The sequence below is a fragment of the Pseudomonas sp. R151218B TE3479 genome (assembly GCF_053629195.1).
In genome coordinates this window covers 1,367,624-1,598,309 of record NZ_JBRJHV010000001.1, presented here as the reverse complement: position 1 = coordinate 1,598,309, position 230,686 = coordinate 1,367,624, and the positions used below count along the sequence as shown (strand labels likewise).

At 61.1% G+C, this 230,686-nt stretch carries 190 protein-coding genes, 2 tRNA genes and 6 pseudogenes (2 of these 198 cut by a window edge); 99 read left to right on the top strand and 99 right to left on the bottom strand.

Annotation, left to right across the window (positions count from 1 at the left end):
- The 11 genes from AB7M32_RS07125 to glnE all read right to left on the bottom strand — a co-directional run.
- Positions 1-5, bottom strand: partial view of an antimicrobial resistance protein Mig-14 gene (locus AB7M32_RS07125; RefSeq protein ID WP_454249497.1) — the 5' end (the start) only. The gene continues 892 nt to the left of window position 1, outside the view; the window shows 5 of its 897 coding nt (coding positions 1-5); it begins with the start codon at positions 3-5; the stop codon falls past the left edge of the window.
- The gene (locus tag AB7M32_RS07120; RefSeq protein ID WP_454249496.1) at positions 5-1,135 is read right to left on the bottom strand and encodes a glycosyltransferase; all 1,131 of its coding nucleotides are present in this window, start codon (positions 1,133-1,135) and stop codon (positions 5-7) included. Before AB7M32_RS07120 ends, AB7M32_RS07125 begins: the two co-directional genes overlap by 1 nt.
- Positions 1,119-2,876, bottom strand: coding sequence for a carbamoyltransferase family protein (locus AB7M32_RS07115; protein ID WP_003197115.1), 1,758 nt, complete (start codon positions 2,874-2,876; stop codon positions 1,119-1,121). Before AB7M32_RS07115 ends, AB7M32_RS07120 begins: the two co-directional genes overlap by 17 nt.
- A gap of 318 nt (positions 2,877-3,194) precedes the next feature.
- Positions 3,195-4,646 carry a lipopolysaccharide kinase InaA family protein gene (locus tag AB7M32_RS07110; RefSeq protein ID WP_454249495.1) on the bottom strand — a complete coding sequence of 484 codons (1,452 nt, stop codon included), beginning with the start codon at positions 4,644-4,646 and terminating at the stop codon, positions 3,195-3,197.
- The gene (locus tag AB7M32_RS07105) at positions 4,646-5,398 is read right to left on the bottom strand and encodes a lipopolysaccharide kinase InaA family protein (protein WP_454249494.1); all 753 of its coding nucleotides are present in this window, start codon (positions 5,396-5,398) and stop codon (positions 4,646-4,648) included. The genes AB7M32_RS07110 and AB7M32_RS07105 overlap by 1 nt, the downstream gene beginning before the upstream one ends.
- Positions 5,395-6,129: a lipopolysaccharide kinase InaA family protein gene (locus tag AB7M32_RS07100; protein WP_454249493.1), complete on the bottom strand. Its 735-nt coding sequence runs from the start codon at positions 6,127-6,129 to the stop codon at positions 5,395-5,397. Before AB7M32_RS07100 ends, AB7M32_RS07105 begins: the two co-directional genes overlap by 4 nt.
- Entirely contained in the window at positions 6,129-6,935 is an 807-nt protein-coding gene (gene rfaP, locus AB7M32_RS07095; RefSeq protein ID WP_454249492.1) for a lipopolysaccharide core heptose(I) kinase RfaP, read from the bottom strand. The genes AB7M32_RS07100 and rfaP overlap by 1 nt, the downstream gene beginning before the upstream one ends.
- Positions 6,932-8,056, bottom strand: coding sequence for a glycosyltransferase family 4 protein (locus AB7M32_RS07090; protein ID WP_454249491.1), 1,125 nt, complete (start codon positions 8,054-8,056; stop codon positions 6,932-6,934). Before AB7M32_RS07090 ends, rfaP begins: the two co-directional genes overlap by 4 nt.
- Positions 8,056-9,114 carry a lipopolysaccharide heptosyltransferase I gene (waaC, locus tag AB7M32_RS07085; RefSeq protein WP_060739473.1) on the bottom strand — a complete coding sequence of 353 codons (1,059 nt, stop codon included), beginning with the start codon at positions 9,112-9,114 and terminating at the stop codon, positions 8,056-8,058. Before waaC ends, AB7M32_RS07090 begins: the two co-directional genes overlap by 1 nt.
- A 1-nt stretch (position 9,115) precedes the next feature.
- Entirely contained in the window at positions 9,116-10,150 is a 1,035-nt protein-coding gene (gene waaF, locus AB7M32_RS07080; RefSeq protein ID WP_454249490.1) for a lipopolysaccharide heptosyltransferase II, read from the bottom strand.
- Between the two features lie 327 nt (positions 10,151-10,477).
- Positions 10,478-13,429: a bifunctional [glutamate--ammonia ligase]-adenylyl-L-tyrosine phosphorylase/[glutamate--ammonia-ligase] adenylyltransferase gene (gene glnE, locus AB7M32_RS07075; RefSeq protein ID WP_454249489.1), complete on the bottom strand. Its 2,952-nt coding sequence runs from the start codon at positions 13,427-13,429 to the stop codon at positions 10,478-10,480.
- 382 nt (positions 13,430-13,811) lie between these two features.
- On the opposite strand from glnE, the gene aceE reads away from it, so the two are divergent.
- The 5 genes from aceE (at position 13,812) to msrA (ending at position 23,485) form a co-directional block, all read left to right on the top strand.
- On the top strand, positions 13,812-16,457 hold the full coding sequence (aceE, locus tag AB7M32_RS07070; RefSeq protein ID WP_053117793.1) for a pyruvate dehydrogenase (acetyl-transferring), homodimeric type: 2,646 nt from the start codon (positions 13,812-13,814) through the stop codon (positions 16,455-16,457).
- An 11-nt stretch (positions 16,458-16,468) separates the two neighbouring features.
- Positions 16,469-18,103 (top strand): dihydrolipoyllysine-residue acetyltransferase, encoded by a 1,635-nt coding sequence (gene aceF / locus AB7M32_RS07065; protein ID WP_454249488.1) that lies wholly within the window; start codon positions 16,469-16,471, stop codon positions 18,101-18,103.
- A gap of 382 nt (positions 18,104-18,485) precedes the next feature.
- The gene (locus AB7M32_RS07060; protein ID WP_454249487.1) at positions 18,486-19,877 is read left to right on the top strand and encodes an alkaline phosphatase D family protein; all 1,392 of its coding nucleotides are present in this window, start codon (positions 18,486-18,488) and stop codon (positions 19,875-19,877) included.
- A gap of 182 nt (positions 19,878-20,059) precedes the next feature.
- Positions 20,060-22,753: a putative bifunctional diguanylate cyclase/phosphodiesterase gene (locus tag AB7M32_RS07055; RefSeq protein ID WP_072407199.1), complete on the top strand. Its 2,694-nt coding sequence runs from the start codon at positions 20,060-20,062 to the stop codon at positions 22,751-22,753.
- Positions 22,754-22,837: 84 nt separating this feature from the next.
- Positions 22,838-23,485, top strand: coding sequence for a peptide-methionine (S)-S-oxide reductase MsrA (msrA, locus tag AB7M32_RS07050; protein WP_063323235.1), 648 nt, complete (start codon positions 22,838-22,840; stop codon positions 23,483-23,485).
- Between the two features lie 156 nt (positions 23,486-23,641).
- On the opposite strand, the gene AB7M32_RS07045 is transcribed toward msrA, so the two are convergent.
- The 4 genes from AB7M32_RS07045 to putP all read right to left on the bottom strand — a co-directional run bounded on the left by AB7M32_RS07045 (position 23,642) and on the right by putP (position 29,289).
- The gene (locus AB7M32_RS07045) at positions 23,642-24,478 is read right to left on the bottom strand and encodes a 23S rRNA (adenine(2030)-N(6))-methyltransferase RlmJ (RefSeq protein ID WP_092444649.1); all 837 of its coding nucleotides are present in this window, start codon (positions 24,476-24,478) and stop codon (positions 23,642-23,644) included.
- Positions 24,479-24,559: 81 nt separating this feature from the next.
- Positions 24,560-25,291, bottom strand: a complete 732-nt coding sequence (locus AB7M32_RS07040) for a DUF4123 domain-containing protein (protein WP_454249486.1) — start codon at positions 25,289-25,291, stop codon at positions 24,560-24,562.
- Positions 25,288-27,345: a type VI secretion system Vgr family protein gene (locus tag AB7M32_RS07035; RefSeq protein WP_454249485.1), complete on the bottom strand. Its 2,058-nt coding sequence runs from the start codon at positions 27,343-27,345 to the stop codon at positions 25,288-25,290. The genes AB7M32_RS07040 and AB7M32_RS07035 overlap by 4 nt, the downstream gene beginning before the upstream one ends.
- 459 nt (positions 27,346-27,804) lie before the next feature.
- Positions 27,805-29,289, bottom strand: a complete 1,485-nt coding sequence (gene putP, locus AB7M32_RS07030; RefSeq protein WP_072407207.1) for a sodium/proline symporter PutP — start codon at positions 29,287-29,289, stop codon at positions 27,805-27,807.
- Positions 29,290-29,751: 462 nt separating this feature from the next.
- On the opposite strand from putP, the gene putA reads away from it, so the two are divergent.
- Entirely contained in the window at positions 29,752-33,705 is a 3,954-nt protein-coding gene (putA, locus tag AB7M32_RS07025) for a trifunctional transcriptional regulator/proline dehydrogenase/L-glutamate gamma-semialdehyde dehydrogenase (protein WP_454249484.1), read from the top strand.
- Positions 33,706-33,961: 256 nt separating this feature from the next.
- The gene (locus AB7M32_RS07020; RefSeq protein ID WP_454249483.1) at positions 33,962-35,764 is read left to right on the top strand and encodes an acyl-CoA dehydrogenase; all 1,803 of its coding nucleotides are present in this window, start codon (positions 33,962-33,964) and stop codon (positions 35,762-35,764) included.
- A gap of 217 nt (positions 35,765-35,981) precedes the next feature.
- On the opposite strand, the gene AB7M32_RS07015 is transcribed toward AB7M32_RS07020, so the two are convergent.
- Together AB7M32_RS07015 and AB7M32_RS07010 are read right to left on the bottom strand one after the other, a co-directional pair.
- Positions 35,982-36,284: a cell division protein ZapA gene (locus AB7M32_RS07015; RefSeq protein WP_454249482.1), complete on the bottom strand. Its 303-nt coding sequence runs from the start codon at positions 36,282-36,284 to the stop codon at positions 35,982-35,984.
- On the bottom strand, positions 36,281-36,511 hold the full coding sequence (locus AB7M32_RS07010; RefSeq protein WP_158454650.1) for a hypothetical protein: 231 nt from the start codon (positions 36,509-36,511) through the stop codon (positions 36,281-36,283). The genes AB7M32_RS07015 and AB7M32_RS07010 overlap by 4 nt, the downstream gene beginning before the upstream one ends.
- A 192-nt stretch (positions 36,512-36,703) precedes the next feature.
- Between AB7M32_RS07010 and AB7M32_RS07005 the strand changes: the two are divergent.
- The 5 genes and pseudogenes from AB7M32_RS07005 to selO all read left to right on the top strand — a co-directional run.
- A pseudogene (locus AB7M32_RS07005) lies at positions 36,704-37,492 on the top strand (MCP four helix bundle domain-containing protein); the annotation flags it as partial.
- Positions 37,493-37,522: 30 nt separating this feature from the next.
- Positions 37,523-38,395, top strand: coding sequence for a methyl-accepting chemotaxis protein (locus AB7M32_RS07000; protein ID WP_454252106.1), 873 nt, complete (start codon positions 37,523-37,525; stop codon positions 38,393-38,395).
- 310 nt (positions 38,396-38,705) lie between these two features.
- The gene (locus tag AB7M32_RS06995) at positions 38,706-40,448 is read left to right on the top strand and encodes a potassium/proton antiporter (RefSeq protein WP_072407219.1); all 1,743 of its coding nucleotides are present in this window, start codon (positions 38,706-38,708) and stop codon (positions 40,446-40,448) included.
- A gap of 34 nt (positions 40,449-40,482) precedes the next feature.
- Positions 40,483-43,845 (top strand): mechanosensitive channel MscK, encoded by a 3,363-nt coding sequence (mscK, locus tag AB7M32_RS06990; protein ID WP_454249481.1) that lies wholly within the window; start codon positions 40,483-40,485, stop codon positions 43,843-43,845.
- Between the two features lie 37 nt (positions 43,846-43,882).
- Positions 43,883-45,346, top strand: coding sequence for a protein adenylyltransferase SelO (gene selO, locus AB7M32_RS06985; protein ID WP_454249480.1), 1,464 nt, complete (start codon positions 43,883-43,885; stop codon positions 45,344-45,346).
- Positions 45,347-45,581: 235 nt separating this feature from the next.
- On the opposite strand, the gene AB7M32_RS06980 is transcribed toward selO, so the two are convergent.
- The 4 genes and pseudogenes from AB7M32_RS06980 to AB7M32_RS06965 form a co-directional block, all read right to left on the bottom strand.
- Entirely contained in the window at positions 45,582-45,983 is a 402-nt protein-coding gene (locus AB7M32_RS06980) for a helix-turn-helix domain-containing protein (RefSeq protein WP_454249479.1), read from the bottom strand.
- Entirely contained in the window at positions 45,980-46,279 is a 300-nt protein-coding gene (locus AB7M32_RS06975; RefSeq protein ID WP_454249478.1) for a type II toxin-antitoxin system HigB family toxin, read from the bottom strand. The genes AB7M32_RS06980 and AB7M32_RS06975 overlap by 4 nt, the downstream gene beginning before the upstream one ends.
- 160 nt (positions 46,280-46,439) lie before the next feature.
- Positions 46,440-46,718 carry a hypothetical protein gene (locus tag AB7M32_RS06970; RefSeq protein WP_072407229.1) on the bottom strand — a complete coding sequence of 93 codons (279 nt, stop codon included), beginning with the start codon at positions 46,716-46,718 and terminating at the stop codon, positions 46,440-46,442.
- Between the two features lie 247 nt (positions 46,719-46,965).
- Positions 46,966-47,873: pseudogene (locus tag AB7M32_RS06965) on the bottom strand (LysR substrate-binding domain-containing protein).
- A gap of 207 nt (positions 47,874-48,080) precedes the next feature.
- Between AB7M32_RS06965 and ycaC the strand changes: the two are divergent.
- Positions 48,081-48,707 carry an isochorismate family cysteine hydrolase YcaC gene (ycaC, locus tag AB7M32_RS06960; RefSeq protein ID WP_025211469.1) on the top strand — a complete coding sequence of 209 codons (627 nt, stop codon included), beginning with the start codon at positions 48,081-48,083 and terminating at the stop codon, positions 48,705-48,707.
- 175 nt (positions 48,708-48,882) lie between these two features.
- The gene (gene trxC, locus AB7M32_RS06955) at positions 48,883-49,305 is read left to right on the top strand and encodes a thioredoxin TrxC (protein WP_454249477.1); all 423 of its coding nucleotides are present in this window, start codon (positions 48,883-48,885) and stop codon (positions 49,303-49,305) included.
- 125 nt (positions 49,306-49,430) lie between these two features.
- On the opposite strand, the gene AB7M32_RS06950 is transcribed toward trxC, so the two are convergent.
- Positions 49,431-50,201 carry a ParA family protein gene (locus AB7M32_RS06950; protein ID WP_092173555.1) on the bottom strand — a complete coding sequence of 257 codons (771 nt, stop codon included), beginning with the start codon at positions 50,199-50,201 and terminating at the stop codon, positions 49,431-49,433.
- 359 nt (positions 50,202-50,560) lie between these two features.
- Here AB7M32_RS06950 and AB7M32_RS06945 point away from each other — a divergent pair, with 359 nt between their 5' ends.
- The 20 genes from AB7M32_RS06945 to AB7M32_RS06850 all read left to right on the top strand — a co-directional run bounded on the left by AB7M32_RS06945 (position 50,561) and on the right by AB7M32_RS06850 (position 68,072).
- Positions 50,561-51,280: a beta-ketoacyl synthase chain length factor gene (locus AB7M32_RS06945; protein WP_072407253.1), complete on the top strand. Its 720-nt coding sequence runs from the start codon at positions 50,561-50,563 to the stop codon at positions 51,278-51,280.
- On the top strand, positions 51,256-52,065 hold the full coding sequence (locus AB7M32_RS06940) for a lysophospholipid acyltransferase family protein (RefSeq protein WP_072407255.1): 810 nt from the start codon (positions 51,256-51,258) through the stop codon (positions 52,063-52,065). Before AB7M32_RS06945 ends, AB7M32_RS06940 begins: the two co-directional genes overlap by 25 nt.
- Positions 52,046-52,303: a phosphopantetheine-binding protein gene (locus AB7M32_RS06935; RefSeq protein ID WP_092253101.1), complete on the top strand. Its 258-nt coding sequence runs from the start codon at positions 52,046-52,048 to the stop codon at positions 52,301-52,303. Before AB7M32_RS06940 ends, AB7M32_RS06935 begins: the two co-directional genes overlap by 20 nt.
- Positions 52,304-52,312: 9 nt before the next feature.
- The gene (locus AB7M32_RS06930; RefSeq protein ID WP_030140951.1) at positions 52,313-52,567 is read left to right on the top strand and encodes an acyl carrier protein; all 255 of its coding nucleotides are present in this window, start codon (positions 52,313-52,315) and stop codon (positions 52,565-52,567) included.
- Positions 52,564-53,109, top strand: coding sequence for a COG4648 family protein (locus AB7M32_RS06925; RefSeq protein ID WP_072407257.1), 546 nt, complete (start codon positions 52,564-52,566; stop codon positions 53,107-53,109). Before AB7M32_RS06930 ends, AB7M32_RS06925 begins: the two co-directional genes overlap by 4 nt.
- On the top strand, positions 53,106-54,785 hold the full coding sequence (locus AB7M32_RS06920; protein WP_454249476.1) for an AMP-binding protein: 1,680 nt from the start codon (positions 53,106-53,108) through the stop codon (positions 54,783-54,785). The genes AB7M32_RS06925 and AB7M32_RS06920 overlap by 4 nt, the downstream gene beginning before the upstream one ends.
- A 170-nt stretch (positions 54,786-54,955) precedes the next feature.
- Entirely contained in the window at positions 54,956-55,690 is a 735-nt protein-coding gene (locus tag AB7M32_RS06915) for a glycosyltransferase family 2 protein (protein WP_454249475.1), read from the top strand.
- Entirely contained in the window at positions 55,687-56,631 is a 945-nt protein-coding gene (locus AB7M32_RS06910; protein WP_192261910.1) for an LpxL/LpxP family acyltransferase, read from the top strand. Before AB7M32_RS06915 ends, AB7M32_RS06910 begins: the two co-directional genes overlap by 4 nt.
- Positions 56,612-58,156: an HAL/PAL/TAL family ammonia-lyase gene (locus AB7M32_RS06905; protein ID WP_454249474.1), complete on the top strand. Its 1,545-nt coding sequence runs from the start codon at positions 56,612-56,614 to the stop codon at positions 58,154-58,156. The genes AB7M32_RS06910 and AB7M32_RS06905 overlap by 20 nt, the downstream gene beginning before the upstream one ends.
- Complete coding sequence (locus AB7M32_RS06900; RefSeq protein ID WP_072407267.1) at positions 58,149-58,574, top strand: acyl-CoA thioesterase; 426 nt, start codon at positions 58,149-58,151, stop codon at positions 58,572-58,574. Before AB7M32_RS06905 ends, AB7M32_RS06900 begins: the two co-directional genes overlap by 8 nt.
- On the top strand, positions 58,571-59,164 hold the full coding sequence (locus AB7M32_RS06895; protein ID WP_454249473.1) for an outer membrane lipoprotein carrier protein LolA: 594 nt from the start codon (positions 58,571-58,573) through the stop codon (positions 59,162-59,164). Before AB7M32_RS06900 ends, AB7M32_RS06895 begins: the two co-directional genes overlap by 4 nt.
- Positions 59,148-61,487: an MMPL family transporter gene (locus AB7M32_RS06890; RefSeq protein WP_454249472.1), complete on the top strand. Its 2,340-nt coding sequence runs from the start codon at positions 59,148-59,150 to the stop codon at positions 61,485-61,487. The genes AB7M32_RS06895 and AB7M32_RS06890 overlap by 17 nt, the downstream gene beginning before the upstream one ends.
- Positions 61,488-61,510: 23 nt before the next feature.
- Positions 61,511-62,770 carry an NAD(P)/FAD-dependent oxidoreductase gene (locus AB7M32_RS06885; RefSeq protein ID WP_454249471.1) on the top strand — a complete coding sequence of 420 codons (1,260 nt, stop codon included), beginning with the start codon at positions 61,511-61,513 and terminating at the stop codon, positions 62,768-62,770.
- On the top strand, positions 62,767-63,495 hold the full coding sequence (locus AB7M32_RS06880; protein WP_454249470.1) for a class I SAM-dependent methyltransferase: 729 nt from the start codon (positions 62,767-62,769) through the stop codon (positions 63,493-63,495). Before AB7M32_RS06885 ends, AB7M32_RS06880 begins: the two co-directional genes overlap by 4 nt.
- Complete coding sequence (locus AB7M32_RS06875; RefSeq protein WP_192261905.1) at positions 63,492-63,974, top strand: DUF3261 domain-containing protein; 483 nt, start codon at positions 63,492-63,494, stop codon at positions 63,972-63,974. The genes AB7M32_RS06880 and AB7M32_RS06875 overlap by 4 nt, the downstream gene beginning before the upstream one ends.
- Positions 63,971-65,167 (top strand): beta-ketoacyl-[acyl-carrier-protein] synthase family protein, encoded by a 1,197-nt coding sequence (locus AB7M32_RS06870; RefSeq protein ID WP_454249469.1) that lies wholly within the window; start codon positions 63,971-63,973, stop codon positions 65,165-65,167. Before AB7M32_RS06875 ends, AB7M32_RS06870 begins: the two co-directional genes overlap by 4 nt.
- The gene (locus AB7M32_RS06865; protein WP_454249468.1) at positions 65,164-65,631 is read left to right on the top strand and encodes an ApeP family dehydratase; all 468 of its coding nucleotides are present in this window, start codon (positions 65,164-65,166) and stop codon (positions 65,629-65,631) included. Before AB7M32_RS06870 ends, AB7M32_RS06865 begins: the two co-directional genes overlap by 4 nt.
- Complete coding sequence (locus tag AB7M32_RS06860) at positions 65,628-66,356, top strand: 3-ketoacyl-ACP reductase FabG2 (RefSeq protein ID WP_072407283.1); 729 nt, start codon at positions 65,628-65,630, stop codon at positions 66,354-66,356. The genes AB7M32_RS06865 and AB7M32_RS06860 overlap by 4 nt, the downstream gene beginning before the upstream one ends.
- The gene (locus AB7M32_RS06855) at positions 66,356-67,582 is read left to right on the top strand and encodes a beta-ketoacyl-ACP synthase (RefSeq protein ID WP_454249467.1); all 1,227 of its coding nucleotides are present in this window, start codon (positions 66,356-66,358) and stop codon (positions 67,580-67,582) included. The genes AB7M32_RS06860 and AB7M32_RS06855 overlap by 1 nt, the downstream gene beginning before the upstream one ends.
- 43 nt (positions 67,583-67,625) lie before the next feature.
- A complete protein-coding gene (locus AB7M32_RS06850) occupies positions 67,626-68,072 on the top strand; it encodes a hypothetical protein (RefSeq protein WP_003197008.1) in 447 nt (148 codons plus the stop codon).
- A 559-nt stretch (positions 68,073-68,631) separates the two neighbouring features.
- On the opposite strand, the gene AB7M32_RS06845 is transcribed toward AB7M32_RS06850, so the two are convergent.
- Complete coding sequence (locus AB7M32_RS06845; RefSeq protein WP_072407289.1) at positions 68,632-69,165, bottom strand: PAAR domain-containing protein; 534 nt, start codon at positions 69,163-69,165, stop codon at positions 68,632-68,634.
- A gap of 494 nt (positions 69,166-69,659) precedes the next feature.
- Between AB7M32_RS06845 and AB7M32_RS06840 the strand changes: the two genes are divergently transcribed.
- Positions 69,660-73,748 carry a dermonecrotic toxin domain-containing protein gene (locus tag AB7M32_RS06840; RefSeq protein WP_454249466.1) on the top strand — a complete coding sequence of 1,363 codons (4,089 nt, stop codon included), beginning with the start codon at positions 69,660-69,662 and terminating at the stop codon, positions 73,746-73,748.
- Positions 73,749-73,779: 31 nt separating this feature from the next.
- On the opposite strand, the gene AB7M32_RS06835 is transcribed toward AB7M32_RS06840, so the two are convergent.
- The gene (locus AB7M32_RS06835) at positions 73,780-74,673 is read right to left on the bottom strand and encodes a LysR family transcriptional regulator (RefSeq protein ID WP_072407293.1); all 894 of its coding nucleotides are present in this window, start codon (positions 74,671-74,673) and stop codon (positions 73,780-73,782) included.
- A 140-nt stretch (positions 74,674-74,813) separates the two neighbouring features.
- Here AB7M32_RS06835 and AB7M32_RS06830 point away from each other — a divergent pair, with 140 nt between their 5' ends.
- Entirely contained in the window at positions 74,814-76,070 is a 1,257-nt protein-coding gene (locus tag AB7M32_RS06830) for an MFS transporter (protein WP_454252105.1), read from the top strand.
- Positions 76,071-76,132: 62 nt separating this feature from the next.
- Here AB7M32_RS06830 and gspM read toward each other — a convergent pair whose 3' ends face one another.
- From gspM to AB7M32_RS06710, 24 genes and pseudogenes are all read right to left on the bottom strand, one after another.
- Positions 76,133-76,588 carry a type II secretion system protein GspM gene (gene gspM, locus AB7M32_RS06825; RefSeq protein WP_454249465.1) on the bottom strand — a complete coding sequence of 152 codons (456 nt, stop codon included), beginning with the start codon at positions 76,586-76,588 and terminating at the stop codon, positions 76,133-76,135.
- Positions 76,589-76,667: 79 nt separating this feature from the next.
- Positions 76,668-77,690 (bottom strand): annotated as a pseudogene (gene gspL / locus AB7M32_RS06820) (type II secretion system protein GspL); the annotation flags it as partial.
- Positions 77,690-78,535, bottom strand: a complete 846-nt coding sequence (locus AB7M32_RS06815; RefSeq protein ID WP_454249464.1) for a type II secretion system protein GspK — start codon at positions 78,533-78,535, stop codon at positions 77,690-77,692. The pseudogene gspL and the gene AB7M32_RS06815, both read right to left, overlap by 1 nt.
- On the bottom strand, positions 78,532-79,065 hold the full coding sequence (locus tag AB7M32_RS06810; protein ID WP_454249463.1) for a type II secretion system protein GspJ: 534 nt from the start codon (positions 79,063-79,065) through the stop codon (positions 78,532-78,534). Before AB7M32_RS06810 ends, AB7M32_RS06815 begins: the two co-directional genes overlap by 4 nt.
- Complete coding sequence (gspI, locus tag AB7M32_RS06805) at positions 79,058-79,444, bottom strand: type II secretion system minor pseudopilin GspI (protein WP_454249462.1); 387 nt, start codon at positions 79,442-79,444, stop codon at positions 79,058-79,060. The genes AB7M32_RS06810 and gspI overlap by 8 nt, the downstream gene beginning before the upstream one ends.
- Positions 79,437-79,901 carry a type II secretion system minor pseudopilin GspH gene (gspH, locus tag AB7M32_RS06800; protein ID WP_454249461.1) on the bottom strand — a complete coding sequence of 155 codons (465 nt, stop codon included), beginning with the start codon at positions 79,899-79,901 and terminating at the stop codon, positions 79,437-79,439. The genes gspI and gspH overlap by 8 nt, the downstream gene beginning before the upstream one ends.
- Before the next feature lie 2 nt (positions 79,902-79,903).
- Positions 79,904-80,362 carry a type II secretion system major pseudopilin GspG gene (gspG, locus tag AB7M32_RS06795; RefSeq protein WP_454249460.1) on the bottom strand — a complete coding sequence of 153 codons (459 nt, stop codon included), beginning with the start codon at positions 80,360-80,362 and terminating at the stop codon, positions 79,904-79,906.
- A gap of 3 nt (positions 80,363-80,365) precedes the next feature.
- Complete coding sequence (gene gspF, locus AB7M32_RS06790; protein ID WP_454249459.1) at positions 80,366-81,574, bottom strand: type II secretion system inner membrane protein GspF; 1,209 nt, start codon at positions 81,572-81,574, stop codon at positions 80,366-80,368.
- 4 nt (positions 81,575-81,578) lie between these two features.
- Positions 81,579-83,042 (bottom strand): type II secretion system ATPase GspE, encoded by a 1,464-nt coding sequence (gene gspE, locus AB7M32_RS06785; protein ID WP_454249458.1) that lies wholly within the window; start codon positions 83,040-83,042, stop codon positions 81,579-81,581.
- Positions 83,039-84,964, bottom strand: a complete 1,926-nt coding sequence (gene gspD, locus AB7M32_RS06780) for a type II secretion system secretin GspD (RefSeq protein ID WP_454249457.1) — start codon at positions 84,962-84,964, stop codon at positions 83,039-83,041. The genes gspE and gspD overlap by 4 nt, the downstream gene beginning before the upstream one ends.
- Positions 84,965-84,972: 8 nt before the next feature.
- Complete coding sequence (locus tag AB7M32_RS06775; protein ID WP_454249456.1) at positions 84,973-85,500, bottom strand: type II secretion system protein N; 528 nt, start codon at positions 85,498-85,500, stop codon at positions 84,973-84,975.
- Positions 85,497-86,042 (bottom strand): cytochrome b, encoded by a 546-nt coding sequence (locus AB7M32_RS06770; protein WP_454249455.1) that lies wholly within the window; start codon positions 86,040-86,042, stop codon positions 85,497-85,499. Before AB7M32_RS06770 ends, AB7M32_RS06775 begins: the two co-directional genes overlap by 4 nt.
- Positions 86,043-86,108: 66 nt before the next feature.
- Positions 86,109-87,575 carry an N-acetylglucosamine-binding protein GbpA gene (gene gbpA / locus AB7M32_RS06765; protein WP_454249454.1) on the bottom strand — a complete coding sequence of 489 codons (1,467 nt, stop codon included), beginning with the start codon at positions 87,573-87,575 and terminating at the stop codon, positions 86,109-86,111.
- A gap of 336 nt (positions 87,576-87,911) precedes the next feature.
- Positions 87,912-88,979, bottom strand: a complete 1,068-nt coding sequence (gene hemE / locus AB7M32_RS06760) for a uroporphyrinogen decarboxylase (protein WP_454249453.1) — start codon at positions 88,977-88,979, stop codon at positions 87,912-87,914.
- Positions 88,980-89,232: 253 nt separating this feature from the next.
- Complete coding sequence (locus AB7M32_RS06755; protein ID WP_264427064.1) at positions 89,233-90,651, bottom strand: FAD-dependent oxidoreductase; 1,419 nt, start codon at positions 90,649-90,651, stop codon at positions 89,233-89,235.
- A 33-nt stretch (positions 90,652-90,684) separates the two neighbouring features.
- The gene (gene gltB, locus AB7M32_RS06750; RefSeq protein ID WP_454249452.1) at positions 90,685-95,133 is read right to left on the bottom strand and encodes a glutamate synthase large subunit; all 4,449 of its coding nucleotides are present in this window, start codon (positions 95,131-95,133) and stop codon (positions 90,685-90,687) included.
- Between the two features lie 350 nt (positions 95,134-95,483).
- Positions 95,484-97,067 carry an AAA family ATPase gene (locus tag AB7M32_RS06745; RefSeq protein ID WP_454249451.1) on the bottom strand — a complete coding sequence of 528 codons (1,584 nt, stop codon included), beginning with the start codon at positions 97,065-97,067 and terminating at the stop codon, positions 95,484-95,486.
- Positions 97,068-97,077: 10 nt separating this feature from the next.
- Entirely contained in the window at positions 97,078-98,178 is a 1,101-nt protein-coding gene (gene aroB / locus AB7M32_RS06740) for a 3-dehydroquinate synthase (protein ID WP_046065075.1), read from the bottom strand.
- Between the two features lie 129 nt (positions 98,179-98,307).
- On the bottom strand, positions 98,308-98,826 hold the full coding sequence (gene aroK, locus AB7M32_RS06735; protein WP_060739556.1) for a shikimate kinase AroK: 519 nt from the start codon (positions 98,824-98,826) through the stop codon (positions 98,308-98,310).
- Between the two features lie 4 nt (positions 98,827-98,830).
- Positions 98,831-100,933 (bottom strand): type IV pilus secretin PilQ, encoded by a 2,103-nt coding sequence (pilQ, locus tag AB7M32_RS06730; RefSeq protein WP_454249450.1) that lies wholly within the window; start codon positions 100,931-100,933, stop codon positions 98,831-98,833.
- Positions 100,930-101,478, bottom strand: a complete 549-nt coding sequence (locus AB7M32_RS06725) for a pilus assembly protein PilP (protein WP_454249449.1) — start codon at positions 101,476-101,478, stop codon at positions 100,930-100,932. Before AB7M32_RS06725 ends, pilQ begins: the two co-directional genes overlap by 4 nt.
- On the bottom strand, positions 101,475-102,098 hold the full coding sequence (gene pilO / locus AB7M32_RS06720; RefSeq protein WP_072407344.1) for a type 4a pilus biogenesis protein PilO: 624 nt from the start codon (positions 102,096-102,098) through the stop codon (positions 101,475-101,477). The genes AB7M32_RS06725 and pilO overlap by 4 nt, the downstream gene beginning before the upstream one ends.
- On the bottom strand, positions 102,095-102,661 hold the full coding sequence (locus AB7M32_RS06715; protein WP_454249448.1) for a PilN domain-containing protein: 567 nt from the start codon (positions 102,659-102,661) through the stop codon (positions 102,095-102,097). The genes pilO and AB7M32_RS06715 overlap by 4 nt, the downstream gene beginning before the upstream one ends.
- A complete protein-coding gene (locus AB7M32_RS06710) occupies positions 102,661-103,725 on the bottom strand; it encodes a pilus assembly protein PilM (protein WP_454249447.1) in 1,065 nt (354 codons plus the stop codon). Before AB7M32_RS06710 ends, AB7M32_RS06715 begins: the two co-directional genes overlap by 1 nt.
- A 207-nt stretch (positions 103,726-103,932) precedes the next feature.
- Between AB7M32_RS06710 and AB7M32_RS06705 the strand changes: the two genes are divergently transcribed.
- On the top strand, positions 103,933-106,377 hold the full coding sequence (locus AB7M32_RS06705; RefSeq protein ID WP_454252104.1) for a penicillin-binding protein 1A: 2,445 nt from the start codon (positions 103,933-103,935) through the stop codon (positions 106,375-106,377).
- A 247-nt stretch (positions 106,378-106,624) separates the two neighbouring features.
- Here the strand turns inward: AB7M32_RS06705 and AB7M32_RS06700 are convergent, their stop codons facing one another.
- The 3 genes from AB7M32_RS06700 to rpmE all read right to left on the bottom strand — a co-directional run bounded on the left by AB7M32_RS06700 (position 106,625) and on the right by rpmE (position 109,127).
- Positions 106,625-107,893, bottom strand: coding sequence for a malic enzyme-like NAD(P)-binding protein (locus tag AB7M32_RS06700; protein ID WP_072407352.1), 1,269 nt, complete (start codon positions 107,891-107,893; stop codon positions 106,625-106,627).
- Positions 107,894-108,078: 185 nt separating this feature from the next.
- Complete coding sequence (locus AB7M32_RS06695; RefSeq protein WP_454249446.1) at positions 108,079-108,861, bottom strand: thermonuclease family protein; 783 nt, start codon at positions 108,859-108,861, stop codon at positions 108,079-108,081.
- 41 nt (positions 108,862-108,902) lie between these two features.
- Positions 108,903-109,127 carry a 50S ribosomal protein L31 gene (gene rpmE / locus AB7M32_RS06690; protein WP_122565297.1) on the bottom strand — a complete coding sequence of 75 codons (225 nt, stop codon included), beginning with the start codon at positions 109,125-109,127 and terminating at the stop codon, positions 108,903-108,905.
- Positions 109,128-109,416: 289 nt separating this feature from the next.
- Between rpmE and AB7M32_RS06685 the strand changes: the two genes are divergently transcribed.
- From AB7M32_RS06685 to AB7M32_RS06640, 10 genes are all read left to right on the top strand, one after another.
- The gene (locus tag AB7M32_RS06685) at positions 109,417-111,636 is read left to right on the top strand and encodes a primosomal protein N' (protein ID WP_454249445.1); all 2,220 of its coding nucleotides are present in this window, start codon (positions 109,417-109,419) and stop codon (positions 111,634-111,636) included.
- Between the two features lie 262 nt (positions 111,637-111,898).
- Complete coding sequence (gene argS, locus AB7M32_RS06680) at positions 111,899-113,635, top strand: arginine--tRNA ligase (protein ID WP_454249444.1); 1,737 nt, start codon at positions 111,899-111,901, stop codon at positions 113,633-113,635.
- A 1-nt stretch (position 113,636) separates the two neighbouring features.
- Positions 113,637-114,332, top strand: a complete 696-nt coding sequence (locus AB7M32_RS06675) for an SPOR domain-containing protein (RefSeq protein ID WP_003196959.1) — start codon at positions 113,637-113,639, stop codon at positions 114,330-114,332.
- 277 nt (positions 114,333-114,609) lie between these two features.
- Complete coding sequence (gene hslV / locus AB7M32_RS06670) at positions 114,610-115,140, top strand: ATP-dependent protease subunit HslV (RefSeq protein ID WP_003196958.1); 531 nt, start codon at positions 114,610-114,612, stop codon at positions 115,138-115,140.
- A gap of 50 nt (positions 115,141-115,190) precedes the next feature.
- Complete coding sequence (gene hslU / locus AB7M32_RS06665; RefSeq protein ID WP_072407360.1) at positions 115,191-116,528, top strand: ATP-dependent protease ATPase subunit HslU; 1,338 nt, start codon at positions 115,191-115,193, stop codon at positions 116,526-116,528.
- Between the two features lie 168 nt (positions 116,529-116,696).
- Positions 116,697-117,074 carry a gamma-butyrobetaine hydroxylase-like domain-containing protein gene (locus tag AB7M32_RS06660; RefSeq protein ID WP_060739567.1) on the top strand — a complete coding sequence of 126 codons (378 nt, stop codon included), beginning with the start codon at positions 116,697-116,699 and terminating at the stop codon, positions 117,072-117,074.
- Between the two features lie 278 nt (positions 117,075-117,352).
- The gene (phaC, locus tag AB7M32_RS06655) at positions 117,353-119,032 is read left to right on the top strand and encodes a class II poly(R)-hydroxyalkanoic acid synthase (protein WP_072407362.1); all 1,680 of its coding nucleotides are present in this window, start codon (positions 117,353-117,355) and stop codon (positions 119,030-119,032) included.
- 212 nt (positions 119,033-119,244) lie between these two features.
- Positions 119,245-120,102, top strand: coding sequence for a poly(3-hydroxyalkanoate) depolymerase (gene phaZ, locus AB7M32_RS06650; RefSeq protein WP_003186648.1), 858 nt, complete (start codon positions 119,245-119,247; stop codon positions 120,100-120,102).
- A gap of 112 nt (positions 120,103-120,214) precedes the next feature.
- A complete protein-coding gene (gene phaC, locus AB7M32_RS06645) occupies positions 120,215-121,897 on the top strand; it encodes a class II poly(R)-hydroxyalkanoic acid synthase (RefSeq protein WP_454249443.1) in 1,683 nt (560 codons plus the stop codon).
- Positions 121,898-121,957: 60 nt separating this feature from the next.
- Entirely contained in the window at positions 121,958-122,578 is a 621-nt protein-coding gene (locus AB7M32_RS06640) for a TetR/AcrR family transcriptional regulator (protein WP_454249442.1), read from the top strand.
- Positions 122,579-122,785: 207 nt separating this feature from the next.
- Here AB7M32_RS06640 and AB7M32_RS06635 read toward each other — a convergent pair whose 3' ends face one another.
- The 3 genes from AB7M32_RS06635 to AB7M32_RS06625 all read right to left on the bottom strand — a co-directional run bounded on the left by AB7M32_RS06635 (position 122,786) and on the right by AB7M32_RS06625 (position 124,683).
- Positions 122,786-123,709 carry a phasin family protein gene (locus AB7M32_RS06635; protein WP_454249441.1) on the bottom strand — a complete coding sequence of 308 codons (924 nt, stop codon included), beginning with the start codon at positions 123,707-123,709 and terminating at the stop codon, positions 122,786-122,788.
- Positions 123,710-123,719: 10 nt separating this feature from the next.
- Positions 123,720-124,142 (bottom strand): phasin family protein, encoded by a 423-nt coding sequence (locus tag AB7M32_RS06630; RefSeq protein ID WP_060739572.1) that lies wholly within the window; start codon positions 124,140-124,142, stop codon positions 123,720-123,722.
- A 265-nt stretch (positions 124,143-124,407) separates the two neighbouring features.
- A complete protein-coding gene (locus AB7M32_RS06625) occupies positions 124,408-124,683 on the bottom strand; it encodes a polyhydroxyalkanoic acid system family protein (protein WP_072407372.1) in 276 nt (91 codons plus the stop codon).
- Between the two features lie 155 nt (positions 124,684-124,838).
- On the opposite strand from AB7M32_RS06625, the gene ubiE reads away from it, so the two are divergent.
- The 11 genes and pseudogenes from ubiE (at position 124,839) to AB7M32_RS06570 (ending at position 135,021) form a co-directional block, all read left to right on the top strand.
- A complete protein-coding gene (gene ubiE / locus AB7M32_RS06620) occupies positions 124,839-125,609 on the top strand; it encodes a bifunctional demethylmenaquinone methyltransferase/2-methoxy-6-polyprenyl-1,4-benzoquinol methylase UbiE (protein ID WP_003196937.1) in 771 nt (256 codons plus the stop codon).
- Positions 125,609-126,233: pseudogene (locus tag AB7M32_RS06615) on the top strand (ubiquinone biosynthesis accessory factor UbiJ). Before ubiE ends, AB7M32_RS06615 begins: the two are co-directional and overlap by 1 nt.
- Positions 126,230-127,834, top strand: coding sequence for a ubiquinone biosynthesis regulatory protein kinase UbiB (gene ubiB / locus AB7M32_RS06610; protein ID WP_072407374.1), 1,605 nt, complete (start codon positions 126,230-126,232; stop codon positions 127,832-127,834). The pseudogene AB7M32_RS06615 and the gene ubiB overlap by 4 nt, the downstream one beginning before the upstream one ends.
- Positions 127,835-127,915: 81 nt before the next feature.
- Positions 127,916-128,314 carry a phosphoribosyl-AMP cyclohydrolase gene (gene hisI / locus AB7M32_RS06605; protein ID WP_003196931.1) on the top strand — a complete coding sequence of 133 codons (399 nt, stop codon included), beginning with the start codon at positions 127,916-127,918 and terminating at the stop codon, positions 128,312-128,314.
- Positions 128,307-128,639 carry a phosphoribosyl-ATP diphosphatase gene (locus AB7M32_RS06600; protein ID WP_003186671.1) on the top strand — a complete coding sequence of 111 codons (333 nt, stop codon included), beginning with the start codon at positions 128,307-128,309 and terminating at the stop codon, positions 128,637-128,639. Before hisI ends, AB7M32_RS06600 begins: the two co-directional genes overlap by 8 nt.
- Positions 128,640-128,663: 24 nt before the next feature.
- The gene (locus AB7M32_RS06595; RefSeq protein ID WP_060739575.1) at positions 128,664-128,951 is read left to right on the top strand and encodes a twin-arginine translocase TatA/TatE family subunit; all 288 of its coding nucleotides are present in this window, start codon (positions 128,664-128,666) and stop codon (positions 128,949-128,951) included.
- Between the two features lie 10 nt (positions 128,952-128,961).
- Positions 128,962-129,381, top strand: a complete 420-nt coding sequence (gene tatB / locus AB7M32_RS06590; RefSeq protein ID WP_454249440.1) for a Sec-independent protein translocase protein TatB — start codon at positions 128,962-128,964, stop codon at positions 129,379-129,381.
- Positions 129,378-130,175, top strand: coding sequence for a twin-arginine translocase subunit TatC (gene tatC / locus AB7M32_RS06585; RefSeq protein WP_454249439.1), 798 nt, complete (start codon positions 129,378-129,380; stop codon positions 130,173-130,175). Before tatB ends, tatC begins: the two co-directional genes overlap by 4 nt.
- Entirely contained in the window at positions 130,172-130,879 is a 708-nt protein-coding gene (locus AB7M32_RS06580; protein WP_092203300.1) for a 16S rRNA (uracil(1498)-N(3))-methyltransferase, read from the top strand. Before tatC ends, AB7M32_RS06580 begins: the two co-directional genes overlap by 4 nt.
- Before the next feature lie 114 nt (positions 130,880-130,993).
- On the top strand, positions 130,994-132,898 hold the full coding sequence (locus AB7M32_RS06575; protein WP_454249438.1) for a methyl-accepting chemotaxis protein: 1,905 nt from the start codon (positions 130,994-130,996) through the stop codon (positions 132,896-132,898).
- A gap of 206 nt (positions 132,899-133,104) precedes the next feature.
- Positions 133,105-135,021 (top strand): methyl-accepting chemotaxis protein, encoded by a 1,917-nt coding sequence (locus tag AB7M32_RS06570; protein WP_454249437.1) that lies wholly within the window; start codon positions 133,105-133,107, stop codon positions 135,019-135,021.
- Positions 135,022-135,548: 527 nt separating this feature from the next.
- Here AB7M32_RS06570 and AB7M32_RS06565 read toward each other — a convergent pair.
- Entirely contained in the window at positions 135,549-135,986 is a 438-nt protein-coding gene (locus AB7M32_RS06565; protein WP_454249436.1) for a VOC family protein, read from the bottom strand.
- Positions 135,987-136,492: 506 nt separating this feature from the next.
- On the opposite strand from AB7M32_RS06565, the gene AB7M32_RS06560 reads away from it, so the two are divergent.
- The 5 genes from AB7M32_RS06560 (at position 136,493) to AB7M32_RS06540 (ending at position 142,022) form a co-directional block, all read left to right on the top strand.
- Positions 136,493-137,905, top strand: coding sequence for a phenylacetate--CoA ligase family protein (locus tag AB7M32_RS06560; RefSeq protein WP_454249435.1), 1,413 nt, complete (start codon positions 136,493-136,495; stop codon positions 137,903-137,905).
- Positions 137,845-139,371, top strand: a complete 1,527-nt coding sequence (locus tag AB7M32_RS06555) for an ATP-binding cassette domain-containing protein (RefSeq protein ID WP_454249434.1) — start codon at positions 137,845-137,847, stop codon at positions 139,369-139,371. The genes AB7M32_RS06560 and AB7M32_RS06555 overlap by 61 nt, the downstream gene beginning before the upstream one ends.
- A 147-nt stretch (positions 139,372-139,518) precedes the next feature.
- Complete coding sequence (locus tag AB7M32_RS06550) at positions 139,519-140,460, top strand: ABC transporter ATP-binding protein (protein WP_454249433.1); 942 nt, start codon at positions 139,519-139,521, stop codon at positions 140,458-140,460.
- A gap of 2 nt (positions 140,461-140,462) precedes the next feature.
- Positions 140,463-141,251 carry an ABC-2 family transporter protein gene (locus AB7M32_RS06545; RefSeq protein ID WP_454249432.1) on the top strand — a complete coding sequence of 263 codons (789 nt, stop codon included), beginning with the start codon at positions 140,463-140,465 and terminating at the stop codon, positions 141,249-141,251.
- The gene (locus tag AB7M32_RS06540) at positions 141,252-142,022 is read left to right on the top strand and encodes an ABC-2 family transporter protein (RefSeq protein ID WP_454249431.1); all 771 of its coding nucleotides are present in this window, start codon (positions 141,252-141,254) and stop codon (positions 142,020-142,022) included.
- 212 nt (positions 142,023-142,234) lie between these two features.
- On the opposite strand, the gene AB7M32_RS06535 is transcribed toward AB7M32_RS06540, so the two are convergent.
- Positions 142,235-143,170 carry an NAD(P)-dependent oxidoreductase gene (locus AB7M32_RS06535; protein ID WP_454249430.1) on the bottom strand — a complete coding sequence of 312 codons (936 nt, stop codon included), beginning with the start codon at positions 143,168-143,170 and terminating at the stop codon, positions 142,235-142,237.
- Positions 143,167-144,357 (bottom strand): aminotransferase class I/II-fold pyridoxal phosphate-dependent enzyme, encoded by a 1,191-nt coding sequence (locus AB7M32_RS06530; protein ID WP_454249429.1) that lies wholly within the window; start codon positions 144,355-144,357, stop codon positions 143,167-143,169. Before AB7M32_RS06530 ends, AB7M32_RS06535 begins: the two co-directional genes overlap by 4 nt.
- A gap of 507 nt (positions 144,358-144,864) precedes the next feature.
- Between AB7M32_RS06530 and AB7M32_RS06525 the strand changes: the two genes are divergently transcribed.
- Positions 144,865-145,851, top strand: a complete 987-nt coding sequence (locus AB7M32_RS06525; RefSeq protein WP_454249428.1) for an RHS repeat-associated core domain-containing protein — start codon at positions 144,865-144,867, stop codon at positions 145,849-145,851.
- A 529-nt stretch (positions 145,852-146,380) separates the two neighbouring features.
- On the top strand, positions 146,381-146,722 hold the full coding sequence (locus tag AB7M32_RS06520; RefSeq protein ID WP_454249427.1) for a DUF6124 family protein: 342 nt from the start codon (positions 146,381-146,383) through the stop codon (positions 146,720-146,722).
- Positions 146,723-146,847: 125 nt separating this feature from the next.
- On the opposite strand, the gene srmL is transcribed toward AB7M32_RS06520, so the two are convergent.
- Positions 146,848-147,975, bottom strand: coding sequence for a PheS-related mystery ligase SrmL (gene srmL / locus AB7M32_RS06515; RefSeq protein WP_454249426.1), 1,128 nt, complete (start codon positions 147,973-147,975; stop codon positions 146,848-146,850).
- Between the two features lie 406 nt (positions 147,976-148,381).
- Here srmL and AB7M32_RS06510 point away from each other — a divergent pair, with 406 nt between their 5' ends.
- Positions 148,382-149,122: a hypothetical protein gene (locus tag AB7M32_RS06510; RefSeq protein WP_454249425.1), complete on the top strand. Its 741-nt coding sequence runs from the start codon at positions 148,382-148,384 to the stop codon at positions 149,120-149,122.
- Positions 149,123-149,214: 92 nt separating this feature from the next.
- Here the strand turns inward: AB7M32_RS06510 and mdoH are convergent, their stop codons facing one another.
- The 17 genes from mdoH to hutC form a co-directional block, all read right to left on the bottom strand.
- Positions 149,215-151,785 (bottom strand): glucans biosynthesis glucosyltransferase MdoH, encoded by a 2,571-nt coding sequence (gene mdoH / locus AB7M32_RS06505; RefSeq protein WP_072407405.1) that lies wholly within the window; start codon positions 151,783-151,785, stop codon positions 149,215-149,217.
- Entirely contained in the window at positions 151,778-153,550 is a 1,773-nt protein-coding gene (locus AB7M32_RS06500; protein WP_072407467.1) for a glucan biosynthesis protein G, read from the bottom strand. Before AB7M32_RS06500 ends, mdoH begins: the two co-directional genes overlap by 8 nt.
- A gap of 320 nt (positions 153,551-153,870) precedes the next feature.
- Positions 153,871-154,308 (bottom strand): D-aminoacyl-tRNA deacylase, encoded by a 438-nt coding sequence (dtd, locus tag AB7M32_RS06495; RefSeq protein ID WP_454249424.1) that lies wholly within the window; start codon positions 154,306-154,308, stop codon positions 153,871-153,873.
- The gene (gene pip / locus AB7M32_RS06490) at positions 154,305-155,276 is read right to left on the bottom strand and encodes a prolyl aminopeptidase (RefSeq protein WP_072407409.1); all 972 of its coding nucleotides are present in this window, start codon (positions 155,274-155,276) and stop codon (positions 154,305-154,307) included. The genes dtd and pip overlap by 4 nt, the downstream gene beginning before the upstream one ends.
- A 105-nt stretch (positions 155,277-155,381) precedes the next feature.
- The gene (locus AB7M32_RS06485) at positions 155,382-156,293 is read right to left on the bottom strand and encodes an alpha/beta hydrolase (RefSeq protein WP_454249423.1); all 912 of its coding nucleotides are present in this window, start codon (positions 156,291-156,293) and stop codon (positions 155,382-155,384) included.
- A 60-nt stretch (positions 156,294-156,353) separates the two neighbouring features.
- Positions 156,354-157,301, bottom strand: coding sequence for a choline ABC transporter substrate-binding protein (locus AB7M32_RS06480; protein WP_454249422.1), 948 nt, complete (start codon positions 157,299-157,301; stop codon positions 156,354-156,356).
- Positions 157,302-157,611: 310 nt separating this feature from the next.
- Positions 157,612-158,415, bottom strand: a complete 804-nt coding sequence (gene hutG / locus AB7M32_RS06475) for an N-formylglutamate deformylase (protein ID WP_454249421.1) — start codon at positions 158,413-158,415, stop codon at positions 157,612-157,614.
- Positions 158,416-158,426: 11 nt separating this feature from the next.
- Positions 158,427-159,629, bottom strand: coding sequence for an imidazolonepropionase (gene hutI, locus AB7M32_RS06470; RefSeq protein WP_454249420.1), 1,203 nt, complete (start codon positions 159,627-159,629; stop codon positions 158,427-158,429).
- A gap of 110 nt (positions 159,630-159,739) precedes the next feature.
- Positions 159,740-161,272 (bottom strand): histidine ammonia-lyase, encoded by a 1,533-nt coding sequence (gene hutH, locus AB7M32_RS06465; protein WP_158454588.1) that lies wholly within the window; start codon positions 161,270-161,272, stop codon positions 159,740-159,742.
- 128 nt (positions 161,273-161,400) lie between these two features.
- Positions 161,401-162,924, bottom strand: coding sequence for a histidine ammonia-lyase (gene hutH, locus AB7M32_RS06460; protein WP_454249419.1), 1,524 nt, complete (start codon positions 162,922-162,924; stop codon positions 161,401-161,403).
- Between the two features lie 218 nt (positions 162,925-163,142).
- Positions 163,143-163,973, bottom strand: coding sequence for a quaternary amine ABC transporter ATP-binding protein (locus AB7M32_RS06455; RefSeq protein WP_454249418.1), 831 nt, complete (start codon positions 163,971-163,973; stop codon positions 163,143-163,145).
- A complete protein-coding gene (locus AB7M32_RS06450; protein ID WP_003196893.1) occupies positions 163,970-164,821 on the bottom strand; it encodes an ABC transporter permease in 852 nt (283 codons plus the stop codon). Before AB7M32_RS06450 ends, AB7M32_RS06455 begins: the two co-directional genes overlap by 4 nt.
- Before the next feature lie 71 nt (positions 164,822-164,892).
- Positions 164,893-165,861: an ABC transporter substrate-binding protein gene (locus AB7M32_RS06445; RefSeq protein WP_014336129.1), complete on the bottom strand. Its 969-nt coding sequence runs from the start codon at positions 165,859-165,861 to the stop codon at positions 164,893-164,895.
- Positions 165,862-165,931: 70 nt separating this feature from the next.
- Positions 165,932-167,398: a purine-cytosine permease family protein gene (locus AB7M32_RS06440; RefSeq protein ID WP_454249417.1), complete on the bottom strand. Its 1,467-nt coding sequence runs from the start codon at positions 167,396-167,398 to the stop codon at positions 165,932-165,934.
- Positions 167,399-167,549: 151 nt separating this feature from the next.
- A complete protein-coding gene (hutU, locus tag AB7M32_RS06435) occupies positions 167,550-169,238 on the bottom strand; it encodes a urocanate hydratase (protein WP_039592729.1) in 1,689 nt (562 codons plus the stop codon).
- A gap of 384 nt (positions 169,239-169,622) precedes the next feature.
- On the bottom strand, positions 169,623-170,192 hold the full coding sequence (locus AB7M32_RS06430) for a HutD/Ves family protein (protein WP_454249416.1): 570 nt from the start codon (positions 170,190-170,192) through the stop codon (positions 169,623-169,625).
- Positions 170,189-170,899: a histidine utilization repressor gene (gene hutC / locus AB7M32_RS06425; protein ID WP_170842365.1), complete on the bottom strand. Its 711-nt coding sequence runs from the start codon at positions 170,897-170,899 to the stop codon at positions 170,189-170,191. Before hutC ends, AB7M32_RS06430 begins: the two co-directional genes overlap by 4 nt.
- Before the next feature lie 143 nt (positions 170,900-171,042).
- Here hutC and AB7M32_RS06420 point away from each other — a divergent pair, with 143 nt between their 5' ends.
- Positions 171,043-172,407 carry a formimidoylglutamate deiminase gene (locus AB7M32_RS06420; protein WP_454249415.1) on the top strand — a complete coding sequence of 455 codons (1,365 nt, stop codon included), beginning with the start codon at positions 171,043-171,045 and terminating at the stop codon, positions 172,405-172,407.
- 121 nt (positions 172,408-172,528) lie between these two features.
- On the opposite strand, the gene AB7M32_RS06415 is transcribed toward AB7M32_RS06420, so the two are convergent.
- Both AB7M32_RS06415 and AB7M32_RS06410 read right to left on the bottom strand, forming a co-directional pair.
- Positions 172,529-173,098: a lipocalin family protein gene (locus tag AB7M32_RS06415; RefSeq protein WP_072407428.1), complete on the bottom strand. Its 570-nt coding sequence runs from the start codon at positions 173,096-173,098 to the stop codon at positions 172,529-172,531.
- Between the two features lie 31 nt (positions 173,099-173,129).
- Positions 173,130-173,384 (bottom strand): hypothetical protein, encoded by a 255-nt coding sequence (locus AB7M32_RS06410; RefSeq protein WP_003186715.1) that lies wholly within the window; start codon positions 173,382-173,384, stop codon positions 173,130-173,132.
- Positions 173,385-173,668: 284 nt separating this feature from the next.
- Here AB7M32_RS06410 and AB7M32_RS06405 point away from each other — a divergent pair, with 284 nt between their 5' ends.
- A complete protein-coding gene (locus AB7M32_RS06405) occupies positions 173,669-175,561 on the top strand; it encodes a methyl-accepting chemotaxis protein (RefSeq protein ID WP_454249414.1) in 1,893 nt (630 codons plus the stop codon).
- Positions 175,562-175,674: 113 nt separating this feature from the next.
- On the opposite strand, the gene AB7M32_RS06400 is transcribed toward AB7M32_RS06405, so the two are convergent.
- The 5 genes from AB7M32_RS06400 to AB7M32_RS06380 form a co-directional block, all read right to left on the bottom strand.
- On the bottom strand, positions 175,675-176,271 hold the full coding sequence (locus AB7M32_RS06400; RefSeq protein ID WP_454249413.1) for a DUF924 family protein: 597 nt from the start codon (positions 176,269-176,271) through the stop codon (positions 175,675-175,677).
- A gap of 3 nt (positions 176,272-176,274) precedes the next feature.
- A complete protein-coding gene (locus AB7M32_RS06395; RefSeq protein ID WP_018607993.1) occupies positions 176,275-177,285 on the bottom strand; it encodes a class 1 fructose-bisphosphatase in 1,011 nt (336 codons plus the stop codon).
- A gap of 235 nt (positions 177,286-177,520) precedes the next feature.
- Positions 177,521-178,903, bottom strand: coding sequence for a DUF3999 domain-containing protein (locus AB7M32_RS06390; protein WP_454249412.1), 1,383 nt, complete (start codon positions 178,901-178,903; stop codon positions 177,521-177,523).
- Entirely contained in the window at positions 178,900-182,523 is a 3,624-nt protein-coding gene (locus tag AB7M32_RS06385) for a DUF2339 domain-containing protein (protein ID WP_454249411.1), read from the bottom strand. The genes AB7M32_RS06390 and AB7M32_RS06385 overlap by 4 nt, the downstream gene beginning before the upstream one ends.
- A 289-nt stretch (positions 182,524-182,812) precedes the next feature.
- Entirely contained in the window at positions 182,813-185,263 is a 2,451-nt protein-coding gene (locus tag AB7M32_RS06380; protein ID WP_454249410.1) for a glycogen/starch/alpha-glucan phosphorylase, read from the bottom strand.
- Positions 185,264-185,515: 252 nt separating this feature from the next.
- Between AB7M32_RS06380 and AB7M32_RS06375 the strand changes: the two genes are divergently transcribed.
- Entirely contained in the window at positions 185,516-185,953 is a 438-nt protein-coding gene (locus AB7M32_RS06375; RefSeq protein ID WP_025211360.1) for a YkgJ family cysteine cluster protein, read from the top strand.
- A 222-nt stretch (positions 185,954-186,175) separates the two neighbouring features.
- Here the strand turns inward: AB7M32_RS06375 and typA are convergent, their stop codons facing one another.
- Both typA and thiI read right to left on the bottom strand, forming a co-directional pair.
- On the bottom strand, positions 186,176-187,996 hold the full coding sequence (gene typA, locus AB7M32_RS06370; RefSeq protein ID WP_072407441.1) for a translational GTPase TypA: 1,821 nt from the start codon (positions 187,994-187,996) through the stop codon (positions 186,176-186,178).
- 138 nt (positions 187,997-188,134) lie between these two features.
- Positions 188,135-189,589, bottom strand: coding sequence for a tRNA uracil 4-sulfurtransferase ThiI (gene thiI / locus AB7M32_RS06365; RefSeq protein WP_060739599.1), 1,455 nt, complete (start codon positions 189,587-189,589; stop codon positions 188,135-188,137).
- Between the two features lie 328 nt (positions 189,590-189,917).
- Here thiI and glnA point away from each other — a divergent pair, with 328 nt between their 5' ends.
- From glnA to ntrC, 6 genes are all read left to right on the top strand, one after another.
- Positions 189,918-191,324 carry a type I glutamate--ammonia ligase gene (gene glnA, locus AB7M32_RS06360; RefSeq protein WP_014336114.1) on the top strand — a complete coding sequence of 469 codons (1,407 nt, stop codon included), beginning with the start codon at positions 189,918-189,920 and terminating at the stop codon, positions 191,322-191,324.
- 120 nt (positions 191,325-191,444) lie between these two features.
- A complete protein-coding gene (locus AB7M32_RS06355) occupies positions 191,445-192,008 on the top strand; it encodes a chorismate mutase (protein ID WP_454249409.1) in 564 nt (187 codons plus the stop codon).
- Between the two features lie 200 nt (positions 192,009-192,208).
- The gene (locus AB7M32_RS06350; protein ID WP_454249408.1) at positions 192,209-192,727 is read left to right on the top strand and encodes a DUF4124 domain-containing protein; all 519 of its coding nucleotides are present in this window, start codon (positions 192,209-192,211) and stop codon (positions 192,725-192,727) included.
- Complete coding sequence (locus AB7M32_RS06345; protein ID WP_454249407.1) at positions 192,724-193,347, top strand: DUF4124 domain-containing protein; 624 nt, start codon at positions 192,724-192,726, stop codon at positions 193,345-193,347. The genes AB7M32_RS06350 and AB7M32_RS06345 overlap by 4 nt, the downstream gene beginning before the upstream one ends.
- Before the next feature lie 253 nt (positions 193,348-193,600).
- On the top strand, positions 193,601-194,686 hold the full coding sequence (gene glnL / locus AB7M32_RS06340; RefSeq protein ID WP_053117539.1) for a nitrogen regulation protein NR(II): 1,086 nt from the start codon (positions 193,601-193,603) through the stop codon (positions 194,684-194,686).
- Positions 194,683-196,119, top strand: a complete 1,437-nt coding sequence (ntrC, locus tag AB7M32_RS06335) for a nitrogen regulation protein NR(I) (protein ID WP_060739603.1) — start codon at positions 194,683-194,685, stop codon at positions 196,117-196,119. Before glnL ends, ntrC begins: the two co-directional genes overlap by 4 nt.
- A 549-nt stretch (positions 196,120-196,668) precedes the next feature.
- On the opposite strand, the gene AB7M32_RS06330 is transcribed toward ntrC, so the two are convergent.
- A complete protein-coding gene (locus tag AB7M32_RS06330; RefSeq protein ID WP_454249406.1) occupies positions 196,669-197,109 on the bottom strand; it encodes a hypothetical protein in 441 nt (146 codons plus the stop codon).
- Here AB7M32_RS06330 and trmL point away from each other — a divergent pair.
- Positions 197,108-197,563, top strand: a complete 456-nt coding sequence (gene trmL / locus AB7M32_RS06325) for a tRNA (uridine(34)/cytosine(34)/5-carboxymethylaminomethyluridine(34)-2'-O)-methyltransferase TrmL (RefSeq protein ID WP_053117534.1) — start codon at positions 197,108-197,110, stop codon at positions 197,561-197,563. The two genes, AB7M32_RS06330 and trmL, sit on opposite strands and share 2 nt — an antisense overlap.
- Before the next feature lie 139 nt (positions 197,564-197,702).
- On the opposite strand, the gene secB is transcribed toward trmL, so the two are convergent.
- Genes secB through AB7M32_RS06310 form a run of 3 tightly spaced genes read right to left on the bottom strand, consistent with a single transcriptional unit; the run spans position 197,703 to position 198,894 of the window.
- Positions 197,703-198,185, bottom strand: a complete 483-nt coding sequence (secB, locus tag AB7M32_RS06320) for a protein-export chaperone SecB (RefSeq protein ID WP_060739605.1) — start codon at positions 198,183-198,185, stop codon at positions 197,703-197,705.
- Positions 198,186-198,223: 38 nt separating this feature from the next.
- The gene (gene grxC, locus AB7M32_RS06315; protein ID WP_092333608.1) at positions 198,224-198,478 is read right to left on the bottom strand and encodes a glutaredoxin 3; all 255 of its coding nucleotides are present in this window, start codon (positions 198,476-198,478) and stop codon (positions 198,224-198,226) included.
- A 2-nt stretch (positions 198,479-198,480) separates the two neighbouring features.
- Positions 198,481-198,894, bottom strand: coding sequence for a rhodanese-like domain-containing protein (locus AB7M32_RS06310; RefSeq protein WP_060739607.1), 414 nt, complete (start codon positions 198,892-198,894; stop codon positions 198,481-198,483).
- 152 nt (positions 198,895-199,046) lie between these two features.
- Between AB7M32_RS06310 and gpmI the strand changes: the two genes are divergently transcribed.
- From gpmI to AB7M32_RS06290, 4 genes are all read left to right on the top strand, one after another.
- Positions 199,047-200,576: a 2,3-bisphosphoglycerate-independent phosphoglycerate mutase gene (gpmI, locus tag AB7M32_RS06305; protein ID WP_454249405.1), complete on the top strand. Its 1,530-nt coding sequence runs from the start codon at positions 199,047-199,049 to the stop codon at positions 200,574-200,576.
- A 214-nt stretch (positions 200,577-200,790) separates the two neighbouring features.
- Positions 200,791-202,083 carry a murein hydrolase activator EnvC family protein gene (locus tag AB7M32_RS06300; RefSeq protein ID WP_454249404.1) on the top strand — a complete coding sequence of 431 codons (1,293 nt, stop codon included), beginning with the start codon at positions 200,791-200,793 and terminating at the stop codon, positions 202,081-202,083.
- Between the two features lie 32 nt (positions 202,084-202,115).
- On the top strand, positions 202,116-203,429 hold the full coding sequence (locus AB7M32_RS06295; protein ID WP_454249403.1) for a S41 family peptidase: 1,314 nt from the start codon (positions 202,116-202,118) through the stop codon (positions 203,427-203,429).
- A gap of 1 nt (position 203,430) precedes the next feature.
- Positions 203,431-204,210 carry a divergent polysaccharide deacetylase family protein gene (locus AB7M32_RS06290; protein ID WP_454249402.1) on the top strand — a complete coding sequence of 260 codons (780 nt, stop codon included), beginning with the start codon at positions 203,431-203,433 and terminating at the stop codon, positions 204,208-204,210.
- An 866-nt stretch (positions 204,211-205,076) separates the two neighbouring features.
- On the opposite strand, the gene AB7M32_RS06285 is transcribed toward AB7M32_RS06290, so the two are convergent.
- From AB7M32_RS06285 to AB7M32_RS06255, 7 genes are all read right to left on the bottom strand, one after another.
- A complete protein-coding gene (locus AB7M32_RS06285; protein ID WP_454249401.1) occupies positions 205,077-205,823 on the bottom strand; it encodes a substrate-binding periplasmic protein in 747 nt (248 codons plus the stop codon).
- A 63-nt stretch (positions 205,824-205,886) separates the two neighbouring features.
- Complete coding sequence (gene hisF / locus AB7M32_RS06280; RefSeq protein ID WP_003196830.1) at positions 205,887-206,657, bottom strand: imidazole glycerol phosphate synthase subunit HisF; 771 nt, start codon at positions 206,655-206,657, stop codon at positions 205,887-205,889.
- 9 nt (positions 206,658-206,666) lie between these two features.
- A complete protein-coding gene (gene hisA, locus AB7M32_RS06275) occupies positions 206,667-207,404 on the bottom strand; it encodes a 1-(5-phosphoribosyl)-5-[(5-phosphoribosylamino)methylideneamino]imidazole-4-carboxamide isomerase (protein ID WP_454249400.1) in 738 nt (245 codons plus the stop codon).
- Between the two features lie 42 nt (positions 207,405-207,446).
- On the bottom strand, positions 207,447-207,701 hold the full coding sequence (locus AB7M32_RS06270) for a DUF2164 domain-containing protein (RefSeq protein ID WP_454249399.1): 255 nt from the start codon (positions 207,699-207,701) through the stop codon (positions 207,447-207,449).
- On the bottom strand, positions 207,701-208,339 hold the full coding sequence (gene hisH, locus AB7M32_RS06265; protein ID WP_454249398.1) for an imidazole glycerol phosphate synthase subunit HisH: 639 nt from the start codon (positions 208,337-208,339) through the stop codon (positions 207,701-207,703). Before hisH ends, AB7M32_RS06270 begins: the two co-directional genes overlap by 1 nt.
- On the bottom strand, positions 208,339-208,932 hold the full coding sequence (gene hisB, locus AB7M32_RS06260) for an imidazoleglycerol-phosphate dehydratase HisB (RefSeq protein WP_003186751.1): 594 nt from the start codon (positions 208,930-208,932) through the stop codon (positions 208,339-208,341). The genes hisH and hisB overlap by 1 nt, the downstream gene beginning before the upstream one ends.
- A gap of 280 nt (positions 208,933-209,212) precedes the next feature.
- Complete coding sequence (locus tag AB7M32_RS06255; RefSeq protein WP_072409091.1) at positions 209,213-210,874, bottom strand: OFA family MFS transporter; 1,662 nt, start codon at positions 210,872-210,874, stop codon at positions 209,213-209,215.
- Between the two features lie 418 nt (positions 210,875-211,292).
- Here AB7M32_RS06255 and AB7M32_RS06250 point away from each other — a divergent pair, with 418 nt between their 5' ends.
- The 6 genes from AB7M32_RS06250 to AB7M32_RS06225 all read left to right on the top strand — a co-directional run bounded on the left by AB7M32_RS06250 (position 211,293) and on the right by AB7M32_RS06225 (position 215,944).
- Entirely contained in the window at positions 211,293-213,518 is a 2,226-nt protein-coding gene (locus AB7M32_RS06250; protein ID WP_454249397.1) for an AsmA family protein, read from the top strand.
- Positions 213,515-214,582: an A/G-specific adenine glycosylase gene (gene mutY / locus AB7M32_RS06245; RefSeq protein WP_072409095.1), complete on the top strand. Its 1,068-nt coding sequence runs from the start codon at positions 213,515-213,517 to the stop codon at positions 214,580-214,582. Before AB7M32_RS06250 ends, mutY begins: the two co-directional genes overlap by 4 nt.
- Positions 214,579-214,851, top strand: coding sequence for an oxidative damage protection protein (locus AB7M32_RS06240; RefSeq protein ID WP_060739617.1), 273 nt, complete (start codon positions 214,579-214,581; stop codon positions 214,849-214,851). The genes mutY and AB7M32_RS06240 overlap by 4 nt, the downstream gene beginning before the upstream one ends.
- Positions 214,852-214,953: 102 nt before the next feature.
- Positions 214,954-215,029: transfer RNA gene (locus tag AB7M32_RS06235), tRNA-Phe, on the top strand.
- Positions 215,030-215,145: 116 nt separating this feature from the next.
- The gene (locus AB7M32_RS06230; RefSeq protein WP_454249396.1) at positions 215,146-215,475 is read left to right on the top strand and encodes a DHCW motif cupin fold protein; all 330 of its coding nucleotides are present in this window, start codon (positions 215,146-215,148) and stop codon (positions 215,473-215,475) included.
- 61 nt (positions 215,476-215,536) lie between these two features.
- Entirely contained in the window at positions 215,537-215,944 is a 408-nt protein-coding gene (locus tag AB7M32_RS06225) for a hypothetical protein (protein ID WP_063323372.1), read from the top strand.
- A 235-nt stretch (positions 215,945-216,179) separates the two neighbouring features.
- Here the strand turns inward: AB7M32_RS06225 and AB7M32_RS06220 are convergent, their stop codons facing one another.
- A complete protein-coding gene (locus tag AB7M32_RS06220; protein ID WP_454252212.1) occupies positions 216,180-216,329 on the bottom strand; it encodes a hypothetical protein in 150 nt (49 codons plus the stop codon).
- Between AB7M32_RS06220 and AB7M32_RS06215 the strand changes: the two are divergent.
- From AB7M32_RS06215 to AB7M32_RS06200, 4 genes and pseudogenes are all read left to right on the top strand, one after another.
- Positions 216,258-217,218 (top strand): annotated as a pseudogene (locus AB7M32_RS06215) (PDDEXK nuclease domain-containing protein). The gene AB7M32_RS06220 and the pseudogene AB7M32_RS06215 sit on opposite strands and share 72 nt — an antisense overlap.
- A 99-nt stretch (positions 217,219-217,317) precedes the next feature.
- Positions 217,318-217,923 carry a biliverdin-producing heme oxygenase gene (locus tag AB7M32_RS06210; RefSeq protein ID WP_454249395.1) on the top strand — a complete coding sequence of 202 codons (606 nt, stop codon included), beginning with the start codon at positions 217,318-217,320 and terminating at the stop codon, positions 217,921-217,923.
- The gene (locus AB7M32_RS06205) at positions 217,920-220,154 is read left to right on the top strand and encodes an ATP-binding protein (RefSeq protein ID WP_454249394.1); all 2,235 of its coding nucleotides are present in this window, start codon (positions 217,920-217,922) and stop codon (positions 220,152-220,154) included. The genes AB7M32_RS06210 and AB7M32_RS06205 overlap by 4 nt, the downstream gene beginning before the upstream one ends.
- A 40-nt stretch (positions 220,155-220,194) precedes the next feature.
- Positions 220,195-220,641, top strand: coding sequence for a hypothetical protein (locus AB7M32_RS06200; RefSeq protein ID WP_454249393.1), 447 nt, complete (start codon positions 220,195-220,197; stop codon positions 220,639-220,641).
- Positions 220,642-220,649: 8 nt separating this feature from the next.
- Here the strand turns inward: AB7M32_RS06200 and AB7M32_RS06195 are convergent, their stop codons facing one another.
- Positions 220,650-221,099, bottom strand: a complete 450-nt coding sequence (locus tag AB7M32_RS06195; RefSeq protein WP_454249392.1) for a carboxypeptidase regulatory-like domain-containing protein — start codon at positions 221,097-221,099, stop codon at positions 220,650-220,652.
- A gap of 397 nt (positions 221,100-221,496) precedes the next feature.
- On the opposite strand from AB7M32_RS06195, the gene AB7M32_RS06190 reads away from it, so the two are divergent.
- The 7 genes from AB7M32_RS06190 to AB7M32_RS06160 all read left to right on the top strand — a co-directional run bounded on the left by AB7M32_RS06190 (position 221,497) and on the right by AB7M32_RS06160 (position 227,019).
- Positions 221,497-222,270 (top strand): ABC transporter ATP-binding protein, encoded by a 774-nt coding sequence (locus tag AB7M32_RS06190; protein WP_014336086.1) that lies wholly within the window; start codon positions 221,497-221,499, stop codon positions 222,268-222,270.
- A 13-nt stretch (positions 222,271-222,283) separates the two neighbouring features.
- Positions 222,284-223,039, top strand: coding sequence for an ABC transporter substrate-binding protein (locus AB7M32_RS06185; RefSeq protein ID WP_454249391.1), 756 nt, complete (start codon positions 222,284-222,286; stop codon positions 223,037-223,039).
- Positions 223,040-223,117: 78 nt separating this feature from the next.
- Positions 223,118-223,813 carry an ABC transporter permease gene (locus tag AB7M32_RS06180; RefSeq protein ID WP_454249390.1) on the top strand — a complete coding sequence of 232 codons (696 nt, stop codon included), beginning with the start codon at positions 223,118-223,120 and terminating at the stop codon, positions 223,811-223,813.
- Entirely contained in the window at positions 223,810-224,499 is a 690-nt protein-coding gene (locus tag AB7M32_RS06175) for an ABC transporter permease (RefSeq protein ID WP_454249389.1), read from the top strand. Before AB7M32_RS06180 ends, AB7M32_RS06175 begins: the two co-directional genes overlap by 4 nt.
- Positions 224,480-225,712 carry a methyltransferase gene (locus AB7M32_RS06170; RefSeq protein ID WP_454249388.1) on the top strand — a complete coding sequence of 411 codons (1,233 nt, stop codon included), beginning with the start codon at positions 224,480-224,482 and terminating at the stop codon, positions 225,710-225,712. Before AB7M32_RS06175 ends, AB7M32_RS06170 begins: the two co-directional genes overlap by 20 nt.
- Positions 225,713-226,043: 331 nt before the next feature.
- The gene (locus tag AB7M32_RS06165; RefSeq protein ID WP_454249387.1) at positions 226,044-226,868 is read left to right on the top strand and encodes an FkbM family methyltransferase; all 825 of its coding nucleotides are present in this window, start codon (positions 226,044-226,046) and stop codon (positions 226,866-226,868) included.
- A 75-nt stretch (positions 226,869-226,943) separates the two neighbouring features.
- Positions 226,944-227,019: transfer RNA gene (locus tag AB7M32_RS06160), tRNA-Thr, on the top strand.
- 155 nt (positions 227,020-227,174) lie between these two features.
- On the opposite strand, the pseudogene AB7M32_RS06155 reads toward AB7M32_RS06160, so the two are convergent.
- Positions 227,175-227,816 (bottom strand): annotated as a pseudogene (locus tag AB7M32_RS06155) (BRCT domain-containing protein).
- A 220-nt stretch (positions 227,817-228,036) separates the two neighbouring features.
- Positions 228,037-229,041, bottom strand: a complete 1,005-nt coding sequence (locus tag AB7M32_RS06150; RefSeq protein WP_454249386.1) for an alpha/beta fold hydrolase — start codon at positions 229,039-229,041, stop codon at positions 228,037-228,039.
- 500 nt (positions 229,042-229,541) lie between these two features.
- Here AB7M32_RS06150 and AB7M32_RS06145 point away from each other — a divergent pair, with 500 nt between their 5' ends.
- Both AB7M32_RS06145 and AB7M32_RS06140 read left to right on the top strand, forming a co-directional pair.
- Positions 229,542-229,820, top strand: coding sequence for a DUF3077 domain-containing protein (locus tag AB7M32_RS06145; protein ID WP_454249385.1), 279 nt, complete (start codon positions 229,542-229,544; stop codon positions 229,818-229,820).
- Positions 229,821-230,153: 333 nt separating this feature from the next.
- Positions 230,154-230,686 carry the 5' portion of a methyl-accepting chemotaxis protein gene (locus tag AB7M32_RS06140; RefSeq protein ID WP_454249384.1) on the top strand. Its footprint extends 1,075 nt past the window's final position, so only the first 533 of its 1,608 coding nucleotides appear in the window; its start codon is at positions 230,154-230,156; its stop codon lies beyond the right edge, outside the window.

The following is a 230,686-nucleotide window of genomic DNA, read 5'->3' as shown; positions in this document are numbered from 1 at the left end:
AGCATCAGGCCCTCGGCGCCAGTTCGGTGACTTGGGGCAAACGCCAGAATGCCTCGCGTACGGCGCGATCCGAAAAACGTTCGCGCAAGCGATCGAGCATCAGCTCGGCGCATTGGCGACGCTGCAGATCGTCCATGGCCGCCAGGTGCTGCAGCCCCTGGGCCATGTGCTCGGCGTCGCCCAGCGGAAACAGGATGCCAACGCCTTCGACCACTTCCTTGGCCCCCCCGCAGGCCGTCGCCAGCAACGGTACGCCGGCGGCCATGGCCTCGAGCAGCACCATGCCGAACGGTTCATGGTCGGAGCTCAGGGCGAACACATCAAAAGCACGGAAATAACGGCGCGCTTCGGGCACCTGGCCTAGGAACAGCACACGATCAGCAATGCCCAGCTCTCGGGCCAGTGCCTTGAGGTCCTGCTCCAGGCGGCCCTTGCCGAGAATTGCCAACTGGCTGTTGGCCGGCAGATGCCCCAGCGCTGCGGCAAAGCCGCGCAACAGTGTGGCCTGGTCCTTGTCCGGGTGCAGACGGCCGACATTGCCGACAATCCAGGCGTCCATATCCAGCCCCAGCGTATGCCGAGCCTCCTCCCGGGAGACCAGGCTGGCTTGGACGGCATCAAGGTCGATGCGGTTGTAGAGGGTCTGGATCCGGGCAGCCGGCCATTTCGGCAGGCAGCGGCGCATGTCGTCACGTACCGCATCGGAAACCCCGAGCAGGCTCAGGCGCTTGCGGTAAACGTGGGCGAACAACCGGCGAGTGCGCCGCTGGTAGTCCCCGAAGGCATGGTGCACGCCAATCACCGGCAAGCGAGTACCCAGCAGGGCGATGTAGATCGGCTTGAAGCGATGGGCAATGCAGAAACTGAAATTGCGCGAGGCAGCGATCTTGCGCAGATCGCCGATGGCGCCCAGCTTCAGGCCACGAATGGCGCTGGAGCTGTATTCCATGAACAGCACCTCGTCCGAGGCACAGGCGGCAGCGACTTCGGCATCGGCCGCCCCGGTGAGGAACACCGTGGTCACGCGATAGCCAGTGCCCGCGAACAAGCTGGCGTACTGACGGGCGCAGTCCAGGAACGGCCCGTCATAACCGTGGCAGAACTGCAGCACATGTCGCTCAGCCGAGCGTGTCATAAGCGTCCACGCCGTCTTTGACCACCAGGATGTCTTCCATGATCAGGTACTGCAGGTCGGAACCGAAGAACATGTTCAGCGCATCGGTCGGCGAGCAGATCATCGGTTCGCCACGACGGTTGAGCGAGGTGTTCAGCGACACGCCGTTGCCGGTCAGCACTTCCAGGGCCTTCATCATGTCGTAGTAGCGCGGGTTGTATTCGCGCTTGAGCACCTGGGCCCGGGAGGTGCCATCTTCATGGACGACTTCCGGCACGCGGGTTTTCCATTCTTCGGCCACTTCGAAGGTGAAGGTCATGAACGGTGCCGGGTGATCGACCTTGATCATCTGCGGCGCAACGGTGTCGAGCATCGACGGGCAGAAAGGCCTCCAGCGCTCGCGGAACTTGATCTGTTCGTTGATGCGGTCGGCCACGCCGCTGGCGCTCGGGCAACCGATGATCGAGCGACCGCCCAAGGCACGCGGACCAAACTCCATGCGGCCCTGGAACCAGGCTACCGGGTTGCCGTCGACCATGATCTTGGCGATGCGCTCGGGGGTGTTGTCGATCTTGCGCCAGGCAGGCTTGCTCGGATGACGGGCGCACGCGGCAATCACGTCTTCGTTGCTGTAGGCCGGGCCGAGGTAGACGTGCTCCATCTTTTCCACTGGCACGCCACGGGCATGTGACACATACGCCGCCGCCCCCACTGCCGTACCGGCGTCACCGGAAGCCGGTTGCACGAACAGCTCCTTGACGTCGTCACGGGCGATGATCTTCTGGTTCAGCTTGACGTTCAGCGCACAGCCGCCGGCGAAGGCCAGCTTGCCGGTTTCCTTGAGTACGTCGCCCAGGTAGTGGTCGATCATTTGCAGCGCGAGCTTCTCGAACAGCGCCTGCATGCTCGCCGCGTAGTGAATGTACGGCTCGTCGGCGATGTCGCCTTCGCGCTTCGGGCCAAGCCATTCGATCAGCTTCGGCGAGAAATAGAAGCCCTTGCCCTTCTCTTTATAGCGGCGCAGGCCGATCACGTTGGCATAGTCGGTGTTGATCACCAGTTCGCCGTTTTCGAACGAGGCCAGGCGGGAGAAATCGTACTTGGTGGCATCGCCATAGGGCGCCATGCCCATGACCTTGAATTCGCCGTCGAGCATTTCAAAACCGAGGAACTCGGTGATCGCGCCGTACAGGCCACCCAGGGAATCCGGGTCGAAGAATTCCTTGATCTTGTGGATCTTGCCGTTTTCGCCATAGCCGAAGAAGGTCGTGGCGTATTCGCCCTTGCCGTCGATGCCCAGGATCGCGGTTTTTTCCTGGAAGCCGGAGCAGTGGTAGGCGCTGGAGGCGTGGGCCAAGTGGTGCTCGACCGGCTCGATCTTGATTTTCTTCGGATCGAAGCCCAGTTGTTCCAGGCACCAGACGATCTTGCGGCGATAGCGCTTGTAGCGACGGTTGCCCATCAGGATCGCGTCGAGGGCCCGGTCCGGGGCGTACCAGTAACGCTTGGCGTAGTGCCAGCGCGCCTCGCCGAACAGGCTGATCGGGGCGAACGGAATCGCCACCACATCGACGTCGGAAGGCTTGATGCCGGCTTGTTCCAGGCAGAACTTTGCCGACTCGTAGGGCATGCGGTTCTTTGCATGTTTATCGCGTACGAAGCGCTCTTCCTCGGCCGCCGCGATCAGCTTGCCGTCTATGTACAGCGCTGCGGAAGGATCATGGCTAAGGGCGCCGGACAGGCCAAGAATCGTCAATGCCACAGGGTCTAGCCTCTTATGTCTGCATACGGGCGACAAGCGCCGCGAAAAATGGATGTGCCGCGCGCCAGGGGTGCGGGGCAGCTAAAGGGCGGGATTATAGCTTAAAAGCGATCTTAAGCCTCTAGCGGTGAGTGCGGGCCGCTGTCCGGTGTTAATTGGGTAGGCAGAGCACCGCCCCTGTGGCGAGGGAGCTTGCTCCCGCTCGGCTGCGCAGCAGTCGTAAAACCTGCCCGCCGTTTTCTTCCTGGCGCACCGCATTGGATGGCTTTTGGGGCGGCTGCGCGGCCCAGCGGGAGCAAGCTCCCTCGCCACAGGACTCTACGAGGTGCTATCGACTGTTTTGGGCACCCGCTGATCGATCACCCGATACAACGCACTGTCCTGCGGCCAGTTGCGCATGAACCGCGCCCGATCCCGGGCGTAGGCCGGGGCGAAGCTGGCCTGGGTGCGGTGCTGGCACATCGAGTCGAGGTCGATCAGCGCCCAGCGATCGTGCCGCCAGAACAGATTGTGACCCTTGAAGTCGCCATGGCTGATGCGCTCGCGGATCAGGTCGGCGAACAAGCGATCCAGCGCCAGCAACTCAGCTTCGGGGGCTTCACCGCTTTCCACATAAGGGCCGAAGCGCTCGATGATGTCCGGTCCCGACAGGTGTTCGGTGACCAGGTAGGCGCCACGGCGCAGCCACAGGAAACGCTTTTCCAGCAAGGCCAGTGGCTTGGGCGTGGCAATGCCGAGGAAGGCCAGGCGATGGCCTTCGCGCCAAGAATGCCAGGCCCGGCTCGGGCGCCAGAAGCGCTTGAGCCAGTGGGCGAAGTTCTTGATGTTGTAGCGCTTGATCACCAAGGTGCGACCGTTCACCTCGACTTTGCCGACGCTGGCCGCGCCGCCGGTCTTGTACAGATGGCCCTGGTCGAGCAGCGCATCGGCCCGCTCCAGCACCGGCGTCATGGCCGCTTCTTCATCCCGACGGATCGCCCGTAAGCCGAACGCCCCGCGCTGTACGCTGAACAGACTGCACTCACGCCCGACTTTTTCGAGGAAATCCTTCAGGCGCCAGGCCTGCACCTTGTCGATCTGTTTTTGCAGCGCTTCCATGGGCAGCGCGTGTTCGGCGTTGCCCAAGAGGTAATACACCAACAGCTCTTCGTTGAACGGTTGGAGGGTTTTGGGAAGCTGGGCGAAAAACACCCCCAGGTTCTCCAGGACTTTCTGCCGCGACAACGGTTGCCCTGGGGTTTCGGCGCGGATGCCGGCACCGTCGATCAAGTAGAGCTTGCCGTCGTGGCGCAACAGATTGTCCAGGTGCAGGTCCTCCTGCCACAGGCCTTTGCCATGCAGCTGCGCAATGGCGCCCAGGGCTTCGGCCAGCACCGCCGTTTGTTCGTCGGCCAGTAAGGGTAGGTGTTCGACCTGTTGCCAGGCATCCCCCAGGCTCTCGGCGTCTTCGAGCAATTCGAACAACAACCAGCCACCTTCAGCCTCGTTCAAGCCATCGGCGAGCAACAACGGCGTCGTCAGTCCTTGTTCCGCCAGCAAGCGCACGCCTTGCAGTTCCCGCTGGAAGTGCCGGGCAGCCTTGTTGCCCACCAATAATTTGGCCAGCACCGGCCGACCACGCCAGATGCCCGCCCCGACATAGCGCTGCCCCGGCAACACCCGCAACAGCGAAAGCAGCTGCAATTGCGCTGGGCCAGCGGCGTCGGCCAATTCCAGGCTCAGTGGCAGACTGGGGCTGCGGCCGGCGCTCTTCAATTCGGACAAATGCATCAACGGGCTCCCTTGTGGCTGCGCCGGGCGCTCAGGCGGTCCATCCAGCTATCGACCAGCCCGGCATCGAGCGGTTGAGCCAGGTAGGCAGACAACAGCTGGCGTACATCGGCATCACTCCAGATGGACGCGCGCCGCAACAGCGGCTCCAGGTCCTTGACCCGATCACGCCGACCAAACAGCAGCGGCCGAGTCTTTTCCAAGTCGATCAATTGCGCTTGGTAACCGTCGGCGGTAGCTCGCAGGAAGATGTGTTTGGGATAGAAGCAACCGTGCACCTGATGCATGCCATGCAGGCGCCGCGCCAACTGCCCGCAGGCGTTGAGGACGGTGGTGCGCTGCGTCGCCGTCAGGCTCGGCCAGCGTTGCAACAGCGAGTCCAGGTCGTCCCAGCCATCCAGGGCCCGGGTCAGCAGGATCGCCCGGACCTCGCCTTCCACCTTGCGCTGACCATAGAACACCGCTTGCAAGGCCGGAATCCCCAACTGCCGATAACGGCTGATGTTGCGAAATTCCCGGGAAAAACTCGGCTCGCCGAAAGGGTGGGACCAGGTCCGGGTCAGGTAATTGCTTTGGCGCTTGAGGTAATAACCCTGCCCGTCCAGCTCCAGCCGGAACACGCTGCTCCAGCCGTCGCCCGAGGTGTTGGGTTCGTCCACCGCATCCAGTTGCCGCGCCCACAAGGCCTCGAAGCTGTCCAGGCCATGGCGTTGCAGCAACGCTCGGTCTTCAGCGGCCAGAAAGTCAGTCATTCACGCCCCTCGAAAAATCTCACCACGTGACGGATGCGTTTCTTGTCGCACGCATCGAGTCGGTCGCGCTGGCGGTATTGCAGGTAAAAACGCAGGCGCTGCGTGGTCGATAAATGGTATTTGGCCACTTTATCCAGGCACGCCAAGTCCTTGGTGATGCGGTACTTGAGCCAGAAACCACGCCAGAAGTCCCCATTCGGGCAGTCGATCAGAAACAGCTGCGAGTGGTCGTCGATCAACAGGTTGCGCCACTTCAGATCGTTATGGGTGAAGCGGTGGTCGTGCATGGTCCGCGTATAGCCGGCCAGTTGCCGGCTGACATGATCGACCCAGGCACGGTCCGCCAGCCGCGAATCGTGACGCTCGGCGAGCGCCGAGAGGTCTTCGGTGTGGGGCAGCTCGCGGGTGATCAGCGCGCCACGGGCGTAACTCGCACCGTTTCGCTCCAAGCCCCAGCCCACGACCTCGGCGGTGGGAATGCCCCATTTGGCGAAGCGCTTGAGGTTCTGCCATTCGGACTTGACCCGCGGCTTGCCCAGGTAACGCCGCAAGCCTTTGCCGGCGCCGACGTAGCGCTTGACGTAATAGTTCACGCCGTTGCGCTGCACCCGGATCACCTCTGACAACGGGTCACGGGTCAAACGCTCCCCTTGTAACGCAAACACCGCTTCAAGGCTGCCAAAGTCCTCGGCCAGCTCGACGTATTCCGGTTCCAGATTCCAACCCGACATCAGAGCGCGTCCCCGTACCGCTGCTTGCGGGCATACAGTTTGTTGGCCTTGCCTTCGAGCCAGGTCAGCAACGGAGCCTCATCGGCGAGGATCCGCCGCAGCGGCTGCTGGAAATACCCCTTGAGAAAACGCAGCTTGTCGCGGCGGGTCAGGCCGATGTCCAGCGCCGAGAAATACAGCGCCGCCAGGTCCTTGTTGCGCCAGCGAGTGGTGATGGCGGGACGGGTCTGGGCGCGGTGCAGGTCGATCACCGAGAGTTTGAAATCCCCAGGAGTCACCGGCTTGTCGGTGTGCAGCAGAAAGTGGCAGATGTAGCAGTCACGATGGTTGACGCCAGCGCGGTGCATCATGCCGGTCATACGCGCCACTTCGGCGATCAGCGCACGCTTGAGCGTCGGCTGCGGCGGCTGTTTGACCCAGTCAATGCTGAAATCTTCGAGGCTGACGGTCGGCGCCAGCTCTTCGGTGACGATGAACGAGTGCTGGTTCGCCGGGTTGCTGCCCTTTTCGCCGTAGGCGACAGCGGTCATGGTCGGCACGCCGGCTTCCTGCAAACGCTGGATAGCCTTCCACTCCTGCCCTGCACCGAGGACCGGCAGCTTGGCGGTGAACAAGTTCTTGAAGATCTCGCCCCAACCGATGCCACGGTGGATCTTCACGAAAAAGCCGCGACCGTCCACCTCCGTGCGCAAGGTGCGCCGGGCTTCCAGTTCACGATAGACCTCGCCCTCGAGCGCTTCGACTTCGGTGAACGCATCGCGCCCGGCCCAAAGGCTCTTGAACGGTTCGGCCAGCATCAACTTCATTGTGCGTGCTCCGCCAATATCACATCGGCCGCGTGCTGCGGCATGCTGTAGAGGTCGGCCGTCTCGGCGAAGACCAGACCGTTGCGGCTCCAGGCCGCCCGGGCATCGGCATCGTTCAACATGCGGCCCAGGTATTCGTTGAGCTGGGCTTGTTCGAACGGCTCATCCAGTACCAGGCCACTGTCGGCCTCGGCGATGTAATGGGCGTACCCACACACCGCGCTGACCAATACCGGCAACCCGGCCACCAGTGCTTCGAGCAGTACGGTGCCGGTATTCTCGTTGTACGCCGGATGGATCAACAGATTGGCGCCCAGCAGGAAGCGCGGGATGTCGCTGCGGCCCTTGAGGAACCGCACATTGTCGCCCAGACCCAGCGCGGCACTCTGCAGTTGGAATACCTTGGGGTCGTCCTGGCCAATTACAAATAGCCGGGTGCGTTTTCGCAGGTCGGCTGGCAACGCGGCCAGGGCCTTGAGGCTGCGATCCACGCCCTTGGTCTTGAACCCGGAGCCAATCTGCACCAGCAGCAGGTCGTCGTCGGCCAGTTCGAATTCGGCCCGGAACGCGGCGCGGATCTCATCGGCATCGGCGGGCCGCCGGCGGTCCTGGGCGATGCCCGGTGGCAGCAGGTGAAAGCGTTCCAACGGTGTGCCGTAGTGCTTGATGAACAGCGGCTGCTGGACTTCGGAAATCATCAGTACGTCGGTTTTTGCATCCTTGGCGAACACGGCCCGCTCGTACTCGGCGAAATGCCGGTAGCGGCCCCAGCGCCGGTACAGCGAGTTGCGCAGGTTCTGCGCCTTGTCTTCGAAACAGCCGTCGGCGGCGTAGTACACGTCCAGGCCAGGCATTTTGTTGAAGCCGATCAACCGGTCCACCGGGCGCTTGGCCAGATCGGCCTCCATCCACGCACTGAGTTTCTCGTTGCGGCGATGATTGAACAGCGCCTTGACCGGCGCCACCAGCACCTCGAAGCCGGGCGGCACGTCACCTTCCCAAATCAGCGTGTAGACACGGATCTGGTGACCGCGTCGCTGGCATTCAAGGGCGATGCGCATGAAGTCACGCTGCAGGCCACCGAAGGGGAAGTACTTGTAAAGGACAAAAGCCAATTGCATCAGCGCGGCTCCTCAGCCAATAACGTGCTCAGGTGGCTGGCAACACGCTCGGGGTTCAGACGCGTGAAGCACAAGGGCTGCTCGCGTTTCAGGTCAAACCGCCGGGCATCTTCGGCGGTCGGCGGATAAGTGCAATGTTTCTGCATGCACGGTGCGCAAGGGAAATCACTGGCGAGGTGAATCTGGCCCTTGCCATAGGCACCGGTCAGCACCGGGTTGGTCGGGCCGAGCAGCGAAATGGTCGGCACGTCCAGGGCCGCGGCCAGATGCCCGAGGCCGGTATCCACGGCCACGCAGGCCTGGGCGCCGGCAAGCACTTTGCCCATGCCGCCGAGGTTCAGCTTCGGCAGGACCAAGGCATTGCGCAGCCCGCTGGCGATGCGTTCGGCCCGGGCCTTTTCGGCCGGGTTGCCCCACGGCAGCTTGACGACCACGCCGAACTGCCCCATGCGTTCGGTGAGCTGGCGCCAGTAAAGTTCGGGCCAATGCTTGGACTCCCAAGTGGTGCCGTGCAGGAACACCACGTAGGGATAGGGACGTGGCAACTCCACCAGCCGGTCGACATCGAGGCCATAGTTACCCAGCGTCTGCGGCAAGTCATACCCTAGCGCCACGGCAAACAGCTGGCGCACGCGCTCGACCGCATGCTGACCACGGGCCACCGCCAGGCGCCGGGAATAAAAGCGCGCCGCCAGGGGCTCACGTGCCGAATTTTTGTCCAGACCGGCCACTGGCGCCTTGACGTAACGGGTCAGCCAGGCGCTTTTCAGAAGGCCCTGGGCGTCAATCACCAAGTCATATTTTTCGGCGCGCACACTCTGCTTGAAGCGTCGCCATTCGCCGCTCTTGATGGTTTGCCAGAGGTTCTTGCGCCAACGCCGGATCGCCACCGGAATGACCTTGCCCACGGCCGGGTGCCAGGTGGGGATTTCGGCGAAGCCTTCTTCCACCACCCAATCGAACTTGATGCCCGGAATCGCCCGCGCCGCATCGGTCAGCGCCGGCAGGGTGTGGACCACATCCCCCAGCGAAGAGGTCTTGATCAGCAATACCCGCAAGTTACCGAACCTCCACGGGTGTGCCCTGCAAACGCTCCAGCGCCTCGTTCACCGACGGTGGCATGAGCTGGCGCAGGCAATTGTAGTGGCCGAAACGGCAGGTGCGGTCGAAGCACGGGCTGCATTCGATGCCCAGGCGCACGACTTCGACCTGGTCGGCCAACGGCGGCGTGAAGCCTGGCGAGGTGGAACCGTAGACCGCCACCAACGGGCGGTTCAGGGCTGCGGCCACATGCATCAGGCCCGAGTCGTTGGAGACCACCGAATCGGCGCAGGACAGCAGGTCGATGGCCTCGGCCAGGGAGGTGTCGCCACTGAGGTTCACTGCCTCTTCCCGAAGGCCCGGGATCAATCGCGAGCGAATGTCCTCGCCCACCGGGTGATCTTTTTTCGAGCCGAACAGCCAGACTTGCCAGCCGTCGCGAATCTTCGCTTCGGCCACCTGGGCGTAATGCTCCGCCGGCCAGCGCTTGGATTCGCCGAACTCGGCCCCTGGGCACAAGGCCAGCACCGGACGATCCAGGCTCAGGCCGAACTTGGCCAGCGCTGCGTCACGGGTCACCGGGTCGATCCGCAGGCTCGGCCGCGGATACGGTTTGGGCAACTCGGCCTCCGGCGCGTAGGCCAGGGCCATGAAACGTTCGATCATCAGCGGGTAACGGTCTTTATCCAGGGCGCGCACGTCGTTGAGCAGGCCGTAGCGAAACTCGCCACGCCAACCGGTGCGCTTGGCAATACCGGCAAAGAACGGTACCAACGCCGATTTCAACGAATTGGGTAACAGGATCGCCTGGTCGTACTGACCGGCCAGGGATTTGCCGATGCGTCGACGGGTCGCCAGCTCCAGCACGCCGTGGCCGAGCGGGAAGCTCAAGGCCTTGCGCACTTCGGGCATGCGCTCCAGGATCGGCCGGCTCCACTCGGGGGCCAGGACGTCGATTTCGCACTGCGGATGACGCTGTTTCAGGCACTGGAACAGTGTCTGCGCCATCACCATATCACCGACCCAACTGGGCCCAACGATCAGAATATTCATGTGCTTTCCAAAAACGATACGGGGAGGCCTACGCCTCCCCGCCTCGAGAATCACTGTGGCTTAGGTCGTTGCCTGTTGCCCTAATCTACAACTGTGGGAGCAAGCTTGCTCGTGATAGGACCATGACATTCAACATCCATGCTGCCTGCTGTTCCGCTATCGCGAGCAAGCTCGCTCCCACCAGGGTCCTGCATAGGTTTCAAATACCGTGCAGCACCACCAATCCACTGTGGGAGCGAGCTTGCTCGCGAAGAGGCCAGCGCATCCAACACCAATGTCGCCTGACATTCCGCTATCGCGAGCAAGCCCGCTCCCACATTTAAAGCTTCAGCTCAGCCCCAGCGCCCGCCAGATCCGCAATACCTGCCGACGCTCATCCACGAACTGGTCGCCTGCGATCACCCCGGCATCTTTCTGCAAGGCCTGGCGGTGGGCGGCGGAGCGGTAGGCTTTGTAGGCTTCGCGCAACAGCGTGGCATCTTCGGCCGGCATCAACCCGAGCTCTTGCAACCCGTCCAGGATGCGGATGTTATCGGTGTAGCGCACTAGCGATGGATGCTCTTGGGACCACGCCAGGGCCGCGTATTGCACCATAAATTCAATATCGACGATACCTCCGGCATCCTGCTTGAGGTCGAAGGGCGCCGTGGCCTCGAAAGCATTCTCCGCAGTCCCGGCGGCGGTGGCCTTGCTGCCAAGGTTGTCGCGCATCTTGGCGCGCATCTCGCTGACTTCCTGGCGCAGCGTTGGCAAGTCACGCTTGCGTCCCAATATCTGGACGCGGACCTTCTCGAACGCTTGGCCCACATCCTGGCTGCCCACCAGCACACGGGCTCGCACCAGCGCCTGATGTTCCCAGGTCCAGGCCTCGTTCTCCTGGTAACGGGCGAACGCCCCGAGGGAGCTGACCAGCAGCCCCGACGCCCCGGAAGGTCGCAGGCGCATGTCCACTTCATATAGTTGCCCGGAGTTGGTCTGGGCCGTCAGCAGGTGAATGATCCGTTGACCGAGCCGGGTGAAGAACTGCGCGCCGTCGATGGGTTTCGGGCCGTCGGTTTCCGCCTGCGGGTCGCCATCGTGGATGAACACCAGGTCCAGGTCGGAACCATGCCCCAATTCCAGACCGCCGACTTTCCCATAACCGACAATAATGAAGCCCGGATCGCACAGGCTGCCGTCGGTGCGCAATGGAACGCCGTGCTTGGCGGCCGTCTGGCGCCAGGCCAGGGCCAGCACTTGCTCGAGAATCGCCTCGGCCAGCCAGGTCAGGTAATCGCTGACCTTCATCAGCGGCAGGCTGCCGGCGATTTCCGAAGCCGCCACCCGCAGGCGGTGCGCCAGCTTGAAATGCCGCAACGCCTCCATTTGCTGCTCCAGGTCATCCTCGGGAATGCGCGTCAGGCGCTCGCGCAACTCCGCGGCCAACTCCGGCGCCAGCGGCGGTTTGAACAGCCGACCCTCGTTAAGCAACTCATCGAGCAGCAACGGGAAACGGGTGATTTGCTCAGCAATCCACGGGCTCGCCGCGCACAGCGTCAGCAAGCGCCGCAGGGCGCCGGGGTTTTCCGTCAACAACACCAGGTAGGCCGAACGGCGGGCCACGGCCTCCACCAAGGGCAGTACCCGCTCCAGCACCAGGTCCGGATCGGCGTGCTCCACGGCCTGGGCCAGCAGGCGCGGAATGAACGCATCCAGACGCTCGCGCCCCAAGCGTTGCATGGCGCGCAATTGCGGGCTGCCGCGCAAGGCGGCCAGGGCCTTGAGAGCTTTGGGCGCATCGGCGAAGCCGCCCTCTTCCAACTGACGGCACGCCGCCCCTTCATCCTGGCTGTCTTCCCACAATGGCAACCATTCGCCGCCCACCACCACTTCGCTTTCGCCGCCCTCTTCTTCATCCGGGTCGGCGATGACCTGGCCGAAATGCCAGGCAACGCGCCCGCGCCAGTACATCAACTGCTCGTGAAAGGCCGACCAGTCGGCGAACCCCAGCATGAATGCAATGCGTGCCTGATCCTGCGGGCTGTCCGGGAGCATCTGGGTCTGGCGGTCGGCGATGGCCTGGATCGCATGCTCGGTATAACGCAGGAACTCATAGCCTTGGCGCAGCTCATCGATCACCTTGGCCGGCAGGTACCCCTGGCCCTCCAGGGTGCTCAACACTTTGAGCAGCGGGCGCTGCTGCAAGCTCAAGTCCCGACCGCCATGGATCAGCTGGAACGCCTGGGCAATGAACTCCACCTCGCGAATGCCGCCCGAGCCCAGCTTGATGTTGTCGGCCATGCCCTTGCGCCGCACTTCCTGCTGGATCAGTTGCTTCATGGTGCGCAGCGCTTCGATGGCGGAAAAATCCAGGTAACGCCGATAGACGAATGGACGCAGCATGTCGAGCAATTGCGCGCCGGCCACCTGATCGCCCGCCACCACCCGCGCCTTGATCATGGCGTAGCGCTCCCAGTCGCGCCCCTGATCCTGGTAATACTGCTCCAGGGCATTGAAGCTCAGCACCAGCGCACCGGCCGAGCCGTAGGGGCGCAGGCGCATGTCGACGCGGAACACGAAGCCGTCGACGGTCATCGGGTCCAGGGCCTTGATCAGGCGCTGGCCAACACGGATGAAAAATTCCTGGTTATCCAGCGGCCGCTTGACGCCCACGGTTTCGCCGCCCTCGGGGTAGGCGAAGATCAGGTCGATGTCCGACGACAGGTTCAGCTCCACGGCACCCAGCTTGCCCATGCCCAGGATGACCATCTGCTGCGGCTCGCCGCTGCGCCGTCCGGTGGGCGTACCGAATTGCTGGCTGAGGCGTTGGTACAACCAGTGATAAGCCTGGTCGATGCAAGTGTCGGCCATGTCCGAGAGATCGCGACAGGTCTGGACCAGATCGGCCTGACGGTTCAGGTCGCGCCAGATGATCCGCACCTGCTGGCGAGTACGCTGGCGGCGCAGGACGCGACCCAATTCGTCTTCGGTTTCGGCGGCCTGCACGGCGGCAGCAATCTGCGCGCGCATTTCACCGGGCGCCAGGCTGCGGTCCAGTTCGCCGCTGCGTACCAGCTCCAGCAGCATCGCAGGGTCACGCACACTCTGCTCGATGACAAAGTCACTGGCGGCGGCAATACGGTTGAACGCTTCCCAGCGTTGCGGGGTCCAGGCCGACAGCCCGCGATCGTCGTCGAGGGAGGCGACCGCCGCACGGAACGACTGCTCGGCACGACTGACCAATGACTGGAGAATGGCCGGTACCATTTCCGGTATCGGGGCAAGCGAGGGCAGGCTCATGGTCTATCCTTGATCGGCGCGGGAGAAGCTGGATGTAGTGTTTTTTCACAAGACACTACCTGATCGACTGTCGAACAAAGATGATAAATAGCTGAAAATCTGATTTTATTGGCAGCCGGCATCAAGTTTTTACCTGTTCGAGTTGGCTAAAGACCAACAGTAACGATTATTCTCACAACGAAATGAGGGGCCATACGCCGCTCATGTGTAGTTTCACTACTCGTCTATACATTCGAAAGGCTGAAACGGCCGACGATTTGTAGTAAAACTACACGCCGCCGAAACAACCTTCGGCAATCCAAGAATTTATACCGTCTGCCCACAAGGCCAGTCGCAAACTCAGGCAACCGATTCTGGTAGCCTTTCCGCCCTGGAGCAAGCCATGCAAGACCTCGATCCCGTCGAAACCCAGGAATGGCTGGACGCCCTGGAATCGGTTCTCGACAAAGAAGGCGAAGACCGCGCTCATTATCTGATGACCCGCATGGGCGAACTCGCGACCCGCAGCGGCTCGCAACTGCCCTACGCCATCACCACGCCGTACCGCAACACGATCCCCGTTACCCACGAAGCACGCATGCCTGGCGACCTGTTCATGGAACGCCGCATTCGCTCGCTGGTACGCTGGAACGCGTTGGCCATGGTCATGCGTACCAACCTGAAAGATTCTGACCTGGGCGGTCACATCTCCAGCTTCGCCTCCAGCGCGACGCTGTATGACATCGGCTTCAACTACTTCTTCCAGGCCCCGACCGACGAACACGGCGGCGACCTGATCTACTTCCAGGGTCACGCATCGCCAGGCGTCTACGCCCGTGCGTTCATGGAAGGCCGCATCACCGAAGACCAGATGAACAACTTCCGCCAGGAAGTGGACGGCAACGGTCTGTCTTCGTACCCGCACCCTTGGCTGATGCCGGACTTCTGGCAGTTCCCGACCGTGTCCATGGGTCTGGGCCCGATCCAGGCGATCTACCAGGCGCGTTTCATGAAGTACCTGGAAGCCCGCGGCTTCATCCAGCCAGGCAAGCAGAAAGTCTGGTGCTTCATGGGTGACGGCGAGTGCGACGAACCGGAATCCCTGGGCGCGATCTCCCTGGCCGGCCGCGAGAAGCTGGACAACCTGATCTTCGTCATCAACTGCAACCTGCAGCGCCTCGACGGTCCGGTTCGCGGCAACGCCAAGATCATCCAGGAACTCGAAGGCGTGTTCCGTGGTGCCCAGTGGAACGTCAACAAAGTCATCTGGGGCCGCTTCTGGGACCCACTGCTGGCCAAGGACGTCGACGGCATCCTGCAACGCCGCATGGACGAAGTCATCGACGGCGAGTACCAGAACTACAAGGCCAAGGACGGCGCGTTCGTCCGCGAACACTTCTTCAACTCGCCTGAACTCAAGGCCATGGTTGCCGACTTGTCCGACGACGAGATCTGGAAGCTCAACCGTGGCGGCCACGACCCGTACAAGGTCTACGCGGCGTACCACCAGGCGGTCAACCACAAAGAACAGCCGACCGTCATCCTGGCCAAGACCATCAAGGGTTATGGCACCGGTGCCGGCGAAGCGAAGAACACTGCGCACAACACCAAGAAAGTCGATGTCGACAGCCTGAAGTTGTTCCGCGACCGCTTCGACATCCCGGTCAAGGACAGCGAGCTGGAAAACCTGCCGTTCTTCAAGCCCGAAGAAGGCAGCGCCGAAGCCCGTTACCTGGCCGAGCGCCGTGCCGCACTGGGCGGTTTCGTGCCCCAGCGTCGCGCCAAGAGCTTCAGCATTCCGACCCCGCCACTGGAGACCCTCAAGGCGATCCTGGACGGTTCGGGCGACCGTGAAATCTCCACCACCATGGCCTTCGTGCGAATCCTCGCGCAATTGGTCAAGGACAAGGAAATCGGCCAGCGCATCGTCCCGATCATCCCGGACGAAGCCCGTACCTTCGGTATGGAAGGCATGTTCCGTCAATTGGGCATCTACTCGTCCGTCGGCCAGCTCTACGAGCCAGTCGATAAAGACCAGGTGATGTTCTACCGCGAAGACAAGAAGGGCCAGATCCTCGAAGAGGGCATCAACGAAGCGGGCGCCATGAGCTCCTTCATTGCCGCCGGTACTTCGTACTCCAGCCACAACCAGCCGATGCTGCCGTTCTACATCTTCTACTCGATGTTCGGCTTCCAACGCATCGGCGACCTGGCCTGGGCCGCTGGCGACAGCCGTACCCGCGGCTTCCTGATCGGCGGCACCGCCGGCCGGACCACCCTCAACGGTGAAGGCCTGCAGCACGAGGACGGCCACAGCCACATGCTGGCCGGGACCATCCCGAACTGCCGCACCTATGATCCGACCTACGGCTACGAGCTGGCGGTGATCATTCAGGACGGCATGAAGAAGATGACCGAAGAACAACAGGACGTCTTCTACTACATCACCGTGATGAACGAGTCCTACCAGCAGCCAGCCATGCCGGCCGGCGTCGAGGCAGGCATCGTCAAGGGCATGTACCTGCTCGAGGAAGACACCCGCGAAGCGGCGCACCACGTCCAGTTGATGGGTTCGGGCACCATCCTGCGCGAAGTGCGCGAGGCAGCGAAGATCCTGCGTGAAGAGTTCAACGTCGGCGCCGACGTCTGGAGCGTCACCAGTTTCAACGAACTGCGTCGCGACGGCCTGGCCGTAGAGCGCAGCAACCGTCTGCACCCTGGCCAGAAGCCAAAGCTGAGCTACGTCGAAGAGTGCCTGAACGGCCGCAAAGGTCCGGTCATCGCCTCCACCGACTACATGAAGCTGTTCGCCGAGCAGATCCGCCAGTGGGTTCCTTCCAAGGAATTCAAAGTCCTGGGCACCGACGGTTTCGGCCGTAGCGACAGCCGCAAGAAGCTGCGTCACTTCTTCGAAGTCGACCGTAAGTTCGTTGTGTTGGCAGCCCTGGAAGCCCTGGCTGACCGTGGCGATATCGAACCTAAAGTGGTGGCCGAAGCCATCGCCAAGTTCGGCATCGATCCGGAAAAACGCAACCCACTGGACTGCTGAGGAGAATTTTCGTGAGCGAACTCATTCGCGTACCTGACATCGGCAGCGGTGAAGGTGAAGTAATTGAACTGTTTGTGAAGGTCGGCGACCGTATCGAAGCCGACCAGAGCATCCTGACGCTTGAATCGGACAAGGCCAGCATGGAAGTGCCTGCGCCGAAGGCCGGTGTCATCAAGAGCCTGAAAGTGAAGCTGGGCGATCGCCTGAAAGAAGGCGACGAACTGCTGGAGCTGGAAGTCGAGGGCGCCGCTGCGGCGCCTGAAGCGGCCGCTCCCGCCGCTGCCCCGGCGGCGGCTGAAAAGCCTGTCGCCGCACCGGCCGCCGAAGCTGCTCCCGCTCCGGCCGCTGCGCCTGCCGCAGCCACGGTCCAGGACATTCATGTCCCGGACATCGGTTCGTCGGGCAAGGCCAAGATCATCGAAGTCCTGGTCAAGGTCGGCGACACCGTCGAAGCCGATCAGTCGCTGATCACCCTGGAATCCGACAAGGCCAGCATGGAAATCCCATCGCCGGCCGCCGGTGTGGTGGAAAGCGTCGAGATCAAGCTGGAAGACGAAGTCGGCACCGGTGACCTGATCCTGAAGCTCAAAGTGGCGGGTGCCTCGGCACCTGCCGCACCAGCCCCGGCCGCTGCACCTGCCGCCAAGGCTGAAGCAGCGCCAGCCGCCGCGCCTGCCGCTAAGGCCGAAGCTGCGCCTGCCCCTGCCGCCGCCGCGCCTGCGCCAAGCGGTGCCAAGGTACACGCCGGCCCGGCGGTGCGTCAGTTGGCCCGTGAATTCGGTGTCGAGCTGTCGGCCGTTGGCCCAAGCGGCCCTCACGGTCGTGTGCTCAAGGAAGACGTGCAAGCCTACGTCAAGGCCATGATGCAGAAGGCCAAGAACGCACCAGCCGAAGGCGCCACTGGCGGCGCGGGCATCCCGCCGATCCCGGCGGTGGACTTCAGCCGCTTCGGTGAAACCGAAGAAGTGGCCATGACTCGCCTGATGCAGATCGGCGCGTCGAGCCTGCACCGCAGCTGGCTGAACATTCCACACGTGACTCAGTTCGACCAGGCCGACATCACCGAGCTGGAAGCTTTCCGCGTCGCGCAGAAAGCCGTGGCGGAGAAGGCCGGCGTGAAGCTGACCGTGCTGCCACTGCTGCTCAAGGCCTGTGCGCACCTGCTCAAGGAACTGCCGGACTTCAACAGCTCCCTGGCCCCAAGCGGCAAGGCTGTGATCCGCAAGAAATACGTGCACATCGGCTTTGCCGTCGACACCCCGGAAGGCCTGCTGGTACCGGTCATCCGCAACGTCGACCAGAAGAGCTTGCTGCAACTGGCTGGCGAAGCCGCTGCCCTGGCCGAAAAAGCCCGGAACAAGAAGCTCACCGCCGACGACATGCAGGGCGCCTGCTTCACCATCTCCAGCCTCGGTCACATTGGCGGCACCGGCTTCACGCCGATCGTCAACGCACCGGAAGTGGCGATCCTGGGCGTTTCCAAGGCCACCATCCAGCCGGTCTGGGACGGTAAAGCCTTCCAGCCGAAGCTGATGCTGCCACTGTCGCTGTCCTACGATCACCGTGTGATCAACGGCGCCGCCGCTGCACGCTTCACCAAGCGCTTGAGCGACTTGCTGGGCGACATTCGCACCATCCTGCTGTAACACCGGGCGGCCCTCCCTCGGGGAGGGCCATTCGGAGCACTGTTTTCCGAGCGCCACGCTCGTACCTCAACCCCGTCCGTTTGGCGGGGCTTTTTTTGCCTGGAATTCAAGCCAGGTGCATGGATGTTGGATGTGGCGGCTTCATCGCGAGCAAGTTCGCTCCCACAGCGGATTTGAGGTGCTCCTGTGGGAGCGAGCTTGCTCGCGATAGCCGTATTTCCTACCCCGCAAGTTTTAAATGACTACACCCCCTGTTAGTCATTGCCCACAACTTGCGCCCCCTTCCCTGTCGATATTTATGGCGCGCCGGGCTTTAGCATCAAAACCGCCAAGGCCACTTGATGCTTGCACCCACCGACTAAAACTTCGAATGGATTCGAACATGTACAAACCTACCGTCGGCCCCATTGTCGGGCACACGACCACTGACCACGCGCGGATATTCCTGCGGGGCGATCACGGCAACAACCGGGTATTCGCCGGTATACGACACCGGCGTCGAGGGGATACACGCTGGTCAAAAGGGCACTTTGTCCAATTGAAGGCCTACCGCGACATGTCCGATGTGATCGTGTTGAAAGACCTTCAGCCCGACACCGCCTACGAATACCAGGCCGGCTGGCTCAGCCCCTTGAGCCCGACCCATACCGTGGAAACCATCCAGGAACTGCCACTGCAATGGCCTCGGAACACCTATTGTTTGCACACGCCGGCCGACCAACCCGATGCGCCACGTGCTTATATCGTGGGCTCATGTCGCTACTTGCGGATCGCCGCCAGCACCCCGCTACTCCCCGGCCTTGGGGATCGCACCTTTGCCGGCATCAATCGCATCGTCGAACAGGCCGCCCCACCGATCAGCGCGGTGTTAATGACCGGAGACCAGGTTTATCTCGATGACTTGAATATCATCGGCCCGGACCGAACCTATAAGCAGATCCTTTTCAGATACCGAACGGTATTTACCCAACCGCACATCAGCAAGCTGATGTCTGGCACGCCGACCTACATGATCCTCGACGACCATGAAATCGAAGACAACTGGCCCGCCAGGAAAACTGGCCACGACGACGTCCTGTATGCCAATGCCATGAGCGCCTATGGGCTTTACCAGGCCAGCCATGGGCCCGCCCATGAACTGTCGAGCGACGGAACATTGAACAAGTCGTTGACCCGCTACTGGTACACCTTTGCCCATGGCGATATCCACTGGTTCGTCACCGACAGCCGGACGCAACGCAATCTGTCGGCGGACGATCGGCGCATCCTCGACGCGGACCAGGAAAAATCCCTGCTCGAATGGCTCGTCAGCAGCCCCGCCCGGGTCAAGCTCGTCGTTACCAGCGTGATGTTTTTCCCTGACCGCCAGCGCAATGACGGCGATGCCTGGCAGGCCTTCCCGGAACAACGCCTGCGCTTGCTGGAAACCATCCGCCGCTATCGGATCAAAAACGTGGTGTTCATCTCGGGTGACGTCCACGGCTCGATGACCAGCCGCCTGCGGCACACTCAGGATCCTGATTTCGAGGTCAACACCGTCGTTTCCTCGCCGTTCTACAACAGCAAATTGTTGCCTTTTGCAAAAGCCGCGGATTTTATTTTCCACAGGCCCATGGCCCGCACGGACAGCGGTGAGTACCGCTATGAACTGACCAGCGAAGTGGTGAGCCAGGACAACTTCGCCCGCCTGCAGGTCACGGCACAGAGCCTTCACGTCACCTTCCACGACCGTGACGGCGAGCCCTTGCAGACACTCGATATTGCGCTGCGATGAACTTCCATGCCCTCTGATCGGTTGGCGACTGGAGAAATCCCTTTGTCGGCCGATAAAAGGTTTATAGCACTTGGCCTTCATCTCTCTTGTCAGCCAGTGCCGCAATGATGCAACCTTGCGCCAATCCGTAATAACGAGGGCGTCAGCCCGGCGCGATCAGCATTTTCGAAGCGAGTTTCCCCATGAAAAGCCAACCCGATGCCGCCAGCCGTATGGCGGCCGAGGTAGTGACGCAGTTACCGGTGCCCGCGCGGCTCGGTATGCTGCGTTTCGAACGGCTGAATGAAGCTAGCTGGGCGCTGTTGTTTCTCGACCCCAACTGCGAGCGACACTTCGGCCTGCCGGCGGTGGAACTGTGCTCGCTGGTCAGCTCGCCCTACGCCAGCCTGATGGAACCCGAAGCGCGCTATCAATTGCACGACGCGATCCAGCAGCAATTGGCCCAGGCCGCGCATTACCAGATTCGCTACACGCTCCACACCGTCAAGGGCCCGATGAATGTGCTGGAGACGGGCGAAGCCTACAAACAGCACAATCGTCATCTGCTGCGCGGTTACCTGCTGGTGGTGGACAATTTGCTGCAAAGCGAACCCTCCATGCCGGCCCTGGACTTGGAAACCCAGAACTCGCGCCTGCAGATCGCCCTGGAACTGAACCAGCGCGCCCAGCAGGAGCAGCTCCAGCATCTGGACCGGGTACGGGCCCAACAGGACCTGATCCTGCTGCTGACCCGTCAACGCTACAGCGCCAACAACTCCTTGCTCGAAGCGGCCGAACTCATCACCCGCAGCGCCTGCGACATCTATCAGATCGACTGCGCCAGTATCTGGAACCTGGACGACGGCAAACTGGTGCCGATTTCCGCCTACAACCGCGCGTCCCAGGAATACTTCCTGCCGGCGGTCATCGACGTCAACGAGTTCCCCGACTACATGGAGGCGCTGCAGACCTGTCGTGCCATCGACGCCCACAATGCGATGCGCGACCCGCGCACCCGGGAAATGGCCGAGAGCCTGCGCGCTCGCGACGTCAACGCCATCCTCGACGCCAGCGTGCGCATCGACGGCCAAGTGGTGGGCGTGCTGTGCCTGGAACAGGTGGGGGCCACCCGCGCCTGGCAGTCGGATGAAATCGCCTTTGCCGGCGAGCTGGCGGACCAGTTCGCCCAGGTCATCAACAACCACAACCGCCGCACCGCCACCAGCGCCCTGCACCTGTTCCAGCGCGCCGTGGAGCAAAGCGCCAACGCGTTCCTGCTGGTCAATTGCGACGGTGTGGTGGAGTACGTCAACCCAAGCTTCACCGCCATCACCCAGTACACCACCGAGGAAGTCCACGGCCAACGCCTCTCGGAACTGCCGGCCCTGGAGAACCTCAGCGAGCTGCTGTTCGACGCGCCCTCGGCGCTGGCCCAGAGCAACAGTTGGCAGGGCGAGTTCAAGAGCCGGCGCAAGAACCTGGAACCCTACTGGGGCCAGTTGTCGATTTCCAAAGTCTACGGCGACAACCGCGAGCTGACCCACTACATCGGCATCTACGAAGACATCACCCAAACCAAACTGGCCCAGCAGCGCATCGAGCGCCTGGCCTACACCGACAACCTGACCAACCTGGGCAACCGCCCGGCGTTCATTCGCAACCTCGATGAACGCTTCGCCCGGGACAGTGATTCGCCCATCAGCCTGCTGCTGGTGGACATCGACAACTTCAAGCGCATCAACGACAGCCTCGGTCACCAGACCGGTGACAAACTGCTGATCAGTCTGGCCCGGCGCCTGCGCAACAGCCTGAGCCCCAGCGGCAGCCTGGCGCGATTCGCCAGTAACGAGTTCGCCGTGCTGCTGGACGACACGAGCCTGGAGGCCGGGCAGCAGATCGCCAGCCAATTGCTGATGACCCTCGATAAACCGATGTTCGTCGACAACCAGTTGATCAGCGTGACCGGCTCCGTGGGCCTGGCCTGCGCGCCGCTGCACGGCCGTGATCCGCAGACCCTGATGCGCAACGCCGGCCTCGCCCTGCACAAGGCCAAGGCCAACGGCAAGCATCAGGTCCAGGTGTTCACCGAGGCGCTGAATGCCGAGGCGAGTTACAAGCTGTTCGTCGAAAACAACCTGCGTCGCGCCCTGACCCAGAACGAACTGGACGTGTTCTACCAACCCAAGTTGTGCCTGCGCAGCGGCCGTCTGCTGGGCATGGAGGCACTGCTGCGCTGGAACCATCCGGAAAAGGGCATGATCCGCCCGGACCAGTTCATCAGCGTGGCCGAAGAAACCGGCCTGATCATCCCCATCGGCAAATGGATCGCCCGCCAGGCCTGCCGGATGAGCAAACAGCTGACCGCGGCTGGCCTGGGCAACCTGCAAGTGGCGATCAACCTGTCGCCCAAGCAGTTCTCCGACCCGGACCTGGTCGCCTCCATCGCCAGCATCCTCAAGGAAGAACAACTGCCGGCCCGCCTGCTGGAACTGGAGTTGACCGAAGGCCTGCTGCTGGAGGCCACCGAAGACACCCACTTGCAACTCGACCAGCTAAAGCGCCTGGGGCTGACCCTGGCCATGGACGACTTTGGCACCGGGTATTCGTCCCTGAGCTACCTGAAAAAATTCCCGATCGACATCATCAAGATCGATCGCAGCTTCATCCATGAGATCCCGGACAACCAGGACGACATGGAAATCACCTCGGCGGTGATCGCCATGGCTCATAACCTGAAACTCAAGGTCGTGGCCGAAGGCATCGAAACCGCCCAGCAACTGACGTTCCTGCGGCGTCACCGCTGCGACGTCGGCCAGGGCTACCTGTTCGACCGGCCAATCCCCGGCGCGGAGCTGATCGAAAAGCTCAAGCGCTACCCGCGCGGGCCTCTGGTCTGACAGCTGCGTATAGCTTGCGGCGGCTTTTCTGAGGCACACTGGCGGTCTATTTCGCTCAATTCAATCTGACTGAGAGGACTGATAATGGTCTTGCGCTCGGAAATCCTGGTGAATAAAAACGTGCTTCCTACTCAAGAACAAGCCCTGCCTGGCCGTGAAACCCCGATGACTGTGCCGGACAAACACTTCGTCCTCGACGCGCCCCTGCTGGGCCCATTTGCCATGGACGTGGATTTCGCGATCTTCGGCCTCGGCTGCTTCTGGGGCGCGGAACGCAAGTTCTGGCAGCGCGAAGGCGTGGTCAGTACCGCGGTGGGTTACGCCGGTGGTTTCACACCGAACCCGACGTACGAAGAAGTCTGCTCGGGCCTGACCGGCCACAGCGAAGTGGTGCTGGTGGTCTACGAACCAGCGAAAGTCAGCTACGAACAGCTTCTGAAGATGTTCTGGGAACTGCACAACCCGACCCAGGGCATGCGCCAGGGGAACGATATCGGCACCCAGTACCGTTCGGTGATCTATGCCACCACCCCGGCCCAACTGGCGGCGGCCAAACACAGCGAGCAAGTCTTCCAGGCCGAGTTGACCAAGGCCGGCAAAGGCACCATCACCACCGAAATCGAAGAAGCACCGACGTTCTACTTCGCCGAGGCCTATCACCAGCAGTACCTGGCGAAGAACCCGGAAGGCTATTGCGGGATTGGCGGTACCGGCGTGACCTGCCCGATCTGACTAAAAGTCTGTTCGCGATAGCGGTGGGCCTGGGCGGTGATGTTGGATGTGCCGCCGTCATCGCGAGCAAGCTCGCTCCCACAGGTGCGTACACCCTAGAACCCATGTGGGAGCGAGCTTGCTCGCGACAGCGCCCTTCCAGACGCCAGCAAAACCTCACTCAGCGATCAACCAATCCATCTGCCACCCGCCCTGGGTCTGCCCCAGCTTTTTCGACAGCCACGGCAGCAGCTCACGCAACTCTTCTTCCAGCCCCCACGGCGGATTGGCAATCGCCAGGCCGGAGCCATTCAGGCTGTTGGGCGTCGCCAATGGGTGCACCAGCAGTTCCACGCGCAGCAGCTTCGGCGCTCCCGTGCCGGCCAGGTCCTGGTAGAAGCGGCGCAACATCCGCTGGTCCTTCACCGGGTACCAGATGGCTGCCACCGTCTGGCGCATCCGGCCAACGGCCTCCTTGAGCGAGGCGGCGCAGCGCTGCATCTCGTCAAGCTGCTCGAAGGGCGGATCGATCAGCATCAAGGCACGCTTTTCGGCCACCGGCAGCAACGCCCGCGGCACATGCCAGCCTTCACCCAGGTGCACCGCCACGCGACGGTCGCCTTTCATGTTGTCCTTGAGCAACACACCGTCTTCAGGGTGCTTTTCGTTGAGCAGCACTCGGTCCTGGGGCCGAGTCAGGCGCCGCGCCAGTTCCGGCGAGCCCGGGTAGTAGCGCAACTGCCCGTCCGGGTTCATCTCGTGCAGCACCTTCATGTAATCGGCGGTCAACGGCGGCAGGTCGCCCTCGCCCCACAACCGCGCAATGCCTTCCAGGTACTCACCGGTACGGTTGGCCTGGTCACCCTGCAAGTCGTACAGCCCGATGCCCGCGTGGGTGTCGAGGTAGGCGAAGGGCTGCTCCTTGCGCGACATCAGCGCGATGAGGCGGGTCAAGGTCAGGTGTTTGAACACGTCGGCGTGATTGCCGGCGTGGAAGGCGTGGCGATAATTCATGGCGGCTCCTGCGAAGGGCGACGAGTTTACCTTGAAGCGCGTCGAACGTCAGGGGTTGGCAGCCCGGCGGGCACGCCACGATCAGCCCAGCTCCCGCAGCAAGTACGCCTGCAAGGGCGCCTTTGGCGCGACAACCGGCTTCGATCGCTCAAGAAAGTGAGCAATCTTGCACCGCAGGACGCGATGGTCGACCCGCTCGCACAGAGACGGATGCTCTTGGCCAAGCCACGTGAGCAAGTTATCCAACAGACAACTCGTCGGGGCCTCGGTCATGGCGTCCAGCAGCGCCACCGGCACTTCCCACCAAGGAAAAATCCGCGCCGGCCGCTGGACGTTTCCGACGAACTCAAGGGATTGAGCGTTGATCAGGCAACGATTGATGACCGGCAGGAGCTCCCCGGCATCCACCACTGTCGATCGCAGGATCTGTCCCATGAAGCGCCCATCCCAAAAACGCAGAAAAACCGGCTTACCACCTGGCAACAGCACCTGCGTCAACCCACGCAAATGCTCGGCAAGGGTTTCCTGGCTGGCACACGACACCGCCAGCCAACCCCAGTCGAGCGAGTCGGTGGCCGCTATCCAATCAAGAAACCCACAGTCTGCGCGAACAAGCCCTACGTAGGGCATGACCGCCTCCCACTCGGCGTACGGCGTGTCGGCCCAGATCGCCGTGGGTGTCGCGGCCATCGAACGCCGCCAGGCCGCCAATGCCCCAGCGCTACTGGCGTTGCTGAAAATGGCGAAAAGTTGCTCGGGCACCTGCAACGGATGGTGCTCAAGCCAGACGCGGGGCGTTTGACCACTGTTCATGGGCGCTCCTGTATGTCGACCGTTTTGTGGAAGGCCAATGGCCCTGCGCAGACGCCGTTTCTGCAACGCTCGCACTCCTCGCAGAACGGCGCCGAGCCTTGGAAGCTGAGGATTTGCGCCAGGGAAAGCCGAGGGGCCGGCGCAGCGACCTGCGTCCCGGAGCCCTCCGGCGAACCCGCCATCGCCCCCATGACCGCCATCGGCGCCCCACCGACCTCGATCGGCACGCTGCTGAAAATTCCGTCGGCGCCAATGTTGATCCAATGACCGCCAGCCTGGAGGGTCACACTGGCGCCAGCCTCCAGGACCACTTGCTGGCCGGCGCTGACATGAAACTGCCGGCTGGCGCTCAGGACTTGGCTGGTCACGCGAACATGTCGCTCGCCGCCCACCAGCAAATGATCGTCCTGGCGGACTTCAGCATGGCGTCGGCCATGGGTAACGCGCTGCTCATCGGCCTTGAGTTCGTGCCGTGCGGTGCCGATGACGACGATGCTGCGCTCGTGATCGACCTGCACCCGCTGGTCGTGCAGCACGTGCTGGGTCCAGTTTCGCTGGGCCCGCAGGTAGATTTCCTCAGCCCCCTTGCGGTCCTCGATGCGCAACTCGTTGTAGCCTTCCCCGCCGGGACTGCTCTGGCTGCGCCATATACTGCGAGTCTTGTCCGCCGGCAGGTCCAACGGCACCGGGTTGGCGCCGTTGGGCAGGCAACCCACCACCAATGGCTTGTCCACGTCGCCATCGATGAACCCCACCAGGACTTCCATGCCGACCCGGGGAATCAGCACGGCACCATAGTGATCATGGGCCCAACCCGAGGCCACTCGCAGCCAGCAACTGGAATGCTCGTCGCGCTGGCCGTCGCGATCCCAGGCCAGTTGCACCTTGACCCGCCCGAATTCATCGCAATGGATCTCGCTGTCCACCGGCCCGGTCACCACCGCTGACTGATAACCGTGGGCACGGGGCTTTTCAGGGTGCAAGGGCGGCCGAAAAAACACCTCCCACGGTGTAGCGAGAAAAGTGTTTCTGTAGCCCTGGAATTCATCCGGGCCGGCGGAGGCTGTTTCTTCCAGCACCTGGGGTTGGCGGCCATGATGGTCGATATGCGTCAGGAGCCAGAGATCGTTCCACTGTTCCCTGGGATGGCCCTCGATACGCATGAAATGTCCGCTGACGAAAGCGCTGTCATCGCTGCTACCGTGCGCCACGCGATGATCGGCGCCATGACGCTCGAGGGCACGCCGGGTCAAGTGCTTGCCATCGTCCCGGTCGCAGAACCCACCGGGGTAGCGATAGTCTTCGAGCGCCGGCAGTTGCCGATTGTCGAGGTGGGCCTGCAACAACAGGCCGGGCTTGCGGAAGTCGTAGTCGCGCAACGTTACGGCCGTGGTGCGGGTCTGCAGTCGCACCGCCAAACGCTTGATGGCCGGCGCGTCGGCAGCCATGCCGCTGTCCGCCAGGTACAGCGTCGAGTCGGGCAGGCAGGGGAACCCGGTCTGATCGTCACCGAACACCAGCAGATGGCCGTCAGGGCGGTGCCGAAAGTGATAGTGGATACCGACTTCGGCACAGATCCGCTCGATGAACGCCAGGTCGCTTTCGGCGTACTGCACACAGTATTCACGCTCGGGATAGTGCCCTGCGAGGATGAACTGGAAGGCCCCCTCCAGGACCCCATGTTCCTTCAACACCCGGGCGACGATATCGGGCACGCTCAAGTGCTGGAAAATCCGCTGGTTGATACGGTGGCGCAAGTAGGCCAGGCGCGGCACCAGACTGACCTGGTAACGGGTCAGGCGGTTGCCCGAATCGCCTTGGGCCACGCTATAGACCTGACCGTGCACACCCCCTCCCCGGCCATCGAATCGCAGGAATGCCTGGCGATGCAGTAGTTCGTCCAGTACGAGGTCGCAGCGCTCGCTGACCAGATCCACGTCAAAGCGATAGGGCTGGCTGATGGTTTCCTTGCCCTTGAACTCAAGCACCTTGAGTTCATTAGGCCCACTGTCGAGCGTCAGCGTGAAACGCGGTGGATTGGCAGGCGGGAACATCCGATGTGCCTCTGCTGAATGGAGGCGGGCGATTCTGCACGAGCAGTAGGGGACGTGTACGGGAGGTCAGGAAAAACAGATTTGCCCTACATCCACGAAGGTAAAAGCTGCAAAGCGTGATGCATTTTCCGATAGACATTCGAAGCATCGTCGCCGTCCTGCACATGAATCAGCAATTTCTTGCGACGTGCTCGATCTGGCGGCGAATGGTTCCTGGTGTGGCAATCAGAGATCTGGGGCCAGGACGCTATGTTCAGGTTCTATAGCTCGCAGGCTTCTACAGAGCCCAGCGGTAGGAGCTGTCGAGCGGAGCGAGGCTGCGATCTTTCTCCAAACACTTGAGCCTCAAGTGAAAGATCAAAAGATCGCACGCTTCGCCAGCTCCTACAGAGCCCAGCGGGAGCAAGCTCCCTAGCCACAATGGATCACACCTGCGGGCTCGAAGCCGCGCTGAAGGCCTTACTGGTTCAGACGAAAATCTTTTTCCGCCGCGTCGAAGCGCTGCAGCATACCGGCGGTAGGTGAGCCCATCTTGCTGACAAAGTAGATGGCCAGGCTGGCGAAGATGAAGCCCGGGATGATTTCGTACAAGCCCAGCAACGCGAAATGCTTCCAGACGATCACGGTGATTGCACCCACCAGAATGCCGGCGAGCGCGCCATTGCGGGTCATGTTCTTCCAGATGACGGAGATCAGGACAACCGGGCCGAAGGCAGCACCGAAACCGGCCCAGGCGTAGCTCACCAGACCGAGTACGCGGTTTTCCGGGTTAGCGGCCAGGGCAATGGCGACCAAGGCCACCAGCAACACCATGGCGCGACCGACCCAGACCAGTTCCAGCTGGGAAGCGCTCTTGCGCAGGAAGGTCTTGTAGAAGTCTTCGGTCAGGGCGCTGGAGCACACCAGTAACTGGCAGCTCAAGGTACTCATCACCGCCGCCAGGATGGCCGACAGCAGTACTCCGGCAATCCATGGGTTGAACAGCAGTTTTGCCAGCTCGATGAACACGCGCTCAGGGTTCTCGGTCACGGGCCCGGCCACATCAGGGTGGGCCGAGAAGTAAGCGATACCGAAGAAGCCCACGGCCACGGTGCCGCCCAGGCACAGGATCATCCAGGTCATGGAGATGCGACGGGCATTGGCGATCGATTTGACCGAATCCGCTGCCATGAAGCGCGCCAGGATGTGCGGTTGGCCGAAATAACCCAGGCCCCAGCCCATCAGCGAGATGATGCCGATGAAGGTGGTGTTTTTCAGCATGTCGAAGGACGAAGGATCTTTCGCTTCGATGGCCAGGAACGTGGTGTCCACGCCACCGGTCGCCAGCAGCACGATGATCGGCGTCAGGATCAGCGCGAAAATCATCAGGGTGGCTTGTACGGTGTCGGTCCAGCTCACGGCCAGGAAACCGCCAACGAAGGTGTAGGCGATGGTCGCTGCGGCACCGGCCCACAGCGCGGTCTCGTAGGACATGCCGAAGGTGCTTTCGAACAGACGGGCACCGGCCACGATGCCGGAAGCGCAGTAGATGGTGAAGAACACCAGGATCACCACCGCAGAGATGATCCGCAGCAGGCCGCTCTTGTCTTCGAAGCGGCTGGAGAAGTAATCCGGCAGCGTCAGGGCATCACCGTTGTGCTCGGTCTGCACCCGCAGGCGACCGGCCACGAACAGCCAGTTCAGGTAGGCGCCGACGATCAGGCCGATGGCGATCCAGCTTTCCGACAGGCCAGACATATAGATGGCACCCGGCAAACCCATCAACAACCAGCCGCTCATGTCGGAGGCACCGGCGGACAAGGCCGTGACCACGCTGCCCAGGCTGCGACCGCCCAGGATGTAGTCGGAAAGGTTATTGGTGGAGCGGTAAGCCATCAGGCCGATCAGGACCATGGCTGCGATGTAGATCACGAAAGTGATCAAGGTGGGATTACTAACACTCATGAGTTACGCCCTGGCTTTGTTTTTATGGTGCGGTGGCAGTTGAAAGCGCCGACAACGCAGACGTTGTAGCGACGATTTGCAGTCCCGCGAATTTATGACTGATGTTTCCCCAGGAAAGCCATCAGCCGATGCCCCTCGGCCTGGAGCCGGTTGCACCTTGGCCGCGAATGCTATTCAACAAATCAAATAAGGTGCAACCAGTTTCGCTCGAATAAGTTGCACCTGATCGTTTTTATCGCAAAATCGCCGTTTTTTGCTCCCTTTTAGTGCAGTCCGTAGCGTCTCACTAGAAGCCAAAGCACTAAGCCGGTGCAGGTTTGGCGGGGGCGCGCTGGCTTCCGGATGAGCTGCCTGTCATTTCAAGAAAAAAAGGGTTGCACCCGGTTGCACCTCAATCATCGCGCAGCTAATCTTGCCGCCAGCTGATGCCACGCCATACGTGGTAAACATGAGGATAAAAATATGGCTACCACCACCCTTGGGGTCAAACTCGATGACCCGACCCGCGAACGCCTCAAGGCGGCCGCAACCTCGATCGATCGCACGCCGCACTGGCTGATCAAGCAGGCAATTTTCAATTACCTGGAAAAACTCGAGGGTGGTGCAACCCTGACCGAGCTGAACGGTTCACCCCGCGCCGACAGCGATGATGCCGGCGACGTACAGGTCGACCACGCTCACCAATGCTTCCTCGAATTTGCCGAGAGCATCCTGCCGCAATCGGTCCTGCGCGCCTCCATCACCGCCGCTTACCGTCGCCCTGAGCCGGAAGTGGTGCCGATGCTGATCGAGCAGGCCCGCCTGCCGGTGGAAATGGCCGAAGCCACCAACAAGCTGGCGGCTTCGATTGCGGAAAAACTGCGTAACCAGAAAAGCGCCGGCGGCCGTGCCGGTATCGTTCAGGGCTTACTCCAGGAATTTTCCCTGTCGTCCCAGGAAGGCGTAGCCCTGATGTGCCTGGCCGAGGCGCTTCTGCGCATCCCGGACAAAGGCACTCGTGACGCGCTGATCCGCGACAAGATCAGCACCGGCAACTGGCAGCCGCACCTGGGCAACAGCCCGTCGCTGTTCGTCAATGCCGCCACTTGGGGCCTGTTGCTGACCGGCAAGCTGGTCGCCACCCATAACGAAACGGGCCTGACCTCCTCCCTGAGCCGCATCATCGGCAAGAGCGGCGAGCCGATGATCCGCAAGGGCGTCGACATGGCCATGCGCCTGATGGGCGAACAGTTCGTCACCGGCGAAACCATCGCCGAAGCCCTGGCCAACGCCAGCAAGTTCGAAGCCAAGGGTTTCCGCTATTCCTACGACATGCTGGGTGAGGCCGCGCTCACCGAACATGACGCCCAGAAGTACCTGGCCTCGTACGAACAAGCCATCCATTCGATCGGCAAAGCGTCCCATGGCCGTGGGATTTATGAAGGTCCGGGCATTTCCATCAAGCTCTCGGCCCTGCACCCGCGCTACAGCCGCGCCCAGTACGAGCGCGTCATGGACGAGCTGTACCCGCGCCTGCTGTCGCTGACCCTGCTGGCCAAGCAATACGACATCGGCCTGAACATCGACGCCGAGGAAGCCGACCGCCTCGAACTGTCCCTGGACCTGCTGGAGCGCCTGTGCTTCGAGCCGCAGCTGACCGGCTGGAATGGCATCGGCTTCGTGATCCAGGCCTACCAGAAGCGTTGCCCGTACGTGATCGACTACGTCATCGATCTGGCCCGGCGCAGCCGCCACCGCCTGATGATTCGCCTGGTAAAAGGCGCGTACTGGGACAGCGAGATCAAGCGCGCCCAGGTCGAAGGCCTGGAAGGCTATCCGGTCTACACCCGCAAGGTGTACACCGACGTGTCCTACATCGCCTGCGCGCGCAAACTGCTGTCGGTGCCGGAAGTCATCTACCCGCAGTTCGCCACGCACAACGCCCATACCCTGTCGGCCATTTACCACATCGCCGGTCAGAACTATTACCCGGGCCAGTACGAATTCCAGTGCCTGCACGGCATGGGTGAACCGCTGTACGAACAAGTTGTAGGTAAGGTCTCCGAAGGCAAGCTGAACCGACCGTGCCGTGTGTACGCCCCGGTCGGCACCCACGAAACTCTGCTGGCCTACCTCGTACGCCGCTTGCTGGAAAACGGCGCGAACACCTCGTTCGTCAACCGCATCGCCGACCAGTCGATTTCCATCCAGGAACTGGTGGCCGATCCGGTGGCCAGCATCGAGCAGATGGCAACCCTGGAAGGCGGCTTCGGCCTGCCGCACCCGCGTATTCCGCTGCCGCGCGACCTGCACGGCAGCGACCGCGCCAACTCCAGCGGCATCGACCTGGCCAACGAGCATCGCCTGGCGTCGCTGTCCTGCGCCCTGCTGGCCACCGCCCATAACGACTGGAAAGCCGCGCCGATGCTCGGTTGCGCTGCCAGCGAAGAAACCCCGGCAGCGGTGCTGAACCCGTCCGATCACCGCGATGTGGTCGGCCATGTGCAGGAAGCGACGGTTGCCGACGTCGACAACGCTATCCAGTGCGCCCTCAACGCCGCACCGATCTGGCAGGCCACGCCACCGGCCGAACGCGCCGCGATCCTCGAGCGTGCCGCCGACCTGATGGAAGGCGAGATCCAGCCACTGATGGGCCTGCTGGCCCGCGAAGCCGGAAAGACCTTCGCCAACGCCATCGCCGAAGTGCGTGAAGCCGTGGACTTCCTGCGGTACTACGCGGTGCAGGCACGCAACGATTTCACCAACGACGCCCACCGCCCTCTCGGCCCGGTGGTCTGCATCAGCCCGTGGAACTTCCCGCTGGCGATTTTCAGCGGCCAGGTCGCCGCCGCACTGGCCGCCGGCAACCCGGTATTGGCCAAGCCCGCCGAGCAGACGCCGCTGGTGGCCGCCCAGGCGGTGCGCCTGATGCTCGAAGCCGGCATTCCGGAAGGCGTCCTGCAACTGCTGCCGGGTCGCGGCGAAACCGTCGGCGCCCGCCTGGTGGGTGACGAGCGGGTCAAAGGCGTGATGTTCACCGGCTCCACCGAAGTCGCCCGCCTGCTGCAACGCAACATCGCCGGACGCCTGGACAACCAGGGCCGGCCGATCCCGCTGATCGCCGAGACCGGCGGCCAGAACGCGATGATCGTCGACTCCTCGGCCCTGACCGAACAAGTGGTCATCGACGTCGTATCCTCGGCCTTCGACAGTGCCGGCCAGCGTTGCTCGGCCCTGCGGGTGCTGTGCCTGCAGGAAGACTCCGCCGACCGTGTCATCGAAATGCTCAAGGGTGCCATGGCCGAATCGCGCCTCGGCAACCCTGAGCGCCTGTCGGTGGACATCGGCCCAGTGATCGACGCCGAAGCCAAGGCCGGCATCGAGAAACACATCCAGGCCATGCGCGACAAAGGTCGCACCGTCTACCAGATGGCAATCGCCGACAGCGACGAGTGCAAGCGCGGCACCTTCGTGATGCCGACCTTGATCGAGCTGGAAAGCTTCGACGAGCTGCAACGGGAGATCTTCGGTCCGGTGCTGCACGTGGTGCGCTACAAGCGCAAGGAACTGGGTCAGTTGATCGACCAGATCAACGCCTCCGGCTACGGCCTGACCCTGGGCGTGCACACACGCATCGACGAGACCATCGCCAAGGTCATCGATAACGTCCATGCTGGTAACGTCTACGTCAACCGCAACATTGTCGGGGCCGTGGTCGGTGTACAGCCGTTTGGTGGCGAAGGCCTGTCGGGCACCGGTCCCAAGGCTGGTGGCCCGCTGTACCTGTACCGCCTGCTGTCGACTCGTCCTACCGATGCGATCCAGCAGTCCTTCGTGCGCGGCGACGCCTTGGTTGCGCCGGACCTGCGCTTGCGCGATGCCATGAGCAAACCGCTGACCGCCCTGCAAGCCTGGGCCGACAGCCAGAAGCTCGCCGAACTGAGCGCCCTGTGCGTGCAGTTCGCGGCCCAATCGCAAAGCGGCATCACCCGCCAGTTGACCGGCCCGACCGGCGAACGCAACAGCTATGCCATCCTGCCACGCGAGCACGTGCTGTGCCTGGCCGACGTGGAAGGCGACCTGCTGACGCAACTGGCGGCCGTACTGGCCGTGGGCGGCTCGGCCGTGTGGCCGGAAACCGACACCAGCAAGGCCTTGTTCGCCCGCTTGCCGAAAGAGATTCAGGCACGCATCCAGCGAGTTGCCGACTGGACCAAGGACGATGTGCTGTTCGACGCGGTCCTGCACCACGGCGATTCGGACCAACTGCGCGACGTTTGCCAGCAGGTGGCCAAGCGTGCCGGCGCCATCGTCGGGGTGCATGGTTTGTCCCAGGGTGAGACCAACATTGCGTTGGAGCGTTTGGTGATCGAGCGGGCCTTGAGCGTCAACACCGCTGCGGCGGGGGGTAACGCTAGTCTGATGACTATCGGTTAAGCGCGACATTCGCTGAGCATCGGCAATAGATGCTCAGCCCACCGACCCTGTGGGAGCGAGCTTGCTCGCGATAGCGACCTGACAGCCAACATCTTTGTTGTGTGTGAAATCGCTATCGCGAGAAAGCTCGCTCCCACATTTTATCCGCGTCAGATCACCCCCTGCGTTCTGCCACTCCATCACCCAAATCAATCTTGCTGTTCACCCTCCTGCCTCGCACCTAGACTCGGCCCATTCCAAAAAAAGGTAGGCCGCCATGTCCGAGACGTTGCTCAGTTCCCGCAATCTGGCTTTCGAGCTGTACGAAGTCCTCGATGCCGAGGGCCTGACCCAGCGCGAGCGGTTTGCCGAACACAATCGCGAGACCTTCGACGCGGCCATTGCCACGGCCCGCACAATCGCCGAAAAACATTTCGCGCCGCACAACCGCAAGAACGATGAAAACGAACCGCGCTACGAGAACGGCCAGGCAATCCTGATTCCCGAGGTAAAGCCGGCTGTGGATGCCTTTCTGGAGGCCGGTTTTCTCAATGCCGCGCGCAGCTTCGACGCCGGAGGCATGCAGTTGCCGACGCTGCTGTCCCAGGCTTGCTTCGCACACTTCCAGTCGGCCAATGCCGCGTCAACGTCCTACCCGTTCCTGACCATGGGCGCGGCGAACCTGATCGAAAGCTTCGGCAGCGATGAGCAGAAGCAACGCTTCCTGCAACCGATGATCGACGGCCGCTTCTTCGGCACCATGGCCCTGACCGAGCCCCATGCAGGTTCTTCGCTGTCGGATATTCGTACACGCGCCGAGCCTGCGTCCGATGGCACCTATCGACTCAAGGGCAACAAGATCTTCATCTCCGGCGGTGATCATCCGTTGTCGGAGAACATCGTGCACATGGTCCTGGCGAAACTGCCGGACGCGCCGCCGGGGGTGAAGGGCATTTCGCTGTTTATCGTGCCCAAGTTCCTGGTCAACGACGATGGCAGCCTTGGCCCGCGTAACGACGTGCTGCTGGCCGGGCTGTTCCACAAGATGGGCTGGCGCGGTACCACATCGACCGCGTTGAACTTCGGCGACAACGGCGAATGTGTCGGTTACCTCGTAGGCAAACCGCACCACGGCCTGAGTTATATGTTCCAGATGATGAACGAGGCGCGCATCGGTGTCGGCATGGGCGCGGTGATGCTGGGTTACGCCGGCTACCTGTATTCCCTTGAATACGCCCGCGAGCGTCCGCAGGGCCGCGTGCCCGACAGCAAGGACCCGACCACCGCCCCGGTGGCGATCATCCAGCACGCCGACGTGCGGCGCATGCTGTTGACCCAAAAAGCCTACGTCGAGGGTTCGTTTGACCTGGGCTTGTACGCCGCGCGACTGTTCGACGACACCACCACCCTGGACAGCGAAGCCGAGCGCAGGCGCGCCCATGAACTGCTGGACCTGCTGACCCCCATCGTCAAATCCTGGCCCTCGGAGTTCTGCCTGAAAGCCAATGAACTGGCGATCCAGATCCTGGGCGGTCACGGCTACACCCGCGAATACCCGGTGGAGCAGTATTATCGCGACAACCGCCTGAACCCGATCCATGAAGGCACCCACGGCATCCAGTCCCTGGACCTGCTGGGGCGGAAGCTGGCGCAGAACGGCGGCGCCGGGCTCAAGCAGTTGATCCGCCTGGTGGCCGACACCACTGAACGGGCCCAGGCGCACCCATCATTGACGCCATTGCGCCAGCCGCTGGAAGCGTTGGTGGCGCGCCTGCAAACCGTCACCCTGGGCCTGCTGACGGACCTGGCCCAGGGCAAGGTCAACAGCAGCCTCGCCAACTCGGCGCTGTACCTGAAAGTGTTTGGGCACATGGTGATCGGCTGGCGCTGGCTGGAACAGGCGATTCGTGCCGAGGAAGGCCTGGCCAGGGGCAATGCCGCGGACAGCGACTTCTATAAAGGCAAGCTGCAAGCGGCGCGCTACTTCCTGACCTGGGAAGTGCCGGGGTGTCATCATGAGCTGGCGATTCTCGAGGCGCGGGATGATACGTGCCTGGGGATGCGGGATGAGTGGTTCTGAGGCGAGTCTTGCGGCGCGGCTAAAAACCAATCGCGGGCAAGCTCGCTCCCACAGGGGTTCCAAGTGAACACGACATCTGCGTTCACCACCGATCCACTGTGGGAGCGAGCTTGCTCGCGATAGCGGTGTTTCAGCCAACACACAGGCAACTGCGCTGACGCCATCGCGAGCAAGCTCGCTCCCACACAAGCCCCACAGTCAACATTCGTTAACGGTTTCAGGCCTGCTGGATCGTCTTGGCAATCACCTCGACCGTGGCGCTGACTTGCTCTTGGTAACGGTCGAGTTCCGCCTGATGGCTCTTCTGCATTTCGATCTGTTGCGAACACAGGTTCATGGCCGCCAATACCAGCAGGCGATCACCGATCAGCGTCGGGTATTTCCTTTTCGTGTCGGCCAGGGCGGCCTTGAGCATCGAAGCGGCGTCCAACAGGGTCTGTTCCTGCCCGGTCGGCGCTTTGATTGAATAGTCTTCTCCCAGGATCGAGATGACCGTCACCCCATCGGCGCCGTGCTTCATGCGCTGACAGGACCGGCGCTGGCGCGCTCGATCAGGGCCTGGATGCGCGCGGCTGTGGTGCCGTGCAGTTCTTCCTGTTCCATCAGGCTCAGTTGCAGGCTTTCGTTTTCATCCTTGGCCCTGGCAAGTTCTGCGCTCAGGGTTTCATTCAGGCCGGTGAGGTGCAGGTTCTGTTGCACCAGGTCGTTGACCAGTTGCTCCAGTTGGCTGAGGGATGTTTCCAACATATTGATTTCCAGGCTTTTCCAAGGGGCGCGTACGATAAAGAAAAGTCACCGCCGATGCCACGCTTTACAAGGTGACGGTGCTTGGCTCGCGAGCTGTAGAGACTGCGATTCAAGAATCTGGTTCCTACCCTTCGTCGCGTGGCACGCCTTGCCCTGCGACAAAAGCCCACAACGCCTCAAGACTTCAGGCGTATGTCCGATAAGTCAGTTAACAGCAGTCTCAGCCCCGCACGGACGCATCTATTTTCGGTATTTTCCATGTCCCTACGTAATATGAACATCGCGCCGCGGGCGTTCCTCGGGTTTGCCTTGATTGGCGCCCTGATGCTGGCCCTTGGGGTATTCGCCCTGACCCAGATGAGCAAAATCCGCGGCTCCGGCGAAATCATCGCCCAGAACAGCGTGCCCAGTATCAAGGCCCTGGATGAGTTCACCCAACTCACCCTGCGCCTGCGCGTCTTGTCCTATCGCTTGCTGGTCAACCGCGAGCCGGACATCCAGCAGAAAACCTACGATCTGTTCGAACAACGCGGCCAGCAGATCCGCGCGGCCCAGGCCGCCTATGAAAAGCTCATCAGCGCCCCTGACGAACGGGCCGCCTACGATCAGTATGTGCAACTGCTCGGGCAGTACCGTCAGCTCGAAGAGCGCATGAAAACCCTGTCACGCAACAATCAGGTCGATGAACTGCGCACATTGCTCAACACTGAATTGCTGAGCAACTCCGATGCCATCAACGCCGCAATCGGCCGCTTGTTGGAGATCAACAACCTGCAAGCCGAGGCGCTCAATAAGGGCGCGGCGCAACAATATTCAAACGCTTTCATCTGGGTGGTCACCCTGCTGGTCATCGCCACCGGCCTGACCCTGCTGTTCGCCTGGCTGCTGACCCACAGCATCACCAAGCCGATCGCCAACGCGCTGGATGCCGCCGAAGAGATCGCCAAGGGCAACCTGACCCGGCCGATCACCGTTGACGGCAGCGATGAAGCCGGTCGCCTGCTGCGGGCGATGTCGACCATGCAGGAAAAACTGCGCGATACCTTGCAACGGATCTCCGGTTCGGCCACACAGCTGGCGTCAGCGGCCGAAGAGCTCAACGCCGTCACTGACGAAAGCGCCCGGGGCCTGACCCAGCAGAACAACGAAATCGAACAGGCCGCAACAGCGGTCAACGAGATGACCAGCGCCGTGGAAGAGGTCGCACGCAATGCGGTCAGCACGTCGGAAGCGTCGAAACACGCCACCACATCCGCTGGCGACGGCCGCGATCTGGTGCAGGAAACCGTCGGTGCCATCGAACGCATGAGTGCCGACGTACAAAGCACCGCCACGCTGATCGGTAACCTGGCCAATGAGTCCCGCGACATCGGCAAAGTGCTGGATGTGATCCGCGGCCTGGCCGACCAGACCAACCTGCTGGCCCTCAACGCCGCCATCGAAGCCGCCCGTGCCGGTGAGGCCGGTCGTGGTTTTGCCGTGGTGGCCGACGAAGTCCGCGCCCTGGCTCATCGTACCCAGCAGTCGACCAGCGAGATCGAACGCATGATCGGCAGCATCCAGAGCGGCACCGAACACGCCGTGGATTCGATGCGCAACAGCACCGAGCGCGCCGAATCGACCCTGAACATCGCCCGTGGCGCCGGCATGTCCCTGGACACCATCAACACGGCCATCGTCGAGATCAACGAACGCAACCTGGTGATCGCCAGCGCCGCCGAGGAACAGGCCCAGGTGGCCCGTGAAGTGGACCGCAACCTGGTGAACATCCGCGACCTGTCGGTGCAATCGGCCACCGGCGCCAACCAGACCAGCGCCGCCAGCGCCGAACTGTCGCGCCTGGCCGTGGACTTGAACAGCATGGTCGGGCGGTTCAGCCTTTAAGGCTTCACCTGCCTTTGAGGCGAGAGCTTCCTGTGGCGAGGGGATTTATCCCCGCTGGGCTGCGAAGCAGCCCCCAACTGTGCTGCCATGCAATCAGAAGGCGAGCGCTTCGCACTCGAACGGGGATAAATCCCCTCGCCACAAGGGCTATGTCCAATCCATTGCTGTTAATCAATAGTGAAGGGGCTTGTTCAGCCCCCCAACCCCAAACCTTTTTTGACAGCATCACATTTCAACAGGTTAGAATCGCTGGCACGCAGACTGCATGGTCAGTCTGTGCCCGCCCCTCAGTTTTCCCGGAGTAACGCCTTTGACTGCAACGACCATCAACAGCCTGTTCTTGATCGGCGCGTTGCTGGTAGGTGCGAGCATCCTGGTCAGTTCTCTTTCATCCCGCCTGGGCATCCCGATCCTGGTGATCATCCTGGCCGTGGGCATGGTGGCCGGTGTCGACGGCGCCGGTATTCTTTTCGATAACTACGCCACGGCCTATCTGGTCGGCAACCTCGCCTTGGCCGTCATCCTGCTGGACGGCGGCTTGCGCACACGGGTCTCGAGTTTCCGCGTGGCGCTGTGGCCGGCGTTGTCCCTGGCCACAGTCGGTGTGTTGATCACCACCGGGCTGACCGGGTTGGCGGCGGCCTGGCTGTTCAATCTGAACCTGATCCAGGGCCTGCTGATCGGTGCCATCGTCGGCTCGACCGATGCCGCGGCGGTGTTCTCGCTGCTGGGCGGCAAGGGCCTGAACGAGCGGGTCAGCGCCACCCTCGAGATCGAGTCCGGCAGCAACGACCCCATGGCGGTGTTCCTCACCGTCACCCTGATCGGCATGCTTGCCAGTGGCGAAACCGGCCTGCACTGGAGCCTGCTCGGGCACCTGCTGCGTGAGTTCGGCATCGGTTCGGTACTCGGCCTGGGTGGTGGCTGGCTGATGCTGCAGCTGGTCAATCGCATCAATCTGGCCAACGGCCTCTACCCGATCCTCGTCATCAGTGGCGGCCTGGCCGTGTTCGCCCTGACCAACGCCCTGCACGGCAGCGGATTCCTCGCGGTGTACCTGTGCGGCCTGGTGATCGGCAACCGCCCGGTGCGCAGCCGCCACGGCATCCTGCACATGCTCGATGGCATGGCCTGGCTGGCCCAGATCGGCATGTTCCTGGTGCTGGGGCTGCTGGTCACGCCCCACGACCTGCTGCCGATCGCCCTGCCAGCCCTGGGCCTGGCGCTGTGGATGATCCTGTTTGCCCGTCCGTTGTCGGTCATGGTGGGCCTGCTGCCGTTCAAGGCGTTCCATGGGCGCGAGAAAGCCTTCATTTCCTGGGTCGGCCTGCGCGGCGCGGTGCCGATCATCCTGGCCGTGTTCCCGCTGATGGCCGGCCTGCCCCACGCCCAGCTCTATTTCAACCTCGCGTTCTTTATCGTGCTGGTCTCGCTGCTGGTACAGGGCACGAGCCTGCCATGGGTCGCCAAGTTGCTGCACGTGACCGTCCCGCCCGAGCCGCTGCCGATTTCCCGGGCCGCGCTGGAAGTGCACGTCACCAGCGAGTGGGAGCTGTTCATCTATCGCCTGGGTGCGGAAAAATGGTGCATCGGCTCGCCCCTGCGCGACTTGAAAATGCCCGAAGGCACCCGCATCGCCGCCCTGTTTCGTGGCCAGCAACTGCTCCATCCGTCGGGTAGTACGGTGTTGGAAGTCGATGATTTGCTGTGTGTTATCGGCCATGAACACGATTTGCCGGCCCTTGGAAAACTGTTCAGCCAAGCGCCGCAACGGGGCCTGGATTTGCGTTTCTTCGGCGACTTCGTACTCGAAGGAGACGCCCAGCTGGCCGCGGTTGCCGCGCTGTACGGGTTGAAGCTGGACGGCATCGATCCGGACATGTCCCTAGGCCGCTTCATCGCCCAGAAAGTGGGCGGCGCGCCAGTGGTCGGCGACCAGGTGGATTGGAACAACACCCTTTGGACCGTCGCGGCCATGGACGGGAACAAGATCGGCAAAGTGGGCGTCAGATTCCCCGAAGGAAGTCGCCCGGGTCCCGGCTTGTTCCTCTAAACTGCTCCCACTCTCATTTGCTTGACCGGTCTCTATGCCTACCCTGCGCTCCTTTTTCGCCACCGCCCTGCTGGGCCTGAGTCTCTCCGTCTGCACGCTGCAAGCCGCTGATCTTCCCACCAGCGCTTCGGTGCAGGCCAGCCTGGACAAGATCGCCGAAAGCAAACTGCCGGAGGCCGACCAGAAAGCCCTGCAGGCCGTCTTGCAGAGCACGCTGACCCAGCTCAACAACAAGGCCGACTACGAACAGAAGCTGCAGGCGCTCAAGCAGCAACTGGCCACCGCGCCCAAGCAGAACATCGAGAACCAGCGCGAACTGGCGCGGCTCAAGGGCACCACGGTGGTGCCGGTGGCGCAACGCTACGCCAACCTGCCGATTCCCCAGCTCGAGCAAATGCTCACGGATCGCTCCACCCAGCAGAGTGATCTGCAAAAAGCCCTGGCCGATGCCAACAGCCTGATCATCACCGCCCAGACCCGTCCCGAGCGTGCCCAGGCGGAAATTTCCAACAGTCAGACCCGTATCCAGCAGATCAATGCCATCCTCAAGGCCGGCCGGGACGCCGGCAAGACCCTGAGCGGCGAGCAGCGCGACCAGCTCAACGCCGAGTCGGCGGCGCTCAATGCACTGATCCCCCTGCGCCGCCAGGAACTGGCCGGCAACAGCCAACTGCAGGACCTGGGCAACGGCCAGCACGATCTGCTGATGGAAAAAATCGCCCGCATGGAGCAGGAAATCCAGGATCTGCAGAACCTGATCAACCAGAAGCGCCTGGCCCAATCCCAGGAGACGGTGACCCAGCAATCCATCGAAGCCCAGAAGGCCGGTGGCAGCAGCTTGCTGGCGACCGAAAGCGCGGCCAACCTGAAGCTCTCCGACTATCTGCTCAAAAGCACCGACCGCCTCAACGAGGTCACCCAACAGAACCTGCAGACCAAGCAACTGCTGGACAGCGTGACCCAGACCGACGCTGCCCTGGACGAGCAGATCAGTGTGCTCAAGGGCAGCCTGCTGCTCTCCAAGATTCTCTATAAGCAGCGCCAGACCTTGCCGCGCCTGAAGCTCGACCAGAACCTGGCCGACCAGATCGCTGACATCCGCCTGTACCAGTTCGAAGTCAGCCAGCAACGTGAGTTGCTGAACAACCCCAGCGCCTACGTCGACAGCCTGCTGGCCTCCCAGCCCTCGGAACAAGTCACCCCGCAACTGCGCAAAACCTTGCTGGAACTGGCCCTGACCCGTGTCGACCTGCTGGAACGGCTGAACCGCGAATTGAGCGCGGTGCTCAACGAATCGATCACCTTGCAGCTCAACCAGAAACAACTGCTCAGCACCGCCCAGAACCTGCGGGCGACCCTCGAAGAGCAGATGTTCTGGATTCCCAGCAATAAACCGCTGGATTTCGAATGGATGCGTGCCGTGCCGACGCGCCTGGAAAAACAGATCGACTCGCTGCCCTGGGCCTCCAGCCTCAGCGAGCTGGCCGATGGCCTGACGCAGCGGCCGCTGCTGTTCCTGCCCCTGGCGCTGCTGATCGGTGCGCTGCTGTGGCGGCGCAAGCATCTCTATGCCCGCCTGAACAAGGTTCACCAAGACGTTGGCCACTTCAAGCGCGACAGCCAGTGGCACACCCCCCAGGCGATCCTGATCAATATCCTGCTGGCCATGCCGGTGGCCCTGGCGCTGACCCTCTGCGGCTATGCCTTGCAGATCGACGCCCGCGGTCAGAACGCCAACCTCGGCGCGGCGCTGCTGCAGATCGGCCAGGCCTGGCTGGTGTTCTACACCGCCTATCGAGTGTTGTCGCCGGGCGGCGTGGCCGAGTTGCATTTCCGCTGGGAGAAACCCCAGGTCGAATTCCTCCAGGGCTGGATCCGCCGGCTCGGGCTGGTGGTGCTGGCGTTGGTGGCCGTGGTGGCCGTGGCCGAGTTGCAACCCTCGAGCCTGGCCGATGACGTGCTCGGCATGCCGGTGGTACTGACCTGCTACGCGCTGATGGCGTGGTTGCTCAGCCGCCTGTTGCTCAGCAGCCCGACGCACAGGAACACTTCGCTGTTCCGCAAGGCCGTCGGGGTGCTGTTCACCGCGCTGCCAATCGCGCTGTTCGTGGCGGTGTGCTTTGGCTACTACTACACCGCGCTGAAACTCAGCGACCGCTTGATCAATACCCTGTACCTGCTGATGTTCTGGCTGGTGATCGAGGCGACCTTCGTCCGCGGCCTGTCGGTGGCGGCGCGGCGCCTGGCCTACCAGCGCGCCCTGGCCAAGCGCCAGGCGGCCAAGGAAGCCGGCGATGGCGAAGCGGTGGTCGAGGAGCCGACGCTGGACATCGAGAAGGTCAACGAACAGTCCCTGCGTCTGATCCGCCTGGCCCTGCTGGGTGGTTTCATCGCCGCGCTGTATTGGGTCTGGTCGGACTTGATCAGCGTGTTCTCGTACCTGGACAACATCACCCTCTACGAATACACCAGCGGCACTGGCGCCAACATGAGCATGGTGCCCATCAGCATCGGCGACATGCTCGGGGCGCTGATCATCATCGGCATCACCTTCGCCCTGGCGCGCAACCTGCCGGGTCTGCTGGAAGTGTTCGTGCTGTCGAAGCTGAACCTGGCCCAGGGCAGTGCCTATGCCACTACCACGCTGCTGTCCTATGTGATCGCCGGCGTCGGTTTCGTCACCACCCTGTCCACCCTGGGCGTGAGCTGGGACAAACTGCAATGGCTGGTGGCCGCGCTGTCGGTGGGCCTGGGCTTCGGCATGCAGGAGATCTTCGCCAACTTCATCTCCGGGATCATGATCCTGTTCGAGCGCCCGGTGCGCATCGGCGACACCATCACCATCGGCAACCTGTCGGGCACGGTGAGCAAGATCCGCATTCGTGCGACCACCATCACCGACTTCGACCGCAAGGACATCATCGTCCCGAACAAGACCTTTATCACCGGGCAACTGATCAACTGGTCGCTGACCGACACCGTCACCCGGGTAACCCTGAAACTGGGTGTGGACTACGGCTCGGACCTGGATCGGGTACGCGAACTGCTGCTCAAGGCCGCCCGCGAGAACCCACGGGTACTGAAGGAACCGGAACCGATCGTGTACTTCCTGAACTTCGGTGAAAGCACCCTGGATCATGAACTGCGCATGCATGTGCGCGACCTCGGTGACCGCAACCCGGTGCTGGACGAGATCAACCGCTTCATCAACCGTGAGTTCAAGAAAGAACACATCAACATCTCCTTCCGGCAGATGGAAATCTATCTGAAGAACATGCAAGGCCAGGAGTACAAACTGGTACCCGCCGAGCCTGATAAAAAGACCATCCCGCCCGTGCCTTCGGCTGTCGCCAGCATCAAGCCGGTGTCCGAGCCACCGCAAGGCAAACTCGACTGATCGCGGGTTGCCTGCGGGCGTCCCGCCGGAGACGGCCATGAAAACGCTGGAAACCCTGACCTTCGATAACCGTTTCGCCCGCCTGGGCGACGGCTTCTCGACCCATGTGCTGCCCGAGCCCATCGACAATCCACGCTTGGTGGTCGCCAGTCCGGCGGCCATGGCGTTGCTGGACCTGGACCCGGCGCAAGCCCAGGCACCGCTGTTCGCCGAGATCTTTGGCGGCCACAAGCTCTGGGCCGAAACCGAGCCACGAGCGATGGTGTATTCCGGGCATCAGTTCGGTCACTACAACCCACAACTGGGCGACGGCCGAGGATTGCTGCTGGGCGAGGTGTACAACGAGGCTGGCGAGCACTGGGACCTGCACCTCAAGGGCGCCGGCCAGACGCCGTTTTCACGGATGGGCGACGGGCGCGCGGTGCTGCGTTCCTCGATCCGCGAATTCCTCGCCTCCGAAGCCCTGCACGCCCTGGGCATTCCCACCACCCGGGCCTTGTGCGTGATCGGCTCTGACACCCCGGTATGGCGGGAAAAGCAGGAGCGCGCCGCCATGGTGCTGCGCCTGGCCCCCAGCCATGTGCGCTTCGGGCATTTCGAATACTTCTACTACACCAAGAAGCCCGAACTGCATGCGGCCCTCGCCGAGCACGTGTTGAACCTGCACTTTGCCGAGTGCCGCGAACAACCGGAACCGTACCTGGCGATGTTCCGCGAAATCGTCGAGCGCAATGCCGAGCTGATTGCCAAATGGCAGGCCTACGGTTTCTGCCATGGCGTGATGAACACCGACAACATGTCGATCCTGGGCATCACCTTCGACTTCGGACCGTTCGCCTTCCTTGACGATTTCGATGCCAACTTCATCTGCAACCACTCCGATGACCAGGGCCGTTACTCCTTCAGCAATCAGGTGCCCATCGGCCAATGGAATCTCAGCGCCTTGGCCCAGGCCCTGACGCCGTTCATCAGCGTCGAAGCCCTGCGCGAGACCCTCGGGTTGTACTTGCCGCTGTACCAGGCCCATTATCTGGACCTGATGCGCCGCCGCCTCGGCCTGACCCGCGCCGAAGAAGACGACCAGAAACTGCTGGAGCGTTTGCTGCAATTGATGCAGAACAGCGGCGTCGACTACAGCCTGTTCTTCCGCCGACTGGGCGACCAGGCGCCCGAGCAGGCCGTGAGCACCCTGCGCGATGACTTCGTCGACCTCAAGGGCTTCGACGCCTGGGGCGAACTGTATGTTGCCCGCGTCAACCGCGAAGGCCCCGTCGATCAAGACCAACGCCGCACGCGCATGCATGCCGTCAATCCGCTGTACGTGCTACGCAACTACCTGGCACAGAAAGCCATCGACGCCGCCGAATCAGGCGACTACGAAGAAGTCCGCCGCCTGCACACCGTGCTGAGCAAACCGTTCGAAGAACAACCGGGCATGGACAGCTACGCGCAACGTCCGCCGGAGTGGGGCAAGCATCTGGAGATCAGTTGTTCGTCGTAACGCGGTGCCAGGGCTGAAATAAACCGCCCGCCTAACACATAACTGTTCGGACCGCAGACATGACTACCCTGTGGCGAGGGGATTTATCCCCGCTGGGCTGCGCAGCAGACCCAAGACAGGCAACGCGGTGCAACAGATGAACCGCGAGCCGGGTTACGACTGCTTCGCAGCCGAGCGGGGATAAATCCCCTCGCCACAAAAGCAGGTCGGTATTTCACAGCGCTACACCGAACCATCAAATGAAGGTTTCCACCGATACACCGAAGCGCTCGGCCAACCAGCGGATCTGCCTCAAATTGAGCTGACGCTTACCGCTCAATACCTCCGATACCACCGACTGGGTACCAACGCCCGGCAAGTCGCTCTGGCTCATGCCATGTTCACGCATCAGGTAACGCAGCGCCTCGACACCGCTCGCCTTGGGCATCGGCCGGCGCTGCTGGTCCCATGCCTCGATCCATTCGCCGATAATGTCCACCAGGCTCATGAGAGGGTGCGTTTCGTCTTCGCCCACCAACGCCAACAGCTCATCAAGAGCACTCGCCAATCGGTCATAATCCTCTTCGCTCCTGGGTTTTCGCAGCAGGGGCGATACAAACTCCCAATGGGCAGCGACTTGTTCAATCAGTGCGCTCATCCCTTTTCCTCCTTCCACTTACCTCTATCGTATTCCTGATGATCCAGTACGCATTTGATGTACAAGCGCTGAGGTCGGTAACGGACCACTGCGATCAATCGCAGCTTGTTGCCACCCATATCGAACACATGTAACGGGCCAACCTTGTCGGTTGCGGGAAAAATGGACTCCATCGCAGCGAAGTCAGCAGGGCTGTTGCGCTTGATAAGTCGATACCATTGATCCAGCGCACTGGCTGAGCGTGGCCATTTCTCCTTGGCCTCCCAAATGCGTTCTCGGTGATCACATGCATGCAATGTCCTTATCGCATTTTGCTATGGAAGATTTAAACACAGATCACAGCTATCGCAAATTGCGATAGCAACGAACAGACTAAGGGTTGCCTGAATGCGTTATTAGCCTAGCCAGCCAACCCTTGAGGCTTCGGTAAAAAATGTGAACGGATGTGAGCCCAGCTCACCCCACCTTATCGTTCCCCTGCTCGGGCGTCTCGATTCCCGGCTCCGCTTCGGCATTGTCCTTGTCAGTCGGTTTTGCCGGTGGTTTTTCCTCGGGATAGCCGGGCATGCCGCGGGCGTCTTCGGGGGTCAGCTCGTCCCGGTCGTGGCGGCGGTCGATAGCGTAGGCCGGGGCGGCGTTGGGGTCTTCGTCGCGGCCGGCGGTGCCGAGGACGAAGCCGTCGTCATTGGGGTTGTCCACTGCTTGGGGAGTGGCTGGGTCTTGAGGATGGCTCATGGGACCTCCTGAGTCTGCAAACAGATACGTGGTGTCTTTTTGAGGCCCTGACAGCTTTTCAGTGCGGCGCACCTGATGAATGGCAGCCTTGATAAACGTCCTTGGAAAAGCCTGGAGTGTGAGTCCCTGTGGGAGCGGGCTTGCTCGCGAATGCGGCGTATCAGACACATAGATGTTGACTGGCACACCGTCTTCGCGAGCAAGCCCGCTCCCACAAGGAGAATCCGCAGGCATGGCTGCCTCCACGCTACGCCATATCACTCTGGCTGAATTCCTCAGCCAGAAAATCAATCAGCGTACGCACCGACGGCAGCAACCCGCGTCGTGAGGCAAAGATTGCGTGGACGATCCCGCACTTGGGCGTCCAGCCCGGCACCAGTTCCACCAGCCGGCCAGCCGCTATGTCTTCACGCACCACCACGGTGGGCAGGTGAGCGATGCCGATGCCGGCCAGCACCGCGTGCCGCAGGGCCAGCAGGTCGTCGGTGACCATTCGCGGCTCATGGCGAATCAGCGCGCGGGTGCCGTCCGGGCCGAACAGCTCCCATTGGTACTCCCGTTGCGCCCCACCCCAGTGCACGCTCGGCGCAAGCCGTTGAGGTCCGCCGGCGAAGCGGGTGAAGACAAGCGCTCAAGGTAAGCCGGGCTGCCCACCAGGCATTGGGTGCTGTTGCTCAGCACTTTCATGACCATGTCGGTGTTTTCCAGGGGTGGAAAGCGCACCCGCAAGGCGATATCGAACCCTTCGTGAATCAGGTCGACCCGCCGATTAGTGCTCTCGATGAACAACTCAACCCGTGGGTATTTGAGCATGTAGCGGGTCAGCATCGGCCCGACCCAACTATTGAGCAGCGCTGTCGGGCAACTGATACGCACCAGCCCCTGGGGCTCGGACCGGTTGCGCTCGATCACCTCGGCCGCGCTCTCGGCCTCGACCCGCATCGCCAGGCAACGCTGGTAATAGGCCTGGCCGATTTCCGTCAACGTGCAGTGGCGGCTGGTGCGATGGAGCAAGCGTACCCCGAGCCGATCTTCCAACTGGGCGATACGCCGGCTGAGCTTCGACTTGGGCATGTCCAGCGCCCGACCCGCCGCGGCGAACCCACGGTGCTCGACCACCTGGGTGAAATAGTAAAGCGTGTTGAGGTCTTCGATGATCGTTCTCCAAATAGAACGCTAAGGCGGATTTTTGCAGTCTAGCGCATCAAAGGTGCCAGTTTTAATCTACACCCATCGAAACGCAACACGGATTGAAGCCGGGGCGCTTCGACCGGATGAGTCACTGATCAATCGCTACACCGACATTAAAAACCTTAACCACGCCGAAACCTTCGGCAACCAAAACTTAATGAGGGCTACGCCATGACCACTTCCTACAACCGTCTCGACAAAGATAACGCCGCCGTTCTGCTGGTCGATCACCAAGCCGGCCTGCTGTCCCTGGTACGCGACATCGACCCGGACCGCTTCAAGAACAACGTGCTGGCCCTGGCCGACCTGGCGAAGTACTTCCAACTGCCGACCATCCTCACCACCAGCTTCGAAACCGGCCCCAACGGCCCGCTGATGCCGGAGCTCAAGACCCTGTTCCCGGACGCGCCGTACATCGCTCGCCCTGGCCAGATCAACGCCTGGGACAACGAGGATTTCGTCAAGGCGATCAAGGCCACCGGCAAGAAGCAACTGATCATCGCCGGCGTGGTCACCGAAGTCTGCGTAGCCTTCCCGGCACTGTCGGCCCTGGCCGAAGGTTTCGACGTGTTCGTGGTCACCGATGCATCCGGCACGTTCAACGAACTGACCCGCCAATCGGCCTGGGACCGCATGTCGTCCTCCGGTGCACAACTGATGACCTGGTTCGGCCTGGCCTGTGAACTGCACCGCGACTGGCGCAACGACGTGGAAGGTCTGGCGACCCTGTTCTCCAACCACATCCCTGACTACCGCAACCTGATGACCAGCTACAACACGCTGACCAACGCCAAGTAACAGCCTCACCGATATACCCTTGTGGGAGCGAGCTTGCTCGCGATAGCGGTCTGACAGTCGATGCAGTATTGACTGATACACCGCCATCGCGAGCAAGCTCGCTCCCACAGGTTTTTGTGGTGGTTTCTATATAGTGTTCAATCTGTGCCAATGATTTTTCCGGGAGACTGACCTGATGCTGATCCCCTGCCCCCATTGCAACGGGCTCAACCGCATACCCGCCGAACGCCTGGGCGACCAGCCCAAGTGCGGGCGCTGCAAGGCCCAGGTGTTATTGAGCAAACCGTTCGAACTCAAGCAAGGCGACTACGCCAGCCAGATCAAGGGTGACCTGCCGCTGCTGGTGGATGTGTGGGCCGATTGGTGTGGGCCGTGCAAGTCCTTCGCACCGGTGTTCGAACAGGCCGCCGCGCAGTTGGCGGGCAAATGCCGGTTGGCCAAGCTCGACAGCGAGGCCAACCAGCAACTGTCGGCGCAGTTGGGGATCCGTTCGATTCCCAGCCTGATTCTGTTCAAGGACGGCCGGGAGGTGGCGCGCCAGAGTGGGGCGCTGCCGTTGCCGCAGTTGATGAGCTGGTTGCGCAGCCAGGGAATTTGAAACAAAACACTCATGTGGGAGCGAGCTTGCTCGCGATGGCGGTGTATCAGTCAATATTGCATCGACTGGCAGACCGCTATCGCGAGCAAGCTCGCTCCCACATTGGATTTGTACAGGCCTGCCAGTCAGGCACTTTCCAGCAACCCATGCAACTCCACGAACTGCTGGGTCAGCTTGTGCCGCGGATCAAGGTGGATCAGCGGCAGGCTGGCCTGGTGGGATTCGCGCATGCGCACCGAACTGCTCAGGTACACCGGCAATACCGGCAGGCCTTCGGCGATCAGTTCGTCGAGAATCTGCTGCGGCAGGCTGGCACGGGCCTGGAACTGGTTGACCACGATGCCTTCGACTTCCAGGCCTTCGTTATGGTCCTCCTTGAGTTCTTCAATTTCCGCCAGCAAGCCGTACAAGGCCTGACGGGAGAAGCTGTCGCAGTCGAACGGGATCAGCACCCGATCAGCGGCGATCAACGCTGAAACCGCATAGAAATTCAACGCTGGCGGGGTGTCCAGGTAAATCCGGTCGTAATCCTCCTCCAGCTCTTCGAGCAATTTGCGCAGTTTGTTGATCTTGTGCTTAGCCTCAAGCTTGGGCTGCAGGTCCGTCAGCTCCGCCGTGGCGGTGATCACGTGCAGGTTGTCGAACGGCGTTTCGTAGATATCCACCTTGTTCTTTTTCGAGAAAGGCCCGGACGACAGGGTCTGCTTGAAGAAGTCGGCAATGCCCATGGGGATATCGTCGCCGGTCAGGCCAGTCAGGTATTGAGTGGAATTGGCCTGGGCATCCAGGTCCACCAACAGCGTGCGATAGCCCTCGCTGGCGCTCACTGCTGCCAGATTGCAGGCGATGCTGGACTTGCCCACGCCACCTTTCTGATTGAACACCACACGCCGCATGTCAAAACCTCCGTGTATCAAAGATTCCCGAGTGTAGTAGGCCGCGACACTGCTTAGCTACCTTCTGCGCAGAAGGACTACAGCAGCAGTGGCTTTTCCAACGATTAAGACGTCAATTGTGCCCGGATAAAGACAGAAACAACCGACAGACAAGCCCGTGAAGATCGCGACAATGGTCCAAGCCAGGCATTGAGCGGACCGCCCCGTACATTTTGCTGGGCAAAATGTAACCAGTATTTGCTACAAGCCAACCGCACCGGGATAATGCGCGCCACTTGGGTCGCAAGGCCATGCAGGGTAGGACGCGGGTCAAACCACTGAACCGTGACAATAAAAGCCCCGCAGGGGTGGGATGAGTTTTGATCAATTTCAATATCGCCCAATGGCGCGCGTGGGCCCCTGGGCTCGAAAGCGTGGACGACTGGCAGGCCTGGAGCCGACAGCCGGTTGTATTGCCGGCCAGCGATGCCGCCCCTGACGTATCGTTCCTACCCGCCATGCAGCGTCGCCGCCTCAGCCGCCTGGCACGGATGGCCTTCAGTGTCGGCTGGCCACTGGCCGAAGGCCAGCCGGACCTACCGTTGGTCTTTATTTCCCGCCACGGCGAAACCCCGCGCACGTTCGAGATTCTCAAGGACCTGGCGGCCGATCAGCCCTTGTCGCCAACCCAGTTCAGCCTGTCGGTGCACAACGCCGTGATCGGCCTGTGGTCGATCATGCGCGGCGAAACCAGCGAAATGACCGCCCTGGCCGCCACCGGCGACGGCTTGGAACACGGCGTACTGGAGGCCGCCGCCTTGTTGAATGAAGGCTCGCCGGCGGTGTTGCTGGTGATCACCGAAGAACAACCGCCACAAGTCTACGCACCGTGGGTCGATGACGTGCCTTTCCCCTATGCCGTGGGCCTGCTGCTGACGCCGGGCGACGACTGGCAACTGGACCTGTCCGCACAGGCCGGCCAACGATCTGGCAGCGACTGGCCCCATGCCCTGGACCTGTTGCGTACCCTGCTGAACAACGAAACCACCTGCCAACATGCCTGGAAGAATCGTGTATGGACCTGGCAACGCAACCGGTGACCGATAAACATCGCGACGCCTATTACTGGCGCCTGATCGCGACCGCCGCAAGCTTCGCCCTGTTCGGGCTGGGCGGGCTGTGCCTGCGCTTGCTGGTTTTTCCGTTGCTGGCCTGGCTGCCCGGCGATGCCCAGGCCCACCGACAAAGGGCTCGCCGCACCGTCGGGCGGTTGTTCTGGTTTTTTATCCGGTTCATGGCCCGCACCGGCGTGCTCACCTACCAGATCGATGGCGCCGAACGACTCGGGCGCCCCGGGCAGATGATCATTGCCAATCACCCCTCACTGATCGACGTGGTGTTCCTGATCGGGCTGGTGCCCAACGCCAACTGCGTGGTCAAGCAAAGCCTGTGGGACAATCCCTTTACCCGTGGTCCATTGCGTTCAACCCAGTACATCAGCAACGACGGCAGCATGGATATGCTCGATGCCGCCAGCGATACCCTGCGAGATGGCCAGACGCTGATCGTGTTTCCCGAAGGAACCCGCACCCAGCCAGGCCAAGTACCGGCCTTTCATCGGGGGGCCGCGGCCATCGCCCTGCGGGGTGCGAAAATCCTCACGCCCGTCACGATCAAGGTCAACCCCACGACCCTGACCAAGGCCGAACCCTGGTATCGCATCCCCCGACGCCGCGTGCACTTCAGTTTTCAGGTCGGGGCCGATATAGACCCACAGGCGTTCGCCGCGCTCGGCCCGCCTCCCCAGGCTTCGCGCAGGCTCAACGATTTCTTGCATCACTATTTCATCAAGGAGCTCGCCGAAGATGAGCGATCTGCACCGTGACATCAAACAGCTGATCATCGACGCCCTCGGCCTGGAAGACATTGGCATCGACGACATCGGCGACCACCAGCCCCTGTTCGGCGAAGGCCTGGGCCTGGACTCGGTGGATGCCCTGGAGCTAGGCCTGGCGATCCAGAAGGAGTACGGCATCAAGATCGACGCCGACGCCAAGGACACTCGTAACCATTTCAGCAATGTGGCAAGCCTTGCGGCCTTCGTCACTGCAAAACGCCCTTGAGACCGGACCATGCAAACTCGTGATGACATTTTCAACACCCTGCGTGACGCCCTGGTCGAGCTCTTCGAGCTGGACCCAGAGCGCGTGACGCTGGAATCGAACCTGTACCAGGACCTGGAAATCGACAGCATCGATGCGGTTGACCTGATCGACCACATCAAACGCCAGACCGGCAAGAAAATCGCCGCCGAAGAATTCAAGTCGGTGCGCACCGTCAATGACGTGGTCGAGGCGGTCTATCGACTGGTTCAACCGGCCGCATGACTCGGCTGATTGGCCTCGGCCTGCTGCTGGCAGGCCTGCTGTACCCCTTTGCGGTGTATTTCGGCATGGAGCATTTCGCCCCGTGGCAGTTCGGGTTGCTGCTCGGTAGCCTGTGGCTGGCCCGGGCGTTGCTAGGCAAGGGCGGCGACGGCAGCCGTTGGATGGCGACCACGGCGATCGTGTTTTGCGTGTTGCTCGCGCTGTTCGACAGCCCGCTCCTGCTGCGTTGGTACCCGGTGCTGATCAGCGGGTTCATGCTCGGGCTGTTCGCCCTGAGCCTGAAATACGGCCCGCCAATGATCGAACGCCTGGCCCGCCTGCGCGAACCGCAGCTGCCGGCCAAGGCGGTGGTCTATACGCGTCAGGTCACGGTGGCCTGGAGTGTGTTTTTCCTGTGTAACGGTTTGCTCGCCGCCGCCCTGACCCTCTGGGCGCCGCTGAGCTGGTGGATGTTGTACACCGGCCTGATTTCCTACGGGTTGATGGGGCTGCTGTTTGCCATTGAATGGCTCATACGACAACGGGTAAGAGGCCGCCCATGAATTGGATAACACTTGAGCGGATGTTGCTCAGGGCTCAGCCGGAACGCGCCATCGCGGTCGATCCGGCACTGGATCATTCGCAACTGCGGGGCGCGGCGTTGCGCCTGGCGGCCGGCCTGCAAGCCCGGGGCGTGCGCCATGTGGCGGTGCACCTGGAAGATGCAGCCGACCTGGCCATCGCCCTGCTCGGTGCCTGGCATGCCGGGGTGCGCGTCCTGCTTCCCGCCGACTTGCAAGCGCAGACACGCCAGCGCTGGGCGTCGGAGGTGGACCTGTGGCTGACCGACCAGCCCGGCGACACCCATCCCGACGACGTGCACCACGCGCCGATGGAAGCCGCCGTACTGGACCTCGATCACTGCTGGCTGAGCCTGTGCACCTCCGGCTCCAGCGGCGAGCCCAAGCGCATCGAGAAAACCCTGCGCCAGTTGAGTAATGAAGTCCAGGCCCTGGAACAGCTGTGGGGCGCCGACCTGGGCCCGGCCTGCATGATCGGCAGCGTTGCCACCCAGCATATCTACGGGCTGCTGTTTCGAGTGCTGTGGCCGCTGTGCGCCGGGCGTCCGTTCGGGCGCAGGCAATTGGCGTTTCCCGAAGACCTGCAACGCGCCAGCCGCGAGCAGCCGATGTTCGCCTGGGTCGCCAGCCCGGCGTTGCTCAAGCGCATGGGCGATAACCTCGATTGGCCGGCACTGAGCAGCGTGCGCCGGGTGTTCACCTCCGGCGGCGCCTTGCCAACCGAGGCCGCGCGAAGCTTGCAGCAACGCCTGGGACAATGGCCGACGGAAATTTTCGGCAGCTCGGAAACCGGCGGCATCGCCTGGCGCCAGGGTGACCCATGGTGGCAGCCCTTTGCCGGCGTCGAGCTGAGCCAGGACAGCGACGGCGCCTTGCTGATCGCTTCGCCCTATCTGCCCTCCGGGCATGTGGAACACACCGCCGACGCGGCGCGAATCGCCGAAGATGGGCGCTTCGAGCTGCTGGGGCGACTGGACCGTATCGTCAAGCTCGAAGAGAAGCGCATCTCCCTGCCCATGCTCGAACAGGCGTTGGTAGCCCACGACTGGGTCAGCGAAGCGCGGCTGGGCGTCGTGCAGGAGAATCGCGCCTCCCTCGGCGCGCTACTGGTGCTGAGCGACGCAGGTCTGCGAGCCTTGCGTAACCAAGGTCGGCGCGCCGTGACCGAGGGCCTTCGCCGCCACCTGAGCGAACATTGCGAAACCCTGGCTCTGCCACGGCGCTGGCGCTGGCTGCGGCAGTTGCCGCTCAACGCCCAGGGCAAGCTGCCCCAGGCTGAGGTCGAGGCGCTGCTGATGGCACCACGCCCCAAAGTCCCCGACGTATTGGAGAAAGTCGAAACCGACGGTGAGTGGAGCCTGCAACTGGTCGTGCCGCCTGACCTTGCATACTTCAGCGGCCACTTCCCCACCGCACCGGTATTGCCCGGCGTGGTGCAGGTCGACTGGGCCTTGAGCATCGGCCGCCAATTGCTGGACCTGCCGCCCCGGTTCGTCGGCATGGAAGTGTTGAAATTCCAGCAACTGGTGCGCCCCGGCGATGACCTTCAACTGCACCTGCGCTTCGACCGCGAACGCGGCAAGCTGTACTTTGCCTACCGCAATGCCACGGCGGCCTGTTCCAGCGGGCGGATTGTGTTGGGGATGGCTAATGATTAATGCTCACACCGCCCTCATGTGGCGAGGGGATTTATCCCCGTTCGAGTGCGAAGCGCTCGCCATCAGACTCTGTCGTTGCGCAGGATTTAGGATTGCTTCGCAATCCAGCGGGGATAAATCCCCTCGCCACAGGGGAGCGATGCACAGTAGATCAGTGGCAGGTGCCAACCATGCATAACCCCTGCGCCGTCATCCCGGTCTACAACCACGAAACCGCCATCTCGGCGGTGGTCCAGGCGTTGCTCGCCAACGGCCTGCCCTGTGTGCTGGTGGATGACGCCAGCAACCGGGCATGTGCCGCCGTACTGGAGCGGCTGGCCGAGGGCGAGCAGGTGCATCTGGTCAGGCTGGCGGTCAACCAGGGCAAGGGCGGCGCGGTGATGACCGGCTTGCGGGAAGCGTCGCGCCTGGGTTTCAGCCACGCCTTGCAGGTGGATGCCGACGGGCAGCACGACCTGGGCGACGTGAAGACCTTCATCGAGCAATCCCGTGCCCACCCGGACGCAGTGATCTGCGGCTATCCGCACTACGACGCCAGCGTGCCGAAAGGTCGCCTGTACGCGCGCTACCTGACCCACGTCATGGTCTGGATCAACAGCCTCTCCCTGCAAATCCGCGACTCGATGTGCGGCTTTCGGGTCTACCCCTTGGCACCGACCCTGGCGCTGATCGACTCGGCCAATATCGGCAAGCGCATGGATTTCGACTCGGACATCCTGGTGCGCCTGGCCTGGCGCAACCAGCCGATGCACTGGCTGCACACCCGGGTCCATTACCCTCGGGACGGCGTTTCGCACTTTCGCCTGTTCCACGACAACGTGCTGATTTCCAGCATGCATACCCGGCTGTTCTTCGGCATGCTGGTGCGCGCTCCCCTGATTCTCTGGCGACGGTGGCGGGCATGAGCCTTCAGGCAGACAAGCAACATTGGGCCGACCGCCAGGAGCGCGGCAGTTTCTGGCTGATGAAACTCACCGCGCTCGCCGCCAAGGTGCTCGGCCGGCGCTTGCTGACCCCGGTGCTGTACGGCATCGTCCTGTACTTTTTCATTTTCGGCCGCAGCGCGCGCCAGGCGGCCTGGCAATACCAGCAACGCCTGGCCGACTGGAGCGCACGCCCCGAACTGCGCCCGACCCGCTGGCGGGTGTTCGGGCAATTCATGGCGTTCGCCGACTCCTTGCTCGACAAGCTCGACGTCTGGAACGGCAAGCTGAGCATCGACCAGATCGAAATCGTCGACCCGGCGCTGCTGCGCAATCACCTGCGCGATGCCCGTGGGCAAATGCTGGTGGGCGCGCACCTGGGCAACCTGGAGATGTGCCGGGCCCTGGCCGAGCTGGGCGAGAAAGTGACCATGAACGTGCTGGTGCACACCAAGCACGCCGAGCAGTTCAACCGTTTGCTGGGCGAGGCCGGTGCCACGCACTTGCGGCTGATCCAGGTCAGTGAGCTGAACCCGGTGATCATGTTGCAACTGAGCGAGCGCCTGGAGCGCGGCGAGTGGCTGGCGATTGCCGGCGACCGCGTGCCACTGCACGGCGGACGCAGCGTGACCGTGGACTTCATGGGCCACCCGGCGGCATTCCCCCAGGGGCCCTGGTTGCTGGCCGGCCTGCTGAAATGCCCGGTCAACCTGCTGATGTGCCTCAAGCACGAGGGGCGCTATCGCGTCACGCTCGAACCCTTCGCCGATGCCGTGGTGTGGAAACGCAACGAGCGCGAACAAGTGATCGCCCATTGGGCCGGCCACTATGCCGAGCGCCTGGCGCAGTACTGCCTCCAGGGCCCCCAACAGTGGTTCAACTTTTACCCTTTCTGGAAGACCGATGACGATGCCCACTCTTGAGCCGGTAACCTTCGGCGAACGCCCCCTGCGCATCGAAGATGTGCTGGCCCTGGCCAACCGTCAGGCCCCGACGCAGTTGCAGGATGACCCGGCGTTCCGCCAGCGCATCGCAAAGGGTGCGCAATTCCTCGACTCCTTGCTGGACAAGGAAGGCGTGATCTACGGCGTGACCACCGGCTACGGTGACTCTTGCGTGGTGGCGGTGCCGCTGCACCATGTCGAGGCCCTGCCGCGTCACCTGTACACGTTCCACGGCTGTGGCCTGGGCAAGCTGCTGGACGCCCAGGCCACCCGCGCGGTGCTGGCGGCGCGCTTGCAGTCGCTGTGCCACGGCGTGTCCGGGGTGCGGGTGGAACTGCTGGAGCGGCTCCAGGCCTTCCTCGAACACGACATCCTGCCACTGATCCCGGAAGAAGGCTCGGTGGGCGCCAGCGGCGACCTGACGCCGCTGTCCTACGTCGCCGCCACGCTGTCCGGTGAACGGGAAGTCATGTTCCGCGGCGAGCGGCGCCTGGCCGCCGACGTGCACCGTGAACTGGGCTGGAATCCACTGGTGCTGCGGCCCAAGGAAGCCCTGGCGCTGATGAACGGCACCGCTGTAATGACCGGCCTGGCCTGCCTGGCCTTCGCACGGGCCGACTACCTGCTGCAACTGGCGACCCGTATCACCGCGTTGAATGTCGTCGCCCTGCAAGGCAACCCGGAACACTTCGACGAGCGCCTGTTCGCCGCCAAGCCACACCCAGGGCAAATGCAAGTCGCCGCGTGGCTGCGCAAGGACTTGGCGATCGATGCGCCGACGGCGCCGCTGCATCGCCTGCAGGATCGCTACTCCCTGCGCTGCGCGCCCCATGTACTCGGCGTGCTGGCCGACAGCCTGGGCTGGCTGCGTTCGTTCATCGAGACCGAACTCAACAGCGCCAACGACAATCCGATCATCGACGCCGAAGCCGAACGCGTGCTCCACGGCGGGCATTTCTACGGCGGGCATATCGCCTTCGCCATGGACAGCCTGAAGAATCTGGTGGCCAACGTCGCGGATTTGCTGGATCGGCAACTCGCGCTGCTGGTGGACGAGCGCTACAACCATGGCCTGCCGAGCAACCTGTCCGGCGCCAGCGCCGAGCGGGCGATGCTCAACCATGGCTTCAAGGCTGTGCAGATCGGCACCAGCGCCTGGACCGCCGAGGCCCTGAAAAACACCATGCCGGCCAGCGTGTTCTCACGCTCCACCGAGTGTCACAACCAGGACAAGGTGAGCATGGGCACCATCGCCGCCCGGGACGCGATCCGCGTGCTGGAGCTGACCGAACAAGTCGCTGCCGCTACGCTGCTGGCGGCCAACCAAGGCGTATGGTTGCGCAGTCGTGCCGAAGACGCGCGGCCGCTGCCGCCGGCCCTGGCCGCCATGCACCAGCAACTGGCCGAGGATTTCGCCCCGGTCATCGAAGACCGCGCCCTGGAAGGCGAACTGCGCCTGTGCCTGCAACGCATCGCCGAACAACATTGGAGGCTGCATGCGTAGCCAAGGCGTTCTGCACGTCGACACCCACATCGTGGTGCCGTTTTTCGACGTCGATTCGATGAATGTGGTCTGGCACGGCCACTACGTCAAATACCTGGAAGTGGCTCGCTGTGCGCTGCTCGACCTGATCGGCCACAACTACAACGACATGCTCGAATCCGGCCATGCGTGGCCGGTTATCGATCTGCAACTGCGCTACGTGCGCAGCGCCGTGTTCGGCCAGGCCCTGACCGTGCGTGCCAGCCTGGTGGAGTGGGAAAACCGGCTGAAGATCAATTACCTGATCAGCGACGCAGCCACCGGCGAACGCTTGACCCGCGCCAGTTCGGTGCAGGTGGCGGTGGACCTCGCCAGCCGCGAAATGCTGCTGGCCTCGCCTCGGGTCTTTGTCGAAGCCGTCGAAAGGAAACTGCCATGAAACGTTTGTCGATCTGCCTGCTGCTGTGTTGCCTGGCGCCGTTGGCCCAGGCCTTCGACCTGCAGCAATTGAGCGACCAACTGGCCCGCCCGGAGGTGATCCACGGCCAGTTCATCCAGGAAAAACACCTGCGCGCCCTGCCCCAACCCCTCACCAGCAAGGGCCGCTTCGTGCTGGCGAAAAAATACGGCCTGCTGTGGCTGCTGCAAACCCCGCTGCAACAGGACTACCGCATCACCGCCCAAGGCATCGCCCGACGGGACGGCAATGCCTGGCAGATGCTGCCGAACAAGAGCGCTGGCGCCGAGCAGAACCGTCTGTTCCTGGCGGTACTGCAGGGTGACAGTAGTGGTTTGCAGCGGGATTTCGAGCTGAGCCTGTCGGGCGAGCCACAGCAGTGGAAACTCACCCTGACCCCGCGCTCGGTGCTGCTCAAGCAGGTCTTCAAGCAGATCAACATCGATGGCGGCGAACTGGTCCAGCGCATCGAACTGCTGGAAACCCAGGGCGACAGCACCGTACTGCACATGCAGGACAGCACCAGCGCACAGCCCTTGAGCGAAACGGAGCAACATGATTTTGCCGAGTGAACGGATGCTGCCACGGCTGTTCCTGATCCTGCTGCTAGCAGTGCTCGCGCTCGCCGGCTGGCAGTGGCGCAACGGCGCGCCGCTGTCGGCCAATCTCATGGAGCTGGTGCCGGGCACATCACCCGATGCCCTGGAACTGATCGCCGAGCAGCGTATGCAGGAGCCGCTCAACCGCGAGGTGCTGGTGCTGGTGGGTCATGCCGATCGCCAGCAAGCCATCGCCCTGGCGCAAACCCTGGGCGAGCAATGGCAGGCCAGCGGCCTGTTCGACAAGGTGCAGTGGACATTGCAGGCCGACTTGCCGGCGCTGCGTACGCAACTGCTCAACGGGCGGTTGGCGATGCTCTCGGCGGCGGACCGGCAGCAACTGATCGAACAGCCCCAGGCGTTCATCCAGCAACGGGTGCAGGCCCTGTTCGACCCGTTCAGCGGCTTCAGCCTGGTGCCGAACCAGGACGATTGGCTAGGCCTGACCGGGCGTATCCAGAACAGCCAGCCCCAACGCGGCGCGATCAAATTCGACATCGGCAGCGGGGCCCTGGTCGCCGATGCCGACGGTAAAAGCTGGGTGATGCTGCGGGCCCGTGCCCAGGGCACCGCCTTCGACATGAACCTGCCGCTGCAAGTGGCCGAACTGCTGCAACGCAGCCGCGACCAGGCGGGCCAGGCCCAAGGGCAACTGCTGGCGGCCAGCGGCCTGCTGTACGCCGCCAGCGGCCAGCAACAGGCGTCGCGGGAAATCACCTGGGTCGGCGGCGGCGCGACGGTCGGCATCTTGCTACTGCTGTTGCTGGCCTTCCGACGCCTGCGGGTGTGGCTGGCGTTCGTGCCGGTGCTGGTGGGCATGCTGTTCGGCGCCGTGGCGTGCGTGGCCTTGTTCGGGCGCATGCATGTCATGACCCTTGTACTGGGTTCCAGCCTGATCGGCGTCGCGGTGGATTACCCCCTGCACTACCTGTCCAAGAGCTGGAGCCTCAAGCCATGGCGCAGCTGGCCGGCCTTGCGCCTGACCCTGCCGGGGCTGAGCCTGAGCCTGGCGACCACCTGCATCGGCTACCTGGCCCTGGCCTGGACGCCGTTCCCGGCCCTGACCCAGATCGCGATATTTTCCGCCGCCGGGCTGGTGGGTGCCTACTTGACCGCGGTGTGCCTGTTGCCGGCGCTGCTCAACGGTGCGGATTTGCGTCCGGCCCAGTGGCCGCTGCGGCTGTGCGAAGGCCTGCTCCAGATCCGCCAGGCGTTGTTGGCACGGGTGCCCACGCCAGTGCTGCTGGTGTTGCTGCTGGGCTTCTGCGCAGGCGGCCTCTGGCACCTGACCACGAAAAACGACATCCGCCAGTGGATCGGCACACCTCAGCACCTCACCGACGAAGCTCGCGACATCGCGCGCATCACCGGCTTCCAGCCCACCAGCCAGTTCTTCCTGATCCGCGCCGACAATCAGTCTCAACTGCTGGAACGCCAAACCGCTCTCAACGAGCGGCTGGATCAGTTGATCGCCCTGGAAAAACTCCAGGGCTACCTGTCGCTGAACCAACTGGTGAGCCCGCCCGCCGACCAACAGAAGGTGCGTGAGGCCTTGGCCCGGTTGCCGGCTGTCTGGCAGCCGTTGCTGGACCTGGGCGTGCCGGTCGCCGCGCTGCAAGCGGAACTGGCACAATTGCAGGCCTTGCCGGTGACCGACATCGATGCCGCGCTGGCCGGGCCTCTGGCCGAGCCGTACCGCACGCTCTGGCTCGGCCCCACCGCCCAAGGCGTCGCCGCCATGATCAGCCTGCAAGGCTTGAACGATGCCGCGCTGCTGCGGGTGCAAGCCGTGGACCTGCCGGGGGTACAACTGGTGGATCGCCTGGGCGACCTGAACCGAGTCTTCGCCGCCACGCAGGTCAGCGCCGCCGAGTTGAAACTGGCCTCCTGCGTGTTGATCGTGCTGGTGCTGATCTGGCCGTTCGGGGTCGGTGCGGCCTTGCGCATCGTCGCCCTGCCGTTGCTGGCCGCGCTGTGCAGCCTGGCGAGCCTCGGCTGGCTGGGGCAGCCACTGACCCTGTTCAGCCTGTTCGGCCTGCTGCTGGTGACGGCCATCGGCGTCGATTACGCGATCCTGATGCGCGAGCAGATTGGTGGCGCGGCGGTGAGCCTGCTGGGCACTTTCCTGGCAGCGATCACCACCTGGCTGTCGTTCGGCCTGCTGGCGCTTTCCAGCACACCGGCCGTAAGTAATTTCGGCCTGGCGGTGAGCCTGGGGCTGGCCTTCAGTTTCATGCTGGCGCCATGGGCCGGGCGTCACGAACACCCCACACCCGCTCAAGAAGACCAACGATGATTACGGATATTCAAGGAATCCCAATGCCTGTGACTGAAACGGAATATCGCCAGGTCGTCATCATCGGTGCCGGCCCCTCCGGGGCCATTGCCGCCGCGCTGCTCAAGCGCAAGGGCCACGATGTGCTGGTCATCGAGCGCCAGCATTTCCCACGGTTCTCCATCGGTGAAAGCCTGTTGTCCCATTGCCTGGATTTCGTTGAAGAAGCCGGCATGCTCGACGCGGTGAATGCCGCCGGGTTCCAGCGCAAGAACGGCGCCGCATTTGCCTGGGGCGAGCGCTACAGCGCCTTCGACTTCGGCGATACCTTCAGCAACGGCAAGCCCACCACTTTCCAGGTGCAACGGGCCGACTTCGACAAGTTGCTAGCCGATCAGGCCGCCCTGCAAGGTGTGGAGATCCGCTACGGCCAAGCGATTGCCAGTGCCGACTTCACCCTCGCCAAACCACGACTGGGCGTGCAGCGTGAAGACGGCAGCGAGTACCGCGTCGAAACCGACTTCGTGCTCGATGCCAGCGGCTATGGTCGCGTCCTGCCGCGCCTGCTGGACCTTGAGGCGCCGTCGAACTTCCCGCTGCGCCAGGCGGTGTTCACGCACATCGAGGATCGCATCGACGCTCCGGCGTTCGACCGGGAAAAGATCCTCATCACCACCCACCCGAGCAAACGTGACGTGTGGTTCTGGACCATTCCGTTCAGCGGCGGGCGCTGCTCGGTGGGCGTGGTCGCGGCGGCGGAACATTTCGCCGGCCGCACCGACGACCTCGATGCCTGCCTGCGTGGTTTCATCGACGAAACCCCAAGCCTGGCCGGCGTGCTGCAAAATGCGCAGTGGGACACCCCGGCGCGGACCATCGGCGGCTACTCGGCCAACGTCAAGACCCTGCACGGCCCGGGCTTTGCCCTGTTGGGCAATGCCGCGGAATTCCTCGACCCGGTGTTCTCCTCCGGCGTGACCATTGCCATGCGTTCGGCGAGCATGGCCGCCGACGTGCTCCACCGTCAGTTGCAAGGTGAAAGTGTCGATTGGCAAAGCGAGTTCGCCGAGCCGCTCAAGCGCGGCGTCGACACCTTCCGCTGCTATGTCGAGGGCTGGTACGCCGGCACCTTCCAGGACGTGATTTTCTACACCGAAGGCTCAGACGACATCCGCCGCATGATCAGTTCGATCCTGGCTGGCTACGCCTGGGATCAGCGCAACCCGTTTGTCAGCGAACCCAAGCGGCGCCTGCGCATGCTCTCGGAAATCTGCGCAAGCCCGGCGCCGAGTCAGCAACCATGAGCTACCTGAGCGACAACTACGTCGAAGAAACCCGCTTCGGTTTCTGGTTCCTGCGTAGCCACACCTGGCAGCACCACGTGTTGCGCGTGGCGATCAACGACCTGCGCAGCCTGTTCAGCACCGCGCTGCCGGCCAACCCGGTGCTGCTGGACGCCGGCTGCGGCCAGGGCAAGTCGTTCCAGTACCTGCGCCAGGTGTTCGCGCCACAACGCCTGATCGGCGTGGATGCCGACCCTCACAGCCTGGACCTGTGCCGGGAGGAAGCCACGCGCCAAGGCATGAGCGTGGAACTGATCGGCAGCGACTGCGCGACCTTGGCGGTGCCCGACGCCAGCGTCGACCTGTTGTTCTGCCACCAGACGTTCCATCATCTGGTGGAGCAGGAAAAAGCCCTCGCCGAGTTCTACCGCGTACTCAAGCCCGGCGGCTATTTGATGTTCGCCGAATCCACCGAAGCCTACATCGATACCTGGGTGATCCGCTGGCTGTTCCGTCATCCCATGCATGTGCAGAAAAGTGCCGCACAGTACCTGCAGATGATCCGCGATCAAGGGTTCCAGTTCGAAGACCGCAACGTCTCCTACCCGTACCTGTGGTGGAGCCGTGCCAAGGATTTCGGCCTGCTGGAACGCTTTGGCCTGCGCCGGCCCAAGCCATTTGGCGAGCGTGAGGAAACCCTGGTCAATGTGGTGGCGCGCAAGCCTCGCGAAGGGGTAGTCGAATGATCCGTGGCCTGCTGATCGCCTGTGTGTTGCTGCTCAGCGCCTGCGCCAGCCAGGCGCCGCTGCCCGCCCGCACGCCGACCCTGGCGTTGCCGATGCAACTGCACATCGAGCGGACCCTGGCCGGCCAACGCCAGGATTGGTTGCTGGTGATCCAACGCGAAGACACCGGCATCCGTTGGTCGATGATGGACCCCCTGGGCATTCCCGTGGCCCGTCAGCGCCTGGTCGACGGCCAGTGGCAGGCCGACGGTCTGCTGCCACCCAATGCCGAGGCCCGGGAGTTGTTCGCCGCGCTGTTGTTCGCCCTGACCCCCGAAGCCGAGCTGTCCGGCAACTATCCGGCGGCCCGGCGACAGGCGTCGCAACGGACCCTCGATAATCGCTGGCAGGTGCGCTACACGCAGCCGCTGGATTTCGAAATGAGCCTGCCCCAAGGCCCCCGCTACCGCATCACACCGTTGACCGAGAACGCCCCATGACCGCCTACCTGAATGCCCTCGGGGTGATCTGCGCCCTGGGCCGCGACAAGCACACTGTCGCGCGCAACCTGTTTGCCGGCGACTGCTCGGGCGTGCGCAGCGAGGATGGCTGGGTGGCCGAACGGGCCTTGCCGGTCGCCGCGGTGCCGGGTGAACTCGCGCCCATCCCCCCTGCCCTGGCGGCGCAACGCAGCCGCAATAATCAACTGCTGCTGGAAGCGGGGCTGCAGATTCGCGCCGAGATCGACCAGGCCATCCAGGCCTACGGTCGCGCTCGCATCGGCATCGTCCTGGGCACCAGCACGTCGGGCATCGACGAGGCCAGCCAGGGCATTGCCCACTACCTGCGCGAGCAGCGCTTCCCCGACGGCTACGACTACCAGCAACAGGAACTCAGCGCGCCGGCCAACTTTCTTTCCGACTGGCTCGGTTTGAGCGGCCCGTCCTACGTGATTTCCACGGCCTGTACCTCCAGCGCCCGCGCCTTGATGAGCGCCCGACGCCTGTTGGACCTGGGCCTGTGCGATGCGGTGCTGTGCGGTGGCGTGGACAGCCTGTGCAAACTGACCCTCAACGGTTTTTCCGCGTTGGAAGCGGTGTCGAACGAACGCTGCAATCCATTCTCGGTGAACCGCAGCGGCATCAACATTGGCGAAGCGGCGGTGCTGTTTCTCATGAGCAAGACGCCAGGCGAGGGAACACCGATAGCCTTGCTCGGCGACGGCGCCAGTTCCGATGCCCACCATATCTCCGCGCCCGAACCCAGCGGTCGCGGCGCACGCCAGGCCATGGAAAAAGCCCTGCGCTGTGCCGGCCTCGATGCTCGCCAGATCGACTACCTGAACCTGCATGGCACCGCCACGCAACACAATGACGCCATGGAAAGCCAGGCCGTGGCCGGGCTGTTCCCGGCGGGCGTGCCCTGCTCGTCCACCAAACCCATGACCGGCCATACCCTCGGCGCGGCCGGGGCACTGGAAGCGGCGTTCTGCTGGCTGGCCCTGAGCACGCAAAACACCGCCCAGGCCCTACCGCCGCACGTCTGGGACGGCCAGGCCGATCCTGCCCTGCCAGCGCTAAACTGGGTCACCGCCAGCACCCGCCTGAACCCGTTCACCCCGCGCCGCCTGATGAGCAATTCATTTGCTTTCGGCGGCAACAACGTCAGCCTGATTATCGGAGATGCCCCATGATTGACTGGCCGCTCGCCGAATTGCTGCCCCATGCCGGCGATATGATCCTCATCGACCGGATCCTGTCGTTCGATGACGAACAGATCCACACCCACGCCACCGTCAAGCCCGGCGGTCTGTTCAGCCGCGACGACGGCGCACTACCGGCCTGGGTCGGCATCGAACTGATGGCCCAGAGTGTCGCGGCGTTTGCCGGTTGCCACGCCCGCCGACGCGGCGATGCCGTGGAGTTGGGCTTCTTGCTCGGCACCCGCAAGTTCGAATGCAACGTCGACTGCTTTCCCGTCGGTATCGAGCTGAGCATCCATGGCGTGCGCTCCCTGGAAGACGACAACGGCATGGGCGTGTTCGAATGCCACATCCACGCCCCCGGCATCCATGCCACGGCCCGGCTCAATGTATTCCGCCCGCCCCAGGCCGCCCATTACCTTCATGAACCGTCCGCAACAGGAACCCCGCCATGACTGAATCCGTACTGGTCACCGGCTCCAGCCGTGGCATCGGCCGCGCCATCGCCCTGCGCCTGGCCCAGGCCGGGCACGACATCGTGCTGCACTGCCGCAGCGGTCGCGCCGAGGCCGAGGCAGTCCAGGCACAAATCCAGGCCCTGGGCCGCAACGTCCGGGTGCTGCAATTCGACGTGGCCGACCGCGCCGCCTGCAAGGCCATTCTCGAAGCCGATGTCGAAGCCCATGGCGCCTATTACGGTGTGGTGCTCAATGCCGGCCTGACCCGCGATGGCGCCTTCCCGGCCTTGAGCGAAGACGACTGGGACGTGGTGATGCGCACCAACCTCGACGGTTTCTACAATGTGCTGCACCCGGTGATGATGCCGATGATCCGTCGTCGCGCCGCCGGAAGGATCGTCTGCATCACTTCGGTTTCCGGGCTGATCGGCAATCGCGGCCAGGTCAACTACAGTGCTTCGAAGGCCGGTTTGATCGGCGCGGCCAAGGCGTTGGCAATCGAGCTGGGCAAGCGCAAGATCACCGTCAATTGCGTCGCGCCGGGGTTGATCGACACCGCCATGCTCGATGAAAACGTACCCGTGGAAGAACTGATGAAAATGATCCCCGCCCAACGCATGGGCACCCCGGAAGAAGTGGCTGGCGCGGTGAACTTCCTCATGTCCGCCGAAGCCGGCTACATCACCCGGCAGGTGCTGGCCGTCAACGGAGGCTTGTGCTGATGAAGCGCGTCGTCGTCACCGGCATGGCCGGCATCACCTCCGTGGGCAGCGACTGGGAAACCATCGCAGCCAACTTCGCCGCCAACCGCAGCGGCATCCGGCGCATGGATGAGTGGGACCGTTTCACCGAACTGAACACGCGCCTGGCCGGCCCCATCGACGACTTCCAGGTCCCAGCCCACTGGACCCGCAAACAATTGCGCAGCATGGGGCGAGTCTCGCGCCTGGCGGTCGCCTCGGCGGAACAGGCCCTGGCCGACGCCGGCCTGCTGGGCGACGAATCGATCAAGGACGGGCGCATGGGCGTGTCCTGCGGTTCATCCACCGGCAGCACCGACGAGATCAAGGCATTCGGCAACATGCTGCTCAACAGCGTGGCCGAGGGCCTGAACGCCAACTCTTATGTGCGCATGATGCCCCACACCACCGCGGCCAATATCAGCATCTTCTTCGGGCTGACCGGACGCCTGATCCCCACTTCCAGTGCCTGCACCAGTGGCAGCCACGGCATCGGCTATGCCTACGAGGCCATCAAGTTCGGGCGCCTGCCGTTGATGCTGGCCGGCGGTGCGGAAGAACTGTGCCCGACCGAAGCGATGGTCTTCGATGCGCTCTACGCCACCAGCCTGAAAAACGATGCGCCGCAAACCAGCCCGCGTCCCTACGACAAGGGCCGCGATGGCCTGGTGATCGGCGAAGGCGCCGGCATGCTCGTGCTTGAGGAACTGGAACACGCCCTGGCCCGTGGCGCACGGATTCATGCCGAGATCGTTGGCTTCGGCAGCAACGCCGACGGCCAGCACGCCACCCGCCCCGAACTGGTCACCATGCGCCGGGCCATGGAACTGGCCCTGGAAGATGCCGGCCTCGAACCCTCGGCCATCGGCTACGTCAATGGCCATGGCACCGCCACCGAACAGGGCGACATTGCCGAAACCCTGGCCACCAGCAGCCTGTTTGGCGAGCACATGCCCATCAGCTCGCAGAAGAGCTTCCTCGGCCACACCCTGGGTGCCTGCGGGGCGCTGGAGTCCTGGTTCAGCATCGAAATGCTGAAAAGCGACCTGTACGTGCACACCTTCAACCTCGATGAGGTTGATCCTCAATGCGGCCAGCTCGACTACCTGCGCAGCGAGTTCAGGTCGATGAGCAACGAATACGTGATGAACAACAATTTCGCCTTTGGTGGGGTCAACACCTCGCTGATCTTCCGCCGCTGGCGCTGAATCGGACTCAAAACCCCGTTATCCCTACGTCAAGGAGACCATGATGTCGTTGAAGAAAATCGCCGTGACCGCCGCCCTGTTGCTCAGCACCCTGCCAAGCCTCAGCCAGGCCCGTGATACCGCGCTGTTCCTGCCATTCGACAAGGTCGTCGCCGAAGCCATCCGCACCGGCAAGATCGACGGCAGCGTGAAGTTCTACCTGGCCGGCAACAAACCGGCTGGCAACGTCACCGTGGTCAGCCCCGGCGCCGTGACCAACAAGAAAACCAACGCCTTCAACAAGTCCGATGAAGTGGCCTGCGAATGGGTGCTGCAATCAGCCTTGATCAGCCTGCACCAGGCCGCCAAGAACGCCGGCGCCAACGCCGTCACCAACATCGTCAGCTTCTACAAGAGCAACGAACGCAAAGACCCCACCACCTACGAATGCCACGCCGGCGCGATCATGGCCGGTGTTGCGTTGAAAGGGGATTTGGCGAAGGTGCAGTAAAAAGCGCCTTTGGGACCATTGGAGAAGCCTGGCGATCGATGCCAGGCCATCCGCCCCCCTCAGGTGGGAGCGAGCTTGCTCGCGATAGCGCTGGGTCAGTGCCGGTGATGCGGGCTGTGCTGCCGTCATCGCGAGCAAGCTCGCTCCCACAGGGTTTGGTGACAGACCCGGATGTTGCGAACACCACAGCTCCACTGTGGGAGCGAGCTTGCTCGCGATAGCGCTGGGTCAGTGCCGGTGATGCAGGCTGTGCTGCCGTCATCGCGAGCAAGCTCGCTCCCACAGGGTTGGGTGCCGTACCCAGATATTGCGAACACCACAGTTCCACTGTGGGAGCGAGCTTGCTCGCGATAGCGGTGGGTCAGTACCGGTGATGTGGGCTGTGTTGACGTCATCGCGAGCAAGCTCGCTCCCACAGGGTTTGATGGCAGACCCGAATGTTGCCGGCACCCTCGCTTTCACAGGCATCAGGTAGATCATCTTCACTCTGTTTGAGTGTTCAGCATGAACCTTGTGGCGAGGGAGCTTGCTCCCGCTGGGCTGCGCAGCAGCCCCTCGTTCATTGGCTGTCTTCCTTCATCGCATTCGAGTGCAGGCGATGAACATCCGCCCGTTTAAGAGCAGGCAAGAAATCCTCCGCCATCGGCACGCCTTCACGCACGATGATCAGGAAACGTTTCTGAAGCGTATTGATGATTTCGTCGCCATTGCTCAAACGACTGCCGACCAGCGCGATATTGCTATTGGCTTCCCCGGCCCCAGTGATGATCCGTGCCGTGCTGCCATCGGCGTACACCACCTGGTCGCCTTTCTGCGCCGCGCACACTTTCCAGCCATTATCCAAGGTGAACGTCAACGAAGATGACACCTGCTGGATCGTTCCGCCGTACCGCGTCTGGCTGCCCTCGGTGGCCACTCGATAAATAGCGATTGGCGGATGCGCTTGGACGAATGCTTTTTGTCGATTGACGAATGCCGCGACTTCTTCGCCGTAACCCTCCAGGTGGCGTTGCTCCAAGTACAAGTCATCCAAATGACGGAGAGATTCACGGGAGATTTCGTTGGTGTAGAGGGCATCCAAAGATGAGTGCATTTCCAGGGGCCTTATTCATGGGCTTCAGGCTGCGCCCCTTGCCGCTGGGAAGGAGCGCTGAGCCGGACGATTCGGAATAATGAATAAGACGTCGCAGCGCAGGCGAGTGGCAATCCCAACGGCGTGATACCTGGAACGAATAGGAAGTGTCGCAACTAGAAATTCGCGTTTTCCTACAGCCAGTACTCACCCTCGGCAGGGACCACTCGAGAGAAAAACCTTGGCCGAACAGGCCTAGTACATTGCGACGCAGCCGCACTCATTGATAATGGTAGATATCGGGCATTGGGTGCTGGAGAAACAATCGCAGGCGACTCGCGAAGCTATTATTTGGCTTCTTCACAACCACTCAATGATCCGAAAGCGCCCAAGTCATAGCGCTCATTGATCGTTCCTACCCTATCGCCCCTCCCCGCATGCGGTACCTATATACCACCCGCCCGAACTTTTCCTGAATAGGTTGTGCTGCCAACATTCCTCCAGGAAGAAAAGCAGTGGAACACACCCCCCTTACAACGTCTCATGACTTACCGCTCGCCGACAGCACCCCGCTGCCGGACGCCTCGCTGATCAGCCAGCTCAAGGCGTCGCAGCAACACATGATTCGCCTGAACGACGCCATCCCACGGCCATCCAACGTGATGAGGCAACACCTGGATTATTGGTTCAGGAGAACCTTCCCTGCCTTGGCGGGCAGAATGACGGCACACGAACTGTCCGTGCGTACGCGGCGAGAAGAGACGATCGCGCCTGTGCAGCGCACAGCCGATGAGCCGGCAGCCGATAAGACGGTGACGGACACCCTCTCGCTCGAAACGCTTTTACTGCAAGTCGTCGCCGGCAGGATCGATCCGCGCGCGTTCTTCCGCGACCTGGACCACATCGAGATTGTCACGCGCCAGGACAATACCACCGCAGCGCCCGCCGCCCTGAACGAGCGCGCCGCAAAAGCTGAAATCAAGCGGCTGATCAGCGCCACGCCGGCGCTTTATGAACGACTGCTCACCCGTGCATTGGATGAGTTCTGGAACACGCCGGCCGACTTCAGCCAGGACCGCAACGTCGGCGACTGGCTGGCGGAGGAACTCGCCAGGCAACTCAAGGCCCAGGCCGATCTGCATCGGCTGGACACGACATTGAGCCCGCAGATGCATCAGGCGCTGACCGACTATGCGTTGTCGGCGCCAGACGCAGCGTCTCGTGCACAGTTGGCGGAACGGCTCCGACCCGGGGTGTTCAGCCTGGAGATCACACCCCGCCGGTGGAGCTTCAGCGTACCGGTGTCGGGCGCCGTGGCCTTGTCGCGGTATGACAACGCCAGCGATTCGGGAAATGCCGTGCTGTACCGCCCGGGCCAGCCGTTGCAACTGTACGACACGCTGGTGGCGCTCAAGGTCGGCCTGGCGCAAGACGGCAACGCTGGGGATGAAGTCGACACCGCGCCTGTCACCGAGCACTTCCTCGCTCGCCTGGTCACGGAACTGCGGGCGGAGCAGAAAACCGCCGTGTGCGATGCCGTACTGGATGGTCCCGCTGCGGCGGAAGAAATCAGCGCCTGGATGAACAGGGTCGATGTGGCGGCGGACATCGGCCACAAGCTGGACCTGGCGAACGCCATGGGCGAGCGCGAACTGCGGTTAAACCTCAAGAAACTCAATGACTGGCTGCACCGCAACCCGCACGTTACCGCCAGCGATCGCCTGGCATGGTGGGCAGCGACGCGGGACCTGCACAAAGCCCTGACGGATCTGCCCCCGCCGCCGGACCCGGTGACGCTGGCCACCATGGACGCTCTTCGGGACCGGACCCGTCAGTTGCTCGCCGATGTCATCAAGGCGAAATACCCGCCGGTCGACCCTGAGGACGTGTCCCTGGGCATCAGAAGAACCGTGAGCGACCCCCACGCACCGACAGGCAGCTCGCCGTTTGGTTCCGGGGTCTCGCAAGGCAGCGTGAGGGGGATCGTCGATGACCATCGCTCCCTGACGCAGTGGGCGATGTCCAACCTGACCCAGGATGAACGCAATGCCCCTCACCCAACCGTGGAAGGGCCGCTGAGCTTCGCGCAAATTGTGGACGTCATTGAAAGGGCGAACATCGGCGCCCGGCTTCCGGCCGAGCTGCAACGCGTGGCCCGGGCACAGCAGGCGCAGTGGATGGCCTTGAAAGCGCAACAGATGCGCGCCCAAGTGTGGGCCGCGCATATTTCGGGAGACTTGCGGCACGACCGGGACAATATCGGCTTGAAGCTGGTGCTGGCGGCACTGGACGGCCCGACCGCGGCGGCGCGCGAGAAGGTCAACGGGCACCAGGTTGTGGTCCGCCAACTGCAATGGGGCCACAGCGTGCTGAAGGAATTGCTGGCGTTTGGGGTGAAGGCGACGGCGAGCCGCCCCTCGTTGACGCTGTACACACCAGGCGCCCCCGACGGCAAGACGTTCAGGGACGTGGATGCGCCAAGCGCGCGGGCGTTGGAAACAACCTTGGCGCAAACACTCACTGCCACGCCGGAGATGACCCGTTGGCTCATTTCGCACCTGCCGCTGCTCGAACAGGCCGAGCAACTTGCCAGCATGGTATCGACCTCGGAGGACCTGACGTTCGAGGAAAAAATCAAGAAAGTCACACAGTCTGTCTTCGCGTGGGCCAAGGACAGGGCACAGGATGACTTCGCGAAGAACATCGCTTCGCCCATCGTCGAGGGGGATGTGTTCAAAGCGTTGCATGAGACGCAAATCGCCCATGGGATCAAGACGGTGGACATGTTGACGGTGACCCATGCCGAGCGCGACAGCACCGGCGCCCAAGAGGGACGCCGCAGCGCCCTCATGCTGCTGACAGGGACGATGTCGATGTTCCCGGCAGGCCGGCTGGGCGGCCTGCTAGGACGGGCGATCCTGCCGACCATGGCCGGCGGTGCCGCGGTGTCAGCGATAAACGATGAGAACGGCAGCCTGGGGCAGTGGACCCTTGATTTTATCGGCGGGCTGGGGGAGGTCATCGCCGAGGCGGGACAGGATTTGATCATGGCCCGCGCCGGGCGCCGTCGCAGACAAGCACGCCCGACGCTATCGGCGCTTTCCCCCATGACGGACCCGGAGCTGTGGCCGTACCTGCTCAAAGGATTCGACGGCCACGGATTGATCCACGAGGGTCGCAACCGGTACAGGGATGCAAGCGGGCAAGGCTATCTGATGCTGGGGAACGGCTATTACAAGACGGCGGTCCAGGCAGGCGAGCAAATCATCTACGCGCCCAACAACCGCTCGAACCAACGGACTGTCATTTGGGAGAATGATCGTTGGCAGGTTGAAGAACGGCAGCGCCTACGCGGAGGCGGCGCGCTCCAGAGCCTGTTCAGACGAGCCCCGCAGACGCCGCGAGAGCGAAATTTCAATGCATTGGTGGAAGGGGTGCTGGTCAACAATCGCTATCCCACCCTTGAAGCCGTCAACACGGCAAAGGAGATTTTCCACTCCATGCCCGACACGCTGCTCGAACGCCTACTGGACGAAAGCATGGCCGATATAGGCGCGCTCGACATCAACGCCTATCTCTCGAAAATAAGAGACCTGACCCAGGGCCGGGGCAATCTGTCCCGGCATCAGGCTTCCCACGACGAGCTGCTGGACAAGATGAACACATGGCGAATCGTGACCCTTAGCTATAAGGATATCGAAGCCAACGTGCCTGACGTCGAACTGAGCGAAACACAAAAAATAAAAATATATGACACGATCCTTTCACACAAAAACGTGTTCTTTACCGAAGATCGAATCCAGGTGCACACCACCCTGATCACGGACAACCTTACCGGCGCGGTCTTCATGACCTTCACGCCCCATGAAGGCAGGAAAAGAGTGGCCATGGATAAGATATCCAAAGACACCCGGGCCATGTTGCACGCCGTGGAAGCCAAATTGAATGCCAAGGCCCAGGCGTTACATCCGGGGGACAGGCCGCAAGAGCAGGCCGCCCGAGAAAACTACATGGCTTCGGAGGATTATTACAACGAGATGATCACTGCGCTTCTGGAAGAGAAGCAGCGTCTGCACAAGCCAGGCCTGTTGACGGAAATAAGGAACAATCGCGTGCCTTATCTCATTCTCAACAAAGGCAAGAGCCAGCGGAATACCATGCTGCTCACCGGCGAAGACATTACAAACTTCACCAGTTCGCTCGCAAACTATGAGCCCTTCGACATCGAAATCGTTACACAGGCCAAGTCCAACAAAGTGACAGGGACACCCTCACCCACCGTCCCCATGGTTTCACCCGCTCCGGAGCCTGTACCGGATAAATTCAAAACCCGCACCAGCGCGTTGGCCGAAACACAGATGTCATACGCCAGCTTTCCCAAGGAGGCTGAAGCCAAGGTCGGGGAAATCCTGGCAGATATCCGCGCCGGCAGGATAACCACCAAGCGAATCTATCGGTATTACTGGTACACCATGGCCCAACTGTCCCCCGGCGGTGGCAAAGGCGCATGGCGCGCCGCGTTCGAACGCCAGGGCGACACCTGGATACTCCAGGGTTTTTATGATTACCACGGCAATAGGCCTGCGACGGTCTGGGAAGGATAGGCCGATCGAATCGAGGTCGGGTGGTTGGGGATTAACGGCAAGTGTCTTGCGTCAGTAAATCCACAAACGCCTTCGCCATCGGCGAACGCTGTTCCTTGCGCTGCACCAGCCACACGGCCGAGACCGCCGCCGGGTCGAGCAGCGGTCGATAGACCACCCCATCGATACGCATGCGTTGGTAGGACGCCGGCAATACCGAGACACCCAACCCTGCCGCGACCAGGCCGATGATGGTCATGGCCTCACCGGCTTCCTGGGCGAAGTGCGGGCTGAAGCCGGCGTCGCGGGCCAGGCTCAGGAGTTGCGCGTAGAGTCCGCTACCGTAGCTGCGCGGGAAAAACACGAACGGTTCCTGGGCCAACGCCGAGAGGAACAGACCTTTTTCATCGCCCTGGGCCAAGGGATGCTTGGCGCTGAGCACGGCCACCAGGGGTTCGCGGCTGAGCTCGATTTCCCTCAGGGCGTCGGGCAGCGGCAAGGGCCGCATGATGCCGACCTCAATCGCCTCATCCAGCAATGCGTCGGCCACTTGGGTGCTGCTCATTTCCCGCAGGTTCAGATGCACCGCGGGGAAGCGCTGACGGAACGAGAAAATCGCCTGGGGAATGGTGGAGTTGAACGGCGCCGAGGAAGTGAATCCGATTTTCAGCTCACCCAGTTCTCCTAGTTGGGCACGGCGGGCCACGTCGGCAGCCTTGTCGACCTGGATCAACACCCGTCGCGCTTCTTCAAGGAACAGCCGTCCGGCCTCGCTCAATTCGACTCGACGATTGGTGCGCTCGAACAACCGGGCGCCAATCTCCTGTTCCAGTGCCTGGATCTGCTGGCTCAACGGCGGCTGGGAGATGCCCAGGGCCAGCGCGGCGCGGCCGAAATGCAGTTCTTCGGCCACGGCGATGAAGTAACGCAAGTGTCGCAGTTCCATGGGCCCTCCAATAGGTCGTAAAACATCTTAAACAGGTCGAATAATATATTGGATAGAAACATTAGCCAGCTATATGCTTTTTTCATTGCCTGCCTGATCGTGTCCTTGCGAGGTCCACCGTGAAAACTGCTGTCACTCCATTGGCCCATGAAATCCCGCCGCGTGCGCAGGACGATGCCGTCGCCGAACTCAAGGACATCTACATCGAGAAAGGCACGCCGATGTTCATGCGCACCGTGCTGGCGCTGTTCTGCGGAGGCTTTGCGACCTTTGCCCTGCTGTATTGCGTGCAACCGATGATGCCGCTGCTGTCCAGGGAGTTTTCCATCAACGCGGCGCAGAGCAGCCTGATCCTGTCGGTGGCGACCGGCCTGCTCGCCATCGGCCTGTTGATCACCGGACCGATTTCCGACCGCATCGGCCGCAAGTCGGTGATGGTCACGGCGCTGTTCGCCGCGTCGGTGTGCACGATTGCCAGCGCCATGATGCCGACCTGGCAAGGCGTCCTGGTGCTGCGCGCCTTGGTCGGGCTGTCGTTGAGCGGGTTGGCGGCGGTCGCGATGACGTATCTGAGCGAAGAGATTCATCCCAAGCACATCGGTCTGGCGATGGGGTTGTATATCGCTGGCAACGCCATCGGCGGCATGTGCGGGCGCCTGATCACCGGGGTCTTGATCGACTTCGTCAGTTGGCACACCGCGATGCTGGTGATTGGCGGTCTGGCGTTGATCGCGGCGGCGGTGTTCTGGCGGATTCTTCCCGAGTCACGCAACTTCCGTCCCCGTTCGCTGCACCCACGCAGCCTGCTGGAGGGTTTCACCCTGCACTTTCGCGACGCCGGGTTGCCGCTGCTGTTTCTCGAAGCCTTCGTGCTGATGGGCGCGTTCGTGACGCTGTTCAACTACATCGGCTACCGCCTGCTGGCCGAGCCTTATCATCTGGACCAGGCCTTCGTCGGGTTGCTGTCGGTGGTGTACCTCTCGGGCATCTACAGCTCGGCCAAAGTCGGCGCACTGGCGGACAAACTCGGTCGCCGCAAAATGCTCTGGGCGACCATCGCGCTGATGCTGGCCGGCCTCGTGCTGACCATGGCCACCCCGCTGTGGCTAGTGGTCCTGGGCATGTTGGTGTTCACTTTCGGTTTCTTCGGCGCCCATTCGGTCGCCAGCAGCTGGATCGGCCGCCGCGCCCTCAGGGCCAAGGGCCAGGCTTCGTCGCTTTATCTGTTCAGCTACTACGCCGGATCCAGCGTGGCGGGTACGGCCGGCGGCGTGGCCTGGCACCTGGGCGGCTGGAACGGGATCGGCCTGTTCATCGGTGGCTTGCTGGTGATCGCGTTGTGGGTGGCGGTGAAGCTGGCGAAATTGCCGTTGTTGCCGGGGAATGTGCAGGTCTAGCCATCGCTATCCACATCGGGAACAAAGTGGACACTTTGTGCCCTGATCAAAACTGCCGTGTGTCATTGGCGCAAAACCACTCGCGCGCCCAACACACCATTCTCCACTTCCAACGTCAGCGACCGCAGCACCGCGCCCTCTCGCTCCTGTTGATCCAACCAATGCAGCAACGCACTCGCGTCACCACTGACGGCGAGTCGCAACGAGTCGCCGTCGACCTCCATTTCCGCCATGTCCAACCCCGCCGCTGTCGCACTGTCATTGACGCGTACCGACAAGGGCCGCGTGGCGACAGTCATATCCCGGGTGGGTTCGGCACGCTGGATCCGGGCGTTCAGTTCGGCCTTTTGCTGATACTGGCGTTCGGCAACCTCCCGTCGTTGCCAGGTCGGTTGCCAAATCGCGGTATAGGCCAGCGCCACCGACAACGCCCCGGCAAGCCCCAGCAACAGCCCTTGTTCTCGGCGCGACAGGCTTCCCCACGTCTGTTTCAAGACCCGCCATCCATTGACGTTCATCAACTGTTCTCCAGTGCGAGGTGGCCTGCACCCGGTTGTTCTGTTTGCTCGCGCTGCCCAGGGTGACGGGCAAGCCGTTCTGCTGCCCGCGTTCACGCAGTTGTTCAAGCTCGACGAAACTGTTCGCCGTCAACTGGATCTTCCAGCCTTCGCCTTCACGAAAATCGATGCGCTGCACCTCGACGTTGCTGGCGCCAATGACCTGCTCGGTCAGACGGGTCAGGCGCGCGACCTGAGTGTCGTGGCTTTGCCCGCGCCGACTCTGCAATGCCTGGAACTGCGCCGCCAGGTCGACGATCCGCTCCTGCCCGGGGTACAGCGACCTGAACCGCTGCTCACTGTGGGCATACAAAAGCCGGGTTTCGCGTTCAAGAAAACGTACGCGGGCGTCGCAGAACATCCAGGTGAGCACCAACATGCCCAGTGCCACCGCCGAAACGCCACGCCATGGCAGCGCTCGACCACGTCGACGGAACTCACCTTGTAACAGGTCGATGGGGCGTCCACCCGCGCTCAGCAGCCACTCATCGATGCCAGGGCAATCGCGCTCTTCGTCCAGCCAGTGAATGTCCTCGGGCAAGCCGGGCTTGAGCATCGCCAGGGCCCGTGCCGACAACGCCACCCGCGCCGGCAGCCCCGCGCCCAACAACCATCGCCCGAACCAACGCACGCCCAATGCCTGCTCATCGGCAAGCAGGTCGGCGTCGACATGCACCGCCCGTGCATCGATGCCTTGTTCGGCGAGCAGCGCCAGCAGCGCCTGGAACCGGGCGCGCTCCGTCACCATCAGCGGATAGCGGTGCTCACGGTCCCGCGGGCCGACGCTGATGTGCAGCGCCTCCAGGTTTTCACTCAGTTGTTCTTCGATGGCGAATGCCAGGGCCTGGGGCCGGGGCTGGCGTCGGGAGGGCCACGGATCGCTGCGCAACCAACTGCACATTTCCATCGGCAACAGCACATCGACGGGCCGGCCGCTCAACTCGCCGGCCGCCTCGTGCAACGGCAGGCGACGACGCTCGCCGGTGGGCGACCACACGCAGCATGGCCAGTTGGCGCAAGGCGCGGTCAGGCCCTCGGCGGTCAGGTAAAGCCAGGTTTTCATCAAGGAAGCTCACTGGGGCTAAACGGTAAGAAACGGCGCTGACGAACCGTCCAGCGCCCGCTGACAGAATCACGCTCGATATCCGAGGCCAGGCGCAGACGGCTGTCGGCATGGGTCACGCTCACGGTGATTCGAAACCAGCGACTGCCCACCCCCAGCCCATGGCTGCTGAGGCCCATGCCGGACAGCAACGGGTCGTTGGTGAACGCCTGCACGCTGGGGTATGGCCCGTGGCGACGCTGGTTGACCAACGCCTGGGCGGCCCCGGCCTCCATGCCATCAAGGGTCATCAGCACGCGCTGCGGGGCGGTATTGATGTTCAGTCGTGCGTCCTTGGGCAGCAACGCCACCCAGGGCTCCAGGCGCCGTAGCGTCGGGCCGTCAACGCCCGGCAACAGCCGCAGTTGACTCAACTCCTGTATAGGCCCGACCTGGGGCAACGCCAGCGGCGGCAGATCCAGCGAGGTCAGCAAGCGGGTCCAGCGACCGAGGGTGACCTGATCGATTTGCCCCTGGGCCAGCAGTCCATTGAGGTTCAGGCGCCCGGACAAATCCTCGATACCGATGTGCAGCTCGGCGCCGTCCATTTCCATGGCAGGCCCGAGCCGAGCCCAATCCTGGCTCAGGTCAACGGGCCCAGACGGCGTTATCCCACTGTTTTCCAACACCACCCGCGCCCAGTCTTCCCCAGCCAATCCCAATTGCCGCAACTGGACCTGTTGCAGTTGCTGCGCGCTGCTGTGCAACAGCAGACGATGGCTGCGCAACAGCCCACCGACCAGCAGCAATGCCAGGCTCAACACCAGCAGCACACTGATCAGCGCCACGCCACGTTGGCGCTTCATGGCGACGCCTCCGGCAATAGCAGCACCCGGCGGATCTGTTCGAAACGCCCCGCAGACACGTTCAACTCCAACGCCAACGGCGCGGTGCCGCTCGCGGTTTCACCCCGCCAACCCCGTTGCCGGTCGAACACGCGCCAGCTCAGGCTGCGGACGTCGTCGAGCAATGCCTGCCGCTGCACAAGCGTCATGCCTTCGCCGACACTCTCGCGCCACAACGCGCCGCCCTTGAGCTGATAGCTCACTGTCTGCCGCTCGCTGCGAGGCTGGTCCAGTGGGTTGCGCCAATGGCTGCGCTGCAACTGCAAATGCCCGGGCGCGAGCACGACCGAGTCGGCAACCGCCTGCCACACATCCCGTTCGATCACGCCGACAGCGCGTTGCAAGGCCCTGATGTCGCGCTCATGCTGACCGGCCCCCCGCTGGGTCCGCACGACCCCATCGAATAACCGCCAACTGGCCAGGCCGAGCAAGGCAAAAATGGCGATGGCGATGACCAGCTCCAACAAGGTGAAACCCGATTGCTTATTCATGATGGCTGCGGATCCACCCGATGGTGCGGTGCGCGACGGTTGCGCTGTCGTCGCGGCTGACCTGGATCTCGACCCGCAACAGGCGTCCATCTCGGGCCGGGGCGATACGCTGTTGCAAGACCCAATCGCGGCGATCCAGGTGCCGGTTCAGTCGCTGTTGTCCAGGCGATGTGACGACTTCCAGACGCAGTTCGCTCAGTTGATTGTCCGCCAGCCAAGCGCCGAACAGACGCTCCTCAAGCCCGGCGCTTTGCTTGAGCACGAATTGGCTGGCCGAGAGTACGGCCGCCGCCAGCGTCGCGAAAATCGCCAGGGCGATCATGACCTCCAACAGCGTGAAACCCTGGCAACCGGCGGCCTGCCCGCTCGCATTACTCATCGATCAGCGGCTCCGCCAGGCCATCGCTCGACACCCGGGCAACCGTCTGCCCAGCGACGTTGATGAACAGCTTGAACGGGCTGATCTCGTCACTGCTGAGCATCAGCAACTGGGGTGAGCCTTCGGCATCGAGCGACAGGACATGACCGTCCAGCTCCAACCCGAGCGTCAAGCCCTCGGGCAATCGATGCGGCACCGACACGGCCGTCCAGCCATGGACTTCGAGTCGCAACGCCTGATAACCGCCAGGCCGCACGTGCACACCATATTCCTGCCCGTCCAGTACCGCCCGCTCGCGCAACTGCTGCACCAGCGCAACGAAGTCCCTGGCTTGCTGGCGGGCTTCACGCGCCGGGCCCGGCCCCGTGGCGAAGCGGACCATGCCCGCCAGGACGCCGATCAAGACGATAACGACCATCAGCTCCAACAAGGTGAAGCCCCGGCAACGACGCGGCATATTCACTCTGCCCAATTGCCGATGTCGGCCGCCATCCCGTCACCACCCGACACGCCATCGGCGCCCAGGGAGTAGAGGTCATAGCCGCCATCGAGGGATTTGTGCCCGGGGTTGAGGTACTGGTAGGGCGTACCCCAAGGGTCGACCGGCAAGTTTTTCAGATAACCCTGGGGGTTCCAGTTCCTGGCCGCGGGGGTACCGGACGGGCGTTTGCTCAACGCCTCCAGGCCTTGTTGGGTCGAGGGGTACTGGAAGTTGTCGAGGCGGTACATTTCCAGCGCCGTGGCGATCGCCTGGATGTCGGTGCGGGCGGCCGTGACCTTGGCCTGATCGGGTCGGCTCATGAACTGCGGCACCACGATAGCGCCCAGCACGCCAATGATGACCACCACCACCATGATTTCGATCAGGGTAAAACCACATTGTTGATGGCGTGTGGGTCGGTTGCTTTGAAGTTTCATCGGTCAGTTCACCAATTGGTTGAGACTCAGGATCGGTAGGAGAATGGCCATGACGATCAGCAGCACGACGCCGCCCATCAGTACCAACATGGCCGGTTCGAAAAGGCTCACCACCAGCGCGATGCGCGCCGCGAGGCTGGCTTCCTGTTGTTCGGCGGCCCGGGCCAGCATGTTGTCGAGTTCGCCGGCCCGTTCGCCGCTGGCGATCATGTGCAGCATCAGCGGCGGAATATCACCGCCCTGCTCCAGGCCACGGGTCAGGGTCCCGCCCTCACGTACCGAACGTGCAACGTCAGCCATGCGGGCGCGGATCGTCAGGTTGCCGATCACCTGGGCGGCGATGTGCAAGGCCTCCACCAGCGGCACCGCGCTTTTGCTCAGGATCGCCAAGGTGCTGGCGAATCGCGCCGCCTCCATCGCCCGCAGCACCTCGCCCAGCAGCGGCAGCCGCAGCAACAAGCGATGCCAGCGCAGGCGCCACGCCGGTTGGCGCAGGCTCCAGCGCCACAACCCGAACAGCCCGGCCAGGGCACCGAGCAGCAGTAGGCCATGGCGACGCAAGCCGTCGCTCACGGCGATCAGTGCCTGGGTCAGCCAGGGCAACGGCTGACCGCTGTCGATGAAAATCTTCACCACATCCGGCACCACATAACCCAGCAGGAACGCAACAATCGCGACACAGGCCAGCATCAGGATCAGCGGGTACACCAGCGCCAGTTGAATGCGCTGGCGCGAGGCCTGCCGCGCCTGGGTGTAGCTCGCCAGTTGTTCCAATACCCGCCCCAGGTGACCCGACTGCTCGCCCGCCGCGACCGTGGCGCAGAACAATTCGGGAAACGCTTGAGGGAAGGCCCTCAGTGCCGTCGCCAGCGCGTGGCCTTCCATCACCCGGCTGCGCACCGCCGCCAGCAGGTGGGCAACGCGCCGTTTCTGGCTCTGTTGCGCCACCGCCCCCAGGGATTCCTCAAGGGGCAGGCCGGCCTGGATCAAAGTGGACAGCTGCAACGTCAGCAAGGCCAGATCCGCCGGACCCAGGCGCCCCCCGGCATGGCGCCCGCCCAGGACTCGCTGTTCCTTGGCTTCAGCCAATTCGCAGGGCAGCAAGCCGCGCTCGCGCAACAACTGTCGAGCATGGCGGGGGCTGTCGGCTTCCACGCGGCCCTTGCAGCGTCGGCCCTGGGTGTTTTCGGCCCGATAATCGAAGGTCGGCATGGCGCTAATCCTCCTGGGTAATGCGCAGTAATTCGTCGACGCTGGTCAGGCCTTCCAGCACTCGCTGGCGACCGTCCTGGAACAGGCTCCGGGAGGTCTTGCGGGCCTCGGTGGCTAGCGCCTGCTCGGTGGCGCCCTGGTGAATCAACTGCGACAGGGCGGCGTTGACATGCACCAGCTCATAGATGCCGAAGCGCCCGCGATAGCCTTTCTGGCATTGCTCGCAGCCCTGGGCCTTGAACAGCCTGGGCGCGGCATCGGCGTCGAGGCCCAGGCGCCGACACGTGGCGGCGTCGGCCACGTACGGGGTCTTGCAGGATGGGCACAGACAGCGCAACAAACGCTGGGCGACGATGCCGGCCAGGGACGACGCCAGCAGATACGCATCCACGCCCATGTCCACCAGCCGCGTGACCGCGCCGACGGCGGTGTTGGTGTGCAGGGTCGAGAGCACCAGGTGCCCGGTCAGCGACGCCTGGACGGCGATTTCGGCGGTCTCGCGGTCGCGTATTTCGCCGACCATCACCACGTCCGGGTCCTGGCGCAAAATGGCCCGCAAGCCACGGGCGAAGGTCATGTCAACTTTCGGGTTGACCGGCATCTGGCCGATGCCCGGCAGGTGATATTCGATGGGGTCTTCGACCGTGAGGATGTTGCGGCTCTGGTCGTTGATGCTGCTTAGCGCCGCGTACAGGCTGGTGGTCTTCCCCGACCCCGTGGGCCCGGTGACCAACACGATGCCGTGAGGCTTGCCGAGCAACTGGCGCAGGCTCGCCAGGGTGTCGTCGGGCAGGCCCAGGCGTTGCAGATCCAGGCGCCCGGCCTGCTTGTCGAGCAGGCGCAACACGACCCGCTCGCCATGGGCCGAAGGCAGGGTCGAGACTCGCACATCGACCTCGTGCCCGGCCAGGCGCAACGCCATCCGGCCGTCCTGGGGCACGCGTTTTTCGGCGATGTCCAGGCGCGCCATGACCTTGATCCGCGACACCAACAGGTTCGCCAGTTCCCGGCGCGGGCGCAGCATTTCCTGCAACTGCCCATCGATGCGCATGCGCACCGACAGGTATTGCTCGAATGTTTCCAGGTGCACATCCGAGGCGTGCTCGCGGACCGCCTCGCTGAGCAGCGCATTGATCAGGCGGATGATCGGCGCATCACCCTGCTGCTCCAACAGGTCGGTGGTCTGCGGCATTTGGTCGGCCAGGCTGATCAGGTCCAGCTCCTCGTCCAGGCCTTGGGCCACCTGCTCGGCGGCGCTCTGGCCCTGGCGATAGACGCTAGCCAGGCGCGCGGCGAACTGCGCCGGCTCCAGGACCTGGATAGGTAGATCCCGCCCACACAGGCGCCGGACTTCAGCCACGGCAGTCAGGGGCGTGTCGCTGCGTATCGCCAGGCTCAAGGTCGGCCCCGCGCCTTCCAGCAGCACGCCCAGGCGCCTGGCGAAACCAAAGGGCAACGGCTCGCTCACAGGCCCTCCGGCTGCGGTGGACGCACGTCGACCGCCGGCTCCTGCGCAGACGTTTCGAACAACTGGCGGGCGTCCCGGGGCAGCAGCAGCGAATTGTTTTTCCGCGAGCCGGGTTTGCTCAGTTCCCGGAGCGCGTCGTAGCGTTGCCGGCTCACATCGGCCAGGTCTTCGCTGCTGCGCACGATGGTCGGGCGCAGGAACACCATCAGGTTGCTTTTGGTCTGGGTGTCGCGGTTCCAGCGAAACAACGCGCCCAGGTAGGGAATACTGCGCAGCAGCGGCACACCGCTTTGCTGGCTGCGGACACTGTCGCGGATCAGGCCACCGATCACGATGATCTCGCCATCGTCCGCCAGGATCGTGCTCTTCAAGGCGCGCTTGTTGGTGATCAGGTCCGAGGAGTCCACGCCGGAGACTGACGGCGCGATGTCCGACACCTCCTGCTCGACTTCAAGGCGCAAGGTCGAGCCTTCGTTGATGTAAGGCTTGACCTTGAGGCTGATACCCACGTCCTTGCGCTCCACAGTGGTGAACGGATTGTCCGCACCGTTGCCGCTGGTGGCGTAGGAACCCGTCTTGAACGGAACGTTCTGGCCCACGATGATTTCCGCTTCCTGGTTATCCAGGGTCAGCAGGCTGGGGGTGGAAAGCAGGTTGCTGTGGGCATTGCTCGCCAGCGCCGAGACCAGCGCACTGAAGCGATCGCCCCCCAGCCGCAGGAATGCGCTTTCCTTGGTTTTATCCAGTTTGTTGAAGTCCAGGCCGATGATCGGGATATCGGTTCCCGGAAAGTTGATGCTCCCTGCCGCGCTGCCGCTCTTGAGTCCCCACTGCACCCCCAGCGCTTCGGAAATGTCTCCGCTCACCTCGACGATGGCCGCATGAATGAGCACCTGGGCCCGGGGTTGGTCCAGCTCCCGAACGATGTTTTCGATGATGCGGACCTGGGCCGGTTCGGCGATCAGGACCAAGGCATTCTGGCTTTCATCGGCCTTGATCCTGAAGGGGCTGGCTCCCGCGGTTTCCCGCTGGCCAGCGAGGGCCGGCGTGGTTTTCCTATCCTGCCCGACACCTTCCAATACCTCGGCCAACTGTTTGGCATCGCTGTGACGCAGACGGATGACCCGCGCGTTGTCCTGGGAAGCGGCTGCCGGCACGTCCAGAGTCCGGGCCAGGTCGACCAGGCGTTGACGCACCGCGGGCGCGCCGATGATCACCAGCCGGTTGCTGCGGGCATCGGCGATCACCACCCCCGCCGTATCTCCCTCGCGCTTGCCGCCGGAGGCTTCCACGAGTGGGGCGATGTCCCCGGCCTGGGCGTGCTTCAAGCGCACCACCACGTGATTGCGGTTGCGTCCTGAATCCAACCGTTGCACCACGCCGGCGATGCGCTGAACGTTGGCCGCCGTGTCGGTGACCACCAAGGCGTTGGACGAGACCGAAGGGCCGACGTAACCATTGGCCGACACCAAGGGGCGGATCAACCCGGCAACATCGGCAGCGATGCTCGATTGCAGGTCAAGGACCCGGGTGACGAACTGCGACGGTGTGGCGCTGTGTTCGTCGGCGACACCGGCACGTGTCTTGGCATCGCTGACCGGCGTGATCAGGATCCGCTCGCCTTCGTCGATCACGGTGAAGTTATGGGCATCGAGTACCGAATAGAACAACCGTCGCACGCCTTCGCGGTCCAGCGCCTCCCGGGACATGACCGTGATGCGCCCCGACACCCGGGGGTCGAGCACCACGGTCTTGCCCAGGATCGCGGAGAACTCTTCGACCACGTCGCGCAGTTCCGCGTTGTTCATCGCCAGTTGCCACTGGGTCTCTTCGGCCTGCAGCCAACCGGCGGGCGTCAGCAGGCAAGACGCGGCGAGGCAGAACAGGACACGCGAAACACGGTCCCGGATAAAGCTGTTCATGAATTCGATCACTCTGATTGCCCGGCCACCGGGCGTAGGTATTGCGAGGAATGCGGCGCGGCATGGCCCCCGTCTTCGAGGCTCAGCTGGCGCAGCAGGGGTTTGGCTGAGGGTTGCAGGGCCAAGCGCTCTTCACGTCCGTTGCGCCACAACGTCACATGGCTGGCCTCGACCCGGCGCAGCACGCTGCCACCCGGCAAACGCTCGCCCACCTGGTAAATGCGCGGGCCGGCGGCGTCCGCCAGCAAGGCCCGCGACAAACCTTGGTCAGCGACAAAACTGGCTTGCAACGTGATGGGTTCGGCGCTTGGCGCCTGGGTACCTTCAGGCGCCAAGCCGAGCACAGTCGCCACCGCTTGGACGTTGGGCAAGTCGCGATGCGGCGCCACCGGCGAATCGCTCACCACCGGCACGTCACGGCCCAATGCCTGGCGAAAACGCCACTCCTGCCCGGCCAGCAATACCCCATACAACAGCGGTACGAGCATCAGGATTGTGGTGGGCAAACGACTGCCAACCTTGAAAGAAACACTCACTTTTGCGCCCGCCGGATCATCGCGCCCGAGGGCTTGGCGAAGGTCATTCGCCGCACCACCCTACGTCCGGCAAACTCATGCCAGGCCACTGCACAGAGGTGCAGCGCCACGAGTACGGATAGCACCACGCAGGCCGAGGTATGGGTCGTACTGGCCAGCTCGATCAGCGTCGGATCGTTCAGTGGTTGTGGGAAGTGAACGAGTCCGAAAACACTGATCGTGCTTTTCATCATCAGGACGCCGGTCACCAGGACGACAGCAATGACCAGATAGATCACGGCGTGTACCGCAAAGGCCAGCTTCTTGATTGGCGCAGGCGCTGTTCCATGGGGCTCCAACGCGCAGACAAACAGGCAGGCTCGCCACACGAACAGCGGAATGAACAGCGTCGTCAGCGACACATTCAATGACCCGATCCAGTGTTCGGTCGCAGCCGACACCGGGTTGTAAGCCACATAAAACCCGGACACCAACGTCCACAGGATAATGACCGCCGACAGCCAGTGCAGCAGCACACGTGGCCGAGAATAATTGGAATGCATCACGCACCCTCCCTCGAAGGCTCCAGGCAAACCCTGCGGATCGCCCGAAGCCGTGCCTGTCAGGACTTACAGCTTGTCCCAGGCGCTTTGCCAGGAGGCACCGATACCCGGTTCGAAGCCGTTGGCGGTCGGGGAGTATTGCTTGCAGTAGCCGGACTCAGGGAACGGCTTGCACTCGAATACTTCGTCAGTCTTGGGTTGCAGCACTTTAGTGCCGGCGGTGTAGTCGCTGAGACCTTCAGGAAACTCGAAGTCGTACTCGATACCCGCGCCGTCACCGGTCAGGGTGACGCTCCGGGTATCCTGGCGAGTGCTGCGTCCGTCTTCAGTGGTACCCACCAGCGTCAGGGTGTGGGCACCCGGCGCACTGCGTACATCAATGCTCAGGCCGGTATTGCCTTCAGCCACAGTCTGGCTCACCGTACCGACCTGCTTGTTGTTTTCATCGAAGAGCGTGGCCTGCAGGTTCATCCTGCGGTTGGTCTGTGCTGCGAACGCCATGCTGACCCGGCCTTTGTCCAGTACATATTCCGGCTGCAGGGAAGCGACCTCCATGCTGGCGCCAGGATCTTCCTTCATGTCCAGTTGCACTTCATAGCGCTTGACGCCGCTTTCGTCCTGGGCATACAGCTTGTTGGTACCCTTGATCGGCGTGATATTGCCCTCGTCGTCACGGATACCGGCACGAATCAAAGGGTGGGCCTTGTTGATGGCCTCGGCCAGTTTGAACGACCAGTTCTCGGGCTTGCCTTCTTCGGCGTTGTCGATGCTGATCTCTACGCTGTATTCGGCATTTTCACCGGTGGCAGAGAATGCCCGGGCCTTGACCTTGTCCCCCGCCAGCAATGGAGCCGACGGCGCGATGCTGCCCACTGGCGACCAGCCGCCCGGCAAGGCGGCTTCGGCGAGGATGTTCACATCCGCCGGATTGTAGAATGCGTTGGCGGAGTCCCCGACCGTCCAGACCGCCAGGATGACGTGATGACCCGATTTGCTGTCGGGAATCACACAATTGTGCTCGACACCACTTACTGGCACTTGATTACCGCCGTCTACCGTACAAAACGGTGCACTGTCGAACGATGCGCGCTCGAGCGGCTTGTTCGGGTTCCAACCCTCACGGGTAATGAAATATTCGTGTTTGGTCGTCAGATGTGGGGCGATGTATCGCCATTGGAACGCAATGTTGCGATCGCGGATTTCAGTCAGTTGCCAGCGAGTGGACGACTGCGCATCCAGGGCGGAAAACAGCGAGTTACTGCCGCTGGCAATCTGGCCGTCGATCGGGCCTTGCAGCGGGGCGCCGCCTGCTCCGTTCGGGAAGCCCTTGAACGTTTCGCCGGTACTATGAGGTTCGTATTGCGCACCACCACAGTTTTTGTTTTCACCTTTCTGGCATAAAAATGCCCGCGAAGGCGGCACTTCGAGGTACCCATGGGCGAATACACCCTGGGATGTCAGCATGGCCGACAACAGAACTAACGACGATGCGCATCCCGTTAATACGCCGTTCTTGTTGAAGTTGTTTTTCATATAAGTTCCAGACTATCCATCGAGATTGAAAGACGTTTTACCGTCATCTTGCAAGGCCCGCCGGATCGCTCAGCGCACGTCCTGCAAGCACCGGAACCTTATAGAAAGTTTAAGCCCCCCTATGTAGGAAAAATCTCTCAAAACAGAAGGAATGATCTGTTAATCTATTTCCCTTACATAGAAAAAGAAACTTCTTATAAATGGCAATAACTATTAAACGCTAACAAACAGTAACACCTGGCCAACTACGATCAGGCGTTAAATTGAAAGTTATAGGGCAGACAATAAAAAGCCCGTCCGGCACAGGTCCGGACAGGCTGGGTGACAGGGCTTCAATCAGAGGTGGTATTGCGCCGACAACTCATGCACTGCGCGCAAGAAGGCGCCGGCGTGTTCCGGGTCGACTTCCGGGGTGATGCCATGGCCCAGGTTGAACACATGGCCGCTGCCGCTGCCATAGCTCGCCAAAATACGCCCGACTTCGGCGCGAATGGCTTCAGGCTTGGCGTAGAGCACGGTCGGGTCCATGTTGCCTTGCAGGGCGACCTTGTGACCGACACGCTCGCGGGCGTTACCGATGTCGCAGGTCCAGTCCAGGCCCAGGGCGTCGGCGCCGGCCTCGGCGATGCTTTCCAGCCACAGGCCGCCGTTCTTGGTGAACAGGATCACCGGGACTTTGCGACCTTCGTGCTCGCGGATCAGGCCGCTGACGATCTTGCGCATGTAGGCCAGGGAAAACTCCTGGTATGCCGCCGCCGACAGGTTGCCGCCCCAGGTATCGAAGATTTGCACCGCTTGCGCACCGGCGAGGATCTGGCCGTTGAGGTAGGACGTGACCGATTGGGCCAGCTTGTCCAGCAACAGGTGCATGGCTTGCGGGTTGTCGTAGAGCATCGCCTTGGTTTTGCGGAAGTCCTTCGACGAACCGCCTTCGACCATGTAGGTCGCCAACGTCCAGGGGCTGCCGGAGAAACCGATCAGCGGCACGCGCCCGTTGAGTTCACGACGAATAGTGCTGACCGCGTCCATGACGTAGCCCAGATCCTTCTGCGGATCGGGAATCGGCAAGGCCTCGATGTCGGCCAGCGTGCTGACGACTTTCCTGAAACGCGGGCCTTCGCCGGTCTCGAAGTACAAGCCCTGCCCCATGGCATCGGGAATGGTGAGGATGTCGGAGAACAGGATCGCCGCGTCCAACTGCGGATAACGGTCCAGCGGCTGCATCGTGACTTCGCAGGCGAACTGGGGGTTCATGCACAAGCTCATGAAGTCACCGGCCTTGGCGCGGCTGGCGCGGTACTCCGGCAGATAGCGACCGGCCTGACGCATCATCCATACGGGGGTGACGTCCACGGGTTGCTTGAGCAGGGCGCGAAGGAAACGGTCGTTCTTCAGGGCAGTCATGTCGGCATCCGGAAAAAAAGTGCGGGCATTTTCTCAGAGCGCGACGCAAAAGGCACGGCAAGAGCCGTGCCTTTTATCTATCGGGGCAATTTGTCGCGGTGCCGTGCAATATTCAGCGACCCCACAAAACAATTGTGGGAGCGAGCTTGCTCGCGATGAGGGCGTCACATTCAACACGTTCGTCGACTGATCCACCGCTATCGCGAGCAAGCTCGCTCCCACATTTTGATCGCATTCCAGCGTTAGGAAGTGATCAGACCCCCAGGTAATCCAGGATCCCTTCCGCCGCGTTGCGGCCTTCGAAGATCGCCGTCACCACCAGGTCGGAACCACGGACCATGTCGCCACCGGCGAAGATCTTCGGGTTGCTGGTCTGGTGCTTGTACTGGCCTTGTTCTGGCGCCACCACGCGCCCCTGGCTGTCGGTCTGGATACTGAACTGCTCGAACCAGGGTGCCGGGCTCGGGCGGAAGCCGAAGGCGATGACCACGGCGTCGGCCGGGATGATCTCTTCGGAACCGGGGATCGGCTCGGGACTGCGACGGCCGCGGGCGTCCGGTTCGCCGAGACGGGTCTCGACCACCTTCACGCCTTCGACCTTGTCTTCACCGACAATGGCGATCGGCTGGCGGTTGTAGAGGAATTTCACGCCTTCTTCCTTGGCGTTCTTCACCTCTTTGCGCGAGCCGGGCATGTTCGCTTCGTCGCGACGATAGGCGCAGGTCACCGACTTGGCGCCCTGGCGAATCGACGTGCGGTTGCAGTCCATCGCCGTGTCGCCACCGCCGAGCACCACGACCTTTTTGCCTTTCATGTCGACGAAATCTTCCGGCGACTTTTCAAAGCCCAGGTTGCGGTTGACGTTGGCGATCAGGAAGTCGAGTGCGTCGTAGACGCCCGGCAGGTCCTCACCGGCAAAGCCACCCTTCATGTAGGTGTAGGTGCCCATGCCCATGAAGACCGCATCGTATTCCTCGAGCAGTTGCTCCATGGTCACGTCCCGGCCCACCTCGGTGTTCAGGCGGAACTCGATGCCCATGCCGGTGAAGACTTCGCGACGATTGCTCAGCACGGTCTTTTCCAGCTTGAATTCGGGGATGCCAAAAGTAAGCAGGCCGCCGATTTCCGGGTTCTTGTCGAACACCACCGGGGTCACGCCACCGCGCACCAGCACGTCGGCACAGCCCAGGCCCGCCGGGCCGGCACCGATGATCGCCACGCGCTTGCCGGTTGGCTTGACCTTGGACATGTCCGGGCGCCAGCCCATGGCGAAGGCGGTGTCGGTGATGTACTTCTCCACCGAACCGATGGTCACCGCGCCAAAACCGTCGTTGAGGGTGCACGCCCCTTCGCACAGGCGATCCTGCGGGCACACCCGGCCGCAGACTTCCGGCAGGGTGTTGGTCTGGTGGGACAGCTCGGCGGCCTGGAGGATGTTGCCCTCGGCCACCAGTTTCAGCCAGTTGGGAATGAAGTTGTGCACCGGGCACTTCCATTCGCAATACGGGTTACCGCACCCCAGGCAGCGGTGGGCCTGGTCGGCCGACTGCTGGGGTTTGAAAGGCTCGTAGATTTCCACGAACTCTTTCTTGCGTTGACGCAACAGTTTCTTCTTCGGATCCTTGCGCCCGACATCGATGAACTGGAAGTCGTTATTCAGACGTTCAGCCATTGTTAAAACCTCATCAAACTCTTCAGGCGCATATCACTGCGGGTTGGCACGAGTGCTGGAAAGCAACGATTTCAGGTTGGCAGCCTTCGGCTTGACCAGCCAGAAACGGCGCAAGTAGTCGTCGAGGTTTTCGGCGAGTTCACGCCCCCACTCGCTGTCGGTTTCCGCGACGTACTCGTTCAGCACGTTTTGCAGGTGGCTGCGATAGGCTTCCATCGCCTCGCCGCTGATCCGCTGGATTTCCACCAGTTCGTGGTTGACCCGGTCAACGAAGGTGTTGTCCTGGTCGAGCACATAGGCGAAACCGCCGGTCATGCCAGAGCCGAAGTTATAACCGGTCTTGCCCAGCACGCAGACAAAACCACCGGTCATGTACTCGCAGCAGTGATCGCCGGTGCCTTCCACCACGGTGTGGGCCCCGGAGTTACGCACGGCGAAACGCTCGCCCGCGGTGCCGGCGGCGAACAGCTTGCCGCCCGTGGCGCCATAAAGGCAGGTGTTGCCGATGATGGCACTGTCCTGGGTCTTGTAGACGCTACCCTTGGGCGGAACGATGACCAGCTTGCCGCCGGTCATGCCCTTGCCCACGTAGTCGTTGGCATCGCCTTCCAGGTACATGTTCAGGCCGCCGGCGTTCCAGACGCCGAAGCTCTGGCCCGCGGTGCCCTTGAAGCGGAAGGTGACCGGCGCCTTGGCCATGCCCTGGTTGCCGTGCTTGCGGGCGATTTCGCCGGAGATCCGCGCGCCGATGGAGCGGTCGCAGTTGCAGATATCCAGGTCGAACTCGGCACCGCTCAGGTCGTTGATCGCCGCGGCGGCCATGTCGACCATCTTCTCGGCCAGCTCGCCCTTGTCGAATGGGGGGTTGCGGTCGACCTGGCAGAACTGTGGCTTGTCCGCCGGGATGAGATCGCTGCCCAGCAAAGGCGTCAGGTCCAGGTGCTGCTGCTTGGCGGTCTGCCCCTCGATCACGTCCAGCAGATCGGTACGGCCGATCAGCTCTTCAAGCGAGCGAACGCCCAGCTTGGCCAGCCACTCACGGGTCTCTTCGGCCACATAGGTGAAGAAATTCACCACCATGTCGACGGTACCGATGTAGTGGTCCTTGCGCAGCTTGTCGTTCTGGGTCGCCACGCCGGTGGCGCAGTTGTTCAGGTGGCAGATGCGCAGGTACTTGCAGCCCAGGGCGATCATCGGCGCGGTGCCGAAGCCGAAGCTCTCGGCGCCGAGAATGGCGGCCTTGATCACGTCCAGGCCGGTTTTCAAGCCACCGTCGGTCTGCACCCGGACCTTGCCGCGCAAGTCGTTGCCGCGCAGGGTCTGGTGGGTTTCGGCCAGGCCCAGTTCCCACGGCGCGCCGGCGTACTTGATCGAGGTCAGCGGCGATGCGCCGGTGCCGCCGTCGTAGCCGGAGATGGTGATCAGGTCGGCATAGGCCTTGGCCACACCAGCGGCGATGGTGCCGACGCCGGCTTCCGCCACCAGCTTCACCGAGACCAGCGCCTTGGGGTTCACCTGCTTGAGGTCGAAGATCAGTTGCGACAAGTCTTCGATCGAGTAGATGTCGTGGTGCGGCGGCGGCGAGATCAGGGTCACGCCGGGGACCGCATAACGCAGCTTGGCGATCAGGCCGTTGACCTTGCCACCGGGCAACTGACCGCCCTCGCCGGGCTTGGCGCCTTGGGCAACCTTGATCTGCAGCACTTCAGCGTTGACCAGGTACTCCGGCGTCACACCGAAGCGGCCGGTGGCCACCTGCTTGATTTTCGAACTCTTGATGGTGCCGTAGCGCGCCGGGTCTTCGCCGCCTTCGCCGGAGTTGGAACGCGCACCGAGGCGGTTCATGGCTTCGGCCAGGGCTTCGTGGGCTTCCGGGGACAAGGCGCCCAGGGAAATACCGGCCGAATCGAAGCGCTTGAGCACCGATTCCAGCGGTTCCACTTCACTGATGTCCAGCGGCGTGTCGAGGGTCTTGACCTTGAGCAGGTCACGGATCATCGACACCGGACGGTTGTCCACCAGCGAGGTGTATTCCTTGAACTTGCTGTAGTCGCCCTGCTGCACGGCCGCTTGCAGGGTGTTGACCACGTCGGGGTTGTAGGCGTGATATTCGCCACCGTGGACGAACTTCAGCAGGCCGCCCTGCTGGATCGGCTTGCGCGGGCTCCAGGCTTCGGCGGCCAGGGCTTTCTGTTCGGCTTCGATGTCGACGAAACGCGCACCCTTGATGCGGCTCGGCACGCCACGGAAGCTCAGCTCGCAGACTTCCTCCGACAGGCCGATGGCCTCGAACAGTTGCGCGCCACGGTACGAGGCGATGGTCGAGATGCCCATCTTCGACAGGATCTTGAGCAAGCCCTTGGTGATGCCCTTGCGGTAGTTCTTGAACACCTCGTAGAGGTCGCCCAGGACTTCACCGGTGCGGATCAGGTCGCCCAGCACTTCATAGGCCAGGAACGGATACACCGCCGAGGCACCGAAGCCGATCAACACCGCGAAGTGATGCGGATCGCGGGCGGTGGCGGTTTCCACCAGGATGTTGGAGTCGCAGCGCAGGCCTTTTTCGGTCAGGCGATGGTGCACCGCACCGGTGGCCAGCGAGGCGTGGATCGGCAGCTTGCCCGGGGCGATGTGACGGTCGCTGAGGACGATCTGGGTACGCCCGGCGCGCGCGGCTTCTTCAGCCTGATCGGCCACGTTGCGGATCGCCGCTTCCAGGCCGACGCTTTCGTCGTAGTTCAGGTCGATGACCTGGCGTGCGAAGCCTGGACGGTCGAGGTTGGTCAGCGAGCGCCACTTGGCCGGGGAAATGACCGGCGAGCTGAGGATCACCCGCGAGGCGTGCTCCGGCGACTCCTGGAAAATGTTGCGCTCGGCGCCCAGGCAGATTTCCAGGGACATCACGATCGCTTCACGCAGCGGGTCGATCGGTGGGTTGGTCACCTGGGCGAACTGCTGGCGGAAATAGTCGTACGGCGTGCGCACGCGCTGCGACAGCACGGCCATCGGCGTGTCGTCGCCCATCGAACCGACCGCTTCGTAGCCCTGCTCGCCTAACGGACGCAGCACCTGGTCACGCTCTTCGAACGTCACCTGGTACATCTTCATGTATTGCTTGAGCTGGTCGACGTCATAGAAAGCCGAGCCGTGGTCGTTGTCTTCCATGGTCGCCTGGATACGCAGGGCATTCTTGCGCAGCCATTGCTTGTACGGATGACGGGACTTGAGACGGTTGTCGATGGCGTCAGTGTCGAGGATCTGGCCGGTTTCGGTGTCCACGGCAAAGATCTGGCCCGGGCCTACGCGGCCCTTGGCGATGACGTCTTCGGGCTGGTAGTTCCAGACGCCGATTTCCGACGCCAGGGTGATGAACCCGTTGGTGGTGGTGACCCAGCGCGCCGGACGCAGACCGTTACGGTCCAGCAGGCACACGGCGTAGCGACCGTCGGTCATGACGATACCGGCCGGGCCGTCCCACGGCTCCATGTGCATGGAGTTGTATTCGTAGAAGGCCCGCAGGTCCGGGTCCATGGTCTCGACGTTCTGCCACGCCGGCGGCACGAGCATGCGCACGCCGCGGAACAGGTCGATGCCACCGGTCACCATCAGCTCCAGCATGTTGTCCATGCTCGAGGAGTCCGAACCCACGCGGTTGACCAGCGGGCCGAGCTCTTCAAGGTCCGGCATCAGGTCGTTGGCGAACTTGGTGCGACGGGCCACGGCCCAGTTGCGGTTGCCGGTGATGGTGTTGATCTCGCCGTTGTGGGCGAGGAACCGGAATGGCTGGGCCAGCGGCCATTTCGGCAGGGTGTTGGTGGAGAAGCGCTGGTGGAACACGCAGATCGCGGTTTTCAGGCGCTCGTCGCTCAGGTCCGGATAGAAGGCGGTGAGGTCCGCCGGCATCATCAGGCCTTTGTAGATAATGGTCTTGTGGGAAAAGCTGCAGATGTAGTGATCGGTGTCGGCGGCGTTGGCCACGGACGAACGACGACGGGAGCTGAACAGCTTGATCGACATCTCCTGGTCGCTCAGGCCTTCGCCGGCGATGAACACCTGTTCGATCTGCGGCAGGCGCTCGAGCGCCAGGCGGCCGAGGACGCTGGTGTCGATCGGCACTTTGCGCCAGCCAACCAGTTGCAGGCCGGCGGCCAGGATCTCGCGATTCATGTTTTCGCGAGCCGCCTCCGCCTTCACCGGGTCCTGGTTGAAGAACACCATACCCACGGCGTACTGCTTGGGCAGGGTCACGCCGAACGTTTCCTGGGCTACGGCACGCAGGAACTCGTCAGGCTTTTGAATCAGCAAGCCACAACCGTCGCCGGTCTTGCCGTCGGCGTTGATCCCACCGCGGTGGGTCATGCAGGTCAGGGCCTCAATGGCCGTTTGCAAAAGGGTATGGCTGGGCTCGCCCTGCATATGAGCTATCAGGCCGAAACCGCAGTTATCCTTGAATTCATCTGGTTGGTACAGACCTGCTTTCATAGACACTTTCTCACCAGGCTGCCTCTAATCGAGGCAAATTTCTTTTCAATTCAACCGGTTGCATGCCGCGCCGAACGTACGCCAGCTTTGCGGGGGCAAAAGGGAGGTCATTGTACACACCGACACAGAGGCTCACAAATTTGACGACGAACTGTCGCAAATCCATGTCGCATTTGTGAAAGGTTTAAAGCTATATGCTGTGCTAGTCAAAACTTTTTTGGGTTTGACCGCTACGACTCAAACGCTACTGTGACGCAGACACCACAAGGCGCGCGGCCTGAAAGGTCGCCCGCCCTTGCGGAAATTTTGAGGTTGCCGGGAGAGGCGGCCTGGGTAAGGCCGCCGAATCTTCAGCGAGTTGCTGCCAGTTCCTGTTGGACGCTGGCGACAGTGCGAGGCCAAGGTTTACCAGCCTGAACCTTCGCTGGCAAGGCCTTGATGGCGGAAACAGCCGCATCACGGTTGGCAAAGCTGCCGTAGGTGATGACATACAGCGGCTTGCCGTTGAGCACTTTCTTGAAATAACGGTACTCGCCACCCTGCTCCTTGACGAAGTTCTGCGCCGCGGCTTCGGAACTGGTGCCGAGGATCTGCACCACGTAGTTGCCCGGCGCCTGGCCGGCGTACCAGCTACCGCCCGCGGCCTTGGCTGGGGCAGCAGCAGGCTTGGCCGCCGGTGCTGCTGGCACCACTGGCTTGGCCGCAGGCGCCGGAACCGGTGCCGGCTTGGCGGTGGCCACCTGGGTCGGCGCCGGAGTCGGCTTGGCGGTCGGGGCAGGCGCTGGCGCCGCGCCGGCCGGCACGCCCACAGGCGGTGCGGTGGTGGTCACGGTCGGCGGCGTGTCGCTGCTGTCGTCGATCGGTGGCGCTGCGCCGTCGTCGCCTTCGGTGATACCGCCGGCCGCTTCGGCCAGCGGGCCGCGCATGACCGGCTGCGACTGGCCGACCAGCGGCAGCGGCATCGGCTGGGTGTTACCGGCGAATTCCACGGCCGGCGCGCCGCCGTTGGGTTGCGGCGTACCTTGGCCGAGGGGCAGTTGCGCCTGTTCGTTGGCAGGGGCCCCCGTGGCAGGTGCCTTGGTGCGACCCGGCATCAGCCAGGCGGCGGCAACCGCGACCACGACGACGGCGGAAATTGCCAATACGTGTTTCTTCGGCATGTTGAACCCCATACTTGGACGCTTCACCGCTGAGCGGCTGGCAATCATGACTTCGATCAGAGCATCGCGGGCAACCTGGTTGATGTTGCCAGGCCAGCCGTCGGAGCTTTCGTGAATCTCAGAGATCTGATCGGCGGTGAAAAGTTCGATACCCCGGCCCGCGCCCTCAAGACGCTGGGCCAGGTATTCACGGGTTTCTTCCTCGGTGTAGGGCGCCAGCTCGATGACGTGGAAGCGCTCTTCCTCGAGGTTCAACTGGTCCAGGTCGGCGATCAGCGACGACTCGCCGAACAGGAACACGTGAGGCCGGCCCTCCGGCGCACCGGCCGCCAAGGCCAGCAGGGCTTCGAGGGCCGATTCGTCGAGTTGCTCGGCATCGTCCACCAGCAGATAGACTTCCTGCCCGGTCAGCGCCAGTTGCACGATCTGATCGAGGATTGCACCGATTTCGGCCTGGGCGACGTTCAGCGCCTGGGCCACCTGACGCAACACACCGGCGGCGTCGCCAGCGCCACGGGCCGACACCACCACGCTTTGCACAGACTGTTTGTTGGTACTGGCCACCAGGGCCTGGCGCAGCAAGGTCTTGCCGCTGCCCTGGGGGCCGGTGACCACCAACAGCAACTGGCTGTAGCGCGCCAGGTGATGCAACTGGCCCAGCACCGGCTTGCGCTGGGCGGGGAAGAACTTGAAGCCCGGGACCCGTGGGGCAAAAGGGTCATGACTCAATTGGAAATGGCCGAGGAAAGCCTCGTCGGCATGCAAACTAGTCATCGGAATCTTATCAACCTTTAAGCTGAGCCAGGGCGCGGTAGTCCGCTCCCAGCGTGGCCTGTAGAACTTCTTTCGGATAATCGTCGGTCACTACCGCTTCGCCCATGTGGCGCAGCAGCACCAGGCGCAGACGACCGTCGATCACTTTTTTGTCGATTGCCATGTGTTCAAGAAAATCCGCCTCGCTCATTTCCTCGGGCGGAACCACCGGCAGCCCGGCGCGCTGGAACAGACGAATACCGCGGTCGCGTTCCTGTTCGCTGATCCAGCCCAGGCGCGCGGACATCTCCAGGGCCATGACCGTACCGGCCGCAACCGCTTCACCGTGCAGCCACACACCATAGCCCATGTGAGTTTCGATGGCATGGCCGAAGGTGTGACCCAGGTTGAGCGTGGCGCGCACCCCCGACTCACGTTCATCGGCACCGACCACGGCGGCCTTGGCGGCGCAGGAGCGCTCGATGGCGTAGGTCAGGGCCGCTTGATCCAGTGCACGCAGGCGGTCTACATTCTCTTCGAGCCAGCCCAGGAACGGTTCGTCGCAGATCAGCCCGTACTTGATGACTTCTGCCAGCCCCGCGGACAGTTCGCGGGCCGGCAGGGTATTGAGGGTGGCGGTGTCGATCAGCACCACGTTGGGCTGATAGAACGCACCGACCATGTTCTTGCCCAGCGGATGGTTGATCCCGGTCTTGCCGCCCACCGACGAGTCGACCTGGGACAACAGCGTGGTGGGGATCTGGATGAAGTCGACGCCGCGCTGATAACAAGCGGCGGCAAAACCGGCCATATCGCCGATCACGCCACCGCCCAGGGCAACCACCGTGGTGCGGCGATCATGCCGTGCGGTCAGCAGACCGTCGAAAATGAGTTGCAGGGTTTCCCAGTTCTTGAAGGCTTCGCCGTCGGGCAACACCACGGAAATGACCGAGAAAGCCGATAGGCTGCGGGTCAGACGTTCCAGATACAGAGGCGCGACGGTTTCATTGGAAATGATCGCCACTTGCCGCCCGGCGATATGCGGCGCCAGCAGTTCGGGCTGGTCCAGCAAGCCTTCGCCAATATGAATCGGGTAGCTGCGCTCGCCCAGGTCGACCTTAAGTGTCTGCATGTGTCCCCACAGTGAAGATGGAATCAGGCGTCCTGCCTGCAATTAACGAAAGTACCCTACGGGGATAAATCCCCTCGCCACAGGCGGGCCATGACGGGACGTCGAGGATAGCGCATTTCGCCAGGCGCATTAACGGGGCGGCAGTTGCTGCAGGCGATCGAGAATGTCCAGCACCACCATCCGTGGCGGCCGCTCGTCGGTTTCCACCACCAGGTCGGCGATCTCCCGATACAGCGGGTCACGCAGCTCCAGCAGGTCCCGCAGGGTCTTGGCCGGGTCGGCGGTGCGCAACAGCGGCCGGTTGCGATCCCGGGCGGTGCGGCCGACCTGCTGCTCGACAGAGGCGTGCAGATAGACCACTCGTCCGCCGGCATGCAGCGCCCGACGGTTGGCTTCGCGCATCACCGCGCCGCCGCCGGTGGCCAACACCACACCCTCGAACGCGCACAGCTCGGCGATCATCGCCTGCTCACGGTCACGAAAGCCCGGCTCGCCTTCCTTATCGAAGATCCATGGGATATTGGCACCCGTGCGCAATTCAATTTCCTTGTCGGAATCTTTGAACGGCAGGCGCAGCTCTTTGGCCAGCAAACGGCCGATGGTGCTTTTTCCAGCGCCCATCGGCCCAACAAGAATCAAATTTCGCACAGAATCAACGACTCACAGCAATCGCCTGGTTATTCATGATACGCGGAGTGAGGAACACCAGCAGCTCGGATTTTTTCTCCGAAACCACATCACGCCGGAAAAGGCGGCCAAGATACGGCACATCGCCAAGAAATGGCACCTTATCTACGACCTTGCTCTGAGTATTTGAGAAAACTCCGCCAATCACAATGGTCTCGCCATCATTGACCAGGACCTTGGCGTTGACTTCGTTTTTCTTGATCGGCGGCACTTCCTGCACCTTGTTCAGGTAGTCCGGCTCATCCTTGGTGACCTTGACCTCCATGATGATGCGGTTGTCCGGGGTGATTTGCGGGGTCACCTCCAGCGACAGCGAGGCCTCCTTGAACGACACTGAGGTGGCACCGCTGGAGCTGGCTTCCTGATAGGGGATTTCCGTACCCTTGAGGATCTTTGCCGTCTCCTTGTCGGACGTCACCACCTTGGGCTGGGAGACGATTTCGCCGTTGCCGGTTTTTTCCATGGCCGTCAGCTCGAGGTCCAGCAAGACGTTGTCGGTGATGAACGCAATGCCGATTCCCGACGTATTGCCCGAGGCACCCAGGTCGACGAACGGCTGGTTGGTGCCGGTACTGCCCGGCGTGCCGATGGTGGTGGAGGTGCCAGTGGTCACCCCCGAGGAGTTCCAGTTGCCCTTGTTCTGGATCGACCCTCCCCAGCGCACGCCCAGGCTTTTGTCGTAGTCGACGTTGGCCTCGACAATCCGCGCCTCGATCATTACCTGGCGCACCGGGATGTCCAACTGCGCCACGATCCGGCGCAGTTCGTCGAGCCGGTCCTGGGTCTGGTAGGCAATGATGTTGTTGGTTCGCTCATCCACCGTGATCGTGCCGCGCTCGTCGGCTTTAGCCTCGGCACTGGTTACCGACTGGAACAGCTTGGCGATGTCCGCCGCCTTCGCATAGTTGACCTGCAGCAGCTCACGCCGCAGCGGCGCCAGGTCGGCGATCTGCTTCTGCGACTCCAGTTCCTGACGTTCACGCGCCGCGATTTCATCGGCCGGGGCCACCAGCAGTACGTTACCGACCTTGCGCTTGTCCAGGCCCTTGGTCTTGAGCACCAGATCCAGCGCCTGGTCCCAAGGCACATTCTGCAACCGCAGGGTGATGCCGCCCTGCACCGTGTCGCTGGCCACCAGGTTCAGGTTGGTGAAATCGGCAATCAGTTGCAGGACCGAACGTACTTCGATGTCCTGGAAATTGAGCGAGAGCTTCTCGCCGCTGTAGGCCGCGCGGTCGGCATTGCGTTTTTGCAGGTCGTCGACGGTCATGGGCCGGACGCTGACGGTGAGCTTGTTGTCGGTCTGGTAGGTCGAGTAGTCGAAGGTCCCGCTGGGCTCGATGCTGATGGTCGCCCGGTCGCTGCCGGCGCTGGCATTGACGAATTGCACCGGGGTGGCGAAGTCCTTGACGTCCAGGCGCACCCGCAGTGGCTCGGGCAGTTGGGTCCTGGCGAAATTGAGAATGATCTTGCCTTCGCGCTCCTGGATGTCCGGGGCGATGGACGGATCGGACAAGTCGATCACCACGTTGCCTTCGCCCTGGGTCCCCCGCTGGAAATCCACCCCACGAATCGCCTTGCCCACTGGCGCACTGGCCCTCGCAGGCGCAGCGCTGGCCAGCGCCGGGCGCGGGGCCTGGGCGGCGCTCCTAGGAACATTACTCTTCGCAGCCGTGTTCTTCACAGCGGCGCCCTTGCCAACCACCACGAACAGGCTGTTGCCTTCGACCCGGGTGTCGTACGGCGCCAGCTGGGTCAGGCCGATGATCAAACGGGTGCGATCGCCTGCCTCGACCACGGTGGCGCTGCGCGCATTGCCCCCGCCCAAGTCGCGGCGCTTGCTGGCCAGTTGATTGGTCACGCCTGGCAGGTCCAGGGCAATCCGGGCCGGTTGTTCGGTGGTGTAGCCCCGGGGGGTCGGCGGCGGCCCGTCGAAGGTGAGCTTCAACTCGACGCGGTCGCCCGGCAACGCCGCGACATCCAGCGTCTTCAGACTGGCCGCGTGAACCATCGGCGACAACAGCGCTATCCATAGCGAAATACCGAAGGCTGACAAAAACCTGTTCATTGTTGGGGTTCCACTATTGAGTGCTCTTTCAAAGGAATGGTCCGAGGTCGTTCCAGCCAGGCACCCTCGCCATCGGGAACGATTTCGATCACATCGACCTGGGTGGCGCTGATGGCGAAGATGCGCCCGTCATTGCGCCCCAGATAGTCACCGACCTTGAGCCGATGCACCCCGCCCGCGCCCCGCAGGAGCGCGAAGGAGCCACCGGCGTTGGAGATCGTACCGACCATTTCAAACTGCTCGATGTTGAAGCCTTCCAAGTACTGCTTGACCCGGTTGGGGTCGGGTCGGACGTTGTGAGAGCCGCGCTGCCGGTCGGCCTGGTCTACGCGGACCTGCCGGGAAAACGGGCTGCGCAGGTTCGCGGCGCTGTAGGTAAAGGTCTCGTAGGGCCTGAACGTCGGCGTCGGCTCGATCTTGCCGGGCGGACGCAGGCGCACCTCGTTCATGTAAGCGTCCAGGTCGCTGAAACCGTTGTCGTTGTTGCACCCCGCCAGCGCGACCAGGCCTGCCAGCAGGCAGAGGCGACACACCAGCGGCCTCATGGCTGCGCCTCCTGCTCGTTGTAGCGGTAGGTCTTGGCCTGGATGCTCATGCGCAGCTTCGTGCCTGCCTCGGGCTCCATCGGGGCGATTTCGAAATCGTGCAGCGTGACGATCCGGGGCAGTCCGGCCACTCCACTGACGAATGTCGCCAGGTCGTGGTAGTCGCCGGTCACGGTAATCTGGATCGGCAGCTCGATATAGAACGGTTGGGTGACTTCCGGCAGCAGCTTGATTTCCTCGAACTCCAGGCCACTGCCCAGGCCGGTGCGGGTAATGTCTTCCAGCAGGCCCGGCACCTCGGTGTCACTGGGTAATTGCCGCAACAGTACACCGAAAGACGTTTCCATCTGCTTCATCTGCTCGGTGTAGCGCTCCAGGTTCGCGGCCATGTGGGCCTTGCCCGCGAATTGTGCCTTGAGGGTATTCTCTTCCTCGCGCACCTGCTGCAACTGGTTTTCCAGGTCGCTCAAGGCAAAGTTATAGCCCAGCCCCAGCACCAGGGCCACCAGCAGGATGCCGGACAGCCATTTGATGGGTGCCGGCCAGGAACCGATGTTGTTGGTGTCCAGGTCACTGATGTCGATCTTGCGCAGCGCGTCGAACCACTCCCCAGGTTTCATTGAGCGTCCTCCACTTCGGCCGGGCGGGTCTGGCGAACCGTCAGCTGGAAAACGTTGGCCTGGTCGAGCTGACCGGCGGTGGTGGCCTTGACCTCCGTCAGACTGGGCGCATCGAACAGGTCCGACGAGTCCAGGTTGCGCATCAGGTCCGAGACCCGGTTGTTCGACTCCGCGGCCCCCTTGATGAAAAGCGTCCGGTCCTCCATCTTCACTTCGGTGAAATACACCCCGTCGGGCAAAGTCCTCACCAACTGGTCGAAGATCCGCCCGCTGACCGGTCGATTCCCTTGCAAGTCCTGGATGATGCGCATGCGCTCCAGCAATTGCTGGCGACGGGCTTTCAATTCGCTGATCTGCTCGATGCGCTCGTCCAGCACGGCGATCTGCTCGGAGAGGTGGCTATTGCGAGCGACCTGGTAGTCGATGGCGCTGTCGAAGTAGCGGACGGCGACCAGGACCACGCCGACCGCCCCGACCAGCGCCGCTACCAAGGCCAGCAGAAAGCGCTTGCGCCGCTCTTCGCGCAGCTCTTCGCGCCAGGGAAGCAGGTTGATCCGCGCCATCAGTCGAAACTCCTGAGGGCCAGCCCACAGGCAATCATCAGTGCCGGTGCATCACTGGCCAGGGCTCCGGCATTGACCTTGCTGCTCAGGGCCATGTTGGTAAACGGGTTGGCCACCTGGGTCGGCGTGCCCAGGCGCTGCTCGATCAGCCGATCCAGGCCAGCGACCGAAGCCGTGCCCCCGGCCAGCAGAATGTGGTCCACTGCGCTGTACTGGCCCGAGGCGAAGAAGAATTGCAGAGACCGCGAGACCTGCTGCACCAGGGCCTCACGAAAAGGTTGCAGCACTTCGCCGAGATAATCGTCCGGCAACCCACCCTGCTTCTTTGCCAGGCCGGCCTGCTCAGGTGTCAGGCCGTAACGGCGCTGGATCTCCTCGGTCAACTGGCGGCCGCCGAACAACTGTTCGCGGGTATAGATGATGCGCCCATTGTGCAACACGCTGAGGGTGGTCATGGTGGCGCCAATGTCGATGACCGCCACCGTCAGCCGTTCCTGGGACGCTGCCAATTGCATGGCGAGCAGGCCAAACGCTCGCTCCAGCGCATAAGCCTCCACATCGACCACCCGTGCTGTCAACCCGGCGAGCGCCAACGCGGCCTCGCGAACCTCGACGTTTTCCTTGCGACAGGCCGCCAGCAGCACTTCGACACGCTCGGCGCTGCGCGGCGAAACGCCCACTACCTCGAAATCAATGGCCACCTCATCCAGCGGATAGGGAATGTACTGATCGGCTTCGATCTTGAGCTGGTTCTCCATGTCGTCGTCGGACAGCCCCGCGTCCATCTCGATGATCTTGGTGATCACCGCCGAACCCGCCACGGCCACCGCCACGCTGCGCAAGGGTGTCTTGGCCTTGGCCAACAGCCGTGACAACGCCTGGCCCACCCCTTCGAGCTCGGCGATGTTCTTCTCGATCACGGCGTTGGCCGGCAACGGTTCGACCGCGTAGGACTCGACGCGGTATCGCTCGCCCTGGCGACTCAACTCGAGCAGCTTCACCGACGTCGAACTGATGTCGATCCCCAGAAGCGCATGGGCTTTTTTATTGAAGAGTCGTAGCACTACCAATTCCCTATGACTATCCGTGAGTTACGGACTCTCTAATATGCATTGCGTTCAATCACAGCCGTCCGACGGACGTCCGGATGGCATTCCCGACGAAAAAAAATGCTTATAATGCCCAGCGTTTTTTTCGCTTTGTTGCAAGCACGGGTCCTTCCCTGCACCTGGCGCCTTTTTCATTCTTTGCCTGGATATCCAAAAGCCTTGATTCGTCTGCTGAAATTTTTCGGATGGTCCATCGTCGCCGTTTTCTGCGGACTGCTCTTGGGCCTGAGCGGTGCCTTTCTTTACCTTAGTCCGGGATTGCCGTCCGTGGAGGCGCTGAGAAGTATTCAGTTGCAGATTCCTTTGCGGGTGTACAGCAGCGATAACAAGCTGATCGCCGAATTTGGCGAAATGCGCCGCACACCGATCCGTTTCGCCGACATTCCCCCCAATTTCATCAATGCGTTACTAAGTGCTGAAGACGACAACTTCGCCAACCACTATGGCGTCGATCCCGGCAGCCTGATGCGCGCCGCCAGCCAGTTGGTCAAGAGCGGACACATCCAGTCCGGCGGCAGCACCATCACCATGCAAGTGGCCAAGAACTTCTTCCTGACCAGCGAGCGCAGCTTCTCGCGCAAGACCACCGAGATCCTCCTGGCCCTGCAGATCGAGCGGCAGCTGACCAAGGATGAAATCCTTGAGCTGTACGTGAACAAGATTTACCTGGGCAACCGCGCCTACGGCATCGAGGCGGCAGCACAGGTGTATTACGGCAAGTCGATCCGCGACGTGAGCCTGGCGCAGATGGCGATGATCGCCGGCCTGCCCAAGGCACCGTCGCGCTTCAACCCGCTCGCCAACCCGGCGCGCAGCAAGGAGCGTCGCGACTGGATCCTGGGGCGCATGTACAAGCTCGGCAAGATCAGCGAGGCCGACTACACCGCCGCGATCAATGAGCCGCTGAACGCCAGCTATCACGTGCCGACCCCGGAAGTGAACGCCCCGTATATCGCCGAGATGGCCCGTGCCGAGATGGTCGGGCGTTATGGCAGCGACGCCTACACCGAAGGTTTCCGCGTGACCACCACGGTGCCGAGCAACCTGCAGGAAATGGCCAACACCGCGCTGCACGAGGGCCTGATGACCTACGACCAGCGCCACGGCTACCGTGGCCCTGAATCGCGCCTGCCGGGCAAGACCAAGGAAGCCTGGGCCCTGGAGTTGACCAAGCAACGCACCATCAGCAGCCTGGAGCCGGCGATCGTCACCTCGGTGGACAAGGACGGCATCAAGGTGTTGACCCGCAACGGCGAGCAGGAAGAGCACGTTGCCTGGGACACCATGAAGTGGGCCCGTCCGTTCCTCAATACCAACAGCATGGGCGCCAACCCACGGCAACCGTCGGACGTTGCCCAGGTCGGTGACCTGATCCGCGTCCAGCGCCAGGCGGACAACACGCTCAAGTTCAGCCAGATCCCGGCCGCCCAGGGCGCCCTGGTGTCCCTCGACCCGCAGAACGGCGCAATCCGTTCGCTGGTGGGTGGCTTCGCCTTCGAGCAAAGCAATTACAACCGTGCACTTCAGGCCAAGCGCCAGCCGGGCTCGAGCTTCAAGCCGTTCGTCTACAGCGCCGCCCTGGATAACGGCTACACCGCCGCCAGCCTGGTGAACGATGCGCCGATCGTGTTCGTCGATGAGTACCTGGACAAGGTCTGGCGGCCGAAGAACGACACCAATACGTTCCTCGGTCCGATTCGCCTGCGCGAGGCGCTGTACAAATCCCGCAACCTGGTATCGATCCGCCTGTTGCAGGCACTGGGCGTGGATCGCACCATCGACTACATCAGCAAGTTCGGCTTCAACAAGCAGGACCTGCCGCGCAACCTGTCCCTGGCGCTGGGCACCGCGACCCTGACGCCGATGGAAATCGCCACGGGCTGGAGCACGTTCGCCAATGGCGGCTACAAGATCACCCCGTACATCATCGACAAGATCGAAAGCCGCAACGGCGAGACATTGTTCGTGGCCAACCCACCACGGGTCCCCACGGGCGAGCAGGCCAGCGATGGCGTCGCCGCACCGTCCACCGATACTTTCACGGTCAATGCGACGCCAGGCGAAGCCACCACGGCCCCAGGCCTGCCGCAAGCACCCGCCGTCGCGGAACGCATTGTCGATGGCCGTACCACCTTCATTCTCAATAGCATGCTGCAGGACGTGATAAAGCTTGGCACCGGCCGTCGCGCCCTGGCCCTGGGCCGCACCGACCTGGCGGGCAAGACCGGTACCACCAACGAATCCAAGGACGCCTGGTTCTCCGGCTACAACGCCGATTACGTCACCACGGTCTGGACCGGTTTCGACCAGCCCGAAAGCCTGGGTCGCCGTGAGTTCGGCGGCACCGTGGCGCTGCCGATCTGGATGACCTACATGGGTGCCGCCCTCAAGGACAAGCCGCCGCACACCCAGCCGGAACCGGAAGGCATTCTCAGCCTGCGGGTCGACCCGGTCAGCGGCCGCGCGGCCACGCCGGGCACCCCGGGTGCATACTTCGAACTGTTCAAGAGCGAAGACACGCCACCGTCGGTCAACGAACTGGGCAATGGCGTCGTGCCAGGCAGCCCATTGCCGGCAGACGAAGCGGCGCCGATCGATCTGTTCTGACCGGCCTCATTAAGAAGCCCCGCCTTCGAAAGAAGTGCGGGGCTTTTGTTCTCAATGACACCACTGCCTGTGGGAGCGAGCTTGCTCGCGATAGCGTCGGATCAGCTTGCATCGATGTTGAATGCCAGACCGTCATCGCGAGCAAGCTCGCTCCCACAGGGGTTTGTGGCGTTCATACAAAAGCGGCGGCCAACAAAAAGCCCCGACTCGCAAGAGCCGGGGCTTTTTGTTGAAGCGCTACAACGGCTTAGCCGTTGAACACGTCATCCACGCTCTTGAGCGGGTAGTTCTTCGGGTACGGCAGGGTGGCCACGCCCGTCTCGATGGCGGCCTTGGCCACGGCGTCGGAGATCAGGGTGATCAGGCGGGCGTCCATTGGTTTCGGGATGATGTACTCACGACCGAATTCCAGCTTGATGCCGCCGTAGGCGTCGCACACTTCCTGAGGCACCGGCAGCTTGGCCAGTTCGCGCAGGGCGTTGGCGGCCGCGACTTTCATCTCTTCGTTGATGCGCTTGGCGCGAACGTCCAGGGCACCACGGAAGATGAACGGGAAACCCAGTACGTTATTGACCTGGTTCGGGTAGTCCGAACGGCCGGTGGCCATGATCACGTCGCTGCGAGTCGCGTGAGCCAGTTCCGGGGAGATTTCCGGGTCCGGATTCGAGCAGGCGAACACGATCGGGTTCGGCGCCATGCGCAGCAGGTTTTCCGGGCTCAGCAGGTTCGGACCCGACAGACCGACGAACACGTCGGCACCGTCCAGTGCGTCCGCCAGAGAGCGCTTGTCGGTCGCGTGGGCGAAGACGGCCTTGTACTGGTTCAGGTCGTCACGGCCGGAGTGGATCACGCCGGTACGGTCGACCATGAAGATGTTTTCGATCTTGGCGCCCATGCTCACCAGCAACTTCATGCAGGAGATGGCCGCAGCGCCGGCACCCAGGCAGACGATCTTGGCTTCCGGCAGGGTCTTGCCGGCGATTTCCAGGGCGTTGATCATGCCGGCCGCGGTGACGATGGCGGTGCCATGCTGGTCATCATGGAATACCGGAATGTCGCACTGTTCGATCAGGGCGCGCTCGATCTCGAAGCACTCAGGGGCCTTGATGTCTTCCAGGTTGATGCCACCGAAGGTGATAGAGATGCGCTTGACGGTGTCGATGAAGGCTTGCGGGCTCTCGGAGTCGACTTCGATGTCGAATACGTCGATACCGGCGAAGCGCTTGAACAGTACGCCCTTGCCTTCCATGACCGGTTTGGAAGCCAATGGGCCGAGGTTACCCAGGCCGAGAATCGCGGTGCCATCGGAAATGACTGCAACCAGGTTGCCTTTACCGGTGTATTTGTAGGCCAGTTCAGGGTCGCGAGCGATTTCGCGGACTGGTTCGGCTACGCCGGGGCTGTAGGCCAGCGACAAGTCGCGAGCAGTAGCGGTGGCCTTGGTGAGCTCGACACTCAGCTTTCCTGGACGAGGATGCGCGTGATATTCGAGAGCGGCAGTTTTCAGATCAGACATGTGGGCATTCCGCTTTTTACTGTGTTGGACAGACGGACCGCCGAGGATACGCGCCTCGCAAAGTCCCTACAAGACTGACCAGTCACTGCTGTCAAGCGCCCTACTCTACGACTTTGGACCAAGAGCCGCGAAATATAAGGGCTACGTGCATACAATCTAGCCTAATAATGTCTACAATTATTTTCCTACAGGACCGCGTCCAACATAGTCGGATCGGTCAGCGGCAGCATCCATCGCGCTTGGCCAGCCTTGTTCCCGCCACGCCGGGAGCGGTCGACGACCCAGCCCCGGGCCTCGATTTTCCGACCCTTGAGTCGCTCCAGGGCCGAGGCGTCGAAGCGCCTCTGCAAACCCGGCGCAATGTGCAGGACAACCGGCCCCTGCAATTCAATCCAGATGCCACCACGATTGCGCCGCACGCTTTCTACCCGTCCGCTCATCAGCACGAAACCTGAGGTATCGATCTGTTCCGCCCGGACGACAGGGGATTTCTTCCAGAGGCCTGCCCCGGCTTGCCGCGCATGACGCTCAGCCACTTGCTGGCAACTGACCAGGTCGACGTTCGGCGCGACCGCCACCAGAAACCCCAGCCCCTCGGCAATCAACCGCTCCTCGAGGTTCTCGCCCCGGGCGTTGTAGACGTGGGCCAGGGTACGACCGTAATCATCGCGGTCGTCCTTGCCAGGCAATACGCCCACCCGGCCATCATTGGCGGCCACCAGGGCTTCGAGTCGCTGGCGCGCCGCCACGGCGAAGGGTTCGTCGGCGCGGCCGCGCTTGCCCAGCTCAGGGCTGTTGAGACCGATCATGCGAATGCGGCGACCATCCTCCAGGTACAAGGTATCGCCGTCCACCACACGCTGCACCGCCACCTGGGGCAGGCTGCCCGGCGAAGGACAGGCCCCCTGGGCACCGCCGAGCCAAATCGCAGACACAAAAAAGGCGCCCGCAAGGGACGCCTTCTTCATCAATCTGGAGCAGTCGAGACGACCATCCAAAATGATCAGCCTCAGGCTTTTGGAGCAACTTTGCCGAAAGCACCGAAACGATCGGCGAACTTCTGAACGCGGCCGCCGGTATCCAGAGTCTTTTGCTTACCGGTGTAGAACGGGTGGCACTCGTTGCAAACGTCGATCGCCAGGGCTTTGCCGTAGGTCGAACGCGTTTCGAACTTGTTGCCGCAGCTGCAGGTTACGGCAATTTCTGGGTATTCCGGATGGATATCGGTTTTCATGCTGTTTTCCTCAGGCTAGCGTGCCGCCACCCAACACTATTGTTGAATACCGCACGTAATTAGGCCGCGGATTCTACCAGACATCGTCATTCGCGCAAGCTGTCGCTTATACCAACCGTCTGCTAGGCTCGCGCCCTCAAGCACAATCCCTGTGGGAGCGGGCTTGCTCGCGACAGCGATGGGTCAGTTACGGTGATGTTGGCTGTGCCGCCGCTTTCGCGAGCAAGCTCGCTCCCACATTGAATCGCGCTCAGCCTTGCGAACTTGTCCGCTTACCGAGATTCCCCGCGTGCCCAACGCCATCCTGCGCCTCGCCCTGCCGTCCCCCCTGCGCCGCCTGTTCGACTACCGCGCCCCCGCCGGGGTCCTGCGCGCCCAGTTGCAGCCGGGCATGCGCCTGCGGGTGCCGTTCGGCCGGCGGGAAATGATCGGCATCCTGGTGGAGGTCACCGATCACAGCGAGGTCCCGGTCGACAAGCTCAAACCAGCCCTGGCCCTGCTCGATGCCACGCCGCCGCTGCCCGCCTCGCTGTTCAAGTTATGCCTTTGGACGTCCCAGTATTACCAGCACAGCCTCGGCGACACCCTGAGCTGGGCGCTGCCGGTGCTGCTGCGCCAGGGTGAGCTGGCCGAGGCGCGCCAGGAGCGGTTCTGGTCGGTGGCCCCTGGAGCCTCGCTGGACGATCCGCGCATCGCCCGCGCGCCACGCCAGCGCGAGGCCTTGGCGACCCTCGCCCAACACCCCCATGGCGTGGCCCACCAACTGCTGAGCAAACTGATGCTCAGCAAGGACAGCCTCGACCTGTTGCTGGCCAAGGACCTGGTCCAGGTGGAGATCCGCCGGCACGCCCCCGGCGCCCGCCACGAACATTGGCTGGCCCAGCCGGAACTGCCGCTCAACGCCGAACAGCGCGCCGCTTGCGAAGCGATTCGCGCAGGTTTCGACAGTTATCACGCCTTTCTGCTGGCGGGTGTCACCGGCAGCGGCAAGACCGAGGTCTACCTGCAACTGATCCGCCAGACCCTGGAGGCCGGCAAGCAGGCCCTGGTGCTGATTCCGGAAATCAACCTCGGGCCCCAGACCCTGGCGCGTTTCGAGCAACGCTTCAATGCGCGGATCGCCCTGGTGCACTCGGCAGTCAACGACCGCGAACGCCTGGAAGCCTGGCTCGCCGCCCGCGACGGCGAGGCCGATATCATCATCGGCACCCGCTCGGCCCTGTTCACGCCGATGAAAAACCCCGGCCTGATCATCATCGACGAAGAACACGACGGCTCTTATAAACAGCAGGAAGGCCTGCGCTATCACGCCCGCGACCTGGCGCTGGTGCGCGCCCGGCAGGAAAATATCCCGATCGTCCTCGGCTCGGCCACGCCCTCACTGGAAAGCCTGCACAACGCCTATACCGGCCGCTACGGCCTGCTGCGCCTCAACGAACGGGCCGGCGGCGCCAAGCAACCGCGGTTCCTGCGCCTGGACGTGAAAAGTCGTCCACTGGACAGCGGTATTTCCGGGCCGATGCAGCAAGCCATCGGCCAGACCCTGGCCGCCGGGCAACAGGTCCTGGTGTTCCTCAATCGCCGCGGCTTTGCTCCAACCCTGCTGTGCCACGACTGCGGCTGGATGTCTGGCTGCGAACGCTGCGACGCGCGGATGACCGTGCATCAACGCCATGGCGAGCTGCGTTGCCACCATTGCGGCCATGTCGAACGCGTGCCAAGGCATTGCCCGCAGTGCGGCAAAGTGGACTTGCGCCCGGTCGGCGCCGGCACCGAGCGCGCCGAGGAACGGCTGGGTATCCTGTTTCCGGACTACCCGGTCTTGCGGGTGGATCGTGACAGCACCTCGCGCAAGGACGCGATGAACCAGCTGTTCGCGACGATCCAGAAGGGCCAGCCGTGCATATTGGTGGGCACGCAGATGCTCGCCAAGGGGCATCACTTCCCGCGGGTCACGCTGGTGTCGATCCTCGATGCCGATGGGGGGCTGTTCTCCGGAGACTTCCGCGCCAGCGAGCGCATGGCGCAGTTGATCGTCCAGGTCGCCGGCCGGGCCGGACGGGCCGAGGAGCCGGGCAAAGTGATTATCCAGACGCACCTGGCCGATCACCCGCTGTTGATCCAACTGACCGAGCAGGGTTATTTCGCCTTCGCCGAACAGGCCTTGAGCGAACGCCGCAGCGCCGGCCTGCCGCCCTTTTCCCACCTGGCGCTGTTGCGAGCCGAAGCCCACAAGCCGGGGCAGGCCGAAGGCTTCCTCGATGAGGCCTGTAGCGAGGCGGAGCGTTTGCTGGCAGAGCAGAGCCTCACCGGCATCGAACTCCTGGGGCCGGTGCCAGCGCCGATGGAGCGGCGGGCCGGGCGCTATCGCGCGCAGCTTTTATTGCAGGCCAACGCCCGGGCACCGCTGCATCGCCTGCTGAGTGCCTGGCTGCTGGCGCTGGAACAGATGCCCAGCGGACGGGCGGTGCGCTGGTCGCTGGATGTGGATCCGGTGGATTTGTATTGAATGGACCGCAGGCCTGCCCCTGTGGGAGCGAGCTTGCTCGCGATTGCGACGGCATAGCCGACATCACCGTCACTGGCCCACCGCTATCGCGAGCAAGCTCGCTCCCACAGGGGATCGCGTGCATCCAGGCCAGCAAGAATAGTCACCACACATCCCCAACCGACCCGCTACAGTTGGCAAGCTCGTCCGGGCCACGGATAATGCCCAGTTTTTCCACCAGCGCATCGAAGCGCCGCCGCGCCTGCGGTTGAAAGAGAAGACCATGAAAGACACCATTCGCCAGCTCATCCAGCAAGCCATCGCCCAACTCGTCGCTGAAGGTGTGCTGCCAGAAGGCCTGTCGCCGGCGATTCAGGTCGAGAACACCCGCGACAAGACCCACGGCGACTTCGCCAGCAACATCGCGATGATGCTCGCCAAGCCGGCCGGCATGAAACCTCGCGACCTGGCGGAGAAAATCATCGCCGCGCTGCCGGCCGACGAAAACGTCAGCAAGGCTGACATCGCCGGCCCCGGGTTCATCAATTTCTTCCAGAACACCCAGGCCCTGGCTTCGCGCCTGGATGCGGCCCTGGCCGACGAACGCATTGGCGTGCGCAAGGCCGGCCCGTTGCAGCGCACCGTGGTCGACCTCTCGGCCCCCAACCTCGCCAAGGAAATGCACGTCGGCCACCTGCGCTCGACCATCATCGGCGACGGCGTGGCCCGGGTCCTGGAGTTTCTTGGCGACACCGTGATCCGCCAGAACCACGTCGGCGACTGGGGCACCCAGTTCGGCATGCTGATGGCCTATCTGCAGGAAAACCCGATCACCAGCGATGAGCTTTCGGACCTGGAGAACTTCTACCGCGCCGCCAAGCAACGCTTCGACGAGTCGCCCGAGTTCGCCGACCGTGCCCGTGGCCTGGTGGTCAAGCTGCAGGCCGGCGATGCCGAGTGCCTGGCGCTGTGGAGCAAGTTCAAGGACATCTCCCTGTCCCACTGCCAGAAAATCTACGAACTGCTGAACGTCAAATTGACCATGGCCGACGTGATGGGCGAAAGCGCCTACAACGACGACCTGGCCAACGTGGTCAACGACCTCAGGGCCAAGGGCATGCTGGTGGAAAGCAACGGCGCCCAGTGCGTGTTCCTCGACCAGTTCAAGACCGCCGACGGCGAGCCGCTGCCGGTGATCATCGTCAAGGCCGACGGCGGCTACCTCTATGCCACCACCGACCTGGCGGCCGTGCGCTACCGCAACAGCGTGCTCAAGGCTGATCGAGTGCTGTATTTCGTCGACCAGCGCCAGGCCCTGCATTTCCAGCAAGTGTTCGAAGTGGCGCGCCTGGCCGGCTTCGTGACCCGTCCGATGGAAATGGAGCACATGGGCTTCGGCACCATGAACGGTGCCGACGGCCGCCCGTTCAAGACCCGCGATGGCGGCACGGTGAAGCTGATCGACCTGCTGACCGAAGCCCAGGACCGCGCCTACACCCTGGTCAAGGGCAAGAACCCGGACCTGGCCGAGGACGAATTGCGCAAGATCGCCAAGGTGGTGGGCATCGACGCGGTGAAATACGCCGACCTGTCCAAGCACCGCACCAGCGACTACAGCTTCAACTTCGACCTGATGCTCAACTTCGAAGGCAACACCGCGCCATACCTGCTGTACGCCTACACCCGCGTGGCGGGGGTGTTCCGCAAGCTCGGCAAGGGCTTTAACGAAGTGGACGGCCAGATTGTGCTCCAGGCCCCTCAGGAACAGGAGCTGGCGGCGAAGCTGGCGCAGTTCGGCGAGGTCCTGAACAACGTCGCCGACAAGGGCACGCCACACACCCTGTGCGCCTACCTGTACGATGTTGCCGGCCTGTTCTCCAGCTTCTACGAGAACTGCCCGATCCTCAATGCGCAAACCCCGGAGCAAATGCAGAGCCGCCTGCGCCTCGCCGCGCTGACCGGGCGCACGCTCAAGCAAGGCCTGGAACTGCTGGGCCTGGAAACCCTGGAGCGCATGTAAGTTGGCCGCCAAGAAAAAACCTGCACCCAAGCGCGGCGCCAGTCGTTACCAGCCTCCAGCCAAAAAACCGATTCCAGGTTGGTTGTGGATGGCCATCGGCCTGACCGTCGGCGCGTTCATTGTGTTCTTGATGAAGCTGGAGCCGGGCCAGGGCGATGACGTCAAGCGCGTCCGGCAAGAGCAGCAGAAAGCCACGCGCATCGCCGAGGCCAACAAGACCCCGCCGAGCCCGACACAACCGGTGAAGCCGAAGTACGACTTCTACACGTTGCTGCCGGAATCGGAAGTCATCGTGCCACCCGATGCCGTACCGGAGAAAACCCTGCCGACGCCGCAAGTGCCCACCACGCCGGTAACCCCGGCCGAAGCGGCGAAGATCGACACCGCTCGCGCCCAGGCGGCCCTGGCCGGCATCACACCGCCACCGGCCCCTCCGGTGCAGAAAGCCGCGCCGGTGACGAAGTTCTTCCTGCAGGCCGGTTCGTTCCGCAAGGAAGCCGACGCCGACAAGGTCCGCGCGCAGATCATTCTGCTGGGCCAGTCCGTGTCCGTGGAATCCGGGACGGTGAAGGACGAAACCTGGTACCGGGTACTGGTCGGCCCGTTCAGCAACCGCGAGGAACTGACCAAGGCCCAGAAACAATTGGCGGGCAGTGGTTTCAGCAACCTGCTGTTACAACAACGCCAGAGCCGCTGAACCAGGCGACACCAACCCTTGTGGTGAGGGGATTTATCCCCGCTGGGCTGCGAAGCAGCCCCAAGAAAGCTTGATGTATTCGGCCCTGACACACCGAGGCGGCAGGTTTTTAGGGCCGCTGCGCGCCCCAGCGGGGATAAATCCCCTCGCCACAGGATCGCGGAACAATCACAGCGCACCGCTCATCCCCTCTGCGCCCCCACAGTTGAAAAACCCCACGCCACCCCCATATGAGTTCCATCCGGGCATTTTCGCCCCGCTGCGTGGAGACTCTCCCTTGACCACCATCGTTTCAGTCCGCCGTCATGGCAAAGTCGTCATGGGCGGCGACGGCCAGGTTTCACTGGGCAACACCGTGATGAAAGGCAACGCGAAAAAAGTCCGCCGCCTGTATCACGGCGAGGTCATCGCCGGGTTCGCCGGCGCCACCGCCGACGCTTTCACTCTGTTCGAACGATTCGAAGGCCAGCTTGAAAAACACCAGGGCCACCTGGTCCGCGCCGCCGTGGAACTGGCCAAGGAATGGCGGACCGACCGCTCCCTGAGCCGCCTCGAAGCCATGCTCGCGGTCGCCAACAAGGACGCCTCGCTGATCATCACCGGCAACGGCGACGTCGTTGAGCCCGAAGATGGCTTGATCGCCATGGGTTCCGGCGGTGCCTACGCCCAGGCCGCGGCCAGCGCCCTGCTGAAAAAAACCGACCTGTCGGCCCGTGAGATCGTCGAGACTGCCTTGGGCATCGCCGGCGACATCTGTGTCTTCACCAACCACACCCAGACCATTGAGGAGCAGGACCTCGCCGAATAAGCCTGCCACCCGTGCACCGGCTCATTCTTGCTTGAGGACCGCCAATTATTATGTCCATGACTCCCCGCGAAATCGTCCACGAACTCAACCGCCATATCATCGGCCAGGACGATGCCAAGCGCGCCGTCGCCATCGCCCTGCGTAATCGCTGGCGCCGGATGCAGCTGCCCGAAGAGCTGCGCGTCGAAGTGACCCCCAAGAACATCCTGATGATCGGCCCGACCGGTGTCGGCAAGACCGAAATCGCCCGGCGCCTGGCCAAGCTCGCCAACGCGCCGTTCATCAAGGTCGAAGCCACCAAGTTCACCGAAGTCGGCTATGTCGGCCGCGACGTCGAGTCGATCATCCGTGACCTGGCCGATGCCGCGATCAAGCTGCTGCGCGAACAGGAAATCACCAAGGTCCGCCACCGCGCCGAAGACGCCGCCGAAGAGCGCATCCTCGACGCCCTGCTGCCGCCGGCGCGCATGGGCTTCAACGCCGACGCCGCCGCGACCCAGGACACCAACACCCGCCAGCTGTTCCGCAAGCGCCTGCGCGAAGGCCAGTTGGACGACAAGGAAATTGAGATCGAAGTGGCCGAGATGGCCGGCGTGGACATTTCCGCGCCGCCGGGCATGGAAGAAATGACCAACCAGTTGCAGAGCCTGTTTGCCAACATGGGCAAGGGCAAGAAGAAAAGCCGCAAGCTCAAGGTCAAGGAAGCGTTGAAGCTGGTGCGCGACGAAGAAGCCGGCCGCCTGGTCAACGAAGAAGAATTGAAGGCCAAGGCCCTGGAAGCGGTCGAGCAGCATGGCATCGTGTTCATCGACGAAATCGACAAGGTCGCCAAGCGCGGCAATGTCGGCGGCGCCGATGTGTCCCGCGAAGGTGTACAACGCGACCTGCTGCCGCTGATCGAAGGCTGCACGGTCAACACCAAGCTGGGCATGGTCAAGACCGACCACATCCTGTTCATCGCTTCCGGTGCGTTCCACCTGAGCAAACCGAGCGACCTGGTGCCGGAACTGCAGGGTCGCCTGCCGATCCGTGTCGAGCTCAAGGCGCTGACGCCGGAAGACTTCGAACGCATCCTGAGCGAGCCCCATGCGTCCCTGACCGAACAGTACTGCGCGCTGCTCAAGACCGAAGGCCTGAGCATCGAGTTCACGCCAGAAGGCATCAAGCGCCTGGCCCAGATCGCCTGGCAGGTCAACGAGAAGACCGAGAACATCGGTGCCCGTCGCCTGCACACGCTGCTCGAGCGCTTGCTCGAGGAAGTGTCGTTCAGCGCCGGCGACCTGGCCAGCGCCCACAACGAAGCGCCGATCCTCATCGACGCCGAGTACGTCAACAGCCACCTGGGTGAATTGGCGCAGAACGAAGACCTGTCGCGGTATATCCTGTAACCCACCGACAGGTTTCTCCGGACCTGTGGGAGCGAGCTTGCTCGCGATGGCGGCGTACCATTCAACCGACGTGTTGACTGTCAAACCGCTATCGCGAGCAAGCTCGCTCCCACATTGACCGTGTCGTTGTTGCAGATCAAGGCATCCTTCCGAGACGGATCACAGGCCATGACCAAGCTCCCCACCGCCATCAACCTGCACAAAGCCTCCAAGACCCTGACGCTCAAATACGCGCCGGACGAGGAGTACCACCTGCCCGCCGAGTTCCTGCGGGTGCACTCGCCTTCCGCCGAGGTCCAGGGCCATGGCAAACCCATCCTGCAATACGGCAAGCTCAACGTTGCACTGACCAAGGTCGAACCGGCCGGCCAGTACGCACTGAAACTGACCTTCGACGATGGCCACGACAGCGGATTGTTCACCTGGGACTATCTCTACCAGTTGGCGGTGCGCCAGCAAGACTTGTGGAACGATTATCTTGGCGAACTCAAGGCCGCCGGAAAAACCCGCGATCCGAACGCGTCCGTCGTCAAGCTGATGCTCTAGCTCAAGGGCTGGCGCTTTAGGGCGATTTTTCTAGACTCATCTGCTTGAATGCCCGCGCAGCAACGTCAATGACTGGCCTGCTTGCGAAAAAAATTAAACTCGGGTAACCAATGAAGCTGGCAAGTTCCCTGCAAAGGAACCGGCGAGTTCCTGGCACACGTTTCCTCATTGGCCCTCGATGCGGAATTAATGGTCACCCGAGCAGCGTACCTGGTATCGGCTGTGTGGCTTCATGGCACCAACCGGGTACTCGTCTGAAGGACAATGGAGCGTCGTAGATGAGCAACAAGAACAACGATGACCTGAAGTACCAGGCCTCGGAAAATACCCTGGGGTTGAATCCCGTCGTCGGCTTGCGCAGGAAAGACCTGCTGGCCTCTGCCCGCATGGTGCTGACCCAGGCCATCAAGCAACCGCTGCACAGCGTCAAGCATGTCGCCCATTTCGGCGTCGAACTCAAAAATGTCCTGTTCGGCAAATCCGAGTTGCAACCGGCCGGCGACGACCGTCGCTTCGCCGACCCGGCGTGGAGCCAGAACCCGCTCTACAAACGTTACCTGCAAACCTACCTGGCGTGGCGCAAGGAGCTGCACGCCTGGATCGACGACAGCAGCCTCTCGCCCGCGGACATCAGCCGCGGGCATTTCGTGATCAACCTGATGACCGAAGCCATGGCCCCGACCAATTCGGCGGCCAACCCGGCGGCGGTCAAGCGCTTCTTCGAAACCGGCGGCAAGAGCCTTTTGGACGGCCTGTCCCACCTGGCCAAGGACCTGGTGCACAACGGCGGGATGCCGAGCCAGGTGAACATGGGCGCGTTCGAGGTCGGCAAGAGCCTGGGCGTGACTGAAGGCGCCGTGGTGTTTCGCAACGACGTGCTGGAGTTGATCCAGTACCGGCCCATCACCGAGCAGGTCCACGAGCGACCGCTGCTGGTGGTGCCGCCACAGATCAACAAGTTCTACGTGTTCGACCTGAGCCCGGACAAGAGCCTGGCGCGCTTCTGCCTGCGCAGCAACGTGCAGACCTTCATCGTCAGCTGGCGCAACCCCACCAAGGAGCAGCGCGAGTGGGGCCTGTCGACCTATATCGAGGCGCTCAAGGAAGCGGTGGACGTGGTCACGGCCATCACCGGCAGCAAGGACGTGAACATGCTCGGCGCCTGCTCGGGCGGCATCACCTGCACCGCGCTGCTGGGCCATTACGCCGCCCTCGGCGAGAAAAAGGTCAATGCCCTGACCTTGCTGGTGAGCGTGCTCGACACCACCCTGGACACCGACGTGGCGCTGTTCGTCGACGAACAGACCCTGGAAGCGGCCAAGCGCCACTCCTACCAGGCCGGCGTACTCGAAGGCCGCGACATGGCCAAGGTCTTCGCCTGGATGCGCCCCAACGACCTGATCTGGAACTACTGGGTCAACAACTACCTGTTGGGCAACGAACCGCCCGTGTTCGACATCCTGTTCTGGAACAACGACACCACACGGTTGCCGGCGGCGTTCCACGGCGACCTCATCGAAATGTTCAAGAACAATCCACTGATCCGCCCCAACGCACTGGAAGTGTGCGGCACGCCCATCGATCTCAAGCAGGTCACCGCCGACATCTTCTCCCTGGCCGGCACCAACGACCACATCACGCCGTGGAAGTCCTGCTATAAGTCGGCGCAGTTGTTTGGCGGCAAGGTGGAGTTCGTGCTGTCGAGCAGCGGCCATATCCAGAGCATCCTCAACCCGCCAGGCAACCCCAAGTCGCGCTACATGACCAGTGATGACATGCCGGCCAAGGCCGAAGACTGGCAGGAGAATTCAACCAAGCACACCGACTCCTGGTGGCTGCACTGGCAAGCCTGGCAGGCCGAACGCTCGGGCAAACTGAAAAAAGCCCCCACCGTGCTGGGCAACAAGGCCTACCCGGCCGGTGAAGCGGCGCCCGGCACCTATGTGCATGAGCGTTAAGGGATGCAACTCGTCTGCTGCGGGGTGGGCTTGCTCACGAATACATCCCGCCAGCCGACACGCTGATAACCCCCTGTGAGAGCGAGCTTGCTCGCGATGACGGTGTATCAGGCAACAGCGATGCTGGCTGTGATGCCCTCATCGCGAGCAAGCTCGCTCCCACAGGGACGGGGCATATGAACGACAGCGATTCACCTGATAGGGCTTGAAGCATGCCGCAACCGTACATCTTTCGTACCGTCGATCTGGATGGCCAGACCTTGCGCACCGCGGTACGTCCCGGCAAGCCTCACTTGACGCCCTTGCTGATTTTCAACGGCATCGGCGCCAACCTCGAGCTGGTGTTCCCGTTCATCCAGGCCTTGGACCCGGACCTGGAGGTCATCGCCTTTGACGTGCCCGGCGTCGGCGGTTCATCGACACCCAACCGGCCGTATCGCTTTCCGGGCCTGGCCAAACTCACCGCGCGGATGCTCGATTACCTCGATTATGGGCAGGTCAACGTGATCGGCGTGTCGTGGGGGGGCGCCCTGGCCCAGCAGTTTGCCTACGACTACCCGGAGCGCTGCAAGAAGCTGGTGCTGGCGGCCACGGCTGCCGGGGCGGTGATGGTGCCGGGCAAACCGAAGGTGCTGTGGATGATGGCCAGCCCCCGGCGCTACGTTCAGCCTTCCCATGTGATGCGTATCGCACCGCTGATCTATGGCGGTTCGTTCCGCCGGGACCCGAGCCTGGCGGCCAGCCACGCGGCCAAGGTTCGTTCGGCGGGCAAGCTGGGTTATTACTGGCAACTGTTCGCCGGCCTCGGCTGGACCAGCATCCATTGGCTGCACAAGATCCATCAGCCCACGCTGGTGCTGGCCGGCGATGACGACCCGCTGATTCCCCTGATCAACATGCGCATGCTGGCCTGGCGCATTCCCAACGCCCAATTGCACATCATCGATGACGGCCATCTGTTCCTGATCACCCGGGCCGAGGCGGTAGCGCCGATCATCATGAAGTTCCTGGAGGAAGAACGTCAGCGTGCCGTGATGCATCCGCATCCCTCGCCGCTGGGCGGCGGCTGAAACCGCCCATTAGCGCCTGGCAGGACGCCGGATCGCGCTGCGACCCGAATCAGCGACTATGTTGTCTGGTTCGGTGTGTTTGTTTTTAGCCTGATGACGAAGGAGTTGACTCATGCGCGACAAACCGGCGAAGGGTTCCATGCCCGCCCCTGCCAGCTTCATCAATGCACAAAGTGCGGTCACCGGCCTGCGTGGCAGGGACCTGCTGTCCACCTTGCGCAGTGTGGCCGCACACGGTTTGCGCAACCCGGTGCACAGTGCCCGGCATGCGTTGAAACTGGGCGGTCAATTGGGCCGTGTGTTGCTGGGCGAAACCCTGCACCCCACCAACCCCAACGACCCGCGCTTCGCCGACCCCACCTGGCAGCTCAATCCGTTCTATCGCCGCAGCCTGCAGGCCTACCTGAGCTGGCAAAAACAGGTCAAGAGCTGGATTGACGAAAGCGACATGGGCCAGGACGACCGCGCCCGCGCCCACTTCGCCTTCGCCCTGCTCAACGACGCCGTATCGCCGTCCAATACCTTGCTCAACCCGCTGGCGATCAAGGAGCTGTTCAACTCCGGCGGCGCCAGCCTGGTTCGAGGCATCAGCCACCTGGTGGACGACCTGCTGCACAACGACGGCTTGCCGCGGCAAACCACGCCCCATGCCTTTGAGGTCGGCAAGACCCTGGCGACCACACCCGGCGCGGTGGTGTTTCGCAACGAATTGCTCGAACTGATCCAGTACCGGCCCATGAGCGAAAAGCAATACGCCAAGCCGTTGCTGATCGTGCCGCCACAGATCAACAAGTTCTACATTTTCGACCTCAGCCCCTCCAACAGCTTCGTCCAGTACGCCCTGAAAAACGGTTTGCAGGTGTTCATCATCAGTTGGCGCAACCCTGACGTACGCCACCGCGAATGGGGCCTGTCCAGCTATGTCGAGGCCACGGAAGAGGCCATGAATGTCTGTCGGGCGATCACGGGCGCTCGTGAGGTCAACCTGATGGGCGCCTGTGCCGGTGGCATGACCATCGCCGCCCTGCAAGGCCACCTGCAAGCCAAGCGCCAGTTGCGCCGAGTAGCCAGCGCCACCTACCTGGTGAGCCTGCTGGACAGCCAGATCGACAGCCCGGCCACGCTGTTCATCGACGAGCAGACCCTCGAGGCCGCCAAGCGCCGCTCCTACCAGAAGGGCGTTCTCGATGGTCGCGACATGGCCCGGGTGTTCGCCTGGATGCGCCCCAACGACCTGATCTGGACCTACTTCATCAACAACTACCTGCTGGGCAAAGAGCCGCCAGCTTTCGACATCCTCTACTGGAACAACGACTGCACCCGGCTGCCGGCGGCTTATCACGGCGATCTGTTGGACTTCTTCAAGCACAACCCACTGACCCACCCCGGCGGCCTGGAAGTGTGCGGCACGCCCATCGACCTGCAGAAAGTGACGGTGGACAGCTTCAGCGTGGCCGGCATCAACGACCACATCACGCCCTGGGACGCTGTCTATCGCTCGACGCTGTTGCTCGGTGGCGACAAACGCTTCGTGCTTTCCAACAGCGGCCATGTCCAGAGCATTCTCAACCCGCCGGGCAACCCTAAGGCCCACTACATCGAAAGCGCAAAAATGAGCAGCGACCCACGGGCCTGGTACTACGACGCCGCCCACGTCGAAGGGAGTTGGTGGACGCAATGGCTGGGCTGGATCCAGGAACGCTCCGGCGCTCAGCACGAAACCCAGATGACCCTGGGCAACGCGAACTATCCGCCTCTGGACGCCGCCCCCGGCACTTATGTTCGCGTGCGCTGAAGGCCCTACCCCACGGTCAGGCGATTGGCCGTGGCACGACTCGATCATTAAGAAGACCGGATGAAAACCCGCGACCGCATCCTTGAATGTGCCCTGCAGTTATTCAACGAAAAGGGCGAACCGAACGTATCCACGATGGAAGTTGCCAACGAAATGGGCATCAGCCCAGGCAACCTCTACTACCATTTCCATGGCAAGGAACCGCTGATCCTCGGGTTGTTCGAGCGCTTCCAGAGCGAACTGGCGCCGCTGCTGGACCCACCGGCGGACGCACAGTTGGCGCCGGAAGACTACTGGCTGTTCCTGCACTTGATCGTCGAGCGCCTGGCCCAGTACCGGTTTCTGTTCCAGGACCTGTCGAACCTGGCCGGACGCCTGCCGAAGCTGGCCAAGGGCATCCGTCAATTGCTCAATGCCCTGAAGCGAACCCTCGCCTCGCTGCTGGCACAGCTCAAGGCTCAGGATCTGCTGGTCAGCGATACCCAGGCCCTGGGGCAACTGGTGGAGCAGATCACCATGACGTTGCTGTTCTCCCTGGACTACCAGCGGATCCTGGCCCGCGAGGGTGAGGTTCGACTGGTGGTCTACCAGATCATGATGCTGGTGGCACCGCACCTGCCGCCCGCGCCCAAGGTGGCGACCGAGCGACTGGCGTTGCGGTACCTGGAAGAGCATGACTGACGACCAGCAGTGGAAGATCCATTGTGGGAGCGAGCTTGCTCGCGATGGCGGTATATCAGTCAAGATCAATATTGCTGACCCACCGCTATCGCGAGCAAGCTCGCTCCCACATTGTTTTCCGGGTGATTTCAAGGTTTGAGATTGACCTGCGTACAAACAAAAACGCCCGACCTTCACAGGCCGGGCGTTTTTGCATGTCCCGCAGAATCAGGACTGGGTGGAAGGCGTCGTTGGAGCCGCCGCTGGTGCTGGAGTGGCGACCGGGGTCGGAGCAGCGGCGGAGTTCGTCGTGCTCGCCGGGGTTGCCGGTTTGGCGGCCGCGGTTGGCGCCTTGGGCGCGGCGGCTTTTGGCGCGGCCGTTTTTTTCACGGCAGGCTTTTTCGCCGCAGCGGGTTTGGCTGCCGCTTTTGCCGCCGGCTTGGCTGCAGGCTTAGCCGCTGGCTTGGCCGCAGCGGGTTTAGCTGCAGCAGTCTTGGCCGCTGGCTTGGCAGTCGGTTTGGCAGCCGGTTTGGCGGCGGGCTTGGCTGCCGCTTTCGCCGCTACCGGTTTGGCCGCCGCCTTGGCAGCAGGTTTGGCCGCAGCGGTTTTGGCCACAGGCTTGGCCGCAGCTTTCGCCGCTGGTTTGGCGGCGGGTTTTGCCGCAGCTTTGACCAGTGGTTTGGCTGCCGTTTTAGCGGCCGGTTTGGCCGCCGCCGTCTTGGTCGCCACGGGTGCGACTTTGGCGCCGGTGAGTTTTTCGATCTGCTTGGTCAGGGTATCGACCTTGCTGTGCAGCGCCTTGACTTCATTACGGCTCGGCACGCCCAGGCGCGAGATCGCGCTGTTCAGGCGCTTGTCGAAAGCCCCTTCCAGTTCGTCCCATTTGCCCAGTGCCCGATCTTTCACACCACCGATGCGCGACTTGGCGGACTCGGCAGAATCCTTGGCGGCATCGACCTGTTTGCCGACCGCCGTCTTGGTGAGTTTTTCGGCCTTTTCGCCGTCCTTAACCAGGGACTCGAAGAGCTTGCTGCCGTCAGTGTCGATCTTCGAGTACACGCCTAAACCAGCAAGCCAGATTTTGCGGGAATATTTTTCAATCTTCCCGGCCCACGAGCTGCCCTCTTTTTCTGTGATTTTTTTGCCAGCCATCCCGTTCTCCTTAATGTTTACGCGCGACACGTTCGAGCAATGCTGTCAGCTCATCGAGCTTAGCAGAGAGTGTCTCAACGTCATGTTTAGACGGAATGCCGATACGATTCAAGGCACTTGCAACACGAGCATCGAATACCTTCTCGACTTTATCGAGTTGTACTTCAACCCGGGCCTTGAAAGTATTGACGTCACTCTTGGCTTCAATCAATTCGCTGTTGGCCGCTTCAAGTTTCCCGGCAATTTTCTTTTTGCCTTTGGTTTCAATAACTTCGCCAGCCTTTACCAACTCCTGGAAGTACCCGCTGCCTTCCTGGCCGACCTTCGTATAGGCGCCCAGGCCAGCCAGCCAGATCTTGCGCGCGTACGTTTTCACGTCGCTGAGCGTGGAAGATTCAACGTCGGTTTTTTTCTTCAGAATAACTTTGGCCATGGTGCACCTCACTCGAAAAAAGGTTTGAGGAACTGCCCGCACATGGACGGGCTCAGGCACAAAGTAGTGACAATAATTAGAAACGGCACCCTAACAACTGACACAAACACTGAAGGCGATGACTTTCCCTGTGGGAGCGAGCTTGCTCGCGATGGCGGAGTGTCAGCCAACCTTAATGTGACTGAAACAATGCAATCGCGAGCAAGCTCGCTCCCACAGGTGGGTGGTGAACTTCAATTTTGCGTTCTCCCACCCTTTCGTTCGATCAGGCCAACGCCTTATCCAACGCCTTTTCGATTTCCGTCTTGATCGTGCCGCTCATGGCCGACATCAACATGCCCAGTTCCACGTCGACGCGGATCGAATCCTCGCCCACATGCACTTCGCCCTTGACCCCGGAACGCTTGAGTTTCAGGGTATCGCCCACCCACTGCGGCTCCAGGCCATAGCTGTCGGACAACTTCTGCGCCAGCTTGTCGGCTTTCTCTCGCGCCGCTTCCTTGCCCAGGTCATGGGCACGCTCAACCGTTATACGGGCCATCGGATGACTCCTGTTTTATCGGGACATACCTGAACGTTTCGGACACTGGCTGCGTCAAAACGTCCAGGCGGTAGCCCATCTTACCTGCAGCCTTGCCAAGACAAAGCCCTCCACCGGGATTAGAATGTCCCGCATTCTTTTTTGGTGACCGCGATATGACTGATCAGCGCAAAGGCAGCGATGCCGAACCCACCACTCACTTCGGCTTCAAGAACGTGCCGGAAAGCCAGAAAGCGGAAAAAGTCGCTGAGGTTTTCCACTCCGTAGCCGCCAAGTACGACTTGATGAACGACCTGCTCTCGGGCGGCATGCACCGGCTGTGGAAGCGTTTCGCAATCGAGCTGTCGGGCGTGCGCAGCGGCAATCGTGTGCTGGACATCGCTGGCGGCACGGGTGACCTGACGAAGAAGTTTTCCCACATCGTCGGGCCGACCGGCCAGGTGGTGCTGGCCGACATCAACGAATCCATGCTCAAGGTCGGCCGCGACCGCCTGCTGGACCTGGGAGTGGCCGGCAATGTCGAGTTCGTCCAGGCCGACGCCGAAAAGCTGCCGTTCCCCGACAACCATTTCGACTGCGTGACCATCGCCTTCGGCCTGCGCAACGTCACCCACAAGGAAGACGCCCTGCGCTCGATGCTGCGCGTGCTCAAGCCCGGCGGCCGCCTGCTGGTGCTGGAGTTCTCCAAACCGACCAACGCGTTGATGTCCAAGGCCTATGACGCCTACTCGTTCGCCTTCATGCCGCTGATGGGCAAGCTGATCACCAATGACTCGGAAAGCTATCGCTACCTGGCCGAATCGATCCGCATGCACCCGAACCAGGAAACCCTGAAGTCGATGATGGTCGAGGCCGGTTTCGACCGCGTGACCTACCACAACATGACCGCGGGCATCGTCGCCCTGCATCGCGGTATCAAACCCTGATGCTGCTCACCGGCCTGCTCGCCAGCGTCGAACTCGGTATCAACCGGGTGCTGCGCCTGGACAGCACGGCGCTCGCGCGCCTGGCGCACTTGAGCGGCAAGGTGATCGCCGTCGACTGCCGCAACCCGGCGTTGCAGTTGTTCATCCTGCCCAGCGACGAAGGCCTGATGCTCGCCGCCCACTGGGAAGCCGAAGCGGATTGCACGCTGCGCGCCCCAGCCTCGAGCCTGTTGAACCTGGCCCTGGGCAAGGACAAGACCGCGGTGCTGCACAGCCCTGAAGTCGAGCTCGACGGCGACAGTGGCGTGCTGTTGGAGCTGGCGGCGATTCTCCAGGACCTGGAACTGGACTGGGAATACGAAGTGTCCCGCTGGATCGGCCCAGTGGCGACCCAGTTGCTCAGCGGCCATCTGCACAGCCGCCGTCGCTGGTACCGCCAGGGCTTCGCCAGCCTGGGACAGAATCTGAGTGAATACCTGGCCGAAGAATCGCGTACCCTCGTAGGCCAACGCGAGGCCCAGGCCCGTTTTGATGAACTGGACCAGGTCAAGCTTGACCTGGAACGTCTCGAGGCGCGTTTCGAGCGCCTTTCCCGATCCCTTGAAACCAAGCGATAACGCATGAAGCTGCTTGCCGTCCGCCGTTTGTTGCGCATCCAGCGCGTCGTGATTCGCTACCGCCTCGATGACCTGCTGTTCGCCCTGCCGCTGCCCTGGTTTCTCCTGGCGCTGCGCTTCGTGCTGCCGTGGCGCTGGTTCCCCCGACGAACTCTGGACCTGACGCGTGGCGCGCGCCTGCGCCTCGCCTTGCAGGACCTGGGACCGATCTTCATCAAGTTCGGGCAGATCCTCTCGACCCGTCGCGACCTGCTGCCCGAAGACATCGCCGATGAACTGATGCTGTTGCAAGACCGCGTGCCGCCGTTCGATTCCAAGCTGTCGGTGGCCCTGATCGAGGAACAACTGGGCAAGAAGATCAGCGAAGTTTTCAGCCGTTTCGACGTCGAGCCCCTGGCCTCGGCCTCCGTGGCCCAGGTGCATGCCGCCCAGCTCAAGAGCGGCGAAGAGGTGGTGGTCAAGGTCATCCGGCCGGGCCTCAAGCCCATCATCGCCCAGGACCTGGCGTGGCTGTTCATCCTCGCCCGCGCCGCCGAACGGTTGTCGGCCGATGCCCGCCTGCTGCACCCGGTGGACGTGGTCCAGGACTACGAAAAAACCATCTACGACGAACTCGACCTGCTGCGCGAGGCCGCCAACGCCAGCCAGCTGCGCCGCAACTTCGAAGGCTCGCCGCTGCTCTATGTGCCCCAGGTCTATTGGGACTGGTGCCGGCCGAAAGTCCTGGTGATGGAGCGCATCTACGGCATCCAGGTCACCGACCTGGCGACCCTGGCCGACCAGCGCACCGACATGAAACTGCTAGCCGAACGCGGCGTGGAAATCTTCTTCACCCAGGTGTTCCGCGACAGTTTCTTCCACGCCGACATGCACCCGGGCAACATCTTCGTCAGCACCGTGCAGCCGTGGAGCCCTCAATACATCGCCATCGACTGCGGCATCGTCGGCAGCCTGACCCCCGAGGACCAGGACTACCTGGCCCGCAACCTGTTCGCCTTTTTCAAGCGTGATTACCGCCGTGTCGCCCAACTGCACATCGATTCGGGCTGGGTGCCGGCCGAGACCAAGCTCAACGAATTCGAAGCGGCGATCCGTACCGTGTGCGAACCGATCTTCGAAAAACCGTTAAAAGATATTTCCTTTGGTCAGGTGCTGATGCGCCTGTTCCAGACCGCCCGGCGCTTCAACATGGAAGTCCAGCCACAGCTGGTGCTGTTGCAGAAGACCCTGTTGAACATCGAAGGCCTCGGTCGCCAGCTGTACCCGGACCTGGACCTGTGGAACACCGCCCAGCCGTTCCTCGAGCGCTGGATGCGCGAACGCGTCAGCCCGCGGACCCTGCTGGGCAACGTGCAGAGCCAGTTCGAGCAGATCCCGCACTTGGCCAACATGACCCGCGACCTGCTCGAACGCATGTCCCAACCCCACGCCCACGACCCGGCGCCCCCCTGGCACCGACGCAAGGACGACTGGCTGTTGCGCCTGCTTGGCGCGGCTCACCTGGGCGGCGGCGCGGTGCTGGCGACCGGCGGGCCGTTGAGCGAAATGGGTCACTGGCCGGCCGGCATCATGATGGCGGTCGGTCTGTATCTGGTCGTTCGCCGATAGCCAGCACCGGTTCGCGCTGGCACACTGTTTCAACGCTGGGCCCGCCGACGTCAGGTGCGCGGCCCTTGGTCGGAGTCAACGATGAAAAACTGGCAGGACGAGATCAAGTGGGACGCTGACGGCCTGGTGCCGGCCATCGCCCAGGACCACAAGACCGGGCGCGTATTGATGATGGCCTGGATGAACCGTGAAGCGCTGGCCCTGACCGCCGCCGAGAACCGCGCCATCTATTGGTCACGTTCCCGTGGCAAGCTGTGGCGCAAGGGTGAAGAGTCCGGGCATGTGCAGCACCTGCATGAGATGCGCCTGGACTGCGACGGCGACGTCATCATCCTGATGGTCGAGCAAGTCGGCGAGATTGCCTGCCACACCGGCCGTCAAAGCTGCTTCTATCGCGTCTTCGAGAACGGCGACTGGAAAACCGTCGACCCGGTACTCAAGGACCCGCATGCCATTTATTCAGGACATACCCATGAGTGACACCCTGACCCGCCTGGCCCAGGTGCTGGAAGAGCGCAAGGGCGCCGCGGCCGACAGTTCCTATGTCGCCAGCCTGTACCACAAGGGCTTGAACAAGATTCTGGAAAAAGTCGGCGAAGAATCCGTCGAGACCATCATCGCTGCCAAGGATGCCGCCATCAGCGGCGACTGCAGCGACGTGATCTACGAGACCGCCGACCTGTGGTTCCACAGCCTGGTCATGCTGGCCCAACTGGGGCAGCATCCGCAGGCCGTACTGGATGAACTCGACCGTCGCTTCGGTCTGTCCGGGCACGTCGAGAAAGCCTCGCGCCCGTCCGCCTGATCAATTTTTGAGAGGAGTAGCCACATGGGTATCTTTGACTGGAAACACTGGGTCGTCATCCTGGTCGTCGTGGTGCTGGTGTTCGGTACCAAGAAACTGAAGAACCTCGGCACCGATGTCGGCGAGTCGATCAAGGGTTTTCGCAAGGCCATGAACGATGACGAGAAACCGGCCGATCCGACGACAAACCAGGCTCAGCCCGCACAACCGACCCAACCGGTACACCCACAGGCCACTCAGCCTGTGAATGCGCCGAATACCATCGACGTGCAGGCCCAAAAAGTCGAAGAGCCCATCCGCAAAGACTCGTGAGCACTGACTAATGTTTGGGATCAGCTTCACTGAACTGCTGCTCGTCGGCCTCGTCGCCCTGCTGGTACTGGGCCCCGAGCGCCTGCCGGGTGCTGCGCGCACCGCCGGTCTCTGGATCGGGCGCCTGAAGCGCAGCTTCAATGCGATCAAACAGGAAGTTGAACGTGAAATCGGTGCCGACGACATCCGTCGGCAACTGCACAACGAACACATTCTGTCCCTGGAGCAGGAGGCGCGAAAAATCTTCACGCCCACCCAGCAGGAACCGACGCCAGTTCAGCCTGTGGCCGAACCGACGGTGCTTCCCCAAGCGCCAGAAGGTGGCGCGTCGGTGGCTGAACCGGCGCCAGTGTCACCGACGGTCGCGGATACAGCGCCGCCAGCTATCACTGCGCCTAACGATCCTACTTTGCCGCCGCGAGCCCCATGAGCGATATTCCTGAAAACGACCAGCCGATGCCGCTGGTATCGCACCTCACCGAGTTGCGCACCCGCCTGCTGCGTTGCGTCGCGGCGGTGTTCATCATCTTCGCCGGGCTGTTTTCCTTCACCCAGCAGATCTACACATTCGTCTCCACGCCACTGCGCCAGTACCTGCCGGTAGGCGCGACAATGATCGCCACCGACGTGTCGTCGCCGTTCCTGACACCATTGAAGCTGACGATGATGGTCTCGCTGTTCCTGGCGATCCCGGTGATCCTGCACCAGATCTGGGGCTTCATCGCACCGGGCCTGTACAAGCATGAAAAGCGCATCGCCGTGCCGCTGTTGGTGTCCAGCATCCTGCTGTTCTACACCGGCATGGCCTTCGCCTATTACCTGGTGTTCCCGCTGATCTTCAAGTTCTTCGCCGCCGCCACCCCGGCGGGCGTGGAGATGATGACCGACATCAGCAGCTACCTGGATTTCGTCATGACGCTGTTCTTCGCCTTCGGCGTGGCGTTCGAAATCCCCGTGGCCGTGGTGCTGCTGGTGTGGATCGGCGTGGTCGACGTGGCCTACCTGAAGAAGATCCGCCCCTACGTGATCATCGGTTGCTTCGTGGTCGGCATGATCCTGACTCCGCCGGACATTTTCTCCCAGACCCTGCTGGCGGTGCCGATGTGGCTGCTGTTCGAGATTGGCATCCTGTTCGGCGGCTTGGTGCGCAAGCGCCGGGAAGAAGTACCCGAGGACCAGCCGGTCGACGACCACAACGACCAGCCGCCAGCGACCCAGGCGTGAACCTGCTGCTGCTCGAAGAGGCCGATTTCATCGGGCCTGACCGCGTCATCCTGAGCGATCGGAGGTTGACCCACATGCAGGAAGTCCATCGCAGTGCCGTCGGTGACAGCCTGCGGGTCGGGCGCATCGGCGGGTTGATGGGCTCGGCCCAGGTGCTGCGCCTGGAGGCTCGCGAGGCCGAACTGCAGGTGACCCTCGACCAGCCGCCACCGGCCAAGTTGCCGTTGACCCTGGTGCTGGCGCTGCCGCGTCCGAAAATGCTCAGGCGAGTGTTCCAGACGGTCGCCACCATGGGCGTGCCGAGGGTGGTGCTGGTCAACAGCTATCGCGTGGAAAAGAGCTTTTGGCAGACGCCGTTCCTGGAGCCCGAGGCGATTCGCGAGCAATTGATCCTGGGCCTGGAGCAAGCCCGGGACAGCGTGCTGCCAGACATCATCATCGAAAAACGCTTCAAACCCTTCGTCGAGGACCGCCTGCCGGCCATCACGAACGGCACCCTCGGACTGGTTGGCCACCCTGGCAACCATCCGCCTTGCCCGCGAGCGCTAACGGAACCAGTGACCTTGGCCATCGGCCCCGAAGGCGGTTGGATTCCCTACGAGATCGACCTGCTGGGCAAGGCCGGCCTGCAACCGGTACAGCTGGGCGAACGGATCCTGCGGGTCGAGACTGCCGTTACGGCCCTGCTCGCACGACTGTTCTGAGCCCTTTGGTTTACCACGGTATTCCAAACGCATCTAACTCATTTCTCCTGTTATTCCTTTATGGGCCGATAGTGCTTTACACAAAGCAGTTCCGCCCTTCAAGGGAGTATCAGCATGTTCCAATGGCTAGGTAACGTAGGCGTTAATCGCAAACTTGGCTTCGGTTTCGGCCTAGTGCTGTTCTTAACCTTGATGATCGCTTTCACCGGATGGATCGGCCTGGGCCGCGTGATTGCCCACGGAGACATGCTCGGGCTCATTGCCAGCCTGAACGACCAGACCAAGGACCTGCGTACCGCGCGCATGGACTATTTTTCGACCCGCGGTGAAAAGGGCCCAGGGGAAATCAACGATCTGCTCGGAAAACTGGAGCCTGGGCTACAAACCGCCCGTCAATCGATCGAGCAGCCAGCCGACATGGTGCTCCTCGACAAACAACTGGGGGCTATCGCCGACTACAAGGTTGCGTTCGCCGATTTGACCCGTGCCATGGCCAGTCGCGAGGATGCACGCAGCAAATTGGGCGCCAATGCCGATAACGCCGTAGCCCGTGTCGCCAGCGTTGAAAACGCCATGCGGCAAAGCGCCGACGTTGCTCAATTCGACAGTGTGGTCAGCCTGAGCAAGGCCATCCAGCAAGCCCGCTATCAGGTTCGCGGCTACACCTACAGCGGCCAGGCCGACGCCGAACAGCCTGCCCTGGATGCCATCGATAGCGCGTTGAAAACCCTCGCCAGCCTGCCGGCCCAACTACCAGACGAACACGCCGCCAACCTGCGGCAGGCCAACGAATCGTTCAAGACTTATCGTGCAGTGGTCGGCCAGTTCCATGATGCCCAGACCGCAAGCGCTGCCGCGATCAAGCGCATGTCCGACTTAGGGGTGGTGCTACGCGAGGCCAGCGGAAATCTCACCCAGTCCCAGACCATCGTGCGCGACCATGAAGCCAGCGAAGCCAAGATTTTGCTGGCATCGGCCGCCGCGCTGGCCTTCCTCTTCGGCGTGATCGCGGCCCTGGCGATCACCCGGCAGATTGTCACCCCGCTGGAGCAGACCCTCAAGGTCGCCGAACGCGTGGCGGCAGGCGACCTGACCCACAACCTCAGCTCCGAGCGCCGCGACGAACTGGGCCAACTGCAACGGGCCATGCAGAGCATGACCGTGGGCCTGCGGCAACTGATCGGCGGCATCAGCGACAGCGTCACGCAAATCGCCAGCGCCGCCGAACAACTCTCCGCCGTCACCGAACAGACCAGCGCCGGGGTCAACAGCCAGAAAGTGGAAACCGACCAGGTCGCGACCGCCATGCACGAAATGACCGCCACCGTGCAGGAAGTGGCGCGCAATGCCGAGCAAGCGAGCGAAGCAACGGCCGCCGCGGACCAACAGGCTCGCGAAGGCGAAAAGGTGGTCGGCGAAGCCATCGCCCAGATCGAGCGCCTGTCCAACGCGGTGGGCAGCTCCACCGAAGCCATGGGCCACCTAAAACGCGAGAGCGACAAGATCGGTAGCGTTCTGGACGTGATCAAGTCCGTGGCCCAGCAAACCAACCTGCTGGCCCTCAACGCGGCCATCGAGGCGGCCCGGGCCGGTGAAGCCGGGCGTGGGTTTGCGGTGGTGGCCGACGAGGTGCGCAGCCTGGCCCAGCGCACCCAGAAGTCCACTGAAGAGATCGAGCAACTGGTTCTTGGCCTGCAGACCGGAACCGAACAGGTCGCGACCAGCCTGGACAACAGCCGCAGCCTGACCGACAGCAGCGTCGAACTGACCCGCCGTGCCGGCGGCTCACTGGAAAACATCACCCGCACCGTCTCGGCGATCCAGTCGATGAACCAACAGATCGCCGCCGCGGCCGAGCAACAGAGCGCCGTGGCTGAAGAGATCAACCGCAGCGTACTGAATGTTCGCGATGTGTCCGAGCAAACAGCCGCTTCCAGTGAAGAAACTGCCGCCTCCAGTGCCGAGCTGGCGCGACTGGGGGTTCATCTACAGACGCTGGTGGGACGCTTCAAGGTCTAAAAATGTAACCCCCGTGGCGAGGGAGCTTGCTCCCGCTTGGGCGCGAAGCGGCCACCAGCGCCGTCAGACTTTGCCACGGCTTCGCAGCCGAGCGGGAGCAAGCTCCCTCGCCACGGAAACGCATTACGTCTATTTTTCTACAGATCCCGCCCGAACCGCCGATACAGGCCAGATAAAACCAATCAGCGCTACAAGGGAGTATCAGCATGTTCCGGTGGCTTGCCCAGGGTCTGGGAAACGTAGGCGTTAATCGCAAACTCGGCGCAGGCTTCGGCCTGGTGCTGTTCCTCACCTTGATGATTGCATTCACCGGTTGGTCCGGCCTGGGCAATGTCATCAGCCGGGGCGACAAGCTGGGGTTCATTGCCAGTCTCAACGACTTGAGCAAAGACTTGAACCTGGCCAGCATCGACTACAACACCACGCGGGGCGAGAAAGGACCGCAGCCGGTCAACGACCTGCTGGGCAAGCTCGAAGAGGGCCTGAAGACTGCTCGCCTATTGATCGAACAACCGGCCGACGTGGCGCTGATCGATGCGCAACTGGCCGCCGTCGCCGAATACAAGGGCGCCTTCGCCCAGATGACCCGCGCCACCGTCAGCCGCGAAGATGCACGCAGCAAACTCGGCGCCAGCGCCGACAACGCCGTGGCCCGCGTCGCCGAAGTTGAAAAGTCGATGCTGCAAGCCGGCGACGTCACCCCGTTCAACAGCGTGGTCACCCTGAGCAAGGCCATCCAGCAAGCCCGCTACCAGGTTCGCGGCTACACCTACAGCGGCAAGAGCGACGCCCAGCAACCCGCCCTCGATGCCATCGACGTCGTCCTCAAACTGCTTGCGCGCCTGCCAGACCAATTGCCCCAGGAACACGCCGCCGGCCTGCAGCAGGCCAGCGACTCGTTCAACCTCTACCGCGCGGCGGTCGCTCAGTTTCGCGACTCGCAAATCGACAACGCCGCGGCCCTCCAGCGCATGAGCGAGCAGGGTCAGATACTGATGGATGCCAGCCAGAAGCTGACCGTGTCCCAGACAGCCGTGCGTGACCGCGACGCCGCCCAAGCCAAGATGATCCTGATCGTAGCGGCCGCCCTGGCGCTGCTGTTTGGCGTGATCGCTGCGCTGTTCATCACCCGGCAGATCGTGGGCCCCCTCGGCCAGACCTTGAAGGTTGCCGAACGCGTCGCCGCCGGCGACCTGACCCACAACCTCACCTCCGACCGTCGCGACGAACTGGGCCAACTGCAACGCGCCATGCAAAGCATGACCGTGGGCCTGCGACAATTGATCGGTGGCATCAGCGAAGGTGTGACCCAGATCTCCAGCGCCGCCGAACAACTCTCGGCCGTGACCGAGCAGACCAGCGCCGGGGTCAACAGCCAGAAAGTGGAAACCGATCAGGTCGCCACCGCCATGCACGAAATGACCGCCACGGTGCAAGAAGTCGCCCGCAACGCCGAGGAAGCCTCCGAAGCCGCCCTCGCTGCCGACCAGCAGGCTCGCGAAGGTGACAAAGTGGTTGGCGAGGCCATCGCCCAGATCGAGCGGCTGGCCAAGGAAGTGGGTAACTCCACCGCCGCCATGGGGGATCTGAAGCGTGAAAGCGACAAGATCGGCAGCGTCCTGGACGTGATCAAGTCCGTGGCCCAGCAAACCAACCTGCTGGCCCTCAACGCGGCCATCGAAGCGGCCCGCGCCGGTGAAGCCGGGCGTGGTTTCGCGGTGGTGGCCGACGAAGTCCGCAGCCTGGCCCAGCGCACCCAGAAGTCCACCGAAGAAATCGCAGAACTGATTGTTGGCCTGCAAAGCGGCACCGAACAGGTCGCGACCATCATGGACAACAGCCGCAGTCTGACCGACAGCAGCGTCGAACTGACCCGCCGCGCGGGAGGCTCGTTGGAGAACATTACTCGCACGGTTTCGGCGATCCAATCGATGAACCAGCAGATCGCGGCCGCGGCCGAACAGCAGAGCGCCGTGGCCGAAGAAATCAACCGCAGCGTGCTGAACGTACGCGACGTGTCAGAGCAAACTGCATCGTCCAGCGAAGAAACCGCCGCCTCCAGCGCCGAACTGGCCCGGCTGGGCGTGCACTTGCAGACGTTGGTGGGACGATTCAGGGTCTAGGGGGCGAACAAGGACCGGCAGCCGTCAACGAACGCCTGGGCAAGCTCCAAGAGAGCGTACAAGCGGCCTGATCGTGGACTCGTGAAACGAAATCGGCCAGGTCGCGGCGATCCAGGCGATGAACCGGCAGACCGCCGCCGCGGCCGAGCAGCAGAGCCCTGTGGTTGAGGAATCAATCGCAGTGTGCTGAACGTCCGCGATGTGTCCGAACAGGGCTCCGCCGCCAGTGAAGAGACTGCTTCCAGCGCCGAACTGGCTCGGCTTGGGGGGCATTTGCAGCCGTTGATAGGGTGGTTCAAGGTTTAGCGGAACCTTTCGCGGGTGTTGCATATTCGGGTGGGTCTATATCCGCCGCTGCGGTAACGGCCACTTCGAAAAACTCGAATACCGGCCCGACGAAATTAACCAAAACGCGTTTACCCCTCGCCCCCCGCCTAGGCGGAGCAATGCCCTCACTGCAGCATCGCTCCGGGCTGCCGGATAGGACCATTCATGGCCCATTCGGATGTCTCAGCCCTATTCGCACCTCAAAGTTCGTCTCGTGGCAAAGGTCTGCAGCCTAAATCCTGAGCAAAGCGAAGCAAATAACCGTCTGGATCCTGCACAAGGAAATTGCTCTCTCCTTGAAGCCGTTTATTTTCCCTATACCAAAATTCCTCTATGGGCTTTCGCAACGTATGCCCGGATAGCACGAGCGTTCTCGCCAAAGCGTTGACATCAGGGCATTCGATTGAAAGGTTTATCCCGCGTCCATAAGGTTTTTCAAGCGGCTCAACTCGCCAGGGTGATACATCGGGACGGCCCTGCTCCAACATCAATTGACTTCCATGATATGAAATGAAAGCAAAGCCGTCTTCCGGCCTTTCGTACTCAATATTAAAACCGATCACTTTGCAGTAAAACTTAAGGCTATATTTAATATCAGAGACTATCATCTCTGGCAGAAGCGCATTGAAGTCAACCATAAAACCCCTTCCTCCTTGAATTAATTAACTCAGCCAAAAACCATTATTGGCCACACCCAGGAAAACCCCTTTTTACCGAATTCACTCCTTGAAGAGTCAGTTTTTCCCAGGTAGAAAATGTAGACGACTATCAAATCAAAGAAAATCCTTTGCTTTGTTTCTAATTAAGACAGACACAACTTGACATCGCATGTAACAAATCAAAAAAGTTACAAACCAAGTCTGAAATAAATTTTATACTTTTCGATTTGCGAATATTTATAGTTTTCCTTAGATTCGCCTCCGCCCAAAAACGGAGTAGAACATGACCGAAATTATTATTAGCTCCGACCAACCCACCGGATTGGTTTTGAATGAGCGTAAAGCTATATCTCCTTTACCCATTGGCATGTTCACTGATTGCCGATGCATCCTCCGCGCCCGGTTCTAAAATAACTTCGAATCAACAACTTTCTTCATACAGCCCCAAAATCCAAACTACGACTCAGCACAGGCAGACTAGGAAAATGGACAACTACGTCGCGACAGAAGAAACTTATGACTGGAAGCGAGAACACGGCACTTCACCAACGATAAAAAAAATGGCACACCAAGTGCGCATGCGAGGTACCGACAATCAAATACTTCAAGGCAGAGCCTTGGGGCTCTGGTCCAAGAACGCAGAACAAATGAACACTTTTTTGCGTCAATCAGTGGAGGACATAAGAAAATATCAGTTACTGAAAATAAAAAATCTGGTCGATAATGCCTTCGCAAACGTCCCCTTCTATCGTGAACTTTATACCGCCTGCGGCTACGAACTTGGGAGTATCTCCAGCTTCTCAGACTTCGAACGACTTCCCATCGTAAACAAGGCCCTCCTCAATAGCTTTGAACCAAGCAAGATAGTCAACGACGCTGAACACCTCGAGCATGCCAACACCTCTCGCACATCAGGGTCCAGTGGAAATCCGTTCACCGTATACAGCGATGATAACGACATCATCCTCGACCACTTACAAGTGCTCCGCTTCTACAATTCATGCTTGAAAACTCCGTTACAAGAGCGCGATTGGATATATCTGCTCCATCACGAAGGCTTGGCGTTCTCTTCCCTTCATGGCAAATATAGAACGTTTCAACTACCAGACCTGCTACCTGACACACCGTTAGGCGAACACCTGTCCTATCTGCGTCCCAGGTTACTTGTAACACTGCCAAGCTACCTTCCTTTGATACTTCAACACAAAGAACATGTGAAAAGCAGTGGGGTGGAGGCTATCTTGACTAATTCCGAGTCCAGTACTCAGCAAGAGCGTGACTATTATTCTAAAGCGCTAGGTCTCCCAGTGTATGACGAGTACAGCTCCGAAGAAATAGGAATGATCGCGACCCAATGCACTCACGGCAATTATCACGTCATTGAGGACGGTGTGTATTTGGAAATTGTGAATGCCGACAGCCGGGGCTTCGGTAATGTCATCTGTACGGATCTCAATAATGAGCTTATGCCATTGATTCGATTCGATCATGGGGATGTGGCCAAAAAAAATAATTCTAATAGCCTTTGCGGATGCGGCAGCGCATGCACCTCTTTGGAAGAAATAAATGGTAGACGCGACGACACCTTTCGCACTCGGGGATTGGAGGTCGTTCCAAGCGCTTCGCTGTTGGCCGCTATAGATGACATATTGATTACACCTGACAAGACCTTGAAGCAATTCCGCCTGATACAAAAAAACTCAGAGACCGTAGAGTTGATTACCCAATATTCAGGCGCCCCGCATAAAAACATGCCGGAAATATTACAGGAGCTAAGGGATCGAATTTCCTTTTTGTTTGGCTATTCAATTACGCTGCTACATCGAGAGGTACATGAGTGGCCCGTGCAGAACTCCTACAAACGCAGAAGCATCGTTCGGGAATGGAAAATCAATTAAATATGTCTCTGATCAAGGTGATGAACGCCTCTTTATCCATTCACGCAAAAACACTTTTCTCGGATCTGAACCTGACCATTAACAGAGGCGACCAACTGGGAATCGTTGGAGATAACGGTGCCGGAAAAAGCTCACTGCTTCGCAGCATCGCGAAACAACAAGATGAACATGGAGGCGACATAATACATGCTCGAGGATTACGCTGTCTCTACGTAGAACAGGGATACCCAGCTCAATGGAACGAGTCAACTGCGGTTGAAATATTGGAAAATAGTTTATCTGACGCAACGAAAGAGCAATGGAAAGTCAGCTATACCCTTGAGCTGTTTAACTTTCCAGAAGGCTACCGAGCACTTCCATTCGGCCAACTAAGTGGCGGCTGGAAAAAAATAGTAATGATTGCCGAAGCGGCAATCTTGCAACCAGATGTATTGCTACTGGATGAACCAACAAACCATCTGGACCGTTCCCACATAGAAAACCTAATTCGTTTGCTTAGGGAAAAACATATTGCAGATACATTTGCAGTGGTCAGCCACAACCGTGATTTCCTGGATTTAGCTACGAAGAGTACGCTTTTTCTTCATAACCAGCGTTTTTCTCACTTCAAAACCAGTTTCACTCATGCAAGAAAACTGCTTTCAGAACAGGAGCAGGCATTGTCTGAATACAGATCAATCAAATTCAATGAAATTCAAAGGTTAAAGAAAAGTGCACACTTCCAACGTCAACTGGGTGTAAATAATCATAGTGACAATGCTTCTCAAAAGGCAAAAAAAATAGAGCGCAGGGTCAAAAGCCTTGAAGCCCACATGCCCATCGCGAAAATTTTTCGCAAACAAGACATTACGTTGGCCGCAGATGAATTAAATGTAAAAAAAATTCTCCAGATAGAAAACCTCAAGTTATATTCAACCACAGGGAATTTTCTTTTTTCCGTAAAATCGCTTGTCATCAACAGAGGCGATCGAATCGTTATTACTGGAAAAAACGGCTCCGGCAAAAGCACCTTGTTAAGGGCCATTATTGACGGCACGGCCACGGAGATAAAGCGCAATCCCTCCATAAGAATAGGCACTCTTGACCAAGAGCTCTCTGCATTACCAAAAGCATCCAGCGCACTGGAGTTCTTCTCAAGCAATTTTGAAATTGATCAGCAGCAAGCAATCAATAAACTCGCCTCTGCGGGATTCTCCTATCTGAATACTCAGAAAAAAATTGGACAACTCAGCTACGGCGAGCGCAGTCGACTCGCTCTATTGGCTTTGAGCTTGAACAACTCAAATTTTTTAATTCTTGATGAACCTACAAACCACTTGGATATAAAGTCCCAGGAGGCATTGGAAAGCGAAATCCAGCGCTTGAATCCCGCTGCGATAATAGTTTCCCACGATGCCAGGCTTATTGAAAACATTGGAAATCGCCACTTTGAAATCACCGATGGCGTACTTAAAGAATGTTACTAGCGCACGAGCACACCGAGTAGTAGTCCACACCTCGCCCCTGCTAAACATTCTAGACACTAGCACAGACCTATATCATCTATGAACGATTTAATCAGTTTGAAGTCAGTCTGCAAAAATTATTCTCTAGCCAGAGAAACTAGAGGTCTAATGGCATGGAGCAAGCAATTAGTAAAACCGCAATATGACATATTTCAGGCGTTGGACTCGATAGAGCTCACTATTAAAAATGGCGCCGCCGTTGGATTTATTGGACCAAACGGAGCGGGCAAATCCAGCTTGATCAAGATACTGTGTGGAATACAAAAACCTTCATCCGGACAAGTAAGAGTCCTCGGCTGCGACCCAAGTCTTCGTGAAAAAAAATTTCTTAAACAAATAGGAGTGGTCTTCGGCCATAAAACATCACTCTGGTGGGATCTACCAGTCAAAACAAGTTTTGATACCTATAAAGAAATTTATGGTATTGCAGACACTGACTACCTGCGTCGGCTTTCAGAACTATCCGATGCTTTGAATCTGGTTAAGATCCTTCACAAACCCGTTCGCAACTTAAGCTTGGGCGAACGAGTAAAATGCGAGCTAACCCTTAATCTCTTGCATTCTCCAAAATTGATTTTTCTGGATGAGCCAACGGTCGGACTGGACGTGACGTCCAAATATGAAATACGCAGATACCTGAACCACGAAAGAAAAACAAACAATCTTTCGGTCTTTCTAACGAGCCATGACCTCGGCGATATAGAAGCCTGTTGCGACGACGCCATTATCATAGACAAAGGACGCATTCGCTTTGACGGTTCCATGCGCGAATTAAGCAGGACTTTCAGGACTAATGTAAAACTAACCGTAAGCACTCAGGATATGACTAGTAGCGAGAAAGGGCTTCTGGCATTCAAAAAAGCCATTGAAAACTTTCCAGAGTTCAGCATTCTTAATGATGGATCAAACCAAATTTCCTACATAGTACCACGATCATCAATCAGCGCCATTTTCAGCCTATTCAAAGAAGGACTCTACGACTTGGAAGTCTCCTCATTGGATTTTGAGAATAGCGTAGTTAATCTCTTCAAAACCTGGTCTGATGAGTAATCATGAAAGTTACCGCTTATTACAAGCTCATCCAAACGGGGTTGCTCTCGGCGTATCGAGACAGGTCCATGTTAATAACCGACCTACTCATCGCCACGGGCGTGCCATTTTTTATACAGTTTGCTATATGGAGTTTTGTTTACCACGGAGGTACCGCAGAAACACTTCCGCAATATACGTTAAAGGAAACCTATCTTTATTATGTTGCGGTGCTAGCGCTCAATCGATTGAACAACACCTACGACCTGATTTTTAGAGTCTCCACAAATGTACATGAGGGGCAACTGGAAGGTATTTTCATTAAGCCTATAAGTTATTTTAAGTACAACCTGTTTATTTTCCTGGGTGAAAGCATTCTTTATTATGTTCCAATACTGATTATCGCTGCTTTCGTCATGATTTCAGGCTCTATAGGCCCAGGCGTCATAGGCTTCATAATATTGAGCCTGATCAATCTGTTGTTCTGTTTTCTACTCGGTTTCTTAATGGCTCTGTCTACGTTTTGGCTAACTCGCCCCGATATGACACTCAGTTTCCAAGCTATTTTGGCGAACGTCATTGGTGGAACGTTGCTTCCGTTGTCGTATTGGCCGGAATTTCTTCAGCCTTTGATGCGATATAATCCATTTAGATTACTCATTAGCGGTCCAGCAGAATTCTTGCTGCGCCCAAGCAGTGAATTACTTATAGAGCTCTTAAGTCTTTATGCTGTCTGGTTTCTGATTATGTTGGCGGCCTGCAAGATCGCCTTTAAATTAGCTAGCAACCGGTACTCGGGAGCAGGAGGTTAAATGCACGTACTCATATTGATCAGAAACGCGGCAAAAGAAGCGGGCAAATACAAAACCAATCTTTTCGGCAGCACGCTTGCGCTTGTAACACTTTACACTTTACAGTTTGTTTTTTTTGATGTCATCAGTACTTTCGTTATCACTGACGAAATCAACACCAACTGGTTACTCATTTTCTTCATGTCATACACGTTGGGAGGTTTGCTAACCAGCTTCTTTAGTTCCGCTATTGCCGGTTTTTTTCGGCAGCTCACACAGGGCCGGATTGACATGTTGCTGGTGCGACCCGTTAACCTGCTGACACTGATTTTATTCCGCTGGTGCCAAGTTCATTATTTATGGAGCGCATTACTCATGACGGCCATTTGCGGGCTTTCGAATAAAATAGATTTTTCACCATTCTTAGCGAATCCATTAAACTCTGGTTTGTATTTGCTTGTTATGCTGATGGGAGTGGTCGCAAGCGTTACCTTTATTATGGCGCTAAACTCTTTTTCATTTGTTACCCAGCGCGACCTACCCGTCGACTATATTCATTCGTCCATTTTTACGTTTGCGCTGTTGCCCGCGACATTCTATTCCAAGATATTGCTATATTTTTTGATCGCAGCCTTGCCAATGATCGTATTTGCGTCTGTTGCATTAGATGCTTTGTTTAATGGACCCACGCTGTTCGTATCAGCCTTTATTATGGTGGTAACCCTCACGTTTTTTGTTACCATCAAGCAGGTTTACAATCTATTTAGACGATTCGACAGCATCGGCGGATGACAGATAGCGATTAGACAGCGGAGGTTTTAAATCAAGCCCATGAAAGCGTTACCTCATGGGCTGGTTAAAGGAAGTCTGGATAACAAATCGGGGGCGTCAACGACGCCCCCAAGTTTACCTTTATATAGTTTAAGTCACAGCTAGAGCCATTCTTATCAGAACACTCGCTTACGAAGCCGGGTAGCTGTGCCCATGCCCTTCAGTATCTACCTTCAGGGAAAATCGATAACTTGCCTCACCGCCTTGGCAAAGATAGCACTGATTGTTCCTTGCTCTTGCGCGGCCAAGTGAGACGTTACCACTAGGTTTTTAGTAGACAGCGAAAGCAGGCCATACGGATCTTTAAATTGACCTTTATTTTCTACCCACTCATTGTAATAACCATCGATATAGCAAAACGCTTCCGGGCGAGTACAAAGAAAGTCTTTAAGCGCCACTGGACAAATGATCCAAGGACTGGACACATTAAAGATTTTAATGGTTGGGCTCGCACTTTTCAATACATCCTCATTAATCAAATATCGCGTTTCAGGACCCCCTGCAAGATGAACGCATACAACGTCCATAGTGCCCACAATGTCCTTCACAGATGCATACCTCATGCTCAGATTTTTTTCAATTTCGGGCTTTCTAGTTCGAGACCAGTAGGTCATTCTCGAACAACCACGTAGGTGCAGCTGATGCGCCATCTCGGTGCCAATAGCCCCCATCCCCACAAACCCGACGCTCAAGTCTGATAGGGTAGGTCTGGGTATTTGAATCCAGCGCCCCCCCTCCTTCACGCCCTCAATACTTTCAGGAACCTTTGCCAGGCAAATGGTGAGCATGGCCAATGTAAATTCTGTCACCGCCTTGACATTCATATGAGGAGTATTGGTCAGGTGTATGGATTTTTTTGTAGCGTAGTCAATATCCACAAAACCTGCTATCCCCGTCCCCATGACGACCACGTGCCTCAGTTGAGTGGCCTTATCAATCAATCGAACCGATAAATACTCCGGGCCGCCCAAAATATAAGCGTGCACCTCTGGTAATAGCTCTAAAAGCTGTTGCTCGTTAACAGGACGTCTAATATGGATGGGCTCGATGTTGTTTGGAAATACCGCTTTATCGATGTCAAAATCCCCTGTAATCAGGACCTTTTTCATTCTGAAACCTTCTCTGCAGTGTTGATTCTATTGGCCGGCTCCAGTTCGAGTAAAGCTTGCCTCAAGCGTGAAATAGAATGATCGAACTGATCATCAGGCTTCAATAAAGCAATTCTTATACGGTCGCTCCCTGAAACCTCATGGCTGCTCCAATAGAAATACCTTCCTGGCAGTACGGCCACATCATAAGTTGCTAGGTAGTCAGTCAACTCAAGATCCGAAAGACCCGTTTGCTTTATGTTAAGCCACATGACCGTCATAACCGACTGCGGATGTTCTGCATCAACGTAAACCCTTGTCCCTACGAGCTGCGAGCGGACCATTTCCGAGTTTTTGGTAATAATCGAATGCATGTAAGCGAGGCCGCCTTTTCTCAATGTCGCCTCAATAAATTCGATGATTACTCTGAGTGTAAAACTTGAACAGCAAAGATAGATCTCCTCGTATATGGTTCTGATATCCTGAGCCAAATCATCGCTGTATGAAAGCAGACTGGCTTTGGCATCCAATGTCGGCCACTGTTTGCCGGTATCCTCTAGAACGATAAACGATGCATTCTTTTCAAGCAGAAGCGCATACTCGTCGAGCGGAGCTTTATGGCAAAAGCGAAAGGAGGTGTCGAGTATTAATACTATATTGAGCCTGCAACACAGATCAGTGATATTTTCCATCATGACCGCGTCGAAGACGAAACCTGTGGGATTATTCGGATTGACGATGAACAGAGCATTCAGACCTTTGTCTCGAATGACTTTCTCTAATAGCTCTATGTCGTAGAACATTTTTTCCGGAAGAGCTTCAAGTTCGACTTCCCTACGTCGGAGTAGTTGAGCGAGGTTATCAAATGTCGGTTCGATCAAACCGATTTTAAACTTTTTTGAACGCGCCCATGCACCCACTATATCTATACTGTTTGACGCAGTGGGACAGACCGAAAAATATTTGTGTCGCTTTAAACCCGCCAGCGCGAAATAATCTGCAAAAATATCTTTAAAGGCCATTTCCATTTGTGGGATAGAGGTCTCGACCGCAGCATCCCATAAATCCGGCAAATTGAATAACACGCCTCTAAAATGCTTCTTCGCGGAAATATAACTATGACCGTCTGCAAGGTTATACTTTACCGACAGCCCAAAAACCTCATGTTCAGTGAGGCTCTGGTTTTTGTAATCAGGCAAATAATTCATCAGACTTCCACCGGGTAATTTCAAATATTAACCTAACCTTAGTTTCCTGATTTGCCCTCCATGACGTGCCGAACCTTAATAACCAGACGTCTACATGTAAAGTTCATCTACCAATAACTAGTTATCTAAATATGTCCTACTTTTACCACCCTGAGCGGAGCAATACCTCAAGAAATGTATTTTGTAACATTGCTTGCTCGCACAGTTGCGAACCTTGAAATTAAAACACTATGGTCAATTGCGTTTTGCCAGCACTCATATAGTCAGTAACAGTAGTTTTTTAAAAAAATACCCCCGTTAGCATCTCTAAATATATCAAAGCAACACCTTGTATATCTTTAGCTTTCTGAAGTCTGCCATTACAGCCTTCCAGCCCATTATCTTCAAAGAAGGCGCTTGATATTTTTAAGTGACACGTTACATCCAGAAACCTAACAGTTCTGATAGTAGACAACCTGTTCATATAGACAGAGACTGAATGAGTCGTCTGGCTTCTGGAAAATGATCATGGATACCACTCCTGACCGGCTTCTTATTGAATATCGATACGATGCGCTCGATCGCTTGGTCGGCTACGTGCCCAGCGATCAGTCCCAGGGCAGTCGTTTTTATCAACGAGACCGGCTGACTACGGAAATCCAAGGCCCCCTTCAGCTTCAGATTTTTCAAGGCATGGAAGGGCTATTGGCGGAAAGCCACAATGGCAACAGCCAGGTCACTTCGTTGTTGATGACCGACCAACATGGCACTGTGCTGACAGCCTTCGGCAGGAGATCAGCTTACACACCGTACGGTCATCGTCCGAAGGCGGGAGGTTTGACCAGTATTATGGGCTTCAACGGCGAACGGGCTGATTCAACCACTGGTCACTACCTGCTGGGAAACGGACACCGTGCTTTCAATCCGCGCCTCATGCGCTTCAACAGTCCCGACAGCTTGAGCCCCTTTGGGAAAGGTGGCTTGAATAGCTATGCGTATTGCGGGGGTGACCCGGTCAACCGTAGCGATCCCACGGGAAGATGGTTTGGATGGGCTTGGTTTACCAGTAATCTTGTCCAAATGGCTGCTGATTACCTGCCCCCTTTAATCCCCCAACGAGTCACAAGGTGGATCCCGGGAATAGAAAATCCCACGTTAGGGTGGTGGGCTAAACATATTCACAACGTGAGCAGTTTTTCTTCGTCGGCTAGTTACATACCCGTGAGCTTGATTGACAATGTGGCTTTTACTGAAACTCGCTATGGCATAACTTTAGGCATCCATTTGGGGATTACGGCCGTTTCCGTTGTCAGCGGTACTGTGTTGACTCTGCACAAAGCAGCTATTAGGGGGAGAGAACTAGTGCAGCTCACGGCATCTCGAACTCTTGGGGATTTAGCCAACGCTTCCGCAGGCGTCGCCTCTCCAACCCCAGGGCGTTCAAGCCCGCAGGCATCAGGGCAAGCGAGGGTAATGACAACTGCTGATGAGATACGAAGAGGCAACCTGACCTAAGGACAACAATGTATGACGATGGAAAACAAGTCAGTCCATCGGCGTGTTCATCCGTTCCCCTGCCACGCCACCCGGCATGCGGGTACGCTCCCCCATTCGGCCGCCCTCATGCAGTTGCGCTTCACTTCGTTCGCTGGGGTCAGCTTACGGCGGGACTCTCACCCCACACGTTTGCACCAATGCTAGGGGCACCAAAACTCGCCCTTCAGCACAAGGCCACACAACCTTGCGCCATTGCCTACAACTACGCCAGAATCCGCCGGCTTGTACGCCTTGGGCCTGGGCTTTAACGTTTGCGGGTCGCTGTCAGTTCAGCGATCGGGTTTAGCAGCCTGGACATCCTAGACGTACGCTCTCCACATGCATGAGCAGGCTTCAGCGCTTGCGCATCTATGCCATGGCGGTTGTGCGTGGGAGACCTTCGGGTCTGCCGGGTTCTAGGGTCCCGGTCTGCTAACCCGCGTACAGTCGCCACCATTCTCGTTTAGCAGCGATATCTGGCGGCTCCACTACCCTAGGAGCGTCAACCATGTACAAGGTCATACCCAACCCACCCGAACCAGAAGCAGACCCCAAGAAACTCCAGGAAGCCTCTGATCGCGCGCTCGATTACTACCTGAACCCCAAACAGGCCAAATCCGAGAATAAACCATCGCCAGGCCAGCTCTTCACCATCGTCGACGGCATCGACACCGAAAGCCTGCTGGCCAACCTCAGCGAAACCCTGGCTTCAGCCGATGCCATGGTCAGCGACCTTGCGTTCGACCTGAAAGGCTCACGACGCCATGTTGCCCTCGGCATCCTGCAACTGATCGAACTGAGTGGTTTGTTGGCGAATCGACTATTGGATAACGTCAACCCGCAGCACTGACCAACATCGTCACAAAACTCAGGGACCACAAAGAAACAACTCGCCCAACAAAAAGCCCCGCGCTCTTCCAGAAGCGGGGCTATTTTGATTATCTGAGAGACGGAACCAGCACGTTGGCGAGTGCATCAACGTGCCGTCAAGTCCATTCGGTATCCTCCCCCCGGAGCGCCTTCGTGCAACGCCGACTGAATCCTTTCATACAAAGCATTGGCCTCCGCAGTCGTTATTGACCGAGAACAATCACGCAGTACGACGCGCAGTAGAACATTCTCCTGATGGGCCAGAAGGCCAAGTCGCTCAATAGCTTGGGGTGGCAACTCAGACGAAACCCAACGTCCTTTGATCTGCATTTCCTCGATCCAGCCAGAACAGTCCCCGGCCGCCTGAAGCATCCTCTCCGTCAGCACCTCCTCGCTCAATCCAGGAGACACCGCCACCGAAATATCTCGAGAAATCGAAGGCAAGCGCGAAACGGCGCTCCATGGCCGCAGATCTTGCATTTGGGCCTGCACCCGTTCGTTAGAGTCTCGCAACAAACGGATATCTGGAATGCCCTTGCGTAGCATCGTCAACCGATCCAGGCCCATTCCCAACGCTAGTCCACCATGGCTCCGAGGATCAATTTTCAATCGCCTCAGTAGCGAAGTGGCGATGAGGCCGCATTCGAGTACTTCAACATTGGCGCCGTCGTTCAATACATTCACTTCGATTCCACCCTCGGTGTAGTGATGCGGGCTGTCGCTGTAGACCCAAGGCTTATCGGGTACCGCAGCGCCGAGAATATCGCCGACCAGACGCAACAGATGCTCACGATCCGAAAGTTCTGGATCGCCCAGAACCCAAACATCCATTTGATGCGGTTCGGCGCAATGCCACCTATCCCGACTGTCGCGGCGAAATGTGATGCCCGGAGCGGCGAGCAGGATCATTTCCCCCGTCTTGCGCTCTTGAGCAGCCAGTTGAAGGGCGACGGGAATCTGGCTGGTGGTTTGCGTGCGCAATAGCGAATGTTCGTTCACCCAGCGCGTGTGTTCACTGCCCAAGGTGATCTCTGCCGGGTCGTAGCCCAGTAGCCCATAGTTGTCTTCGGCAGACACGATACGCGGGCCAGTCTGAACACGTGCCCGAGGCCAGCCGTTACGAATCAATCCCTCGACAATCTCATCGACCATCAGCCGAACCGCGTGGACGGGTGTATGTGTTTCCGTCAGATCTGTTACGGACAGCGCCTGCTGGAGAGCTGCATCAGACAAATATTTTTTGTACCTGCCATTTCCGACCCCTTAGTTTAAAACATCAAACGAACAGCAATAAAACCTATCAACACTAGACCACCCAAACAACGCCAGCGGGTCATTTACTTAAATTTCAGAAAACTGCTACAGACACTTCCCACACAAATAGCCTCTTCGCAGCCAACAAACAAAAAAACAGCACAGCCCACTCTAAAAAACTCAAAAACCTATTCCATACATTAGAAATACTTGAATTAATCACACACTTTTTGGAGAGGAAGAATTCTGGGTCATTGCAGACTCACAGGAATTCCTTGATGAATGCAGTAATCAAGGATTAAACACTGCGCACATTCACGAGCTCAGGACTCTTCCTCGAAATAGCATAATTTTCTCGTTCAGCGACAACGCGGCCAAGCTCACGTTGGAGATTGCCAAGGCCACCCCAGTCAAGAAGAGCGTTTTCTGCGCAGCACAGGTCTTCGATCCATCTTTCAGTAGCGCGAACTACGGTTTGCACTTACTGCTTAACAGCGATTTCAAAAGAGCCTTAGAAAGACAGCGTTTCTTTTTAAACATGCTTAACTCCTATGACTCATTTCTCCTCTCAGGCGAAGACACTTTCGGAAACGTCACACTCAACCGCCAGGCTGAGCCCTACGCGTTGATAGAGGAGGACATTTCAGAGAACTTCATACACTCAGCAGCCGAATTTTTCGAATTGCACTATGCCCACATAAACACTCATGAACGCTGCCCGTTCTGCTTGAACGGAAAACTTAAGATTTCTGGAATCTTAACGGTATTAAGAAAAGCCAACCCACAATTACCCAATAACATTCGAGCCAGGCTTGAGCTGTTATCAGACTCGGTAGCCAAGACGGGAGGATTTCTGACAGTCGTGGCAAACAAGGTCACGTCTTTACAAGCCGACAACGAGGAGCATATCGAAACATTGAGATTAGCTGCCGGGGTTCGAGGACTCGGACTCACCGAATTCGCCATCGGCGTCAACGAAGAAATAGCAGCCTGCATAGATTACAAGGTCAACTCTCAAATGAATGAGGGCATCAACGGTGTCCACTGGGCTATCGGGGATGGTTCCAGCAGCTTTCACATTGACTTCCTCAGTCCAGACGTCAATGCCACTCCAGTTGTTCAATAACGTTAGTCACTCGAAATCTGGAAGTCCCAAGTACAAAATCCATAGGCCAACAAAAAGCCCCGCTTCCTTCCAGAAGCGGGGCTTTTTGCGGATCAGGCCACTTGAGGCTGCACGCTCACCGGCTGTAGCGGTAGCAGCGGTGCATGAGGGTCGGCCTTGACCGACTCACGCCATGCCGCCAGCCACTCGGGATGCGCCTCGCTCCAGACCTGCTCGTGCAGGCGAGACAAGGCCACCGGGTCGCTCAGCAGGGCCAGCCGCTCGGCGTTGCTGAGACCGGCAGGGCCGACCTTCAGGGCGTGACGAACGCGTTCGACTCGCAGCCATTCGATCGGCTCGGCCTTGCCGTGACGCGAGGTCGCCAGCGCATACGCCAAGGCGTTCTGTTGTGGATCGACCACCGCCCGGATGAAACCGTCGTTCAGGGCATGCCAACGGTTCTCATGGGTGTACTGGTCAGTCGACAGCAGTTCCTGCGGCGGTGCGTATTCCTCAGGGATCAGGAACAGGCTTTCATCACGGGATTTCAAGCCCAGGCCTACGCGGCTGGAGATCACCGAAACCGGAATCGACAGCATCAGCGAACCCACGATCGGCACCAGCCACCAGAGGAAGCTCGGGTTCAACCAGATCACCAGCAAGGCCCAGAAGAAGCCCAGCAAAGTCTGTGGGCCGTGGCGCTTGACCGCTTCGCTCCATGGCGTGGAGTCATCGTCCCGCTTGGGCGAATTCCAGGTCGCGGCCCAGCCCAGGAAAGCGGCGAGCACGAAGCGGGTGTGGAAGATCATCCGAACCGGCGCCAGCAGCATGGAGAACAGCATCTCCAGCAGCATGGACAACGTCACCTTGAACTTGCCACCGAACGCCTTCGCCCCTTTCGCCCATATCAGTACGATGCTCAAGAGCTTGGGCAGGAACAGCAGCACGATGGTGGTCGAGAACAGGGCGATGGCCTTCTCCGGATGCCATTGCGGCCACAAAGGATAAAGCTGGCGTGGCTCGAGGAAGTACTGTGGCTCCATCAAGGTGTTCACCGCCAGCAGCGCGGTGGACAGCACCAGGAAGAAGAACCACAGCGGCGCCGACAGGTAGGACATCACGCCGGTCAGGAACACCGCACGGTGCACCGGGTGCATGCCCTTGACCAGGAACAGCCGGAAGTTCATCAGGTTGCCGTGGCACCAGCGACGGTCACGCTTGAGTTCGTCCAGCAGGTTCGGTGGCAGTTCTTCGTAGCTGCCCGGCAGGTCATAGGCAATCCACACGCCCCAGCCGGCACGACGCATCAGCGCGGCTTCGACGAAGTCGTGGGACAGGATCGCGCCGGAGAACGCGCCTTTACCCGGCAACGGTGCCAAGGCGCAGTGATCGATGAACGGCTTCATGCGGATGATCGCGTTGTGACCCCAGTAATGGGATTCGCCCAACTGCCAGAAGTGCAAACCGGCAGTGAACAACGGACCATACACCCGGGTGGCGAACTGCTGCATGCGCGCATACAGCGTGTCCATGCCCGATGCCCGCGGCGCGGTCTGGATGATGCCGGCGTCCGGCGTGGCTTCCATCAGGCGCACCAGGCTGGTCAGGCATTCGCCGCTCATCACTGAGTCCGCGTCGAGCACGACCATGTACTTGTAGTCGCTGCCCCAACGACGGCAGAAGTCGTCGAGGTTGCCGCTCTTGCGTTTCACGCGACGGCGACGACGGCGGTAGAAGATCTTGCCGAACCCCCCGGTTTCACGGCAGACATCCAGCCAGGCCTGCTGTTCGGCCACGCAGATATCGGTTTCGTTACTGTCGCTGAGCACGAAGAAGTCGAAGCGATCCAGGTCGCCGGTGGCGGCCACCGACTCGAAGGTCGCGCGCAAACCGGCGAATACCCGCGGCACGTCTTCGTTGCAGATCGGCATCACCAGCGCAGTGCGGGCGTCCTTGGGAATGGGCTCGTTGCCGGCGCTGGCGCCGGAGATGCGGTATTTGTCATGGCCGGTGAGCAATTCGAGAAAGCCCATCAGTGCCGTCCAGAAACCCGCCGACACCCAGCAGAACAGGATCCCGAACAGAATCAGGATGCTGGTCTGCAACGCATATGGCAGCACTTGCGTGGCCGTCTGCAGCAGCGGTTGGTGCAAGACTTCGTCCAGATCCACCAGCGACCAGCCCTGGTACGGCATGATGCCTTTCATGTACCAACCGGCAACGATGGTCTGGCCGAGCATCAGGATCAGCAGGATGTAGCGGCGGATCGAACCCACGGTACGCCAGCGTGCATGAGGCAGCACGCGCTCATCCTTGGGTGGCTTCGGCGGGTTGGTACGCCCGGTCAGGCGCCGCCAACCGCGCACCAGGATATTGGTGCGCCACGGTTCCGGCACGACCTTGGTCCGACGAATCGGCGGCGTCGCCTTCAAGCAAACCCGGCCGTTGGCATCGAGGGCCAGCATTTCGGCGTCCTCGAGTTCCTCGGCGGTGCTCAGCGTCAGGCGGCGGCCCACCGAGGCTTGCGCCGCCTCGTTGGGTGCGTCGAATGTCGAAGAAGCCAGGCGCTTGTGCAATTCGCTGAATGACGTGCAGCCCGCCAGCTCGGCGCGCTGCTCGTCGGTCATCGGCAAATGGGCCAGATACTCACTGAGAGATTCTGGTTGTACGGACGTATTACTCATCGGCAGGCAACTGGTAGCTCCAGGTCTCGGTCAGGACTTGTTCAGTCTGTTCCGGTTCCTGTGGGGTTGGGGTCGGCTCGGCGGCGGCGGTGGACGACTTGACGGCCTTGGCCTCTTTCTGCTCGCCGGCCTGCTCGTTGGCTTGCTCTTTTTCGCTCTGCTGCTTGGCGACCTTGTCGGCCTTGGCCAGCGTGGTCACGGAATGTGCGGTGGCTGGCAGCTCGACAGGGACAAGCGGCCTGACCAATGCGGCACGCATCTCGGTCGCTTTGCTCGGGTCCTTGATCTTCAGGCGCAGCGTCAGGCGCCAGCCCTTGGTTTCAGGGTTGTAGCGCACGCTGTTCTCGACGATCTCGGCGTTGTCGCCAACGCTCACCTGGCTACGCACCTCGGCCTCTTCAGGCAGCGCTTGCAGGGAAGGCCCTTCGAAATCCACCAGGTAGGCCACGCTGCCGTCCGGTTGACGGATCAGGTTGGACTGCTTCACGTCACCGGTCGAACGCAGGGTCTGCTTGACCCAGGCGCTGTCTGGCGAGTGCAGGTTGGCTTCGTCGAGGGTCCAGTGCAGACGGTAGGCGAAGTCCAGTGGCTGGCCTGGCTCAGGCAGTTTTTCCGGGCTCCAGAACGCAACGATGTTGTCGTTGGTTTCGTCGGCGGTAGGGATTTCAACCAGATCGACAGTCCCTTTGCCCCAATCGCCTTTCGGTTCGATCCAGGCGCTTGGGCGTTTTTCGTAACGGTCATCCAGATCTTCGTAGTGGCTGAAGTCACGACCACGTTGCAGCAGGCCGAAACCACGCGGGTTTTCTACCGAGAAGTTGCTCACGGCCAGGTGTTTCGGGTTGTTCAGCGGACGCCAGATCCACTCGCCGTTGCCGGCATGGATGGACAGGCCGCTGGAATCGTGGAGTTCACGACGGTAGTTCAGCACCTTGGATGGCTGGTTGGCGCCGAACAGGAACATGCTGGTCAACGGGGCGATGCCCAGCTTGTTGACACGATCACGCAGGAACACCCGTGATTTCACGTCGACAACGGTGTCGGTGCCCGGACGCACGGTCAGGCGATAGGCGCCAGTGGCCCGTGGCGAATCCAGCAGGGCGAAGATCACCAGGTGCTTGTCGGTCGGTTTCGGACGCTGGATCCAGAACTCGCGAAAGCGCGGGAACTCCTCACCGGATGGCAACGCGGTGTCGATGGCCATGCCACGAGCGGACAAGCCGTAGACCTGGCCCTTGCCGATGACGCGGAAATAACTCGCGCCGAGCATGGTCATGATTTCGTCTTGCTTGTCGGCCTTGTTGATCGGGTACAACACGCGGAAACCGGCGTAGCCCAGCTGTTCGGTGGCCTTGGGATCGAACTTCACGTCGCCGAAATCGAAACGTGTCGGGTCGTACTTGATCTCGTCGACGGTGGTCGCGGTGATTTCGTTGATCTTCACCGGCGTGTCGAAATGCATGCCCTGGTGATAGAAGGACAGCCGGAACGGGGTCTTCTGGTCGGCCCATTCAGCTTTTTCGGTGCGGAAACGAATTTTCTGATAATCGGCGAATTTCATTTCGCGGAATTCGTTCGGCAAATTGCTGCGCGGGGCTTCGAACTTCTGCCCGGCCAATTCTTGTGCCTTCGCCGATACATCATCCAGGCTGAATGCCCACAGTTGGCCCGCGCCGAACAGGCACAACAGGGCCGAGCCCGTTACCAGGGCGCTTCTCAACCGTTTGGCAGTCATTTTTGGTGCATTACAGGGACTAACAATCACGAGCAACCCTCGCCGAAAACTGATCAAAAAACCAACGGCCAGATAAAGTATCTGCACGGTAACGGTGCTGAAAAACCGCTCCTGCGGACCACTCTTGCCAAGTTGGCGAGCATTGTTCCGACTCCGACGGGGCAAAATGATTCCCCAAACGGTCCAGGACAACTCTCTACCTAAGTCAAATGGACCAGCGAACGCTGATCCCCCGTAGCGCGCGATTATCTAGTAGCCCGCGTGACAACGCATCAGGGGTAACAAAGTATTTATCGAGAAAACTCACCGTTTAACCTCGAAACAGAACCGAAAAGATGTTTCAAACGCTTTCAGGACTGTAACAGGAAGGTTACCGGGCCATCATTGACCAGATGAACCTGCATGTCGGCGCCGAATCTACCTGATGCCACAGTGCCATGCACCTGTTTCGCCTGACTCAGCAAATAGTTGAACAATTCTTCGCCCAGGGCCGGAGGCGCAGCCGTGGAAAAACTCGGGCGCAGACCGCTTTTGGTGTCCGCCGCCAAGGTGAACTGCGACACCAGCAGCAACCCACCACCGACATCCACCAAGGACAGGTTCATCTTGCCCTCGGCGTCGCTGAACACTCGATAGTTAAGCAGCTTGTACAGGAGTTTGTCGGCGCTGGCCCGGGTATCCCCGGGCTCGACGGCCACCAGCACCAGCAAGCCCTGGTCCACGGCCCCGACGATCTCGCCCGCCACCTCGACCCGGGCACCGCGCACCCGTTGCAACAGCCCCTTCATGCTTCTTCGGGCGGCAGGTCAAGCAGGCGCCGGGCCATTTGCGCGGCGGCGCGCACCAACGCGTCGGTAATCCCCGGTTCCGAGGCGGCGTGGCCGGCATCGCGGATCACCTGCAGTTCGCTGTTGGGCCAGTTCTGATGCAGCTCCCAGGCATTGTCCAACGGGCAGATGACGTCGTAGCGACCGTGCACGATGACGCCTGGCAAATGGGCGATCTTACCCATGTCGCGAATCAACTGGTTGGGCTCGAGGAAAGCGTTGTTGGTGAAGTAGTGGCATTCGATCCGGGCGATCGACAGCGCCCGCTGCGGCTCGGAAAAGCGATCGACCACCAGCGGGTTCGGACGCAGGGTGGCGGTACGACCTTCCCAGGTGGACCAGGCCTTGGCCGCGTGCATCTGGGCGATCTGGTCATTACCGGTCAGGCGCTTGTGGAAAGCGCTGAGCAGGTCGTCGCGCTCGTCCAACGGGATCGGTGCGATGTAGTCCTGCCAGTAGTCGGGAAACAGGCGACTGGCGCCAGCCTGATAGAACCACTCGATTTCCTGCGGACGGCAGAGAAAGATCCCTCGCAAGATCAGACCATGCACCCGCTCCGGATGAGTCTGGGCGTACGCCAGGGCCAGGGTCGAGCCCCAGGAGCCGCCGAACAGCACCCATTTGTCGATACCCAGGTGCTTGCGGATACGCTCCAGATCTTCGACCAGATCCCAGGTGGTGTTGTTTTCCAGGCTGGCGTGGGGGGTGGACCGACCGCAACCGCGCTGGTCGAAGGTGACGATGCGGTACAGGTTCGGATCGAAGTAACGACGGCTCTGCGCATCGCAGCCGGCACCCGGGCCGCCGTGAATGAACACCACTGGCAGGCCTTCAGGGGAACCGCTTTCATCGACATAGAGCGTGTGGGTGTCATCGACAGCCAGATCGTGCCGGGCATGGGGTTTGATCTGCGGGTACAAAGTCTGCATTGCGCGCTCCGTAAGGGGTCGAGTCATCCCTGTAGGGACTTCTATTTAGTCTGCCGTCCGGCATCATAAACCCGAATGCCCTTAATGAGCATGTCCCCTGCGCAGTCAAAGCATGTCAGCCAGATACGCCAGCAGCGCGCGATACATCCGATCGACCTCCGGCACCTGGCCCCGGCCACGCAGGCAACCGTGGACCAGCCCGTTGCCGACATACAGCACGGCGTCTCCCCCTGCGGCGTTCAGCCGCTCGCAATAAAGGACGCCGTCGTCCCGCAGTGGATCCCATTGCGCGACGACAACCAGCGCCGGCGGCAAGCCGTCCAGGTTGTCGGCGAGTAACGGCATGGCATAAGGCGAGGGACGAGCGCCACCCAGGTACAGCGCCTCATAGTGCTCCAGCTCGCGACTGCTCAGGAGCGGGGCATCGAAACACTCGTGACGCGACGGCAGATCCGCGGGGCCACCGAGCGCCGGATAAATCAAGACCTGGGCCCGGGGCAACGGTTGCCCGGCATCGCGCAAGGCCAGGCATAACGCAGCGGCGAAATTGCCGCCGGCACTGTCACCGACCACCAGCCGACGACGGGGGTCGATGGCAAACGGGGCGTCCGCCAAGTGGCGCCACACCGCGAGGCAATCGTCGAAACCGGCCGGAAACGGATGCTCCGGAGCCAGCCGGTAATCCACCGCTACCACCAACGCGCCCAACTCAGCGGCCAGCTCCATGCAGATGAAATCATGGGAATCCAGGTCCCCCACGACCCAACCGCCACCGTGCAGGTAAAGCATGCATGGCCAGCCGGCGAGCGGTGCCGCACGTTGCGGGTAATAGGCCCGCACTGCCACGCCGGCCAGTTCGAAATCCTCGATGGCCAGCGTCGGCGGGCAGGGCGGAGTGAACGCCCGGCACATCTGGCTATAGGCCTGGCGCGAACCGACGAGGCTGTCGTCCGGGCTGGTGAAGCTCTGGGTTTTGTCGATGAAGGCTGACATTGCCTGGGAGAGTGGGTAGGTCATCTTGGTTTGCCGTGGTGTGGCTCCCTCGCCACAGGGGTTATCAGTACCCAGAAAATCGCCTCAGTCCTTGAGACTCGCCTGCACCGCCGCCACGCCATCCTTGCCATCGAAGCTCGTGACACCCGCCAGCCAGCGCTGAAGATCCTCGGGATGCTCGCGCAGCCACTGGCGGGCGACGTCCTGGGGTGTCTTGCGCTCCATGATCGGCACCATCAACTGACTCTCCTGGGCGGCGGTGAAGGTAAGGTTTTCCAACAGCCGGCTCACATTCGGGCAACGCTGGGCGTAGTCCGGCGCGGTCACGATGGAGACGGTCGCGGCGCCTTCGTTCGGACCATAGACGTCCTCGCTGCCGGTCAGGTAGGTGATGTTCATGTTGATGTTCATCGGGTGCGGGGTCCAGCCGACGAAGACCACGAACTCCTTGCGGTTCACCGCCCGCTGTACCGCCGCCAGCATGCCTGCTTCACCGGATTCGATCAGCTTGAAGTCCTTGAGGCCGAAGTGGTTGGTCTCGATCATGGTCTTGATGGTGGTGTTGGCGCCGCTGCCCGGCTCGATGCCGTAGATCTTGCCGCCAAGCTGATCCTTGAACCGAGCGATGTCGGCAAAGGTCTTGAGCCCCGCCGCCGCCACGTAATCCGGTACGGCCAATGTGGCCTGGGCGTCGGCCAGGCTTGGCTTGTCCAGTACCTTCACTTGGTTGGCCGCCAGGAATGGAGCGATGTTCTTGTCCATCGCCGGCTTCCAATACCCCAGGAAGATGTCGAGCCGCTTGTCGCGGATGCCGGCGAAGATGATCTGTTGCACGGCGCTGGTCTGCTTGCTGTCGTAGCCCAGCCCGGTGAGCAGTACATCGGCCATGCCGCTGGTGGCGATCACGTCGGTCCAGTTGACCACGCCCATGCGTACGGTCTGGCAGGACGCAGGCTCGGCGGCCATCGCCCCGGTGCTGAGTAGAACGGTACCGCAGAGGAACGACAGACAGCGTTTGAACAGTCTTTTCATCGCGAGGGTCTCGTGCGGCAGCGGATTATTGTAGGGCCGGTGTCTTGGCGCACCGTGACCGGAACATTACGCAGCGTCGAAGGGGTCAAGATGAACTGTGGCGACTCGGTTTTGCACGGTGGCGACAGTCCCGTACGAGGCTCAAGGACAAACACAATCCTGTGGCGAGGGGATTTATCCCCGCTGGACTGCACAGCAGTCCCAAAAGCTCTCAGTCCGACCCATCAGGTCGCTGGAAGACATCCGTTTTGGGGCCGCTTCGCGACCCAGCGGGGATAAATCCCCTCGCCACAGAAGTACCGCGCGGTGTTTATTTCTTGTAAACCTGCTGTCCCCACGCCAGGAAACCTTCCAGTAACTCCTTGAGCACCACCTGGGTCGGCGCTGCCAGATCCGGGCGGTAGTTGAACGGTTCGAATTCTTCCATATAGGTGCTCTGGCACAGCTCCAGTTGCACCGCGTGGATGTCTTCGGCCGGGTTGCCGTAGTGCCGCGTGATGTGTCCGCCCTTGAAACGCCCGTTGAGCACATGGGTGAACTGGCCGTGGCGGGCACAGATGGCTTCGAGCTGGCTGGCCAGGATCGGGTCGCAACTGGCACCGTTGAACGTACCAAGATTGAAGTCCGGCAGCTTGCCGTCGAACAGGTGCGGGATCACCGAGCGGATCGAGTGGGCGTCGAACAGCAAGGCATAGCCGAACTCGGCCTTGAGCCGTGCCAGTTCCTGCCGCAGCGCTTGGTGGTACGGCATCCAGACCTGCTGCAGATACGTCGCCCGTTCCTCGGCCGACGGCTCCAGCCCTTCGCGAAACAACGGCACGCCATCGAACAGCGTCGCCGGGTACAAACCGGTGGTGGCGCCGACGTACATCGGTTTGTCATCGGAGGGGCGATTCAGGTCGACGACGAACCGTGAATACTCGGCGGCCAGGGTGCTGGCGCCCAACTCATTGGCGAATGCATAGAGCGTGGGAATGTGCCAGTCGGTGTCCGGCAGGCTCTGGGCTTCGGGAATCAACCCGGCCTTCACCGCCGGGGTCAGGCGCAGGCCGGCGTGGGGCATGCTGACCAACAGCGGCACGCGCCCTTGCTTGAAATTCAGGACCTTCTCCACAACCATTCTCCTCAATCGATTTCAACGCCGTGACGCACGACGCGTTTTTCCAGATCGCCACCGAGCCAGTACGCCAGGTCGGCCGGGCGGTCGATGTGCCAGGCGACAAAATCCGCGACCTTGCCGACTTCCAGCGAACCGTGGGTGGCGGCCATGCCCAAGGCCTGGGCCGCATGAATCGTCGCCCCTGCCAGGACTTCTTCCGGGGTCATGCGAAAACAGGTGCAGGCCATGTTCAACATCAAGCGCAGCGACAGCGCCGGCGAGGTGCCGGGGTTGAGGTCGCTGGCCACGGCGATCTTCACGCCGTGTTTGCGCAAGGCGTCCATGGGCGGCAGTTGGGTTTCCCGCAGGAAATAAAACGCCCCCGGTAGCAACACCGCCACGGTGCCGGAAGCGGCCATGGCCTTGGCGTCGTCCTCGGTCATGAATTCCAGGTGATCGGCCGACAGCGCCTGGTAACGCGCCGCCAGGCTGGAACCGTGCAGAGACGACAATTGTTCGGCGTGCAGCTTCACCGGCAGCCCCAGTTGTCGCGCGGTGATAAAGACCCGCTCGACCTGCGCCGGGGAAAACGCCAGGTATTCGCAAAAGGCATCCACCGCATCCACCAGCCCCTCGGCCGCCAGGGCTGGCAGCATCTCGGTGCAGATGTGTTCGATGTAGTCATCGGCGCGATCTTTGTATTCCGGTGGCAAGGCGTGGGCCGCCAGGCACGTACTGCGCACACTGACCGGTAACTCGGCGCCAAGACGGCGAATGACGCGAAGGATCTTACGTTCGCTGGCCAGGTCCAGGCCGTAGCCGGACTTGATCTCCACCGTGGTCACGCCGTCGTGCATCAGGCTTTTCAGGCGTTTGGCGGCGCTGGCGAACAATTCGTCTTCACTGGCCGCGCGGGTGGCGCGCACGGTACTGGCGATGCCACCGCCGGCCGCCGCGATTTCGGCGTAGCTGACGCCTTGCAGGCGCTGTTCGAACTCACCGCTGCGGTTGCCGCCAAATACCGTGTGGGTGTGGCAGTCGATCAACCCTGGCGTGACCCAGGCGCCCTTGAGGTCGTTGACCGCCGGGTAGTCCCCCGTCGGCAATTCGGCACGCGGGCCGATCCATTGAATGTGCTCGTCCTGGGTGACGATGGCGGCGTCTTCGATGATCGAGTAGACGCCCTGGGCCATGGTGGCGGCGTGGCAGTTTTGCCAGAGGGTTTTCATCCCGGTTTCCTCGTCGCGTACAAAATCGAATCGCGAGCAAGCTCGCTCCCACAGGGGTTTTGAGTGCATCAGAAATCCTTGTGGGAGCGAGCTTGCTCGCGATGAGGCCCTTACAGGCTCGGCAACAACTGCGCCGTGACCAATTCGTTCAGGCACCGACTCGCCAGCAACTCACTGGCCGCATTGATGTCCGGCGCAAAGAAGCGGTCCTTCTCATAAAACGGCACTTCTGCACGCAACAGACCACGGGCCCGCTCCAGTTTGGAAGAGGTCTTCAAACCGCCGCGCAGGTCCAGCCCCTGGCATGCCGCGAGCCATTCCACCGCCAGGATCCCACGGGTGTTCTCGGCCATTTCCCACAGGCGCTTGCCGGCGGCCGGGGCCATGGAGACGTGGTCTTCCTGGTTGGCCGAGGTCGGCAGGCTGTCCACCGAATGGGGATGGGACAGCGCCTTGTTTTCACTGGCCAGGGCCGCCGCGGTGACCTGGGCGATCATGAAGCCGGAGTTCACCCCGCCATTGGCCACCAGGAACGGCGGCAACTGCGACATGTGCTTGTCCATCATCAACGAAATCCGCCGTTCGCTCAGGGAGCCGATTTCGGCAATCGCCAAGGCCATGTTGTCGGCGGCCATCGCCACCGGTTCGGCGTGGAAGTTGCCCCCGGAAATCACATCACCCTCGGCGGCGAACACCAGCGGGTTATCCGACACGGCATTCGCTTCGATAACCAGCACTTCGGCGGCCTGCCGGAACTGGGTCAGGCAGGCGCCCATCACTTGCGGTTGGCAACGCAGGGAGTACGGGTCCTGGACCTTGTCGCAGTTCTGATGCGAGTCGGAGACTTCGCTGCGCTCGCCCAGCAGGTCGCGGTAAGCGGCGGCGGCATCGATCTGGCCTTTCTGGCCGCGAGCGGCATGAATGCGCGCGTCGAACGGCGAGCGCGAACCGAGCACCGCTTCCACCGTCAGGCTACCTAGGGCCAGGGCACCGGCGAACAGGTCTTCGCCTTCGAACAGGCCACGCAGGGCAAACGCAGTGGAGACCTGGGTGCCGTTGAGCAGCGCCAGGCCTTCCTTGGCGGCCAGGGTCAGCGGCGCGAGACCGGCGACTTTCAGCGCCTCGACGGCCGGCAGCCATTCGCCCTTGTAGCGGGCCTTGCCTTCACCCAGCAGCACCAGGGACATGTGGGCCAGCGGCGCCAGGTCACCGGACGCACCGACCGACCCCTTGAGCGGAATGTGCGGGTAGACCTCGGCATTGATCAGCGCAATCAGCGCATCGATCACCTGCCGACGGATGCCGGAAAAGCCCCGGCTCAGGCTGTTGACCTTGAGCACCATGACCAACCGCACCAGCGCATCGCTGATCGGCTCGCCCACGCCGGCGGCATGGGACAGCACCAGGGAGCGCTGCAGGTTTTCCAGGTCCTCGCTGGCGATGCGGGTCGAGGCCAGCAAGCCAAAACCGGTGTTGATGCCGTAGGCGGTGCGGTTCTCGGCCAGGATCTGCTCGACGCAGGCGACGCTGGCCTCGATCTGCGCCGACGCGCTGGCGTCGAGGCTCAAGGTCACGGGTTGCTGATAGATGTCACGCAATTGAGCCAGGCTCAATTGGCCGGGAATCAGGTTTAAGGCAGTCATGTATTGCTCCTTTTGAGAGTTTTGTTTTTTCACCCGCCAGTCGCTCCGGAATGTTCCGTTATCCGTCACCTTCGCTTTGGGCGATGCCTTGTGGGCAATGGGTGTCTTGGCACGCTGGCGTTTTTTGATCAATTCAAATCAGGTAAAGCGTTGTGCAGCACAAAGGGATCCTTGAGCAACCCGGCGGCACTGGCGATGTCCGGCGCCAGCCAGCGGTCCTGGTCGTAGGCCGGAACGCGCTCGCGCAGCAGCTTCCAGGCAATGTCGGTGCCGGCGCCGAAACGCTGGGCCTTGAGAAACTCAAAAGCCTGGGCCGCCAGCAGGTACTCGATGGCGAGGATCTGCGCGCAGTTTTCCAGCGCCCGGTGCAGCTTCAGGGCGGCGTTGGTGCCCATGCTCAGGTGATCTTCCTGCAAACCGGAGGTGACGAAATTGTCCAGCACCGCCGGTTGCGCCAGTTGCTTGTTCTCCGCGCACAGCGACGCGGCAACGTATTGCACGATCATCATCCCCGAGTTCACGCCGGGATTGGCCACCAGGAAGGCTGGCAAGCCGCTGACGTGGGGGTTGATCAAGCGGTCTAGGCGACGCTCGGCGATGGAGCCGATTTCGGCCATGGCAATCGCCAGCAAGTCCGCCGCCAAGGCCACCGATTGGCCGTGGGGGTTGGCCTGGGACATGACCCGGAATTTTTCCGGCGTACCCAGCAGCAGCGGGTTATCGGTGACCGCGTTGAGTTCGGTTTCGATCTGTTGCCGGGCGTGGGCCAACTGATCGCGAGCCGCGCCGTGCACCTGGGGGATCGAGCGGATGCTCAAGGCGTCCTGGGTGCGAATGCCCAGGCTCGCGGCAATGACTTCGCTACCGTCGAGCAAGGCCCGCAAGTTGACCCCAACCTGCTGCATGCCCGGGTGTGGCTTGAGGGCGATGATCTCGGCATCGAACGCGGCAATCTGCCCGCGCTGGGCCTCGAAGCTCATGGCGCCGATCACGTCGGCCCACTGCACCAGCCGCGTCGCATCGGCCAAGGCCAGGCAACTGAGGCCGGTCATGCACGGGGTGCCGTTGACCAGGCACAGACCGTCCTTGGCCCCCAGTTGCACCGGATGCAAACCCTCGGCGGCCAAGGCCTGTTGCGCCGGGACTATTTGTCCGCGATAGCTGACCTGACCAACGCCCAGCAGCGCGATGCCGATGTGGGCCATGTGGGTCAGGTAACCCACCGAACCCTGGGACGGCACTTGCGGCGTGATGCCGCGATTGAGCAGTGCGAGCAACGCCTCGACCACCCGGCGATGGATGCCGGACTTGCCCTGGCTGTAGTTGAGGATGGCGGCGCAGAGGATCGCCCGGGTCTGTTCATCAGTCAGCGGCGCGCCGACGCCACAGGCATGGCTGAGCAGGGTGTTGCGTGACAGTTGGCTGAGTTGTTCGTCCTTGAGCGAGACATTGCACAAGGCCCCCAGGCCGGTATTGACGCCGTAAGCGCGCTCGCCGCTTTCGACGATGCGCTGGACGATGGCCTGGGCATTGTCGATCCGCGCCCAGGTCTGGGTCGACAGCTCGAGCTCGGCACCGAAGCGGGCGACGGCGACGACGTCCTGCCAGCGCAACGGAGCGCCGGTGATTACGATTTTTTCAGCCTGGGACATCCTCAACCTCGTCTGTACAACTTGAATATTGATGCTGCTGGGCCGGCCCTATCGCGAGCAAGCTCGCTCCCACAGGGTACGCATTCCAAAGTGGGCCGTCCTTGTGGCGAGGGAGCTTGCTCCCGCTGGACTGCGCAGCAGGCCCAAAAAAGCGGCCGCTGCGCGCCCGAGCGGGAGCAAGCTCCCTCGCCACAAAGCACACACCGGCCACCACAGCCTTACACCACCGCCGTTCGCCGCTGCACGAACCGATCGACATACTCATCCGCCGGCGAATGCAGGATCTCCCGGGGCGTGCCGACCTGGATCAGCTTGCCGTCCTTGAGAATCGCAATGCGGTTACCGATGCGCACGGCCTCGTCGAGGTCGTGGGTGATGAAGACGATGGTCTTGTGCAGGGTCTTTTGCAGCTCCAGCAACTGGTCCTGCATTTCCGCGCGGATCAGCGGGTCGAGGGCGCTGAAGGCTTCGTCCATCAGGATGATGTCGGTGTCCGCCGCCAAGGCCCGGGCCAGGCCCACGCGCTGGCGCATGCCGCCGGAGAGCTGGTGCGGGTATTTGTTCTCGTAGCCTTTCAGGCCCACGGTGTTGATCCAGTGCAGCGCCCGCTCGGCGCACACCTGCTTGCTCTCGCCACGCACTTTCAAGCCATAGGCGACGTTGTCCTGCACGCTCTTGTGGGGCAGCAGGCCGAAGCTCTGGAACACCATGCTGATCTTGTGCCGGCGAAACTCGCGCAGGGCGTCCATGTCCAGTTGCAGGATGTCTTCACCGTCCACCAGGATCGCGCCACTCGTAGGATCGATCAGCCGGTTGAAGTGGCGCACCAGGGTGGACTTGCCGGAGCCGGACAGGCCCATGATCACGAAGATCTCACCAGTGCCGATGCTCAGCGACAGGTCGTTGACGCCGACCACGCAGCCGGTTTCGGCCAGCACCTGGTCCTTGGTCTTGTTCTGGCGGATCAGCTCCAGGGCTTCCTTGGAGCGATTGCCGAAAATTTTGAAGACGTTCTTGACTTCGATCTTGCTGACGGCTGCGTTGCTCATTTGCTCACCTCATGCCGAGGGCGACCATAGGCCTGGGTAATGCGGTCGATGACCACGGCGAGAATCACGATGGCCAGCCCCGCTTCCAGGCCGCGCCCGACGTTGAGGGTCTGGATGCCCACCAGCACGTCTTCGCCCAGGCCACGGGCGCCGATCATCGAGGCGATGACCACCATCGACAGGGCCATCATGGTGGTCTGGTTGATCCCGGCCATGATGCTCGGCAGGGCCAGGGGCAATTGCACGCCGAACAGCTGCTGCCAGCGGTTGGCGCCGAAGGCGTTGATGGCTTCCATCACTTCGCCGTCCACCTGGCGGATGCCCAGGTCGGTCAGGCGGATCAATGGCGGCGCGGCGTAGATCACCGTGGCGAAAATCGCCGGCACCTTGCCCAGGCCGAACAGCATCAACACCGGAATCAGGTACACGAAGCTCGGCATGGTCTGCATGATGTCCAGCAACGGCATCAGCACCGAACGCAGGCGGTTGCTGCGTGCCGAGAGAATGCCCAGGGGAATGCCGATCAACACCGAGATCAGCGTCGCCACCAGCATCAGGGCGAGGGTCTGCATCAGCTTATCCCACAGGCCTACCGCACCCACCAGGAACAACAGGCCGACGATGACTGCCGTGGCCACGACCTTGCGGGTGGCGTGCCAGGCAATGCCGCCGACGATGGCCAGCATCAGCCACCAGGGCGCCATGCGCAACAGGCCTTCCAGATTGACGATGGCCCACAGCAGGGTGTCGGAGATGTGCCGGAACACATCGCCATAGTTGGTCACCAGGGAGTCGACCCAACCGTTGACCCAATCGGCGATGGAGAAGGTAAAGCTTTCGGGAAACATAAGAGACTCTCGATCAAGTGGATGCGGTGAACGTCCCGGCCAGCCCCACGGTTGGCCGGGAAAGATTCGACCTACAGAGCCGCGTCGATTTTCTTGGCAGCGTCTTCACTGACCCAGGCGTGCCAGACTTCAGGATGTTCCTTCAGGAAGATCTTCGCCAGTTTCGGCGACTCGATCCGCTCTTTGGCCATGCGCCCAAGGTTCTGGTTCAGGATATCGATCGGCAGGTTGACCTTTTCCAGCACCGCCACCAGTTCCGGGGCTTCGTCGTGGAACGTCTTGGACAGGCCGACCTTGATGCTCACGCTTTTATCCACGCCCGGTTTTTCTTCCAGTTTCACCAGGTCTACCTGGCCCATCAGTGGCGTTGGCGACCAGTAGTAGAACAGGATCGGCTCGCCACGCTTGTAGCTCGACAACACTGCGGCATCCAGGGCCGGGCCGGTGCCTGGACGGAAGTTGGTGTAGGTTTTTTCCAAGCCGTAGCTTTTCAGCATTTCGCTGTTGTCCAACTCGCAGGTCCAGCCGGCCGGGCAGTTGTAGAAACGGCCTTTGGACGGTTCTTCCGGGTCCTTGAACACGGCGGCGTACTGGCCCAGGTCAGCAATGTTCTTCAGGCCAGGGGCCTTGGCTTCGAGCTTGCGCTTGGCGTCGCCTTCAACCACGTAGCGCGGCACATACCAGCCTTCGATGGCGCCCACCACCGGGGCACCGACGCCGACCACCTTGCCGGCCTTCTCGGCCTTGTTCCACACCTCGCTACGGCCGACCCACTCTTCGGCGAATACCTGGATGTCGTTGCTGCTCAGGGCGTTTTCCATGGTGATGGAGTTGCCCGGCAGACTGTCAGTCTTGCAGTCGTAGCCTTTTTCCAGCACCACTTGCAGGACGTCGGTCAGCAGCATGCCGCTTTCCCAGTTCAGGCCGGCGAACTTCACCGGTTTGCCCGACTCGCACCAACCCGCTGCTTGCGTGGCGCCGGCGCTGGCCAACAGGCCCATGGAAAGCAATGTGGTCAGCAGGGTCTTGTTCGACTTCATTATGTGACGCTCCTAATCAGTTGGATTGGCTTACGGCAGTCAAGAGGCATCCAGCCCTGTCAACGTCCCATCAGACCGCTTGAATGCGGCCCGCCCTGCTCGGTTGTGCGTCAACCGCGTCCTGCTCGAGCGGCAGGATCAATTGATCGGGTACTGCGCTGTGCCACTTGTTGGCGAGGACGTAATACAGCGCCGCCGGGACCACCAGGCCGATGATCCAGGAGATATCCACACCGCCCATGGCTCCCACCAGCGGACCGGTATAGAACTTGGTGGCAATGAACGGCAGTTGAACCAGTACACCGAAGACATAGACGCTGATACCCAAGGCGTTCCAACGACCGTAGCGGCCGTTCGGGTCGGCCAGTGCCGGCACGTCATAGCGCTCGCGGGTGATGCAGTAGTAGTCCACCAGGTTGATCGCGCTCCAAGGCGTAAAGAACGCCAGCAAGAACAGGATGAAAGACTTGAACGCACCGAGGAACGAGTGCTGGCCGAGCAGCGCGATCAGGGTCGCGGCGCCGACGATGAACAGCACGAAGACCAGACGCTGCAAGCGCGTGACGTTCAGGTGACCCCGGAAACCGCTGATGATGGTGGCAATGCACATGAAGCTGCCGTAGGAGTTCAGCGTGGAGATGGTGACCTTGCCGAACGCGATGCTGAAGTACAGCAGCGCAGCGGTGGCGCCGGTGCCCCCCAGGCCAACGATGTAGGCCACTTCGTGACCGGCGAATTGCCCGTTGGCCGAGGCGGCGGCAAACACGCCGAGGATCATCGCCACCTGTGCGCCGATGACCGAGCCGGCGCCTGCGGCGAAAAAGGTTTTTACCGAGGACGTCTTGCTCGGCAGGTAACGCGAATAGTCAGCCACGTAGGGGCCGAAGGCGATCTGCCAGGAGGCCGCGAGCGACACCGCCAGCAGGAAACTGCTCCAGCTGAAATGGCGGATTTGCAGGAGTGCGCCAACGTCCGTCTGGCTGATCAGGCGAGCGAACAGGTAGACAAAGGCAATCACACCAATAACGCTGGCGACCCGGCCGATGAAGTGAATCACCCGATAACCCAGCACCGTGACCAGCACGATGACACTGGCGAAAATGAGGATACCGGCACTGTCGCTGACGCCGAACAACTGGCCCAGCGCCTGGCCGGAAAGCACGGTGCCCGTCGCGGTGAAACCCAAGTACATCAGGCACACCAGCACGATCGGGATGGCCGCCCCATACACACCGAACTGCACCCGGCTGGAGATCATCTGCGGCAGGCCAAGCTTGGGCCCTTGCGCGGCATGCAAGGCCATGACGCCACCGCCGAGCACTTGGCCGATCAGCAAACCGATCAACGACCAGAACACATCACCGCCCAGCACCACCGCCAACGCACCGGTGACAATGGCAGTGATTTGCAGGTTGGCCCCCATCCAGAGGGTGAACTGGCTCAACAGCCGACCGTGTCTCTCCGCTTCCGGGATGTAGTCGATCGAGCGCTTCTCGATCAACGGCTTGCTGCTTGCGCGTGTGCTGGTGACAGCCATGGTTCAACCTCTGTGGATTGTTCTGGAATTCATTGCGCTACTGCTTCCCTGTGGGAGCGAGCTTGCTCGCGATAGCGGTGGGTCAGCAGACAATGCTGTTGACTGACACTCCCTCATCGCGAGCAAGCTCGCTCCCACAAGGGGCCCGGGGTTATTTGCCGGTGATCATCGGCAAGTTCAGCCCCTGCTCCTTGGCACAATCGATGGCGATCTGGTAACCGGCATCGGCATGGCGCATCACCCCGGTGCCCGGGTCGTTGTGCAGTACGCGAGCAATACGCTCGGCCGCTTCGTCGGTACCGTCGCAGACGATCACCATGCCCGAATGCTGGGAGAAGCCCATGCCGACGCCACCACCGTGGTGCAACGACACCCAGGTCGCGCCGCTGGCGGTGTTGAGCAAGGCGTTGAGCAGCGGCCAGTCGGAAACGGCGTCGGAGCCGTCCTGCATGGATTCGGTTTCACGGTTCGGGCTGGCCACGGAACCGGAGTCCAGGTGGTCGCGACCGATGACGATCGGCGCCGACAATTCACCGCTGCGCACCATCTCGTTGAAGGCCAGGCCCAACTTGGCGCGCTGGCCCAGGCCGACCCAGCAGATCCGTGCCGGCAAGCCCTGGAAGCTGATGCGCTCGCGGGCCATGTCCAGCCAGTTGTGCAGGTGAGCGTCGTCGGGGATCAGTTCCTTGACCTTGGCGTCGGTCTTGTAAATGTCCTGGGGGTCACCGGACAGCGCAGCCCAACGGAACGGGCCGATGCCGCGGCAGAACAGGGGACGGATATACGCCGGGACGAAACCCGGGAAGTCGAAGGCATTTTCGACGCCCTCTTCCTGGGCCATCTGGCGGATATTGTTGCCGTAGTCGAAGGTCGGCACGCCCATTTTCTGGAACGCCAGCATGGCTTTGACGTGGACGGCCATCGATTGCTTGGCGGCCTTCACCACGGCAGCGGGCTCGGTCTTGGCGCGGGCACGGTATTCGTCCCAGGTCCAGCCGGCCGGCAGGTAGCCGTTGAGGGGATCGTGGGCGCTGGTCTGGTCGGTGACCATGTCCGGGCGCACGCCACGACGAACCATTTCCGGCAGGATTTCAGCAGCGTTCCCACACAGCGCGATGGAAATCGCCTTGCCTTCGGCAGTGTATTTCTCGATGCGCGCCAGGGCGTCGTCGAGGTCCTTGGCCTGCTCGTCGACGTAGCGGGTTTTCAGGCGGAAATCGATACTGACCTGCTGGCACTCGATGTTCAGCGAGCACGCGCCGGCCAGGGTCGCGGCCAGGGGTTGGGCACCGCCCATGCCACCCAAACCGGCGGTCAGGACCCAACGGCCCTTGAGGTTGGAATCGTAGTGCTGGCGACCGGCCTCGACGAAGGTTTCATACGTCCCTTGGACGATGCCCTGGCTGCCGATGTAGATCCAGCTACCCGCAGTCATCTGGCCGTACATGGCCAGGCCCTTGGCGTCGAGTTCGTTGAAGTGCTCCCAACTGGCCCAATGCGGCACCAGGTTGGAGTTGGCGATCAGGACGCGAGGGGCGTTGCTGTGGGTCTTGAACACGCCCACCGGCTTGCCGGATTGCACCAGCAGGGTTTCGTCGTCATTCAGGTTGGTCAGGCTTTCGACGATCTTGTCGTAGCACTCCCAATTGCGCGCCGCGCGGCCGATGCCACCGTAGACCACCAGTTCCTTTGGGTTCTCGGCCACTTCCGGGTCGAGGTTGTTCATCAGCATGCGCAGCGGCGCTTCAGTCAGCCAGCTCTTGGCGGTCAGCGTGTTACCGCGAGGGGCGCGGATTTCAACGTCACGGTATTTTTCGGGTTTGCGGGTAGCGTCGGTCACAGCAAAAACTCCTCAGCGATCAATCCAGACCAGCCCGGGCAGTGGGCAGCGATTTCTACGAACGTTGCGTTGAATATCGACGACTCATACGCATACGTCTTTACTTGTATGTACAAGCATATGCAATCAAGCGGCCAACTTGTCGAAGACACGCTGGCAGGATGACTTGAGGATTGGCTGAAAGGCCCGTGGTTGAGCGGTTTGAGAGCCAGATGAAATTTATGAAGGAGGGGATTTATGCAGGAGACAAGCAGGTTTTGGCAGCCCGGTTCTGCGCCACGCTGGGGCGTTTGGTAACAAGTTGGTGCGCGCTGGAGGAAACGGTGAGGTGGCTTTTGTGGCGAGGGAGCAAGCTCCCTCGACACTAGAGCGCTTCGCCGAAAATCAGTGAGCCGTCAGCTCGATCACACAGCATTGGCCGTGGCTGGTGATGTCCAGCAGCCCGGTGTTACCGCTCAATTGCAAGCAGTCGTAGAGGCCCAGGACAACGGCGGATTCGCCAATCTTGACGGTCAATCCCGGGGCCGCGCTGAACACCAGCAACGTCCCCGCTTCGCTGAAGAATCGCTGCTGCCCCCCCACCCACTGCAATCGCGCGCGGTAACGCTGCGGTGCATAGATCAGGTTGAAATCCCGAATGGGGCCGCCCAGCAAGGTGCAATGCACATGGCTCTCGCCACTGAAGGCAAAGGGGTCCAACGGATGCAAAGGTCGCGTGGCCTGGCCATCGACGGTCAGCGTCATCCCGTCCCCCTGCAAGACGCTGATGATCCGCTCGTAACCGGCAAACGTGGAAAAACCACCCGACTCGGCAATATCGGCAATGGACAGGCGCCAGCCGAAGCCGTCCAGGCCAGTGCCGGCATCGCGAGTGATTTCCTCGGTGCTGCCACCGCCGTTTTTCCACGGCATGCGTGGGTAATCGGCAGCGCGTAAAACCTTCAACTGGCTCATTTATGAAAGCGCCCTTCCAGACTGTGACGGGAACCCGGATGGATCAGGCGCGCGGCGGTCACCGGTTGGCGCCCGGACCAGGTGCGGCGACGGATCAACAGGCACGGCTCGCCCCGCTCGATCTGCAGCAGCTTGCATTCGCTCGGCTCGGCCAGAATCGCCTCGACCACATGCTCACCCTCGGTCAGTGGCGCGACCTGGTTCAGATAGGCGTAGGGCGTCTGCAAGGTGAAGTCCTGCTTGAGGTAGTCCGGCGCCACCAGTGCGTTGACGAAACGGTCCTCGATTTGCACAGGAATGTCGTTCTCGAAATGCACGATCAGCGAATGGAACACCTTCTGGCCTTCACGCATGTCCAGGGCCAGGGCTCGCTCGGAACCGGCGGCCTCTTCTTCCAGGGTGATGACCTTGCAGGTGTGACGGTGGCCGCGGGAGGCGATCTCGTCAGCGATGTTATGCACTTCGAACAACGCGGACTGGCTCTTGGGCTCGGCCACGAATGTGCCGACCCCCTGCATGCGCACCAACAGGCCGTCGGCGGTCATTTCCCGCAAGGCACGGTTGATGGTCATGCGACTGAAGCCCAACTGGCTGACCAGCTCGCTTTCCGACGGCACGCGGTAATGCGGCGGCCAGTTTCCACTGTCGATCTGCTGGGTGATCATCTGTTTGACGCGGGCGTACAAGGGCGCCGGACTGTCACCCATGTGTGCGGCCAGCGGCGGTTTGGCAGGCGGAGTCGGCACGGCGGTTCCCTGTTCTGCGAATAAGGTTGCTAGCTTGCCGGAGTTTACCGGCCAGGCAAACGTCTGTATATGTATATACAAATTACGCACAATGAGGTTGTACCATGTCCGCCTTCTTTGCCGAACGCGCGCTGCTGCCTAGTGGATGGGCCCATGATGTACGTCTTGAGGTCGATGCCCAGGGCGTCCTGACCCATATCCAGGCCGGCTCCCACGCAGACGGCGCCGAACGGCTGGGCGGTCCGCTGTTGCCGGGTATGCCGAACCTGCACTCCCATGCCTTTCAACGGGCGATGGCCGGCCTGGCGGAAGTGGCGGGCAATCCCAACGACAGTTTCTGGACCTGGCGCGACTTGATGTACCGCCTCGTCGGAAAAATCAGCCCGGATCAACTCGGCGTCATCGCTCGCCAGCTATACATCGAAATGCTCAAGGCCGGCTACACCTCGGTCGCCGAATTCCATTACGTGCACCATGACATCGACGGCGCGCCCTACGCCGACCCGGCGGAGCTGGCCCTGCGCATCAGCCACGCCGCCAGCGCTGCCGGCATCGGCCTGACGCTGCTGCCGGTGCTCTACAGCCATTCCGGTTTTGGCGGCCAGGCGCCCAACGACGGGCAGCGCCGGTTCATCAACAGCACCGAAAACTACTTGAAGCTTCAGTCACGCTTGCAACCGATCCTGGCCGGGCAACCGTCCCAGGCTCTGGGCTTGTGTTTCCACTCGCTGCGCGCCGTGACACCGGGGCAGATCCAGGACGTGCTGGCCGCCAGCGACCGTGATTGCCCGGTGCACATCCACATCGCCGAGCAGCAGAAGGAAGTCGATGACTGCCTGAGCTGGAGCGGCGCCCGCCCGCTGCAATGGCTGTACGAAAACACTGAGGTCGACCAGCGCTGGTGCCTGGTTCATGCCACCCATGCCAACGCCCAGGAAGTCAGCCTCATGGCCAAGAGCCGGGCGATTGCCGGCCTGTGCCTGACCACCGAAGCCAACCTGGGCGACGGGATTTTCCCGGCCGTGGATTTCCTCGCCCAGGGCGGGCGCCTGGGTATCGGTTCCGACAGCCATGTGTCATTAAGCGTGGTGGAAGAATTGCGCTGGCTGGAATATGGCCAGCGCCTGCGTGACCAACGGCGCAACCGCCTGTATCGGGCGGATCAGCCGATGGTCGGCCGCACCTTGTTCGACGCGGCATTGGAAGGCGGCGCCCAGGCCTTGGGGCAACCGATCGGCGCCCTCGACATCGGCAAGCGCGCCGACTGGCTGGTGCTCGATGGCAACGATCCGTACCTGGCCACGGCCAATGGCGACGGGATTCTCAATCGCTGGTTGTTTGCCGGCGGCGATCGTCAGGTGCGGGATGTGATGGTCGGCGGCCGGTGGGTTGTGCGGGAGGGGCGTCATGCCGGCGAAGAGGAAAGCGCCCGGGCGTTTACCCAGGTATTGCGCGAGCTTCTAGACTGACGCGGATAAAAAGTGTGGGAGCGAGCTTGCTCGCGAAGAGGCCTTCACATTCAACACTGAGGTTGGCTGAAAGTCCGTCATCGCGAGCAAGCTCGCTCCCACATGGGTTCTCAGGAGCCGATCAATTCGAAGTCTTGGCCATCTGCCGATCCGACGCGCGCCAGATCAGTCGTGTCGTGTCATAACCCTGCTGGCGCGCCTTGCTCAGCAGCTCCTCGCGCACGACGCTATTGACGGTCGGTGTGCGGGACAGCAACCACATGTAGCGACGGCTCGGGTCGCCGACGATGGCGGTCTTGTAGTCATCGCTGACGTACAGCACCCAGTATTGCCCTTTCGCCACGCCCGGCACGATCCGTGAAAACCAGTTGTCGAACTCGACCCAGAGCTTGTCGGTCTTGCCCGGCACCTGCGGCGTGGCCGTGCCCCTGGCTTCCTCCCACTGCCAGTCCGAGGTCAGGCAGCGATTGAGCACAGCCACGTTGCCGTCTGGCTTGAGGATGTAGTGAGCTTCCGATTGTGCGCAATTGCGCTGGAAATACATGGGCAGACGGGCCAACTCATACCAGGTCCCTTGGTAACGCTTGAGATTGACGCTGTTGACCGTCTTGGGCGCCAACGGATCTTCGCCAGAAGTGGCACAGCCGGCCAATACCAGGCCAGCCAAAAGCACAAAAACTAACCGCATCATTATTCTTCTCCCGCAGGCCTCTGGCCTCGGTTTACTTCAGGCCTTGGCCGGAAAACATCAACACTTTGTCACCGGCGTACTGCACGCTGATAAAGCTTTTCTGGTCGCCCCAGGTACAGCTGGACATGCCGAGCGCGCCTGAACAATCGGTTGGTTTCCCCAGCAACGTTTCGACTTCGGCCTTGGGCATGCCAGCCGACAATTTCGAATAGTTTTCCTGGTTGACCTTGCTGCATGCGGTCAACACGACGCACATAAACAGCAGGGCGATAGATCGCAGCGACATGGTGTAACTCCTGGAACGGAAGGGAGGTGGCAGGGTGCCAACCTGATCCTTAGAAGAGAAAACCCCTATCTGGTTCCCTGACGTCCCCAGTATTTATTGGCTGTGCAGAGGTGTTTCGTCGATGAATCACCCGGTTTGTGACACCGTCGTACCTTCTGTCGGGATTGGACCCTTGACGCCTGATGGGCCGGGCTTTTGCGCCGATAAAAAGTAACAGCGCAAAAGCCTGCGCTATGGCAAATTGACAGCCCTTCTTGACCCGTCCCTCCGCGGTAGTGTTCTTAATGACCAGAAACATGAAGTTCAGCCATAAAATCCTGTTGGCTGCCGCCCTCGTGGTGGCCGTTGCATTCGCCTGTTTCATCCTGTTCAACGACTATCGTCAACGCCAGAGCCTGCATGCCAGCACCGAGACCTCCATGCAGGAACTCGGCAGCCTGACCAGCCGGAACATCCAAACGTGGGTCGACGGCCGTATCCAATTGCTGCAATCGCTGGCCCAGCAGATCGCCGTGGACGGCAGCAGTGCCGACAGCCTCAAGCGCGCCGTGGGCCTGCCGGCCTACACCGGAAACTTCCAACTCAGCTATTTCGGCGGCACCGACGGCGTAATGTTCTCGGTACCGGCCGGCAATCGCGCCGCCGACTACGACCCGCGCGCCCGTGGCTGGTACAAGGCCGCCAACAGCGCACAGCAAACCATTGTCACCGAACCGTACATCGCCGCCTCATCAGGCAAACTGGTGATCACCGTCGCCACGCCGGTCCAGCACCAGGGCCAGATGATCGGCGTGGCCGGTGCGGACATCGACCTGTCCAGCGTCAGCGCCATCATCAACTCGCTGAACTTCGGCGGCCACGGCCACGCGTTCATCGTCAGCGCCGATGGCAAGATCCTGATCCACCCCGACAGCAAGCGCGTGCTCAAGACCCTGGCCGAGGCCTACCCCAACGGCGCGCCGCAAATCAGCCCGGGCGTGAAGGAAGTCGACCTCGACGGCAAGACCCAATTCATCTCCTTCACCCACGTCAACGGCGTGCCGGGTGCCGACTGGTACGTGGCGCTGGTGCTCGACAAGGACACCGCCCTGGCGATGCTCAGCGAATTCCGGACCTCGGCGCTGATCGCCATGTTCATCGCAGTGGTGTTCATCATCGCCCTGCTGGGCATGTTGATCCGCGTGCTGATGCAACCGCTGCTGACCATGGGCCGCGCCATGCATGACATCGCCGAAGGCGAAGGCGACCTGACCCGCCGCCTGGTCATTCACGGCCATGACGAATTCGGCGCACTGGGCACCTCGTTCAACCGCTTTGTCGAACGCATTCACACCTCGATCCGCGAAGTGGCCTCGGCCACCGGCCAAGTCAACGAAGTCGCCTTGCGCGTGGTCAGTGCGTCCAACTCGTCGATGTTCAATTCCGACCAGCAGGCGTCGCGCACCAGCAGCGTGGCCGCGGCCATCAACCAGCTTGGCGCCGCAGCCCAGGAAATCGCCCAGAACGCCGCCCTCGCCTCGCAACATTCCAGCGAGGCCCGCAACCTGGCCGAAGACGGCCAGCAAGTGGTGGATAAAACCATCGCAGCCATGCAGCAGTTGTCGGCCAAGATCAGCGATTCGTGCGGCAACATCGAAACCCTGAACAGCAACACAGTGAATATCGGCCAGATCCTCGAGGTGATCACCAGCATTTCCCAGCAGACCAACCTGCTCGCCCTCAACGCCGCCATCGAAGCCGCCCGCGCCGGTGAAGCCGGGCGCGGCTTCGCGGTGGTGGCCGATGAAGTGCGCAACCTGGCGCACCGCACCCAGGACTCAGCGCAGCAAGTGCAGAAGATGATCGAGGAGCTGCAAGTCGGCGCGCGGGAAGCGGTGCTGACCATGACCGACAGCCAGCGCCAGAGCGAAAGCAGCGTCGGCATCGCCAACCAGGCCGGCGAACGCCTGGGCAGCGTGACCCAGCGCATCGGTGAAATCGACGGCATGAACCAATCCGTGGCTACTGCCACTGAAGAACAGACCGCCGTGGTGGAGTCGATCAACGTCGACATCACCGAGATCAACACGCTGAACCAGGAAGGCGTGGAAAACCTGCAAGCCACCTTGCGCGCTTGTGCCGACCTCGAGCAGCAGGCGGCGCGGTTGAAGCAGTTGGTGGGTAGTTTCCGGATCTAGCGCCTGGACAGACCCCATCGCGAGCAAGCTCGCTCCCACATTAATGATTGCGAACGGGGTCAAATGTGGGAGCGAGCTTGCTCGCGATAGCGGCGTCAGCTACACCGAAAGAATCAGAACCTGGACCCAGGCCTGTTCAAAAACTCCATTTCCTCAGCCGTGGACTCGCGTCCCAACACCGCATTGCGATGGGGAAACCGTCCAAACCGCGCAATGATCCTCTGGTGCCGCTCGGCATAATCCAGGTTGTCTTCAAACACCGCCCGTTCCGCCTCCGGTTGCTCTCGGACCAGGTCGATAAACCGCGACACGGCCTCGTTCTGCACCGCCAGGTTTTCGCAGTGTTCGAGTACCAGATAGATAAATACGCGCTGGATCGGCTTGAGCTGTCGGTCGAACCCCGCCGCCAGGCCTTGGGCTACCAGCGCTTGAGCACGCAAGTCGCCGGAAAAGCTTCTGGGGGTATTGCGAAAGATCATCCGCGGGAATTGATCCAGTAGCAGCACCAGGGCCAGCCAACCTTCCGGGCGTTGCGCCCAGTTGGTCAATCCGCCGGCCAGTGCCTGCTCGACCCGATCGCCGAAGCGCTCTTGCGCCTGGCGATCATGGCCTTTGCCGAACCACAGCTTGCCCTTGTCAGCCGCTATTTCGTCCGGTGTCTGGGCTGCACCAAACCACCAATCGAGCAACGGCTGCCAGGGCTCGGCCATGGTTTACTCCTTGTGGTAAGCCGTGGCGCGAGCCACTTCTTCCTTCGAACCGAGGAACACGGCCACGCGCTGGTGCAGACCTTCAGGCTTGATATCGAGGATGCGCTGGTGACCGTCGGTGGAAGCGCCGCCCGCCTGCTCCACCAGGAACGACATCGGGTTGGCTTCGTACATCAGGCGCAGCTTGCCCGGCTTGGACGGCTCGCGGCTGTCGCGCGGGTACATGAACAAGCCGCCACGGGTCAGGATCCGGTGCACATCGGCAACCATCGCGGCGACCCAGCGCATGTTGTAGTTCTTCTTCAGCGGGCCTTCTTCGCCTGCCAGCAGTTCTTCGACGTAGCGTTTTACCGGGGCTTCCCAGTGACGCTGGTTGGACATGTTGATGGCGAATTCCTGGGTGGTCTCAGGAATGGTGATGTCTTCGTGGGTCAGTACGAAGCTGCCCATCTCGCGGTCCAGGGTGAAGCCCTTGACGCCGTCACCCAGGGTCAGCACCAGCATGGTCTGAGGGCCGTAGATGGCATAACCGGCGGCGACCTGCTCGGTGCCCGGCTGCAGGAAGGCCTTTTCATTCAGGGCTTCGTTCTGGCTCAGGTACTCGTTCGGGCAGCGCAGTACCGAGAAGATGGTGCCGACCGGCGCGTTGATGTCGATGTTCGAGGAACCGTCCAGTGGGTCAAACACCAGCAGGTAGGCACCCTTGGGGTATTTGCCCGGGATCTGGTAGGCATTGTCCATTTCCTCGGACGCCATGCCGGCCAGGTGACCGCCCCATTCGTTGGCTTCGAGCAGGATTTCGTTGGACAACACGTCGAGCTTTTTCTGCACTTCACCCTGCACGTTTTCGGTGCCCATGCTGCCCAGGACACCACCCAACGCGCCTTTGGAGACGGCGTGGCTGATTTCCTTGCACGCACGCGCCACCACTTCGATCAAAAAGCGCAGATCGGCAGGGGTATTGTTGCTGCGGGTCTGCTCAATCAAATAGCGACTCAAGGTAACGCGGGACATGGACGGCTCCGAAGAATAGGGGGCGGAAAAACCAGCGCAGTTTAGCGCGAGTCGGGACTTAATTCCTCCTATGAGACGGGGAATGGAGGATTGAGTTCACGGGGTGGCGGCTCGCTTGGATATTTCTGTGATTGGAGAGGACGCCATCGCGAGCAAGCTCGCTCCCACAGTTGACCGAGTTGTTTCGACGAACGCGGTCTATTGTAGGAGCGAGCATGCTCGCGATGAACGCACCTCAGCTCTTGACCGGCGGCTTGCGAAGCAGGCTGAACGCCATCGCCGCGAGGAACAGCACGCTCAGCAGCAATACCGCCCACAAGCCGATTTTCTTCCAGTTGGTATCGACCGTCGCAGGCGCGGTTGCGGTTGCAGGGGTCGCAGCCGGCGTCGACGTGGCCGCGCCGTTCACCGTCGCCGTCCCCAGCGTCGCCAGGCGCGACGGTTTGTAGTCAGGCACTAGCGTGCTCAATGGCAAGCTGGCCGCTTTGACTGTCGCGCTGCCCAGCGCCAGGCGGTAAGGCCCTTCGCCACGCGCCAGGAACACCACTTGGGTCGGACGCACGGCAAAGCGCAGGGCCGGGGCTTCGGTTCCCAGGCCGCCGCCACGCTCGTCCACGGTCAGTTTCAATTGCTGCACGGTCTGGCCGGACAGCTGCAGTTGGTTCTGCAGCACATCCTGGCCGTTCTGGGTCAGGCGATAGAGCAAGCCACTGCCCAGTGGCTGCCAGGGATGGCTGCTTTCACGGCGACCGGCCAGGGTCACCGGCGCCAGGCTGTTGGCCTGGCTCAGTTCGACCTGCACTTGCTCGATGTTCAACCCCATGGGCAGCTGCCAGGTGTATTCACCAGCCTTGGTCGTGCTGCCAGCCAACGGTTGCGACCAGACCAGCGGCAACGGCAGGCTTTCGCGGCTGGCGCTGTGCAGCTGGGCCGAGGTCAGCACCGGCGCGGAGGACGGCGAATCCCACAGCAACCGCAGATAGCGCGCCGGTTGCCCCGGCAGGTTCACTTCATGCTGCTCGACCCGCTCATCGGCAAAGGTCAAGCGTGCCACCTGGCCTTCACCCCAGGATTGCCAGTGCTGCAAGTCGTCACTGGCTTCGATGGTGAACCGCTGGAAGCCGTCGCGCTCGCTGGTCCAGTCGAGGACCAACTGCTGCAACGGCGCCTTGATCGCGCTGGCATCCAGCAACCAACCGCGCAGCTCCTCTTCCCCCGCTTCGAGCCGACTCGATGGCTGGACTTCCACCAGCGTGCCATTGGCGTTCGACTGCACACGTACGCTGGGCGCGCGCTCGTGGTCATCAGCGGCGTTGTACAGCGGGAACCACTTCACGTCGGTGAGGGTGCGGTTTTCCCGGCTCTGAGCCGACTCGCGCACCAAGGCGTAGGCCTGGGCCTGCCCAGCGGCGTTGAAGACGCGCAGGTCGCTCAGGTCGGTCTGCCGCGCCTGCAACTGCACGTCCAGTGGCAACGGCAGGCGATACCACGGCCCTTCGCCGCTCAGGGCCAACGGCACTTGATGGGCGAAATCCGCCGGTTGCTCCTGGGCCGTAGCTGACAACGCCACCCACAATCCGACCACGCCCAGCCCGATCCGATTCAACTTGCGACTCAAGATGACACTCCCTCACTGACAGGCATAGGCGGCTCATCCTGGGCGACCGTCTCCGGGCGCTTGGGCGGCAGCGGCGCGAAGTAGCCCACCACCAATAGCAATACACCCACGCCGATGAACGACACGATCCGCGCCAGACCGCCACGGTTACTCAATTCGACAAAGAACAGCTTGGCCACGACCACGGCGATCAACGCCGCACCGATCAGCCACACTTCACGACGATGACGCAGATGCCCGCCGATCATCAGACCCAGGGCGATCAAGGTCCAGACAATGGACAACCCGGCCTGCACGAACATCGACTCGAGCAGCGCGTCCAGCTCGTAGGGCACCCCCATCCATTGGTGAGCAGTGCGCATCACCAGGGCGGTAAAGAACGCGAACAGCGACACACCGGCGATCAACTGAGCGATGTGACCGATGCGATTCCAGCGGTTCGTCGATTGCTCCACGGCGTTGCGAGCCCACACATAGATACCGAACAAGGCGAACAGCAGGCCCAGCTCCAAGGGGTTGAGCAACGGCACATAAGGCAGTGGCTCTGAGTTGCCATCGCTGAAGGTGTTGGTCAGCCAGAACCAACCGAGCATCAACAGCGCCATGGGTGCCGCCGCATAGACACGATATTCCCGGGGTTGCGCCGAAACCGGCCATGGCAAGGTACGCGGCGTGGCCATCAGCACCAGATAAAGACCTGGCAGGATCGCCCAGGCCAGCCAGCGCCAAGCGTTGTACTGCTCGGACAGCAACAGCAGGCCGTAACGCAACTCCAGCATCAACACCGCCATCAGCAACCAGCAACCGAGTACGTGGGCCGTACTGCGCGCCCGGGCCGGCAGCATCGGCGCCAGGCGCTTGAGCGAGAGAAAATGCACGGCAAATACCGCCAGCCAGGCCAACCAGCCGAAATTCCCGGCCGGGTGATAGTGGCTGTGCCACGTCGCCACCAGTACGCAGCCCGCCGCCGGGATCAACAGGGTGCACAGCAGCCCCAGCGCCGGCCATTTCAACCGCAGCGACAAAACGCTCCACACCGCCACGCTGATGGCCGCGATCAACAACAGGAAGCTGCCTTGCAGGTTCGCCGGGGCAAAACGCAGCACTTCGCTGACCCATGCCAGCGCCCACCAACCCGCGCCCCAGATCAGCAACAGCTCGGACAGGCGCTGCAAGCTCAAGGCGTCCAGCTCCTGCGCCGCGTGCGCCCGTTGCAGGCGCCACGCACCCACCAGCGCTGCCAACCCCAGGACCAGCGGCGTCCAGAAGCCGCTATGGGCCAGGGGCCGCAGATCCTCGGCATTGAGCGGCCCCAGCAACGCCGGCCCCGCCGTCAGGAACGCCGCACCGCCCAGCAGTTGCAACAGCAGGCCGAAGACAAAGCTCACGCGTTGTTTCAGGTACAGGCTCAGCCAGATGATCAACAGCCCGCTGGCCGCCCACACACCACTCGCGGTTTGCCAGGGCAGGACGAACAGCACCGCGAGATTGATCAGTACCAACCCCGCCAGCAGCACCACCGACAAGCCGCGCAACAACCGGACATCGTTGCGCACCATGTCGTCGCGTGCCGCCAGCAACATGCCGCCAATCAATGCCAGGCCGATCAGAGAAGCACTGAGCAAACCGCTCCAGCCCGCGCTGAACACCGCCGCCGAATCACCCTCGGCGCCTTGCAAGCGCAACAGGAACAGTGCGCCGCCGAGCAATTGCACCGCGAACGCCGTGAACAGGAAACTGCGCGATTGCAGGCGCAGGCCGACAAACAGCGTCGCCAATCCGGCCAGGGCCCAGGCGATGGCCGTGCCGTGGGTGAAGAAGAACAACGGTGCCAGCAGATAGAGGAAACTCAAGCCCAGCACCGCCAGCACCGGCAGGCCTTGGCGCTCCCAAGCCGCAGTGTGTTCAGGGGCTGCCTTGCGCAGTTGGTAGAACGTGAACAGCAATGCACCGCCGAGCATCAACGCCCCCAACGGTGAGCCGTCGAGCAGGCTGCTTTCGCCAGATCGCAACTCGCTGAGGAAGGCCAGCGCCGAACCCAATTGCAGCAGCAAAGCAAAGACTCGTGCGAAAGGTCGTTGCTGGCGCAGGCCCAGCCAGAAGATCCCCGCACCTTCCACGGCCCAGGCCGCCGAGGTCCAACGGGCGTCGAGCCCCAAGGGGATCGCCAGGCTGGCAAAAATCACCCCCAGGGCCAGGCAGGTTTCCGCCAACAGCAGGGCGCGGCCGCCCATCAATAGCCGCGCCAGGCCCATGTAAATCATGCCCAGGGCCAGGGCGCTGAAGGCGGCGGCAAACTCCAGGTGCTGCACCAACGCGAACTGCAAGCCGAAGCCCACCAACGGCGGGCCGAACAGCATGCTGCCGTCCACGTAATCGCCCTTGCGCGCCGACCAGCGCAACAACGCGTCGCGGCTGCCGTCTTCGGGGGCATCGCTCATTTCCAGCAGCTTGCGGCGGGTGAACAGCAAACCAATCGCCAGGTAGATGAGGAAGAACAGGATCAGGAACGGCTCGGTGCTCCAGAGCAGTTCTGGCGTGTAGGAACGCAGGCCCCAGGCGAAACCGATGCCGAAGGTGCCGACAAAACCGATCAGGTTGAGCAAGCGCCAGGCCTTGAACCAGGCTATCGCGAGGATGCCGGCATTGAGCAGGATGAAATAACTGAACAGCGCGACGTGGTTGCCGCTGCCGGTGGAGGTCAGGATCGGCGCAGCAAAGCCGCCCAGAGCCGCCGCCGCAGCCAGACCCAGGGCATTCTGGGTCACCGCCAGGATCGCCGAGAACACCGTCACCGTCACCAGCAAGCCCAGGGCCGCCTTGGAATCGAGCAACGGATGCAGGCGCATGGCGGCAAACACCGTCAGGTACAACACGGCGATCCCGGTGCCTTGCAACATCAGCGCATAGTTATTGTTGCGGTGGCGCAGCCACCAACCCAGACCCAACAGGCCCAGCGCACTGGCCGCGACGCCGGCGTAACGCAACTCGATCGGCACCACCATGCCTTCGGTGGCATAACGCAGCAGGAACGCCAGGCCGAGGAACAGCAGCACCACGCCGACCCGCAGCACGGTATTGCCGCCGAACAGCCAGTTGCGCGCACCGATAATGGCGCGGTCGAACAGATTCGGACCACGCGGGGCCACCGGCTCCGCAATCATCGGCTCCAGGGGCAGAGGGGCAAAATCACGCTCGGCACGCCGACTGGACGTCTCTGGCGCGGGCTTCCAAATGTCATCGGGCAACGGCTGGCTGGCCTGGGTGGCCATCGCGGGAGCGGGCTCGAGGTCTGACGGCAATTCCCAGACGAGCTCCGGTTCGGTGCGCGTTGCGGGCTTCGCGGCCTGGGGCACGACAACCTCGGGCGCGGGGGCCGGATCACTCGGTTCGGCCACCTTGCCGCGTTCGAGTAGCGCCAGGCGGGCCTCCAACGTGAGCAAGCTCTGCTGAGCTTCTTGCAACAAAATCTGTTGCTTGGCCGCCTGGACACCCAGGCGCCCCAATCGAAATGCCTGGGCGACGCCAAGCCCCACCAGTGCGCCTATCAGCGCATCGGCGAACGACGCGTCCACCACCCAGCCGAGTGCCAGGCCCAACAACGTCAAGATCCATTGCATGGTTGATATCCCTAAGCGGCCCGTTGCGGGCGTAACCGGGGTGATGCGATGCCTGGATCAGTCTAGTGGAACCCCCCAAACCCTGTGGGAGCGAGCTTGCTCGCGATAGCGGCATGACAGACACCTTAAGGTTGACTGATACATCGCTATCGCGAGCAAGCTCGCTCCCACATTGGAATGTTGGCTGCCAATGACTGAGTCCGGCCGCACAGCCCGGCGAAACTGGCGCCTAGTATATCGACGAAGCCCAATCGCCGTTGGGCTTCGCTCACATTTCTTGCAGCAAATGCTACTCCAGGGCTTTCCAGATGTCGGTGGCGTATTCACGGATGGTCCGGTCCGAGGAGAACCAGCCCATGCGCGCGGTGTTGAGCACCGCCGAACGCCACCATTGCTTGGGGTCGTGCCAGCGCTCTTCGACCTTGGCCTGGGCGTTCCAGTAGGCGTCGAAATCGGCGCACACCAGGAAGCGGTCGTAGTCCACCAACGAGTCGACAAGCCCGGCGTAGCGCATCGGGTCATCCGGCGAGAACACCCCGCCCCGTATCGCCTGCAATACATCGTTCAGGCGATGGGAGGCGGCGATGTCCGGCGCAGCGCTGAACTCACCGTTTTGCTTGCGCGCTTCCACTTGCTCAGCCGTCAGGCCGAAAATGAACATGTGCTCACCGCCGACGCGCTCATGCATCTCCACGTTGGCGCCGTCCATGGTACCGATGGTCAGCGCGCCGTTGAGACCGAACTTCATGTTGCTGGTGCCCGACGCTTCGAAGCCGGCCGTGGAAATCTGCTCCGACAGGTCCGCCGCCGGGATGATGCTTTCGGCCAGGCTGACGTTGTAGTTGGGCAGGAACACTACCTTGAGCAAACCACGCACGGTCGGGTCGTTGTTCACCACCCGGGCGATGTCGTTGGTCAGCTTGATGATCAGTTTGGCCTGGTGGTAACTGGCGGCGGCCTTGCCGGCGAAAATTTTCACCCGCGGCACCCAATCCACTTCCGGCTCGGCACGAATCGCCTGGTACAGCGCCACGGTGTGCATCAGGTTGAGCAACTGGCGCTTGTACTCGTGGATCCGCTTGACCTGCACGTCGAACATCGCCGCCGGGTTGACGGCGATGCCCAGTCGCTCGTGGATCAGGTAAGCCAGGGCTTTCTTGCTGTGCAGACGCTGCTCGGCGAACTGCTTGCGAAACGCCGGCTTGTCGGCGAACGGTTCCAGCTCGATCAGCCGCTCCTCGGGGTTGTCGAGCACACTCGGACCGAGGGCGTCGACCATCATCGAGGTCAATTCGGCGTTGGCCTGGAACAACCAGCGGCGGAAGGTGATGCCGTTGGTCTTGTTGTTGATCCGATCCGGATAGAGTTTGTGCAGCTCGGAGAACACCGTGCTGCGCATCAGTTGGGTGTGCAACCCGGACACGCCGTTGACGCTGTGGGAACCGAGGAACGCCAGGTTACCCATGCGCACCCGGCGGCCGTTGTCCTCTTCGATCAGCGAAACCGAACGCAGCACGTCGAAATCGTGCACGCCTTTGGCCCGCAGCGAATCGATGTGCTGGGCGTTGATCAGGTAGATGATCTGCATGTGCCGGGGCAACATGCGCTCCATCAGCCCCACCGGCCAGGTCTCCAGGGCTTCGGGCAGCAGCGTGTGATTGGTGTAGGACAGCGTGTCCTGGGTGATCTGCCAGGCCGCATCCCAGGCCACGTCATAGACGTCCACCAGTTGCCGCATCAGCTCGGCCACGGCGATGGACGGGTGTGTGTCGTTGAGCTGGATCGCTGCGTGATCGCCCAGGGTCAGCACCGAGGTGTGCATGTTGCGATGGCGGCGCAGCAAGTCCTGCAACGAGGCGGCGACAAAGAAATACTCTTGGCGCAGGCGCAGTTCCTGGCCGGCTTCGGTGCTGTCGGCCGGGTACAGCACGCGGGAAATACTTTCGGCCCGGGCCACTTCCGCCACGGCGCCCAAGTGGTCACCGGCGTTGAAGCGTTCCAGGTGCAGGTCTTCCACGGCCCGGGCGCGCCACAGGCGCAGGGTATTGACGCTGGCACCGCGCCAACCCACCACGGGGGTGTCATAGGCAATGGCCCGCACGGTTTCGGCCGGGGACCAGACTTGTCGGGTCTTGCCGGTGTCGTCGGTCACAGTCTCGACGCTGCCGCCGAAGCCGATCGGGTAGACCACCTCTGGCCGCTCGAACTCCCACGGGTTGCCGAAATCCAGCCAATGCTCGGTCTGCTCCTGCTGCCAGCCGTCGACGATGGCCTGGCGAAACAGGCCGTGTTCATAACGAATCCCATAGCCATGGCCGGCGATGCCCAGTGTGGACATGCTTTCCATGAAGCACGCCGCCAAGCGGCCAAGGCCACCGTTGCCCAGCGCCGCATCGGGTTCGAGCAGGCGGATGCGCTCCAGGTCCACGCCCAGCTCGGTCAGGGCCTCCCGCGCGGTGTCCAGCAGGCCGAGATTGCTCAGGCTGTCGTAGAGCAAGCGACCGATGAGAAACTCCAGGGAGAGGTAATAGACGCGCTTCTGGCCCTTGCGGTAGATCTGCCGCGTGTGGTCCATCCAGTGTTCGACCATGTGGTCGCGGGCGGCCAGGGCAATGGCTTCGAACCAATCGTGATCAAACGCATGATCCGGGTCCTTGCCAACGGCATAAGTGAGTTTGGTCAACACGGCGTCGCGAAATGCCGCGACTTCAGCTTCGCGAACAAGTGGTTCTTGAGTCATTGATGAGACCTCGAACGAGCATGGAATTGTCTGAGCCTAGTCGGTCTGACAGACGGCACAGGCTCTGGTTCGGTGGTTTTTCCCTGTGACGGAGAATCGTCGTCAGAGAATTGCCGGATAAGCGAATGAATGCAGGGGGCGTGCCGCTCCGGGAGCGGTTTGTCCCGAATGAAAAAAAACCGGCAGATGGTCGTTCAAAATTTCACCAGTCCCGGTATGATCGCGCGCCCTGATGCATGCTGGTAAACCGTGATGATGAAGCCCAACCTGATCGCCGCCGCGGAGATCGACCGACTCGATACCTGGGCCAAGTACTCCGCCCCGATGTGCGGTTCCTGCGTGTCGAGCTGCTGCACACTGCCGGTGGAAGCCAAGATCAAGGACCTGATCCGCATCGGCATCGTCGATGAGTTCGAACTGGGCGACCCGCCGAAGAACATCGCCAAGCGCCTGCAAAAGGAAGGGATCGTCGAGCGCTACAACCAGAAGTCGGAAATTTTCACGCTCCAGCGCATGAGCAACAACGATTGCCTTTATCTGGACCGCAAGAGCCGGTTGTGCACCATTTACGAGAAGCGTCCGGACACCTGCCGCAACCATCCGCGGATTGGGCCACGACCGGGGTATTGTGCCTACAAGCCCAAGGAAGTGGAGCGCGAGCGGAATCCGCGGACGCTGGACAAATTCTGATCGGCTGCTGGTTCAGCGGTGCCTGAGCCGGCGCCATCGCGAGCAAGCTCGCTCCCACAGGGATTCATGTTGGACACAACATCTGTATCCACTGCAAATCCACTGTGGGAGCGAGCTTGCTCGCGATAGGGCCCTGACAGGCGCTACACACTTCCAGGCATAAAAAAACGCCCCTGATCTCACAATCAGGGGCGTTTTTTTAGCCGCTAACTAAGTCGAAACTCAGTTGCCGCTTTTCTTGGCAGCGCGGGTACGCTCGCTTTCGCCAAGGATTTTCTTACGCAGGCGAATCGACTTAGGCGTCACTTCACACAGTTCGTCTTCCTGCACGAACTCCAGCGCTTGCTCCAGGGTGAACTTGACCGGCGGAACCAGGGCAATGGTTTCGTCCTTGCCCGAAGCACGCATGTTGTCGAGCTTCTTGCCTTTGGTCGGGTTCACGCCCAGGTCGTTGTCGCGGCTGTTCAGGCCGACGATTTGACCTTCGTAGATATCCTGGCCGTGCTCGACGAACAGCTTGCCGCGCGCTTGCAGGGTTTCCAGCGAGTAGGTCAGGGCCTTGCCGGTCGCAACCGATACCAGCACGCCGTTCTGACGGCCGGACATGTCGCCGGACTTCATCACGTCGTAACGATCGAAGATCGAGGTCAGGATGCCGCCACCGGAGGTCAGGGTCAGGAACTCGTTACGGAAACCGATCAGGCCACGGGCCGGGATGTTGTACTCAAGGCGCACACGGCCCTTGCCATCCGGAACCATGTTGGTCAGGTCGCCTTTACGCAGGCCCATTTGCTCCATGATCGCGCCCTGGGATTCTTCCGGCAGGTCGATGGTCACGTTTTCGTACGGTTCGTGCTTGACGCCATCAACCATGCGGATGATCACTTCAGGACGACCCACGCCCATTTCGAAGCCTTCGCGACGCATGGTTTCGATCAGTACCGAGAGGTGCAGCTCACCACGGCCGGAAACCTTGAACTTGTCGGCCGAGTCGCCTTCTTCAACGCGCAGGGCAACGTTGTAGAGCAGCTCTTTGTCCAGGCGTTCCTTGATGTTACGGCTGGTCACGAACTTGCCTTCTTTACCGCAGAATGGCGAGTCGTTGACCTGGAAGGTCATGGAAACGGTTGGCTCGTCGACGGTCAACGGCTTCATCGCTTCGACGTTCAGTGGGTCGCACAGGGTGTCGGAGATGAACAGTTGCTCGAAGCCGCTGACGCAGACGATGTCGCCGGCCGCTGCTTCTTCAACGTCGATGCGGTGCAGGCCGTGGTGACCCATCAGCTTGAGGATACGACCGTTGCGCTTCTTGCCGTCGGCGTCGATGGCAACCACCGGGGTGTTCGGCTTGATGCGACCACGGGCGATACGGCCAACGCCGATCACACCCAGGAAGCTGTTGTAGTCCAGTGCCGAGATCTGCATCTGGAACGGACCGTCACGGTCGACTTTCGGCGCTGGTACGTCGTCGACGATCGACTGGTACAGCGGGGTCATGTCTTCAGCCATGGCGGTGTGGTCCAGGCCGGCAATGCCGTTCAGGGCCGAGGCGTAGACGACTTTGAAGTCCAGCTGTTCTTCGGTGGCACCCAGGTTGTCGAACAGGTCGAAGATCTGATCCAGAACCCAGTCCGGACGCGCGCCTGGACGGTCAACCTTGTTGATGACCACGATCGGACGCAGGCCGGCTTCGAACGCCTTCTTGGTCACGAAACGGGTTTGCGGCATAGGGCCGTCTTGAGCGTCAACCAGCAGCAGCACGGAGTCGACCATCGACATCACGCGCTCTACTTCACCACCGAAGTCGGCGTGGCCCGGGGTGTCCACGATGTTGATGTGGTAGCCGTTCCAGTTGATGGCGGTGTTTTTCGCCAGGATGGTAATACCGCGCTCTTTTTCCTGGTCGTTGGAGTCCATCACGCGCTCGTCGTTGAGCTCGTTGCGCTCCAGGGTGCCGGATTGACGCAAGAGTTTGTCTACCAGGGTGGTCTTACCATGGTCAACGTGAGCAATGATGGCGATGTTGCGTAGATTTTCGATCACTTGTGTATCTCGATCAGAGGATTCGGTGTGCTGACAGGTCGTGGCAGCGATTTACGTTGAGTCCGACAAAGCCGTTACAGCCTGTCGGCGGCGTCGGGGGGCCGGTGACGCAGGCCACAGGCAAACAGCCCCGGGCACTTAGCTCGGTCGATAAACGCGCACATTGGCATGCCCCTCACTGAGCAAATGGTGGGCATGCAGGCGACTCATCACGCCTTTGTCGCAATACAGCAGGTACTGGCGAGTAGGGTCCAGTTCCTTGAAACGCGCGTTCACGGCATAGAACGGCATCGTTTTTACCTCGATGCCGGCGACACTCAGCGGGTCGTCTTCAGCGTCATCCGGGTGACGGATGTCGATGATGATCTGACCGGCCAGCGCTTCGCCGACTTCTTCAATCTTGATGTCCTGGCCCAATTCGTCGATGACGCGATCGATCGGCACCAGCCTGGCGTTTTCGAGCGCTCGCTCGAGCACCGCCATGTCGAATTCTTTCTCTTCGTGCTCCACCCGCCCGCGCTTGGCCGCCGTCTTCGGATTGACCGAGATGACGCCGCAGTATTCCGGCATGTGCCGGGCAAACTCGGCGGTACCGATTTCGTTGGCCTGGTCGATGATGTCCTGCTTGTGGCTGGCGATCAGTGGACGCAAGACCAGCTTCTCGGTCACGCAGTCGATCACCGACAGGTTCGGCAACGTCTGGCTCGATACCTGGGAGATCGCCTCGCCGGTCACCAGCGCATCGATTTGCAGACGGTCGGCAATTCGTGAAGCGGCGCGCAACATCATACGCTTCAAAATGACGCCCATATGACTGTTATCGACTTTGCCGAGAATCTCGCCCAGGACTTCCTCGAACGGCACACTCACAAATAACACGCGTTGGGAGCTGCCGTACTTCTTCCAGATGAAGTGCGCCACCTCCATCACGCCCAGTTCATGGGCACGCCCGCCGAGGTTGAAGAAGCAGAAATGGCTCATCAACCCGCGACGCATGATCTGGTAGGCGGCCACCGTGGAGTCGAAGCCACCGGACATCAGCACTAGGGTCTGCTCCAGCGAACCCAGCGGATAACCGCCAATGCTGTTGTGCTGGCTATGGATCACGAACAGCCGCTGGTCGCGAATTTCGATGCGCACTTCGATTTCCGGGTCTTTCAACGAAATACCGGCCGCGCCGCATTGCCGGCGCAACTGGCTGCCGACGAACTTCTCCACATCCATCGAGCTGAACGCGTGCTTGCCGGCGCGCTTGCAACGCACCGAAAAGATCTTGCCGGCCAGTGCGTCACCATAATGGAGCATGCATTTGGCGAGGATGTCGTCGAAATCCCCCAGCGGGTATTCATCGACTTGCAGAAAATGCGCGATGCCCGGCATGCAACTCAGGCGCTCGGTCATTTCCTTCAGGAGCTTGGGTTCGCTGACACGGGTTTCCAGTTCGAGGTTGTCCCACACGCCATTCACCACCACGGCCGGATCCAGGTCTCGGAGCACGGCACGGATGTTCTTGGCCAACTGGCGGATGAAACGCATCCGTACCGGGCGGCTCTTGATGGTGATCTCGGGGAAGACTTTTACGATTAGTTTCATGAAAACAGCGCGCGAACGGCCAGCCGAAAAAGGGGGGCGCGGATTATAGCGGAAATTGCTCAAGGTTTAACCAGTTAATGTGCAGATGGTTTTGAACGCACCAAAACAGGTCATTATCAATTGACGACGCCACATTGCAGTGCGTTATTGTCTGACAATCTTTGATTTACGCCTTTAAAAGCGTGGATTTGGTGCAAAAAACCCATGCTGGGGCACTGGCATGCAATTTGCTCCCTTGTGAGGCAGGTTGCCTTGGCAGAGTATTCGCGCCGGCATCACCCATATCTAAGGGCACTCCACTACCCGCCCGAAGCCACCCGGAGGACATATGTCGAAGTCGGTTCAACTCATCAAAGATCATGACGTCAAGTGGATTGATCTGCGCTTCACTGACACCAAAGGTACTCAACATCACGTGACCATGCCGGCCCGTGATGCGCTGGACGACGAATTCTTTGAAATCGGGAAAATGTTCGACGGCTCCTCCATCTCTGGCTGGAAAGGCATCGAAGCCTCCGACATGATCCTGATGCCGGACGACGAAACCGCCGTCCTGGACCCGTTCACCGAAGAGCCGACCCTGATCCTGGTCTGCGACATCATCGAACCTTCGACCATGCAAGGCTATGACCGCGACCCACGTGCCATCGCCCACCGCGCCGAGGAATACCTGAAGTCCACCGGTATCGGCGACACCGCTTTCTTCGGCCCTGAGCCTGAGTTCTTCATCTTCGACTCGGTCAAGTTCAAGTCCGATATCTCCGGTTCCATGTTCAAGATCTTCTCCGAACAAGGTTCGTGGATGTCCGACCAGGACGTGGAAGGCGGCAACAAAGGCCACCGTCCAGGCATCAAAGGCGGTTACTTCCCGGTTCCACCGTTCGACTTCGACCACGAAATCCGTACTTCCATGTGCAACGCACTGGAAGAAATGGGCCAGACCGTCGAAGTTCACCACCACGAAGTAGCGACTGCCGGCCAGAACGAAATCGGCGTGAAATTCAACACGCTGGTCAAGAAGGCTGACGAAGTACAGACCCTCAAGTACTGCGTACACAACGTTGCTGACGCATACGGCCGCACCGCGACCTTCATGCCGAAGCCTCTGTACGGCGACAACGGTTCGGGCATGCACGTTCACATGTCGATCTCCAAGGACGGCAAGAACACCTTCGCAGGCGAAGGCTATGCCGGTCTGTCGGACACTGCCCTGTACTTCATCGGCGGTATCATCAAGCACGGTAAGGCCCTGAACGGCTTCACCAACCCGTCGACCAACTCCTACAAGCGTCTGGTACCAGGCTTCGAAGCCCCGGTCATGCTGGCCTACTCGGCTCGCAACCGTTCCGCCTCGATCCGTATTCCTTACGTGAACAGCCCGAAAGCCCGCCGTATCGAAGCTCGCTTCCCGGATCCGGCTGCCAACCCGTACCTGGCCTTCGCTGCACTGATGATGGCCGGCCTGGACGGTATCCAGAACAAGATCCACCCTGGCGATGCCGCTGACAAAAACCTGTATGACCTGCCGCCTGAAGAGGCCAAGGAAATCCCACAGGTATGTGGCAGCTTGAAAGAGGCCCTGGAAGAGCTGGACAAGGGCCGTGCGTTCCTGACCAAAGGCGGCGTATTCAGCGATGACTTCATCGACGCTTACATCGCGCTGAAAAGCGAAGAAGAAATCAAGGTTCGCACCTTCGTACACCCACTGGAATATGAGCTGTACTACAGCTGCTGATCCGGTAGCGCCGCCACGTACGGCGTGAAATAAAGAAAGGCCTCCTTCGGGAGGCCTTTTTTATGGGCGCCGGTTACGTGCATGATGCCCCGTCGCTCCCCATAGAAGACGAGACTGCCCATGACTTTGCGCTTCAAGCTCTGCCTTGCCCTGTCTGCCGCGCTACTGGCCTCCACCGCCGGAGCCGCCTCGACTCCCGCCCCCGAGGCCCTGACCCCGTTGCTTAACGCCATTGGCGAACGCCTGGCCATCGCCGATCAAGTGGCGCTGAGTAAATGGGACAGTGGCAAACCCGTAGAGGACCGACAGCGCGAGCGTGAGGTCATTGCCGCCGCCGTCGCCCAGGCACCGGCCTACAAGCTGAGTAGCGAAACCGTGGAAGCGTTTTTTGCCGCCCAGATAGAAGCCAACAAAATGGTGCAGTACATCAACTTGTCCGACTGGGCCCTGGACGGCAAGGCCCCGGACCTCCCGCGCCCGGACCTGGTGGGGCAGATCCGCCCGCAGCTCGACCGCCTGCAGAAACGCCTGCTGCAACAACTGGCCGACTTCGCCCCCTACCGCACCGATCCGCAGTGCCCGCAATGGCTGGCCCGTGCCACCCACCACAACAAGCAGCACCCGGTACACCGGCTCGCCCTGATCCGAGCGACCGCAGAGTTGTGTATCTCCACAAAAGCCTAAGACAACACCCCCCTCCCCCTGTGGGAGCGAGCTTGCTCGCGATGGCGGAGTGTCAGGCACAGGGATGCTGGATGTGCCGGCCTCATCGCGAGCAAGCTCGCTCCCACAGGGCAGGTCATGGCCCAACACACAACAACTTGGGCCAATGCCCCTCCCTGACCTATGCTGCAACTCAACACTTTCAGTTTTCGGTCGATTTTATGGGGCGTGGTTTTTCAATCATCCTGTTGTTGCTGTTGGCACTGCCCGCCGCCGCGCAGATCTACAAGTACACCGACGCCGAGGGCAATACCGCCTACAGCAACCAGCCGCCCCAAGGCGTCCCGGCCCAGACGGTGGAGTTGCCGCCGCTCAACAGCATCGAACGCCAGTCTCCGGCCAGCCCGGACACACCAACGCCTCCCGCCAGCAGCGAAAAGCCGCGCGATGCCTACGAAATCCTGGCACTGACCGACATCCCCACCGACGAAGCCCTACGCGCCAACAACGGCACCTTCACCATTGGCGTGCACGCTCAACCGCGCCTGCGCAGCCCGCATCTGTTCCGGTTGCTGCTGGACGGGCAGCCCTACGGCCAGCCGAGCAACGTGCCGCGCCTGCAATTGGTGAATATTGATCGGGGCGAGCACAGCCTGGCGGTTCAGGTCATCGACGGAGACAACCTCGTGCAGCAAAGCGAAACCGTCACCTTCACCGTCCAACGTGTGCACCAGCCATGACCCGCTGGCTGCTCGCGCTGGGCCTGGCGCTGACGGCGATGCCCGGCGTGGCGCAGGTCTACACCTACATCGATGCCCAGGGCAATCGCGTGTTCACCGATCAGCCGCGCCCCGGCAATGCAAAGAAAGTCCAACTGCCACCCGGCAACCGGATGCCGGCGCCGCCCACGGATACAACCTCGGCGCCCGCGACCGAAGCCCGGCCCGAACCGTTGTTTCATTACGAAATGCTCAGGCTGTTGATTCCCGAGCCGGACGCGACGATACGCAGCACCGCTGGCGAATTGATCGTCAGTGTCACCAGCGAACCAGGCCTGAAAAAAGGCCATCGCTACCGCCTGTTGCTCGACGGCAAACCAACGGGCGCGCCGGGGCCGAGCCCGGTGTTCGCCTTGAGCGACATCGATCGAGGCACCCATCACCTGGCGGTCGAAATCCTCGACGAGCAGGACCGTATCGTCGAACGCACCGCCAACCAGCCCTTCCACATGCAACGCATATCCCTTGCGCAGAAGCGCCGCATCAAGCCCTGTGCCACAGCCGATTACGGTCAACGCCCGGAGTGCCCTCTCGCCGAAAAGCCTGAAGAAGAAAAAAGCAGCATCTTGCCGTTCTTCTAACGCCGCCCAGGCTATCGCACTATATTGGTGCAATAGCCTGCACGCTACTCAGTCCAAAAACCCATTTTGGTTCGAAAGTACCCGGAAAAGCTGGCAGAACGCCACGCAAGCGAGCGAAAAACACCCTTTTGAGGCTCTAAACGCTTCTTTTCGGAGCCTTGGTTTGGTTTTTGCATTTTCCTTGCGACAGCGCATTAATCGCGCGCGCAATTTGGGACCGGTCCCGAGTTGCTACGCTCCAAAAGAGGTCCTGATGACCATTAGCGACGCACTACACCGCTTGCTGCTCGACAACCTCACCACCGCGACCATCCTGCTCGACGCTGAACTGCGCCTCGAGTACATGAACCCGGCGGCGGAGATGCTCCTGGCCGTCAGCGGCCAGCGCAGCCACGGGCAGTTCATCAGCGAGTTATTCACCGAATCCGCCGAAGCGCTCAATTCCCTGCGCCAAGCGGTGGAGCAGGCTCACCCGTTCACCAAGCGCGAGGCGATGCTCACCGCCCTGACCGGCCAGACCCTGACCGTGGATTATGCGGTCACGCCGATCCTGAACAACGGCGCCACCTTGCTGCTGCTGGAAGTCCACCCGCGTGATCGCTTGCTGCGCATCACCAAGGAAGAGGCGCAATTGTCCAAGCAGGAAACCAGCAAGATGCTGGTACGCGGCCTGGCCCACGAGATCAAGAACCCTCTCGGCGGAATACGCGGCGCGGCACAGTTGCTCGCCCGCGAACTGCCGGAAGAAAGCCTCAAGGACTACACCAACGTCATCATCGAGGAAGCCGACCGCCTGCGGAACCTGGTGGACCGCATGCTCGGCTCGAACAAGCTGCCGTCCCTGGCGATGTGCAACGTTCATGAAGTGCTGGAGCGCGTCAGCAGCCTGGTGGAAGCGGAAAGCCAGGGTTGCATCACTTTGGTGCGCGATTATGACCCGAGCATTCCCGACGTCTTGATCGACCGCGAGCAGATGATCCAGGCGGTGCTGAACATCGTGCGCAACGCGATGCAGGCCATCAGCAGCCAGAATGAACTGCGCCTGGGTCGCATCAGCCTGCGTACCCGCGCCATGCGCCAGTTCACCATCGGCCACGTGCGCCATCGCCTGGTGACCAAGATCGAAATCATCGACAACGGCCCGGGCATCCCTGCCGAACTGCAGGAAACCATCTTTTTTCCCATGGTCAGCGGCCGTCCGGACGGTACCGGGCTGGGCCTGGCCATTACCCAGAACATCATCAGTCAGCATCAGGGCTTGATCGAATGTGAGAGCCACCCCGGCCACACCACCTTCTCGATCTTCCTGCCACTGGAACAAGGAGCCACATCGACATGAGCCGTAGTGAAACCGTGTGGATCGTCGATGACGACCGTTCTATCCGTTGGGTCCTGGAAAAAGCCTTGCAACAGGAAGGCATGACCACCCAGAGCTTCGACAGCGCCGATGGGGTGATGAGTCGCCTGGCGCGTCAGCAACCGGACGTCATCATCTCCGACATCCGCATGCCCGGCGCCAGCGGCCTGGACCTGTTGGCGCGGATTCGCGAACAGCATCCGCGGCTGCCGGTGATCATCATGACCGCCCATTCAGACCTGGACAGCGCCGTGGCGTCCTATCAGGGCGGCGCTTTCGAATACCTGCCCAAGCCATTTGACGTCGACGAAGCCGTATCGCTGGTCAAGCGCGCCAACCAGCACGCCCAGGAACAACAAGGCATGGAAGAGGTGCCGGCCCTGGCCCGCACCCCGGAAATCATCGGCGAAGCGCCGGCGATGCAGGAAGTGTTTCGCGCCATCGGGCGCTTGAGCCACTCCAACATCACCGTGCTGATCAACGGCGAGTCGGGCACCGGTAAGGAACTGGTGGCCCATGCCCTGCACCGCCACAGCCCACGGGCGGCGTCACCGTTCATCGCGCTGAACATGGCGGCCATTCCCAAGGACTTGATGGAGTCCGAGCTGTTCGGCCACGAAAAAGGCGCCTTCACCGGCGCGGCCAACCTGCGGCGCGGGCGCTTCGAGCAAGCTGACGGCGGCACGTTGTTCCTCGATGAAATCGGCGACATGCCGGCCGACACCCAGACCCGTTTGTTGCGCGTGCTGGCCGATGGCGAGTTCTATCGGGTCGGTGGCCATACGCCGGTGAAGGTGGACGTGCGCATCATCGCCGCGACCCACCAGAACCTGGAAACCCTGGTTCACGCCGGCAAATTCCGTGAGGACTTGTTCCACCGCCTGAACGTCATCCGTATTCATATCCCGCGCCTGGCGGATCGTCGCGAAGACATCCCGACCCTGGCTCGGCACTTCCTCAGCCGCGCGGCCCAGGAACTGGCGGTCGAGCCCAAGTTGCTCAAGAGCGAAACCGAGGAATACCTCAAGAACCTGCCGTGGCCGGGCAACGTGCGCCAGTTGGAAAACACCTGCCGCTGGATCACGGTGATGGCTTCGGGTCGCGAAGTGCACATCAGCGACCTGCCGCCGGAACTGCTGAGCCTGCCCCAGGATTCGGCCCCCGTGACCAACTGGGAGCAAGCCCTGCGCCAGTGGGCCGACCAGGCCCTGGCCCGCGGTCAGTCGAGCCTGTTGGACAGCGCGGTACCGGCCTTCGAGCGGATCATGATCGAAACCGCCCTCAAGCACACCGCCGGCCGCCGCCGTGACGCCGCCGTGCTGCTGGGCTGGGGCCGCAATACCTTGACCCGCAAGATCAAGGAATTGGGGATGAAGGTCGATGGTGGGGATGATGATGACGGCGATGAGGGTTGATCGGTCTTTAGCCCTTCGCTGAATTTGAAGGTCCAATCGCGAGCAAGCTCGCTCCCACAAGGGAAACGCAATTCCTGGACTGCCCTCAAAAGTCAGATTGGTGTCCAACTTTTGGGGGCCAGTGCATCCTGTGGGAGCGAGCTTGCTCGCGATGCTTTTAAAGGCTTCATGCACCGCATCAATGCACTACGAACCGCAATTGCACATGCACCACCCGCCAAAACCCATCGACCCAGCTCAAAAAAACCGCACAAGCAAAAGCAAGAGCCCCGGAATACGGGGCTTTTGCGTCACAGAAAGCGTTTTTGTGACAAATAATTAAAAACTGGCACGCCCCCTGCAATAGCTAGATCACTACCCAGTTTCGGGGACCTTGGTACAGGCAGGCCGGGGAATCCCCATTTTATACCGGGCTCAACGAGCCCACTGTTTTGGGGGCCTTGATACAGGCAGGTCAAGGTTTCCCTTCTTTACACCCAGGGCCATGCGCTTAGCGCGAGCCCTCCCGTTTTGGGGACCTTGGTACAGGCAGGCCGGGGATTCCCTCTTTTATTGCTCTTGGAGACGGACCTCCAGCCGCCAGCGATCATCCACTTCGCTGCCGGTCCACTCCCCTCGCAATGGACGCGCCGCCACCAGTGTCAGCAACAACCCCTCGTCACTCAAACGCACCCGCCAATTTACATCCTTGCCGTTGAGCTTGAGCTGGCCCTTCTGTGGCCGGCCTTCTGCTTGGAACAGCAGCGCCACTGAACCGTCGACAATTTCACCATGGAGCTTGGGTTCGTTGTTGAACCAGGCCACCAGCGTTCCGTCTGTCACCTCGATCTGTTGCAAGACGCTCGGGTCGGGCGTGGTCAGGCGCCCGATCATCAGCCCGACCATCATGCCGAAGATCGCCAAAGAGCCCATCACCCGAGGCATTAGCTTCGAACGTCGGTCGGTTTGCGGCGTAGAATGCCGCTCATCTTTATCTGCGGAGCCGTGCATGTTTCACGTCATCCTTTTTCAACCGGAAATTCCGCCGAATACCGGCAACGTCATCAGGCTGTGCGCCAACAGCGGCTGCCACCTGCATTTGATCGAACCGCTGGGCTTCGACATGGACGACAAGCGCCTGCGCCGCGCCGGCCTCGACTACCACGAGTATGCCACCTTGCAGCGTCACGCCGACCTCGCCAGTTGCCTGGAGAGCCTCGGGCATCCGCGTCTGTTCGCCTTTACCACCAAGGGTTCGCGGCCGTTCCATGACGCCAGCTTCGTCGCCGGTGACGCGTTCCTGTTCGGCCCGGAAAGCCGTGGCCTGCCGGCCGACGTACTGGACGCCCTGCCCGCCGAGCAACGCCTGCGCCTGCCAATGCGCGAAGGCTGCCGCAGCCTGAACCTGTCCAATACCGTGGCGGTGGCGGTTTATGAGGCGTGGCGGCAGAACGGGTTCGCCTGATTCGGCACCGCTAGCCAAAAACACCTGTGGGAGCGAGCTTGCTCGCGATGGCGGTGTATCAGCCGACTTTAATGTTGACTGGTGCACCGCTATCGCGAGCAAGCTCGCTCCCACAGGTTTTGTGCCTGGCAGTGGACGCTTACTGAACGGTCGCGCCGCCTTCTTGTTGCATACGCTGCAGTTCCTGCGCATACAGCGCATCGAAGTTCACCGGCGCCAGCATCAGGGCCGGGAACGAGCCGCGGGTCACCAGGCTGTCCAGGGTTTCCCGGGCGTATGGGAACAGGATGTTCGGGCAGAAGGCGCCCAGGGTGTGGCTCATCGAAGGAGCATCCAGGTTCTTGATCAGGAAGATCCCGGCCTGTTGCACTTCAGCGATGAACGCCACTTCGTCACCGTTCTTGACGGTGACCGACAGGGTCAGCACCACTTCGTGGAAGTCATCTTCCAGGGCTTTCTGACGGGTGTTCAGGTCCAGGCCTACGCTCGGCTCCCACTGCTGGCGAAAGATCGCCGGGCTTTTCGGGGCTTCGAAGGACAGGTCACGTACATATATGCGCTGCAAGGAGAATTGCGGTGCGGCTTCTTCTTCGCTGGCAGCTGTGTTCTGTTGGTCAGTCATCGCAGATCCTTCTTACTTTCAGGTTCTTTAGTGGGAATTCAGGCCTTGAGCAGCGCGTCGAGCTTGCCGGCGCGCTCCAGGGCATACAGATCGTCGCAACCGCCCACGTGGGTGCTGCCGATCCAGATCTGCGGCACGGACGAACGCCCGGCCTTCTGGGTCATTTCGGCGCGCAGTTGCGGCTTGCCGTCGACCTTGATCTCTTCGAAGGCCACGCCTTTGTTCTGGAGCAGGAACTTGGCTCTGGAGCAATAGGGGCAGTAATCGCTGGAATAGACAACAACGTGGGGCATATTCACTTCACCAGGGGCAGATTGTCGGCTTTCCAGCTGGCAACGCCGCCGGACAGCTTGGCGGCGGTAAAACCGGACTTCATCAGCTCACGGGCGTGGGTGCCGGCGTGCTGGCCTTGGGCATCCACCAGGATCAGCGTCTTGGCCTTGTGTTTTTCCAGCTCGCCGATCCGCGCCATCAGTTTGTCCTGGGGAATGTTCACCGCCCCGACAATGTGACCGGCGGCGTAATCCTTGCTCGGGCGGATGTCCACCACCAGGCCGGCATCCTTGTTGACCAGTGCGGTCAACTCCCCAGTGCTCAGGCTGCGACCGCCGCCCTGCATCGTATGGGCAACCAGCAACGCCAGCAGCACGACGAAGATACCGACGAGAATGTAGTGGTTAGTGGCAAATTGAATCAGGTGAGCAACCATCGAAGGAGGTTCCAGGGCGTTAAAATGTCGGCCAGTATACACAGCACGCAAGGCCGGCCAAACCCCGCCCGGCGGTGACGCCGCCGGAACTTACCTTTAAACTGCCCGTCCCTTTTCCATCGTCTTCTTTTAACCCGCCACGAGTGGATTCCATGACTACCACGCCTAAACCTTTGGTCCTGATGATTCTCGACGGCTTCGGTCACAGTGACAGCCACGAATCCAACGCCGTGTATTCGGCCAACAAGCCTGTACTGGACCGCCTGTGGACCACCGTGCCCAACGGCCTGATCTCCGGCAGCGGCATGGACGTCGGCCTGCCGGACGGGCAGATGGGCAACTCCGAAGTCGGCCACATGAACCTCGGCGCAGGCCGCGTGGTGTACCAGGACTTCACCCGCGTGACCAAATCGATCCGCGACGGCGAGTTCTTCGAAAACCCGACCATCTGCGCCGCGGTGGATAAGGCCGTGGCCGCCGGCAAGGCCGTGCACTTCATGGGCCTGCTGTCCGACGGTGGCGTGCACAGCCACCAGGACCACCTGATCGCCATGGCCGAACTGGCTGCCAAGCGCGGCGCCGAGAAGATCTACCTGCACGCGTTCCTCGATGGCCGCGACACCCCGCCGAAAAGCGCCACGTCGTCGATCGAGCTGCTGGACGCAACGTTCCAGGCCCTCGGCAAGGGGCGCATCGCCAGCCTCGTCGGTCGCTACTTCGCCATGGACCGTGACAACCGTTGGGACCGCGTGGCCCAGGCCTACAACCTGATCGTCGACGGCAGCGCCGAATTCAACGCCGCCACCGCCCAGGAAGGCCTGCAAGCCGCCTACGAGCGCGGCGAAAGCGATGAGTTCGTCAAGGCCACCACCATTGGCGAACCGGTCAAAGTCGAAGACGGCGACGCCGTGGTATTCATGAACTTCCGTGCCGACCGCGCCCGCGAGCTGACCCGCGTGTTCGTCGAAGACGATTTCAAGGAATTCAAGCGTGCCCGCCAACCAAAACTGGCCGGTTTCGTGATGCTGACCCAATACGCCGCCAGCATTCCCGCACCTTCGGCCTTCGCCGCCGGCAGCCTGGAAAACGTGCTGGGCGATTACCTGGCAAAAAACGGCAAGACCCAACTGCGCATCGCCGAGACCGAAAAGTACGCCCACGTGACGTTCTTTTTCTCCGGCGGCCGTGAAGAGCCCTTCCCAGGCGAAGAACGCATCCTGATCCCTTCGCCGAAGGTCGCCACCTATGACCTGCAACCGGAGATGAGCGCACCGGAAGTGACCGACCGCATCGTCGACGCCATTGAAAACCAGCGTTACGACGTGATCGTGGTCAACTACGCCAACGGCGACATGGTGGGACACAGCGGTGTGTTCGAAGCGGCGGTCAAGGCCGTGGAATGCCTGGATACCTGCGTTGGCCGCATCGTCGAGGCCCTGGAAAAGGTCGGCGGCGAAGCACTGATCACGGCCGACCACGGTAACGTCGAGCAGATGTCCGACGAATCCACCGGCCAGGCCCACACCGCCCACACCACCGAGCCGGTGCCGTTCATCTATGTCGGCAAGCGGGACTTCAAGGTCCGCGAAGGTGGCGTGCTGGCTGACGTGGCGCCGACCATGCTGATGTTGCTGGGCATGGAAAAACCGGCGGAAATGACCGGGACTTCGATCCTGGTCTGATTCCGCAAACCCTGTGGGAGCGAGCTTGCTCGCGATAGCGCCGGATCAGCCAACCTTGATGTTGACTGATGCACCGCCATCGCGAGCAAGCTCGCTCCCACATGGGTTCTTGGTGTTTTTCGGGCCAGTTATCACACAGCCCCAAATGGGCGTTTTTTTTGCAGCGTGGGCCGGGCATACTAGGCCGTCCCTTTCCCTGGTGTCGCCCGCCTCTATGCTTCGCGTCCTGATAGCCCTCGCTCTGACCTGCTTGCTCCAACCGGCCTTTGCCGACGAGCGCGCGCAAACCCAACAGCAGTTGGAAGCCACGCGCCAGGACATTGCCGAGCTGAAAAAGCTGCTGGGCAAGTTGCAGGAAGAAAAATCCAGCGTGCAGAAAGACCTGCGCGGCACCGAAACCGAGATGGGCAAGCTGGAGAAGCAGGTCGACGCCCTGCAGAAAGAACTGAAGAAAAGCGAATCCGAGCTGCAGCGACTCGATGGAGAGAAAAAAAAACTCCAGAGCGCGCGCACTGAACAGCAAAAGCTGATCGCCATCCAGGCCCGGGCCGCCTACCAGAACGGCCGCCAGGAATACCTCAAGCTGCTGCTCAACCAGCAGAACCCCGAGAAATTCGCCCGTACCCTCACGTATTACGATTACCTGAGCCAGGCACGCCTGGAACAACTCAAGAGCTTCAACGAAACCTTGCGCCAACTGGCCAATGTCGAAAAAGACATCGAGCTGCAGCAGGCCCAGTTGCTGGTGCAGAAAAGCAGCCTCGACACCCAGCGCGAAGAACTCGAGAAGGTTCGCAAGGAACGCCAGGTGGCCCTGGCCAAGCTCAATGACGACGTGAAGGCCCGCGACAGCAAGCTCAAGGCCCGCGAGCAGGACCAGGCCGAACTGGCCAATGTGTTGAAAACCATCGAAGAGACCCTGGCCCGCCAGGCCCGAGAGGCGGAAGAAGCGCGCCAGAAAGCGCTGATCGCCCAGCAGGAAGCCGAAAAAAAGCGTTTGCGTGAAGCCCAGGCCGACGCAGACGCCGGCGATGCACCGCGTAAACCGGCAAAATCCAGCCCCGGCGCACTGGTTTCCAGTGACGGCGAAACCTTTGGCGGCGCTTTTGCTTCAGCCCGAGGCAAACTTCCATGGCCGGTCAATGGTCGATTGCTTGCGCGCTTCGGTGAAACCCGCGGCGACGACACCCGCACCAAATGGGACGGGGTAATGATCAGTGCCTCGGCCGGCAGCCAGGTACATGCCGTGCATGGCGGGCGCGTGGTATTCGCCGACTGGTTGCGCGGTGCCGGCCTGCTGGTGATCCTCGATCACGGCAACGGTTACTTGAGCCTGTACGGCCACAACCAGACGCTGCTCAAGTCGGCGGGCGACGTGGTCAAGGCCGGAGAGTCCATCTCCACGGTCGGTAACAGTGGCGGGCAGGATACGCCAGCACTGTATTTCGCTATTCGTCAGCAGGGTCGCCCCAGTGACCCGGCCCAATGGTGTCGTGCGCAAGGATAAGCGCGCCCATCCTATTAAGGAGTTCGTTCGACATGCTGCATTTGTCCCGCCTTACCTCGCTGGCCCTGACGATCGCCCTCGTGATCGGTGCGCCCCTGGCTTTCGCCGCCGAACCGGCCCCGTCGGCCCCCGCCACCGCCGCAACCACCAAGGCGCCGCTGCCGCTGGACGAATTGCGCACCTTTGCCGAGGTCATGGACCGGATCAAGGCTGCCTACGTGGAGCCGGTGGACGACAAGATGCTGCTGGAGAACGCCATCAAGGGCATGCTCAGCAACCTTGACCCGCACTCTGCCTACCTGGGCCCGGAAGATTTCGCCGAGCTGCAGGAAAGCACCAGCGGCGAGTTTGGCGGCCTGGGCATCGAGGTCGGCAGCGAAGACGGCTTCGTCAAGGTGGTCTCGCCAATCGACGACACGCCTGCTTCCAAGGCCGGCATCCAGGCCGGTGACTTCATCGTCAAGATCAACGGCCAACCGACCCGCGGCCAGAGCATGACCGAAGCCGTGGACAAGATGCGCGGCAAGATCGGCCAGAAGATCACCCTGACCCTGGTACGCGACGGTGGCACACCGTTCGACGTGACCCTCACGCGGGCGGTCATCCAGGTCAAGAGCGTGAAAAGCCAGTTGCTGGAGCCGGGCTACGGCTACATCCGCATCACCCAGTTCCAGGTCAAGACTGGCGAAGAAGTCGCCAAGGCACTGGCCAAGATGCGCAAGGACAACGGCAAGAAGCTCAACGGCCTGGTCCTGGACCTGCGCAACAACCCCGGCGGCGTACTGCAATCAGCCGTGGAAGTGGTGGATCACTTCATCACCAAGGGCCTGATCGTCTACACCAAGGGCCGTATCGCCAATTCCGAGCTGCGCTTCTCGGCCACTGGCAACGACTTGAGCGAAGCCGTGCCATTGGTGGTGCTGATCAACGGCGGCAGCGCTTCGGCTTCGGAAATCGTCGCTGGCGCCCTGCAGGACCAGAAGCGCGGTGTGGTCATGGGCACCACCAGTTTCGGCAAGGGTTCGGTACAGACCGTGTTGCCACTGAACAACGACCGTGCCCTGAAGATCACCACCGCGCTGTACTTCACGCCCAACGGTCGTTCCATCCAGGCCCAGGGCATTGTCCCGGACATCGAAGTGCGCAAGGCCAAGATCACCAACGAGCAGGACAGCGAATACTTCAAGGAAGCCGACCTGCAAGGTCACCTGGGCAACGGCAACGGCGGCGCCGACAAACCGACCGGTTCCGGCGCCAAGGCCAAGCCAATGCCCCAGGATGACGACTATCAGTTGGCCCAGGCCTTGAGCTTGCTCAAAGGGTTGAACATCACGTCCGGTCGCTGAGATGGGCCTGCGTTTCATCTTCGTCCTGCTGTGCCTGCTGGCGGGGGCCGTTGAAGCGGCACCCGCCACGCCCTCTTCGCCGCACAAGGCGTACCTGAGCCTGATCATCGACGACCTGGGGCAAAACCTGCCCCGGGACCGCCGGGTTCTGGCCCTCCCCGGCCCGGTCACCGCCGCGATCATGCCTGACACCCCTCACGCCGCCGAATTCGCCCGCGAAGCCCATCGCGCCGGCAAGCTGGTCATGCTGCACATGCCCATGGACCCGGCCACCGGGCCGTTCGCCTGGCATCCGGAACTGCCCATCGAAGAACTGGGCAAGCGCCTCGACGCCGCGTTCGCTGCCGTGCCCTATACCAGCGGGATCAACAACCACATGGGCAGCCGCATGACCGCCCAGCCCGAGGCCATGGCGTGGCTGATGGCGAACTTGCAGCAACGCCACAAGTTTTTCGTCGACAGCCGCACCAGCGCCCAGACCGTCGCCGCCGCCGAAGCGCAAAAGATCGGCCTCGCCAGTGTGTCGCGGGATGTGTTCCTGGACGACGAGCGCACCGAGACCGCCATCGCCCAACAGCTGCAAACCGCCATCGACCTGGCCCGCCGACAAGGCTCGGCCGTGATGATCGGCCATCCCTATCCGCAGACCCTGGCGGTACTCGAACGCGAGCTACCCAAGCTCAAGGCCCAAGGCATCGAATGGATCGACATCAAGTCGATGATCAGCCTGCGCAGCAATCGGGCGATGGCTGGGCATGGGAGAGATGGGGTCTACCGATAGCGGTAGCCGCGACGCGGCCATCGCGAGCAAGCTCGCTCCCACAGTGGTTTTGCATCGGGCACAAGATTGGGGTTCGCAGCAGATCCCCTGTGGGAGCGAGCTTGCTCGCGATGACGGCGACACATTCAACATCTCTACAAGCTGACCCACCGCTTTCGCGAGCAAGCCCGCTCCCACAACGCTTTTGCATCGGGCACAAGATTGGCGTTCACAGCAGACCCCCTGTGGGAGCGAGCTTGCTCGCGATGACGGCGACACATTCAACATCTCTACAAGCTGACCCACCGCTTTCGCGAGCAAGCTCGCTCCCACAACGCTTTTGCATCGGGCCCAAGATTGGCGTTCACAGCAGACCCCCTGTGGGAGCGAGCTTGCTCGCGATGACGGCGACCATTCAACATCTCTACAAGCTGACCCACCGCTTTCGCGAGCAAGCCCGCTCCCACAACGCTTTTGCATCGGGCACAAGATTGGCGTTCACAGCAGACCCCCTGTGGGAGCGAGCTTGCTCGCGATGACGGCGACCATTCAACATCTCTACAAGCTGACCCACCGCTTTCGCGAGCAAGCTCGCTCCCACAGTGGCTTTGCATCGGGCCCAAGATTGGCGTTCACAGCAGATCCCCTGTGGGAGCGAGCTTGCTCGCGATGACGGCGACACATTCAACATCTCTACAAGCTGACCCACCGCTTTCGCGAGCAAGCTCGCTCCCACAACGCTTTTGCATCGGGCACAAGATTGGCGTTCACAGCAGACCCCCTGTGGGAGCGAGCTTGCTCGCGATGACGGCGACACATTCAACATCTCTACAAGCTGACCCACCGCTTTCGCGAGCAAGCTCGCTCCCACAGGTTTGTTCCAGCGGTCAGAGATACCGCGCCATGATCGCGTCCACCGCCCCTTCCTTGCGTAGCTCATCCAAGGCAGCCTGAAGCCGGGCGACTACGTCGTCGGGCACGTCCTTGTTCAAGGCCAGGTACAGCTCGGCACTGTTGAAGCGCAGCACGGTCTTGAGATCGGTCACCCCTTCCTGACGCGCCAGGTAACGCCCGGCCGGGTCCCCGGTGGCCCACAGATCGATCTGGCCGTTGACCAGCTTCCTGGCGTTGTCCTGGTCGCGCAATACGACAACCGGCTTCAGTCCCTGCTTGGCCAACGTCTCGGCAATTGCATCACCCTTGTAGGCACCGATCTTGTATTGACGCGCCTGCTCCAGCGAGTCGAGAGCGATCTTGCTGTCGGCCTTGGCGAGCATGATCCAGTCGTCCGGACCGATGGGTCCGACCCATTTGAAAAGCTTTTCACGCTCCGGCAACCGCGCCATGACAAACACACCGTAACCCGGATTTTCCAGGGCGAGTTTGTAGATGCGCTCCCAGGGGAAACGTAGCGTCAGGCTGTAGGAGATATCGGCGCGCTTGAATATCTCGCGGACGATGTCCACGGCAATGCCATGGATGTTCTCGTCCTGGGCGAAGTTCTTGCCGTTCTTGGCCATGTTGTACGGGGGGAAGTTTTCCGTCAGCAACACCAGCGATGTATCAGCAGCGCGGACAGTACCTGCGAGCAGCAACGTGGCACCGGCAAAGGCAAGAACGAGGCGTTTGAGCATGTCGGGCTACCGCAATCCATGGTGTGCCCAAGAGTGCCTTGGGCCCGCCATGGTGTCCAGCAGTCAGCGAATGCAGATACCGCGATGAGCCATATAGGCCTTGGCTTCCGGCACGGTGTATTCGCCAAAGTGGAAAATGCTCGCCGCCAGCACCGCACTGGCGTGGCCTTCCAGGATGCCGTCGGCCAGGTGTTGCAGGTTGCCGACGCCGCCGGACGCGATCACCGGAATGCCCAGGGCATCGCTGATGGCGCGGGTGACCCCGAGGTCGAAACCGTTTTTCATGCCGTCCTGGTCCATGCTGGTCAGCAGGATTTCACCGGCGCCCAGGCCTTCCATCTTCTTCGCCCACTCGACGGCGTCCAGGCCCGTGGGCTTGCGACCGCCGTGGGTGAAGATTTCCCAGCGCGGGGTTTCACCCGGGCCGGAGACTTTCTTGGCATCGATGGCCACGACGATGCACTGCGAGCCGAAGTGCTGGGCCGCTTCGCCGACGAATTCCGGGTTGAATACCGCCGCAGTGTTGATCGACACTTTGTCCGCTCCGGCATTGAGCAGGTTGCGGATGTCCTGCACGGTGCGCACGCCACCGCCCACGGTCAGCGGGATGAACACCTGGCTGGCCATGCGCTCAACGGTATGCAGCGTGGTATCGCGGCCATCGACGCTGGCCGTGATGTCGAGGAAGGTAATCTCGTCCGCACCCTGTTCGTCGTAGCGACGGGCGATTTCCACCGGGTCGCCGGCATCACGGATGTTCTCGAACTTCACACCCTTGACCACCCGGCCGTTGTCCACGTCCAGGCAAGGGATAATGCGTTTGGCCAGCGCCATGGTGAGTCCTCAGCCTTTGTAGGAATCGCAGAAGGCCTGGGCCTCGGCGACGTCCAGGGTGCCTTCGTAGATCGCGCGACCGGTGATCGCACCGATGATACCCGGCGCCTTGGCGTCGAGCAGTGCCTTGATGTCACCCAGGTTGTGGATGCCACCGGAGGCGATCACCGGAATCTTGGTGGCGGCAGCCAGGGCGGCGGTGAACGGAACATTGCAGCCCTGCATCATGCCGTCTTTGGCGATGTCGGTGTAGACGATGGCAGACACGCCGTCGGCTTCGAAACGCTTGGCCAGGTCGATCACCTGCACGGTGCTGACTTCAGCCCAGCCGTCGGTGGCGACAAAGCCGTCCTTGGCGTCGAGGCCAACGATGACCTTGCCCGGAAACGCGCGGCAGGCTTCGGCGACGAATCCAGGGTCCTTGACGGCCTTGGTGCCGATGATCACGTAGCTCACACCGGCCTTGACGTAGTGCTCGATGGTTTCCAGCGAGCGAATACCGCCGCCGATCTGGATCGGCAGGTTCGGGTAGCGCTTGGCAATGGCCGTGACCACCTCGCCATTGACCGGCTGCCCTTCGAAGGCGCCATTGAGGTCGACCAGATGCAGGCGACGGCAGCCGCCCTCCACCCACCTGGCGGCCATGCTCACCGGGTCATCGGAAAACACCGTGGAGTCTTCCATGCGGCCCTGACGCAGACGTACGCAAGCGCCGTCCTTGAGATCGATAGCGGGGATAATCAGCATCTGGCAAACCTTCAAATACGAATATTCAGCTTGGCTCGAAAATCAATTTTTCTCGAGCGCCCACAAGTCGCTTTCAATGCTTTCGAACCTTTCTTTAAGGTGCGTCTGCACATCGAAAATCGCTCTGTTGTAATAGTGCGGCGCAATTTCGCAGGTAAACAGGTCAAGAATTTCCGCCGCTTCGAACGAACCCAGGTCCAGTTCGAAACGCTCCTCCATGAACCGCTGGATCTTGCGGTTCGCTTCACTCTCCTGCTCGGGCGTGAGGGTGAGGATCGGCGGTTTCTTGCGGGCCATTACCAGCGCCCGTCCCACGCCGCGAAGTTCTGCAACAGTTGCAGGCCATGGGTATGACTCTTCTCCGGGTGGAACTGCACGGCGAAGCGCGAACCATCGGCCAGGGCCGCGGCGAAATCGACGCCATAGTGACCGCTGCCCACCACCTGCCGCGCATTGCCGGCGGCGATGTAGTAGCTGTGCACGAAGTAGAAGCGCGCCAGGTCCGGAATGTTGTGCCACAGCGGGTGATCCACCGTCTGCTTCACTTCGTTCCAGCCCATGTGCGGAACCTTCAAGTGCTCGCCGTCTTCGTGCAGGCCCTTGCCGAAGAACTTCACCTGGCCCGGGAACAGCGAGATGCAGTCGACACCGTCGTTCTCTTCGCTGCGATCGAGCAAGGCCTGCATGCCCACGCAAATGCCGAGGAACGGACGATCCTGGCTGACTTCGTGCACCAGGTTGTCGAAGCCCAGGCGACGAATCTCGGCCATGCAATCACGAATCGCGCCGACGCCGGGGAACACCACCCGGTCGGCTTCGCGAATCACGTCGGCATCGCTGGTGATCAGCACCTTGCCGGCGCCCACGTGCTCGAGGGCCTTGGCCACCGAGTGCAGGTTGCCCATGCCGTAGTCGATAACCGCGACCGTCTGCATTACAGGACGCCCTTGGTGGAAGGCATCTGGCCGGCCATGCGGTCATCGAGCTCGACGGCCATGCGCAGCGCGCGGCCGAACGCCTTGAACACGGTTTCGATCTGGTGGTGGGTGTTGTGCCCGCGCAGGTTGTCGATGTGCAGGGTCACGTTGGCGTGGTTGACGAAGCCCTGGAAGAATTCCTGGAACAGGTCGACGTCGAAACCGCCGACGGTGGCACGGGTGTACGGCACGTGCATCTGCAGGCCCGGGCGGCCGGAGAAGTCGATGACCACCCGCGACAGCGCTTCATCGAGCGGCACGTAGGCATGGCCGTAGCGGCGGATGCCCTTCTTGTCGCCGATGGCCTTGGTAAAGGCCTGGCCCAAGGTGATACCCACGTCTTCCACCGTATGGTGGTCGTCGATATGCAGGTCGCCCTTGCTGACGATGTCCAGGTCGATCAGCCCGTGACGGGCGATCTGGTCCAGCATGTGCTCAAGAAAAGGTACACCGATATCAAACCGGGCCTTTCCGGTGCCATCCAGGTTGATCGAGGCTTTGATCTGGGTTTCCAGAGTGTCGCGCTCGACAGACGCCTTACGTTCGGCCATCACCAGCTCCGCAAAATCATTGGGCGAAAAAGGCAGCCATTATAGGGGCGCGAGCGGCAAACAGAAACACAAGAGGTGACATCACTGACGGGCTGAATCCCGGGCTGTCGGTGATAGACATGTCCATACAAGCCTTTGCCATCACCCAAAACGACTGTGGGAGCGAGCTTGCTCGCGATGGCGGTGGGTCAGCAGACAATGATGTCGACTGACACGCCCCCATCGCGAGCAAGCTCGCTCCCACAAGGGTTGCCCTGTCCTGTTGGTCAGGGCAACGGTCTTAGCGGAACAACACCGCCGTCTTCTGCAGGGTTACCCACACACCCCACGCCAACGGAATGCCCACCACCAGCCAGGCGGCGATTGCCAGGGGCTTGGTGCCCGGCGCGGCTTTCCACTCCAGCGACGTGGTGCTGTCGGCACCCTTGTCGTGGCCCAGCGCCTGTTCGGCGGCCAGTTCGGCGTCGGTCATGAAGTACTTGTCGGCGACAGGACGGACCATCAGGTTGCACAGGAAGCCCAGCACCAGCAGGCCGGCGAGGATGTACAAGGTGATGTCATAGGCCGCGGCACGTTCAACGCCGATGCTCAGTTGATACTCACGCAGGTAGTTCACCAACACCGGACCCAGCACGCCCGCCGCAGCCCAGGCGGTCAGCAGGCGACCGTGGATCGCACCGACCATTTGCGTACCGAACAGGTCCGCCAGGTAGGCCGGCACGGTGGCGAAACCGCCGCCGTACATCGACAGGATGATGCAGAACGCCGCCACGAACAGCGCGACGCTGCCCAGGTGACCCAGGTTCGGGATCAGCGCGTACAGGGCAAAGCCCAGGGCGAAGAACACGAAATAGGTATTTTTACGACCCAGGTAATCCGAGAAGGATGCCCAGAAGAAACGGCCACCAATGTTGAACAAGCTCAACAGACCGGTGAAGCCGGCCGCGATGGCCGCGATCTGGCCCAGTTGCACGGCGTCCAGTTGACCGAACGGCAGGTCATTGCCGAGCAGCTTGCCACCGAACACTTCCTGCAACAGTGGCGAAGCCATGCCCAGGATGCCGATACCGGCGGATACGTTCAGGCACAGCACCAACCATACCAGGCGGAACTGCGGGGTTTTCCAGGCCACACTCACGTGAACGTGGCGATGGGTGATCATCGCGTTCGCAGCTTTCTTCGGTGCCGGGGTCCAGCCTTCAGGCTTCCAGCCGGTCGGCGGAACGCGGTACGACAAGGCGCCACCGATCATGAACACGAAGTAGATTGCAGCCATGACCAGGAAGCTCTGCCATACGCCCACGCCCGTCGGCGAAGCGAAATGGTTCATCAGCGCTGCGGCCAGTGGAGCACCGACCATCGCACCACCGCCGAAACCCATGATCGCCATGCCGGTCGCCATGCCGCGCTTGTCCGGGAACCACTTGATCAGGGTCGACACCGGGGAGATGTAGCCCAGACCCAGGCCGATACCACCGATCACCCCGGAACCGACCCACATCAGCCAGATCTGATGGGTATAGATACCCAATGCGGAAATCAGCAGGCCACCGCACCAGCACAAGGCCGATACAACGCCGGCCTTGCGTGGCCCGGCGTGTTCCAGCCAGCCACCCCAGATGGCTGCCGAGCAACCCAGGAAGATGAAGAACAGGGTGTAGATCCAGCCGAGCATCGAGATCGGCCAGTCACATTGGGACGAAAAGACTTGCGAGATGAAACTCATATCCGGCGCACAGGCCACAGGCTTGGTGACACCCAAGGCTTTGGACAGTGGCAACCAGAACACCGAGAAGCCGTAGGCCATGCCGATGCACAGGTGAATGGCCAGTGCGGCCGGTGGAACCAGCCACCGGTTGAAACCGGGCTTGGCGATGATGCGTTCCTTGGAGAGGAACGCAGGCTGGTCGGCGACGCCGCCCGCCGTGATGCTCGTGCTCATTGTGTATCCCCCAGTTATTGGAATGGTCCGTCAGCCACGCGTCACCCTCAGCCTTCATTGCACGCAGGCATGGCTGTATTTTCCGGTGAAGCTCCATAGTGTGCGACATCAAGTCGCAGAAGGGCGGACGAACGGATAAAGATTACCATTTGATCGTGACAGAAGAATCAAAGTGATATCACCTTTTTCGTGTCATCTGTCTTATCGCACTATTGTTCGCTTTCTGTAGGGGGCGAACGGTTTATTTTTCAGCAACGCCTGCACACCGAGCCCCGGCGTGCGCCTGCAAGCCAGAGCACCGGGACAGCCATCGCCTGGCGGGCGGCGAAGGATCGAAAAGCGATCGCCCAACGCACCGGCAATCCACAGCGTTATACTCCCAGGCTAAATTTTGAACTCAACCTACAAGGATTCGCCCATGAAAGCGTTCGGCAAAATCCTGGGTCTGGTACTTCTCGGGCTGTTGCTGATCATCGTGGCCCTGGGCTTTGCCCTGACCCACCTGTTCGATCCCAACGACTATAAGGAAGAGATCCGCCAGATAGCCCGCGACAAGGCCCACATCGAGCTGACCCTCAATGGGGATATCGGCTGGAGCCTGTTTCCATGGCTGGGTCTGGAATTGCACGATGCCAGCGTCGCGACCCTGGCCAGTCCGACCCAACCTTTCGCCGACCTGCAGATGCTCGGTCTTTCGGTCCGGGTGCTCCCATTGCTGCGCCGGGAAGTGCAGATGAGCGATGTGCGCGTCGAAGGCCTGAACCTGCGGCTCAACCGTGACAAGAACGGCCATGGTAACTGGGAAGACATCGGCAAGGCGCCAGCCTCCGCGACGACGGCGAACACCCCGGCGCCAGCCGAGCAACCGGCACCGCCCGCCAACACCCCGACGGAAAAACCTGCCCAGCCGACCCGCCTGGACATCGATAGCCTGACCGTGAACAACGCCCGGGTCGAATACACCGACGAGCAGACCGGCAAGCTGTACACCGCCGAGAGCATCCAACTGAGCACCGGTCCGGTCCACGACTCCACCAACATCCCGGTCACCCTGACCGCTTTCCTGTCCAGCAACCAGCCGGCCGTACGGGTACGCACCGAAGTAACGGGTGAACTGCGCTTCGAGCGCGCCCTGCAACGCTACAAGTTCGAAGACCTGAAACTGTCCGGCGAAGCCACCGGCGACCCCTTGCAGGGCAAGTCACTGAACTTCGCGGCCCAAGGCCAGCTGTTCCTGGACAAGGCAGCCAACGTCGCCGAATGGACCGGCATCAAGTTGTCCCTCAACCAACTGCGCGCGTTGGGCGAGCTGAAGGTCAACGACCTCGACAAGACCCCACAATTGAACGGCGGCCTATCGATTGCCCAGTTCGACCTGGCGAAATTCGTCGACAGCGTCGGCCAGACACTGCCGGCCATGGCCGAAGGCAGCCTGAGCAAGGTCGAGCTGGCCAGCCGCATTGCCGGCACGCCGACCAGCGTCGAATTCAACGACATCAACCTGAAGCTCGATGACAGCAACTTCAGCGGTCGTATCGCCGTGGAAGACTTTGCCAAGCAGGCCCTGCGCGTGCAGCTCAAGGCCGACACGTTCAACGTCGACCGCTACCTGCCGCCCAAATCCGCCGAGGCCGACAGTTCCAAGGCGGCCCGTGAGGCCGAAGTCAGCAACACCGAAGCCAGTGCCATGGCCGGTGTCGGCAACTCACCGCTGCCAAGCGCTCCGACCCAGGGCGCCTGGAGCAACGATCGGCTGTTTCCGGTGGAGCGCCTGAGCAAGCTGGACCTCGATGCCGACCTGACCTTCGGGCAACTGACCCTGGATAAACTGCCGATCCAGAACGCCGCGTTCAAGGCCACCGGCCTGGGCGGCCTGCTGACCTTGGAAAACCTGCGGGGCGATTTGTACAGCGGCAACTTCGAAACCAAGGGCACCCTGGATGTGCGCCGCCCTACCCCACTGTTGAGCCTGCAAACCCGTATCAACCGGGTCCCTGCCGAGAAGATCATCGAAAGCCAGGGCAAGAATCCGCCGGTCAAAGGCCTGGTCACCGTCAACAGTGCGATCACCGCCACCGGTAATAGCCAGAAGGCCCTGATCGACAGCCTCAACGGCAACGCCGGGTTCGTCATCAACGATGGTGTGCTGCTCAATGCCAACCTCGAACAGCAATTGTGCAAAGGCATCGCCACCCTCAATCGCAAGTCCCTCAGCGGCGAACCCCGGGGCAAGGACACGCCGTTCCAGCAACTCAACGGCAACCTCACCTTCAACAACGGCGTTGCTCACAACCCGGACCTGAAAGTCCGCATCCCTGGCATGACCGTCAACGGCAACGGCGATGTAGACCTGCGGGTGCTGGGCATGGATTACCGCGTCGGCGTCATCGTCGAAGGCGACAAGAGCGACATGCCCGACCCGGCCTGCCAGGTCAACGAACGCTACGTCGACGTCGAATGGCCATTGCGCTGCCGCGGTCCCCTGGAGCTGGGGGCGAAGGCCTGCCGCCTGGACAACGACGGGCTGGGCAAGGTCGCGGCGAAACTGGCCGGTGACCGCCTCGGCGACAAGATCGATGAAAAGCTCGGTGACAAGGTCAGCCCCGAACTGAAAGATGCACTCAAGGGGCTGTTCAAACGATGAGAGCCGAGCAGTTTTCCACCGCCGTATTGGACTGGTTCGACCGCCACGGGCGCCACGATTTGCCTTGGCAGCAAGACATCACCCCTTATCGGGTGTGGGTCTCGGAAATCATGTTGCAGCAGACCCAGGTCAGTACCGTGCTCAACTACTTCGACCGGTTCATGGCCTCGCTGCCCACCGTTCAAGCCCTGGCCGCCGCGCCGGAGGACGAAGTGCTGCACCTGTGGACCGGGCTGGGCTATTACACCCGTGCGCGCAACTTGCAGAAAACCGCGAAAATCGTCGTCGAGCAGTACGGCGGCGAATTCCCCCGAGACGTGGAAAAGCTCACCGAGTTGCCGGGAATCGGCCTGTCCACCGCCGGCGCCATCGCCAGCATCAGCATGGGCCTGCGGGCGCCGATCCTCGATGGCAACGTCAAGCGAGTACTGGCGCGCTTCACCGCCCAGGAAGGCTACCCGGGCGAACCCAAGGTGGCGAAACAGCTATGGGCCACCGCCGAGCGCTTCACGCCGCAAGACCGGGTCAACGCCTACACCCAGGCGATGATGGACCTGGGCGCGACACTCTGTACCCGCAGCAAGCCCAGTTGCCTGCTCTGCCCACTGAAACAGGGCTGCGAGGCCCACATGCTGGGCCTGGAAACCCGCTACCCGATTCCCAAGCCTCGTAAAGAGGTGCCGAAAAAGCGCACCTTGATGCCGATGCTGGCCAACCACGAGGGCGCGATCCTGCTTTACCGTCGCCCTTCCACCGGGCTATGGGGCGGGCTGTGGAGCCTGCCGGAACTCGACGACCTCGACGACCTGCAACACCTGGCCCTGCAACATTCGCTGGAACTGGGCAGCCAACACGAAATGCCAGGCCTGGTGCATACCTTCAGCCACTTCCAGTTGGCGATCGAACCCTGGCTGGTCCGGGTCCGGGAAACCGGCCATCACGTGGCCGAGGCCGACTGGCTCTGGTATAACCTCGCCACCCCGCCGCGCCTGGGCCTTGCCGCTCCGGTCAAAACCTTGCTCGAACGCGCGGCCGCCGTAATGAACGCAGGAGAGTTGCAATGACCCGCACCATCATGTGCCGCAAGTACAAAGAACAACTGGAAGGCCTGGAACGTGCACCGTTCCCGGGTGCCAAGGGCCAGGACATCTATGACAATGTTTCGGCCAAGGCCTGGGCCGACTGGCAGAAACACCAGACCCTGCTGATCAATGAAAAACGCCTGAACATGATGAACGCCGAAGATCGCAAATACCTTCAGGGCGAGATGGACAAGTACTTTTCCGGCGAAGATTACGCCAAGGCCGAAGGCTACGTACCGCCATCCGAATAAGCTGTTCAGAGCGGGGGCGGATCGTAAGCGACGGTAATAGTTAAATATTTTTTGAAAACTTGCTTGACGCCCCCCTGAAAAACCCGTTTAATGCGCCCCGTTGCCCAGATAGCTCAGTCGGTAGAGCAGGGGATTGAAAATCCCCGTGTCGGCGGTTCGATTCCGTCTCTGGGCACCAAATACCGAAAACCTCGATCAAGCAATTGATCGGGGTTTTTTATTGCCCGGCATTTCCTTCCTCCGTCTTGTCGACTCAGCTACATTCGTCCGCTCCCCTCTGGCAAGCGAGTCGACATGGACATCACCGGCATCCCCTTCGGCACGACCGATTGGTCAACCATCGAACCTACCGAGCACCAAGGCATCACCGGAACCGCCTATTGGCGCACGCGGCAATTCGAGAATATTCGGGTACGGATGGTGGAATACACCGCCGGGTATCTGGCCGACCATTGGTGCACCAAGGGCCACATCCTGTTTTGCCTCAAGGGCGAGCTCAATACCGAACTCGAAGACGGTCGGCAATTTTTGCTCAAGCCCGGCATGAGCTATCAGGTGGCCGACCAGGCCGAGCCTCATCGATCCTCCACCACATCGGGGGCTACGCTCTTCGTCGTGGATTGAGATTCGAAGCGTCCGCGTTGAAGCTGTAGGATAGATGGCCTTATCCATCAGGAATCCGACCATGTCATCGGCGAACAAACAGCACAAGCGCAGCCAGCGCGCCAAGGCGAAAGCCAAGCAGAACCGCACTCGGCGTGCTGCTGCGCCGAACGATTTCCTGGACCCGAACGACGAGCGCATCGATCTGGAAACCGTGGACCTGACGGAGCTGTTCCAACTCATGAGCGCCGCCGAAAAGGTCAGCCAGAAGGCGATGTGCGAAGCGTTCCTGGCCCACCCCCTGCTGGCGCTGGTGCTGGAACAGGAAGGTGAGGAAGAAGCGACCGACTTCATCATTACCGCATTGATCGAATACCGCCGCCTGACCACGGGCGTGGATGAGCAGACCGCGCTGGACTGGGTGGAAAGCAAGCCATTCCAGGCCGATTATGTGGCTGCGTCCCAGGCGCTGGCCCAAGGCTCGATCTGACCGTCATGCCGCCAAGCGCTTTTGTGACGAAGGCGCTTGCGGTGGACGACAACCCTCAGGGATAGCTCCTACAAGCCTGGGTCAATCGCCATAGGGCGGCGTCAAATCCGTCCTGCATGAATCAGCTTTTTTTCTTCCGGGCCAATCAGCCCGGTCCTGCATCATCAAAACTTCCTCTGGAGCATGCTTTGGGTCCGCCCCCTCTCAATGGCTGGACACATCGATGACTTCAATTTCACCTCAAGACGACCCGCAGCTCGCGCCACTGATCAGTGAACTCGGCCAATTGATCCAGCAGGCACGCCAGAAGGTCTTGCGCGCCGTCGATACCCTGCAGGTGCAAACGTGCTGGCAGATCGGGCGGCATATCATTGAGTTCGAACAAGGAGGCGCCGAACGGGCGGCTTATGGAAAACGTCTGCTGCCGTCACTGGCGAAAGTGCTGACGGGGCGGTTTGGGAAGGGGTTTGATGAACGCAACCTGCGACACATGCGAGACTTTTATCAGAAGTTCCCGATTTGGAACGCAGTGCGTACCGAATTGAACTGGACCCATTACCGCACGCTTTTGCGTGTAGAAAACGACAACGCCCGACATTGGTACATGAACGAAGTGGCCATCCAAAACTGGTCCACCCGCGCCCTGGAACGCCAGATCGGCACCTTCTATATACGAACGCCTGCTGGCCAGCCGCGACAGGCCGGCGGTGGAACAGGAGGCCCTCGTCAATCTCAAGGAACTGGACCTCGGCCCCAGGGATATCGTCAGGGATCCGGTGGTGCTGGAGTTTCTCGGGCTGCCCAATGCCGGCACTCTTCTGGAAACAGAACTGGAACAGGCCCTGATTGACCAATTACAGGGATTCCTGCTTGAGTTGGGCAAGGGCTTCGCCTTCATCGCCCGCCAGCAACGCATCAGTACCGAAAGCAAAGACTTCTACCTCGACCTGGTCTTCTACAACTATCTGCTCAAGTGTTTTGTAATCGTCGACCTGAAGCGTGGCGAGCTGAGCCATCAGGACATCGGGCAGATGGATATGTATGTGCGCCTCTACGACGACCTCAAGCGCGGCCCCGATGACAAACCCACCGTTGGCATCATTCTGTGCGCCCAGAAAGACGAATCGGTGGTGCGTTACTCCGTATTGCAGGGCAATGAGCAATTGTTCGCCAGTCAATACAAGCTGGTACTCCCCTCGGAAGAAGAGCTGTGCAATGAACTGGATCGCGAACGAGCGCGACTTGGGGGGCAGCACGTAGGCGCAGCGAGTTGAGGAAATGAGGGCCGATACCCGATGACTGCATCCCCAAAAACCCATGTAAGATTTATGCGTTTCTTTCAGCAACGCTCCAGTCAAAGAACTCTATCCTGCATGTCATCGGCCGCACCCTACCCTTCTCTGATCCAGGCATTGCGGACCGAAACCGCTGAACTGCACATCGCCTTGGAAAAACGCCTGCCGTTTTTCTCCGAACAGCTGGACTTCGATCTGTATCGGCGCCTGATGGCGGCCTACTACGGTTTCTATCAACCGTTGGAGCAACGTCTTCATGTATTTGCACTGACGCCGACCGGGCTGGACCAATCCCTACGGATCAAACTTCCGGTGCTGCGGGCGGATCTCACGGCACTGGGCCTGGAAGAAGCCGCTATCGAAGCGCTGCCCACCTGCCAGGCATTGCCGCTGATCGACTCCCGTGCCGCCGCACTCGGCGTGTCCTATGTGCTGGAAGGTGCAACGCTCGGAGGGCAGATCCTGCGGCGCAGGGTGGCCGAGAAGCTGGGGCTTGACGCCTCTAGCGGAGCAGCCTTCCTCAACGTGTATGGCGAACTCACCGGCCGGCGCTGGAAGGATTTCCTCCAATACCTGGACGACAGGAACCTTGGCGAGGCCCAGGTGTTCGAAGTCACACGCGCCGCAAAGGCGACGTTCTCCCATTTTGAACACTGGCTGGACAGCCAAAAGGTATTGTCATGACCCCGGAAAACCAGGAAGCCTTCGAAGAACTGCTGGCCAATTGTGCAGACGAACCGATTCGCTTTCCCGGGACCATTCAGCCTCATGGCGTGTTGCTGATGCTGTCCGAGCCCGATTTCGTGATCCGTCAGGTCAGCGCCAACGTGTTGCAATTGATGGCGCAGGATCCCCACAGGCTGCTGGGCCAGACACTCGACACCCTGTTGGGGCTGGAACAGGCCGAGGCGATCCTCATCGCCTGCCGCGCCGCCCCGGAAAGCGACAACGTGCCCGTGGCCATTGTCGTGAACCAGCAACGCTTCGACGCCCTGGTGCATCGCCATCAGGGCGCCCTGATCGTCGAATTGGAACAGCACCTGAGCGACTATCGCCCCGAAGGGGTCAGCGGCGAGGCCAACATGGGCCGCATGCTGCAACGCCTGCAAAGTGCGAAAACCCTCCAGGCCCTGTACGAAATCAGTGTGAGGGAAATCCAGGCCATGACCGGTTACGACCGGGTGCTGATCTATCGCTTCGAGGAAGAAGGCCACGGCCAAGTGATTGCCGAGGCCAGCGCACCGTCGATGGAGCTCTACAAGGGCCTGTTTTTCCCGGCGTCGGATATTCCCGAACAGGCCCGCGAGCTGTATCGCATCAACTGGCTGCGGATCATCCCCAACGCCGACTACACGCCAGTGCCGCTGGTTCCGCAATTGCGCCCCGACACCCAGGCGCCGCTGGACCTGAGTTTTGCCACACTGCGCAGCGTCTCGCCGATCCACCGCCAATACATGAAAAACATGGGTGTGCTGTCGTCCATGAGCATCTCGTTGATGGAGGGCGAACGCTTGTGGGGGCTGATCAGTTGCGGCAATCGCCAGCCGCTGCTGGTGCCCCATGAAATGCGCATGGCCTGCCAGACCATTGGCCAGGTGCTGTCATTGCAGATCAGCGCCATGCAAGCCCTCGAACTGACTCGGCAACGGGACGCCAAACTGGAAGACCTCGAGGTCCTCGCCGCGGTGATGGCCGAGTCCAACGACAACGTCTTCGATGGCCTGTCCCAAGAGCCGCAACGCCTCATGGACCTGACCGGCGCCAGTGGCGTCGCGATTCTCGAGGACAACAAACTGCACCGTCATGGCCAGTGCCCGGAACCGGAGCAGATCCGCGAGCTGCACAAATGGATCCTGGAAACCGGCAAGCCGGTGTTCTCTCACTACAACCTGAGCAGCGTGTTCCCTGCGGCCCAGGCGTATCAGGACGTGGCGAGCGGCGTGCTGGCGATCCACTTGCCCAAGCCTGTGGAAAACGGCGTGCTGTGGTTCCGCCCCGAGGTCAAGCAAACCCTCCAATGGAGCGGCGACCCACAGAAACCCCTGGACCTGGAAAGCAGCGAGACCGGTCTGCGCCTGCGGCCCCGGACGTCTTTCGAGATCTGGAAAGTCGAAATGGCCGGCATCAGTACCAAATGGACCCATGGCGATCTGTTCGCCGCCAACGACTTGCGGCGCTCGGCCTTGGAAAACGACCTGGCCCGCCAGGTGCGCAAGGAGCGCCTGGCCGTGCAGGCCCGCGATGAACTGGTGGCCGTGGTGTCTCATGACCTGCGCAACCCGATGACGGTCATTTCCATGCTCTGCGGCATGATGCAAAAGGCCTTCAGCTCCGACGGTTCCCACAGTTCCAAGCGTATCGCCTCAGCCATCGACACCATGCAACAGGCTACCAGCCGCATGAATGCCCTGCTGGAGGACCTGCTCGATACCTCGCGCATCGACGCCGGGCGCTACACCATCAATCCCCAGCCGATGGACGTCAGCCAGATCTTCGAGGACGCCTGCTCGCTACTGACGCCGCTGGCGGCTGCCAAGGCCATCGACATCTCCTTCAATGCCGAACCTAACCTGAGGATCAATGCCGACCCCGAGCGGCTGTTCCAGGTGCTGTCCAACCTGATCGGCAACGCCATCAAGTTCACGCCGCAGCAAGGCTCCGTGGGCATCAGTGCAATGTCCGTCGGGAACGAGATCGTGTTCAGCGTCCGCGACACCGGTGAAGGAATTACGCCAGAGCAGTTGCCTCATGTTTTCGAGCGCTACTGGACGAGCAAGGAGGGCAACCCGAACGGTACCGGGCTGGGGTTGTACATTTCCAAGGGGATTGTCCAGGCCCATGGCGGTAAACTGCATGCCGAAAGCCAGCCAGGCCAGGGCAGCGAATTCCGCTTTACCGTGCCGAAAATCGACTGAGCCGGGCACCGCCCCCTAACGAATTGGAAACCGAAGCCCAATGGCCTCACTGAACAAACAGCAAAAACGCGCCAAGCGCGCCAAAGACAAAGCCAAGCAAATCCGCATGACCGGGCGCAAATCGATCCCGATGTATGGCGATCCGGCCCACGCCACCGCGCAGCCACCGGTCTACGTGCTGGAACTGTTCGCCAAGCTGCGCGAAGCCGAGGCCGTCAGCCGCAGTGAAATGCTCGATACGCTGCTTACATCCCTGAGCGAGATGATCGTCGAACGCCCAGGCCTGCTCGACTTGAAAAACGCTGAAAACGAAAGCATGGCGGCGACCAACCTGGCCGCCGACATGCTGGTGGACTATCGCATGTGGGTCGATGACATGGACCGCGAGACCGCCCAGCGCTGGCTCAGCACACCGGAGTTCATCAAGGACTTCAGCGAAGCATTGGACCGTTATCGCCAGTCGATGGAAGCACCCGCCAGCGAATAAGCTGGTCGCTATTCGTCACTGTTCCAATGGAACACCAGGTTGCGCGCGGCCTCGCTGCCTACCTCAGCAGTGTCGCGTCGCGCCTCCCCGTTGCGCGTCGCCACCACGTTGTACTTGCCCGGCGGCAGTTGCACATAAACCAGCGGCCCCGCAGCGCTGAGCGTCAGCAATGTTTGTCCCGATGCGTTCTGCACGGTCACGTCCACATCCGGGACGTATTTGTTTTCCGGGCCGATCGCGAAGGTCATGTGCAGGTTGTAGCCATGGGCCTGCCCGATGGCCCGGGCTTCGTCCTCGCCGATACCGCCGGACAGATAAGTGATGCCGTTCTGTTGCTGTGGCTGGACCTGCACGCCGGCACTGTCTACCGGCGCCAGGTTCGTGGCGTTGAGCATGATCGGGAACAACAGCGCGCCGAACAGAAGGAAGGGCAGCAAAAAGTAATGGGTATGCTTCATGGCGAGGACTCCAGGTACTGGAAACAGCTCATGAGTTCTTTTTTGATCTTGATGACGCGGCAAGGTTTAGATCTATTGGCTATGAACGGAAACCGAGTAACCACTCAAAGCACAGCGACACGCTCATCCGATTAACCCTTCCAACCCCCGCCCAAAGCTGGCACCATCGCGCCTTTTTTTACGCGACTCCCCCGGGCTTTTCACCGGTAGACAGGGTTCAAACGGCCGTTCGATTGTTGATGGCGCGACAGACTGCTGTGCCGATGCGACAACCTGCCACACATCCCCGGTTTACCAGCCGAAGCGCTGTTGGCTGCCATTCGGACGCATGCTAGCTTGGCCGCCTCGCCACGGAAGGCAGCCAACAGCAAGGGAGCACACACCATGAGGACCGCACATGGCCCAGGCCACGCCCGCGCTTGAAATCCGCAACCTGCACAAACGCTACGGACAGTTGGAGGTGCTCAAGGGCGTCTCGCTGACCGCCCGCGACGGCGATGTGATCTCGATCCTCGGATCCTCCGGGTCCGGCAAGTCCACGTTCCTGCGTTGCATCAACCTGCTGGAAAATCCCAACCAGGGCCAGATCCTGGTGGCCGGCGAAGAGCTCAAGCTCAAGGCCGCGAAAAACGGTGAACTGGTGGCCGCCGACGGCAAACAGATCAACCGCCTGCGCAGCGAGATCGGTTTTGTGTTTCAGAACTTTAACCTTTGGCCGCACATGAGCGTGCTCGACAACATCATCGAAGCCCCGCGCCGGGTGCTCGGCCAGAGCAAGGCCGAAGCCGTCGAAGTGGCCGAAGCCCTGCTGGCCAAGGTCGGTATCGCCGACAAGCGCCACGCCTACCCGGCCGAACTGTCGGGCGGCCAGCAGCAACGCGCCGCCATCGCCCGCACCCTAGCGATGCAGCCCAAGGTGATTCTGTTCGACGAACCCACCTCCGCCCTTGACCCGGAAATGGTCCAGGAAGTACTTAGTGTGATCCGCGCCCTGGCCGAAGAAGGACGCACCATGCTGCTGGTCACCCATGAAATGGGCTTCGCCCGTCAGGTTTCCAGCGAAGTCGTGTTCCTTCATCAAGGCCTGGTCGAGGAGCAAGGATCGCCACAGCAGGTCTTCGAAAACCCGCTTTCGGCGCGCTGCAAACAATTCATGTCCAGCAACCGCTAACGGAGCAGTACAGATGCAGACCTACAAGAAATTCCTCCTGGCAGCAGCCGTCAGCCTGGTGTTCTCGGCCAACGCCATGGCGGCCGATAAACTGAAGATGGGCATCGAAGCGGCCTATCCGCCGTTCAACAACAAGGACGCCAGCGGCCAGGTCGTGGGGTTCGATAAAGACATCGGCGACGCCCTGTGTGCCAAGATGAAAGTCGAGTGCGAAGTGGTCACCTCCGATTGGGACGGCATCATCCCGGCCCTGAACGCCAAGAAGTTCGACTTCCTGATTTCCTCGCTGTCGATCACCGAGGAACGCAAGCAGGCGGTGGACTTCACTGACCCGTACTACTCCAACAAACTGCAGTTCATCGCGCCGAAAAACGCCGAGTTCAAGACCGATAAGGACTCGCTCAAAGGCAAGGTCATCGGCGCACAACGGGCGACCCTGGCCGGCACCTGGCTGGAAGACGAACTGGGTAGCGACATCACCACCAAGCTCTACGACACGCAGGAAAACGCTTATCTGGACCTGACCTCCGGCCGCGTCGATGCGATCCTGGCGGACAAATACGTCAACTATGACTGGCTGAAAACCGAGGCCGGCCGCGCCTACGAATTCAAGGGCGACCCGGTGGTGGAAAGCGACAAGATCGGCATCGCCGTACGCAAGGGTGACAACGAGTTGCGCAACAAACTGAACGCCGCGCTCAAGGAAATCGTCGCCGACGGCACCTACAAGAAAATCAACGACAAGTACTTTCCGTTCAACATCTATTGATGCTGACGTACCCGGCCGACGCTGCCACACCGCAGCGCCGGCCCTTAGCAAAGCCTGCCGCGATATGAACACACACCCATGATGATCGATCTCCACGGATTCGGCCCGGCGCTCGCCGCTGGCGCACTGATGACCGTCAAACTGGCACTCTCGGCCCTGTGCCTAGGGCTGGTGCTCGGCCTGCTCGGCGCCTTGGCCAAGACCTCGCCATACAAGCCATTGCAATGGCTTGGCGGCACTTACTCGACACTGGTTCGTGGCATTCCGGAATTGCTCTGGGTGCTGTTGATCTACTTCGGTACCGTCAACCTGATGCGTGCGCTGGGCGAGTACCTGGGCATGCCTGACCTTGCCCTCAACGCCTTCGCCGCCGGTGTCATTGCCCTGGGCCTATGCTTTGGCGCCTACGCCACGGAAGTGTTTCGCGGCGCGATCCTGGCAATTCCCAAGGGCCACCGTGAAGCCGGCGTCGCCCTGGGCCTGTCGAGGTGGCGGATCTTCACCCGACTGATCATGCCGCAGATGTGGCGCATCGCCCTGCCGGGCCTGGGTAACCTGTTCATGATCCTGATGAAGGACACCGCGCTGGTCTCGGTGATCGGTCTGGAAGAAATCATGCGCCACGCACAGATTGGCGTGACCGTGTCCAAACAACCGTTCACCTTCTATATGGTCGCAGCGTTCATGTACCTGGGGCTGACGGTGCTCGCCATGATCGGCATGCACCTGCTGGAACGACGCGCCGCCCGTGGATTTGCCAGGAGCACCCAATGAACTGGGACGTCATCATCAAGTGGCTGCCGAAGCTGGCCCAGGGCGCGACACTGACCCTGGAGCTGGTGGCCATCGCCGTGATCGCCGGGCTGCTGCTGGCGATTCCGCTGGGCATCGCCCGCTCTTCGCGCCTGTGGCAGGTGCGGGCATTGCCCTACGCCTACATCTTCTTTTTCCGTGGCACGCCGTTGTTGGTCCAGCTGTTTTTGGTCTACTACGGCCTGGCGCAGTTCGAGGCCGTGCGCAGCAGCGCGCTGTGGCCGTACCTGCGGGACCCGTTCTGGTGCGCCACGGTCACCATGACCCTGCACACCGCCGCCTACATCGCCGAGATCCTGCGCGGCGCGATCCAGGCCATCCCAAAGGGCGAGATCGAAGCCGCACGGGCCCTGGGCATGTCGCGACCCAAGGCATTGCTCTACATCGTGCTGCCCCGCGCTGCGCGCATCGGCCTGCCGGCCTACAGCAACGAAGTGATCCTGATGCTCAAGGCCAGCGCCCTGGCGAGCACCGTGACCCTGCTGGAACTCACCGGCATGGCCCGCACCATCATTGCCCGGACCTACCTGCCGGTGGAGATTTTCTTCGCGGCCGGCATGTTCTACCTGCTGATGTCCTTCCTGTTGGTGCAAGGCTTCAAGCAGTTGGAGCGCTGGTTGCGCGTCGATGCCTGCCAAGGGCGCTGACAGCGGCGTGTTGACGGGCGAGGCATTGCTCGCCCGCTTCACCGCACTGGACGTTTTTCTCACCGCGCACCAGGCACTGTGGAAACCACGTCCGTTCACCCACCTGCAGCTCCCTTGGGAAACGTCCCACCCGGAATTGGCCAAATGGCTACGCCAGCGTTCGCTGGAAGCGGCGGAAAATGATCATCATCAGCCGTGGTTGATGGAAGACGCACCCGCGCCGTTCCCGGAATTGGCCGCTATCTCCCGCGCATTGAGCGCTGTCGCAGAATTGCCTGCCAGCACACTCGAAGCGCCAAGCCATCGCCTGAACGTCGACGTACCCGGGCGCAAATGGCAGCAGATCGAAGCCTTCGCCAGCCGCCTGCACTTCACCACCCAGCCGACCCACTGGCTGGATTGGTGTGCCGGCAAAGGTCACCTCGGTCGACGCCTGCTGCACGACCAACAGCAACTGACTTGCCTGGAGTACGACCCCGCACTGGTCGCCAGCGGCCAACAACTGAGCCAGCGCCATCACCTGGCCGCCACGCACCTGCAACAAGACGTGCTAGCAGCGGACACCGCCCAGGCGCTCCACCCCGAACACACCCCCGTAGCCCTGCACGCCTGTGGCGACCTGCATGTGCGCTTGATGCAACTGGCCAGCGCCGCTGGCTGTGCACAACTGGCTGTCGCACCGTGCTGTTACAACCGCATCAACACCGAGCGCTATCAAGCGCTGTCCGACGCCGCCAAGGGCTCCGCCCTACAGCTGTCGCTCGACGATCTCAGCCTGCCGCTGACCGAAACCGTCACCGCTGGCGCACGCGTCAGAAGACAACGGGACCACTCCATGGCCTGGCGCCTGGGCTTCGACTTGCTGCAACGACAAATCAGAGGGTGCAACGACTACTTGCCCACGCCGTCACTCCCCAGCGCTTGGCTGGAAAAATCCTTCGCCCAGTACTGCACCGATCTGGCAGCCCTGAAAGACTTATCCACAGTCGGCACGCCTGATTGGGGCGCATTGGAAGCAGCGGGCCATCAGCGCCTGGCCGAGGTACGCAACCTGGAGTTACTGCGAGGTCTTTTCCGACGACCACTGGAGCTTTGGCTGGTGCTCGACCGGGCGCTTTTCCTCACACAAAAAGGCTACGACGTTCGCCTCGGCACCTTCTGCGAAACCCCACTGACGCCGCGCAATCTGTTGTTGCTGGCAGAGCGTTACTGAAGCGAAACAGCCTGTGGATAACTCTGTTGATGAAATAAACTCGGATCCAAGAAATCCGTGATTTTCTAACCCAATCAGCATTGGTCATTTTTTGTTCATATGGATAAAAAACCATGAAAACAGGTATTTGCGACGAAACGCGAAAGCGGTCACAAAATCACAAGATGCCCTGCGTCTCATCCAGCCCGTTGTGCATAAGCGTCTAAGCAAAACGACATAACCGCCGAATTCAGTGCTGACCCGCGCCAATAATTGCGCCCGCCGCGCCCGTGCTATACAACAGCCCCACGTATCGTGATTGACACAATGCCGACACACTCAAGGACTGGCCGTGACGTTCATTTCCTACGCACAAAACTTCGAAGACATACGCCTGTGGCGCGCCCTTCAATCAGTGGAAAACGGCTTTTACCTCGACGTCGGCGCCAACCATCCGACAGATGACTCGGTCACCCGAGCGTTTTACGACCGCGGCTGGCGTGGCATCAACATCGAACCCGTGCCGGCCTACTACGACGCTCTCTGTCAACAACGCCCCCACGACACCAACCTGCAATGCGTGGCCGGTGAAAACGCCGAAAGCCTGACCTTCTACACCATCGCCGACACGGGCCTGTCCACGGTAGAAGCCAGCGTCGCCCAACAGCATCGCGACGCCGGCATGGACGTGCGCAACCAGACCGTCCAGTCCCGCACCCTGGCCTCCATCTGCGAGCAATACGCCCAGGACCGCCCCATCCACTTCCTGAAAATCGACGTCGAAGGCCACGAAGAAACCGTGCTGCGCGGCATGGACTTCAGCCGCTGGCGCCCCTGGATCATCCTCATCGAAACCCCGTGGGCCCGCGACCAGACCTGGGAGCACCTGGTCACCGACGCTGGCTACCAGTCCATCCTGTTCGACGGCATCAACACCTACTACCTCGCCAAAGAACACCTGGCCCTCAAGCCCGCCTTCGACATCCCACCGTGCAACCTCGACGGCTTCCAACTCTGCAAAGGCCACAAGTTCAGCCACCCCATCGACGACACCGACCAACAACTCAGCGCCGCCCTGCAACGCGCCGAACAGGCCGAAGCCCAACTCCACGCCATCCAAAATAGCCGCACCTGGCGAGCCCTGAACAAACTGCGCAACCTGCTGCACCGCGCCTAAGCCGGACCTGCGCAAAAATAGTCAGAATTCAGGGGTTTACAGAACGCACCCAATCGCTATAATCGTCGCCCACACGCCGGTATAGCTCAGTTGGTAGAGCAACTGACTTGTAATCAGTAGGTCCCGGGTTCGACTCCTGGTGCCGGCACCATACAAAACGAAGCCCTCGCAGAAATGCGAGGGCTTTGTTGTTTCTGGGCGTTCACTTTTCCTCCACCCCTAAAAACCTGTGGGAGCGAGCTTGCTCGCGATGAGGCCATCAACCCCACCGCCAATCTTTCCCCCAAGACAACGGCCAGGACCGGCTCAACCAAACAGCATCTTTTGCCAGTGATCCTCACCCACAATGGCAATCGAAGCCCCCGCCTCCCGCAGTTCCACTGCCTTCATGATCTTCGTTCCGTAGGTGCTGTGGCGCCACTGCTCATTACCCACGCTGCCGACCACCAGGTAATGCACCTTCTTACTCACCCCACCACCAATCAAACCGCCACGCTCCTCGACCAGTGCCTGACAATCTTTACGTGCCCCAAAGGCCATGACGCCTGTAAATACAAACATTCGACCATCCCACACCAAGTCAGGGGCTGGGGAATTGAAGGGAAGGTCCGTTGGAGTAATGGCAACAGCTTCGCCGACCTTCGACCTCTCAATGCCCACGCCAGAAAAGCTACGCAGGATGTTAAGCAGCTCAAGAGACTCGTCCGGGTCCAGAGCATCGTCCTGAAGCATGAACGCCAGACGCGAATACAACAGATTGATCACCGGGTCATTTAGATGGGCGAGGTTGTTTTCCAACCATTGCTTTAGGAAAACCGCTTAGTTGGTGTTCACGATACCGTCCGCCGTAATCCCCGCGGCCAGTCCCACCAAGGCATCGGCGGCGCGTCGATCAATACGGGCGTGGTGGAAGAATTTGCTGTTCTCGAACTCGTTGTGTAGATCCATCACGGGGTCCCTTAGGATGGGGATCGGTTCAGCACTGAAGCATTACCGGTCGGGGAAATGTTGTGTTCAAACCTAGCACTCCTGCGCACGGCCCCCCATTTTTTGATCGAGGAAATAAATCCGTCCCCTTTTCCCCACTACCGAGCACACCAAAGGCTCAACGTTGTCATTAGCACAGCCTATTCGTCTAACACCCCAAAACTGAGTAATTCGCCAAGACCTATGCATTTCGCAAGAAATCCAGCATAGCTTGACTGGTAGCCTCCGCTTTCTCCTCAAGCACCCAATGCCCAGTATTTTGCAAGATCAAGGAATGGGGTTGCGAGGTAATGTGCTGCACTTGCTCGGCCAACGTCTTGCCTCTTGAGTGATCTCCGCCAATGGTGAGCACCGGGAGGGTCAGTTTATTTTCAGCGAACGCTTGGTTGTCATTTGCGTCATGCTCTATCCAGGCTGAATAAAGCTTGAAAGCCGCGCTCATGCGCCCTGACCGGGAATAGTCGTTCAACAAGGCCTCACGCACCTCTTGCGTTACCTTGGGATTTCCTGGGTAAACGAACTCATCGAAAAACATGTCCAGGTAAATCTTTTCTTTACCCTTGATCATTTTTTCGGCGGTGCTTCCAAAGAAGCGAAAATGCCACTTGCTCGAGATACCGGTTGCGGGATTGCCATTAAAGGGAATCTCCCACCCTGGAATACCCGGGATAAAGCCGTCCATTAAGACGATGTGTTTGGTTTCGTAGGGATAAAGTGCGCCGTAGGCATAGGCGACAATCAAACCCATGTCGTGACCCACAACATCAACCCGATTCATCTGCAGTTTTTTAATCAGCTCATGCAGATCCAGCGCCATGTTCTTCTTGTCATAACCACTGGCTGAAATATCCGTTTCTCCGGCGCCACGATAATCAGGAACGACAGGGGTGTAGCCAGCGCGCACCAAGCGCCCCATCACGGCCTCCCAGTTCCTCCAGCTTCCCGGAAAGCCATGGATCAGAAGCACCGGTCTTTCACCGTTACCGCTCACCAGATAGTGCATGCGAATGCCGTTCACATCCGCGTATTCACTTCTAAATACTTCACCATCAATGACCATGCCAGGCCCTTCCATTAATGGAATCGTTGCATGCGACTGAGCGGAAGAGGCTGGAAAAGCCAAGATGTCGGAAAGAATAAATTGCCTCATCCTGAAGACCACCTTGAGCCAAATGACTTCTTCCACACTGCGTCCAGACTGGACAAACCTAGCTTGGACGTATCCACGATAAATTCGCCACTGTCAGGACTGACAGTGGCGACGAGTGGATATCGACGATTTTCCGTAATCGCTTTGCCAGTGCCCCATGAAAAGAAGGTTTCAGATCACTGGACTCCAGCCAGTTAGAAGCTACAAGCCAGGTAAAATCTGGATACGTAATGTTGGATTCGCCAGCATCGAGCCACGATTGCCCCTCCTCCAATCGCCCACTACTCTTCAGCAGTCGTTGCTAATTCAGCGACCGGGCGTAGGAAACCCGAAGTAAATCAAGGCGTATCAGCTGCGCCTCGCTTACTATTGCAGGCGCTTTTTCTGTGTCTGCGATATGCGTTATGGCGGCTGTGCGCGGGACACCTTCGGGTGTGCCGGGTGCCTTGATTCCCGGTTTTCCTACCCCGTGCATGGCCGCCACCCAATCCCGTAGGAAAGGACGGTTGCGGCTCTCACAGTCAAGGAGCCAGACAATGCCAAACCCGCAAGACCTCAAAACCCCAGGCTTAACCCCCTTCTGCTACCACTCCGACCGCCCTTTATTCCGCTTCAACAGCGGCATACCCATCGGCGAAGCCCTGTCCCACGCCTCCGATCTGCTCCACGTTGCCAAGGTCCTGGCCGAGGACGCAGCGATGATTCGCGGTACGGATCGGTATGCCTGGGCGTCGTGTTATTTGCAGGATATGAGCAAGGCCGTCATCGACGACGTGGTGAAGGTGCTGGAGGCGCCCGGGAGTAATCCCGCTTAAGGGCCGCAGGCCCAATGCTGCCCGCTGGGTCGAGCAGCATTGGGTTTCTTCTGTATGACGGGAAGGATTGAAGGAGGGCTGCTTCGCAGCCAGCGGGAGCAAGCTCCCTCGCCACGGATCAGGGACAGAACACAATGACTGACTGCAATGAGTTTGTGGGATTTCTGAATGGGCTGTGTTCCCTCCACCCTCCCCTGTCCAAACAGTTTGCAACGTATTCATCTAATCAAATCCCCCGCCGATAGCCTCAGATAAGCGCCTGGAATACCGCAAGGCTCCGTTCGCGCTCGACTACACTTTTCCAGAATTCTCCCGCTCCAGGAGCAGTAAGCGATGAAGATCCGCACCAAGGTCATAGGCTCGGGGTTGGTCAGTCTTTCTTTTGCGTTGCTGCTCGGCGGTATCGGGTTGTGGGGTTATCACTCCATGACCGAGGCTCTGGTGCAGAACGAAACCAGCATTTCCGCCATGCGCAAGCACATGGAGGCGGACATGATGCACGACGCCATTCGTGCCGACGTGCTCGCCGCTCTGCTGGTCAAGCCGGGGGATGCCCAGGGGACGAAGGAGGTGCTTGAGGCGTTCGACGAGCATACGCAGCGGATGCGCAAGGTCATCGCCGAAAATGCCGAGGCGAAGTTGCCGGGGGATGTCGCCAAGGCGATTGGCGAGCTCAAGCCACAGGTGGAGACCTACATTGATAAAGCCAAGCAAATAATCAGCAAGGCACTGAGCGGCGCCCAGGATGGTCAGGCATTGCGGACGGAGTTTGACGGGGCGTTTTCGGCGTTGGAGGAGCGCAACGAGGCAGTGAGTGAACTGATCGAGAACCAGGCGCAGTCATCCCGCGAGCATCAGGACGGCAG

What these genes read in the sequence shown, in the direction of transcription:
- AB7M32_RS07040 (WP_454249486.1), bottom strand. Translation starts at nt 25,291, where the DNA reads ATGAACAGTGGTCAAACGCCCCGCGTCTGGCTTGAGCACCATCCGTTG.
- aroB (WP_046065075.1), bottom strand. Translation starts at nt 98,178, where the DNA reads ATGCAGACACTTAAGGTCGACCTGGGCGAGCGCAGCTACCCGATTCAT.
- ubiE (WP_003196937.1), top strand. Translation starts at nt 124,839, where the DNA reads ATGACTGATCAGCGCAAAGGCAGCGATGCCGAACCCACCACTCACTTC.
- AB7M32_RS06350 (WP_454249408.1), top strand. Translation starts at nt 192,209, where the DNA reads ATGGGGCGTGGTTTTTCAATCATCCTGTTGTTGCTGTTGGCACTGCCC.
- AB7M32_RS06250 (WP_454249397.1), top strand. Translation starts at nt 211,293, where the DNA reads ATGAAAGCGTTCGGCAAAATCCTGGGTCTGGTACTTCTCGGGCTGTTG.
- hisF (WP_003196830.1), bottom strand. Translation starts at nt 206,657, where the DNA reads ATGGCGCTGGCCAAACGCATTATCCCTTGCCTGGACGTGGACAACGGC.
- hemE (WP_454249453.1), bottom strand. Translation starts at nt 88,979, where the DNA reads ATGACTGCCCTGAAGAACGACCGTTTCCTTCGCGCCCTGCTCAAGCAA.
- AB7M32_RS07045 (WP_092444649.1), bottom strand. Translation starts at nt 24,478, where the DNA reads ATGAATTATCGCCACGCCTTCCACGCCGGCAATCACGCCGACGTGTTC.
- AB7M32_RS06420 (WP_454249415.1), top strand. Translation starts at nt 171,043, where the DNA reads ATGTCCGCCTTCTTTGCCGAACGCGCGCTGCTGCCTAGTGGATGGGCC.
- tatC (WP_454249439.1), top strand. Translation starts at nt 129,378, where the DNA reads ATGAGCGATATTCCTGAAAACGACCAGCCGATGCCGCTGGTATCGCAC.
- AB7M32_RS06145 (WP_454249385.1), top strand. Translation starts at nt 229,542, where the DNA reads ATGCCAAACCCGCAAGACCTCAAAACCCCAGGCTTAACCCCCTTCTGC.
- thiI (WP_060739599.1), bottom strand. Translation starts at nt 189,589, where the DNA reads ATGAAACTAATCGTAAAAGTCTTCCCCGAGATCACCATCAAGAGCCGC.
- AB7M32_RS06270 (WP_454249399.1), bottom strand. Translation starts at nt 207,701, where the DNA reads ATGGCCCGCAAGAAACCGCCGATCCTCACCCTCACGCCCGAGCAGGAG.
- AB7M32_RS06200 (WP_454249393.1), top strand. Translation starts at nt 220,195, where the DNA reads ATGGCCTCACTGAACAAACAGCAAAAACGCGCCAAGCGCGCCAAAGAC.
- AB7M32_RS06860 (WP_072407283.1), top strand. Translation starts at nt 65,628, where the DNA reads ATGACTGAATCCGTACTGGTCACCGGCTCCAGCCGTGGCATCGGCCGC.
- AB7M32_RS06385 (WP_454249411.1), bottom strand. Translation starts at nt 182,523, where the DNA reads ATGCAATGGATCTTGACGTTGTTGGGCCTGGCACTCGGCTGGGTGGTG.
- aceE (WP_053117793.1), top strand. Translation starts at nt 13,812, where the DNA reads ATGCAAGACCTCGATCCCGTCGAAACCCAGGAATGGCTGGACGCCCTG.
- AB7M32_RS06755 (WP_264427064.1), bottom strand. Translation starts at nt 90,651, where the DNA reads ATGGCTGAACGTCTGAATAACGACTTCCAGTTCATCGATGTCGGGCGC.
- rfaP (WP_454249492.1), bottom strand. Translation starts at nt 6,935, where the DNA reads ATGAAGTTGATGCTGGCCGAACCGTTCAAGAGCCTTTGGGCCGGGCGC.
- tatB (WP_454249440.1), top strand. Translation starts at nt 128,962, where the DNA reads ATGTTTGGGATCAGCTTCACTGAACTGCTGCTCGTCGGCCTCGTCGCC.
- AB7M32_RS06225 (WP_063323372.1), top strand. Translation starts at nt 215,537, where the DNA reads ATGTCATCGGCGAACAAACAGCACAAGCGCAGCCAGCGCGCCAAGGCG.
- AB7M32_RS06600 (WP_003186671.1), top strand. Translation starts at nt 128,307, where the DNA reads ATGAGTGACACCCTGACCCGCCTGGCCCAGGTGCTGGAAGAGCGCAAG.
- AB7M32_RS06895 (WP_454249473.1), top strand. Translation starts at nt 58,571, where the DNA reads ATGAAACGTTTGTCGATCTGCCTGCTGCTGTGTTGCCTGGCGCCGTTG.
- AB7M32_RS06855 (WP_454249467.1), top strand. Translation starts at nt 66,356, where the DNA reads ATGAAGCGCGTCGTCGTCACCGGCATGGCCGGCATCACCTCCGTGGGC.
- glnL (WP_053117539.1), top strand. Translation starts at nt 193,601, where the DNA reads ATGACCATTAGCGACGCACTACACCGCTTGCTGCTCGACAACCTCACC.
- pilQ (WP_454249450.1), bottom strand. Translation starts at nt 100,933, where the DNA reads ATGAACAGGTTTTTGTCAGCCTTCGGTATTTCGCTATGGATAGCGCTG.
- hutI (WP_454249420.1), bottom strand. Translation starts at nt 159,629, where the DNA reads ATGAAAACCCTCTGGCAAAACTGCCACGCCGCCACCATGGCCCAGGGC.
- AB7M32_RS06310 (WP_060739607.1), bottom strand. Translation starts at nt 198,894, where the DNA reads ATGGTTGCTCACCTGATTCAATTTGCCACTAACCACTACATTCTCGTC.
- AB7M32_RS07020 (WP_454249483.1), top strand. Translation starts at nt 33,962, where the DNA reads ATGTCCGAGACGTTGCTCAGTTCCCGCAATCTGGCTTTCGAGCTGTAC.
- hutH (WP_454249419.1), bottom strand. Translation starts at nt 162,924, where the DNA reads ATGTCCCAGGCTGAAAAAATCGTAATCACCGGCGCTCCGTTGCGCTGG.
- gspD (WP_454249457.1), bottom strand. Translation starts at nt 84,964, where the DNA reads ATGAACAGCTTTATCCGGGACCGTGTTTCGCGTGTCCTGTTCTGCCTC.
- secB (WP_060739605.1), bottom strand. Translation starts at nt 198,185, where the DNA reads ATGACTGACCAACAGAACACAGCTGCCAGCGAAGAAGAAGCCGCACCG.
- AB7M32_RS06195 (WP_454249392.1), bottom strand. Translation starts at nt 221,099, where the DNA reads ATGAAGCATACCCATTACTTTTTGCTGCCCTTCCTTCTGTTCGGCGCG.
- AB7M32_RS06290 (WP_454249402.1), top strand. Translation starts at nt 203,431, where the DNA reads ATGGGCCTGCGTTTCATCTTCGTCCTGCTGTGCCTGCTGGCGGGGGCC.
- AB7M32_RS06430 (WP_454249416.1), bottom strand. Translation starts at nt 170,192, where the DNA reads ATGAGCCAGTTGAAGGTTTTACGCGCTGCCGATTACCCACGCATGCCG.
- mscK (WP_454249481.1), top strand. Translation starts at nt 40,483, where the DNA reads ATGCCTACCCTGCGCTCCTTTTTCGCCACCGCCCTGCTGGGCCTGAGT.
- AB7M32_RS06845 (WP_072407289.1), bottom strand. Translation starts at nt 69,165, where the DNA reads ATGCACTCATCTTTGGATGCCCTCTACACCAACGAAATCTCCCGTGAA.
- AB7M32_RS06875 (WP_192261905.1), top strand. Translation starts at nt 63,492, where the DNA reads ATGATCCGTGGCCTGCTGATCGCCTGTGTGTTGCTGCTCAGCGCCTGC.
- AB7M32_RS06560 (WP_454249435.1), top strand. Translation starts at nt 136,493, where the DNA reads ATGGACAACTACGTCGCGACAGAAGAAACTTATGACTGGAAGCGAGAA.
- AB7M32_RS06205 (WP_454249394.1), top strand. Translation starts at nt 217,920, where the DNA reads ATGACCCCGGAAAACCAGGAAGCCTTCGAAGAACTGCTGGCCAATTGT.
- AB7M32_RS06480 (WP_454249422.1), bottom strand. Translation starts at nt 157,301, where the DNA reads ATGAAAAGACTGTTCAAACGCTGTCTGTCGTTCCTCTGCGGTACCGTT.
- AB7M32_RS06660 (WP_060739567.1), top strand. Translation starts at nt 116,697, where the DNA reads ATGACCAAGCTCCCCACCGCCATCAACCTGCACAAAGCCTCCAAGACC.
- glnA (WP_014336114.1), top strand. Translation starts at nt 189,918, where the DNA reads ATGTCGAAGTCGGTTCAACTCATCAAAGATCATGACGTCAAGTGGATT.
- AB7M32_RS06925 (WP_072407257.1), top strand. Translation starts at nt 52,564, where the DNA reads ATGACTCGGCTGATTGGCCTCGGCCTGCTGCTGGCAGGCCTGCTGTAC.
- hisB (WP_003186751.1), bottom strand. Translation starts at nt 208,932, where the DNA reads ATGGCCGAACGTAAGGCGTCTGTCGAGCGCGACACTCTGGAAACCCAG.
- AB7M32_RS06485 (WP_454249423.1), bottom strand. Translation starts at nt 156,293, where the DNA reads ATGACCTACCCACTCTCCCAGGCAATGTCAGCCTTCATCGACAAAACC.
- hslU (WP_072407360.1), top strand. Translation starts at nt 115,191, where the DNA reads ATGTCCATGACTCCCCGCGAAATCGTCCACGAACTCAACCGCCATATC.
- phaZ (WP_003186648.1), top strand. Translation starts at nt 119,245, where the DNA reads ATGCCGCAACCGTACATCTTTCGTACCGTCGATCTGGATGGCCAGACC.
- AB7M32_RS06535 (WP_454249430.1), bottom strand. Translation starts at nt 143,170, where the DNA reads ATGAAAAAGGTCCTGATTACAGGGGATTTTGACATCGATAAAGCGGTA.
- AB7M32_RS07015 (WP_454249482.1), bottom strand. Translation starts at nt 36,284, where the DNA reads ATGAAGCACGGCGCCGATGGGGTGACGGTCATCTCGATCCTGGGAGAA.
- AB7M32_RS06970 (WP_072407229.1), bottom strand. Translation starts at nt 46,718, where the DNA reads ATGAGCCATCCTCAAGACCCAGCCACTCCCCAAGCAGTGGACAACCCC.
- AB7M32_RS06530 (WP_454249429.1), bottom strand. Translation starts at nt 144,357, where the DNA reads ATGAATTATTTGCCTGATTACAAAAACCAGAGCCTCACTGAACATGAG.
- AB7M32_RS06395 (WP_018607993.1), bottom strand. Translation starts at nt 177,285, where the DNA reads ATGTCCCGCGTTACCTTGAGTCGCTATTTGATTGAGCAGACCCGCAGC.
- AB7M32_RS06400 (WP_454249413.1), bottom strand. Translation starts at nt 176,271, where the DNA reads ATGGCCGAGCCCTGGCAGCCGTTGCTCGATTGGTGGTTTGGTGCAGCC.
- AB7M32_RS06565 (WP_454249436.1), bottom strand. Translation starts at nt 135,986, where the DNA reads ATGGTTGACTTCAATGCGCTTCTGCCAGAGATGATAGTCTCTGATATT.
- putP (WP_072407207.1), bottom strand. Translation starts at nt 29,289, where the DNA reads ATGAGTGTTAGTAATCCCACCTTGATCACTTTCGTGATCTACATCGCA.
- AB7M32_RS06835 (WP_072407293.1), bottom strand. Translation starts at nt 74,673, where the DNA reads ATGGAACTGCGACACTTGCGTTACTTCATCGCCGTGGCCGAAGAACTG.
- hutC (WP_170842365.1), bottom strand. Translation starts at nt 170,899, where the DNA reads ATGGGTGACAGTCCGGCGCCCTTGTACGCCCGCGTCAAACAGATGATC.
- gspM (WP_454249465.1), bottom strand. Translation starts at nt 76,588, where the DNA reads ATGAACGTCAATGGATGGCGGGTCTTGAAACAGACGTGGGGAAGCCTG.
- AB7M32_RS06185 (WP_454249391.1), top strand. Translation starts at nt 222,284, where the DNA reads ATGCAGACCTACAAGAAATTCCTCCTGGCAGCAGCCGTCAGCCTGGTG.
- mutY (WP_072409095.1), top strand. Translation starts at nt 213,515, where the DNA reads ATGAGAGCCGAGCAGTTTTCCACCGCCGTATTGGACTGGTTCGACCGC.
- dtd (WP_454249424.1), bottom strand. Translation starts at nt 154,308, where the DNA reads ATGAAGGGGCTGTTGCAACGGGTGCGCGGTGCCCGGGTCGAGGTGGCG.
- AB7M32_RS06630 (WP_060739572.1), bottom strand. Translation starts at nt 124,142, where the DNA reads ATGGCCAAAGTTATTCTGAAGAAAAAAACCGACGTTGAATCTTCCACG.
- ycaC (WP_025211469.1), top strand. Translation starts at nt 48,081, where the DNA reads ATGACCACTTCCTACAACCGTCTCGACAAAGATAACGCCGCCGTTCTG.
- AB7M32_RS06570 (WP_454249437.1), top strand. Translation starts at nt 133,105, where the DNA reads ATGTTCCGGTGGCTTGCCCAGGGTCTGGGAAACGTAGGCGTTAATCGC.
- AB7M32_RS06520 (WP_454249427.1), top strand. Translation starts at nt 146,381, where the DNA reads ATGTACAAGGTCATACCCAACCCACCCGAACCAGAAGCAGACCCCAAG.
- AB7M32_RS06715 (WP_454249448.1), bottom strand. Translation starts at nt 102,661, where the DNA reads ATGGCGCGGATCAACCTGCTTCCCTGGCGCGAAGAGCTGCGCGAAGAG.
- AB7M32_RS06405 (WP_454249414.1), top strand. Translation starts at nt 173,669, where the DNA reads ATGACCAGAAACATGAAGTTCAGCCATAAAATCCTGTTGGCTGCCGCC.
- AB7M32_RS06745 (WP_454249451.1), bottom strand. Translation starts at nt 97,067, where the DNA reads ATGACTAGTTTGCATGCCGACGAGGCTTTCCTCGGCCATTTCCAATTG.
- AB7M32_RS06850 (WP_003197008.1), top strand. Translation starts at nt 67,626, where the DNA reads ATGTCGTTGAAGAAAATCGCCGTGACCGCCGCCCTGTTGCTCAGCACC.
- AB7M32_RS06770 (WP_454249455.1), bottom strand. Translation starts at nt 86,042, where the DNA reads ATGCATTCCAATTATTCTCGGCCACGTGTGCTGCTGCACTGGCTGTCG.
- AB7M32_RS06885 (WP_454249471.1), top strand. Translation starts at nt 61,511, where the DNA reads ATGCCTGTGACTGAAACGGAATATCGCCAGGTCGTCATCATCGGTGCC.
- AB7M32_RS06450 (WP_003196893.1), bottom strand. Translation starts at nt 164,821, where the DNA reads ATGTTTCCCGAAAGCTTTACCTTCTCCATCGCCGATTGGGTCAACGGT.
- AB7M32_RS06950 (WP_092173555.1), bottom strand. Translation starts at nt 50,201, where the DNA reads ATGCGGCGTGTGGTGTTCAATCAGAAAGGTGGCGTGGGCAAGTCCAGC.
- AB7M32_RS07100 (WP_454249493.1), bottom strand. Translation starts at nt 6,129, where the DNA reads ATGTCGGGTTGGAATCTGGAACCGGAATACGTCGAGCTGGCCGAGGAC.
- AB7M32_RS06810 (WP_454249463.1), bottom strand. Translation starts at nt 79,065, where the DNA reads ATGAATAAGCAATCGGGTTTCACCTTGTTGGAGCTGGTCATCGCCATC.
- AB7M32_RS06935 (WP_092253101.1), top strand. Translation starts at nt 52,046, where the DNA reads ATGAGCGATCTGCACCGTGACATCAAACAGCTGATCATCGACGCCCTC.
- AB7M32_RS07120 (WP_454249496.1), bottom strand. Translation starts at nt 1,135, where the DNA reads ATGACACGCTCGGCTGAGCGACATGTGCTGCAGTTCTGCCACGGTTAT.
- AB7M32_RS07035 (WP_454249485.1), bottom strand. Translation starts at nt 27,345, where the DNA reads ATGTTCCCGCCTGCCAATCCACCGCGTTTCACGCTGACGCTCGACAGT.
- AB7M32_RS06980 (WP_454249479.1), bottom strand. Translation starts at nt 45,983, where the DNA reads ATGAGCGCACTGATTGAACAAGTCGCTGCCCATTGGGAGTTTGTATCG.
- hutH (WP_158454588.1), bottom strand. Translation starts at nt 161,272, where the DNA reads ATGACTGCCTTAAACCTGATTCCCGGCCAATTGAGCCTGGCTCAATTG.
- selO (WP_454249480.1), top strand. Translation starts at nt 43,883, where the DNA reads ATGAAAACGCTGGAAACCCTGACCTTCGATAACCGTTTCGCCCGCCTG.
- AB7M32_RS07090 (WP_454249491.1), bottom strand. Translation starts at nt 8,056, where the DNA reads ATGCAATTGGCTTTTGTCCTTTACAAGTACTTCCCCTTCGGTGGCCTG.
- AB7M32_RS06525 (WP_454249428.1), top strand. Translation starts at nt 144,865, where the DNA reads ATGGATACCACTCCTGACCGGCTTCTTATTGAATATCGATACGATGCG.
- AB7M32_RS06920 (WP_454249476.1), top strand. Translation starts at nt 53,106, where the DNA reads ATGAATTGGATAACACTTGAGCGGATGTTGCTCAGGGCTCAGCCGGAA.
- phaC (WP_454249443.1), top strand. Translation starts at nt 120,215, where the DNA reads ATGCGCGACAAACCGGCGAAGGGTTCCATGCCCGCCCCTGCCAGCTTC.
- gspH (WP_454249461.1), bottom strand. Translation starts at nt 79,901, where the DNA reads ATGCCGCGTCGTTGCCGGGGCTTCACCTTGTTGGAGCTGATGGTCGTT.
- AB7M32_RS06255 (WP_072409091.1), bottom strand. Translation starts at nt 210,874, where the DNA reads ATGAGCACGAGCATCACGGCGGGCGGCGTCGCCGACCAGCCTGCGTTC.
- hisA (WP_454249400.1), bottom strand. Translation starts at nt 207,404, where the DNA reads ATGCTGATTATCCCCGCTATCGATCTCAAGGACGGCGCTTGCGTACGT.
- AB7M32_RS06230 (WP_454249396.1), top strand. Translation starts at nt 215,146, where the DNA reads ATGGACATCACCGGCATCCCCTTCGGCACGACCGATTGGTCAACCATC.
- msrA (WP_063323235.1), top strand. Translation starts at nt 22,838, where the DNA reads ATGGTCTTGCGCTCGGAAATCCTGGTGAATAAAAACGTGCTTCCTACT.
- AB7M32_RS06455 (WP_454249418.1), bottom strand. Translation starts at nt 163,973, where the DNA reads ATGAGCAACGCAGCCGTCAGCAAGATCGAAGTCAAGAACGTCTTCAAA.
- AB7M32_RS06625 (WP_072407372.1), bottom strand. Translation starts at nt 124,683, where the DNA reads ATGGCCCGTATAACGGTTGAGCGTGCCCATGACCTGGGCAAGGAAGCG.
- AB7M32_RS06240 (WP_060739617.1), top strand. Translation starts at nt 214,579, where the DNA reads ATGACCCGCACCATCATGTGCCGCAAGTACAAAGAACAACTGGAAGGC.
- AB7M32_RS06595 (WP_060739575.1), top strand. Translation starts at nt 128,664, where the DNA reads ATGGGTATCTTTGACTGGAAACACTGGGTCGTCATCCTGGTCGTCGTG.
- AB7M32_RS07110 (WP_454249495.1), bottom strand. Translation starts at nt 4,646, where the DNA reads ATGCATTTGTCCGAATTGAAGAGCGCCGGCCGCAGCCCCAGTCTGCCA.
- ntrC (WP_060739603.1), top strand. Translation starts at nt 194,683, where the DNA reads ATGAGCCGTAGTGAAACCGTGTGGATCGTCGATGACGACCGTTCTATC.
- AB7M32_RS06345 (WP_454249407.1), top strand. Translation starts at nt 192,724, where the DNA reads ATGACCCGCTGGCTGCTCGCGCTGGGCCTGGCGCTGACGGCGATGCCC.
- pilO (WP_072407344.1), bottom strand. Translation starts at nt 102,098, where the DNA reads ATGAAACCTGGGGAGTGGTTCGACGCGCTGCGCAAGATCGACATCAGT.
- AB7M32_RS06300 (WP_454249404.1), top strand. Translation starts at nt 200,791, where the DNA reads ATGCTTCGCGTCCTGATAGCCCTCGCTCTGACCTGCTTGCTCCAACCG.
- rpmE (WP_122565297.1), bottom strand. Translation starts at nt 109,127, where the DNA reads ATGAAAACCGATATCCATCCGGAATACCCAGAAATTGCCGTAACCTGC.
- AB7M32_RS06210 (WP_454249395.1), top strand. Translation starts at nt 217,318, where the DNA reads ATGTCATCGGCCGCACCCTACCCTTCTCTGATCCAGGCATTGCGGACC.
- AB7M32_RS06375 (WP_025211360.1), top strand. Translation starts at nt 185,516, where the DNA reads ATGATGAAGCCCAACCTGATCGCCGCCGCGGAGATCGACCGACTCGAT.
- gspI (WP_454249462.1), bottom strand. Translation starts at nt 79,444, where the DNA reads ATGAGTAATGCGAGCGGGCAGGCCGCCGGTTGCCAGGGTTTCACGCTG.
- AB7M32_RS06865 (WP_454249468.1), top strand. Translation starts at nt 65,164, where the DNA reads ATGATTGACTGGCCGCTCGCCGAATTGCTGCCCCATGCCGGCGATATG.
- AB7M32_RS06890 (WP_454249472.1), top strand. Translation starts at nt 59,148, where the DNA reads ATGATTTTGCCGAGTGAACGGATGCTGCCACGGCTGTTCCTGATCCTG.
- AB7M32_RS07000 (WP_454252106.1), top strand. Translation starts at nt 37,523, where the DNA reads ATGTCGACCATGCAGGAAAAACTGCGCGATACCTTGCAACGGATCTCC.
- gltB (WP_454249452.1), bottom strand. Translation starts at nt 95,133, where the DNA reads ATGAAAGCAGGTCTGTACCAACCAGATGAATTCAAGGATAACTGCGGT.
- AB7M32_RS06725 (WP_454249449.1), bottom strand. Translation starts at nt 101,478, where the DNA reads ATGAGGCCGCTGGTGTGTCGCCTCTGCCTGCTGGCAGGCCTGGTCGCG.
- AB7M32_RS07010 (WP_158454650.1), bottom strand. Translation starts at nt 36,511, where the DNA reads ATGTTGGAAACATCCCTCAGCCAACTGGAGCAACTGGTCAACGACCTG.
- putA (WP_454249484.1), top strand. Translation starts at nt 29,752, where the DNA reads ATGGCTACCACCACCCTTGGGGTCAAACTCGATGACCCGACCCGCGAA.
- AB7M32_RS06700 (WP_072407352.1), bottom strand. Translation starts at nt 107,893, where the DNA reads ATGTCTGATCTGAAAACTGCCGCTCTCGAATATCACGCGCATCCTCGT.
- hisH (WP_454249398.1), bottom strand. Translation starts at nt 208,339, where the DNA reads ATGCAGACGGTCGCGGTTATCGACTACGGCATGGGCAACCTGCACTCG.
- AB7M32_RS06415 (WP_072407428.1), bottom strand. Translation starts at nt 173,098, where the DNA reads ATGATGCGGTTAGTTTTTGTGCTTTTGGCTGGCCTGGTATTGGCCGGC.
- AB7M32_RS06870 (WP_454249469.1), top strand. Translation starts at nt 63,971, where the DNA reads ATGACCGCCTACCTGAATGCCCTCGGGGTGATCTGCGCCCTGGGCCGC.
- AB7M32_RS06905 (WP_454249474.1), top strand. Translation starts at nt 56,612, where the DNA reads ATGACGATGCCCACTCTTGAGCCGGTAACCTTCGGCGAACGCCCCCTG.
- AB7M32_RS06170 (WP_454249388.1), top strand. Translation starts at nt 224,480, where the DNA reads ATGCCTGCCAAGGGCGCTGACAGCGGCGTGTTGACGGGCGAGGCATTG.
- argS (WP_454249444.1), top strand. Translation starts at nt 111,899, where the DNA reads ATGAAAGACACCATTCGCCAGCTCATCCAGCAAGCCATCGCCCAACTC.
- AB7M32_RS06550 (WP_454249433.1), top strand. Translation starts at nt 139,519, where the DNA reads ATGGCATGGAGCAAGCAATTAGTAAAACCGCAATATGACATATTTCAG.
- AB7M32_RS07055 (WP_072407199.1), top strand. Translation starts at nt 20,060, where the DNA reads ATGAAAAGCCAACCCGATGCCGCCAGCCGTATGGCGGCCGAGGTAGTG.
- AB7M32_RS06175 (WP_454249389.1), top strand. Translation starts at nt 223,810, where the DNA reads ATGAACTGGGACGTCATCATCAAGTGGCTGCCGAAGCTGGCCCAGGGC.
- AB7M32_RS06940 (WP_072407255.1), top strand. Translation starts at nt 51,256, where the DNA reads ATGGACCTGGCAACGCAACCGGTGACCGATAAACATCGCGACGCCTAT.
- AB7M32_RS06380 (WP_454249410.1), bottom strand. Translation starts at nt 185,263, where the DNA reads ATGACTCAAGAACCACTTGTTCGCGAAGCTGAAGTCGCGGCATTTCGC.
- gbpA (WP_454249454.1), bottom strand. Translation starts at nt 87,575, where the DNA reads ATGAAAAACAACTTCAACAAGAACGGCGTATTAACGGGATGCGCATCG.
- AB7M32_RS06295 (WP_454249403.1), top strand. Translation starts at nt 202,116, where the DNA reads ATGCTGCATTTGTCCCGCCTTACCTCGCTGGCCCTGACGATCGCCCTC.
- trxC (WP_454249477.1), top strand. Translation starts at nt 48,883, where the DNA reads ATGCTGATCCCCTGCCCCCATTGCAACGGGCTCAACCGCATACCCGCC.
- AB7M32_RS06910 (WP_192261910.1), top strand. Translation starts at nt 55,687, where the DNA reads ATGAGCCTTCAGGCAGACAAGCAACATTGGGCCGACCGCCAGGAGCGC.
- AB7M32_RS06900 (WP_072407267.1), top strand. Translation starts at nt 58,149, where the DNA reads ATGCGTAGCCAAGGCGTTCTGCACGTCGACACCCACATCGTGGTGCCG.
- AB7M32_RS06410 (WP_003186715.1), bottom strand. Translation starts at nt 173,384, where the DNA reads ATGTCGCTGCGATCTATCGCCCTGCTGTTTATGTGCGTCGTGTTGACC.
- phaC (WP_072407362.1), top strand. Translation starts at nt 117,353, where the DNA reads ATGAGCAACAAGAACAACGATGACCTGAAGTACCAGGCCTCGGAAAAT.
- waaF (WP_454249490.1), bottom strand. Translation starts at nt 10,150, where the DNA reads ATGAATATTCTGATCGTTGGGCCCAGTTGGGTCGGTGATATGGTGATG.
- AB7M32_RS06190 (WP_014336086.1), top strand. Translation starts at nt 221,497, where the DNA reads ATGGCCCAGGCCACGCCCGCGCTTGAAATCCGCAACCTGCACAAACGC.
- hisI (WP_003196931.1), top strand. Translation starts at nt 127,916, where the DNA reads ATGAAAAACTGGCAGGACGAGATCAAGTGGGACGCTGACGGCCTGGTG.
- gspF (WP_454249459.1), bottom strand. Translation starts at nt 81,574, where the DNA reads ATGCCGACCTTCGATTATCGGGCCGAAAACACCCAGGGCCGACGCTGC.
- AB7M32_RS06285 (WP_454249401.1), bottom strand. Translation starts at nt 205,823, where the DNA reads ATGCTCAAACGCCTCGTTCTTGCCTTTGCCGGTGCCACGTTGCTGCTC.
- grxC (WP_092333608.1), bottom strand. Translation starts at nt 198,478, where the DNA reads ATGCCCCACGTTGTTGTCTATTCCAGCGATTACTGCCCCTATTGCTCC.
- AB7M32_RS06355 (WP_454249409.1), top strand. Translation starts at nt 191,445, where the DNA reads ATGACTTTGCGCTTCAAGCTCTGCCTTGCCCTGTCTGCCGCGCTACTG.
- AB7M32_RS06540 (WP_454249431.1), top strand. Translation starts at nt 141,252, where the DNA reads ATGCACGTACTCATATTGATCAGAAACGCGGCAAAAGAAGCGGGCAAA.
- AB7M32_RS06815 (WP_454249464.1), bottom strand. Translation starts at nt 78,535, where the DNA reads ATGAAGCGCCAACGTGGCGTGGCGCTGATCAGTGTGCTGCTGGTGTTG.
- AB7M32_RS06445 (WP_014336129.1), bottom strand. Translation starts at nt 165,861, where the DNA reads ATGAAGTCGAACAAGACCCTGCTGACCACATTGCTTTCCATGGGCCTG.
- AB7M32_RS07060 (WP_454249487.1), top strand. Translation starts at nt 18,486, where the DNA reads ATGTACAAACCTACCGTCGGCCCCATTGTCGGGCACACGACCACTGAC.
- ubiB (WP_072407374.1), top strand. Translation starts at nt 126,230, where the DNA reads ATGAAGCTGCTTGCCGTCCGCCGTTTGTTGCGCATCCAGCGCGTCGTG.
- AB7M32_RS06635 (WP_454249441.1), bottom strand. Translation starts at nt 123,709, where the DNA reads ATGGCTGGCAAAAAAATCACAGAAAAAGAGGGCAGCTCGTGGGCCGGG.
- AB7M32_RS06180 (WP_454249390.1), top strand. Translation starts at nt 223,118, where the DNA reads ATGATGATCGATCTCCACGGATTCGGCCCGGCGCTCGCCGCTGGCGCA.
- mdoH (WP_072407405.1), bottom strand. Translation starts at nt 151,785, where the DNA reads ATGAGTAATACGTCCGTACAACCAGAATCTCTCAGTGAGTATCTGGCC.
- AB7M32_RS06545 (WP_454249432.1), top strand. Translation starts at nt 140,463, where the DNA reads ATGAAAGTTACCGCTTATTACAAGCTCATCCAAACGGGGTTGCTCTCG.
- AB7M32_RS07105 (WP_454249494.1), bottom strand. Translation starts at nt 5,398, where the DNA reads ATGACTGACTTTCTGGCCGCTGAAGACCGAGCGTTGCTGCAACGCCAT.
- AB7M32_RS06440 (WP_454249417.1), bottom strand. Translation starts at nt 167,398, where the DNA reads ATGGCTGTCACCAGCACACGCGCAAGCAGCAAGCCGTTGATCGAGAAG.
- AB7M32_RS06640 (WP_454249442.1), top strand. Translation starts at nt 121,958, where the DNA reads ATGAAAACCCGCGACCGCATCCTTGAATGTGCCCTGCAGTTATTCAAC.
- AB7M32_RS06930 (WP_030140951.1), top strand. Translation starts at nt 52,313, where the DNA reads ATGCAAACTCGTGATGACATTTTCAACACCCTGCGTGACGCCCTGGTC.
- AB7M32_RS06880 (WP_454249470.1), top strand. Translation starts at nt 62,767, where the DNA reads ATGAGCTACCTGAGCGACAACTACGTCGAAGAAACCCGCTTCGGTTTC.
- gpmI (WP_454249405.1), top strand. Translation starts at nt 199,047, where the DNA reads ATGACTACCACGCCTAAACCTTTGGTCCTGATGATTCTCGACGGCTTC.
- trmL (WP_053117534.1), top strand. Translation starts at nt 197,108, where the DNA reads ATGTTTCACGTCATCCTTTTTCAACCGGAAATTCCGCCGAATACCGGC.
- glnE (WP_454249489.1), bottom strand. Translation starts at nt 13,429, where the DNA reads ATGAGCCTGCCCTCGCTTGCCCCGATACCGGAAATGGTACCGGCCATT.
- AB7M32_RS06575 (WP_454249438.1), top strand. Translation starts at nt 130,994, where the DNA reads ATGTTCCAATGGCTAGGTAACGTAGGCGTTAATCGCAAACTTGGCTTC.
- AB7M32_RS06915 (WP_454249475.1), top strand. Translation starts at nt 54,956, where the DNA reads ATGCATAACCCCTGCGCCGTCATCCCGGTCTACAACCACGAAACCGCC.
- AB7M32_RS06695 (WP_454249446.1), bottom strand. Translation starts at nt 108,861, where the DNA reads ATGAAGAAGGCGTCCCTTGCGGGCGCCTTTTTTGTGTCTGCGATTTGG.
- pip (WP_072407409.1), bottom strand. Translation starts at nt 155,276, where the DNA reads ATGCAGACTTTGTACCCGCAGATCAAACCCCATGCCCGGCACGATCTG.
- gspG (WP_454249460.1), bottom strand. Translation starts at nt 80,362, where the DNA reads ATGAAACTTCAAAGCAACCGACCCACACGCCATCAACAATGTGGTTTT.
- AB7M32_RS06330 (WP_454249406.1), bottom strand. Translation starts at nt 197,109, where the DNA reads ATGCACGGCTCCGCAGATAAAGATGAGCGGCATTCTACGCCGCAAACC.